The organism is Tunturiibacter empetritectus, assembly GCF_014201375.1.
In the GTDB taxonomy this organism is placed as follows: domain Bacteria; phylum Acidobacteriota; class Terriglobia; order Terriglobales; family Acidobacteriaceae; genus Edaphobacter; species Edaphobacter lichenicola_D.
On sequence record NZ_JACHDZ010000004.1, the window covers coordinates 288029 to 518714 of the forward strand.

202 protein-coding genes, 2 tRNA genes, 1 other RNA gene and 3 pseudogenes (2 of these 208 cut by a window edge) are annotated in these 230686 nt (G+C 58.6%); 110 read left to right on the forward strand and 98 right to left on the reverse strand.

Annotated elements, in window-relative coordinates; genetic code table 11:
* Nucleotides 1-323 carry the 3' end of a pantoate--beta-alanine ligase gene (panC, locus tag HDF10_RS13250; protein ID WP_183814175.1) on the forward strand. 520 nt of this gene lie to the left of the window's left edge, so 323 of the gene's 843 nt are visible here — the last part of the coding sequence; its start codon lies beyond the left edge, outside the window; its stop codon occupies nt 321-323.
* 209 nt (nt 324-532) lie between these two features.
* Nucleotides 533-1834 (forward strand): GGDEF domain-containing protein, encoded by a 1302-nt coding sequence (locus HDF10_RS13255; protein WP_183814176.1) that lies wholly within the window; start codon nt 533-535, stop codon nt 1832-1834.
* A 106-nt stretch (nt 1835-1940) separates the two neighbouring features.
* Here the strand turns inward: HDF10_RS13255 and mnmE are convergent, their stop codons facing one another.
* Nucleotides 1941-3335, reverse strand: a complete 1395-nt coding sequence (gene mnmE, locus HDF10_RS13260; RefSeq protein ID WP_183814177.1) for a tRNA uridine-5-carboxymethylaminomethyl(34) synthesis GTPase MnmE — start codon at nt 3333-3335, stop codon at nt 1941-1943.
* A gap of 415 nt (nt 3336-3750) precedes the next feature.
* On the opposite strand from mnmE, the gene HDF10_RS13265 reads away from it, so the two are divergent.
* Both HDF10_RS13265 and HDF10_RS13270 read left to right on the forward strand, forming a co-directional pair.
* The gene (locus HDF10_RS13265; RefSeq protein WP_183814178.1) at nt 3751-4443 is read left to right on the forward strand and encodes a DUF2461 domain-containing protein; all 693 of its coding nucleotides are present in this window, start codon (nt 3751-3753) and stop codon (nt 4441-4443) included.
* 141 nt (nt 4444-4584) lie between these two features.
* Entirely contained in the window at nt 4585-5028 is a 444-nt protein-coding gene (locus HDF10_RS13270) for a rhodanese-like domain-containing protein (RefSeq protein WP_183814179.1), read from the forward strand.
* A 364-nt stretch (nt 5029-5392) separates the two neighbouring features.
* On the opposite strand, the gene HDF10_RS13275 is transcribed toward HDF10_RS13270, so the two are convergent.
* The 6 genes from HDF10_RS13275 to HDF10_RS13300 form a co-directional block, all read right to left on the reverse strand.
* Nucleotides 5393-5545, reverse strand: coding sequence for a hypothetical protein (locus HDF10_RS13275; protein WP_183814180.1), 153 nt, complete (start codon nt 5543-5545; stop codon nt 5393-5395).
* Nucleotides 5546-5667: 122 nt separating this feature from the next.
* Nucleotides 5668-6576 carry a sugar phosphate isomerase/epimerase family protein gene (locus HDF10_RS13280; protein WP_183814181.1) on the reverse strand — a complete coding sequence of 303 codons (909 nt, stop codon included), beginning with the start codon at nt 6574-6576 and terminating at the stop codon, nt 5668-5670.
* A gap of 228 nt (nt 6577-6804) precedes the next feature.
* Nucleotides 6805-9180, reverse strand: a complete 2376-nt coding sequence (locus HDF10_RS13285; RefSeq protein WP_183814182.1) for a patatin-like phospholipase family protein — start codon at nt 9178-9180, stop codon at nt 6805-6807.
* A gap of 63 nt (nt 9181-9243) precedes the next feature.
* Nucleotides 9244-9855: a cysteine hydrolase family protein gene (locus HDF10_RS13290; RefSeq protein WP_183814183.1), complete on the reverse strand. Its 612-nt coding sequence runs from the start codon at nt 9853-9855 to the stop codon at nt 9244-9246.
* Nucleotides 9856-9930: 75 nt separating this feature from the next.
* Nucleotides 9931-10977: an LLM class flavin-dependent oxidoreductase gene (locus HDF10_RS13295; RefSeq protein WP_183814184.1), complete on the reverse strand. Its 1047-nt coding sequence runs from the start codon at nt 10975-10977 to the stop codon at nt 9931-9933.
* Nucleotides 10978-11403: 426 nt separating this feature from the next.
* On the reverse strand, nt 11404-13140 hold the full coding sequence (locus HDF10_RS13300; protein ID WP_183814185.1) for a peptide-N4-asparagine amidase: 1737 nt from the start codon (nt 13138-13140) through the stop codon (nt 11404-11406).
* A 329-nt stretch (nt 13141-13469) separates the two neighbouring features.
* On the opposite strand from HDF10_RS13300, the gene HDF10_RS20580 reads away from it, so the two are divergent.
* The 5 genes from HDF10_RS20580 to HDF10_RS21410 all read left to right on the forward strand — a co-directional run bounded on the left by HDF10_RS20580 (nt 13470) and on the right by HDF10_RS21410 (nt 15752).
* On the forward strand, nt 13470-13781 hold the full coding sequence (locus tag HDF10_RS20580) for a DUF4386 domain-containing protein (RefSeq protein ID WP_221271701.1): 312 nt from the start codon (nt 13470-13472) through the stop codon (nt 13779-13781).
* On the forward strand, nt 13735-14184 hold the full coding sequence (locus tag HDF10_RS20585; protein WP_221271704.1) for a DUF4386 domain-containing protein: 450 nt from the start codon (nt 13735-13737) through the stop codon (nt 14182-14184). Before HDF10_RS20580 ends, HDF10_RS20585 begins: the two co-directional genes overlap by 47 nt.
* Nucleotides 14185-14430: 246 nt before the next feature.
* The gene (locus tag HDF10_RS13310) at nt 14431-14673 is read left to right on the forward strand and encodes a hypothetical protein (protein WP_183814186.1); all 243 of its coding nucleotides are present in this window, start codon (nt 14431-14433) and stop codon (nt 14671-14673) included.
* Between the two features lie 96 nt (nt 14674-14769).
* Nucleotides 14770-15066, forward strand: coding sequence for an HU family DNA-binding protein (locus HDF10_RS13315; RefSeq protein ID WP_158792936.1), 297 nt, complete (start codon nt 14770-14772; stop codon nt 15064-15066).
* Between the two features lie 161 nt (nt 15067-15227).
* Nucleotides 15228-15752: a GNAT family N-acetyltransferase gene (locus tag HDF10_RS21410; RefSeq protein ID WP_406706337.1), complete on the forward strand. Its 525-nt coding sequence runs from the start codon at nt 15228-15230 to the stop codon at nt 15750-15752.
* 25 nt (nt 15753-15777) lie between these two features.
* Here HDF10_RS21410 and HDF10_RS13325 read toward each other — a convergent pair whose 3' ends face one another.
* The 9 genes from HDF10_RS13325 to HDF10_RS13365 form a co-directional block, all read right to left on the reverse strand.
* Complete coding sequence (locus HDF10_RS13325) at nt 15778-16506, reverse strand: methyltransferase family protein (RefSeq protein ID WP_183814188.1); 729 nt, start codon at nt 16504-16506, stop codon at nt 15778-15780.
* Between the two features lie 23 nt (nt 16507-16529).
* The gene (locus HDF10_RS13330; protein ID WP_183814189.1) at nt 16530-17828 is read right to left on the reverse strand and encodes a metal-dependent hydrolase family protein; all 1299 of its coding nucleotides are present in this window, start codon (nt 17826-17828) and stop codon (nt 16530-16532) included.
* 104 nt (nt 17829-17932) lie between these two features.
* Complete coding sequence (locus HDF10_RS13335) at nt 17933-18847, reverse strand: ParB/RepB/Spo0J family partition protein (protein WP_183814190.1); 915 nt, start codon at nt 18845-18847, stop codon at nt 17933-17935.
* Nucleotides 18848-19000: 153 nt separating this feature from the next.
* The gene (locus HDF10_RS13340; RefSeq protein WP_183814192.1) at nt 19001-19963 is read right to left on the reverse strand and encodes a ParA family protein; all 963 of its coding nucleotides are present in this window, start codon (nt 19961-19963) and stop codon (nt 19001-19003) included.
* Nucleotides 19964-20124: 161 nt separating this feature from the next.
* Complete coding sequence (gene rsmG / locus HDF10_RS13345) at nt 20125-20742, reverse strand: 16S rRNA (guanine(527)-N(7))-methyltransferase RsmG (RefSeq protein ID WP_183814194.1); 618 nt, start codon at nt 20740-20742, stop codon at nt 20125-20127.
* Nucleotides 20743-20818: 76 nt separating this feature from the next.
* Nucleotides 20819-21598, reverse strand: a complete 780-nt coding sequence (locus tag HDF10_RS13350; RefSeq protein ID WP_183814196.1) for a gamma-glutamyl-gamma-aminobutyrate hydrolase family protein — start codon at nt 21596-21598, stop codon at nt 20819-20821.
* Nucleotides 21599-21809: 211 nt separating this feature from the next.
* The gene (locus HDF10_RS13355) at nt 21810-22703 is read right to left on the reverse strand and encodes a lysophospholipid acyltransferase family protein (protein ID WP_183814198.1); all 894 of its coding nucleotides are present in this window, start codon (nt 22701-22703) and stop codon (nt 21810-21812) included.
* Nucleotides 22700-24187, reverse strand: coding sequence for a bifunctional folylpolyglutamate synthase/dihydrofolate synthase (locus HDF10_RS13360; protein ID WP_183814200.1), 1488 nt, complete (start codon nt 24185-24187; stop codon nt 22700-22702). Before HDF10_RS13360 ends, HDF10_RS13355 begins: the two co-directional genes overlap by 4 nt.
* 598 nt (nt 24188-24785) lie before the next feature.
* On the reverse strand, nt 24786-25112 hold the full coding sequence (locus tag HDF10_RS13365) for a hypothetical protein (protein ID WP_183814202.1): 327 nt from the start codon (nt 25110-25112) through the stop codon (nt 24786-24788).
* A 230-nt stretch (nt 25113-25342) separates the two neighbouring features.
* Between HDF10_RS13365 and thrS the strand changes: the two genes are divergently transcribed.
* The 5 genes from thrS (at nt 25343) to HDF10_RS13390 (ending at nt 30041) form a co-directional block, all read left to right on the forward strand.
* Nucleotides 25343-27361: a threonine--tRNA ligase gene (gene thrS, locus HDF10_RS13370; protein WP_183814617.1), complete on the forward strand. Its 2019-nt coding sequence runs from the start codon at nt 25343-25345 to the stop codon at nt 27359-27361.
* 33 nt (nt 27362-27394) lie between these two features.
* The gene (locus HDF10_RS13375; protein ID WP_183814618.1) at nt 27395-27748 is read left to right on the forward strand and encodes a hypothetical protein; all 354 of its coding nucleotides are present in this window, start codon (nt 27395-27397) and stop codon (nt 27746-27748) included.
* Nucleotides 27749-27906: 158 nt separating this feature from the next.
* Entirely contained in the window at nt 27907-28401 is a 495-nt protein-coding gene (locus HDF10_RS13380) for an SRPBCC family protein (protein WP_183814204.1), read from the forward strand.
* A 122-nt stretch (nt 28402-28523) separates the two neighbouring features.
* Nucleotides 28524-29432 (forward strand): NADP-dependent oxidoreductase, encoded by a 909-nt coding sequence (locus HDF10_RS13385; protein WP_183814206.1) that lies wholly within the window; start codon nt 28524-28526, stop codon nt 29430-29432.
* A 237-nt stretch (nt 29433-29669) separates the two neighbouring features.
* Nucleotides 29670-30041, forward strand: a complete 372-nt coding sequence (locus HDF10_RS13390; protein ID WP_183814209.1) for an SRPBCC family protein — start codon at nt 29670-29672, stop codon at nt 30039-30041.
* Between the two features lie 62 nt (nt 30042-30103).
* Here HDF10_RS13390 and HDF10_RS13395 read toward each other — a convergent pair whose 3' ends face one another.
* The 5 genes from HDF10_RS13395 to rpmH all read right to left on the reverse strand — a co-directional run bounded on the left by HDF10_RS13395 (nt 30104) and on the right by rpmH (nt 34359).
* Entirely contained in the window at nt 30104-30724 is a 621-nt protein-coding gene (locus tag HDF10_RS13395) for a Jag family protein (RefSeq protein WP_183814211.1), read from the reverse strand.
* A gap of 99 nt (nt 30725-30823) precedes the next feature.
* Nucleotides 30824-32626, reverse strand: a complete 1803-nt coding sequence (gene yidC / locus HDF10_RS13400) for a membrane protein insertase YidC (RefSeq protein ID WP_183814213.1) — start codon at nt 32624-32626, stop codon at nt 30824-30826.
* Between the two features lie 62 nt (nt 32627-32688).
* Nucleotides 32689-33009: a membrane protein insertion efficiency factor YidD gene (gene yidD / locus HDF10_RS13405; RefSeq protein WP_183814215.1), complete on the reverse strand. Its 321-nt coding sequence runs from the start codon at nt 33007-33009 to the stop codon at nt 32689-32691.
* Nucleotides 33010-33013: 4 nt separating this feature from the next.
* Nucleotides 33014-33481 (reverse strand): ribonuclease P protein component, encoded by a 468-nt coding sequence (gene rnpA / locus HDF10_RS13410; protein WP_183814218.1) that lies wholly within the window; start codon nt 33479-33481, stop codon nt 33014-33016.
* A gap of 722 nt (nt 33482-34203) precedes the next feature.
* Nucleotides 34204-34359, reverse strand: a complete 156-nt coding sequence (rpmH, locus tag HDF10_RS13415) for a 50S ribosomal protein L34 (RefSeq protein WP_123490004.1) — start codon at nt 34357-34359, stop codon at nt 34204-34206.
* A gap of 767 nt (nt 34360-35126) precedes the next feature.
* Between rpmH and dnaA the strand changes: the two genes are divergently transcribed.
* Complete coding sequence (dnaA, locus tag HDF10_RS13420; RefSeq protein WP_183814220.1) at nt 35127-36554, forward strand: chromosomal replication initiator protein DnaA; 1428 nt, start codon at nt 35127-35129, stop codon at nt 36552-36554.
* A 398-nt stretch (nt 36555-36952) separates the two neighbouring features.
* Here the strand turns inward: dnaA and HDF10_RS13425 are convergent, their stop codons facing one another.
* Both HDF10_RS13425 and HDF10_RS13430 read right to left on the reverse strand, forming a co-directional pair.
* Nucleotides 36953-37555 carry a nuclear transport factor 2 family protein gene (locus HDF10_RS13425; protein ID WP_183814222.1) on the reverse strand — a complete coding sequence of 201 codons (603 nt, stop codon included), beginning with the start codon at nt 37553-37555 and terminating at the stop codon, nt 36953-36955.
* A 324-nt stretch (nt 37556-37879) separates the two neighbouring features.
* The gene (locus HDF10_RS13430; protein ID WP_183814224.1) at nt 37880-38533 is read right to left on the reverse strand and encodes an NAD(P)-dependent oxidoreductase; all 654 of its coding nucleotides are present in this window, start codon (nt 38531-38533) and stop codon (nt 37880-37882) included.
* A gap of 576 nt (nt 38534-39109) precedes the next feature.
* Between HDF10_RS13430 and dnaN the strand changes: the two genes are divergently transcribed.
* Nucleotides 39110-40291, forward strand: coding sequence for a DNA polymerase III subunit beta (gene dnaN, locus HDF10_RS13435; RefSeq protein WP_183814226.1), 1182 nt, complete (start codon nt 39110-39112; stop codon nt 40289-40291).
* 278 nt (nt 40292-40569) lie between these two features.
* Here dnaN and HDF10_RS21210 read toward each other — a convergent pair.
* From HDF10_RS21210 to HDF10_RS13450, 3 genes and pseudogenes are all read right to left on the reverse strand, one after another.
* Nucleotides 40570-42772: pseudogene (locus HDF10_RS21210) on the reverse strand (formylglycine-generating enzyme family protein).
* Between the two features lie 26 nt (nt 42773-42798).
* The gene (gene rbsK, locus HDF10_RS13445) at nt 42799-43743 is read right to left on the reverse strand and encodes a ribokinase (protein WP_183814228.1); all 945 of its coding nucleotides are present in this window, start codon (nt 43741-43743) and stop codon (nt 42799-42801) included.
* 25 nt (nt 43744-43768) lie between these two features.
* Nucleotides 43769-44758, reverse strand: coding sequence for a GRP family sugar transporter (locus HDF10_RS13450; protein WP_183814231.1), 990 nt, complete (start codon nt 44756-44758; stop codon nt 43769-43771).
* A gap of 303 nt (nt 44759-45061) precedes the next feature.
* Here HDF10_RS13450 and HDF10_RS13455 point away from each other — a divergent pair, with 303 nt between their 5' ends.
* From HDF10_RS13455 to HDF10_RS20980, 3 genes are all read left to right on the forward strand, one after another.
* Complete coding sequence (locus tag HDF10_RS13455) at nt 45062-46120, forward strand: LacI family DNA-binding transcriptional regulator (protein WP_260177876.1); 1059 nt, start codon at nt 45062-45064, stop codon at nt 46118-46120.
* A gap of 147 nt (nt 46121-46267) precedes the next feature.
* The gene (locus HDF10_RS13460) at nt 46268-46870 is read left to right on the forward strand and encodes a tetratricopeptide repeat protein (RefSeq protein ID WP_311732762.1); all 603 of its coding nucleotides are present in this window, start codon (nt 46268-46270) and stop codon (nt 46868-46870) included.
* A 117-nt stretch (nt 46871-46987) separates the two neighbouring features.
* Nucleotides 46988-47146, forward strand: coding sequence for a hypothetical protein (locus tag HDF10_RS20980; protein ID WP_260177877.1), 159 nt, complete (start codon nt 46988-46990; stop codon nt 47144-47146).
* Between the two features lie 287 nt (nt 47147-47433).
* Here HDF10_RS20980 and HDF10_RS21420 read toward each other — a convergent pair.
* A pseudogene (locus HDF10_RS21420) lies at nt 47434-48057 on the reverse strand (hypothetical protein); the annotation flags it as partial.
* Nucleotides 48058-48759: 702 nt separating this feature from the next.
* Nucleotides 48760-51243: an endonuclease MutS2 gene (locus tag HDF10_RS13470; RefSeq protein ID WP_311732754.1), complete on the reverse strand. Its 2484-nt coding sequence runs from the start codon at nt 51241-51243 to the stop codon at nt 48760-48762.
* A gap of 94 nt (nt 51244-51337) precedes the next feature.
* Here HDF10_RS13470 and HDF10_RS21615 point away from each other — a divergent pair.
* The 3 genes and pseudogenes from HDF10_RS21615 to hemB form a co-directional block, all read left to right on the forward strand.
* A pseudogene (locus tag HDF10_RS21615) lies at nt 51338-51403 on the forward strand (zinc-ribbon domain-containing protein); the annotation flags it as partial.
* A 54-nt stretch (nt 51404-51457) separates the two neighbouring features.
* The gene (locus HDF10_RS13475; protein WP_260177878.1) at nt 51458-51874 is read left to right on the forward strand and encodes a hypothetical protein; all 417 of its coding nucleotides are present in this window, start codon (nt 51458-51460) and stop codon (nt 51872-51874) included.
* 22 nt (nt 51875-51896) lie between these two features.
* Nucleotides 51897-52886, forward strand: a complete 990-nt coding sequence (hemB, locus tag HDF10_RS13480; RefSeq protein WP_183814237.1) for a porphobilinogen synthase — start codon at nt 51897-51899, stop codon at nt 52884-52886.
* 31 nt (nt 52887-52917) lie between these two features.
* On the opposite strand, the gene HDF10_RS13485 is transcribed toward hemB, so the two are convergent.
* Nucleotides 52918-53838: a hypothetical protein gene (locus HDF10_RS13485; RefSeq protein ID WP_183814239.1), complete on the reverse strand. Its 921-nt coding sequence runs from the start codon at nt 53836-53838 to the stop codon at nt 52918-52920.
* 3 nt (nt 53839-53841) lie between these two features.
* On the reverse strand, nt 53842-54027 hold the full coding sequence (locus tag HDF10_RS13490) for a hypothetical protein (protein WP_183814241.1): 186 nt from the start codon (nt 54025-54027) through the stop codon (nt 53842-53844).
* 239 nt (nt 54028-54266) lie between these two features.
* Between HDF10_RS13490 and lpdA the strand changes: the two genes are divergently transcribed.
* The 3 genes from lpdA to HDF10_RS13505 all read left to right on the forward strand — a co-directional run bounded on the left by lpdA (nt 54267) and on the right by HDF10_RS13505 (nt 58272).
* Entirely contained in the window at nt 54267-55685 is a 1419-nt protein-coding gene (gene lpdA / locus HDF10_RS13495) for a dihydrolipoyl dehydrogenase (protein WP_183814243.1), read from the forward strand.
* Nucleotides 55686-55762: 77 nt separating this feature from the next.
* Complete coding sequence (gene lipB / locus HDF10_RS13500; RefSeq protein ID WP_183814246.1) at nt 55763-56488, forward strand: lipoyl(octanoyl) transferase LipB; 726 nt, start codon at nt 55763-55765, stop codon at nt 56486-56488.
* Nucleotides 56489-56664: 176 nt separating this feature from the next.
* Complete coding sequence (locus HDF10_RS13505; RefSeq protein ID WP_183814248.1) at nt 56665-58272, forward strand: 2-oxo acid dehydrogenase subunit E2; 1608 nt, start codon at nt 56665-56667, stop codon at nt 58270-58272.
* 75 nt (nt 58273-58347) lie between these two features.
* Here HDF10_RS13505 and purK read toward each other — a convergent pair whose 3' ends face one another.
* Together purK and purE are read right to left on the reverse strand one after the other, a co-directional pair.
* On the reverse strand, nt 58348-59526 hold the full coding sequence (gene purK, locus HDF10_RS13510) for a 5-(carboxyamino)imidazole ribonucleotide synthase (RefSeq protein ID WP_183814250.1): 1179 nt from the start codon (nt 59524-59526) through the stop codon (nt 58348-58350).
* Nucleotides 59523-60041, reverse strand: coding sequence for a 5-(carboxyamino)imidazole ribonucleotide mutase (gene purE, locus HDF10_RS13515; protein WP_183814622.1), 519 nt, complete (start codon nt 60039-60041; stop codon nt 59523-59525). The genes purK and purE overlap by 4 nt, the downstream gene beginning before the upstream one ends.
* Before the next feature lie 275 nt (nt 60042-60316).
* Between purE and HDF10_RS13520 the strand changes: the two genes are divergently transcribed.
* The 3 genes from HDF10_RS13520 (at nt 60317) to HDF10_RS13530 (ending at nt 61788) form a co-directional block, all read left to right on the forward strand.
* The gene (locus HDF10_RS13520) at nt 60317-60736 is read left to right on the forward strand and encodes a hypothetical protein (RefSeq protein ID WP_183814252.1); all 420 of its coding nucleotides are present in this window, start codon (nt 60317-60319) and stop codon (nt 60734-60736) included.
* A gap of 128 nt (nt 60737-60864) precedes the next feature.
* On the forward strand, nt 60865-61158 hold the full coding sequence (locus HDF10_RS13525) for a hypothetical protein (protein ID WP_183814254.1): 294 nt from the start codon (nt 60865-60867) through the stop codon (nt 61156-61158).
* Between the two features lie 54 nt (nt 61159-61212).
* Nucleotides 61213-61788 (forward strand): methyltransferase family protein, encoded by a 576-nt coding sequence (locus HDF10_RS13530; RefSeq protein WP_183814256.1) that lies wholly within the window; start codon nt 61213-61215, stop codon nt 61786-61788.
* A gap of 101 nt (nt 61789-61889) precedes the next feature.
* Here HDF10_RS13530 and HDF10_RS13535 read toward each other — a convergent pair whose 3' ends face one another.
* Nucleotides 61890-62180 (reverse strand): hypothetical protein, encoded by a 291-nt coding sequence (locus HDF10_RS13535; protein ID WP_183814258.1) that lies wholly within the window; start codon nt 62178-62180, stop codon nt 61890-61892.
* Nucleotides 62181-62705: 525 nt separating this feature from the next.
* The gene (locus tag HDF10_RS13540) at nt 62706-64451 is read right to left on the reverse strand and encodes a glycoside hydrolase family protein (protein WP_183814260.1); all 1746 of its coding nucleotides are present in this window, start codon (nt 64449-64451) and stop codon (nt 62706-62708) included.
* A gap of 195 nt (nt 64452-64646) precedes the next feature.
* Between HDF10_RS13540 and HDF10_RS13545 the strand changes: the two genes are divergently transcribed.
* Together HDF10_RS13545 and HDF10_RS13550 are read left to right on the forward strand one after the other, a co-directional pair.
* Nucleotides 64647-65687, forward strand: coding sequence for a YncE family protein (locus HDF10_RS13545; protein ID WP_183814262.1), 1041 nt, complete (start codon nt 64647-64649; stop codon nt 65685-65687).
* A 133-nt stretch (nt 65688-65820) separates the two neighbouring features.
* Nucleotides 65821-67092, forward strand: coding sequence for an alpha/beta hydrolase family protein (locus HDF10_RS13550; RefSeq protein ID WP_183814264.1), 1272 nt, complete (start codon nt 65821-65823; stop codon nt 67090-67092).
* Nucleotides 67093-67100: 8 nt separating this feature from the next.
* Here HDF10_RS13550 and HDF10_RS13555 read toward each other — a convergent pair whose 3' ends face one another.
* The 3 genes from HDF10_RS13555 to HDF10_RS13565 all read right to left on the reverse strand — a co-directional run bounded on the left by HDF10_RS13555 (nt 67101) and on the right by HDF10_RS13565 (nt 69199).
* Nucleotides 67101-67649 (reverse strand): DUF4199 domain-containing protein, encoded by a 549-nt coding sequence (locus tag HDF10_RS13555; RefSeq protein ID WP_183814266.1) that lies wholly within the window; start codon nt 67647-67649, stop codon nt 67101-67103.
* Nucleotides 67650-67888: 239 nt separating this feature from the next.
* A complete protein-coding gene (locus HDF10_RS13560) occupies nt 67889-68509 on the reverse strand; it encodes a hypothetical protein (protein ID WP_183814268.1) in 621 nt (206 codons plus the stop codon).
* 216 nt (nt 68510-68725) lie between these two features.
* Nucleotides 68726-69199, reverse strand: a complete 474-nt coding sequence (locus tag HDF10_RS13565) for a response regulator transcription factor (RefSeq protein WP_183814270.1) — start codon at nt 69197-69199, stop codon at nt 68726-68728.
* Nucleotides 69200-69751: 552 nt separating this feature from the next.
* Here HDF10_RS13565 and HDF10_RS13570 point away from each other — a divergent pair.
* From HDF10_RS13570 to HDF10_RS13590, 5 genes are all read left to right on the forward strand, one after another.
* A complete protein-coding gene (locus HDF10_RS13570) occupies nt 69752-70159 on the forward strand; it encodes a nuclear transport factor 2 family protein (RefSeq protein ID WP_183814272.1) in 408 nt (135 codons plus the stop codon).
* 258 nt (nt 70160-70417) lie between these two features.
* On the forward strand, nt 70418-71683 hold the full coding sequence (locus HDF10_RS13575; RefSeq protein WP_183814274.1) for a serine hydroxymethyltransferase: 1266 nt from the start codon (nt 70418-70420) through the stop codon (nt 71681-71683).
* Nucleotides 71684-71872: 189 nt separating this feature from the next.
* Nucleotides 71873-72361: a DUF4126 family protein gene (locus HDF10_RS13580; protein WP_183814275.1), complete on the forward strand. Its 489-nt coding sequence runs from the start codon at nt 71873-71875 to the stop codon at nt 72359-72361.
* Nucleotides 72362-72604: 243 nt separating this feature from the next.
* The gene (locus tag HDF10_RS13585) at nt 72605-72814 is read left to right on the forward strand and encodes a hypothetical protein (RefSeq protein WP_183765939.1); all 210 of its coding nucleotides are present in this window, start codon (nt 72605-72607) and stop codon (nt 72812-72814) included.
* A 176-nt stretch (nt 72815-72990) separates the two neighbouring features.
* Entirely contained in the window at nt 72991-73188 is a 198-nt protein-coding gene (locus HDF10_RS13590; protein ID WP_183814276.1) for a Thivi_2564 family membrane protein, read from the forward strand.
* 38 nt (nt 73189-73226) lie between these two features.
* Here HDF10_RS13590 and HDF10_RS13595 read toward each other — a convergent pair whose 3' ends face one another.
* The 3 genes from HDF10_RS13595 to HDF10_RS13605 form a co-directional block, all read right to left on the reverse strand.
* Nucleotides 73227-73772, reverse strand: coding sequence for an AAA family ATPase (locus tag HDF10_RS13595; RefSeq protein ID WP_183814277.1), 546 nt, complete (start codon nt 73770-73772; stop codon nt 73227-73229).
* 55 nt (nt 73773-73827) lie between these two features.
* The gene (locus HDF10_RS13600; protein WP_183814278.1) at nt 73828-74274 is read right to left on the reverse strand and encodes a thioredoxin family protein; all 447 of its coding nucleotides are present in this window, start codon (nt 74272-74274) and stop codon (nt 73828-73830) included.
* Nucleotides 74275-74432: 158 nt separating this feature from the next.
* Entirely contained in the window at nt 74433-75203 is a 771-nt protein-coding gene (locus tag HDF10_RS13605; protein WP_183814279.1) for a hypothetical protein, read from the reverse strand.
* Nucleotides 75204-75222: 19 nt separating this feature from the next.
* Between HDF10_RS13605 and HDF10_RS13610 the strand changes: the two genes are divergently transcribed.
* From HDF10_RS13610 to HDF10_RS13620, 3 genes are all read left to right on the forward strand, one after another.
* Complete coding sequence (locus HDF10_RS13610; protein ID WP_183814281.1) at nt 75223-75540, forward strand: hypothetical protein; 318 nt, start codon at nt 75223-75225, stop codon at nt 75538-75540.
* Nucleotides 75541-75664: 124 nt separating this feature from the next.
* Entirely contained in the window at nt 75665-77452 is a 1788-nt protein-coding gene (locus HDF10_RS13615) for a M20/M25/M40 family metallo-hydrolase (RefSeq protein WP_183814283.1), read from the forward strand.
* Nucleotides 77453-77540: 88 nt separating this feature from the next.
* Entirely contained in the window at nt 77541-77942 is a 402-nt protein-coding gene (locus tag HDF10_RS13620) for a DUF302 domain-containing protein (protein WP_183814285.1), read from the forward strand.
* Nucleotides 77943-77951: 9 nt separating this feature from the next.
* On the opposite strand, the gene HDF10_RS13625 is transcribed toward HDF10_RS13620, so the two are convergent.
* The 7 genes from HDF10_RS13625 to HDF10_RS13655 form a co-directional block, all read right to left on the reverse strand.
* Nucleotides 77952-78524, reverse strand: a complete 573-nt coding sequence (locus HDF10_RS13625; RefSeq protein ID WP_183814287.1) for a DNA-3-methyladenine glycosylase I — start codon at nt 78522-78524, stop codon at nt 77952-77954.
* A gap of 59 nt (nt 78525-78583) precedes the next feature.
* Complete coding sequence (locus tag HDF10_RS13630) at nt 78584-79441, reverse strand: class I SAM-dependent methyltransferase (protein WP_183814289.1); 858 nt, start codon at nt 79439-79441, stop codon at nt 78584-78586.
* A gap of 18 nt (nt 79442-79459) precedes the next feature.
* Nucleotides 79460-80299 carry an acetyl-CoA carboxylase, carboxyltransferase subunit beta gene (gene accD, locus HDF10_RS13635; RefSeq protein WP_183814291.1) on the reverse strand — a complete coding sequence of 280 codons (840 nt, stop codon included), beginning with the start codon at nt 80297-80299 and terminating at the stop codon, nt 79460-79462.
* An 83-nt stretch (nt 80300-80382) separates the two neighbouring features.
* The gene (locus HDF10_RS13640; protein ID WP_183814293.1) at nt 80383-80769 is read right to left on the reverse strand and encodes a hypothetical protein; all 387 of its coding nucleotides are present in this window, start codon (nt 80767-80769) and stop codon (nt 80383-80385) included.
* 149 nt (nt 80770-80918) lie between these two features.
* Entirely contained in the window at nt 80919-81695 is a 777-nt protein-coding gene (locus HDF10_RS13645; protein WP_183814295.1) for a hypothetical protein, read from the reverse strand.
* A gap of 30 nt (nt 81696-81725) precedes the next feature.
* Nucleotides 81726-81893 carry a hypothetical protein gene (locus tag HDF10_RS13650; protein WP_183814297.1) on the reverse strand — a complete coding sequence of 56 codons (168 nt, stop codon included), beginning with the start codon at nt 81891-81893 and terminating at the stop codon, nt 81726-81728.
* A 772-nt stretch (nt 81894-82665) separates the two neighbouring features.
* Nucleotides 82666-83121 (reverse strand): 23S rRNA (pseudouridine(1915)-N(3))-methyltransferase RlmH, encoded by a 456-nt coding sequence (locus HDF10_RS13655; RefSeq protein WP_183814298.1) that lies wholly within the window; start codon nt 83119-83121, stop codon nt 82666-82668.
* Between the two features lie 219 nt (nt 83122-83340).
* Here HDF10_RS13655 and HDF10_RS13660 point away from each other — a divergent pair, with 219 nt between their 5' ends.
* Nucleotides 83341-86673: a TonB-dependent receptor gene (locus HDF10_RS13660; protein WP_183814300.1), complete on the forward strand. Its 3333-nt coding sequence runs from the start codon at nt 83341-83343 to the stop codon at nt 86671-86673.
* A gap of 251 nt (nt 86674-86924) precedes the next feature.
* Here HDF10_RS13660 and rsfS read toward each other — a convergent pair whose 3' ends face one another.
* The 7 genes from rsfS to HDF10_RS13695 all read right to left on the reverse strand — a co-directional run bounded on the left by rsfS (nt 86925) and on the right by HDF10_RS13695 (nt 93768).
* Nucleotides 86925-87527 carry a ribosome silencing factor gene (gene rsfS / locus HDF10_RS13665; RefSeq protein WP_183814302.1) on the reverse strand — a complete coding sequence of 201 codons (603 nt, stop codon included), beginning with the start codon at nt 87525-87527 and terminating at the stop codon, nt 86925-86927.
* A gap of 170 nt (nt 87528-87697) precedes the next feature.
* A complete protein-coding gene (locus HDF10_RS13670) occupies nt 87698-89089 on the reverse strand; it encodes a class I SAM-dependent methyltransferase (RefSeq protein ID WP_183814304.1) in 1392 nt (463 codons plus the stop codon).
* 164 nt (nt 89090-89253) lie between these two features.
* Nucleotides 89254-89853: a nicotinate-nucleotide adenylyltransferase gene (gene nadD, locus HDF10_RS13675; protein ID WP_183814306.1), complete on the reverse strand. Its 600-nt coding sequence runs from the start codon at nt 89851-89853 to the stop codon at nt 89254-89256.
* A 27-nt stretch (nt 89854-89880) separates the two neighbouring features.
* Nucleotides 89881-90531 (reverse strand): hypothetical protein, encoded by a 651-nt coding sequence (locus HDF10_RS13680; RefSeq protein WP_183814308.1) that lies wholly within the window; start codon nt 90529-90531, stop codon nt 89881-89883.
* A 109-nt stretch (nt 90532-90640) separates the two neighbouring features.
* Entirely contained in the window at nt 90641-91912 is a 1272-nt protein-coding gene (gene coaBC / locus HDF10_RS13685) for a bifunctional phosphopantothenoylcysteine decarboxylase/phosphopantothenate--cysteine ligase CoaBC (RefSeq protein WP_183814310.1), read from the reverse strand.
* A 124-nt stretch (nt 91913-92036) separates the two neighbouring features.
* Entirely contained in the window at nt 92037-93062 is a 1026-nt protein-coding gene (locus HDF10_RS13690; RefSeq protein ID WP_183814312.1) for an energy transducer TonB, read from the reverse strand.
* 52 nt (nt 93063-93114) lie between these two features.
* A complete protein-coding gene (locus HDF10_RS13695) occupies nt 93115-93768 on the reverse strand; it encodes a ribonuclease T2 family protein (protein WP_183814314.1) in 654 nt (217 codons plus the stop codon).
* 66 nt (nt 93769-93834) lie between these two features.
* Between HDF10_RS13695 and ruvA the strand changes: the two genes are divergently transcribed.
* Nucleotides 93835-94434 (forward strand): Holliday junction branch migration protein RuvA, encoded by a 600-nt coding sequence (ruvA, locus tag HDF10_RS13700; RefSeq protein ID WP_183814316.1) that lies wholly within the window; start codon nt 93835-93837, stop codon nt 94432-94434.
* 221 nt (nt 94435-94655) lie between these two features.
* Here the strand turns inward: ruvA and rnpB are convergent.
* Together rnpB and HDF10_RS13710 are read right to left on the reverse strand one after the other, a co-directional pair.
* Nucleotides 94656-95130: RNase P RNA component class A (gene rnpB / locus HDF10_RS13705), an RNA gene on the reverse strand.
* Between the two features lie 64 nt (nt 95131-95194).
* Nucleotides 95195-97426 (reverse strand): winged helix-turn-helix domain-containing protein, encoded by a 2232-nt coding sequence (locus HDF10_RS13710; RefSeq protein WP_183814318.1) that lies wholly within the window; start codon nt 97424-97426, stop codon nt 95195-95197.
* Nucleotides 97427-97757: 331 nt separating this feature from the next.
* Between HDF10_RS13710 and HDF10_RS13715 the strand changes: the two genes are divergently transcribed.
* The 4 genes from HDF10_RS13715 (at nt 97758) to hpnI (ending at nt 102345) form a co-directional block, all read left to right on the forward strand.
* Nucleotides 97758-98249, forward strand: a complete 492-nt coding sequence (locus HDF10_RS13715) for a hypothetical protein (RefSeq protein ID WP_183814320.1) — start codon at nt 97758-97760, stop codon at nt 98247-98249.
* A 224-nt stretch (nt 98250-98473) separates the two neighbouring features.
* Complete coding sequence (locus tag HDF10_RS13720; RefSeq protein WP_183814322.1) at nt 98474-99697, forward strand: ABC transporter permease; 1224 nt, start codon at nt 98474-98476, stop codon at nt 99695-99697.
* Nucleotides 99698-99737: 40 nt separating this feature from the next.
* On the forward strand, nt 99738-100985 hold the full coding sequence (locus tag HDF10_RS13725; RefSeq protein WP_183814324.1) for an ABC transporter permease: 1248 nt from the start codon (nt 99738-99740) through the stop codon (nt 100983-100985).
* A gap of 187 nt (nt 100986-101172) precedes the next feature.
* Nucleotides 101173-102345 (forward strand): bacteriohopanetetrol glucosamine biosynthesis glycosyltransferase HpnI, encoded by a 1173-nt coding sequence (hpnI, locus tag HDF10_RS13730; RefSeq protein WP_183814327.1) that lies wholly within the window; start codon nt 101173-101175, stop codon nt 102343-102345.
* A 281-nt stretch (nt 102346-102626) separates the two neighbouring features.
* Here hpnI and HDF10_RS13735 read toward each other — a convergent pair whose 3' ends face one another.
* Both HDF10_RS13735 and HDF10_RS13740 read right to left on the reverse strand, forming a co-directional pair.
* On the reverse strand, nt 102627-103982 hold the full coding sequence (locus tag HDF10_RS13735) for a GDSL-type esterase/lipase family protein (RefSeq protein WP_183814329.1): 1356 nt from the start codon (nt 103980-103982) through the stop codon (nt 102627-102629).
* 227 nt (nt 103983-104209) lie between these two features.
* Nucleotides 104210-104842 (reverse strand): glyoxalase superfamily protein, encoded by a 633-nt coding sequence (locus HDF10_RS13740; RefSeq protein WP_183814331.1) that lies wholly within the window; start codon nt 104840-104842, stop codon nt 104210-104212.
* Between the two features lie 258 nt (nt 104843-105100).
* On the opposite strand from HDF10_RS13740, the gene alr reads away from it, so the two are divergent.
* A complete protein-coding gene (gene alr / locus HDF10_RS13745) occupies nt 105101-106297 on the forward strand; it encodes an alanine racemase (RefSeq protein WP_183814333.1) in 1197 nt (398 codons plus the stop codon).
* A 196-nt stretch (nt 106298-106493) separates the two neighbouring features.
* Here alr and HDF10_RS13750 read toward each other — a convergent pair whose 3' ends face one another.
* On the reverse strand, nt 106494-107324 hold the full coding sequence (locus tag HDF10_RS13750) for an alpha/beta fold hydrolase (protein ID WP_260177879.1): 831 nt from the start codon (nt 107322-107324) through the stop codon (nt 106494-106496).
* Nucleotides 107325-107446: 122 nt separating this feature from the next.
* Here HDF10_RS13750 and HDF10_RS13755 point away from each other — a divergent pair, with 122 nt between their 5' ends.
* The 3 genes from HDF10_RS13755 (at nt 107447) to HDF10_RS13765 (ending at nt 109373) form a co-directional block, all read left to right on the forward strand.
* On the forward strand, nt 107447-107659 hold the full coding sequence (locus HDF10_RS13755) for a hypothetical protein (RefSeq protein ID WP_183814335.1): 213 nt from the start codon (nt 107447-107449) through the stop codon (nt 107657-107659).
* Nucleotides 107659-108723, forward strand: coding sequence for a Gfo/Idh/MocA family protein (locus tag HDF10_RS13760; RefSeq protein WP_183814337.1), 1065 nt, complete (start codon nt 107659-107661; stop codon nt 108721-108723). The genes HDF10_RS13755 and HDF10_RS13760 overlap by 1 nt, the downstream gene beginning before the upstream one ends.
* A 212-nt stretch (nt 108724-108935) precedes the next feature.
* Complete coding sequence (locus tag HDF10_RS13765) at nt 108936-109373, forward strand: hypothetical protein (RefSeq protein WP_221271712.1); 438 nt, start codon at nt 108936-108938, stop codon at nt 109371-109373.
* Between the two features lie 192 nt (nt 109374-109565).
* On the opposite strand, the gene HDF10_RS13770 is transcribed toward HDF10_RS13765, so the two are convergent.
* Both HDF10_RS13770 and mltG read right to left on the reverse strand, forming a co-directional pair.
* Nucleotides 109566-110450 carry a LolA family protein gene (locus HDF10_RS13770; RefSeq protein WP_221271714.1) on the reverse strand — a complete coding sequence of 295 codons (885 nt, stop codon included), beginning with the start codon at nt 110448-110450 and terminating at the stop codon, nt 109566-109568.
* Nucleotides 110451-110592: 142 nt separating this feature from the next.
* Complete coding sequence (gene mltG / locus HDF10_RS13775; protein ID WP_183814341.1) at nt 110593-111600, reverse strand: endolytic transglycosylase MltG; 1008 nt, start codon at nt 111598-111600, stop codon at nt 110593-110595.
* Nucleotides 111601-111907: 307 nt separating this feature from the next.
* Here mltG and HDF10_RS13780 point away from each other — a divergent pair, with 307 nt between their 5' ends.
* Both HDF10_RS13780 and HDF10_RS13785 read left to right on the forward strand, forming a co-directional pair.
* Nucleotides 111908-112387, forward strand: a complete 480-nt coding sequence (locus HDF10_RS13780) for a GreA/GreB family elongation factor (RefSeq protein WP_183814343.1) — start codon at nt 111908-111910, stop codon at nt 112385-112387.
* Between the two features lie 103 nt (nt 112388-112490).
* Complete coding sequence (locus tag HDF10_RS13785) at nt 112491-113129, forward strand: CDP-alcohol phosphatidyltransferase family protein (RefSeq protein WP_183765816.1); 639 nt, start codon at nt 112491-112493, stop codon at nt 113127-113129.
* Between the two features lie 193 nt (nt 113130-113322).
* Here HDF10_RS13785 and poxB read toward each other — a convergent pair whose 3' ends face one another.
* Nucleotides 113323-115059 (reverse strand): ubiquinone-dependent pyruvate dehydrogenase, encoded by a 1737-nt coding sequence (gene poxB / locus HDF10_RS13790; protein ID WP_183814345.1) that lies wholly within the window; start codon nt 115057-115059, stop codon nt 113323-113325.
* Between the two features lie 98 nt (nt 115060-115157).
* On the opposite strand from poxB, the gene HDF10_RS13795 reads away from it, so the two are divergent.
* From HDF10_RS13795 to HDF10_RS13810, 4 genes are all read left to right on the forward strand, one after another.
* A complete protein-coding gene (locus HDF10_RS13795; RefSeq protein WP_183814347.1) occupies nt 115158-116078 on the forward strand; it encodes an isoaspartyl peptidase/L-asparaginase in 921 nt (306 codons plus the stop codon).
* Between the two features lie 41 nt (nt 116079-116119).
* Nucleotides 116120-116422, forward strand: coding sequence for a hypothetical protein (locus HDF10_RS13800; RefSeq protein ID WP_183814349.1), 303 nt, complete (start codon nt 116120-116122; stop codon nt 116420-116422).
* Nucleotides 116423-116432: 10 nt separating this feature from the next.
* A complete protein-coding gene (locus tag HDF10_RS13805; protein WP_183814625.1) occupies nt 116433-117176 on the forward strand; it encodes an endonuclease III domain-containing protein in 744 nt (247 codons plus the stop codon).
* Nucleotides 117177-117337: 161 nt separating this feature from the next.
* On the forward strand, nt 117338-121030 hold the full coding sequence (locus HDF10_RS13810; RefSeq protein WP_183814351.1) for a TonB-dependent receptor: 3693 nt from the start codon (nt 117338-117340) through the stop codon (nt 121028-121030).
* Nucleotides 121031-121136: 106 nt separating this feature from the next.
* Here HDF10_RS13810 and HDF10_RS13815 read toward each other — a convergent pair whose 3' ends face one another.
* The gene (locus HDF10_RS13815) at nt 121137-121724 is read right to left on the reverse strand and encodes a hypothetical protein (protein ID WP_183814353.1); all 588 of its coding nucleotides are present in this window, start codon (nt 121722-121724) and stop codon (nt 121137-121139) included.
* A gap of 89 nt (nt 121725-121813) precedes the next feature.
* Between HDF10_RS13815 and HDF10_RS13820 the strand changes: the two genes are divergently transcribed.
* The 4 genes from HDF10_RS13820 (at nt 121814) to HDF10_RS13835 (ending at nt 125431) form a co-directional block, all read left to right on the forward strand.
* Entirely contained in the window at nt 121814-122911 is a 1098-nt protein-coding gene (locus HDF10_RS13820) for a nucleoside hydrolase (protein ID WP_260177880.1), read from the forward strand.
* A gap of 118 nt (nt 122912-123029) precedes the next feature.
* Nucleotides 123030-123806, forward strand: coding sequence for an NIPSNAP family protein (locus HDF10_RS13825; RefSeq protein ID WP_311732755.1), 777 nt, complete (start codon nt 123030-123032; stop codon nt 123804-123806).
* 43 nt (nt 123807-123849) lie between these two features.
* Entirely contained in the window at nt 123850-124755 is a 906-nt protein-coding gene (locus tag HDF10_RS13830) for a D-hexose-6-phosphate mutarotase (RefSeq protein ID WP_183814357.1), read from the forward strand.
* 76 nt (nt 124756-124831) lie between these two features.
* The gene (locus HDF10_RS13835) at nt 124832-125431 is read left to right on the forward strand and encodes a Maf family protein (RefSeq protein WP_183814627.1); all 600 of its coding nucleotides are present in this window, start codon (nt 124832-124834) and stop codon (nt 125429-125431) included.
* 21 nt (nt 125432-125452) lie between these two features.
* Here HDF10_RS13835 and HDF10_RS13840 read toward each other — a convergent pair whose 3' ends face one another.
* Nucleotides 125453-126589, reverse strand: a complete 1137-nt coding sequence (locus HDF10_RS13840; protein WP_183814359.1) for a M20 family metallopeptidase — start codon at nt 126587-126589, stop codon at nt 125453-125455.
* A gap of 153 nt (nt 126590-126742) precedes the next feature.
* Here HDF10_RS13840 and lpxC point away from each other — a divergent pair, with 153 nt between their 5' ends.
* A complete protein-coding gene (lpxC, locus tag HDF10_RS13845) occupies nt 126743-127660 on the forward strand; it encodes a UDP-3-O-acyl-N-acetylglucosamine deacetylase (protein WP_183814361.1) in 918 nt (305 codons plus the stop codon).
* A 105-nt stretch (nt 127661-127765) separates the two neighbouring features.
* Nucleotides 127766-128233: a 2-amino-4-hydroxy-6-hydroxymethyldihydropteridine diphosphokinase gene (folK, locus tag HDF10_RS13850; RefSeq protein WP_183814363.1), complete on the forward strand. Its 468-nt coding sequence runs from the start codon at nt 127766-127768 to the stop codon at nt 128231-128233.
* 248 nt (nt 128234-128481) lie between these two features.
* Here the strand turns inward: folK and HDF10_RS13855 are convergent, their stop codons facing one another.
* Nucleotides 128482-130056, reverse strand: a complete 1575-nt coding sequence (locus HDF10_RS13855) for a vanadium-dependent haloperoxidase (RefSeq protein ID WP_183814365.1) — start codon at nt 130054-130056, stop codon at nt 128482-128484.
* An 8-nt stretch (nt 130057-130064) separates the two neighbouring features.
* A complete protein-coding gene (locus tag HDF10_RS13860; protein ID WP_183814367.1) occupies nt 130065-131126 on the reverse strand; it encodes a transporter family protein in 1062 nt (353 codons plus the stop codon).
* A gap of 277 nt (nt 131127-131403) precedes the next feature.
* Here HDF10_RS13860 and HDF10_RS13865 point away from each other — a divergent pair, with 277 nt between their 5' ends.
* Entirely contained in the window at nt 131404-132111 is a 708-nt protein-coding gene (locus HDF10_RS13865; RefSeq protein ID WP_183814369.1) for a CADD family putative folate metabolism protein, read from the forward strand.
* Nucleotides 132112-132281: 170 nt separating this feature from the next.
* Here the strand turns inward: HDF10_RS13865 and HDF10_RS13870 are convergent, their stop codons facing one another.
* Complete coding sequence (locus tag HDF10_RS13870; protein ID WP_183814371.1) at nt 132282-134126, reverse strand: AI-2E family transporter; 1845 nt, start codon at nt 134124-134126, stop codon at nt 132282-132284.
* A 136-nt stretch (nt 134127-134262) separates the two neighbouring features.
* On the opposite strand from HDF10_RS13870, the gene HDF10_RS13875 reads away from it, so the two are divergent.
* Entirely contained in the window at nt 134263-135678 is a 1416-nt protein-coding gene (locus HDF10_RS13875) for a DUF2252 domain-containing protein (RefSeq protein ID WP_183814373.1), read from the forward strand.
* A 245-nt stretch (nt 135679-135923) separates the two neighbouring features.
* Nucleotides 135924-136439 carry a L,D-transpeptidase family protein gene (locus HDF10_RS13880; protein ID WP_221271716.1) on the forward strand — a complete coding sequence of 172 codons (516 nt, stop codon included), beginning with the start codon at nt 135924-135926 and terminating at the stop codon, nt 136437-136439.
* A 46-nt stretch (nt 136440-136485) separates the two neighbouring features.
* On the opposite strand, the gene HDF10_RS13885 is transcribed toward HDF10_RS13880, so the two are convergent.
* Nucleotides 136486-138228 (reverse strand): L,D-transpeptidase family protein, encoded by a 1743-nt coding sequence (locus HDF10_RS13885; protein ID WP_183814377.1) that lies wholly within the window; start codon nt 138226-138228, stop codon nt 136486-136488.
* Nucleotides 138229-138392: 164 nt separating this feature from the next.
* Complete coding sequence (locus HDF10_RS13890) at nt 138393-139730, reverse strand: TCR/Tet family MFS transporter (protein ID WP_183814379.1); 1338 nt, start codon at nt 139728-139730, stop codon at nt 138393-138395.
* 199 nt (nt 139731-139929) lie between these two features.
* Here HDF10_RS13890 and HDF10_RS13895 point away from each other — a divergent pair, with 199 nt between their 5' ends.
* On the forward strand, nt 139930-140739 hold the full coding sequence (locus HDF10_RS13895) for a hypothetical protein (protein ID WP_183814381.1): 810 nt from the start codon (nt 139930-139932) through the stop codon (nt 140737-140739).
* 228 nt (nt 140740-140967) lie between these two features.
* Here HDF10_RS13895 and HDF10_RS13900 read toward each other — a convergent pair whose 3' ends face one another.
* The 4 genes from HDF10_RS13900 to HDF10_RS13915 all read right to left on the reverse strand — a co-directional run bounded on the left by HDF10_RS13900 (nt 140968) and on the right by HDF10_RS13915 (nt 145745).
* Nucleotides 140968-141843 carry an aldo/keto reductase gene (locus tag HDF10_RS13900; protein WP_183814384.1) on the reverse strand — a complete coding sequence of 292 codons (876 nt, stop codon included), beginning with the start codon at nt 141841-141843 and terminating at the stop codon, nt 140968-140970.
* Between the two features lie 216 nt (nt 141844-142059).
* A complete protein-coding gene (locus tag HDF10_RS13905; RefSeq protein ID WP_183814386.1) occupies nt 142060-142248 on the reverse strand; it encodes a hypothetical protein in 189 nt (62 codons plus the stop codon).
* Between the two features lie 63 nt (nt 142249-142311).
* Nucleotides 142312-143913 carry a multicopper oxidase family protein gene (locus tag HDF10_RS13910; protein WP_260177881.1) on the reverse strand — a complete coding sequence of 534 codons (1602 nt, stop codon included), beginning with the start codon at nt 143911-143913 and terminating at the stop codon, nt 142312-142314.
* Between the two features lie 110 nt (nt 143914-144023).
* Nucleotides 144024-145745: a phospholipase C gene (locus HDF10_RS13915; protein WP_183814388.1), complete on the reverse strand. Its 1722-nt coding sequence runs from the start codon at nt 145743-145745 to the stop codon at nt 144024-144026.
* A gap of 178 nt (nt 145746-145923) precedes the next feature.
* Here HDF10_RS13915 and tgt point away from each other — a divergent pair, with 178 nt between their 5' ends.
* Nucleotides 145924-147045, forward strand: a complete 1122-nt coding sequence (gene tgt, locus HDF10_RS13920; protein WP_183814390.1) for a tRNA guanosine(34) transglycosylase Tgt — start codon at nt 145924-145926, stop codon at nt 147043-147045.
* Nucleotides 147042-147533, forward strand: coding sequence for a putative signal transducing protein (locus tag HDF10_RS13925; RefSeq protein WP_183814393.1), 492 nt, complete (start codon nt 147042-147044; stop codon nt 147531-147533). The genes tgt and HDF10_RS13925 overlap by 4 nt, the downstream gene beginning before the upstream one ends.
* 27 nt (nt 147534-147560) lie before the next feature.
* Here HDF10_RS13925 and HDF10_RS13930 read toward each other — a convergent pair whose 3' ends face one another.
* Both HDF10_RS13930 and HDF10_RS13935 read right to left on the reverse strand, forming a co-directional pair.
* Nucleotides 147561-149171 carry a hypothetical protein gene (locus HDF10_RS13930; RefSeq protein ID WP_183814395.1) on the reverse strand — a complete coding sequence of 537 codons (1611 nt, stop codon included), beginning with the start codon at nt 149169-149171 and terminating at the stop codon, nt 147561-147563.
* Between the two features lie 89 nt (nt 149172-149260).
* Nucleotides 149261-149761, reverse strand: coding sequence for a heme-degrading domain-containing protein (locus HDF10_RS13935; protein ID WP_183814397.1), 501 nt, complete (start codon nt 149759-149761; stop codon nt 149261-149263).
* 167 nt (nt 149762-149928) lie between these two features.
* Here HDF10_RS13935 and HDF10_RS13940 point away from each other — a divergent pair, with 167 nt between their 5' ends.
* The 13 genes from HDF10_RS13940 to HDF10_RS14000 all read left to right on the forward strand — a co-directional run bounded on the left by HDF10_RS13940 (nt 149929) and on the right by HDF10_RS14000 (nt 161395).
* Complete coding sequence (locus HDF10_RS13940; RefSeq protein WP_183814399.1) at nt 149929-150243, forward strand: MmcQ/YjbR family DNA-binding protein; 315 nt, start codon at nt 149929-149931, stop codon at nt 150241-150243.
* Between the two features lie 165 nt (nt 150244-150408).
* On the forward strand, nt 150409-150717 hold the full coding sequence (yajC, locus tag HDF10_RS13945) for a preprotein translocase subunit YajC (RefSeq protein ID WP_183814401.1): 309 nt from the start codon (nt 150409-150411) through the stop codon (nt 150715-150717).
* A 143-nt stretch (nt 150718-150860) separates the two neighbouring features.
* A complete protein-coding gene (gene secD, locus HDF10_RS13950; protein ID WP_183814403.1) occupies nt 150861-152468 on the forward strand; it encodes a protein translocase subunit SecD in 1608 nt (535 codons plus the stop codon).
* 47 nt (nt 152469-152515) lie between these two features.
* Entirely contained in the window at nt 152516-153478 is a 963-nt protein-coding gene (gene secF / locus HDF10_RS13955) for a protein translocase subunit SecF (RefSeq protein WP_183814405.1), read from the forward strand.
* Nucleotides 153479-153595: 117 nt separating this feature from the next.
* Nucleotides 153596-154330 carry an energy transducer TonB gene (locus HDF10_RS13960; protein WP_183814407.1) on the forward strand — a complete coding sequence of 245 codons (735 nt, stop codon included), beginning with the start codon at nt 153596-153598 and terminating at the stop codon, nt 154328-154330.
* A gap of 116 nt (nt 154331-154446) precedes the next feature.
* On the forward strand, nt 154447-155190 hold the full coding sequence (locus HDF10_RS13965; RefSeq protein WP_179580542.1) for a MotA/TolQ/ExbB proton channel family protein: 744 nt from the start codon (nt 154447-154449) through the stop codon (nt 155188-155190).
* A 148-nt stretch (nt 155191-155338) separates the two neighbouring features.
* Entirely contained in the window at nt 155339-155785 is a 447-nt protein-coding gene (locus HDF10_RS13970) for an ExbD/TolR family protein (RefSeq protein WP_183814409.1), read from the forward strand.
* A 59-nt stretch (nt 155786-155844) separates the two neighbouring features.
* Complete coding sequence (locus HDF10_RS13975) at nt 155845-156279, forward strand: ExbD/TolR family protein (protein ID WP_183814411.1); 435 nt, start codon at nt 155845-155847, stop codon at nt 156277-156279.
* A gap of 151 nt (nt 156280-156430) precedes the next feature.
* A complete protein-coding gene (locus HDF10_RS13980; RefSeq protein ID WP_260177882.1) occupies nt 156431-157525 on the forward strand; it encodes an ABC transporter permease in 1095 nt (364 codons plus the stop codon).
* Nucleotides 157518-158192, forward strand: coding sequence for an ABC transporter ATP-binding protein (locus HDF10_RS13985; RefSeq protein WP_183814413.1), 675 nt, complete (start codon nt 157518-157520; stop codon nt 158190-158192). Before HDF10_RS13980 ends, HDF10_RS13985 begins: the two co-directional genes overlap by 8 nt.
* A gap of 262 nt (nt 158193-158454) precedes the next feature.
* Entirely contained in the window at nt 158455-159276 is an 822-nt protein-coding gene (locus tag HDF10_RS13990) for a tetratricopeptide repeat protein (RefSeq protein ID WP_183814415.1), read from the forward strand.
* Nucleotides 159277-159392: 116 nt separating this feature from the next.
* Nucleotides 159393-160910: an acetyl-CoA carboxylase biotin carboxylase subunit gene (accC, locus tag HDF10_RS13995; RefSeq protein ID WP_183814417.1), complete on the forward strand. Its 1518-nt coding sequence runs from the start codon at nt 159393-159395 to the stop codon at nt 160908-160910.
* Nucleotides 160871-161395 (forward strand): acyl-CoA carboxylase biotin carboxyl carrier protein subunit, encoded by a 525-nt coding sequence (locus tag HDF10_RS14000; protein WP_183814419.1) that lies wholly within the window; start codon nt 160871-160873, stop codon nt 161393-161395. The genes accC and HDF10_RS14000 overlap by 40 nt, the downstream gene beginning before the upstream one ends.
* A 345-nt stretch (nt 161396-161740) precedes the next feature.
* Here the strand turns inward: HDF10_RS14000 and HDF10_RS14005 are convergent, their stop codons facing one another.
* The 3 genes from HDF10_RS14005 to HDF10_RS14015 are packed head-to-tail and all read right to left on the reverse strand — an operon-like array spanning nt 161741 to nt 163512.
* The gene (locus HDF10_RS14005; protein ID WP_183814421.1) at nt 161741-162457 is read right to left on the reverse strand and encodes a permease prefix domain 1-containing protein; all 717 of its coding nucleotides are present in this window, start codon (nt 162455-162457) and stop codon (nt 161741-161743) included.
* Nucleotides 162438-162794 (reverse strand): PadR family transcriptional regulator, encoded by a 357-nt coding sequence (locus tag HDF10_RS14010; protein WP_183814423.1) that lies wholly within the window; start codon nt 162792-162794, stop codon nt 162438-162440. The genes HDF10_RS14005 and HDF10_RS14010 overlap by 20 nt, the downstream gene beginning before the upstream one ends.
* A 46-nt stretch (nt 162795-162840) precedes the next feature.
* A complete protein-coding gene (locus HDF10_RS14015; RefSeq protein WP_183814425.1) occupies nt 162841-163512 on the reverse strand; it encodes a hypothetical protein in 672 nt (223 codons plus the stop codon).
* Nucleotides 163513-163757: 245 nt separating this feature from the next.
* Between HDF10_RS14015 and HDF10_RS14020 the strand changes: the two genes are divergently transcribed.
* Complete coding sequence (locus HDF10_RS14020) at nt 163758-164198, forward strand: hypothetical protein (protein ID WP_183814427.1); 441 nt, start codon at nt 163758-163760, stop codon at nt 164196-164198.
* Nucleotides 164199-164212: 14 nt separating this feature from the next.
* Here the strand turns inward: HDF10_RS14020 and HDF10_RS14025 are convergent, their stop codons facing one another.
* From HDF10_RS14025 to HDF10_RS14050, 6 genes are all read right to left on the reverse strand, one after another.
* Complete coding sequence (locus HDF10_RS14025) at nt 164213-167158, reverse strand: FAD-binding and (Fe-S)-binding domain-containing protein (protein ID WP_183814630.1); 2946 nt, start codon at nt 167156-167158, stop codon at nt 164213-164215.
* 195 nt (nt 167159-167353) lie between these two features.
* The gene (locus tag HDF10_RS14030; protein ID WP_183814430.1) at nt 167354-168385 is read right to left on the reverse strand and encodes a DUF1338 domain-containing protein; all 1032 of its coding nucleotides are present in this window, start codon (nt 168383-168385) and stop codon (nt 167354-167356) included.
* Between the two features lie 109 nt (nt 168386-168494).
* The gene (locus HDF10_RS14035; protein ID WP_183814432.1) at nt 168495-169796 is read right to left on the reverse strand and encodes an amidase; all 1302 of its coding nucleotides are present in this window, start codon (nt 169794-169796) and stop codon (nt 168495-168497) included.
* Between the two features lie 24 nt (nt 169797-169820).
* Entirely contained in the window at nt 169821-170705 is an 885-nt protein-coding gene (locus HDF10_RS14040; protein ID WP_183814434.1) for a molybdopterin-binding protein, read from the reverse strand.
* Nucleotides 170706-170786: 81 nt separating this feature from the next.
* Complete coding sequence (treS, locus tag HDF10_RS14045; RefSeq protein ID WP_183814436.1) at nt 170787-174101, reverse strand: maltose alpha-D-glucosyltransferase; 3315 nt, start codon at nt 174099-174101, stop codon at nt 170787-170789.
* A gap of 40 nt (nt 174102-174141) precedes the next feature.
* Nucleotides 174142-176160, reverse strand: a complete 2019-nt coding sequence (locus HDF10_RS14050; protein WP_183814438.1) for an alpha-1,4-glucan--maltose-1-phosphate maltosyltransferase — start codon at nt 176158-176160, stop codon at nt 174142-174144.
* A 75-nt stretch (nt 176161-176235) separates the two neighbouring features.
* Here HDF10_RS14050 and HDF10_RS14055 point away from each other — a divergent pair, with 75 nt between their 5' ends.
* The 4 genes from HDF10_RS14055 to HDF10_RS14070 all read left to right on the forward strand — a co-directional run bounded on the left by HDF10_RS14055 (nt 176236) and on the right by HDF10_RS14070 (nt 185827).
* Nucleotides 176236-176394 carry a hypothetical protein gene (locus HDF10_RS14055; protein ID WP_183814440.1) on the forward strand — a complete coding sequence of 53 codons (159 nt, stop codon included), beginning with the start codon at nt 176236-176238 and terminating at the stop codon, nt 176392-176394.
* Nucleotides 176395-176618: 224 nt separating this feature from the next.
* On the forward strand, nt 176619-179897 hold the full coding sequence (locus tag HDF10_RS14060) for a TonB-dependent receptor (RefSeq protein ID WP_183814442.1): 3279 nt from the start codon (nt 176619-176621) through the stop codon (nt 179895-179897).
* Between the two features lie 114 nt (nt 179898-180011).
* The gene (locus HDF10_RS14065) at nt 180012-182477 is read left to right on the forward strand and encodes a beta-L-arabinofuranosidase domain-containing protein (protein ID WP_183814444.1); all 2466 of its coding nucleotides are present in this window, start codon (nt 180012-180014) and stop codon (nt 182475-182477) included.
* A gap of 116 nt (nt 182478-182593) precedes the next feature.
* The gene (locus HDF10_RS14070) at nt 182594-185827 is read left to right on the forward strand and encodes an alpha-L-rhamnosidase (protein ID WP_183814446.1); all 3234 of its coding nucleotides are present in this window, start codon (nt 182594-182596) and stop codon (nt 185825-185827) included.
* Nucleotides 185828-185873: 46 nt separating this feature from the next.
* Here HDF10_RS14070 and ggt read toward each other — a convergent pair whose 3' ends face one another.
* Nucleotides 185874-187664 (reverse strand): gamma-glutamyltransferase, encoded by a 1791-nt coding sequence (ggt, locus tag HDF10_RS14075; protein ID WP_183814448.1) that lies wholly within the window; start codon nt 187662-187664, stop codon nt 185874-185876.
* A 114-nt stretch (nt 187665-187778) separates the two neighbouring features.
* On the opposite strand from ggt, the gene HDF10_RS14080 reads away from it, so the two are divergent.
* From HDF10_RS14080 to rplI, 8 genes are all read left to right on the forward strand, one after another.
* Nucleotides 187779-188957, forward strand: coding sequence for a 4-(cytidine 5'-diphospho)-2-C-methyl-D-erythritol kinase (locus HDF10_RS14080; protein WP_183814450.1), 1179 nt, complete (start codon nt 187779-187781; stop codon nt 188955-188957).
* 42 nt (nt 188958-188999) lie between these two features.
* Nucleotides 189000-189073: transfer RNA gene (locus HDF10_RS14085), tRNA-Gln, on the forward strand.
* A 268-nt stretch (nt 189074-189341) separates the two neighbouring features.
* Nucleotides 189342-190460: a ribose-phosphate diphosphokinase gene (locus HDF10_RS14090; RefSeq protein ID WP_455685152.1), complete on the forward strand. Its 1119-nt coding sequence runs from the start codon at nt 189342-189344 to the stop codon at nt 190458-190460.
* Nucleotides 190461-190545: 85 nt separating this feature from the next.
* Nucleotides 190546-191247: a 50S ribosomal protein L25 gene (locus HDF10_RS14095; protein WP_183814452.1), complete on the forward strand. Its 702-nt coding sequence runs from the start codon at nt 190546-190548 to the stop codon at nt 191245-191247.
* Between the two features lie 68 nt (nt 191248-191315).
* Complete coding sequence (gene pth / locus HDF10_RS14100; protein WP_183814454.1) at nt 191316-191945, forward strand: aminoacyl-tRNA hydrolase; 630 nt, start codon at nt 191316-191318, stop codon at nt 191943-191945.
* 115 nt (nt 191946-192060) lie between these two features.
* On the forward strand, nt 192061-192564 hold the full coding sequence (rpsF, locus tag HDF10_RS14105) for a 30S ribosomal protein S6 (RefSeq protein ID WP_183814456.1): 504 nt from the start codon (nt 192061-192063) through the stop codon (nt 192562-192564).
* Between the two features lie 163 nt (nt 192565-192727).
* Nucleotides 192728-193078, forward strand: coding sequence for a 30S ribosomal protein S18 (gene rpsR / locus HDF10_RS14110; RefSeq protein WP_183814458.1), 351 nt, complete (start codon nt 192728-192730; stop codon nt 193076-193078).
* A 91-nt stretch (nt 193079-193169) separates the two neighbouring features.
* On the forward strand, nt 193170-193649 hold the full coding sequence (gene rplI, locus HDF10_RS14115) for a 50S ribosomal protein L9 (protein WP_183814460.1): 480 nt from the start codon (nt 193170-193172) through the stop codon (nt 193647-193649).
* 100 nt (nt 193650-193749) lie between these two features.
* Here the strand turns inward: rplI and HDF10_RS14120 are convergent, their stop codons facing one another.
* Nucleotides 193750-195024, reverse strand: a complete 1275-nt coding sequence (locus HDF10_RS14120; RefSeq protein WP_183814462.1) for an ABC transporter permease — start codon at nt 195022-195024, stop codon at nt 193750-193752.
* A 272-nt stretch (nt 195025-195296) separates the two neighbouring features.
* Here HDF10_RS14120 and HDF10_RS14125 point away from each other — a divergent pair, with 272 nt between their 5' ends.
* Nucleotides 195297-197192: a beta-N-acetylhexosaminidase gene (locus tag HDF10_RS14125; protein ID WP_260177883.1), complete on the forward strand. Its 1896-nt coding sequence runs from the start codon at nt 195297-195299 to the stop codon at nt 197190-197192.
* A 232-nt stretch (nt 197193-197424) separates the two neighbouring features.
* Here the strand turns inward: HDF10_RS14125 and HDF10_RS14130 are convergent, their stop codons facing one another.
* On the reverse strand, nt 197425-198183 hold the full coding sequence (locus tag HDF10_RS14130) for an SGNH/GDSL hydrolase family protein (RefSeq protein ID WP_260177884.1): 759 nt from the start codon (nt 198181-198183) through the stop codon (nt 197425-197427).
* Nucleotides 198184-198269: 86 nt separating this feature from the next.
* Here HDF10_RS14130 and HDF10_RS14135 point away from each other — a divergent pair, with 86 nt between their 5' ends.
* From HDF10_RS14135 to asnS, 3 genes are read left to right on the forward strand one after another with little or no spacing between them, the layout of a single operon-like run.
* Entirely contained in the window at nt 198270-199169 is a 900-nt protein-coding gene (locus HDF10_RS14135; protein WP_311732758.1) for a sugar phosphate isomerase/epimerase family protein, read from the forward strand.
* Nucleotides 199166-199612 (forward strand): hypothetical protein, encoded by a 447-nt coding sequence (locus tag HDF10_RS14140; RefSeq protein ID WP_183814464.1) that lies wholly within the window; start codon nt 199166-199168, stop codon nt 199610-199612. The genes HDF10_RS14135 and HDF10_RS14140 overlap by 4 nt, the downstream gene beginning before the upstream one ends.
* 15 nt (nt 199613-199627) lie before the next feature.
* Nucleotides 199628-200980 (forward strand): asparagine--tRNA ligase, encoded by a 1353-nt coding sequence (asnS, locus tag HDF10_RS14145; RefSeq protein WP_183814466.1) that lies wholly within the window; start codon nt 199628-199630, stop codon nt 200978-200980.
* Nucleotides 200981-201041: 61 nt separating this feature from the next.
* Here the strand turns inward: asnS and HDF10_RS14150 are convergent, their stop codons facing one another.
* From HDF10_RS14150 to HDF10_RS14170, 4 genes are all read right to left on the reverse strand, one after another.
* Nucleotides 201042-202574, reverse strand: a complete 1533-nt coding sequence (locus HDF10_RS14150) for a DUF1254 domain-containing protein (protein ID WP_183814468.1) — start codon at nt 202572-202574, stop codon at nt 201042-201044.
* A gap of 385 nt (nt 202575-202959) precedes the next feature.
* On the reverse strand, nt 202960-204336 hold the full coding sequence (locus HDF10_RS14155) for an energy transducer TonB (protein WP_183814470.1): 1377 nt from the start codon (nt 204334-204336) through the stop codon (nt 202960-202962).
* Between the two features lie 742 nt (nt 204337-205078).
* Nucleotides 205079-205603 carry a DUF4136 domain-containing protein gene (locus HDF10_RS14165; RefSeq protein WP_183814472.1) on the reverse strand — a complete coding sequence of 175 codons (525 nt, stop codon included), beginning with the start codon at nt 205601-205603 and terminating at the stop codon, nt 205079-205081.
* A 101-nt stretch (nt 205604-205704) separates the two neighbouring features.
* Entirely contained in the window at nt 205705-206412 is a 708-nt protein-coding gene (locus HDF10_RS14170; protein WP_183814474.1) for a hypothetical protein, read from the reverse strand.
* Nucleotides 206413-206619: 207 nt separating this feature from the next.
* Here HDF10_RS14170 and HDF10_RS14175 point away from each other — a divergent pair, with 207 nt between their 5' ends.
* Complete coding sequence (locus HDF10_RS14175; protein WP_183814476.1) at nt 206620-206985, forward strand: VOC family protein; 366 nt, start codon at nt 206620-206622, stop codon at nt 206983-206985.
* A 10-nt stretch (nt 206986-206995) separates the two neighbouring features.
* Here HDF10_RS14175 and HDF10_RS14180 read toward each other — a convergent pair whose 3' ends face one another.
* The 3 genes from HDF10_RS14180 to HDF10_RS14190 form a co-directional block, all read right to left on the reverse strand.
* Nucleotides 206996-207535 (reverse strand): DinB family protein, encoded by a 540-nt coding sequence (locus tag HDF10_RS14180; RefSeq protein WP_183814478.1) that lies wholly within the window; start codon nt 207533-207535, stop codon nt 206996-206998.
* Nucleotides 207536-208001: 466 nt separating this feature from the next.
* A complete protein-coding gene (locus HDF10_RS14185) occupies nt 208002-208544 on the reverse strand; it encodes a DinB family protein (protein ID WP_183814480.1) in 543 nt (180 codons plus the stop codon).
* A 59-nt stretch (nt 208545-208603) separates the two neighbouring features.
* The gene (locus HDF10_RS14190) at nt 208604-209620 is read right to left on the reverse strand and encodes a VWA domain-containing protein (RefSeq protein ID WP_183814482.1); all 1017 of its coding nucleotides are present in this window, start codon (nt 209618-209620) and stop codon (nt 208604-208606) included.
* Between the two features lie 125 nt (nt 209621-209745).
* Between HDF10_RS14190 and ychF the strand changes: the two genes are divergently transcribed.
* From ychF to HDF10_RS14230, 7 genes are all read left to right on the forward strand, one after another.
* A complete protein-coding gene (gene ychF, locus HDF10_RS14195) occupies nt 209746-210843 on the forward strand; it encodes a redox-regulated ATPase YchF (protein WP_183814484.1) in 1098 nt (365 codons plus the stop codon).
* A 40-nt stretch (nt 210844-210883) separates the two neighbouring features.
* Nucleotides 210884-212191: a tyrosine--tRNA ligase gene (tyrS, locus tag HDF10_RS14200; protein WP_183814486.1), complete on the forward strand. Its 1308-nt coding sequence runs from the start codon at nt 210884-210886 to the stop codon at nt 212189-212191.
* Nucleotides 212192-212298: 107 nt separating this feature from the next.
* Nucleotides 212299-213117 (forward strand): hypothetical protein, encoded by an 819-nt coding sequence (locus tag HDF10_RS14205; RefSeq protein WP_183814488.1) that lies wholly within the window; start codon nt 212299-212301, stop codon nt 213115-213117.
* A gap of 39 nt (nt 213118-213156) precedes the next feature.
* Nucleotides 213157-215850, forward strand: a complete 2694-nt coding sequence (locus HDF10_RS14210) for a ribonuclease R family protein (RefSeq protein WP_183814490.1) — start codon at nt 213157-213159, stop codon at nt 215848-215850.
* Between the two features lie 229 nt (nt 215851-216079).
* Nucleotides 216080-216352, forward strand: a complete 273-nt coding sequence (locus HDF10_RS14215; RefSeq protein ID WP_179640124.1) for an oxidative damage protection protein — start codon at nt 216080-216082, stop codon at nt 216350-216352.
* Between the two features lie 104 nt (nt 216353-216456).
* Nucleotides 216457-216533 (forward strand) — tRNA-Pro (locus HDF10_RS14220).
* 709 nt (nt 216534-217242) lie between these two features.
* Nucleotides 217243-220953 (forward strand): IPT/TIG domain-containing protein, encoded by a 3711-nt coding sequence (locus HDF10_RS14230; RefSeq protein ID WP_183814494.1) that lies wholly within the window; start codon nt 217243-217245, stop codon nt 220951-220953.
* A gap of 119 nt (nt 220954-221072) precedes the next feature.
* Here the strand turns inward: HDF10_RS14230 and HDF10_RS14235 are convergent, their stop codons facing one another.
* On the reverse strand, nt 221073-222062 hold the full coding sequence (locus tag HDF10_RS14235; protein ID WP_183814496.1) for an oxidoreductase: 990 nt from the start codon (nt 222060-222062) through the stop codon (nt 221073-221075).
* Between the two features lie 161 nt (nt 222063-222223).
* Between HDF10_RS14235 and HDF10_RS14240 the strand changes: the two genes are divergently transcribed.
* The 4 genes from HDF10_RS14240 (at nt 222224) to plsX (ending at nt 225242) form a co-directional block, all read left to right on the forward strand.
* Nucleotides 222224-223165, forward strand: a complete 942-nt coding sequence (locus HDF10_RS14240; protein ID WP_183814498.1) for a catalase family peroxidase — start codon at nt 222224-222226, stop codon at nt 223163-223165.
* A 70-nt stretch (nt 223166-223235) separates the two neighbouring features.
* On the forward strand, nt 223236-223949 hold the full coding sequence (locus HDF10_RS14245; protein ID WP_311732759.1) for a YceD family protein: 714 nt from the start codon (nt 223236-223238) through the stop codon (nt 223947-223949).
* Between the two features lie 69 nt (nt 223950-224018).
* Nucleotides 224019-224204: a 50S ribosomal protein L32 gene (gene rpmF / locus HDF10_RS14250; RefSeq protein ID WP_179581146.1), complete on the forward strand. Its 186-nt coding sequence runs from the start codon at nt 224019-224021 to the stop codon at nt 224202-224204.
* 33 nt (nt 224205-224237) lie between these two features.
* The gene (gene plsX, locus HDF10_RS14255) at nt 224238-225242 is read left to right on the forward strand and encodes a phosphate acyltransferase PlsX (protein ID WP_183814500.1); all 1005 of its coding nucleotides are present in this window, start codon (nt 224238-224240) and stop codon (nt 225240-225242) included.
* Between the two features lie 1060 nt (nt 225243-226302).
* Here plsX and HDF10_RS14260 read toward each other — a convergent pair.
* The 3 genes from HDF10_RS14260 to HDF10_RS14270 form a co-directional block, all read right to left on the reverse strand.
* Entirely contained in the window at nt 226303-226725 is a 423-nt protein-coding gene (locus HDF10_RS14260; protein ID WP_183814502.1) for a DUF1634 domain-containing protein, read from the reverse strand.
* Entirely contained in the window at nt 226722-227564 is an 843-nt protein-coding gene (locus HDF10_RS14265) for a sulfite exporter TauE/SafE family protein (protein WP_183814504.1), read from the reverse strand. The genes HDF10_RS14260 and HDF10_RS14265 overlap by 4 nt, the downstream gene beginning before the upstream one ends.
* A gap of 220 nt (nt 227565-227784) precedes the next feature.
* The gene (locus tag HDF10_RS14270) at nt 227785-228420 is read right to left on the reverse strand and encodes a thiamine phosphate synthase (RefSeq protein WP_183814506.1); all 636 of its coding nucleotides are present in this window, start codon (nt 228418-228420) and stop codon (nt 227785-227787) included.
* A 165-nt stretch (nt 228421-228585) separates the two neighbouring features.
* On the opposite strand from HDF10_RS14270, the gene sthA reads away from it, so the two are divergent.
* Together sthA and HDF10_RS14280 are read left to right on the forward strand one after the other, a co-directional pair.
* Nucleotides 228586-229986, forward strand: coding sequence for a Si-specific NAD(P)(+) transhydrogenase (gene sthA, locus HDF10_RS14275; RefSeq protein ID WP_183814508.1), 1401 nt, complete (start codon nt 228586-228588; stop codon nt 229984-229986).
* Nucleotides 229987-230020: 34 nt separating this feature from the next.
* Nucleotides 230021-230686: the 5' portion of an ROK family protein gene (locus HDF10_RS14280; protein ID WP_183814510.1), read on the forward strand. 231 nt of this gene lie beyond the right edge of the window; 666 of the gene's 897 nt are visible here — the first part of the coding sequence; its start codon is at nt 230021-230023; its stop codon lies off the right edge, out of view.

A 230686-nucleotide genomic window follows, 5' to 3' on the forward strand; every position in this document is an offset into this window, starting at 1 on the left:
CTATCGTGAGAGACTCCGATGGCCTGGCTCTGAGCAGCAGAAATAGATACCTTAGCGTTCCGGAGCGCGAACAGGCATTAGTCCTGCATCGTGCGCTCACTGCAATCGAGCAGAGCATCGCCCAAGGCGAACGTCGTAGCTCAACGCTCTTACAGATTGGACGAACCACTCTGGAGACGGCAACGGGCGTAAAGGTGGACTACCTCGCCATCGTCGACGCCCGATCGCTTCTCCCCGCGACATCTGCGGAGAGCGGCGCGCTCGTCGCAGTGGCAGCCTATGTGGGCCGCACGCGTCTGATCGACAACCTACTCGTCGTCTGAAGCCGCGAACGGTCGATAGCACCAGAGCGGACTCTGCGAATGACACGGAAGTACCATGTAACCCTCGTAATTGCAGGTATATTTCGTTTTCCGCTTTAGTAACATGCAGGCAGCATCATTTTGGTTACGAATTGTCCCTGAATTGCCGCTGTAGAAGCTACGGACCTTCAAGGGAGCAAGACGGACCGCAGGGGAAGAGGCGACTTTAGATGCCGAGCACTTCCATTCACGAGCTCGCGATTCAGCAGGTCGAGCGGCTTTCACGAAGAGGGTTTCAGCGACTGTCGCTGCCGGGGCCTCTTGAGAACGCCTTCGAGCAGTCGACGCTCGCTCGACGATCCGAACGCCTCTGGCTCGAAGGCCTGGTAGCGATTGGCCTCTTCAATATCTATGTCCTTGTAGACCACGTTCTTCAGGGGGGCGGCTCATGGCTTCCGGTGCAACTCCGCCTGTGCATTGTCACGCCTCTCGCCCTTCTGATTAATGTCAGCATGCGCTGGAGTCCAAACAAGATCTATCGCGAAACAAGCATCGCCGCAGTGAGTTGTCTTATAGGAGTAATGCATCTTTACATCGAGAGCAATAAAAATGCGCCCTCCTCCGCGTACGCTCAAGTAGGCCTGATTGTCGCGGTCATCTTTGTCAATGTCGTGATGCGGCTTCAGTTCTTTTACGCTCTCAGCGCATCGGCCATTATGCTGGCAAGCGATCTTGTCTTCATTCAACACGATCACTTCCTGAACTCTTCGGAGAAGCTGCTCGGAATCACTCTGGCGGTCTGCGCCATCTCGATGACCGTGATTGCGAACTACAGCACCGGCAGAGAAGAGCGACTAGGCTTCCTGATGCGGCTGCGTAGCGAGATCCAAAGCAAAGAGCTCTCCTTCCTGAACGTTGAGCTGCAAAGAATTTCGAGCATCGATAGCCTGACTGGACTGGCCAATCGGCATGCTTACGAGCTGCAGTTTGCCAAACTGTGGAGCGAGTCTGTCGACTCCGGCTCATGCTTATCCGCCATCGTGATCGACATCGATCACTTCAAGCTCACAAACGACACCCGCGGACATCTGTACGGCGACCGCGTCCTGGTGCGAGTTGCTTCTTTGCTGCTGCAAGGTCTGCGTTGCAAGGACGACTTCGCAGCCAGATTCGGTGGGGAAGAGTTCGTAGTTTTGCTTCCCGGCACAACCCAGGAAGGAGCAATGATCGTCGCCGAACGCATCCGCAAGCTCGTCGAGGTGGCTGGTTCTCCAGCGCTCCCTGAGCCCGGCAGCCATCCAAGGCTTTCAACGGTAAGCTGCGGCGGAGCATCCTGCTACCCGAGCGACATTACCTGCAAGGAGGACCTGTTGGAGGCGGCTGATAAGGCGCTCTACCGGGCAAAGGCGCTTGGTCGCAACCGGGTATGCTGGGGCGAATTATCGATCAGGCAACACCAATCATCTTCCTCATCCAGGCGACATAGGATTTCGTTAAAAAGCGATCCGCTGCCACTGACAAGTGTCGACTAACCTTCGATATTGGTGCTCGCGTATTCAGTACTTTCACCCGCTGAATTCGATCCTAGGGTAGTTGTTCCATCACGTGGCATCGACACGAACTGCCGTTTAGATAAAGTTATTTTCCAATGCAGAACTTGCTGAAGATGAGGTTCAGTATGTCGTCGCTCGTTGTAGAACCCGTGAATGCATCGAGAGCGCGAAGAGTTTCGTAGAGATCCAGAAGGATCATCTCGTGAGGGATGATTGCGGTTGCCGCGCGCCGTGCTTGATGAAGAGCTGCCAACGCGTCCGATATTGATTGCTGTTGCCGTTGGTTTGTTAGAACTGCGGTTTCGATGTTTGGGATCTCCTTCGTCATCAGCGACAGGATTGCGCGACGTAACTCCGGGATACCCGATCCGGTCAGCGCAGACGTCCGAACCATTTGAAGAGCAGTTTCCGGGATCTGCGATTCCGGGTGTTCGAGGTCTTGTTTGTTGATAACAATAAGGAAAGGCCGGCCCGCTAAAGCGGCTGCCGTTGCTTTATCTTCTTCGTGTGGCGCCGCAGTGGCATCGAGGACGAGAAGCACTATGTCGGCTTCTGACATGGCTTCGCGAGATTTCTTGATGCCTATGGACTCGGCCTCGTCAGCGGAGTCGCGCAGGCCTGCGGTATCGATGAGTTCGACTGGGATGCCGTCAAGGGAGACGCGTTCTGTGACCAGGTCTCGGGTTGTGCCCGGCGCGGCGGTGACGATGGCGCGGTCGCGTTCGACCAGACGATTAAAAAGAGAGGATTTACCGACGTTGGGGCGGCCGACGATGGCCATGGAGAAGCCTTCGCGGACGATGCGGCCGTAGGAAAAGGAGTGCTCGAGTGCGGTGAGGGGGGCCTGGATCGCTTCGATTTGGGTGGTGATTTGGGCCTGTGGGAGGAGATCGATGTCGTCTTCGGCGAAGTCGATGCCAGCTTCCATTGCGGCGATGAGGCTTATAAGTCGTTGTTTTATTGGGGTTATTTGGCGCGATAGCGATCCGCCTAGCTGCTGGGCGGCGATGCGGGCCTGGTGGAGGGTGATGGATTCGATTAGGTCGTGGACGGCTTCGGCCTGGGTGAGGTCGAGGCGGCCGGAGAGGAAGGCTCGCTGGGTGAATTCGCCAGGTTCGGCGAGGCGGGCGCCATGGGCTGCGCATTGGCGGAGAAGGTGGTCGAGCAGGACGGGGGAGCCGTGGGCGCCGATCTCTACTACGTCTTCAGAGGTGTAGGAGTGGGGAGACTGGAAGTAGGTGACTACGGCTTCGTCGAGGATTTCTCCTGTGGAATCAAGGATTTCTGCAAAGCGCGCCTGGCCGGGGGCGAGGGGGTGGCGGAGTTTGAGGAGGGGTTCGGCGATAGCGCGGGCGGCGGGACCGGAGAGGCGGACGATGCCGATGCCGCCGCGGCCGGGTGGGGTGGAGATGGCTACGATGGTGTCTTCGGATTCTTCGGAGAGGAAGCTGGAGCCGGAGTTGGGGTTGGAGTCGCTCACCTGGATTTTTTCCTTGGATTTTCTATGGTAGCGGGAAAAAAATCGGTGTGGTGCTTTGTGGCGTTTTTCAGGGGTTTTTGCGAAAAAGCGTGGTGCAGGACGTGGTTTTTTGCTGGTGTGATCGTGGTGGTTTGCGTGGTAAACGTGGTGTTTAAAACCATCGTTTTTCCGCGCTAAAAATGCGCCAGCTTTTCCAACTTTATTTTTGCAGGCAGGCAGAGGCACCAGCAGATCCCTGCGGGATGACGGCAAAAGGGACAGACACCGGCAACCGCAACGGCAACCGCAGATCCCCTTCAGGGATGACAACAAAAGGGCAAACAACTACAACCGCAAGTGCTAGTGCAAGTGCAAAGGCAACGGCAACGGCAAGTGCAAGTGCAAGTGCAAGTGCAAGTGCGTTTACGATTGAGGGATGGCGACACAGTTTTCGAATGAGGCTTTGAAGTTTTTGCGGGGGCTGAAGAAGAACAACGACCGCGAGTGGTTTGGGGAACGGAAGGACGTCTACGAGAAGCAGCTGAAGGAGCCGATGCTGGCGCTTATCGGCGAGGTGAATGAGGCGATGGCGGAGTTTTCGCTGGAGCACGTGCGGCCAGCCAACAAGATCCTGATGCGGATCTATCGCGACATTCGCTTCAGTAAGGACAAGCGGCCTTACAAGCATCATGTGTCGGCGTGGTGGGCTAGGGATGGATTGCAGAAGACCTCGGGGGGTGGGTTCTATCTACAGGTGAGCTCGACTGATGTGCTGATCGCTGCGGGAGTTTATATGCCGGAGCGGGAGCAGTTGCTGGCCATTCGACGACACCTGGTGGATCATCATCTGGAGTTTCGCAAGATCATGGCGGGGAAGAAGCTGCGGTCGCTGATGCAGGAGACGGAGACTCTTTCGCTGACGCGGCCGCCGAAGGGGTTTGCTGCGGATGATCCGGCTATCGATTTGATTATGTGCAGGCAGTGGGGATTGTCGGCTACTCTGCCGGTGGAGCGGGCGACTTCGGCGGGGCTGCTGAAGGATGTGGTGGAGCGGTTCAAGGTTGCGGCGCCTTTGATCAGGCTGCTGAATACTCCGCTGGTGGGGAAACCTAAGAGGCCTATGTTTTAGAAGAAGAACGTGTCCTGCCGGACGGGCCCACTTCGCGTGGGGCGGTCACTTCGTGACTTGTGTACCTTTTCCCGGTTGAATTAGCGGCGCAACAACTCGCTTTCGGTTGCGTACGTCTAATCCGGAGACGTGGAGGACAGGATGAGCGTGACGGCTATCGTTGTGGCGGTGCTTTGCGTTCTGGTCCTGGGGTTCCTCGTGCGGCGCGTTCTTGCCCGGCGCGAGGTTCGCGAGAAGAGCATTGAGCCTGAGGCTTTGTATGCGCTGCTGAAGGCGAAGAAGATTCTGCTCTACGATGTGCGCCAGCCGCTGGACTTTCTGGCGCATCCGGAGATTATTCCCGGTGCGACGAGGATCGCGCCCAAGGACATCGCTGAGCATACAGCTGCGTTTTCTCGCGACCAGAACTCGGTGATCTACTGCACGGGCGGGGACCATGAGACCAGCAGGATGGTGTTAGGAAAGGCCCGGGCGCTGAACTTTACACGAGTGAAGATGCTGCGAGGCGGCATTACGGCGTGGAAAGAGAAGGGGTATCCGGTGGAGGCTTATACGGAGTCCTTTCACCTGGACACGGCGACGTAGATTGGTTTTGTTAAGTAGATTTGTTTGTTGGTTTTGCTTGGCGCGGTGATGTAGCTGAATCTGATGTCTCAGAACTGGTCTAAGAGTTCAGGAGAGCTTGTAAAGACTAGCCGACTTTATTGAGTGAACAAGGAACTGCAAACGCAAAATGCGGGGGTCTTGACGGATACCGCAGCATGAATCGGTTCGCGCAACTAAGAGTTGTGGCCGCAATCCACTACGCCGTGCGATAAGACCGCACGGCTCCGGTCGAGATGACGCATTTTATTAGCTCCAATGGCGATGACGCATTGTTTAGTTTCTGGACAGGTTCCAGGGTCGAGACGCAAGGCACCCGAATCTTCCCAACCCGGGTTTGAGGTGTTTAGAGCTTGTTTTTTACTTCGGTCATCAGTGAGCCGATGGGATTTGTGATGGCCTGCTTCGCGATGGTTCCCAGCGGTTCGCCGCGGCGGTACATCAGGTAGGCTGCGATGACTCCCGATGCGATGGTTGCGAACAGGATCAGCTTGCTCATAGAGCGGCGATTTTCGGCTAGTTCTAATTCCTCGGTTCCCATGTTTCCCCCTGGAGCGTTGCTGGCTGTAGGATGCAGATTTGTTCGAGCGATGCGTTTACAGCGATGATCTTTTCTTTCGTTTAAACGAGGGGACGGAGTGCCTCGTAGCTGACGCCTACAGCTTCGAGCGAGGTCATTCCTTCGATGGGTGGGTCCTGCTCGACGAAGATGTGCTGGAGGCCTGACTTCTCTGCGGCGGCGATGATGGGTTTGAAGTCGATGTGGCCGCGGCCGATCTCGGTGGGGCGGTGGTTGGGGTCGACGCCGAGCGTGGTGGTGACGGGAGTGCCGGCGGGGAAGTCTTTGGCGTGCATGAGGGGATAGCGGCCGGAATATTTTTTGAAGTAGTCGATGGGGTTGTTGCCGGAGGTGACCATCCAACCGCAGTCGAGTTCGAACTTGACGAGTTTGGGGTCGGTTTCTTTGAGCAGAATCTCGTAGCCGGTGTGGCCGCCGTAGTCGCGGAACTCGAAGTTGTGATTGTGATAGGCGTACTGGAGGCCGGCCTTCTGGGCCTGGGCTCCGATCTCGTTGGCTTTGGCGGCGATCTTTTTGAAGTCGTCGAGGGTGAAGGCTTTGATGATGTCCATCATCTTCGGCAGGTCGGCGCCCTGGATGGTGTTGGGAAGGAGGACGGAGCTGACGGCGTAGTTGGCGCCGAGGGCGTTGGCCTGGTCGAAGAGCTGGGCGTTGTCCGCCATGCCGAAGAAGAGATGTGCGCTGGGGCATTTGAGGCCTGCGTCGTCGAGCATGGATCGCATCTGCGCGGCGGTGATGTCCTGGAGTGGGAAGGACTCGACCTTGCGGTAGCCGATCTTGGCGAGGGCGTGCAGGGTGGCGACGGCGTCCTTTTTCAGCTCGTCCTGCACGGTGTAGAGCTGGATTCCGATGGGCATGCTGGTTTCGCCGAACGCAGAACGGAGGGGCAACAGGGAGGAGAGGCTGACGGCGGCGGACTGCTGCAGGAAGAGACGACGTGAGGGATGCATGCTTCTCCTGATCTTTACGGAATGCTGCTTCGGCTGATAGGCCAGTCTACTTGGCGTTGGCGAAGCGGTGTCAAGGGAATAACGTTATGTCAATTTGCCTGATGGTGGTGAGACTGCGAACGCAGATTCCCTTCGGGAATGACAAACAAAAGGCCAAGACGACTCTACACGAACTGCGGAGTTACTCTACACCAACTGCGCGTTGCTCTACACCAACGCGGCGTTGCTCTAGAAGACGTGGCCGAGGCCGAACCACCACTTGCGATGGTCGTTGTTGCCGGAGGCTCCGCCGATGTAGATGGGGCCGAGCGCCGTGCGGGTGACGAGGACAAAGCTGCCGTCGTAGGCTTCGGATTCCAGTTCGTCGGCGGCGTTGAGGTTGTTGTAGACCTTGCCGCCTTCGAAGAATCCGACGACGTAGACGCCTTCGCCGAGGAGGGGTGGGAGCTGGAAGATCTTGCGCTCGTAGCCTCCTTGAAAGAGCCAGTACTGGGTGCCGAGTAGCTCGTTGCGGCCGTAGGAGCCGAGACGGAAGGGGCCGCCCAGAGGGAAGCCCTGGAGGTCGGTGACCTCAGGCGGTGCGCCGAAGGCTGTGCCTCCGCTGGCAGTGAGGAAGAGGCTGTTTTTTTCGCGGAAGGGAAGATAGCCGGCGATGCGGGCTTCGGCGAGGGTGAAGGGGTCGTTGCCTTTGGAGGGCTCGTGGCGTTCGATGCGGAGGAAGGTGTTGACGCCGCGGAAGGGGAGGACGGAGTTGTCGGTGTTGTAGGAGGTGAAGCGCAGGGAGGTGACGCTCTGCTGCTGGGGCGGGATGGAGAGGTTGTCGAAGTCGATGCGCTTGGTGACGGAGTACCAGTACTCGTCCTGGCCGAAGCGGAGTTCGGCGCTGCGGCGCCAAGTGTAGCCGGCGTCGAAGCCTACGCCGTTCTGGTTGATCTGGTACTGCGAGGTGCGGGTGCCTGCGTTGTAGAAATCGAAGCGGGTGCTGGTGGCGTAGGCGCGGGGGGCATAGAAGAACTGGCTGTGCGCGGTAAAGGGGCGGTAGTATTCGCTGCGGACGCCGTAGGAGTAGCCGAAGAAGATGTCGGTGCGCCACTCGGAGCGGAAGCCGCCGAGATTTTGAAAGATGATGCGGCCGGCCATGCCGAAGAGGACGTCCTGGGTGTCGGAGCCGTCGATGTTGATGGCGAGATCGAGGAAGGGAGGGCCGTTGTAGCGGGGGTAGGTGTTGACGGCGAGGCCGGGGGCGCCGTTGCGGTCCACCAGGTTGTAGCCGGCTGCGTTGAGGGTGCCGTAGCCGACGTAGCGGGTCATCTCCTGGTCGAGGAACTTTGTGTCAATGGGTTTGTTGATGATCTGGTGGAGGCTGCGTTCAATCTCGACCGCGGCTGGGGTACTTACACCTGCTACGGTTACAAATTGCGGATTGGGTGGTTCAGTTTTGCGGCGGGAGTTGCGCTGGGCGATGTAGGCGGCCCACTCGGCGTCGTTGACGGAGAAGCGATCGAGGAGCTTGGCTTTGGCTTCGGAAGCTTCCACGCCTTTGGGAATGATCTCGGCGGATTTTGGGAACATGGTGCTGGTGAAGCCCTGGAGTTTGGAGGTGATAAGGATGTCGGCGGCTTCGAGGCTGCGCATCTCGTTGGCGGCGATGGCGATACTGACGAAGTTTCCGGTGGTGGCGAGGAATGAACCGGGGGTGGTTTGCGGGCCGCCGCTGTTGTCGAGGTAGCTGGCGATGATGATGTCGGCTCCGTTGGCCTTGGCGACGTCGACGGGGAGGTTATCTACTGCGGCGCCGTCGGTGTAGGTGACGCCGTCGATGACGACCGGGACGAAGAGGGCTGGGATGGACATGGTGGCGCGGAGGGCGCGGGCGAGGGAGCCGTTGTCGAAGACGTGCGGGCGGCCTGTGTTCATGTTGGTGGCGACACAGCGGAAGGGGGTGGGGAGGTCGTCGAAGGATTTGAGGTTGTAGTCGGCGAGGGTAGCGGCGTCGAGGATGAGGCCGACCTGCTGGCCGGTGTTGAGGCCTTCGGGGAGAGAGAGGCCGTGGCGGAGGCCGAACTCGAGGCGGTTGGGGTAGTCGACGCGATCCTGTTTGCGGCGGTAGGAGAGATCGGGGAACGGAGTGCGGCCGCCGATGGCTTTGTCCCAGTCGATGTTCTGGACGAGGTTGCGGATCTCGTCGGGGCTGCGGCCGGTGGCGTAGAGACCGCCGACGAGGCCGCCCATGCTGGTGCCCACGATGAGGTCGATGGGGATGTGATGCTCCTCAAGATACTGGAGGACGCCGATGTGAGCGAAGCCGAGGGCTCCGCCGCCTTCGAGGACAAGCGCGACGCGGGGGTGAGGTTTGGCGGCGGGTGCGGTTTCGTGGGACGGAACGGCGGGAGCGTTGGATGGTGCGGGCGTCTGGCCGTGCGCGAAGCAGGTGGCCAGGAGTGCGAGAGACAGGAGCAGAACGTGATTGTTCCTTCGCAGCAGCGGCATTCCAAAGTCCTCCAACATCGGCGGCGGCTGGCGGTCCGGACGGGAAAGAGTTTTGTGGAAGTGCGATCTTCCTGGCAGCAGACAGAGTGGCCGATTGCCGCGCCCAAACAGCATCTCATCTTTTCCTTATTTGCGTGTTTGCTTTTTGGGACGCAGACGATCTGTCCGGAGGAACTTTTATGATTGTTTATCTGTTTTCAATGAGGCGGCAATAAAACCCTCAGACGAGACGACCGACCCGCGTGTCGGGAAGAATCGCTGGATGAGGCAATCGTGAAGCGCTGAGTCGAGGTCAGCGCAACAGTCGCCGATGACCGCAAGACGGTAGTCAGCGTCAGAAGCCTCGATAAGCGTGGATAGCACGACACCGCTGGTCGCAATGCCGAAGAGAACCAAGGTATCAATATCCTTGGCGCGGAGGATCATAGTGAGATCCGTGCCGGGGAAGGCGCTGATTCGGTGCTTGGTGATAACGATTTCATCGTCTTGCGGGCCGATGAGAGCGGGGATCGTTGCATGCGGTTCCAGGAACAGCTTCTGATGTTGCTCTGAGGATTTAATCGCGCCAAAGAGTGCATTTCGGGAGCTGACTTCGGGGAGTCCCGGTCGAAAGCCTACCTGGATGTGAATGATGGTTATGCCAGCAGCACGAGCATGATTGAGAACAGTTGCGGCTCGAGCGAGAAAGGCGTCTTTGCCCTCTCTCGTGTAGATGGAGACGATACCGGCTTGACAGTCCATGCTCAGGACGGCGGTGTGGGCCGGATCGAGCGTGAATGTTTCAGCCATATCAGACTCCCCTGGCGCGCTGTCCTGCCGCTCCATAATTGTAGTTCAGAGCGGCGGCTCACCCTTCGATCTACATCAGCTCGACGATGCGGGCAGCGCTTTGCGGATGATGGGAGCCACCTTCGTGCCTAGGAGTTCGATGGCGTGGAGGAGTTTGTCGTGGTGGAGGGCGGCTACGCTCATCTGGAAGCTGATGCGGGAGATGCCGCCGAGGGCTTCGTTCATCTTGAGGAGCTTTGCGGCTACGGTTTCGGGGTCGCTGACCATGAGAGCGCCGGTGGGGCGACGGAGGGCTTCGAACTGGCTGCGGGTGACGGGCGGCCAGCCGCGCTCTTTGCCGATCTTGGTGAAGGCTTCGGCGTAGCCGGGGAAGAAGTCGTCGGAGGCTTGCTGGTCGGTGTCGGCTACATAGCCCAGGGCGTGGATGCCGACTTTGAGCGACTCGGGGGCGTGGCCGGCGTGCTTGCCTGCTTCGCGGTAGAGGTCGATGAGGGGCCGGAAGCGGTGGGGCTCGCCGCCGATGATGGCGACCATGAGAGGCAGGCCGAGCATGCCGGCGCGGATGAAGGACTCTGGCGTGCCACCTACGCCGAGCCATACGGGAAGCGGGTTTTGCAGCGGGCGTGGGAAGACTCCCTGGCCGGTGAGCGGCGCGCGGTGCTTGCCGGACCAGTGAATGTTGTTGCCCTGGCGGAGGGCGAGGAGGAGGTCGAGCTTTTCGGCGAAGAGGTCGTCGTAGTCTTCGAGCTTGAGGCCGAAGAGAGGGAAGGATTCGATGAAGGAGCCGCGGCCGGCGACGATCTCGGCTCGGCCGCCGGAGAGGAGGTCGAGGGTTGCGAACTCCTGGAAGACGCGGACGGGATCTGCCGCGCTGAGGACGGTGACGGCAGAGGTGAGGCGGATGGTTTTGGTGATGGAGGCGGCGGCGGCGAGGATGACGGCGGGGGCGGAGTCGAGGTACTCGGTGCGGTGATGCTCGCCAAGGCCGAACTGGTCGAGGCCGACTTCATCGGCGAGTCTGATCTCTTCGAGGAGATGGGCGATGCGCTGCTGCGCGGTGACGGTGTGGCCGGTGATGGGGTCTGGAACGAGTGCGGCGAAGCTGTCAATGCCGATCTGCATCGGTTGTCCCTCTGAGTTTGATTGTCTCTTAGGTTGATGCGAGGGTCGGGGATTTGATTCATGGGGAGGGTTTCGTGGGCAAACGTGACAACAGTAGATTCCTCCCCCGTTCGACTACGCTCAGGGTGCGGAATGACAACAAAGGGCAACGGCAACTACAACAACAAATGCGGGGTCTTGACGGATACCGCAGAATGTACCGGTTCGCTGCAACTGAGAGATGTAGCCGCAATCCACTGCGCTGTTCACGGTGAGACTGTGAACAGCTTCTGTCGAGATGACGTTTTTTGGGGGTGCGGTTAGAAAGACAGGCAAGTGCAACTGCAACTACATGGCCTTGGCCGGGGAGTGGGTACATCCCACCCATCGCAAAGTGCGCGATGGATGGGGCACCCGATCACTTGTGCTGCTTCAGAGATTGATTGGTTAGAACCAGTGGTCGTGGTCGTGGCAGCCTTTGCCGTCGGTGACTGAGGTGAGCTTCTGGTCGGCGGCGGTGAGGGAGCGGCTGTAGCAGTCGCCGAGCGAGTCGTTGCTGCGATAGGAGGCGCTGGAACTGCCGACGCCGGGAGCTGAGACGGTGAAGTCGGGGTTGAACTGCAGAGTGTCTTGCGAGTTCACCTGCTCGTGAGTGTTGGACTGAAAGTATTGGAAGCCGTTGAAAGATTTCGAGTCGGTGTGGAGATTCTGCTGATTGGAGGAGACCACCTGCGTGAAGGTGCCGTTGGGATTGTTGACGAAGGAGTAGTCGAGCGTTAGCGGGAAGGAGATGTGCTTCGATGTTTTTTGGACGAAGAAGCCGTCGCGGGTTGTAGTCTCGGAGTCTACGGTGCTGGTCTGGACGAGGTTCTGAATCTCGGGGCCGTTGGCTACGTTGACATCGAAGGTTTGCGCGCTGAGGAAGTTTACTTTTTCGGCGACAGTGGTTTCGACGCGGCCGTGTGAGGTGTTGACGTATCCGGTGATGGCGAAGGCGCGGTTGGAGCCTACGTTGACGGTGCCGGTGGTGGTGCCGGTGGCGTCGGTGGAGAGGTTCTGGACGATCTCGGGATTCGGTGTGGTAAGGGTGTTGCTGAGGACTCCGCCTGTGACTTCTTTGCTGCCGTGGTCGGTGTAGACGAGCATGTTGGCGGTGGAGAGGAAGTATCCGTTGGCGTTGTATACGCTGATGGCGACGGTGTGCTGGGTGCCGTCGGCGAGGAGGCCGGCGAAGGGGGTGAGGTCGACACGGTAGGGTTTGAAGTCGAGGGTCTGAACGCCGGTGATGGGCTCCCAGAGATAGGGGTCGAGGCCGCCAGTATAGATCCATGGATAAACGGGGGCGACGCCGGCGGGTTTGCCGTCGATGCTGACCTCGGTTTCGCGGAAGGCGGTGTTGCCGCAGGTAAGGAGTTCGCCGGCGACCGCGCTGGGGACGCAGAGATACCAGAACTCGTCGCCGATCTGGCTCTGGGAGATGACGTCGAGGTAGACCTTTTCGACGTTGCGCGGGAGGTTGAGGGTGGCGGTGGCCTGGTCGGTGGTGGTGTTGAGGGTGACGGGGCCGTTGCCGGAGCTGATGGGGACGACGACGTCAGGCGTGACGGGCGCGGGTGCTCGCCAGGATGCGGGGTAGAACTCGAGCGCGGCGCTGGCGTAGATGATGCCGGTGTAGGTGGAGTTGACGATGTTGCCGATGGAGGCGAGGCCGGTCTGCGGAGATTTGAAGAGCGCGGTGAGGTCGGTGAGGTCGCGTTCGATGTGCCAGGAGGGGCTGAGGGCGGCGCGGGGTTCGGCGGTGGTGCCGTAGAAGATGTTGGTGTTGCCGAGATAGAACCAGGCGCTGCGGTCGAACTGGCGGCCGGCGGTGACGGTGAAGTCGGCGGTGAGGACTACCTTGGCCCAGGGGCCGGGGCAGGCGGCGGGAGGCGCGTAGGTGAGGGGAGCGCCGTTGAAGTTTTCAAAGGCGGCGTTGCTGAGGAGCGAGACGACGCAGGGCTTGGTGGAGGGACGTGGGACGAGAGGCTCCGCGGTGACTGGGTTGGACGAGCCTACCTGCGGAGTCGGTGGGGCGAGGACGACCTGCGCAGAGGCGGTGCCGAGGGCTAAGGATGCGAGGAGGAGGAACTTTGAGACGGAAGGGAGGACTCCGTCGACGCGCGAGAGGGAGAGTGCTTTGTGCATGGACTTCACTCCTTGGATTTTCTGGCCGGTTTACTGCGGAGGAAGATATCACACCGCTGCAACGAATGAAATATTTTTGAGCATATCTATAATTTTCTTTCATATTAATGAATGAACGATTGGGATATTTTCTTCTGTAAGCGCCAAAGATGCGTTAGCGGTCAGTTTCCGGTTAGCCCTTTATACGGCCTAGAACCGGATCAGGCCTGGTTGCAAGAGGTTCTGTGCGAAATCGCCCGGTTTCATTGCGTGGCGTAACATTTCGACAGACTTCGCCGTTTCTCCGATAGACCCCTTTTACCAAGGCCCCTTACAACGAGGGAGGGAACATGAGTTCCACGAAGAACCCAGGCAGATTCGCAGGACTGCTGTATCTACTCTTCTCAATACCTGGCGTCTTCGCCATGGTCTATGTTCCCAGCAAGTTACTCGTGCACGGAAACGCAGCGGCGACGGCCAACAACATTGCGGCCTCCGAGACGCTTTTTCGCCTCGGCATCGCGGCCCAACTCATCAGTCAGGCCGGTTTTATCTTAGTGGCGCTGGCTTTATACGACCTGCTCAAGGGGGTCAACCGGCGGTACGCCCTCGCTCATGGTGACGTTCGTTGTTGTCTCGATCCCGATAGCGTTTCTGAATGAGCTGAACTCAATCGCTGCCCTCGTTCTGGTGCGCGGGGCTGACTTGCTATCGCTATTTGAAAAGCCTCAGCGGGATGCTCTGGCTATGCTGTTCCTTAATCTTCATTTTCAGGGACTTGTTGTTGACGAAATATTTTTTGGTCTGTGGCTCTTACCGCTCGCGCTGCTGGTGTACGGGTCGCGATCGCTGCCGCGCTTCCTGGGTATCTGGCTCGCCCTCGATGGCCTGGCGTGGGTGATCCTGAGCCTTACGGGCATACTGTTGCCGCAATACTACGACAAGGTGTTTACCTACGCTCAGCCCGCCTCTTTCGGGGAGGTGGCGTTTATGCTCTGGCTTGTCATCAGGGGCGCCAGGTCGCCAGCGCTGGACGCCACAGCCTTATCGTCGGCGGTTAGTTAGGATGCACTTCGCGGGTTGTCGGCAATCCGGAAGTTTGCACTTGGACGAGAAGGCGGCCATCAGGAATCTGACCCACTACCGGAAACTTTGCGGTGTTGACTAGTGGAATCGATTCGGCGGGACGCTACGAGTTTTGGCGCATGGAGGCTGAAGGGTAGGCCGCGATATTTTTATCTGGCTATTGTGGCTAACTTGCCATCACGGTTATCGCGTATGAATTCGTGACGAAATTTGGTGCATAGATCGTTGGGTAAAACACTTTTCTTGGGGATCAGACTGCTTCCTAAAACGAAGGTGCTGGTGAGGTTTTTGCGGCTGGAATCGGGGATTTTTCTTGGAATTTATGAGAAAAATGTACCTGTTTTCGAACAAAACCAAGAAAAACCGGAAAAAACCTGTGGAAACCAAAGAAAGGGAGTTGACAAAGCGCGCGGAAAGGCTGAAGGTGAATTGCGGTACGGTTCTCCGCACCCGCATGAACACTGGTGATTTCGCATTGCAAAACTGGATGCGCTTTACGAAAACTTTATGCGGGCCAGGCGAGCAGACCTTAGACTCTATATCGAAAGCAAGAAGGAGCACTACATGGCAAAGGGAATGACAAAGACAGCGCTGGTTCGCCACCTGGCGGAGAAGCTCGAACTCACCAACAAGCAGACTGCTGGCTTCCTGGAACTGCTGGCCGAGACTGCCGTCAAAGAGACCAAGAAGAATGGCGAGTTCACCATTCCTGGTATCGGCAAGCTGGTGAAGGCAGAGCGTAAGGCGCGTCTTGGCCGCAACCCGCAGACGGGTGAGACCATCAAGATCAAGGCCAAGACCGTGGTGAAGTTCCGCGTGGCCAAGGTTGCGAAGGACACAATCGCACCGGTAAAGAAGTAGTTCTAGAGCGACGCTCGCGTGCGCCAGTTGGTGCGATGGTGTCGCAGGAAAAGGGCCCTCCCCGATTGGCGTGCCTCAGAGTCTGGGCTGCTGATGCGCGAGAAAGACTAGCCCGCTGTGCCCACGATCTGATGTGGGTGCGGCGGGTTTTCCCTTTATAGATGGCGGATTCCTCTTTGACTCGACCGCACGACTACTTTCTTCTGACAGATCGCTTAGGATTTGGACAGTGGAGCGAAGGAGACCTTCCACTCGCCCTTGAACTATGGGGCGATCCTGGGGTGTCTTCGCTGATTGGCGGGCCCTTTACCGACCGTGAGATCGGTGCGCGGCTAGCTCGTGAGAGAACCATATTGGTCGATCACCAGGCTCAGTATTGGCCTGTCTTCCTGCTTCAAAGCGATGATTTTGCCGGGTGTGCCGGACTTCGGCCGTACGATCTCGATGGCCGCATCTTCGAGATGGGAGTCCATCTGAGAAAGAGTTACCACGGGCAGGGTCTCGCTCAGGAGGCCGCACGCGCCGTTATCAAATTTGCGTTTGAGACGCTGCAGATCCGAGCTTGTTCGCAGGACACCACCCGAAGAATGCCTCGTCGAAACGTCTTATCCAAAGGCTTGGGTTTTCTTTTACGCACGAAGAGTTCTATGCACCTACAGGCGCAAATCACCTGTCCTATCTGCTGATGAATCCTGGCTGTCCCGAAACTCTCTAGGCTCTCCTGGGTGCGGGCTTGAGGAAGGCGCGGACGATGAGGGAGAGACCGAGTGAGATGAGGACGCCTTTGATGATGAGCACGGAGTTGTAGCGCCAGCCGAGTGCAGCGAAGGAGACGGCTACACCCCACATGTAGATCTCGGAGAGGAAGGCTGTGGGCCACGTTGGCCTCGCCGGGGACGCTGGGACTCGCGCTGCGAATGCCGGGAAGAGGCGTGGAACCTTGGCGCAGTAGTCAAGATAAGGAGCACCGAGTTTTGCGGTGAGGAAGGACTCTTCTGCAAAGATGAGGCGGAGCTGGAAGAGGGTGATGGCGAGGATAGAGAAGATGGCTCCGCTGGGCGGCATGAGAAGCGCGAGGGCGAAGGTGTCGAAGAGCGTACCAAGGTAGAGCGGGTTGCGGAGATAGCGATAGGGACCGGCCGCTACGACGCCTTCGCCGTGCATCGCACCAGCCTGGACGATGGAAGGATCGAGGTAGGCTGACCCCCAGGTACGCAGGAATGCTCCTGCCACGGCGCAGAGGATGCCCAGGACCAGAACCGCGATGGTGGCGGCGCTGAAGCCGATCCAGCCACTGCGCGCGGGCCACGCCGCGAGATACTGCCAGGTGCGGATGGAGTCCAGATGCAGGAGACTGTTCCACGGGGCGATGAAACCGAGAAGATAGATGACTACGATGATGAGAAAACGGAGACGGAACTCGAGGGCTGAGGCTTTCATGTGATTCGGCGATTTCTTTCCTGCTACTTGTGTGTCTCGTCTTTGTAGACGACGCCGGACTTCATAACGAAGGGGACGTGCTGGAGGAGCTTGACGTCCTTGAGCGGGTCACCGTCGATGGCGATGAGGTCGGCCCACTTGCCGGGATCGATGGAACCGACGCGATCCGTCCAGCCCATGAGGTCGGCGGCGTTGAGGGTGCCGGTCTGAATGCCTTGCAGGGGAGACATGCCGAACTGATTGACATACACATCGACCTCGTGTGCGTTGAGTCCGTGTGGATAGACGGCGGCGTCGGTGCCGAGTGCGATTTTGACACCGGCTTTGATGGCCTTGATCGCATTCTGCTTTTCGACGGCGCTGACGTCTTTCATCTTCTGCTGGTAGAAGGGCGGAAGGTTGCCGTACTGCTGCATCCAGTCGACGAGGTAAGCGGTGGGGACGAGGTAGGTGCCCTTCTTCTTCATGAGGGCGATGTCTTCGTCGTTGATATAACTGCCGTGCTCGATGGAGTCGACGCCTGCCTCGGTGGCGAAGAGGATGCCTTGCGCGCCGTGAGCGTGCGCTGCAACCTTGCGGCCGAGACGATGCGCGTCAGCTACGATGGCCTGCATCTCTTCGAGGGTGTACTGCGATGCCTGCGGGTCATCGCCCTTGGAGAGGACGCCGCCGGTGGCTCCGATCTTGATGAGGTCGGCACCATACTTGATGTTCTCGCGGACCTGGTGCTGGACGGCGGGGATGCCGTCGGCTACGCCTTCTGCGTGGTAGTGAAACTCGTAGGGGAGAAGGTTCTCATCCATGTGTCCGCCGGTGATGCCGAGGGCTGGACCGGAGACCTGCATATGCGGGCCAAGGATGTGGCCGGCGTTGATCTCGTCGCGGAGGGCTACGTCGGTGAAGTCGTTCGCGCCTACGTTACGTACCGTGGTGAAGCCAGCTTCGAGGGTGACCTTCGCATTTTCGACTCCGATGATCGCCTCTTTCGCGGGCGTCATGCTGAGTTCGAAGTAGGGATCGAAGTTGTTGGCTGCAGTGAGGTGGGTGTGCACGTCGATGAGGCCGGGCATGACGGTGTATCGGGTGAGGTCGATCTCGGTGTCACCGGCTTGCTTCGGCGTGGTGGCCGTGGGCGCGATGGCGGTGATGCGGTCGCCCGTGACGATGATGGTCTGCGCTGCAGGTTCGGCGCCGGTTTTTACGTCGAGGAGATGACCGGTGCGGACCAGGGTGCGGGGTGTCGTCTGGGCGTGGATGCTGAGGAAAGCAATTTGTAACAGAAAGAGGAATAAATAAAGTTTCACGTGATGGGCTTGACGCATGTGGTGTCTCCTGACGTGTCTGCGAGAGTCTTGAGTGCTTGTTTGGGTGCTTGTATTGCGTGGCCCGCATTGATGAGTGACTTGATCTTGTGCAGCCAGAAAGACTACTGTCCGCCTAACGCGGAGAGGATGGCGTCGAAGTCTTCGAGGCCGGAGTACTCGATGATGACGCGGCCTTTGCCCTTCTTGTCCTCGATGCGTACCTTGAGGCCGAGCGAGCGGCGCAAGCGGTCTTGCGCTTCGCGGACGTTGGGGTCTTCGGGTTGGGCGTTGACCTTGGACTCCTTCTTCTCCTTTGCTTCGGGGTTGATGAGGCCCTGCACGTAGCTTTCGGTCTGACGGACGGAGAGCGACAGCGCCATCACCTTTTGGGCGGCTGTGATTATCGCTTCGGGCGAATCGAGCGCGAGGAGGGTGCGGGCGTGGCCAAAGGTGAGATCGCCGGACTCGACTTTTTGCTGGACAGATTCCGGTAAACGCAACAAACGAAGGAAGTTAGCTACACTTGCCCGCTCTTTGCCGGTGCGGAGGGCCATCTGCTCCTGGGTCATCTTGAAGTCGCTGCTGAGGCGCTGGTAGGCGCGGGCCTGCTCGATGGGGTTGAGGTCGGCGCGCTGGAGGTTTTCGACGATGGTCATCTCGAGCGTCTGCTCGTCCGAGACCTGACGAACGATCGAAGGGATGGTGGTCTTGTTGGCTTTTTTGCTGGCCAGCCAGCGGCGCTCGCCGGTGATGAGCTGATATCGCCCCCCGCTAAGTGCCCTCACGACAATGGGTTGCACTACGCCGGAAGCTGCGATGGACTGCGCCAGTTCGGCCAGCTTGGCCTCGTCGAAGTGGCTGCGCGTCTGGAAGGGGTTGCGTTCGATCTGGTTCAGGGGGATCTCGAGCGGCTTGCCGGTGGACTCGACGACTGGAAGCGGCGGTAGGGGTGCGGGCGCGGCGGGGCGTTGCGGGAGGAGGGATTCAAGGCCCTTGCCCAGGGCTCGACGTTTGGGATCTGCGGTGGCGGTTGGCATCGTTTGTGACTTTCTGTGTGTGAAGTATTTGTCCTGTATTTGTCCTGCCGGACGGGCCCACTACGCGTGGTGCGGTCACTTCGTGACTTGTATACCTTGTTTGGGTGAGGTTAGGTGCCTGGGTCCTCGCGATGCTCGGGTGTAATTTGTTTGCTATTTGCTGGACTGCCAGAAGCGGGGTTTCTTTTCGGGCTTGTTGAAGGACTTGAGAGCGCTTGCGGCTGCCGCGGCTGCTGCTTTTCTGCGTTTCTCTTCGGGGCTGTCCATCTTGTTGCGGGTCAGAAGCTCGAGGGCCAGCTCGCGATAGGCCTCGGAGCCGCGTGATTTGGAGTCGTAGAGCGAGACGGGCTTGCCGTGGCTGGGCGCTTCGGCCAGGCGGATGTTGCGGGGGATGGTGGTTTTGAGGAGCTTGTCGGTGAAGAAGGCCTGCAGGTTCTCCGAGACCTGCTGGGAGAGGTTGGTGCGATCGTCGTACATCGTGAGGAGGACACCTTCGAGGACGAGGCCGGGGTTGAAGCTCTGGCTGACGCGATCGAGGGTACTCATCAGCTCGGAGATCCCCTCCAGGGCGAAATATTCGGCCTGCATGGGGACGAGGAGGCTGTCGGCGGCGACGAGGGAGTTGAGGGTGAGGAGATCGAGGGCCGGGGGGCAGTCGAGGAGGATGAAGGGGTAGTCGGCGCGGATGGGCTCGATGGCGTCGCGAAGCTTGTACTCGCGGCGGTCGAGGGCGATGAGCTCGATGGTGGCGCCGATGAGGTTTTTGCTGCTGGGGACGAGCTTGAGGGTGTCGATCTCGGTGGAGAGGAGAGCTTCAGCGATGGTGGTTTGGCCGACGAGGATGTCGTAGATGCTGAGGCGGGCCTCTTCGCCGTCCCTGGCGCGGGCAAAGCCGAGGCCGCCGGTGGAGTTGGCCTGGGGGTCACAGTCGATGAGGAGGGTATTGAGGCCTTCGAGGGCCAGGGCCGCCGCGAGGTTGATGGCCGTGGTGGTCTTGCCGACTCCACCCTTTTGATTGACAACCGCGATGACCTTGGACGGCTTGGGGGAGGATTTATGGTCTGCGGGCTTTTGGGTGGTGTCTTCAGGCTTGGGAGTGAGTTGTTCAGTCGTCATTGCGGTAGATGAAGGGTATCGGGTGGAGGGTAGCGTGGCAATGGGGGCGTCTGTGCAGAACCGCTGACGCCTGTGGAGAACTTGTGGGATACGTGATTCAGGGCCTGAATTGTGGGGTTTCCGGAGGGGAGGTGTGGAAATCTTTGTTCCACGTGGAACAGTTAATCGTAGGTAGCGTCATCGCGAGTGGCACGGACCAGGGCACTTGATTGGGTGGAGGGGATAGGGATGGGAGGATGGAGGGTGAAGCCGGGGGGCACGGGTGGGGCGGCTCCAACCAGGAGGAGGAGATCGTTGGTAGCTCGGGATGTAGCGGCGGCAAGGGCCACGGCCATATTGTCCACGGCGCGAAGGGTTACGGTGTGGAATTGGCGGCCTTCGGGCATGGTTTCGACGCGGGCGGACCAGATTTCGACCGGAATAGCGAGAGTTCGCACGACTTCGCGGAGGAAGGTGGCCTTTTTGTTCTGGGATTCGGCCAGGGTTACGGCTATCCCAGGGTGGAGGATGGCGATGGGCAGGCCTGGAAAGCCTGCTCCGGAGCCGAAGTCGAGGAGGGTGTTGGCCTCGGGGGCTAGATGTTGTCCTGCGAAAAGGCTTTCGCCGAAGTGCCGGCGAACGATCTCCTCGGGGTCACGGATCGCGGTGAGGTTGGTGCGGGCGTTCCATTTGAGCAGGAGTTCGAGATAGACGGCGAGCTTCGTGAGGATAAGGGGGGCGGCGTCCGGGAGATAGGGCGAGAGGAGTGAGGCGATCTCCGCCTCTGAGAGGATTGGCATGGAGTTTCAGTATCTCAAGGTTTGGGCTTGAAGGAGGGGAAGTATGTTCCACGTGGAACATGGTGACAGGAGGTGGTCAGGCTACGGAGGTGTGGATCGGGCGCGGAGTCCAGTTGGCGGCCTGTATGACGAAGCGGTCGAAGAGCGCGCGGGAGCTGGGGCTCAGGTCGTAGCTGCGCTCGGGATGCCACTGGACGCCCAGGACGAAGTGTGAGGTCGCACCTTCGCTGGCCTGTCCACCCTCTACTGCTTCAACGACTCCGTCCTGCGGACAGCGGGCAGCGACCCGGAGGCCGTCTCCCGGGATTCCAATGGCCTGATGGTGGCTGGAGTTGATGGGGAGACGTAGGAACTCATCCTGCTCGAGGGCTTCGCCGGGGTCCAGGAAGGATCCCAGGAGGGAGTCCGGGGCGATCGCGGCGGTGTGGGCTACGGCTACGCTTCTGCCGGCGGTATGGTTGACGGGAAGGATTGCGAGATCCTGCACCAGTGTGCCCCCGCGCCAGACGTTGAGAAACTGGAGGCCGAAGCAGATGGCGAAGACTGGTTTATAGAGGTTGTGGGCGTCCTGGATGAGGAGTTCGTCGACGTTCTCCCGGGCGTTGTCGGCTGGGGAACACTCGGGGATGGGATCCTGGCCGTACTTCTGCGGGTTTACGTCGGCGGGACTGCCGGGGAGGAGGACTGCGTGGCAGGTGTTGATGAGGTCGGCGATAGCGGTGGGGGTGGCGGCGAGGGGAATCTCGACGGGAGTGCCTCCGCTGCGCTCGACCGCGGCGGCATACTGGGGCCAGGAGCGCTGGTTATAGGCGAGGTCAGTGCTGGTAGGGACGGGAATGGCGATGCGGGGCTTCATGGCTGATTAATCATACGACCTGTTGCTGTGTCCTGCCGGACGGGCGCCCTGCGCGGGCCGCGGTCACTTCGTGACGCGTATACCGGTCTTGGTGGGTGAGGTGCGGAAGTCTTCCCGTTGGTCGGGAAAGGAAGATCGCTCGCGACCAACGGGAGCGCCAACCGAAGGAGTATACAAGTCACGAAGTGACCGCCGCCCGCGCAGGGCGCACTTAGTTGCTAGCAGAGTAGTGAGTGTAGGTGGCGGAGATGGATTCGTAGAGACGCCGAGTCAGGGCATCGGCATCACGCGTACTGAGCCCGGCGGTAGGAATCGGATCGCCTACAACGATATAGATGGGCCGTGGGTGCAGCGCGTAGACGTGGATGGGAAGAAGCTCGTAGGTTCCGATGAGAGTAAGGGGAACCAGGGGGACCTGGGCCTTGATGGCCATGTAGGCACAGCCGGACATCATCGTCTGGAGCTGGCCGTTGGCTGCGCGGCCGCCCTCTGGAAACAGTACGAGCGGCAGACCGTGCTTCAACGTGGCAACACCGCGGTTGAGGCTGGCAATCAGCGAGCGGGGGCTGTTCGAATCAACCGGAACCTGGCCGGAGCGGTTGAGGTACCACCCGATGAAGGGGATCTTCCAAAGGGACTGCTTGGCCAGAATCCGGAACTGGAAGGGGAGCTTTGCGAAGAGGACCGGTGTGTCCATGTAACTGAGGTGGTTGGAGGCGTAGACGGCGGTCTCATGCTCGTGGAGCTTCTCGCGGCCAATGATTTTGACGGGAGAGAGGCTGATAAGGAGGAGGGTGCGCGCCCACAGGTGAGCGATGGCGTGCTGTTGGCGGCCGGACTTATCCCATAGACCCGCGAGGAGGGAGATACAGCCGAAGCTCGCGGTAGCCAGACCTACGAGGGGGATGAGCAGGAGATAGGAGAGCAAGCGCAGGGCGAAGGGCGGCTGCTTCGAGGTGAAGGCAGCGGCGGGAAGATCCGGCTCCTCTACCGAGAGGATGGATTGGGCCGACGGCTTAGATTCGGCGGATGCTGCGACTTCGGTGCTCTCGCTTTTGTCTTCGTTCTTGTGCGCCACGTTGTCCGCCAAAGGGGAGTCGTTCATAGCTCTCCGGCTAGACGGCGGATCTCGCCCACTAAATAGACGGAGCCGGTGGCGATGATGAGGCCTTCGGGCGGCGTCACGGCACGAGCCTGGGCGAGAGCGGCGGCAAGGTGAGGGGCGGCGTGGGCAGGGATATCGAGAGCATGAGCGGCGGCCAGGAGATCTTCGATGTGGGCGGCTCGCGGGTTGTCGATGGGGGCGAAGACGATGTGGTCTTTGCGGCGTTCGGGATCGGTCGAGGAGGCGTCGAAGAGCGGAAAGAGGATCTGACCCATCTCTTTGAGATCTTTATCACGAAGGCAGCTGAAAAGGAGCGTTCGAGGCTGGGCTTCAGGAAGCTGCGCGATGGCAGCCCGGAGGGTCCAGGCACCAGCCGGGTTGTGCGCTACGTCCAGCAGGAGCTGCGGGCCTTCGGGGAAGGTAAAGAGTTCGAGGCGGCCGGGCCATTGCGTGTTGCGGATTCCCGTTTCAATCTGCGCATTGGTTATTTTGTAACCTGTTTGGTTGCTTTCTTGCTTCATTTTGGAAAGTTTGTAACCTCTAGAGTTACGTAAATCCGCCGCAGCAGCGATTGCCAAGGCAATATTGCGCTGCTGATGATGCCCGGACAGGGGCGAATCCACTTCGAGGGTCTCCCCATCGAGGGTGAGGATGTAGTGATTTGCAGGGAGCGGCCCTGCTTCCTGGCCAGCGGTTCCGGGATGTTGTGGAACACCGGCAGTATGGCCAGGTACGCTGGTGGGGATGTAGTCGGCGGCGTTGATGGCGCGGAGGTTGAGCGCGGCCGCAGCCTCGCCGATGGCCTGGTTGGCTTCAGGGTGCTGGGGCAGCGTGATGAGCGTGCCGTTGGGGCGCAGGATGCCGGCTTTTTCGCGGGTGATCTCGGCGATGGTGGTGCCGAGATAATCCTGATGGTCGAGCGCGATGTCGGTGAGGATGGAGAGGAGCGGGTCGACGATATTGGTGGCGTCGAGACGACCCCCAAGGCCGACTTCAAGGACGGCGATGTCTATCGGAGTCACCGGGGTCTTCTCCGCCTGCGTTGCGCTCTCTCCCGCGAAGTAGAGAAAGCCCACCGCGGTGAGAACCTCAAAGAAGCTGGGTGGGTAGGGCAGGTCGCCGGCCTCGACGAGATGGCGGGCGGTCTCGTCGACTTGAAAGTAGAGGCGGGCAAAGTCTTCGTCGTGGATCTGTTGCCCGTCGATCTGGATTCGCTCGTTGACCCGGACCAGGTGGGGCGAGGTGTATAGGCCGGTGCGGTAGCCTGCGGCGGTGAGGATGCTGCTGAGAGTGGCGGCTGTGGAGCCTTTACCGTTGGTTCCGGCGATCAGAATCGAGGGGAAGGCGGTCTGCGGGTTGCCCAGGGCAGCGGCGAGGACCCGCATGTGGGCGAGATCGAACTTCCGGCGAGGGGTACTGGGCGTTGAGGGGGCAAGTTCCTGGCCCAGAGCGTAGAGATGGTCGACCGCTGCCGTGTAGGACATGGGGTTATTTTAGGCGATGGCGTGAGTTTGAATACTCGGCTGGAGTGACTAACCGGTCGAAACCCTGCCAATTCCACTCACGTGCCGCCTGTAACACCAAGGTGGGATATCGAGGGTGGTTCGACGGGTCGATAGTGGGGTATCAACAGTTGCAACATGCAATGTTTTGCAACCCAATCTGCCCGTTCGAAACCTGGAGGGTTCACAAGACCCAAGGGGAAAAAGGAGAAGTCTATGCGCTTAGCACTTGGTATCGCTTTTGGAATGATCGCCGTAGCACCATTTTTAGGCCGTTGGAGAGCGAATGTCTGGTTGAGGAAGCATGTCCCGGCGGAACGCACCATGAAGAGCGTTCCAGAGATTGCTTAACTAAAGAGTTAACAGACGTTACGAGAGAACGGGACCGTTGCCCACAGGGGTGCGGTCCTTTTCTTCTGCTTTTGGGAGTCAGGCGGTGGGGTTCCTTCGCTTTCAACGCAAGAACGGCGGACAGTCGTGTCGCCGTCCGCCATCGCTGCCGATCTTTCGGTTATCGGTTATTTGCGGCGGCTATTTGGCGGCCGCGCGTCCGCCGCAGAGACTGAGACTGTCGACGCCGCTATCTCTGCTTCGCCTGCCGGGAGATCATGACCACTTTGGAGATCTCGCTGGGAATGCGGGCAGGGCTTGCCAGCATTGCGGTCCTGGTGAAACGCGGCGAGCCGGTCCAGCTTGGCAGTCGGAACAGATCGAAGGGGTGGGCTGCGGGAGTCTTGTCGTCGCCCTGTTCTGGAGAGTGATGGTCGCGAAGCTCGCCGAGAACGATGGAGCGCGTGGTGGCGCGTTCCGCGGGGGAACTCGACTCCCAGTAGAGGCGGAAGCCCTGACCACAAACCGAACAGTGAATATCCTGCCGGAACTCAGACCTTCTCAGTAAGACCTGCATGTTGTTGTCGTCCTTGCGGGCGATTTCTCCCGAATCCTGTGGACACTCAGAACATCCTTACCGTAGCCGGACCGGCTGAGCGAGGCCATAGCACGCCGGTGTGAGGGTGGCGGGCCAGTAGTAACGTTCGCAGTTATGACCGACCGGCGATTGTGTTGTGTCCCGTTCGCAACCAGCCGCCTCAACGCGATTTGCAGCAACCATCTATTCTTGAAGATGTGAGCGAACAGATGATAAGGATTCAGCTTCCGGACGGTTCAGTGCGCGAGGTTTCGCGCGGTACTACAGCGTATGAAGTGGCGATGAACATCTCGCCGCGGCTGGCTGCAGCAGTGGTGGTGGCGCGGATTCGTCCGCTGACGCCGGTGACTACGGGAGCCGCGGTGGAGGATGAGACCGCAGAGGCTGCAATGTATGGCGGTGCCGAGAGCGGCGAGCGGCTGGTGGATCTTGCAGCGCCTCTGATGGAAGATGTAGCGCTCGAGCTGCTGAAGGAGAGTGATGAGGCCGCACTGAAGGTGGTGCGTCACTCTGCCGCGCACGTGATGGCGACGGCGATCCTCGAACTCTTTCCGGAGACCAAACTTGGACATGGGCCGGCGACGGATTCGGGCTTCTTCTATGACGTCTACCGTGAGACGCCGTTCAGCGATGAGGACCTCGCCGCGATCGAGACACGCATGGCCGAGGTGGTCGCGCGGGATGAGAAGTTCCTGCGTGAGGAAGAGTCGCGCGAGATGGGATTGAAGGACTACGCCGAGCAGGGCGAGTTCATGAAGGTCCACTTCATCGAGAAGTTCACGCAGCCGGGCGATGAGATATCGCTCTATCGCAACGGGAAGTTTGTGGACTTCTGCCGCGGGCCGCATGTGCCTTCAACGGGGCGCGTCAAGGCGTTCAAAGTAACGTCTGTCGCTGGAGCTTACTGGCTGGGCGACGAGAAGAATCAGCAACTGCAGCGGATCTATGGCACGGCGTTCTTCAACACGAAAGATCTTGACGCACACTTCAAGCGGCTGGAGGAGATAAAGGCTCGCGACCACCGTGTGCTGGGCAAGCAGCTCGATCTGTTCTCCATCCAGGAGGTCGCAGGATCGGGGTTGATCTTCTGGCATGCCAAGGGCGGGCTCATTCGCAAGACGATGGAAGACTGGATGCGCGAAGAATGTATCCGTCGTGGTTACGATATGGTCTACACACCCCACATCATGCGGCGAGAGCTTTGGAAGATCTCCGGACATGAGGGTTTCTATTCGCAGAACATGTATCCGCCGATGGAGCTTGACGACGCGGAGTATCGGCTGAAGCCGATGAACTGCCCCGGCCATATTCTCATCTACAAGAACTCGCCGCGCAGCTATCGTGATTTGCCTATTCGCTATGCGGAGCTGGGAAATGTGTATCGCTACGAGCGCAGCGGAACGATGCACGGCCTGCTGCGAGTGCGCGGATTTACGCAGGATGACGCGCACATCTTCTGCACGCCGGAGCAGATCGTAGGCGAGATCGATGCCTGTCTGGACTTCGCCGAGGCTGTGTTGAAGACTTTCGGGTTTGCTGAGTTCAAGGTGGAACTTTCGACATGGGACCCGAAGGACCGCAAGAGCTACGTGGGAACGGACGAGCACTGGAACATTGCGACAGGTTCGCTGTACGAGGTGCTCCACGCCAAGGGGATTCCGTTTAAGGTGATCCCCGGCGAAGCGGCGTTCTACGGTCCAAAGATCGACATCAAGCTCGTCGACGTGCTCGGCCGGCTGTGGCAGTTGTCGACGGTGCAGTTCGACTTCAATCTTCCTGCCCGCTTCGAGCTCGAGTACAAGGGCGAAGACGGTGAGCTGCATCAACCCGTCATGGTGCATCGTGCGCTGTTCGGTTCGGTGGAGCGCTTCTTCGGTGTGCTGATCGAGCACTACGCCGGCGCTTTTCCGTTGTGGCTCGCGCCGGTGCAGATCGGAATCGTACCCATCTCGGAGAAGCATGTGGACTATGCCGCTGCGGTCAAGGCAAAGCTCGAGGCTGCGGGGCTGCGTGTCGAACTCGACCAGCGAAATGAAAAGATGAACGCGAAGATCCGCGAGTTCACCCTGCAGAAGGTGCCGTTTGTGCTGGTGATGGGCGACAAGGAAGCAGCTACCGAAGCCGTTAGTGTAAGAACGCGCGGAAAGGGCGATGAGGGCAGTGTCGCACTCGCCGACTTTATCGAACGAGCCAAAGCGTTGGTCGCCTCCAAATCAGTTGCACTTTGACTTTACGAGAGTTGCACTTCAAGAGGGATGCAGATGGCTTCGCTCTCCGATCAGGACCGCGCAGCAGCGATTGCGATTCTCGAGCAGTTGCGCGAGCGGATCGCTGCTGTCGCCGGTGAGGATCGCGAACGGCTCTTTCAGATGCGGCGATACATCCTCAAGCGGTTGGAGTTCGACGAGCGAGGAACGCCGACGCAGCGTCGCAAGTTGAAAGAGGCGAAGCGGAAGAGTCAGCTTGGGCTCTGCGCCCTCTGCCACACCGCGCTGCCCGACCGTGGCGCAGAACTTGACCGCTTTCGTGCCATCGATGGGTATACTGCAAGAAACACCCAGCTGGTTTGTCATAGTTGCCATCAGAAGGCCGAAGCAGAACGCGGATTCGCATGATGTTGAGACTTGTTCGGCGAGAACTCCATCGCGGTTGATCAAACGATAAGGTATCGACAGAGAGCGCGAGAGTAGCAGCGGAGGTCGCGGATCTGTTGACTGACAAAGGTTTAGTTTGAGCCTGCAGACGGAACGGCAGTACAATCAACAGGGGACCGATGTTTACGATTAGCGACAGTATTCATATCAATGCTCCGATCGAGAGATGTTTCCTGCTTTCGACCAACATTGAGTTGGTGGGAAAGACGCTGGGAATGAAGCCGATCGAAGGTAAGACCCGGGGAATGATTACCCCTGGAGACAAACTTCTGTGGGCGGGATGGAAGTTCGGTTTTCCCCAGATGCATGAGACCCTCATCACCCGGTACGAACGGCCCATGTTTTTTCAAGACACCATGGGGCGTGGCCGCTTCAAGCGATTCCAACACGACCATCACCTCTTCTATATTGATGGACGGACAGTGCTGAACGACAAGATCCGGTTCACTCTCCCGCTTTCGTGGGCGGGAAGATTGGTAGCCCGCGCGATTCTTGTGCCTTACATCTCGCGGGTTCTGCGCCGCAGGCTGAAGCTGCTGAAAAGGATTGCCGAGAGTCAGGAGTGGCGAAAGTATCTTCCGGAAGAGATCGAGCAGGCCAGTGCTGCGTCGTAATCTTCGTCTTCCGGCACTCTCCCCAGACGCAACAAACATAAGCTGCATCGGGTTAACCACCCCACGAACAGGCACGCCGATTTGTGCATCAAATAGCAATCGGACTGTTTCGAGGTGCTTAAATGAGGGCTGTAGTCCTGCATGAGTATGGTGGACCGGATAAGTTGAAGTATGAAGTTGTTCCCGATCCGGTTGCCGGCAAAGGTGAGGTTTTAGTGCGGGTCGCTGCGACCAGCGTGAATCCGATCGACTACAAGATGAGAAGCGGAGAGGCGAAGGAGCATTTTCCGTTGGAACTTCCAGCCATCATCGGGAGGGATCTCTCAGGGATCGTGCGAGAGGTTGGCGAAGGCGTGAGAGGCTTTGCACCGGGCGACAAAGTAATGGCGTTCGCGACAAAAACCTATGCTGAGCTTGTTGTAGTTAAGGCAACCGATCTTGCGCTCGTTCCGGAGAAGCTGGACCTCGTGCACGCTGCGGCCCTCCCTCTGGTGACCCTGACAGGAGAACAGCTGATCACCCGTGGGACAAAGATACAATCCGGACAGACGGTTCTGGTCTCGGGTGCGGTTGGCAGCGTTGGCCGGTCTGCGGTGTGGACCGCCAAGAAAGCCGGAGCAGTTGTGTTCGCCGGTGTAAGGAAGTCGCAGCTAAAAGAGGCGGAGATTTTGAAGGCCGATCACGTGATCGCGCTTGATGACGTGGCAGCGATGGAGAGGATTGGATTCGTCGACGCGGTTGCGGACACGGTTGGCGGTAAGACCGCGAACCTGCTCTTGGCGAAGGTAAAGCAGGGAGGGGTGTTCGCCTCGGTACTTGGCCCCCCATTGGACGCGAAGATGCACCCCACTGTCAAAGTCGAGCCTGTTCAGGCTGTTCCAGATGCTAAGACACTGAAAACGCTGGCCGAAGATCTGGTCGCCGGACGATTTGCCATTCCAATCGACAGGATGGTGCCGCTTGAGGAGGCAGGGCAGGCACAAGCCGCAGCCGCAAAAGGTGGGATTGGAAAGATACTGTTACTGGCGTAATCTATTTCTGTTACGCCAAGTACTCAAGAGTAAACGGTGACCGGGCCCATGGAAACAATTCGATTAGAAACCTGGATTGATGCACCCGTAGAACGGTGTTTTCTGCTTTGCCTGAGTGTTGATCTTCATCTCGCGTCGGCGCATTCCTCCCGAGAACAGGCAGTAGAAGGGGTCACGACCGGCCTGATCAGCGAGGGCGAGACGGTTACCTTTCGCGGTCGTCATCTCGGAGTGAAGATGCGGCACAAGAGCCGAATCGAGGTTCTGCGGCCCTACTCGTACTTTCGCGATGCCATGGTCTCAGGCGTCTTCTCGCACTTCGAGCATGAACATCACTTCGCGGCGATGGATGATGGAACCCGGCTACGAGACGAGATTCGATTTACCGCTCCCTTGGGCGCGATAGGGCGTCTTGCGACCAAGCTTCTGGTGAAGCGTCACCTCAGCGCGTTCCTGTTGCAGCGAAATGCGGTGATCAAACAGGTGGCAGAGTCCAACGACTGGCACCGCTATCTGGATGGTCAATCGGTGACCATCTCAGTCGCTCCCGAAGGAAGTTCGGCGAAGAGATGGGAAGCAACCAGCCTGCTGACTCGCTCCCAGAGTTAGCCGCTCAAAAAATCGCACCCCATCGTCCTCTACGAACCTCTACGAACCAGACGAACGCATCGTCAGCGTCGGCGAAAGCTGTTGCGAATAGCGCGCGTTCGGTCGGCCGTAACGAGCGGTTGCGCAGCTGCGGGGCCCTCCGGGTAGAGAACCACAAAACGCCCGGGGCCTTCGCCAGAGGAGGCTGTCGGCAGGCCGGACTTCGCCAGCGCAAGGTGAAGCATGCGGCGCTCGCGCGAGGTCATGGGCGGAAAGGAGTAGGGCCTGCCCGTGGCGCGAACCTGTTCGATGGCCGTCTCGGCAGAGTGTTGGAGCTCCCGGTCGCGGTTTGCTTTAAAGCCTTCCGCGTCGAAGAAGATGAGGTCGTGCTCTTCGGGTTCGAGCCGGAGGATCTTGGCGGCGAGATGCTCGATGGCGTGGAGGAGTTCGCCATTGCGGGCAAGAAGAAGGGGAGTATCTGTGCCGGTAAACTCGACGCAGATTACCGGGAACGAGTCGGGGGCAGAAGCGCCGGGTAAGGCAGAGGGGGCCGCGCCGGCGGGAGCGTCAGCGTTCGGTTGCACGTGGCCGTTGCAGGCAAGAATTTGAGATTGCAAATCGAGACTTCCTGTCTCTTTCAAAACCTCCAGGAAGTCCGCGATCTTCTTCACCGCACGGCCCTGATCTATCAGGGGGTTCGTCATTTATATAAGACCGATTTCGAGGGCATGGAGTTTCACCCTTTTTTATTTTGATTCTCTCAACGTACTACACAGCTCAAATCTCTTCCAGCAATCAACCGTCTACCGCTTTCCCGAGATGGTCGTAGGCGCTCCTGCCTTGCGGCGAGCACGTTTGGCTGCGATCTCGCGCATCTCCCGGCCAAGGCTGGTGCGGTTCATCACCGACTGCTGAATGATGCTGATCAGGTTGCCGATGGTCCAGTAGAGGGCAAGACCCGAGGCGTAGTTCCAGGTCATATAACCGGAGACCGCGGGCATCATGAACGCCATCATCTTCTGCTGCTGGGGATCGACGCCGGGAGACGGCGTATAGAACTGCACCAGGAACTGGCTCACGATCATGACGATAGGAAGGATGTGGTACGGGTCTGCGCTCGAGAGGTCGGGCAGCCAGAACCAGTGCGCCTGGCGCAGCTCCACCACCTTGGGCAGCATGCTGAAGAATGCGAAGAGCAGAGGCATCTGGATCAGCGTCGGAATACACCCGCCAAACATGTTGACGCCGTTATCCTTTTGCAGCTTCATGATCTCGACGTTCATCTCATTGCGCTTGGGGTCGGTTGCCTTGTACTTCTTGTAGCGCTCCTTGATGGCGTCCATCTGCGGTTGAATGCGCTGCATCTTCAAGCCGCTCTGCATCGTCTTCACGCGCAGCGGCAGAATCAGCAGGTTGATCAAGACGGTCAACAGCACAATCGCCCAGCCCCAGTTCGAAGTAATGTGGGCGTGGATGAACTGTAGCGAGAGGAAGAGATACTTTCCGATCGGGCCGAAGAACCCAAAGTCGAGCAGCGGCTCCAGCGAGATCGTATCGCCTGTTGCATGAATGCCGCGCAGAATGTTCACAGCCTTCGGGCCAACATACACGCGGGTCTGAGTGCGGCCGCTGGTATCACCCAGTGCAGCGCCGAGGACCGGCACCTCAATCGCTCCCTTGGCAGGCGCGCCCGATCCCAGACCGGTACGCCGAATAGTCTTCGCCACGTCCAGCTGGTTATGCAGCATCGCCACGGTCGCGGTGTCTGGAGAATCCGGCAGGAAGATCGCGGCGAAGTAAGTGTCGCTGGTGCCGGCCCAATCGAACGGCCCATTGAGCGTCTCGCCTCCCGAGACCTTCTTCGGAGCCAGATGCTGTTCCTTGGCATGCTGTGCGTAATCCAGTTGCGCCCCCGCATACGCCGACGCATTATCCTGATCGCCAAATCCACCCGGCCAGTTGATCAGTGCGCGAACCGGAACCCCACCTTGCGTAACCTCGACATCGGCATGCAGAACATACGTCTCGTCGAACGAAAACGTCTTGCGCACCGTCGTCGCGCCGTCGGAGTAGTTGAACGTCAGGCTAGTCGGCGCAGCAAGCGGCCCCGTAGCCGACGGCACATACAGCGCCTTACTCAAGGTCGCCGTCAACGCCGCATCGTACGTATACAGCGACAGCGGAAATCCAAACTGCTGCGCCGCCTGCGTGTGCACCAGGTTCAGCGGCTTGCCGTCGGAGTCCTTGTACTTCTTCAAAATCCAGCTCGACACCTGGCCGCCGCGATTGGTGAACGTGATGCTGTAGAGCTCATTCTCGACCGTCGTAGTCGCCTCAGCAGGAGCCTGCACCGCAGGAACCGCCGAGGTCGAAGGAGTCGCCGCAGGGGAAGGCAAATTTGCCGCAGCCACCGGAGCCGAAGCGGGCACCGGCGCGCCGGGAGCCGCAGCAGCGCTCTGGCCGGCGTTGGGCGAGCTCGTCTGCGGGTTATTCTTCGCGCGAAAGTACTGCAGGCCAAAGAAGACGGTGACCAGGACGAGCATCATGACCAGGAGCGATTTATTGTCGCCACCGCCCTGTTGATTTGGGTTTTTAAACTCTGCCAAAAGAGACTTCCTATTCTTTGCTAAACGTGAGGCCGCCTCCGCAGACTTTGGAGACGCTACCCCTATGATAAATGGTCTGTGGAAATAGGGGCGGCCGCGGCCCTATCCGAGCTTCGCAGAGGCACCGGATCCAGCCCGCCCTTCGCAAACGGATGGCACCTGCCGAAGCGTCGCAGCGCCAGCCAAGTCCCCTTCGCCACACCGAACCGAACCAGCGCAACATAGGCATACTCCGAGCACGTCGGAAGATAGAGGCACTGGCTGGGGCTGAAGGCATGCAGCACCGGCGACACGATGCCCTTGTAAATCCCGTAAGCCACGCGGACAGCGAGACTGGGCTCAGAAAGAGGCGATTCCGCGAGACTGGCTTCAGTATTCTTCATCTGTCTAGAGCGATGTCGCCGAGGTCTGCTTCTGGGAGCGATCCCCAGGCTGCCGACCGGGCTGCCGTACGGGGTCTCGATCAGCCACCTTCTGAATGGCCCGAAACACCGTGGCAACCTCGCGCTCCAGCGTCGGAAAGTCGAGATCGATCACGCTGCGCCGCGGATGCAGAATCACATCGACCGGCGTGCTGAGCGTCGACAGGTTGCTGCGAACGGCCTCGCGCATGCGGCGTTTGATGCGGTTGCGGTCAACCGCCTTTCCCATCACCTTCCCCACCGTCAGGCCCACCCGCGCGCTCGACGCATCGGCATCCCGCAGCGGAGTTCCGTCGGCCCCAAGCAGCGGCCGAACAGCAAAGAAGTAGCTCATCTGCTTCGCAAACTGTTTGCGGCTCGCCTTATACACGCGCTGGTAGTCAGCGTGTTTCCGCAGACGAAAGATCGAATTTGGCTTTGAATTCCCTGGCATACGAGCAGCGTTCTTAGCGCACGAGCAGCTTGTCCACTCTTTCCATGGTACAAGCTTCCCTCCCTCTCCCGAGCCTGCCTCTTCAAAGCGGCACGCCATCAGAGCACTCTCCATATGCAAATCGGGATGCAAATCACGCAAAGAAGCCCGTCTCCACGACGGGCTTCTCGAGGGACGACACTATGTGTCCCTTCAGGTTATGCGTCCCTCTAAGACGCTAACTATTTCTTATCGCTCGGGGTGTGCTCTCCACTCTTCACGGAGGTATCTTGTCCCGGTTTCTTCGTCGTTGTAGTTCCTGGGTTATTGCCCTGCGAAGGATTGTTCCCTTGGTTTCCCTGATTTGGCGGATTCATATTCTGTGCCATAACGATCATCTCCTATGCCGGCCGTCGACCACTATCGCGACGTTGCCGACCCTGAATAGGAGACCTGCCGCAGCAGGATGGTTGCCCAAGAAGGTTGACTTACTTGCTGATAGATGTTGGTTTAGCCGATACAATTCCGCCGAGCGGGGAGAACTCATTTCGAATCTGGACGATGGGCTAGTCAGGCCTACGCAATCCTGATGTCAAAAAGACACAGACCACCGTAGGGAGCAATAGCCCTCCTCGATGGTCTATAGAAACCATGGATACTTTTTTGAGATTGCTTTCATTTACGGGTTCCGAGGAACCAAACATCAAGAGCCTTGAAGGCGTTGATTCATTGTACGCAAAAGACTAGTCGCGGAAACCGGCGCTGACGGCGATCTTATGACGGCCCTTGGCGCGGCGACGGCTAAGCACAGCTGCTCCCGCCTTGGTCTTCATGCGGGAAAGAAAGCCGTGGGTCTTGGCGCGATGGCGGCGGTTAGGTTGAAAAGTACGCTTCGGCATGACAAAAAACTCCTGCGCAGGGTAGAACACCTGCTCAAACTTTTAGGCTGTTGCAACAATCTCTGAGTATACCCGATTAGACCGAATTTTCACAGCCCAATCCACTGCGTCCTTTGTGCCAGTGACGAACTTCTTTTCAGCGAAGAGTCTTGATCGGATTAGCCATCGAACTCCTTCGCAGCGACGACGGAGTGCGATGGGAGACGAAAGTTTCAAAATGAGACGACTCAACAAACTATTCTGTAAAAGAAAATCACTGCCACCAATGCGCGCACATGCGCCTCAAAACAGACACACCGGATATCCTGATAGTGATATCAACCAACCACACAAGGAGACCGGATCGCGAATCCTTTATCACACCAAACTTCGCAGTGGTAGAGAAGAAACATCCAGGCGCAACGTATTTTCTCCCTGCTACAGACGCTTGATTTCACCGTCTTCACTGCTAATGGTGCAACTTCTTTTTTTTGATCGGAAGCATTGAAAAACGTCGTCTTTTCCGTGCTACTATCGAACCCGATTCGCAAGACGTTTTTCTGCAAGCCCAGCCGTCCCGCACTCTGATTCACGTTGAACTACTCCTCTCCGCAGCTAAGGTTGCAAGGGTGCCCAGCGGAGAGCATTCTAGCAACACAGGGGCCGTGTGAACCTTGTCCTCAGGGGCCAGGTATGGACTCCTATTTGCTGCTTATCGTGTGAACCTGCACGACTGAAAGAAGTGCCACGTCTGGTTTGGAACAGGAAACAAGACAAGGAAATTAAGAATGTCATTCGTTCCGACGGCTACCGCCGTATTGAATTATTGGGTTCGTATTCTGGCTGCCCTTGAGAAGAAGATCAACCGCCAGTCTTACGAGACATGGCTCAAGCCGACACGGTTCTCACACCTCGAGGGCAAAAAGCTCTTCGTGCGAATTCCCTCCACCGACTTCCAGCACATCGGCGACCGCTACGCCGACCTCATCCAGGAAGCGATCGACAACCTCGGACTCGACGTCGAATCGGTAGCCTTCACCACGCCCGAGCAGGACCCGCGCGCACCCAAGGTGAGGGAGGACGGCGGCTTCGCTCCCGTCCCCAGCCACAGCCAGAGCGCACCCCGCCAGCGCCTCGGCGCCTCGTCCAACTCCGTCTCAGGGCCGACGCCCGAGCAGGCTCGATTCGACTGGAGTGCAGCCTCCCAGCTCAACCCGCGCTACCAGTTCGACGCCTTCGTCATCGGCAGCGGCAACCAGTTCGCCACAGCAGCAGCCCAGGCCGTAGCCGAACGGCCCTCCAAGGCCTACAACCCGCTCTTCCTCTACGGCGGCGTCGGCATGGGCAAGACCCACCTGATGCATGCCATCGGGCATGACGTAAAGCGCAGGCAGCCGCACGCCTCCATCAGCTACGTCAGCGGCGAAAAGTTTACCAACGAGATGATCAACTCGGTCCGCTACGACAAGATGACCGGCTTCCGCGACAAGTTCCGCAACGTCGACGTCTTGTTGATCGACGACATCCAGTTTCTAGCCGGCAAGGAGCGCACACAGGAGGAGTTCTTCCACACCTTCAACACGCTCCACGAAAGCATGAAGCAGATCGTCATTGCCAGCGACCGCCCTCCCAAAGAACTTGCCGACTTTGAAGATCGTCTGCGGTCGCGCTTCGAGTGGGGTTTGATCGCCGACATTCAGCCGCCCGATCTCGAAACAAAGGTCGCGATCCTGCAGAAGAAGGCAGAGAGCGAACAGACGCAGCTTCCTACTGACGTAGCGATGTTTATCGCCTCGAACGTCCGGACCAACGTGCGTGAGCTTGAGGGCGCGCTGGTACGGCTGATCGCCTGGTGCAGCATGCATGGCGTGGAGATCACGCTTGCTGTAACCCAGCAGTGCCTGAAGCAGTTCATCGACACCCAGGTTCGCAAGATCACGATTGAGACCATTCAGCGCACGGTGGCAGAGCAGTTTGGGATGCGGGTTGCGGAGTTGAAGCAGAAGAATAACTCCCGCCAGATTGTGGTGCCGCGGCAGATTGCGATGTTCCTGGCCAAGCAGTTGACGGAGGCTTCCCTGCCGGAGATTGGGCGGCAGTTTGGCGGCAAGCACCATACGACCGTGATGCACTCTATCTCGAAGATCGACGAGCAGCGCCGCGCCGATAAGGACTTGAATCGGACGATCAACAAGCTGATGGAGACGCTGAGCTAACCCCTGAAAAGAACAGGTGTCCTGCCGGACGGGCTCCCTGCGCGGGAGGCGGTCACTTCGTGACGCGTATACCGGCCCAGGCAGGATGATCTGCATCGGTCCTCCCGTTGGTCGGAACAATCATCTCTCGCGACCAACGGGAGCGCCAACCGAAGGGGTATACCCATCACGAAGTGATCGCCCCGCGCGCAGCGGGACCGTCCGGCAGGACAGAATCTCTCCCAAAAAATAAAGTTGAAAACCGTGGCGTATTTTTAGCAGCCCAAAAACACGCTGCTAACTCACCACGTTTACCACGCAAACCACCACGTTCTCACCACCAAAACACCACACCAAAACACACCTATTTCCCCAAAAACCCCAATTAAAACCCCCATCCACCAGCGCCAGAAAAAAATCTACTTCGGAAGATACTTCGCAGGAATCGGATTAGCAGGAGACTCCGAATCCCAGAAGATGTTGACGACCCAATACCGGTCCCCATCCTTCAGCAACTGAAAACTATTGATCCCTCTAGTAAAAGGAGCAGGATCATCAGCATTATGGCGAGACTCATAAGCGCTCCAGATCTGAACAATATTGCCGAACTGCTCGATCTCATTGTGGATAGAGCGCTCAAAGAATCCATTCGCACTCATACGCCCCTGACTGCGAGCGATATAGCTATCAATCGTAAGAACCACCGCATCAGCATGGCCACTAGTAGGTGACATCACCGCGGGAATAAGGCGCGCATCCGGGATAAAGAGCGAGCGCATACGGTCCCAGTCACGCTGCTGTCCCTTAGGCCCGGAGATGACGCTGTAGACAGCGTTCAGGATTGCTTCAGGAGATTTGACGTCCTCGGGCTTGGCCTGAGGCCAGTCGCTTCGAGTTGCGATAGAGCCGATCAGCGTGGGAGGAGCTGATGGCTGCGGCGTTGCTGCGGTCTGCGCCTTCGCGGCGATGCTCGCTAGTGTGACGAGTAAGAAGATGGAGGCGATTCGGTTCGCTGGCTTCACGGAAGCTCCTTTGAGGAACAGTGTTACTTTACTGCGAGCGGGGGCATTCCGGTTAATGCGAGGTCGTGCTCAGGTCACAGAATGGATTGTGAAGCGTAGAAGAGATAAGTAGATTCATCTACTTCATTGCGGAATGTATTTGCCTACAAAGTTGGCGTTGAGATCGTTTGGAGGAGTTTGCGCGATGGCGAAGGGAGAGGAAAGGAGTGACGCGGTGACGATGAGACCTCGGAGTTTTGTCTGAAGATGCGGGATCATTGGAGCTCTCTTCGTCCGCAGTCCAGGTCTGGGGATCGTAGACTAAGCGTGATTGTTCCGGTTGCGTTACCAGGTGATGTAGACGCCTTTGCGGATCCATTGAGGATTCTCGATCTGCTGCATTATGAAGTCGGCTACGTCTTCGCGAGAGATACGGCTGCCGTTTGGGGGTAAGGCCTCGCCGTCGATGCGATAGGTGCCGTGGCCGGGCGTGTTGGTGAGCATGGGAGGCATCACCATAGTCCAGTCGAGGCTGCTGTGGGAGAGGGTGTTCCACTGCGAGATCTGCGAGGCCACAGGCCACTTGAGGAAGGTGTTGTAGACGATGTTCTGGACAATCCAGCGGCGCCATGCGGGTTGCTTGTCAAGCGAGTCGGGGAGCGCGCCGGCGGAGCCGAGGACGATGATGCGGCGGACGGGCTTCGGCTGGGTGAATGTCTCCTGCATGGCGGCGACGATCTGGGGGACGGCGCGTTCGAGGACGTCCTCCTTCTTGAGGGAGCTTGCCCCGAGCGCCGACAGGACTACATCGGCGTCTGCGATAGTCAGACGGACTGGATTGGGGTCAAAGACGCTGCCGTGGACGACCTGAACCTGGTCACGCAGGGGAAAGGTTTCAGGTGTGCGCAGGAGCGCGGTGACCTGGTATCCGGCGGCGAGACAGCGCTGGGTGAGGAGTCTTCCGGTAGCGCCACTGGCTCCGAAGAGCGCGATCTTCATGCTGAACTCCTTTGAGCTTCGGGACTGATTATCCTCGCAGGTAAGATGTAAGTGTGAAAAAAGTGGTTTGGGTAAAGCGCTCATTCTGTTTTGTTTGGTGAACATTCCCACGTTTGGGGATGGGTCTTCTCAAAAACCGGGAGCAGTGGCTGTGAAGAAGTGGGATAAGGGGACGGTTGATGTGGAGGTGCGGGCCCGTCTTCCTGAGTATGCGTTTTGGGGCGACCGATTTTCTAAAACACGACTGCCCCATAACCGTCTATTTATGAGATTGATGGGAAGGATATCCACTTTTCAAGCGACAACGGTTACTGCTACTAGTATTTCTCTCTTTTCTCTTGTTTCTTAGAAGCAGTCATAGGCATTGGTTTAGGTTCTGGCAGATTTCGACATCGCACACAACAACCTTGGTTTCCACAAAGAAATCTGTCGCGCTGGAGGCCGTTTCACCCCTAGAATCAAGCAGACGCTGAACGGCCGAGATGCATCGTGGGTTCGATTCGGTGTACAGTTTGGCCAGCAGCAATCAACGAAGACGGAGACAAAACTGTGACGAGTGCGACCCAGGAGCCCGAGATGACTTTGCCGACCGAGACGAGTGCAGCGCCAGCCCCAACTGGCAACCTCGAGATCACCGTCTCTCGCGCGGAGTTGCTGCGAGAGTTGACTGCTGCCCAGAGCGTGGTCGAGCGGAAGACGACGATTCCAATCCTGTCGAACTTTCTGTTCGAGGCGACGCAGGGCGAGGGTGGCGACCGGTTGACCATTACGGCGACTGATCTCGATCAGAGCCTGCGAACGAGCTGCGCAGCCAAGGTGAAGAAGGGCGGCGCGTGCACTATTCCGGCGCGCAAGCTGTACGACTACATCAAGCTGTTGCCTGAGGGCGAGATCTCGATCAAGCTCATGGACAACCACTGGGTGCAGATCCGGGCGGGGCGATCGAATACGAAGATGGTGGGAATGGCGAGGGCGAACTTTCCGCAGGTGCCGGAGTTTCCTGCCAGCGGCGCGGTAAAGATCTCGGTGCCTTCGCTGAAGAACATGGTGTCGAAGACGATCTTTGCGATCTCGAACGAGGAGTCTCGGTACACGCTGAATGGGGCGCTGCTGGTCCTGAAGGCGGAGAGCATGGCGATGGTTGCGACGGATGGCCATCGGCTGGCGCATATCGAAAAGCTGGGCGAGACGCTGGATGGTGTGTCGGGTGAGAAGAAGACGCTGATTCCACGGAAGGCGCTGAGTGAGCTTTCTTCGCTGCTCGGGGCGACGGAGGCCGAGACGCTCGAATTTGGCGATGACGATCAGACGTTGTTCTTCAGGGTTGGTGGCCGGGTGTTGACCAGTCGGAAGCTGACCGGGCAGTTCCCTAACTATGAGGCCGTGCTGCCGCGGGATAACAACAAGTTTGTGATCGTTCGGTCAGAGGATCTGATGGGTTCGATTCAGCGCGTGGCTCAGTTTGCGGATGAGCGGAGTGGCGCGATCAAGATACGGCTCGAACAGAATGAACTGAAGCTCTCTTCTTCGAGCACGGATGCAGGTGAGTCGGAAGACACGATCGAGACACCGTATAACTATGATCCGCTGGTGGTGGGATTTAACAGCCAGTATCTTATCGATTTTTTGAAGGCGATCGGCAACAGCGGTGAGGTACGTTTGGAGTTCAAGGATGCACAGAGCGCAGGTCAGATGCGGCCCGAAGATGCGAATGAAGATGTGAAGTATAGATACATCCTCATGCCCATGAGAATCTGATTTGGCGATCGCAGCAAAGCAGCAGCGCATGAGAAATAAAGCATATTTCTGCCATTTGGCAAAGATATGCTTTATTTGAAAAGCGCTAAAAGTAAAAAGCAAGAAAGTGGCTTGTCATCAAAGGCGCCAGCGCTGGACGCACAGCCTTCTCGTCGGGTATGCGCCGTCGCGGCAGGCGATGGGCGGACTATAAGGTGGAAAGATCGCACATACGCGGGAGAATAAACCAAGGGCTATTCAATCTGTAAAACCCCCGCTGCGATCATGTGAGACGCCTTTCATTCTGCTTCCTTCACGCAACGGAAGCCGAGCGCGCCGGACCTGTCATAGCTTGGAGCCATCATCAACAGCTTTCCATGGTTATCGTTTCGATAGGCTTGGGGAAAATACCAGATAGATCCCTGCGGCTTGTAGTAGCTTCCTCCGCGCAAAATTCCTCCGCGCGTGTGCTCATCCACATATTCATCGGTCCACTGCCAAACATTTCCGACCATATCCATTACGCCGAATGGACTTGCACCCGACGGGTGCGCATCGACGTTGTGGCCCTCGCATAGTGCGCCCTAGGTCCGGCCGCGGCACTGCCTTGTCATCCCAGTGATCGCCCCACGGATAGGTTCTGCCATCTGTTCCCTGAGCTGCAAACTGCCACTCCCATTCGTGAGGCAGGCGCTTACCCGCCCACTTCGCGTACGCGCGAGCGTCCTCAATCGACACCCAGGTCACAGGTTTGTTATCCCATCCTTCGGAATAAGTTCCATTGCTCCAGTCCTTCAAAAAATTGAGATCGTTGCTCGGATGATAGTGCGCTGCGTCGAGAAACTTCTTGAACTCAGCGTTGGTCACGGGATATTTGTCCATGTCAAACGTCTTCAACTTCATAGGATGCTCGTGAAATCTTCGCGGAGTATCTTCCCATGGATATTGAACATCGACGCCAACATCGTCAGAGCCCTCAACCTCTATGCCTTCCACGCGAAATAAATAGTTGCCACCCGGAATCTTGATCATGGCTTCGGGTGTTACCGACGTCGGCTTAGTAGAAGCGATCTCTACAATGCTTTGCGGCAGGGTCTTCCACTCGTGTGAAAAACTCGCGAGCTTCGACTCTGTCATTGATTTCATCGTCCCCATCAACTCATGCATCGCAGCACTCGGTTCACCCACCGTGGCGAGGATCATTCCATATCCATGCGATTCAATCGGAAAGGACAGAATCGCGTCACTACTCTCTTTCTCCGGCGTCAGTTCAACCCCGTGATAGAGATCGAAGTAACGGGTGCCCTGTTCGAATGGAATCGTCATCTGGCGTCCCTGAACGTCGTACTCATTACGATTGACGATCGTCCAGACAGTCTGTCCGTCCAACGGCCATCGGCTGGAAAAGATCCCATAACGATGCATCGGATAAAGAGGCTCCCACCCAGGACTGACAAGGAAGGGTGCGACTCCGCGCTCCATCGTCGCCATTCTTCGCGTCGCCTCAGCATCTCTCGGAGTCACCTGATTCCAGATCCCCCAAACGTTCTCCCAACTCTCCCACCCCTCGCCGTTGAAAAAGGCGTATTGCAGGTCATCCGTTTTATCCCGATTCCATCTGCCCTGGATATTTACTTGGTGACGCGTCTCAAGCCACCGGTACTTATCAACCGTCGGCGCAAACTGAAACTTGTACTGACCCCATGTCAGGACGTTCCACGCCAACGCCTCATCAGAAGGCCCATTCTCCGGTTCGAATGCGAGAGGGTGCCCCACCTTTTCGGCAGCAAGCGAGAATGCAAGCGGCACACCATCCTGCGTGTCACCGTTGATGCCGTCCGCACCGATCTCCTTCATGAACTCAGCGGTCGCCTGTGCCCATGGCTTTCCCGGATCGCGCGTGCCCTGATCCCACATCATGATTGGAAAAAGCACCTTCACTCCGCGTCGATGAAAATCCTCAGCCATATTGCGAAGTCCTTCGACCCCGCCCGGCATCGAGCGCACTATATCCTGCTGATTGCGATTGTCGATGCCCATGTTGGGGTAGGTCGCCCAGATCAGCACCGCATCAATCCCGCCATATCGCTTCTTCAAATCGTCAAGATATCGATCGACGGTGTATTTACCTGCTGCTGGATCATAAAAATAGCGATCGTGCACCATCATCTGCGGCTGTATGAAACTGGATTGAGCCCACTGTAGCGCGGGAAGGTCATACCTTGATCCGTCATAACCGACACGAATTCGCCGTTCGGTGCGCCAATCCGTTACAGCCCTTATCCACTCATCGTGCGTCTTTGCCGTGCAGGGAACATTTCCACCCTCCCATGGCATATGCAGCGTCAGACAAGCTGGAGGCGGGATCTGTTGTTCTTTTGGCTGATAGCGCCAGTCCTGTGCCTTCCCTGGGGATGTGAGTCCAGCGGCGAAAAGGCAAAGACATATTGAAAGTGCAGATTGCTTCCGTCCTGTTAGAGTATTCACTCGTTCCGCCTCCATCTTGCGTCCTGCCGTCCGTCTTCGTTCTATAACTCGTTCGCTCCGACGCCCGCCAACATCTGTTCCACCTCAGCCATTCGCGGCATGGAGGTTTGGGCCCCTGTCCGCGTCACTGAAAGCGCCGCTGCTGCTGCTGCGAAGCGTGCGCTTTCGACCGGATCTTTCTTCATCATCAAAGCCGTCGCAAACGCTCCATTGAAAGCGTCTCCCGCAGCTGTTGAATCGACTGCCTGAACCGCAAACGGCTCCAGTCGAGCACTCAATCCATCAGCCGATGCAAGATAGGCTCCGCGGGATCCAAGCTTGAGGACTACCCCTCGAACCCCTTTGCGCATAAGAGTCTGCGCCATCATCACAGGCTCGTCGACTTTAGCCGCTTCATCCCCGATGAAGAATGCCGCCTCCGTCTCGTTTGGGGTGAACCAATCGACCTTGTCGAGAAGGTCCTCTGGCAATTGCTTCGCCGGCGCAGGATCGAGAATCAGCGGCACACCCTCACGGGCGCAGATCGTGGCCAGATGTTGAACCGTCTCCGTAGGAATCTCCAGTTGCGTTAACACCATCCCCGCGCCTCGAAGAATCTCGATGTTTGCATCCAGATATTCAGGCGTTACCTGAGCATTGGCGCCTGGCGTGATCACAATGCAATTTTCCCCAGTTTCAGACACGACGATCACGGCAACACCAGAGCTGCATTGCGAAGTTGAGACACCGTCGACATTCACACCCGCATCTTTCAAATGCTCTTTAAGCTGCGTACCGAAGGCATCATCTCCGATTCTTCCAATCATCGCGACCGAAAACCCCAGGCGCGCTACTGCAACCGCCTGGTTCGCGCCTTTTCCCCCAGGATGAGTCTGGAAGGCTGTCCCGACGACGGTCTCTCCCTCGGTGGGAATCCGCGCCGTGTACGCGACGAGATCCATATTGATGCTCCCCACCACGACGACTCCCTTCTTTTCAACGGGCATAGGCCTCCTAATCTCGCAAACAGGATCAATAAATAGGAGCGAGCGCAATCGCGCTCAATCCGCAGAGGAACAATACAAACATCCAAAACAGGTAAGTTTTGGCTCGAGCGGGCGCGGTTGCAAATTCCTTCCAGATAAAGACTCCCCAAGCGGCAGAGATCATCGTAGCTCCCTGACCAATCGAATAAGAAACCGCCGGCCCCACAATATGCGCGCGAGATGCCACAAAATTAAAGGTCGCGCCTGTACACCAGATCACTCCGCCGAGGATGCCCCAAAGATGCCACGATCCGCGTGCCGAAGAGTACCCACTCATCGACACGGGCTCGCTCTTATCCAACGGCTTGCGCATTAACAGATAGTTGAATGGAACGGCGCATAGAGCGACGCCAATCGCGAAGAACATTGCCACGGCATACGGCCCAGGAGCGCCCTCGCCCAACATGGACCGTGAGACAAACGGATAGAAGCTACCCATCAACAGGCCCGCTGCCAGGCAGATGACGAACCCGCGCATGCTCAGCGATCGGCGTTCCGTCTCGCGCAGCCGGTACGCCATCGCATCAAGAACGATCGCTCCCACGACGAGTGCGATTCCGCCAAACAGCATCAACGCATTGCCGCTTGGTGAAATAATGTAGCTGCTGATTGCCCCGACAATAAGCGCTAGCCCGATTCCAACCGGAAATGCAACGGCCAAACCAGCAATCTCGATGGCGGCAACGAGCAGCAGGTTGGCGACATTGAAGAGGATGCCTCCTGTCACCGCGAGTCCGATGTGGGATGAATCTGCCGCCATCAGGTCGGCTAGAAAGGGTCGGCCGACGTCTCCCATGCTGCCCAGCGTAAAGCCCCAGATCAAAGCTGCAAGGATCAACCCGATTACATAATCCCAGTAGAAGAGCTGGAATCGATAGCCCGGACCCAGCTTCATCGTGTTGGCCCACGAACCCCAACAGACCATCGTAACGAGCATCAACGAAAGAGCAATCGCATAGGTTTGAGGCTGAAACAATGGTCGGGCTCCTTCTACATCTCTGCAACCGTTGAAAATCTTCAATTGGCTGGCTTTAGATGAAAGCTTTCAAATAGAAGCCTCCGAAGCATAAAAAGACCGCGGTAGTTTGTCAAGGAAGTTTTATGCACCCCTTTCAATCGATCGGCCAAGAATCAGAATCGTTATAAGGTATGCGAGACTCAAAGTATGCTCCGGGGCCGCTCCAATCCTGAGCATCACAGCAGTTCAGGCATTCGCCTTCAACGACACGCTCAGAAAAGCACACGAGCCGGACGAATTCAAATCCGCAGGAGTTAGCGAATGGCAAACATGAAGCAGATCGCAAAGATAGCTGGTGTCTCACTCGGCACCGTATCCCATGTTCTTAACAAATCTGCTCCCGTTCGCGAAAACCTTCGCAAGCGGGTCATGGACGCCGTCGATGCGGTCGGCTACCAGCCCAGCCAACTGGCGCGTGGCCTTCGTCTGGACAAGACCAACATGATCGGCATGATCATTCCAGACGTGACGAACCCATTCTTCCCGGCCGTAGTTCGCGGCGCAGAGGACGTCGCCTTCGCAAACGGCTATCGCCTAATTCTCTGCAACACTGACAACGACCATTCCAAAGAGATCGTTCACCTCAATGAACTTCGAACGTTCCTTCCGTCCGGCCTGATCGTGATTCCATCCAACTTCAGTGACCTCACCGCACAGGCCGAGTCGTATCGAAAGTCTGGAACAGCAGTCGTCTGTGTCGACCGTCTTCCCAAAGGGTGGGAAGGCGACACGGTTACTGCTGACAACGAGAAGGGAGCCTATGAGGCGACCAGCTACGTGCTCCGGCAAGGACATCGGCTCCTTGCGATGGTCATGGGCCCACGCCATCTGACGAATGCGCAAGACCGCCTGGCAGGCTTCAAACGCGCACTACACGAAAAGAAGATCCCAATCGGTCCCGAATATATACAAGAGGCAAGCTTCGACCAACACGGCGGTTACGCGAAGACTATGCTGCTTCTTCGCATGATCCCGAGGCCGACGGTGATCTTCGCAGCGAACGACATGATCGCGTTCGGCGCCCTGCTGGCCTTTCGCGAAGCCGGCCTCCACTGCCCCGAAGACATATCCCTGATTGGTTTCGACAACCTTCAATTTGCCGAGATGACCAGCCCTCCGCTCTCATCCGTATCCCAGCCAGGCTTTCAAATGGGAACCACAGCCGCTCAAATCCTGATTGATCGTGTCCGCGGCGATGATGGCCCAGCAAAGCATCTCATCCTTGAAACAGCGCTGAAGATTAGAGACTCAGTTGCTCCTCCTAGCGCGATCTCCGCCCAGAAATCCCCCTCCTCTCGGCGGGGCAAACTCAGCAAGTAGGCGATCTTTTCTCTGCGATCTGTTGTCTTCGGCGGTATGCAGATTTTGCCGTTGACAACATCGCAATGCGTGTTCTAGTCTTCTCGGCGATCCAAATGAAAGCTTTCAAGCGGGCCCGATTCTTGAGCAACCGCAGGAATTGCACGAATCCCAAAGGCCGCATCTCTTTATCTCATTCGAGGTGTCGCCTATGCTCAGCTAGCCCAATACGATCAGGCTGAAAAAGACTTCGTGGACGCCGCGCAGCTCGAACCAGATCAGCCGCATAGCGTAGTTGCTATGAGCATGCTGTACTCCGATCGCAATCAACCCGACAAAGAGAAGGCGCTCCTTACCAAGCAGCTCGCCATTACCCCCAAAGACTCCGTTACAAATTACTTGCTTGCCGACCTCATCATCCGTGGGGGAGTTCAACCTGGCCAGCCAGCCTTCCAGGAAGCAAAAGGCTATCTCGCCACCTCTCTCGCTACGAAGCCAGACTCCGCCGAAGCCCAGGTTCTTATGGGTCACCTGTTAGAACAGGAAAACAACATCTCCGACGCGGTGGGTCACTACGGCAAAGCGATCGAGTTAGAGCCGGACAACCGTTCTGCACTCGACCGTCAGTTCATTCTTCTGCGCAGGCTGCACCGCAACGACGAGGCGGCTCAAACCCTCCAACATCTCAAATCGGTGCTGAATAATGAGATCGAGCAGGAAAGGAAATCTTTCCCTGCCCGCACCAGTGCCGCTCCGCAGGGCCAGCCGTAGTCATTGTTGTTCAGCCGGCGAATACACCTTGATCCAGTGGGTACGCATCCTCGTCCGAATCACCTGGTCGCCGGTCTCAGAGACGATTGCATTTGTCTGCTCGGCATGTGGCAGTCGATGCAGTTGCTCTTGATCGAAGGACCCATCGTCTTTTCCATTCCACAGCTCTCCACGCGATGGCAAGTCAAGCATCTCGCAGAGTATGACGCCGCCGGCCGCTCCGCCGCATGTACATCGTGGCACGTAGAGCACCTCATCTCCGGAGACGATAAATAACACCGGCTCCGCTTCAACAGACCCACCTGGTTCGCGTGCACATCAGGGTGCATGTCTGCGCTTGCAGTATCCTCGCTCAGATATCGCGCAAGCGGTTCCCCGGGTATGAAGGAAAATGCAGGCGCGATCTCCTTCTGTGCGGCACCGTTATGGCAAAGTGCGCACAGGTCCACCTGCCTGTCTCGCGCGAAATGCTTCGGGTTCAATATCAGCGTCTCCTGCAAATGCCTCTTAGGTTGCCCCTTTGCAAACAGCGCCGCATGCCGCGATCCCGGCCCATGGCACACCTCGCAGGAGATCCCGGGGACCAGGCTCTCTCTGTCATATCGGTTCCCCATCGGGTCGTCCGAGAGCGCTTTAATATAGCTGACATGGCACTCCAGACATCGCCGAGACGCAGGTCGATCAAAGTTTGGCGGACCATTCCTATAGCCCGGACTATTAATCCATCGGCCGCCATCCGACCAGTAGCTTACCGGCAACTCGAACAGCTCATCTCCTCGCCAATACAGATAGCTCTGTCCACGCACTCCTGAGCCAACCACCACACCAACCTCTTCGCTTCTCCTCTGGAGGTCTCCGGCAAAACCAGTAACGGCGGCAATGTAGTAATTCGCGCCTCTCTTCTCCATCTCATAAGAGATGCCAGGGTCGCCGATAGCTGGCGCAGGATCAGCTATCTTCAGAGTGTTTGAGCCCTTAGCGAAAGAACCGAGTATGGCCTCGCCTGTCGGATTCTGTGAAGTGAGGTGATGCGCCGTATGCACATAAGACAAGCTTTGTTCGACGTGACACGACTTGCATGTTGCATCGCCCACATAGCCTTCGCGCACATGGGATCCCTCCACTACGTCATGCGATATCTGTAGTCCGTGACTGGTCCGCGCGTGTCCAATCAAAATCAACCCCATCGCGCACACGGCAATTGTCCGGCCTGATGAGTTCACCCTTCGCGCACCCCATTCCAGAGCTCATCCAGACGATACAACAGAATTTTGAAGCCCTGTCATATGTACATACGGTCCCGAACACCCCACGATTAGTCGGGTTTTATATGTGGCACCAATGCTACTTTGTGATTGTACTGAAGGTTGGACCATTCAAGTCTGAGTATGCCGGCAAAATTGAACTCTTATCTCTCAGCTGCAGATGCTCTGCTGAGAACAACTTCAGTAGGCAAGGAGCTAAAATACTCGATTCTCGTAAGCGTTACGAATATTCACACGTCCTGACAAGAGCGCGCGGGTGTTCTCTGGGTCGCATCACTCCGGGAGTCAGGGAATTCATACGAGGACTACACGGAGAAGAGAGACTAGGCAGAGGAGCAGCTTCATGACCGGAGCGGGCAACGTAGCCGAAGATTGGAGCAAGGATGTTTCTCTGTGAAATGGAGTGTCGAGTGGCATGTCGCTGCTCGGCACTTTTTTGTTTCCACCCAATTTACTTAGCGCCAGCGGGTTACACTCGATCGCAGCCGATCTAGAATCCGCGTGGGCAGCCAAGCCTCTGGAACTTACTCGTCACGAAGGGCGGTCCTCATACTTAGGGACCCAACTACTCGGCTAGATTGAGGGTTCTTTTGCATGGATCGATAAAAAAGAGTTATTCATTAATCACTGGCGCAGCTCGACTTCGGTTGCGCCTTGTCCGCCCTGATTCTGCGGAGGCTCGGTGACGGTTGTGACGTGAGGATGATTGCGGAGATATTCGCGCAAGGTTCGACGCAGGACGCCCATGCCGGTTCCATGCACGATGCGAATGCGCGGCAATCCGGCCAGAAAGGCGCGGTCGAGAAAGCGCTCAACTTCCGTCTGCGCTTCGTCGGCGGTACGGCCGATGACGTTGATCTCGGAGGTCATGTAGTCGGTGTCGTTGTTGACTGTGGCTACGGTGATGCCTCCGCGTTTGCGCGCGGCTTCGAGCGGCGTGACGACCTTGACGGACTCAACCTCTGCAATGTCGTCGATGGCGGCGCGCATCTTCATCAGGCCCATGGAGACTTCAAAGGTCTTGTTATCGAGGATCCGGTCCACCCGCGCCTGACGTCCCAGGGATTTGAGTTTGACGAGGTCGCCGACCTTGATGCCTTTGGGAATGTGGGGTTGAGCGGCGGGGTCGTTCTTGTCGGCTCTTGTTGTGTGCGCGACGACGGTGGAGTTGAACTGCTCGGAAAATTCGCGACGAAGGGTTGCCATGCGGCGATCGGAGTCGCGAGCAATTTTTTGAGCGAGTGTCTTGTCGTCGATGGCTTTCACGGTCTCACGCAGCTGATAGGCGAAGTCTTCGAGGAGAGAACTCAGCTTGGCTTCGAGCTCTTTGGTGCGAGCTTTTTGTTCGACGCGGCCTTCGACTTCGACGCGGGCTTTTTCGCGGGATAGCTCGCGTTCACGCTGCTGCATTGTTTCGCGCTCTGCGGCCGCCGCGGTGAGCTGGTCGTGGAGCTGATCGAGGAAGGCCCCGATGTCTGCGGTTTGTGTGGTCATCTGGGCGCGGGCTGTTGCGATGATGTCCGGCGCAAGGCCGAGTCGCGCTGCGATGTTGAGACCGGCAGAGGCTCCAGGTACGCCGAGCCGCAGTTCGTAGGTGGGGGTAAGGGTTTGCTGATCGAAACCGACGGCTGCGTTGAGGACGCCTGGGTGATTGGCGGCGTAGACCTTCAGTGAGGTGAGGTGAGTCGTGATGCAACACCACGCATTGAGCGCGAGGAAATGGGCTGCGATGGCGACCGCGAGTGCCGCGCCTTCTTCGGGATCTGTGGCGGAGCCCAGTTCGTCGAGCAGGACGAGCGAGTCGGTTGTGGCTTCGCGGGAGATGCGATCCAGATTGACGACGTGTGCGGAGAAGCTGGAGAGATTGCGCTCGATGGACTGGGCGTCGCCTATGTCGGCGTAGATGCTTTGGAAGAGTGGGAGCTTCGCCTCCTCCGCAGGAACAGGAATGCCAGCCTGAGCCATCAACGAGAGCAGGCCGAGGGTTTTGAGAGAGACGGTCTTTCCTCCGGTGTTGGGCCCGCTGATGATGAGCTGCTTCGCTTCGGGAGGGAGGATGATGGTGAGTGGAACCGGCGTTCTGGGTTCTATGCCTTCGGCCAGGGCGTCCGCACGCATGCGAAGCTCCAGCAGGGGATGGCGTGCGGCGGTGAGCGATAGCTCCTGGGTGAACATTGGGCGGGAACAATTGAGAGTTTCGGCGAAGCGGGCGCGTGCGTGGTGCGATTCAACCTCCGCAAGGATGCTCGCGCCGAGATGGATGGCGGTAGAGTTTTCCCCGAGCGCATGAGTCATGGCGACGAGGATTCGGTGTATCTCTGACTGTTCTTCATCAAGGAGCCGTACTAGCTCGTTGTTCTGCTCGATCGTCTCTAATGGCTCCACAAAGACGGTCTGGCCGGACGAGGACGAGCCGTGAATGACGCCGGGGACCTTGCGCTTGAACTCGGACTTTACCGGGATGACGAAGCGATCGCCGCGAATGGTGATGAGATCTTCCTGCGTGCTGCCACCTTCGCTGAGGCTTTGCAGGGACCTGCGGAGACTCGCTTCGATGGCGCGGTGTTGGCGCTCCATGGCGCGACGGATGCGATTGAGTTCGGGGGAGGCGTCGTCGTTGAGGCTGCCGTCGGGCTCGATCTTGCCGCGCAGGAGGCGAAGAAGTGGCGCGAGGTCGTAGTCGAGCAGAGCAGCGGAGAGCGCGGCAATTCCTGGCCACTCGTAGCGGGTCCCCTTTGGGGAAGGGTCGATGAGGTTGCGCCACGCAGCGACGCGTTCCACGACGGCGAGAAGATCACGAATCTCGGTGGACTCGAGGGCAGCGCCTTCGATGCGGGCTTTGTCGAGAAGAGTGGTGGGATCGAAGAGTCCGCGGAACTCGAAGCTTCCGCCTCGCATGAGCATAGCGCGCAGCTCGGCGGTGCGTTGTTGCTGCTGGTTGATCCAGGCCAGGTCGGCGCAGGGTTCGAGCGCGAGAATCCAGGCGCGGCCCAGGGGGGAGAAGGTGCGGCCGGCGATGTACTCACGGAGTCGCGGCCACTCCAGGGCGGCGGCGCTCACTTCGCGCAGCGGGGAGGGGATGATCGGCAATAGCTCTGGTGAATTCACTTCTTTTATCGTACCCTCGCAGGGAACTACCGACCGAAACCCTGCGTAGCAAGGAGAGCGCGGGGCCGGCGCCTTGAGTGGTTGGAGGTGTGAGATGGTCTGTCAGGCATGTGGGTCTTCCCTTGTTGATGGTGTTCATTTTTGTGCAAAGTGCGGGGCCCAGGTCGCTGCTGCGCAACCAATGTATGCTGCTTATCCGCAGCCGCCGGTGCCCATGGCGGCGCCCCGGGTACAGCGGAATCTGCAGACGCTTGGAGTGCTTTGGTGTGTCTTTGGAGCGTATCGGATTATCGGCGGGTTGATCGGCATGTTCTTTCTGCGCGCATTCGCGTTCCGCAACTTCGGCGGGTTCGACTGGCCGTTCAACAATCATAGCGGCCTAGAACACTCGTGGATGGGTGCGTTATTTCCCCTGATCGCTGCTTATACGGTGGCTATGGCGGCGCTTGCGGTGTTTGTTGGCTATAGCCTCTTGACGCGGCGACCGTGGGGGAGGACCTTTGCCATCGTCGTGGGAATCTTGACTCTGCTGAAGCCACTCTTCGGCACGGCGCTGGGGATCTATACGCTTTGGGTGCTGGCTCCAGGGGCTTCGGGTCTCGAGTACGACGCGATCGCAGACCGAAGCTGAAGGCTGGACGTAAACTGGAGACATGAACTTTCCAGCTACGCGTCTGCGCCGTCTGCGCCGCACCGAGGCTATGCGGTCTCTGGTTCGCGAGACTCATCTGCACCCCGGTGCGCTGATCTACCCGTTGTTCATCTGCCCTGGCGAAGGAATACGCAAAGAGATCAGCTCCATGCCTGGGGTCTTCAATCTGTCGATCGATGAAGCCGTGAAGGAAGCCGAGGCCTGTGCCTCGCTTGGGTTGGGAGGGTTGCTACTGTTCGGCCTGCCGTCCGAGAAAGACGAAGAGGCTTCCGGCGCTTGGGCCGACGACGGCATCGTGCAGCAGGCGCTGCGAACGTTGAAGAAGGACAAAGCGCTTGATTCTCTGGTGACAATCGCTGACGTTTGTCTGTGTGAGTACACCTCGCATGGTCACTGCGGTGTTGTGGCGCGGGATGGTGATCATTACGAGATTCAGAATGATTCGAGTGTCGCGCTGATTGCGAAGACGGCCGCGTCATTGGCCAAGGCTGGTGCGGATATTGTCGCTCCTTCGGACATGATGGATGGGCGGGTTGAGGCGATTCGAGAGGCGCTCGACGCGGGCGGGCACGAACAGACTCCGGTGATGAGCTATGCCTCGAAGTTCGCATCGGCTTTTTACGGACCATTCCGCGAGGCGGCTGACTCTGCTCCGCAGTTTGGCGATCGTCGCAGCTACCAGATGGACGGGGCGAATCTGCGCGAGGCTATGCGGGAGATTGACCAGGATATTGCCGAGGGCGCGGATATGTTGTTGATGAAGCCTGCGATGCCGTATCTCGATGTAATTCGCGCGGCGCGGGAGCTATACGATTTACCCATGGGCGCGTACCAGGTGTCGGGGGAGTACTCGATGCTGCATGCGGCGTTTCAGCGTGGATGGCTGGAGCCAGAGCGCACGATGATGGAGTCGCTGCTGTCGATCCGACGGGCTGGAGCGGACTTTATCGTGACGTACTTTGCGAAGGACGCGGCGAAGGTGCTTGCGTAACAAACGATTCATAAGGGTGGATCCCCTCAAGCTAAGGCGAGTTGATGGGATCGTCGAAGCTGTCAGGGGGAAGCTGGGTGATGATCGCCTCTGCCCCGAAGCGGGCGCGCAGCTGAGCCAGCGTAGTGTCCTGCTGCATGGGCGGGACATAGCGGATGTTGTAGTTCGCGATGGTACTTGCTACGAGGTAGAGCTTCGCACCTGGAATCGTGCGCCAGTAACTCTCGCGAGCCTTTTCGGTGCCACGCTCTCGATCGCGTTCAAGCTCTGCCTGCTGATAGCGCGCAGCGCGTTCAAGGAAGATGCCCTCCAGCTTCCCGTCCTGATCGAGAAACCAGTCGACAAGTTTCCCGCGATAGAGAATACCCGCGGCGAGAGCGTCGATCTCGACGTCGAAGTCTTGCTGGCTTCGAGGCAGAGAACGCGTGGTGAACAGCAGCTCCCACTCCGAGACATAGGTAAGCAGAAAGTCATCGCAGAAGCGCTTTAGCAGTCGGTGCATGCGCTGATTGGTGCTGTAGTCGCCGTAGCGCGAGACGATCAGGCCGGACGCCCACCCCTCCAGCGCGCAGAAGAGCCACAGCAAGGAGAGAAAACGTCCCTGCTCCAGAAACGCACGTAGGTATGAGTCCGCCAGATGGGCTCTTGCGATGAGAGGATTTGACGGCGTAAGTTCAGGGCCTGGCAGAAGCGAACGAAATACGTTGCGGTATGCCTCCGCTTTAGAAGATCCCAAAGCAAAGGTGGGCAGCTCGCCCAATGGTGTGTGAACCAGCAGGATCCACGAGAGAACAAATGGAACCACCGTCACGAGCAGCGAAAAGACGACCTCTTCGGTGCGAGTGCGTTGGTACCTTCTTGCGGGAATATAGGCGGAGAAGAAGAGGCGGTAAATAACCCCTGGCGCAAGCAGGTAGCCGATCAGCAGAAATCCCGCGACCAGCGCACTCATGGTCTAGGCGGGCTTGCGGACGATGCGGAAGCGGTCGCCTCGGTCATCGGTGAAGAGGGCTACCCCGGTTTCGGCCAGATCGCGTCGTACCGCGTCGATCTTTTCGGTAAGCGTGGTTTCCGAATCGGCCTCCTCCTCGAAGACGCTGTTGCGCAGTGCGCTCGTCAGCCGGGCTACATTACTAACCATCGGAACATTCTCCCTGGTTCGATTATCAAGCCTCTGTCAAGCGTTTTCGCTGAAATTTCGCTTTAGTTCACTCCTTCGTTACCTGTCGGCGGCATTTATTCAGGACGCGCCTTCATCTACTCATGACGATCGACAGTCCTCTTCGCGAGCGGTATGGTCGCGGGCCATCTATCGATTGCCCATCGCTTGAGCGTAAAATTGAAGTGTTTCGAGTTCCCTACATCCTATGGAGTGTTCCTTTGGCAGATACAATCTTTGATCTTGTAGTGCTCGGCGGTGGACCCGCCGGATATACCTGCGCGATTCGCGCGTCGCAGTATGGTCTAAAGGCGGCCCTGATCGATGCGAATGACCGGCTGGGCGGAACGTGCCTGCTCTGGGGCTGCATACCCACCAAGTCGATGCTCTTCTCTGCCGAGCTATGGGATCACCTGAAGCACGCCGACCGGTATGGCATCGAAGTGACATCGCCCAAGCTGAACTGGAAGGGCGTACTGGCGCGCAAGGACGATGTGATCTCGCGTCACGTCAAGGGTCTCGACTTCCTGATGAAGAAAAACAAGATCAACGCCATCAAGGGTTATGGTCGCTTGACTGGTCCGGCGAAGGACGGCGTCCACACCATCGAAGTGAAGACAGCCGATGGCAAGACCGAAACCATAAAGGCAAAGAACGTGGTGCTTGCGACCGGCTCGGACGCGCGCATGCTGCCGGGTTATACCCCGGACACGACCATCCTGACCAACTACGAGATTCTGAAGATCGACGAAGCCCCCAAGTCGCTGGTGGTGGTGGGATCCGGTGCAGTTGGAGTCGAGTTTGCCTCAGTCTTCAAGAGCTTCGGGGCGGAAGTGACGGTCCTTGAAGCGTTGCCACGCATGGTGCCCGCGGAGGATGAGGACGTCAGCAAGGAGCTGCTGCGTCTCTTCAAGAAGCGTGGAATCGACGTGCACCTCGGAGCGAAGGTCGATAAATTTGAAAAGAATAAAGACGGAGTAGTGGTTCACTTTACAAAAGCCGATGGCACCGGCGAGACCAAGCAGGCCGAGAAGGTGCTGGTAGCAGTTGGCCGCGCACCGCGAACCTACGACGTGGGTCTCGACAAGGTAAAGATCACGCCTGATCGTGGCTTTATCGTCACCAATGAATGGATGGAGACGACCGAACCAGGCATCTATGCGATCGGTGATATCGTCGCCGGCCTGCCTCAGTTGGCGCACGTCGGCAGTATGGCGGGGCTCGTGGTTGCGGCCAGAATAGCCGGCAAGTTTGCCAAGCCTGTGAACCGCACGCACATTCCAGGCTGCACCTACTGCGATCCGCAGATTGCGAGCGTCGGTCTTACCGAGGCGCAGGCAAAGGAGAAGGGCTTTCAGGTCAAGGTCGGCAAGTTCCCGTTCGTCGGCAACTCGAAGGCTACTATCCTCGACGCGCACGATGGCTTCGTCAAGGTCGTCTCGGACTCGAAGCACGGCGAGATTCTTGGCGTCCACATCATCGGCACCACCGCAACAGAGATCATCGCCGAAGCCGTTACTGCAATTGAGTTAGAGGCGACGATCGAAGAGATGATGTTCACCATCCACGCGCATCCGACGGTCGCCGAGGCCCTCCTCGACGGCTTCTCAAGCGTTGAGGGCATGGCGGTCAACGTCTAGTTTGTATCAAGGTTCAGACTGCAGCCGGGCCATTTGGCTCGGCTGTTTTCTTCAACTGTGAGAACCACAAACAGCTCATGCATATCAATCTCCTCAATCTCGGTCGCGTCCCATACCGCGAAGCGCTCGCCATCCAGCAACAGGTCATCGTCGCCAGAAAGCAGAATCTGATAGGCGATACGCTTCTGATGCTGGAGCACCCACCCGTATTGACGCTTGGCAGGAACGCGCATCGCTCCAACGTTCTCGCTAGCGACGAACAACTGGCACGCCGAGGAGTAGAACTGCATGAGATCAACCGCGGCGGCGATGTAACGTATCACGGTCCAGGCCAGCTGGTCGGGTATCCCATCATCGATCTGCGCGGCGACCTGCCCGGCAAAAAAGGACCGCATCTGGGCCCAGTCGACTACGTTCGTCTGCTTGAAGAAGCCTTAATCCGCACCTGCGGCGACTTCGGCGTGATGACCCAGCGCATCTGCAAGCTCACAGGGGTTTGGACTATGGCAGGAGGAAGCATCCGCGAGAAAAAAATCGCGGCGATTGGCGTTCACGTCTCTCAAGGCGTCACCTCGCATGGCTTCGCACTCAACGTAACCACGGACCTAAGAGACTTTGACTGGATCATCCCTTGCGGCATCACAGATCGACAGGTAACGAGCCTCGAACTGGAGGCCGACCCCGGCCGCCAGCCGACGATGGAGTCTGCTCTCAACTCCACCGCCAGAAACTTCGGCCGAGTCTTCGAGCGGCAGATGCTCTGGTGCGAATCGGTCGATCAACTCCTTGCCACGCATGTATGAAACGCGAAATTCCGTAAGACGGCCGCTGTTCGCTAACCGCACCGTGCAGCCAGGTTTCACCCAGCAGCCGTATAATCCCATTTGCGCACGCCCGATTGCGGACCGGGCTGATACCAGGCGGTCTTAGCCGCCCGCACCTGAAAGCCGCACCTGAAGTTAGGGGAGAAGAGAGATACATGCCGACTGACGTAGTTATGCCCCAGATGGGCGAATCCATCACCGAAGGCACCATCACAAAATGGCTCAAAAAACCGGGCGATGCCATTCAGCGGGACGAACCTCTTTTTGAGATCTCGACCGACAAGGTCGATGCGGAGATTCCTTCGCCCGCCGCCGGCACTCTGAAGGAGATCAAAATCTCCGAAGGAACTACGGTCCAGATCAACACCGTCGTCTGCAGCATCGACGAAACAGGCTCGTCAACCGCACCTGCTGCCGCACCCGCCAAGGCTGAAACCGCGGCCGCCCCTGCAGCGAACACCGTCGCACCGGCCGCAGCTCAGGGAAATCCCCCTGCCGCAGCAGGTCCGGGAACCGAAGTCCTGATGCCTCAGATGGGCGAGTCCATCACCGAGGGGACAATTACCAAGTGGCTTAAGAAGGTGGGCGATACCGTCCAGCGCGACGAGCCTATCTTCGAGATTTCGACCGACAAAGTTGACGCCGAGATCCCATCGCCCGTAGCCGGTATCCTCTCCGAGATCAAGGTTCAGGAGGGTGCCACCGTTACGATCAACACGGTCGTCGCGGTTATCGGCGGCGCTGCCGGAAAATCGTCCGCTCCGGCTGTGTCTACTCCTGCTCCAGCCGCGGCTGCTTCGGCGCCTGCGGCCTCTGCAGTATCTTCCGCTGCGGCAGGCGAACGGGTTCGCTCTTCACCGCTGGTACGCAAGATCGCAAAAGACAACAACGTTGATCTTTCGCAGGTTCCAGGCACAGGAGCCTCGGGCCGCATCACCAAGACCGACATCGTCAGCCATCTGGAGCAGGGTCCGAAGCCTGTCTCCGCCGCGTCCGTTGCCCCAGCGGCCTCCGCGCCAGCCCCATCCGCTGCCAAACCAGCTGCTCCTCAGCCGCAACCCGGCGAACTCGTTCCCATGACCAAGATGCGCTCCATCATCGCGCAACGCATGGTCGAGTCCAAACGTACCAGCCCACACGTCCACACTGTCTTCAAGGTGGACATGACGCGCATCGTCAAGCTCCGCGAGAAGGAGAAGTCAAAGTACGAACAGCGCAACGGCGTCAAACTGACGTACATGCCCTTCATCACCCGCGCTGCTATCGTCGCGTTGCGCAAGCACCCCATCGTCAACGGTTCAGTGGAAGGCGACGCAATCCGCTACAACAAGAACATCAACATCGGGATCGCCGTCGCGCTCGACTGGGGCCTCATCGTTCCCGTTCTGAAGCAGACCGAGGAGAAGAACTTCCTCGGCATCGCGCGCGGCATCGTCGACGTCGCCGATCGCGCCCGGAACAAGAAACTTTTACCCGATGAGATCTCCGGTGGCACCTTCACACTCACCAACTCCGGCATCTTCGGCGAGCAGTTCGGCACACCGATCATCAACCAGCCACAGAGCGCGATTCTCGGTATCGGCGGCCTTAACAAAGAAGCCGAAGTCATCACCGACAAGGACGGCAACGACTCCATCGCGATCCGCTCCATTCAGCGCTTCACGCTTGGCTTCGACCATCGCATCGTAGATGGCGCCGACGCAGGCAAATTCATGTCTGACTTCAAGGCATACCTCGAGAACTGGTCCGAGGACATCGGCTAATCAGCTTCAACTTTAAACACAAAAAAGCGCGGCAGACTTGAACTAAGTCTGCCGCGCTTTCTTTTCTTACTGCCGCTACAGCAGAGCCTTCGCCCGCAACACCAGCTCAACCGCCTCATCTGCCGTTGCACCAACCGCCGACAGATGCCCCATCTTCCGCCCTTTACGCGGCTTATGTTTCTCATACAAATGCAGCCTAACCCCGGGCACAGCCAGTGCCGCATCGAATCTGGGCTCGACAGCCTGCCCATCCTTCAGCCAGAGATCTCCGAGCAGATTCGCAATGGCAGCAGGTTGCACAACACCAACATCACCCAGCGGCAGAGCACACACCGCCCGCACCAACTGCTCAAACTGCCCCGTCACACAAGCTCTCACACTCGCGTGATAGCTGTTGTGCGGCCGCGGCGCTAGCTCATTCACCAGCAGCTTCCCATCGGTCGTGCAAAACATCTCAACCGCGAGAACTCCCTCAAGCTGAAACGTATCGGCAATCGCCTCCGCGATCTCTCGAGCCTTCTCCTCCATCTCCGAAGAGAGTGGAGCGGGAATCACGCTCCAGGCCAGAATCTGTTCCTCATGGTGATTCAGCGCCGCAGGATAAACCTTCACCTCGCCATTGGGAGCACGCGCCACCAAGACCGAGATCTCCCGCTCCAGATTCACTGCCTTCTCCACAACGCCCGCGCGCTCGCCCAAAGCCTCCCAGGCACTCCTTACCTCATCTTCGACAGAGGCGCCGGCAGCAAATCCAACCTTACCCTGACCCCGCCCGTCGTATCCGCCAGTCGCACTCTTGCAGAAACATCTACCGCCAAGTGCAGTCACCGCATCCCGTAACTCATCCAGCGACCGAACCGCGCGATACTCCCCAACCGGAAATCCATTTCGCCGCAGCCAGTCCTTTTGCTCGATCCTGTCCTGAATCACCGCGAGCATAGCACCGCCCGGCCGCACCGGCGCATAGCTGGCCGCGGCTTCCATACTCGCCGGCGAGATCTGCTCAATCTCCAGCGTCACCACGTCGCATCCGCGCGCAAGATTCGCTGCCTCCCGCGAATCATCCCATCCCGCCTCGATGCATCCATCCACCACAAACCGCGCAGGGCAAGCCGGATCCGGATCAAGCACAAGGATGCGATACCCCATCCCACGAGCCGCCATTGCCGTCATCCGCCCCAGCTGCCCACCACCAAAGATTCCGATCGTCGCACCCGGCAAAATCGGCTTCGCATTCGAAGAACCAGAGCTCACGCGCCAACCTCATCTTCTCCGACCACCTGCGCTAAAACCTCATCCCGCCGCGCCATGCGCCAGGCCATTAGCCTCTTCTGCAACGCCGCATCCGTAGTAGCCAATATCGCGACAGCTAACAACCCAGCGTTCGTAGCCCCAGCTGCTCCAATCGCCAGCGTTCCCACAGGAATACCCTTCGGCATCTGCACAATGCTCAATAGCGAATCCATCCCTTGCAGCGCTGTCGCTGGAATCGGCACGCCAAGCACCGGCACCACAGTCTTCGCCGCAATCATCCCAGGCAGATGCGCCGCCCCGCCAGCGCCGGCAATGATCACACGAAGCCCGCGCGCAACGGCAGAACCTGCATAGTCAAACAAAAGATCCGGCGTCCGATGAGCCGACACCACCCGCACCTCATGCGCAACGCCAAACTCCTTCAGCACCTCGACGGCGCCTCGCATCACCGCATAATCGCTGCGGCTCCCCATCACAACTCCAACCAAAACAGTGCCCAGCGGCTCGGCGTCCATGGCCCGATTATACGGTTTCCAGTGCACGCCGCGCCCTGGCAGCGCTACGAACGATTCGCCCATAGACTCGCGTTCAAGCCCACATCTCCAACTTCCTTAACCGAAAACGCGCCCTCTCCCTCGAAGGCCTCGACCGCGTCCTCGCATCGCAAAAGCTCTCCGTCGAGCACATCCTTCCCCTCGAACTCAACGCCCTCAGCGCCGCCTCCGCTCCTGCACCAACCGAAAACAGCGATCCCATCGAGACCGTCCCCGTCGTCTCCCCCTCCGCCGCCATGGACGACGCGCGCATCCCCCCCGCCTCCATCATCGAAACCATCCAGGTCTCCGCCTCCCGCCTCCAGGACAACCGCGCCCGTCCCTCCAGCAAATACGCCCACTGGCAGCGCTTCCTCGCCATCCGCGCCGACGCTCAGCAATCCGCTGCCATGGACCCGCTCCTCTCCCCCGGAGCCATCGCCGTCCTCGACCGCCACTACAACTCGCTCGCCCCCTACCGCGCCCACCAGCCCACCCTCTACGCCGTCCGCTGCGGAGCCGCTCTCCTACTGCGTTTCGTAGACTTCGACGAGGGCCGTCTTATCCTCCGCCCCTACTCCCGCGACTTCCCCGTCCAGCTCCTGTCTCTGGCCACGCACGAAACCCCGGCCGACTACCTCGTAGGCCGCGTCTGCCTCATCTTCTCCGAACTCTGAACGCCACAGAGCAAGGCGCCGCAGGCGCGTCAGCCTCGATGGCAGATCGCGCCGTGCGCGCAGCACGCGGTTGTTTGTTCTTGCATCATGACCTGTAATAAGAATCGCAATGCTACCCTGTCCAAGCGATGAACCTCCGCATAGCAGCCATCCGCTCCGGCACCGACCCCGTCCGCAAGCTAACCTACGGCTCCTTCCATCGCTGGCTCGAAACGCCCTTAACCTGCCCCCGCTGCGACGCCACCTATCTCCTCGCCGTCGACTGGGACCAATCCTCCGACCGTTGGTTCCACGAGACCTCCCGCCCCCTCATCACCCTTCTCAAGAAGGCCATCCACATGGGCCACACCACCGATCACCGCGTCACTCACTTCGAAACCGAAGGCGTCATCGTCGAAAGCATCACCCCGCCGCTCCCGTAGCATCCAGCGAATCACCCTCAGCCCACGAATCAGTACCGACGCACGAGGTCAAGCATGGACGTATCGGCTCTCTTCCGCATCTTCGACCTCGCCTGGATCTTCTCAGAAATTGCCCTCCTCCTCATAACGCGGACGCGCAGCGGCAACCCCAGCGCCGACATACAAGACCGAGGCTCTCTCCGCATCTTGTGGATCGTCATCTTCGTCGCCATCACCCTCGGCAGCTACTACGGCGAGACCCACCCCCACACCATCGACCATGGCGCTCCCTGGGTTCGAGCCACCGCCCTCACTCTCCTCCTCCTGGGTCTCGCCATCCGTTGGACAGCCATCATCACCCTCGGCCGCTCCTTCAGCGCCAACGTAGCCATCCACGCCACGCAAACCATCCACAAGACAGGACTCTTCCGCTTCGTCCGCCACCCATCCTACTCTGGCTTGATTCTCATCTTCGCCGCCATCGGCCTTCACACCCGCAACTGGCTGGGTCTGACGATCATCTTCATCCCCACCACAGCCGCGCTGCTCTACCGGATCCACGTAGAAGAGTCAGCCCTCCGCCGCGCCTTCGGCCACGAGTACGAGATCTACAGCAAGTCCACTAAATGCCTCATCCCCGGCATCTATTAGAAACAACCCCCAGGCGGTTCAGCCGTCTCCATCTCTCAGGACACACACCAACCGCGAAATCCCCGCAGAGCGCCCCTTGCGGCTCCCCGGGGACAACCAGCCTACGCTACCGCCAACTCGTACTCTTCCGCGCTGATATCCACGCTCAAATCGGTCACCGAACCAACGCTGGTTACGCCCACTGCAGGCTTCTTCCAATCACCCAGCGACCGGCTCAACATCGATGCCGCGCAACCTTCACCGCAAAGAATGGTGATATCCCGGCTCCGCGCCAACTCCGCATCCCACGGCATAAACGTGACGCCGAACGACGTAACCTTGGCGAGAACCCAATGATTGCTGGTCTTCTTCTGGACCCCGCAAACGCATGTATAAATCGCAATTGCTGCCATATATCTCTCCTCTCCGTTCCGCTGTTCCCGCGAACTGTGTGCTACGTCTTGCATAGTTGCACTTGGCCTGCCAATGCTGCGAAAACGTCCGTCTTTCTTTGTTTTCAACGCGACTGCCGAATCCCGTCACCACTCCAGCGACGCCATCGAATGCTCTGGATTGGCAAGAATAGGAAAACATTTTCCACTCTCCCGTCCGAAGGGTAATTTCTTCAGAAAGAGAGCGGGGACACACTCATCTGATGCTGGAAGACCGATCAGCGGCCCACAAAAGCAATCACAAGCGAAGAATTAACGAAATCCTACCTTTAGGCCACAGGAGTACACCCTGCGCGGGCGGCGGTCACTTGTATACCCCTTCGGTTGGCGCTCCCGCTGGTCGCGAGCCATCTTCCTTTCCGACCAACGGGAGGACCCAAGCGCATCACCCCACCAAGACAAGGTACACAAGTCACGAAGTGACCGCGGCCCGCGGGGCGTTTCCGTCCGGCAGTACCGGCAATTGGAGACCATGCGGCTCCCCCGCTACCGTCGCAGAATCTGAATCAGCTCGATGCTGAAAGAACCGCTGGCCGCACCCTGTTCCGGGTCTACCCTCAGCTGCCTCAGGACACCGGACCACTTCGCCACCGAAGACAGATCCACATCATAGGTATGGAACCCCGCCGCCGCCGGATACAACCAGAAGTCGCTATGTTTTTCCTCGTTCCACCCAACATCCGCGTCAGTGATGAAATAGATCTGCCCAAAGCCTGCATTCGTTGCGTTCTTCATCCTGATGCGGACAAACGTTCCCGGCGTGATGGCAACTCCAAGGCGATCCGTAGAAAAAATGCATGGATCGATGTTATTGACGATTCCATTCAGCGAGCCGCCACTCACGCGCAACTGACTTATCCCAGCTCCGTTCTGCCAGCCCACCGCGTTCCCATCGGAGTTGAACTTCCAGGACTGAAGAACCGTCGGCTCCGCCTCCGGCTTGCCGATATTGCTGTTCTGTTCCAGTTCAATCCCCGTGCAATTTCCGTCGCCTCCGAAGAACAGTGTGTTCGGCGCGTTAGCGTACTTGTTGTTGTAGATCTTGCCGGTCGGACGATTCCCTTGCACCCAGTTGGCGACTTCGATCTGATTGTTTCCCAGCTTGCGTGCTGAATTATTGCTGAGAAACGTGCAGTTCCGAATGACGAAGTTACGCGTAGTGGGATTCAGATAACCCGGCGTAGCGAGGATCTCAATAGCCGGTCCAGCATTGTTCTTAAAAGTGCAACCATCCACCATCACATCTTCGTTATCGCACTCAAAGTCCAAACCCGTGTTATCCGGGCAGGCATTAAACGGCGTGTCGCTGATCGTAACGTTGTTCAGGGTCACGTCTTTCGAGAACATAATCTGCAACGCCGAGGTTCCCGTAGCGGCGTATCTTGCGCCTCGTTGAATCGTCGAATTCCGAACCGTGCACCGGGTCACGCTGGTAAGAAAGAGGCTGACGAACGAGGTCCCATCAACTGTGTTGTCATGCAAATTCAGATGTTCCATATACACATCGGTAAACTTGTTCCTCGACGCATTCGTCCTATCGACGCAGTGATGATTTCCCCAATCCAACGCGATCCCCGCGCCAGTGTTATAGACTTCAGTGTTGGTGATCTTAAGGTCAGAGAGCACACAGGTCTCGTTATTCGGTGTGTCTTCCACACCGGTAACTCCAATTCCATACGACCACGTCACTCGTCCGCGGTCCGCAGGATCCTCTATGTTCTTGAAGTCATGAGCCACAATGTCATCCAGATAGACCGACTGGTTGTGATACGAGTGATCATAAAAAATCACGATTCCCGCGCCACCGTCGCATACCTCCAGGTTCGAAACCTTCAAGTAGGAAGAGTTATTCAATCTGAGACATCGGTCCGTCGGCTTGCCATCGCGCTGAATCTTGGGTCTCGCTCCCTCGCTATACGCCGCCACTGTAATAAACTGCTGCGCGTTGCCGGCACCATTAATCCTCAGCTCCTCCCGCCACACGCAGCCACGCTTCAGTAGAAGAGAATCACCAGGAGAAAAGGTGTGCTGATTGATCGGCGTGAAGTCCTTCCAGGGGGCTGTCGCTGATGTTCCGCTGTTCTGGTTGTTCCCGGCGGTGTCCACATAGTAAGTTTTTCCGGCCGCGGGGGAGAAGCCCCCAGCACTTGCGCGAAGAACGCCGGGGGAGAGCGTGAGTCCAGCCGCCGCCCGACCGGTCTCGTGGAGAAATCGTCTTCGACTTTGTCTCATCCTCTGCCAACCCGCCTCTCAGACGCGCACGTCTCAGACCATCTCCGAGCCTTCCGGTAGACAGTCTAGACGAGACGAGTAACGGACGCATTCAGCGAAAATTAAGCATGCAATGCTACCTTCGTCATGCTGTAGATCCAATGCATTGGGTTATTCCTCAATGCATCGAATCCAGCATCAGAAATGGAGATATAGATGCGAACGATGCGAATGGTTGTAATGTCAATGGCGGTGCTGCTGCCCGCTGGCTTCCTGTCCGCCACGGCGCAGACAAAGTGGGACGTAACCAATACATGGCACATTGGCGGAGAAGGCGCCATGGACTACCTAACGGTCGATCCCGAGACCCACCGCTTGTTTGTCCCCCGCGGCACCCACACCCTGGTGATCGACTCAGGCTCAGGCAAGGTGCTGGGCGACATTCCGGGACAGAAAACTGCACACGGCGTGGCGATCGTCCCATCGCTGGGACGCGGCTTCATCACCGATGGCGGCGGAGACGGTGCCATCGTCATCTTCGATCTCAAGACCTATGCCGTGCTCGGAACCCTGGCCACAGTGCCCGATTCCGACGGCATTATCTACGACGCTGGACTCGACCGCATTCTGGCTGTCTCAGGAGACAAGGGCATCCTCATGTCGTTCAAGCCGGACATCGATCCGAAGAGCGGCAAGATCGATACCCCCATCGAGCTGGGCGGAGCGCCTGAGTTTCTCGCCTCCGACGGAACCGGAAAGGTCTACATCAATCTGGAGGACAAGGACGTAGTAGCCGAAGTTGACCTTCAGTCAAGAAAGGTCCTCGCGCGCTGGCCCGTCACCCCCGGCGGCAAACCCGTGGGAATGGCCTTGGATAAGAAGACGCATCGCCTCTTCATTGGCTGCCGCAAGCCCCAAAAGATGATCGTCATGAGCGCCGAAGACGGCAAGGTTCTCTCCGACCTCCCCATCGGAGCAGGCGTCGACGCCACTGCGTTCGAGGCAGGCCAGGCTTTCGCAAGCTGCCGCGACGGCTCCCTTGTAGTCATTGGAGAGAAGTCAGGACAGTTTGCCGTTCAGCAAATCGTCAAGACTCCCTACGGGGCGAAGACGCTGGGCATCGATCCGACCGCCCACAAGATCTATCTCCCAACGATGGAGTTCGAAGAGCCCAAGCCCGGTGCAACAGCAGCGCGCCCCAAGGCAAAGCCCGGCAGTTTCATGATCGTAGAGGTCGGCGAGAGTGCGGCGCAGTAGATAACAATAGAAATCCGAGCAACCTGCCAACCGCACCCTCTCCGGTTGGCAGGCAAACCCGAAGCAATGGCGGATGAGTCCCCGTGAAAGCGGCTCATAAAAAACTAATCGCGTGTCTTGGTAAACTGGATTAATGCTCTCAAGGCTATACGCAAAGTGGATGTACTCCTGGGAGACAGCCCTCACCACCCGCGATACCAACCGCATCGTCCGCCCCCTCGAGTGGGGCTTCGACTGGCTCGAGGACTTCAGCCCCTTAGCCCGCGCAGCCAACCCGCACCCCGGCGACACGCCCGTGGCAGAGGACTTTGCCCGCATGACCGCCGTCAACCGCGACATAGTCGCACGAGCCGACGAGTTCTTCGGCTACGAAACCCCCACCGACTTCCGCCTCGAGCGCCGTCACCCCCAGCTCTACCCCACCAACGTCCGCCCCGAAACCCTCGAAGAGGATGCCGAGCTCAAACGCCAGGCCGAGACCGGCGAGATCGAAGAGGCCGAGTTCCTCCGCTTCACCTCGCCCATCCGCACCCGCTACCCAGAGAACGACATCGTCAACGCCCGCTGGTATCCCGCCCATCCCGAGGCGCAACGCGAAGCTCGCTTTAAAGGGCTTCCAGTTAAACCCAGGCAGGCCATGATCATCATGCCCCAGTGGAACGCCGACGCCTTCTCTCACAACGCCCTCTGCACCCTCTTCAACAGCTTCGGAATCTCCTGCCTCCGCCTCTCCAAGCCCTACCACGACGTCCGCCGCCCCGCCGAACTTGAGCGCTCCGACTACGCCGTAAGCTCCAACGTAGGCCGCACCACCGAGGCCTGCCGCCAGGCCGTAGTCGACATTCGCAGCTGCATCGACTGGCTCGAATCACAAGGCTACGAGCACTTCGGCGTCCTCGGCACCTCGCTCGGCAGCTGCTACGCCTTCATCGCAGCCGCCTTCGACCAGCGCCTCCAGGTCTGCGCCTTCAACCACGCCTCCACCTGGTTCGGAGATGTCGTCTGGGCCGGCCAGAGCACCCGCCACATCCGCGCCGCCTTCGAGCAAGCCGGCCTCACCCAGGATCAAGTCCGCGAGATCTTCTCCATCGTCAGCCCCATGTCCTACATGGACCGGTTTGCTCAAAGCTCCAGCCCAGCAACCCCCAAGCGAGTCCTCGTCGTCCACGCCACCTACGACCTAACCTTCCCGCTGAAATACTCGCTCGACGTCCTTACCAACTTCGACGCCCTCAACATCGACTACGTCTCGAAGGTCCTCCCTTGCGGCCACTACACCACCGGCGAAACCCCCTACAAGTACATCGACGGCTGGTATCTCGGCTCCTTCATCTACAAATCCTTCAAGCACCTCGCGCAAACGAAGACCGCCGCAGCGCTCGAACCTCAAGCAACTCTCAAGTAACGGTAATCCTAAGCCGTCGCCGCAAGTGAAGCGGCTTGCGCTTGGGGCTTCCTGCGGAGGATGGCCGCGGAGATCAGCGTGATGAGCAGCCCGACGGGGAACGGTTCTATGAAGGTGTAGAGAGCGTTGACGAAGGGGTTCTCGTAGAGCTGCTGCTCATGGCGGATGGAGGCGACTTTGGCCTGGATCGCTTCGGCGGTGCCGGGTGCAGATTGAGCCTTCTCAATGAGCTTAGCGAAGTAACTGTCCATGATGCCGTGCATGAAGTTGAAGTAGAGTATCTCCCACGTGACAACATAGAAGATGCACGAGATGAGCGTGATGCCGATGCCGATGCCGAAGGCGCGCCCGAAGGTGATAGTGCCGCCGGCAAGGTTGTCGCGGTAGGAGCGGATGCCGAAGTAGACAAGGAGGAAGGAGAGCACGATGGTCGTGTAGCCGATGACCAGCGCTTTTTGGCCGTGGTTGAGGTCGCTGAGGAAGCGAAGGGTGCCGCACATCATGACGGAGGAGAGTACGCCGGAGATAAGGCCGAAGGTAACAATGGTCTTCTTCAATGTGAGGCTCCTGTGGAGGTGAACTTGAAGACACTTTGCCGGTCGGAGGCGGTGCTTGTCGTCATGCTTTCGGGTGATTTTGGGGATAAGCGGTCGAAATCATGCTTTGGGGTGAGCGTTTACAGCAGTTTCACTGCCACTGCGCCCAATCCTACGATATGCGAGTGCCGTTTTGACCCTAATCCGCCTATAGAGTCAGACATGAATAGGTAGGGCGATGGCCCGTAAATCAAATCTACTTATGCAATAGAAACCGCCGCGCAGAAGAGCATGTTTCCTCCCCTCTCGACGGGTGTAATGTCTGCACCTTGAAGCAAATGTGACTGAGGAAATAATGGAAATGGGTCGGCGACTCTGATTGCTGGAATTACTGCATCTGGCCACAGCGGATTGTCTACGTACTCAGCTCGGTACAGAACCATGGCATGCTGAACAGTAGCTATGAACAAAGGGCAACCGGTTGCCAATTCGTTAATTATGTCTCTATTAGTCAGGGTATGTACGTGCCGGTAATGATCGATCGCAGAAGTAATATGGGAAGTAAAACTCACTCCATTGTCGTCCACCCAAGTCATATTTAGTGCTGCAACGACGGCGCTGACGGTCGGATCGCCTTTACACTCAGTATTCCCGTGCATCGCAAGAACGATTTTCATCTGATCCAACGGATGACCATAGAAGTTGAAAAAAGTCGAAAGGCAAGCGGCCCAGCAGAATAAGTCGCACTTCTGAAGCTGAAGCGAATTCAGTACCTCCTGTTCATTTACACCGACAATTGTTTGGGCTAGGGCTTGCTTCGTTCCGAAACTCAGGCCTATCGCGATTGCTGCACTAGATGAAATGAAATCTCGTCTGTTCATCGCACATACTTCCTCCAATTTATAGGTCGCGGGGAGCCTCGAAAGTATGCCACCCACTATGGAGTGCGGCAAGCGCATTGTTTTGCGATGCTCGAGCACCGTATCGATTTCGGACCGTGATACCGCACCCTAAAGGTTGCTTCTCCAAGGATCAAGATGTTGTGCACGAGGGTTTCGGTTGGCGAATAATCGCCACCAAGTCACTCGTCGGATCTCTTAGGGGAGCAGGCCCAGTTGTTTACCCAGCTGCACGGCCTGGGTGCGGCGGCGTGCGCCCAGCTTGTCGAAGGCCCGGCTGCAGTGGGTTTTGACGGTGTTCTCGCTGACGAAGAGGCGGTCGGCGATCTCGCGGTTGCTGAGCCCCTCAGCGATGAGGCTCAGAATTTCGAGCTCGCGGGGGGTGATGCCGAGGGCGTCGAGCTGGGGCTGGTTCGCCGTGAAGGGGTCTAGCGCGGCAGGCGCGGCAGTGGGGACGAGGACTTCGCGGAGGATGATCTTTTCGCGAGGTTTGGTGAGCTTGATGCCCAGCCAGATGCCGAAGGCAGAGAAGAGGACGGCCACGATGGCGCCATAGATCTCAAAGGAGTGCTCGATGACCAGGAACTGGTACTCCGACCAGCGGAGGACAGCGATGAGGACGCCGCCGACGAGGCCGAGAAGTAGGACGTGGCTGAGAACGGTGCGCTTCATCTCTGTTGGGTGGATTTTACTGCGGTGGCCGATTCCAGGCCTAATCCTGAACTCTGCCATCACAAAGACCCAGGCACGCGCCACTTACCAATAACAAAGCCTCGGACTCACAACTTCACAACGCGCAGAGAAAAGCCACGAACCAGAGACTTCTCAACGTCTCAAATTCGTGGCCTTCTAATCTTTTCTTTGATTGAACGAAGCTGCTTATCGATCACTATGGAGGGAGGAATCGAAATCCTCTCGCGGCGTCCTGCTCCATTTGGCGACAAGAAGCGGAAGAATCACCATCATCGAAAACGCAATTCCAATATAGAAAGTCTGCATAAGGTGATCCTCTCCAAAGCTGCTTGCTGTAAGTAAGAACGCCAACCGCAGACGAATGGATGCCCCCGGCAAAACCTTATTCGTTCGAATTCAAATGAACGGCCGAAACATCCCGAAATATTACGTTTTCAGAGGCAACCAAGCTGCAACGACTCAACACGATTAGAAACAACTTTGGCGAACAGCCTCGTAAACTGCTCGTACCTACCGCTCAGGAGGCCCTCGATGTCCATAGCAACCAATCCCGCATCCGCAACGGAGATGTTTGAAAAGTTCGTTGCTGCGATCAACAGCCACGACGTTGAAGCTCTGATCCGGCTCATGACAACCGATCATCTCTTCGTAGATTCGTTGGGTAACCGTGTACAAGGAGCCGCTTCCATGAAGATCGGCTGGCACGCATACTTTGCCATGTGCCCGGACTACGCCATCGCAGTCAGAAAAACGCTCGCGGAGTTCGACACTGTCATGGCGACAGGCGAAGCCGGCGGCACGATCGACAACATCGCCTGGCAAACACCCGCAGCCTGGCTGGCAACTATCAGCAAAGGGCAGGTAGCCGAGTGGCGCGTCTTCGCCGACAACAAGCCGGTCTATGACATTCTGGCGCTCAGACCGCGCAAGCAGTCCTAGGATGAGAACCAAGGAGCAGAACAAAGAAGCAGAACAAAAATAAAGTTGAAATTCGTTGCGCATTTTTAGCCCTCGAAAAGTGCATTGTCTTGCACCCACGTCAGCCACGCAATCCACCACATTCTCACCATCGAAACACCACACCGAAACACCCTCTTTTCCCAAAACACCCGTCAAAAACCACAGCAAAACCACAAATCGCCACCCCACCATCCCCCAGAAAAAAAAGCCCGGAAAACCGTGACATAAAATAACGCCATGCCCATCGACCGTAACGCCCCGCTGGCCGCCGCCGACCCCGAAATCGCCGTTCAAATTGAAAACGAAGTAAAGCGCCAGCACGAAGGCCTCGAGATGATCGCCTCAGAAAACTTCGTAAGCCGCGCGGTTTTAGAGGCCGCGGGCACCGTTTTCACCAACAAATACGCAGAAGGCTACCCCGGCAAGCGCTACTACGGCGGCTGCGAGTACGCCGACGTCGTCGAAAATATAGCCCGCGACCGCGCCAAACAACTCTTCGGCGCCGATCACGTCAACGTCCAGCCCCACTCAGGCTCGCAGGCCAACGCCGCCGCCTACATGACCATCCTCAACCCCGGCGACTGCCTCCTCGGCCTCGATCTGGCCCATGGAGGCCACCTCACCCACGGCCACAAGCTCAACTTCTCCGGAAAACTCTACAGAATCGTCGGCTACCAGGTCCGCAAAGACACCGAAACCGTTGACTATGATGAACTTGAAGCCACTGCACTCCGCGAAAAACCCAAGGTAATCGTAGGGGGAGGCAGCGCCTACCCGCGCCAGTTCGACTTCCCCCGCATGCGCGCCATTGCCGACAAAGTAGGCGCCCACTTCATGGTCGACATGGCCCACTTCGCCGGCCTCGTAGCTGGAGGAGCCCATCCATCGCCCGTTCCCCACGCCCACATCGTCACCACCACCACTCACAAAACCCTGCGTGGACCGCGCGCCGGCATGATCCTCTGCAATCAGGAGTTTGCTGCAGGCGTAGACCGCAGTGTCTTTCCTGGCCAACAGGGTGGCCCACTCATTCACATCGTCGCGGCCAAAGCAGTAGCCTTCAAAGAGGCTCTGGCGCCGGAGTTCGCGACCTATGCGAATCAGGTAGTTACCAACGCCAAAGTCCTCGCCGAAGCCATCGCCACCGAGGGCTATCGCATCATCTCCGGTGGCACCGACACGCATGTCATCCTCATCGACGTATTCCAGAAAGGAATACTCGGCTCAGAAGCAGAACATGCTCTGGGAGAGGCTGGGATCACAGTCAACAAGAATGCAATCCCCTATGACACGAACCCGCCGATGAAGCCCAGCGGAATCCGAATCGGCACGCCAGCCTTGACGACAAGAGGCATGAAGGAGCCCGAGATGCGCGTCATTGCCGGCTGGATCGCGCAGGCTCTCGAACACCGGACCGATTCTACCAAGTTGCAGCAGATCCGCAACCAAGTGCTCGAAATGGCGGAGAATTTCCCCCTGTACAAATGGCTGCGAGAAACATAACCTTCTCGAAATCAAAGTGTTTCAGCTAAATAGACATCGTAGGTGCGGTATACGGCGTGGCAACTTCGGTCCACCGCTGCAGCCGATAACGAATCTGCGAGTATAGTTTTCGATTGAAAGGCTGACATAGGCCGATGGCAGTGAACCAGGAGCGCTGTCTTTTCGAACCTTCGAAGGAAAGGGGACTTTATGGCGATGCAAATGTTGACCTGGTTGATCGCCATCCCCCTGCTAGGCCTCGTCACCGGCCTTCGGACGATGACCGCTATGGCCGTTCTTTGCTGGTTCGCCTACGCGGGCCATCTACCAGTAGACGATAGCTGGGCGTCCTGGAGCGGTAAACTCGTAACCGCAATCGTCTTTACCGTGCTGGCATTAGGCGAGCTCGTTGGGGACAAGCTACCCAAGACGCCCAATCGAACGGCACCGTTTCCATTGATTGCGAGGCTTGTCTTTGCCGGTCTTGTTGGAGCGGTCGTGGCCGCAGGACTCAACGGATCCGGAGTCGAGGGCGTCATCCTCTGCGTGCTGGGATCCTTGATCGGTGCCTTCGCCGGCATCCTGATTCGCCGAGAGATCGTATTGCGGTTAGGGTGCAAAGACTGGCCGGTGGCGCTCGTCGAGGATCTGAGCGCGGTCCTGGGCGCGGTCCTCGCGATGGGGATTGTGACCGGATAACGCGTTTTGCCGCAACTACATGCTCAACTTCTCTCCCGTCTTGCAAAGTTGCAAGACGTTGCAGCTCCCCCGATACGTCAAAAAATATGGCAAAACTCAATCGTGTCAGAGTAGTATGTGCCATACGAATGCGCGGGATAGCTGAAAGCGAATCCCCGCATGGGCCTAGGACGAGTGCCGAAGCAAAGGAATCTGTTCCTGCTGAAAGATCAACTGCTGGGGCCTCTACTGGGAGGTAGAGACATGACAAGAAGCATAACGCGGATTGTGCTGACGATTTTGATGTACGCGGGAGTTGTAGTCTTCCTGTTTCCATACTTCACGGGAAGAATTACAACCGGCATTCTCTTCATGATCATTGGCGCTGGCGCAACCGTGCTCTTCGGAATACTCCGCTGCTACCTCACCGAAGGCGACTGCGGCCGTATCCCCCATCACAGTCGCGATTGGTAGATCACCGTCCGGACCACCACCGAATGTCCATCGCCCCAGATCAGCCTGTAATCGCGCCAAGTTTCTGACGTTGCAAAAGCAGAAAGTTTTGTGATCATTTTGTGATCATCTCCTCTTCAAAACAGAGCACTTCCGCATCACAGTATTCAGCTCTTTAAGAAGAGGAAGAAATATCTATGCTCACTCCAGCGCTTATCAGCGTCATCGTCACTTTGATTGTGGTCGGATTGCTGCTTTATTTGATCGGCTTGATCCCGATGGACGGCACCATAAAACAAATCATTCGTGTAGTGGTCATCATTGCGGTGATCATTTGGCTCCTGCAAACATTCAATCTGCTTGGTCCTCTGGGCTTCCACCACGCGCTACGTTAGGTCGACTTCGCCGCAGAATCATATCTCACACAACGCGGTCAGGTCAGCGATAGATCAAGCGCCAGCACTTCAGCGATCTTCGCTGCTGCCTGCGTGGGCGTACATAGACTGGTGTCGATCGAGAGCCGTGGCTTCGGCAGAAATGATCCCTCGAATCCTCCCGCCGTATGAATCTGATCGAACAGCGTCTCTGAAGTCAATTTGCGATATTGAAGTCGCGATGGACTATTCAGTCGCCGCTTTAACTCGCTTAGCGGACAGACGAGTTCGACAAACTCCACCTCATCGCCTCTCTGAGCAGTGGTGTTCAGCGTGTTCGGAAGAAAGCAGGGCCGCACCGTCGGTTCGGGTGCGAAGGTAAAGATGAGGGCCGGCAATTGGCTAAGACTGGCCTGATCGAATACCGAAAGCCAGATCTCTTCCCGCAGTGCGACGAAGCCTGGCGAACCGAATTCGAAGACCGACAGAAGCAGATCGACCGTGAGATGGTTGTGGAAGAGTTTGTAGCCGGTCATCGCTGCCAACTCCTGCGCGACGCTCAACTTTCCGGTAGCGGGCAGACCATAGAGAAAGATCAGCTTCATCGATTTGTATCCTTCACACGCAACTACTCCGCGCCAAGTATACGAGTCCCATCCCTCAGGCCGTTCGAGACGGCGCAACTGATCGCAGCCATCCCTCCATCACATCGTGTCCAACGACGCCAGCCTGCTGTTTCACAAGCTTGCCAGCCGAAAAGATGGCGAAGTTGGGGATACCGCGCACCTGGTACCGAGCGGCGAGCTGCTGGTGTTTGTCTATATCGACTTTCAACACGAGGGCGTCTCCCGCCATATCCCTTGCCGTGCGCGCAACCTCTGGAGCGGCAGCATGACAAGGTCCACACCACTCCGCCCAGAAGTCAACGAGAACGGGCACACGAGAGTTTTGCACGATCTCATCGAAGAGCGCCGCATCGACTTGCAAAGGCTCGTCGAGCGGCGGCAGCGGAGTCTTACACGCGCCGCAACGGCCTGTGTCGGAAAGGTGATTTGCAGCAATGCGATTCTTCTGGCCACACTGTTTGCAGCTTCGAATTGCAGGCATTAACGTCTCCCATTCCACTGAAATTAGATATTTCTTTGCCGATTTGGTCTCACCTGCGAGTTGTTCGTAAGCAGTGTTCCAGCGTTCCTCTCGGCTTGACAACGTGCGGCTAAATCGAGATCGAACGAGATTTCCGCGCGAATATCACGGCCGACAGCTCAGGCGCGCCGACGATATCGGATGGAAAATTCGTAGGTCGGGTTCGGTGGAAAGAGCCGCGCTACCAGGCGAAGGCGATCCGCAAGGGCCAACGGAGCGAGCAGTGGATACTCACGCTCCCGAAGTTCAGAGTAATCAAAGTCCACCGAGAGCGAAAGCTGGTAGATAGCAACTGCGTCCGAGAAAGCAGATTCAAGGAAAGCCGTTTTGGCCTTCTCGTCGATCACCGGTTTGCCGTCAATCTTTTCCGCCTTCCCGCCAAGCGCGAGACCGCGGCTCTCCCAGGCATCCTGGCTGGTCTCACCGCGAACATCAGCCAGAGCCTGTTCCCAGACGAGCTGGTCAAAGGCCTGTGGAACACCCACCGCATCGACGAAGGCGTGGCCAACATTGATGAAGAACTCGAACGCCAGCGCAAATCGGTCCCCCAGCAGACGAGTAGAGATGAACACGCCTTCCGTGCCATCGTGAGTCACGTTGCGATGACAGATCGCTTGGTCGCCAAGTTCAGGCGTGTAGGCCGGCGCAACCATCGTAGCTTCGCTGCCCCGAGCCTCGCTCAAAGCAAGCGGCACAAAGTAGTAAGTCTTGCGCGAGATTGCACCGGAGATGGTGATCGGCACAGCCTGGACCATGCGCTCGAGGTCACTTGCCTCAAGGTTGTTATCACCAAACGCCGCATAACGAATGCCGTTTGGCGCCTGCCGCACCACCGCCTCGCGGATCACCTGTGCTGCCTGTACCAACTCGCTCTGAACACCTTCTGCCATAAAGCAGTATTCTACTGGTATGGCGCAAGCATCGCAGAACGGAAGTTCAGCCTCGCCTCGAACCTTTGGCGCTGGCTATTTCTTTGGTGTACCTCTGGGGGACCTGGGCTGGTTTACCAGCCTCCTGATGAGCTTTGCGCTGGGGTTTGCGGCCTTCTTCGCGGCGACCTTCTGCGCAATCCTCACAGTTCTCTTCTACAACACGGCAACCCACCATGCGGTCGATTTCTCGCTGACCTACACGCGGGTCGGATTGCCGGTGGGCATCCTGGTGCTCCTAGTGGCGCTGTCTTACCTGGGCACCTTGTGGATACGCAGGCAGCTTCGCAAAAGCTAATAGCCAGTCTGATAGCTTTCGCTCGGTTCTCCAAATAAGTCTGAGAAGGGATTCGCTCGATACGGTCTATCGGTGATATCTGCTATTCTTCGCTCTCAGAACACTTCCTGGAGGACCACCAAGTATGTCATTCGTTCGTGCCTTTGCGCGTTGGGGCTGCTGTACGGCTGCAATCGCAAGCTTCGCCGTTCCTTCCGTCGCCGCAGACAAGAAAGCAAAAGATGCCGCGGTCGAAACCCCCTCCTACTACGGACCGCAGCCCGCGACCGAGAACATCGATCTGACGATGTATGCGCGCATCCGCGAAGAGGGTTTCAAGCACTCCCACGTCATGGAATTCGGTGGGGCGTTGGCTGATGGGATCGGACCCCGGCTAACCGGATCACCGAATATGGCGAAGGCCAACGCCTGGACGCGCGAAACGCTGACGAAGATAGGCCTCGAAAACGCGCACCTCGAAGATTGGGGCGAGTTCGGCATGGGCTGGCAGCAGATCAACACCTGGGTGCGAATGGTGTCGCCCGATCCAGAACCCCTCTGGGCACAGGCTGCCCCGTGGTCCCCTGCAACCAACGGTACGCTCACCGGCGAAGTCGTCTACATGAACGTGCAGGAGATGAGCGACCTCGAAAAATACAAAGGGACGCTCAAGGGCAAGATCGTTCTCCTCGGCGCAATGCGTCCCACCCCCGACATCACCGAGCCGCTATTCCGCCGATACACCGACGCAGAACTCAAAGAGATGGAAACCTATGAGTCGCGTGGCGGACGCTTCACTCCAGGTTCTCCGGAGTTTGCTAAGTTCCTCGCCGACCGAATGAAAATCGCCGAGATTCGCAAAGCCGCTCTCAAGATGATGGCGGAGGAAGGCTCGCTTGCCGTGCTGACACCGAGCCGCGATGGCGGAGACGGAGGTGGAACAGGCATCATCTTCGACGACAACGGTGCGAACCTCGCCCGCGACGCACAGAAAAAAGAAAACGCAGTCACCATCCCCAACGCAGTGATGATGATCGAGCACTACAACCGCCTCGGACGCATGGTGGAAAACCACGTCCCGGTAACGCTCGAGCTCAACATCGAAACGAAGTTCACCGGAGACCACGAGCATGGCTTCGACACGGTCGCAGAAATCCCCGGAACCGATCCCAAGTTGAAGGATCAGGTCGTCATGGTAGGCGGCCATCTCGACAGCTGGATCTCCGGTACCGGCGCGACCGACAACGGCGCAGGTTCGATCGTCGCAATGGAAGCCGTTCGAATCCTGAAGTCGCTCGGCATCAAGCCCAAACGCACCATCCGGATCGCGCTCTGGTCTGGTGAAGAGCAGGGTCTCTTCGGGTCACAGGGATACGTCAAGCAGCACTTCGGTACCTTCGCAGAGCCAAAGGTTCCCGAGCCTGCAAGCGTGCCCTCCTTCCTGCGTCAGCATGGCGCTTTGTCCACGACCAAGGAGTGGGAGACCCTCGACGCCTACTACAATCTGGACAACGGCACCGGCAAGGTACGCGGTGTCTACACGCAGGAGAACTGGGCGATTGCTCCGATCTTCAAACAGTGGATCGCGCCCCTCGCCGACCTCGGCGTAACGACGATCTCCAACCGCAACACCGGCGGCACCGATCACTTATCGTTCGATGCGGTTGGTCTCTCCGGCTTCCAGTACATTCAGGATCCGATGGACTACGAGACGCGAACCCATCACTCCGACATGGACACCTACGACCGTCTGCACGCGCTCGATCTCGAGCAGGCAGCGGTAGTCGAGGCGATCTTCCTCTACAACACCAGCGAGCGCGAGGCCATGATGCCGCGCAAGCCCTTCCCGCATCCAGAGTTGGAGAAGCAAAGGACTGCGCCAATTCCAGAAATCTATCCGAACGCAGTTCCTCCCGCCAACGCAGCGAAATAAAAACACAAACAACTATCATCCAGCTCACAGATACCCCCTTCCGAGGGGGTTATCTTCGTTAAGTGGCCAACCTAAATTCGGAGGTTTGATGATGACTGATCAGAAGACGAGCGAAGGAATAAAAACCTGCACCAGCCGATACTCCGTCGACGAGACTGTCTCCCGGCTCGAAGCTCTTCTCAAGGAAAAGGGAGTCAAGCTATTCGCAATTGTGGATCACTCCGGCGAGGCGGCCACAGCGGGCTTCGAGATGCATCCGACAAAGTTATTGATCTTCGGCAGCCCGAAGGCCGGCACTCCCATCATGCTCGCCGCACCATCGGCAGCGCTCGATCTTCCACTAAAGATCCTTGTTGCCGAAGGAGCCGACGGCAAGGTACTGCTCTCCTGGAACGATCCAGCATGGCTGGAACAACGCCACGGCTTCCCCGCGGAGCTAACCGCCAACCTCGCCGCAGCAGGGATGCTCGCCACCAAAGCAACGCAGTAGCCGAACTCATTACCCACAGACGGCCTTACGCCGAAAGCAGTCCGGGCTATGGTCGTTCATGATCCCAACAGCCTGCATCCACGCATACACAATGACAGGGCCTACAAACTTGAAGCCACGTTTCTTCAGAGCAGCAGAGATCTCCTCAGACAGTGGAGTCTTTGCGGGAACCGGCCCCGTATTTTGGATAGGCTTATTGCCAGCCATCTTCCAAACGTAAGTTGAGAAGTCCTCTCCCGCGTCGGCCATAGCCACATAAATCCGTGCGCCGTTGATGGTTGCTTCAATCTTGGCACGTGAGCGAATAATGCCCTCGTTCTGCAGCAGGCGCTCGACATCGGCTTCACCCATACGAGCAACCTTCTTCGGATCGAAGTTCCGAAATGCCCTACGAAAAGCCTCGCGCTTACGTAGGATGGTGAGCCACGATAACCCTGCCTGAAAGCCATCGAGCATCAAAGCCTCCCACAGCACACGGCTATCGCGCTCCGGGACGCCCCATTCCTGATCGTGATACGCGCGCATCAGTGGATCGTTGTCTGCCCATGCGCACCGGTGAACAGCATTCTTCGTCTTGGTCATTCGGCAGCCATCTCCTGATAGTCACTCAATCCTACGATGGACGGCGTCGCCGTTGGGCCTCAAAGCCACGCACTGAGCAATCGCCCCGCGCTCCCAAGCACCTTCAGCGAGTCGGTTCGGCCTGTGAAGTAGCGTGCGTTGATCTCAGCAGACCCAAGATCTTCAAGACTACGGAACGCGCTGAGTTCAGCAGCGATATCAGGCGGAGTGAAGAAGAGCTTGAACGGCTCTCCGGCCTGTTGAACCCGTGAAGCGAGAGAGTCGTGGGCCAGTTGCTCGAAGAATGGAAGCGCGGATCGCGGTTGGCCGTAGTCGAGAACGAGCGCACTGCCAGCAGCCTGTGACGCCAGAAACCTGGTGGTAGCACGGAAGGCCGCAAGCGTAAGGTACGGGACCACGCCGAGCCATGCGAACACAGCCGGTGCCCTAGTGTTGAATCCGCTAGCCTGTAGCTGATCAAGGAGAGACTGCTCTTCGAAGTTCACTGGCACATAAGTAAGGTTTCCCGGCGCAGAGAGCGCAGTGTCTTCAAGAAGCTCTCGCTTCCACTGCTGCGTAGCTGGATGGTCCACTTCGAAGACGCGAAGCTGGGGATAAGGATTTCGATGAGCAAAAGTATCGAGCCCCGCCCCAAGCAAAACATACTGGCTGACGCCCTGCGAAACAGCCCGAGCAAGAGTGTCTTCGGCGTAGCGACTACGTGCAACCAGGAAAGCCCGTAAACCAACAGAGAACGGCCGATCCTTTCGATCCGGATTGCGAGTCGGCGTCCGGCGCAACTCCTCCGCGTAGGAGCCGCCGAGAATGGGGACCGCAACAGGGTCCTCAAAGACGAGGGGCTTCGCATCGTAGAGTTGGTGCGCCGCGCGCCGCAAGGCTACGCGAAGGGCAGTGCGTGATGGACTCGCCGATTGCATGCGATTCGCTTACCGCGCCTAGGCGCCCATCCAGCTCAAGGTCTGCGAGAGATAATCTTTCATCTCCTTGCGCGGGACAATCGCATCAAGGAACCCATGCTCCAGCAGAAACTCGGAGCGCTGGAAGCCCTCCGGAAGCTTCTGCCGAATCGTCTGCTCGATCACGCGAGGCCCCGCAAAGCCGATCAATGCCCCCGGCTCTGCGATATTCAGATCGCCGAGCATCGCAAAACTTGCGGTGACGCCCCCTGTAGTTGGATCAGTCATCACCGAGATATAAGGAATCTTCGCATCATCCATGCGCGCCAACCCCGCCGAGATCTTCGCCAGTTGCATCAGCGAAGCAATGCCCTCCATCATGCGCGCACCGCCAGAGGCCGCAACGATGATCAGCGGATGTCGTGTCGCCAGCGAACGATCGACCGCCCTCGCAATCGTCTCGCCGACAACCGCTCCCATGCTCCCGCCAATAAAGGCGTACTCCATCACGCTCATGACAACGCTGTGTGGCCCAAGCTGTCCAATGGCATTGACGATCGCATCGTTCAACCCGGTCTTCGTCTGCGCCTCCGCCAGACGCCGCTTGTAGGGCTTCAGATCGGTAAAGTTCAAAGGATCGGTCGAGCGAAGTTCCAGGTCGACAAGCTCATACCCCGGCTCCAGCAGATTCTCAATGCGCGTACGAGCGTCAATACGAAAGTGATGACCGCAGTGCCAGCAGACGCGCTGGTTGGCTTCAAGCTCAGCCTTGAATAGAATCTTGCCGCAATCGGGGCAGCGGATCCACAGTCCCTCGGTCCGAACCGTCTTCTCCGAGTCGTTGACGATCTCGTTATCTTCGCGCTTGAACCAACTCATCCTTGCATGCCCTTTCCACCGCCGCCCTGTTCATTGTAACGACTGAACAGTTTGCACGGTGCGTTGGTGGTTGAGCTGGAAATTTAGAGCGCTTCGGCGAGGCGAGAGTAGAGACCAGCATGATTGGTCTCATACAGAACCAACAGCCTCTGCCGCATCAGGTAGTACGAAGAGGCCACTTCGTGCAGATAGAAGGGAATCCGCATCTGTTGCCGTCCGAAGAAGGTCGCAATCATAATTTGTGTGACTGCACGACGCAGCTGCAAGCCATCGCGGCGCATGCGCTCGGCGATGATGATGCCTTCGTCGAAGTTCCACCGTTCAACGTACGAGGCGAGCGCGACCAGGATACGGGCGTTTTCTCGCATACGCTGAACCCCTTCAAGGCCACCCATCAAACTCCACATCTCTGCCGGCTCCAGGTTGAGAGCATCCTTCTGTGGCACAAGATGATTCAGTGCCACGGTCATTACACCTTTAGACTCAATCGGATGAAGCTTGGCCACAAGCTCATCCCATGTGCAGCGAGCCAGGCGTCTTGCCGTCAAATAGGAATGGAGAAGGGCACAACCCAACAGAATAGTAACCAGCGCGGTAATGACTATGGGTGCCATATGGGTTACGTGTGGTCGCGCGTCCGAGTGACCTGCTGAAGATCGTACTGCACTCGACTGTGAAGAGCAACGAGATAATCTTTCATTTCGTTCGAAAGAGGCGCACGGACACGTTCCGGCCTCCAGAAGGCCACCGCCCAGTACAACAAGACGGCAATATAGAGGAAAGAGGGGAAAAGCTGGACCACTCGATATTGTTGCGTCCATCCCAGAAAGAGACTGGCCAGGTCGCTGACAGCGGAGCCGAAAGCCCAAAGCGTCAATCCCTGGGCGAGGGCCATGACGTGGTTACGCCATTCCAGACCTAACCTATTGGAAGCAAAGAGCATAGCGAGAAAGAGTCCACAATCGAGCAACGCAGTGAACAAGTCTCCCCGAATCTCCCAGATCCCGGCAGTCGAACCCGGCGGGGTCTTTATTGCAAGGCAAAGTCCAGCGGCAACGGCTGTGCCAGTCACCCCGACGAGCACAAACGAAGAGCGTGCGTCCCGAATCCACGTTCCCGTCGGGCGCAAAACCACCCGAGCGATCTCGAAGATCAGACCAAGCTGAAAAAGAAAGTCCCCGCCAGCCAAAATCCAGTAGGTAGTTCTATAGACCTTCGGCGTGCTGTAACGAGAGATTAGAAAAAGTCCAATCGAAACTAGAATGGAATATGTAACAAAGCCAGTGAAAACGGGGAACTGCCGCCACCGTTGGCGAAGCAACAGTACGAGCAGCAGGGCGGCGAAACCGACAAAGTTCGCCGCCCACAGGATGTTATCCAGAGCCGGAAAGTTCATTCCTGCCTCGCAGGCGTATTCGGAACGATCTTACAACCCTAAGACGGAGATGACGATACTCGCGTAGTCGCCTAGAGAAAGTGCAACAGAAGCGACCAGCGGATGGGGATTTCCGCCCGACATGTTTGCAAACATCGGAGCAGCGGTGGAGAAGAGGACAGCGACGGTGAGCGCGAGATTGCGGATTGACTTATTCATGGGGAAGGCTCCTTGTGCGCAAATGTGCGCTTGCATCAGCCTAGGCCATGGATGCTTTCTAATTAAGAAAAAACATGCGCTAAACCTACACAAAAGAACCATCTATTGTGGGATGGACGATAAGATCGTTCTCGATTACGACTATCGCTGACCTGAACGAACGACTATCCGAGAGTCTTTTGTGGAGACTCTCGACCACGCCCCAAGAGCAGTGCCCTTGACGATTTCGAAGCACCAGCCTTCCCCTTTCGGTCCAAGTGAAGCAAAGGCAACAGATGGCGGAGGCCTGCCTCTGTCGCGCACCGTCGCACGTGGCCCATGTATCGTGTGTCAGGGGCCGCGGAGGGTCAATTGCCGTACATCTATATCGACAGGATCTTCCATGAACTAAGGTCTGAGCTCTTATCGGCCATGCACTCCGCCCTGGAGGCACAAGGGCGCAAAGGGCCGGTCGACGTGGACCGCCTCTATCGTGCGTTCACCCGCGCAGCAGCTGGAAAATGCGCGAATCCTCAGCGCGTGTCCGAAAAATGCATAGTCGAAACGATGACCTCCAAACCTCGCAAGGCCAAAGAGGCACGAATTGACGAGTAGGAGTGTGCTTACAACTCTTACCTTCAGAACAGATCTTCCGACCACATCAAGCTCCTGACACGCGTCATCGAGTGCATCTCAGTGAGGGGCCGCATCGACGATCCTAGGTAGGGCCATCGGCCTGACGAAGTCAGAGGTATCGTGCCAGTCGCCATACAAGCGACAACAAACTAAAGAGTCAGTGCCCCGAGTGATACGGGTGGCCGGCCAAGATGGTAAAGGCGCGGTAGACCTGCTCCGCCAGCACGACCCGCGCCAGTTGGTGCGGCAGAGTCATGCGACCCAGCGAGAGAAGCAGATCCGCCCGCTGCCGCGCCTCCGGGGACCAGCCGTCCGCCGGCCCGACCGCAAGCACCAGCCGCTGTGTCCCCTCATCGCGAAGCCGCCCAATCTGACCGGCAAACTCTTCAGAGCTATATTCCTTCCCACGACTATCAAGCAGAATCGCATAAGCCGGAGTCCGCCCCGCCTGCCGGTTCACCCAGTCCAGTAACGCAGCCTCGTTGTCAAAGAATTGAGACTCGCACTGCGAATAATGGATAGTCCTTTGGACATATTCCGCTATTATGCGATCGTTCGAATCAGTCTTAGACTGAGCTCGTCGAGGAGTAATGGCGCAGAGAATAATCTTCATTTCGCGCACCCGCAAAACTTTCAAAACTCGTTTATTCCGAGAATCATAACTTTAGGGCTCGTAGATTCGCATTCTCACAGATATTCGTAAGCTGGTCGCTAAAACACTGCATTCCAGAGAGAAGCGGGATTTTTTTGAATGGCATTGCACGTGCAGGGACATTCCATGTCGATTGCATTTTATGTAGCTCCCGAGCCCGACACATCTAGGAGAATCTCAATGTCTTCGAAGTACTTTCGCTACTTAGCTCCTGCGGCCCTCGTCTTTGCCTCAGGCATCATCCAGGCACAGACCAGCAAAGGTACCCTCGCAGGCACAGTGCGCGACAGCACGGGCGCGGTGCTCGCTCACGCTAAAATTTCGATTGTGAGCCAACTGACCGGCGAGGAAAGAAATACCTCCTCGAACGCCGAAGGAGCCTATCGCGTCGAAGCCATCAACCCCAGCATCTACGGCATCCATATCGAGGCCCCCGGATTCAGCGCGGTAGACATCAAGGACGTGAACGTCCTCCCCTCCGTCGTCACCAGCTACGACGCTACTCTCACCACCGGCCAGGTCACCACCTCCGTTAACGTAGAAGCCAGCACTAACGGCGTCAATCTCGACGACGGACATCTCTCAAGCACCATTGGATCGACCGAACTTGCCAAACTGCCCATCTTCTCTTTGAATCCGGTTGAACTCGTGGCCACCGTACCCGGAGCCCAGTTCATCAACGACAACTCACTCAGTCTGGGAGGAGTCGGCGGACAATATCTGCATGTCGAGGTCAACGGCGCCCGCCCTCGAGCCAACAACTTCCTGCTGGATGGACAGGAGATCAATGACATCGGCCTCGGCGGTCAAGCCTTCCAGCCGCAGATTCCCGACATGTTCCAGTCCGAGGTCATCTTCACCAACAACGCTCCGGCAGAGTATGGTCGGGCCGGCGGCGCTGTCGTCAACCTCATCACTAAGGCCGGCTCTAATCGGTTCCACGGAAGCGCCTTCGAGCTTTACTCCGGCTCCGGCCTCAACTCGGTCGACGGCATTACCCGCAAAGGGTCCACCAGCCGCGCGAATAAGGCTCGATTCGATCAGCACCAGTACGGCTTTACCGCGGGCGGTCCCCTCTGGAAAGACAAGCTCTTCGCCTTCGGTGGAACCATGTTCACCCGCTTCTATGGCAACGCTACATCCACCCAGATCGAGCTTCCGGACGCAGCTGGATACGCTACCCTGAATGCGATCGGCGGACCCCAGGTGGCCCTCCTCCAGAGCCTGCTCGCCAGCGGTTCCTACCTCACCAATTACCAGCAGATCACGACCGCTCCGGTCGAATCCATCAATGCCGGCGCGCAAAGCGGTTGCCCCGTTGGGGGATGCATCGTCACCACCGCGAACTTCCTTCGTCCTCCCGTCTCACAGCAGTCCCCCGATACCCAGTGGTTCTATCGCATCGACTTTACTCCGCGTGAGAAAGATACCTTCGGCTTCCGCTATCTCCACGACCGCAACAACTTCAACCCGGACCTGGGATTGAATACCTCCGGCCTTCCCGGCTTCGACGGACAGGTCGGCGGACCCACCGAGCTCGCCTCGGGAAACTGGACCCACGTCTTCTCTCCGAGCCTGCTCAATGAGTTCCGCGTCTCCGAGACCCGCATCTCTTTCACCTTTACCGCCCTGCCCAGCGCGTTGGCCAACCCGGTTGCCAACGTCGAGAACATCAACTTTACCGACAACGGTCTCCCCGTCCTCGGCCTATCTCAGAACATCCCCCAGGGCAACAAGGAAGACGCCTATCAATTCCAGGACACAGTCGGCTGGACGAAAGGCAAACAGTCCCTCCGCATTGGCGTTGACGTAGGCCGTTCGCTCGATACTCTTCTCGTTGCACAGCAGCCCAACGGACAGCTTAACTTCGCCGCCGACACCAACGGTACTGCACTCGCCAACTTCCTCAACAACGATCTCGGCGTCAGCGGAACCGCGGTCAGGAGCTTCGGCCCAACCCGCATCGACCCCCACGTATGGAGGAGTGCCTTCTTCGCCCAGGACGACATCAAGCTCTTCCCAAGCCTGACCATCAACCTTGGACTCCGGTACGACTACCTCACCGATCCCGCCAACGCACTACCCTTTCCCGGTGTCGATCTTGCCAACCCGTACGGGTCCATCACCACGTTCAACAAAATCCGTACTGATAACGCGAACTGGGGGCCGCGTTTCGGCTTTGCCTACTCTCCATCGACCGGATGGCTCGGAGGAGGTAAGACCGTCTTCCACGGCGGCTTTGGCATCTACTACGACACCAGCTTTACCAACATCGCCATCAACTCCGCCCAGACCGCGCCAAATGCGGTTTCCGGAACCCTCACCTCTACAACAGCCAACCCGCTCGGCAATGCGACTAGCCTGATCCCCACCATCCCCCCTCACCTGAGCCAACATTCCACGGTAGGCTCCGGTATCGACAAGAACATCAAAAACCCGAGCACGTACCAGATAAACCTTGGAATAGAGCGTACTCTGCCAGGAAGCCTCAAGCTGGCCATCAACTACGTAGGCAGCCGCGGACGCAAGCTCTACGCCAACCAGCAGCTCAACTACCTTGATAACAGCACGCCGGACGCCGTCGCCCTCGGCCAACGCCTCAACCCCAGCCGCGGCATCATCAACGTACGCACCAACAGTGCCGCATCCGAGTACGACAGCATCCAGACCGACGTCTCCCGCCAGTTCAAGCACGGCTTGTTCTTCCGCGCAGCCTACACCTATGGCGCAAACCTCGACGACGGCTCCGAGATCTTCACCACTTTCGCCAACTCCACCTCTTACTCGGCCAACCTTGCACCCGGCGGACGCAGACAAGATTGGGCACGTTCAGCATTCGACTTCCCCCAGTACTTCTCCGTCTCCTACGCCTGGTCTCCGGCCGGCTTTCATGCAGAAAACCACGCTTCCAATCTTTTACTCGGAGCCGTCACTCGCAACTTCACCATCTCCGGCGTCACTCAGCTTCAGTCTGGGCCGCCTAGCACCTTCAACTTGTTGGGTCTCGATACAAATAACGACGGAAGTACGGCCAATGACCGTCCGCTGGTGGGCAATCCTCATGCGCCTGTCACTACAGCGGGTATCGACGGCTTTTACCTTGGACCAGATAACAACGGTAACAACCCTGTGCCCGGCACCTACTACGACATAGCGGCCAACAATCAGTCGAACGCGCTCAATGTCGTGACTCCCGATCAGGTTCACTGGCTTATCCCCAACGGAGGAGCTGAAATTACGCCTCTTGAGATCGGACGGGATAGCTTCCGTAATGCCGGAACTACCAACTGGAACTTCGCCGTCGAAAAGGACATTCCTTCGCCCTGGACACACCTGGAGTCTGCAGCCTTCCAGATACGTGCCGAGGTTCAGAACGTCTTCAACCACAATGACGTAGGCATCGTCGACACCAACCTCCTCCACATCGGCAGCGGAGACAGCTTCCTCAACGCGCAAAACGTCCGGGTCAACACCAACCGCAATCTCCGCTTCTGGGCCAAGTTCGTCTTCTAGATTAGCTCCCAAGCCACAACAGCAAAACTACGGCCCGCCTAAGTTTTAGGCGGGCCGCTCTTTTAGCAACCTCAAGACCTCGGGTAACGCGTCCCCACATAAAATAAAGTAGCAATCCGTGTCCTATTTTTCAATAGCGAAAGCACGCTGTTTCGCGACCACGTTTACCACGCAATTCACCACAAACTCACCACAAAAAACCATCACGAAACGCCTGTTTTTTCCAAAAACCCCCTGTAAAAGCCCAGTATTTATTTGGTTCTCGCTTTTTTTGCCGTGGCAGATTTTTTTGCGGAAACTTTCTTCGCCGTTTTGGCCGGAACCGCCGGCTTCCCGACGACTTTCTTAGCCGCCGCTTTGACTGGCACAGCCTTGGCAGCAGCTTTCTTTACAACTGCAGTGGATTTCGTAACGGCTGCGGTCTTCTTCTGTGACGCGGCCTTAGTTGTCTTCTTCGCGCGGCTCTGCTTGATACGGGCACTCACCTCTGCATCAAGCTCTGCCACACTGATCGTAGTAGCCGACTTCCGCAGTCGTTCCAGCCCGTAAAACGCGCGCTTCTCCGCAGAAAAAACATGGACGATGAAATCGACATAGTCCATTAAAATCCATTCGCCCTGGCGACGGCCCTCGACAGAGTTAGGGTAAACGCCAAACTCGCGCTTCAGGCGAAGCTCAATCTCATCGGTGATGGCCACATTCTGCCGGTCGTTCGTTCCGTTGCAGATCAGGAAGTAATCGGTCAAGCCGCTCTCGGCCGGATCCAGTGCGAGAATGCGGATATCTTCAGCTTTCTTGTCTTCGGCGGCGGCAGCCGCGGCGAGCAGCAGCTGATTGCTTTCAATTGAGGGCATGAGACTCCTTGGAGTTCCATGGTAGCGGGTTGCGGCTCTGGAAGCCAGCGTCTCCAACGGAACGGCAACTTCCTGCCTCGTACAGTGATCAATCCAGAACCGTCGTAGATACTCGTAGGCACTTTGCCTGCTCATTGCCACCGCTAGTCCCGAACGCTCCGCGATATGCCCTATCTTTTCTTAAGGTGAAACAAGATGCGCCCGTTCGCCAGCGTCAGCTCGTCGGAGACTGTGAAATGCTTCCCAAAAGTCTCGCGAAATGCCGTTTCGGTAACGTGTTCGTAGAGTGCATCGCGTCCGCGCAGAAGCTCCTGGAACTTCTGATCCGTCGCTGGCACCCATTCAACAATCAGGTGTCGCGTTGTCAGCTCGCTGCAGAGCGCGGCGATGCGGTCCATCGGAATCTGATTATGGAGCAGCAGATGGTGCAGGACGGCGAGCATGATCACGGCGTCGAAGTGGCCTGCACAGCGGCTCAGGAACGAGACACTCTCCCGGTTCTCCCATCCAGTAGCCGGGCTGGGATGAGCGAGATCGACGCATAGCGGAAGGATATTCTTGCTGTTCTCCTTCAGGCCTGCGTACAGGCGATCGACCGCCTGCAGATCCGTGTCGATCGAGACGACCTCGGCGTCAGCGTCCGCCGCGAGATTCGAATACACTCCGGTGTTACAACCCACATCGAGCGCCTTCGCAGGACGCGCACTACCCAGCACCGCGCTCACAAACTTGCGCTTGTCCGCATGATCTTCGTCGCTGTAGTGGTTCGCCGTCTCAGCGTAGTGCGACCAGGTAGAGGAGCGGTGAGCCGGCGTCACCTTCCGCATATGATTCAGCAGCGTCCTCATCGTTCTCAGCAAAATTTGCTTCGCAAGGTCAGGGTCTTTCACGGATTGCGGCGTCCCCTTGCCGGCCCTGCCTTTCTTCGTCTTCGCGAGCAGCGACGGTAGCGTAACGGTCGACAGAGCTGGCCGCCGGAACCGCGAAGCCAGCGAAAGTGCCGGATAGACCTCTTCCGGTTCATATCCATCGCGGCGTGTCAGCGAGGTTCGCAGGGGCCATCCCAGCCGTGAGTAAGCCAGCATCGGCAACAGAAACGTTCGAACGAACTGGCCGTACGCAAGCCAGATCGGTTGATGCAGGTCTCTGCGTTCGATCGAAAGCACATCGACAAAGATCGGCTGCGCCCCTTGGAACAGCACATTTAGCGGCGTCGCGTCCTTCAGCTGCCAACCCTGTTCGATGAGGTCGCTGCAGAGAGTCAGAGTAAGCTCTGCCGCCGCAAGCCACATGCCCGGACTCCACTCCCATGGGTAGGACTGGAACGAGATGCGAGGATGGCGCAGTACCAGCGTCTCGGCGTCAGGGGATGACACCACCTCGCTAGCCACAAGCCGTCCCTGCGCAACCAGCTCCGAGGCGAGCGGAGTCGCCAGGAACGTAAGAATCTCCTCGTCGAAGGGAGCTCGAATGCTTCGGTAAGCTCCATCGGGACGAACCTCGATGCTGCCCGCCGGATCGCGAAACGTGGGGAGTGCGGGGCGTGACAAAAGCTCTGCCATAGAAAGTTACGATTCTGCCGCACGCACAAAAGCGGCCGGTTAACTAGCGAAGGGGACCCTGACAAAGCGCAATACTTGTAGAGACACACTTCCATTCCGGAAAGTTTCGAGGAAAACAAAGTTTCGACGGTGACGAACATGAGAAGATCCGGAACGGGCCTGCCCTACCGATAAAGATGATGTCTCTGTATGTAATCCAGAACATCCGGCGCAATCAGATCGACGCAAGGATCACCCGCCTCCAGCCGTTCGCGAAGCCCGGTGGCTGCAGTATTGTCATGAACGTTGCCGAGCAGATGGACACGGCTCTGCTGATGCGCATCGAGCCCCAGCGAAGAAAGATTCTCAATCGGGAACCCCGGCCGGCTCACGACGATCCACTCGGCGAGCTCCAGCAGGCGTTCGGGCTCATGCCATCGCGGCAGGCCAAGAAAGCTGTCCGCCCCCACCAGATTGAAGAGTTTGGCCGCTGGCATCCTCTGTGCCAACTCGCTCAGAGTCTCCACGGTGTAGTTCGGCGCGCCGTCAGCTCGAGGCGCATCGAGCTCAGAGGCCTCAAATCGAGGGTCTTCAAGACACGCAAGCTCCACCATCGCGAGTCGGTCCTCGAACGAAGTTACCGTACCATCAAGCTTCAGAGGCTGACGTCCAGCAGGAGAAAAAAAAACGCTGTCCAGTGCAAACCAATCCGCCGCCGCAGTCGCGATGGCGAGATGACCATGATGCGGCGGGTCGAAGCTTCCGCCAAAGAGAGCTACGCGCATGCACTATTCTCTCGTGGGCCCGCGCTTTTAGAACGGAAGATGAAAGACGAACCCCATGCTGACCTGTTTGATCGGGTAGTTGTGGCTGTTGTTGCCGAACGGATCCAGCCCGCCATAGCCAAACTCGGCGACACGATAGTCAAGAATAGGCAGCAGTTTGATGTCCAACCCAGCCAACCCCTCGTATTCGAAGTTATTACGCAGAATCGGGCTGTTCCCGACAATTCCATTATCGGTAACCCCGGCTTCGGTATACAGCAACCCGTAATCCGAACGGCCAAGGCCAACTGAGCCTTGAACGTACGGCTTCAAAGGAGCAAGCGGAGTATGAAACACCGCCCGTACCCCGCCCAGCACCGAGTAGATTCGCGCTCCGCCGCCATTGAACTTCTCGTAAGCCCCACGCTTGGTCGTCAGGATGCTGCCGCGCAGATCCCCCCCCAGCGTAATCGGTCCAAGCTTCTTGAAGTCGTAGTAGACGCCGCCGGTACCGCCCAATGGATCCACCGAGTTCGAGCGAGCACTTGTCACATTGGGATTCTGCTCCGGCGACGAGGCAATATTGCTGAGCCGATCTACGGTGAACATCCCGTAGACGCCGAATTGCGCGTGAGCGGAGGTGGCACTGACAAGGGCAACGATGGCAAGAAGAAGGAGAACTGCTTTGCGGAAACTCATGTGCCGTTAGTTTACTAGTTCGCGCGGCCTCAGTGCACCGGAGGCCGCGAATTTGCCCGGCGAGGGATCCACTTTCGGTTAGGAGCAACACTCAGCAGAGACAGATCTCTCAGTGCGCAGCACCGACCCGCAGCTTCAGCACCTCGTCAAGAATCCGCTCCGCCATCTCCGTCTTGCTCATCACGGGAAACTCAACCGCGCCCTCCTTCGTCAGAAAGCTGCCCGCGTTCTGCTCCGAATCGAACCCGATTCCATCCTTCGAAACATCGTTGACCACCACCGCATCCACGCCCTTGCGCTCCAGTTTGGCGCGCCCATTCGCCACGGCATTCTCGGTCTCGGCCGCGAACCCCACCACCAGTGTTCCGTCCCGCCGACGCCCCACGACCTCCCGCAAAATATCCACGGTTCCCGCCAGTTCCAACGAGACCGCCTGCGTTCCTTCACGCTTCATCTTCTGGTCTGCAACACTCTTCGCACGGTAGTCACTTACCGCCGCAGCCATTATCACCACGGTCATCTCATTCAGCCGAGCCATCACTGCCGCCCGCATATCCTCCACGGTCACCACATGCTCCACCTCAACCCCCGCAGGGCAAGGCAGCCCCGTCGGAGCGCTGATCAACACCACCTTAGCCCCACGCCTCCTCGCCGCGACCGCGACCGCGTACCCCATCCGCCCGCTCGATCGGTTCCCGATAAACCGCACCGGATCGATCGCCTCTCGCGTACCCCCTGCGGTCACCAGCACCGTCTCACCGGTGAAATCCCGGCCCTGCCCCACCGCGCCCTCGATGCCCTCAGCCAATGTCTCCACAATCGCCGCAACAATCTCCGTCGGCTCCGCCAGCCTTCCGCCTCCAACCATCCCGCAAGCCAGATACCCGCTCCCCGGCTCAATCACTTTCACTCCACGCGCTCGCAACGTAGCCACATTCGCCTGCACCGCCGGGTGCTCCCACATAGTCACATTCATCGCCGGAGCCACGATTACCGGAGCCGCCGTCGCCAGGTACATCGTCGAAAGAAAGTCATCTGCCAGTCCATGCGCAAACTTCGCCAGCATATTTGCCGTCGCCGGAGCCACCACCAGCAAACGCGTCGACTGCGCCGCTTGAATATGCTCTACGCTGCTGTGTTCCCCCGACTCGTCACCCTCCGCCGAGCCAGTCCCCGCCTCCTCGCCCCATAGAGAAGTAATCACCTTATGCCCGGAGATCGCAGCAAACGTGAGCGGCCGCACAAACTCCGCCGCCGCCGCCGTCATCACCACATGCGGGTCATACCCGGCATCCTGCAGCAGCCGCACCAGCTCCACCGACTTATAAGCCGCTATCCCCCCGCAGACCCCAACCGTAACCTTCACTCGCTCTGCTTTCATATGTTCTTCACTCGGCTGCGGCAAATACTCTCACTCCGCGGCACTTCTCGGCTCGTCACTGCGCCCTGGGCACATAACTCTATCGTATCGAACCACATCAGCGACACATTCAGTTGCAGACCCCTTACCCAATGTTGAAATTGACTCTAATCTGAGTTTTGACTTCAACGGGTTCACCGTTGAGCAAATAGGGTGTGTAGGTCCACGTCCGGACCGCAGCTAAAGCGGATATAGCGAGGTCGGGATCGGGAGTGGAAACAATTCGAAGCGAGTGAATGTGCCCGTCAGTACCGATAGTCGCAGCAAAGGTGACAGTTCCTGAAATGCGATTCCTTCTCGCAGACTCCGGATAAGTAGGATTGGCACCTGCGAGTTTGTGTCCAGCCATTACACCGGGAGCAACTCCTGTTGCACTTTTATCAACTGGAGTGAGTGTCGTCGGGTCAATCGTAGGCGCAACCATCGAGGCGTTGCTCTCAAGAGTGCTCACGCGTGCAGTAGCCTTTACTTGATTGCTTTCTTTAACATTAATCTCTGTGGCAACGTTACGATTTTGAAATGCCCCAATAGCATTTCTGAATATGACTTGAGATCCGAAATCGTAGCTCAAACGTAGAGATATCTTGCTTGGGTCGAAGCAGTATGTCGGAAACAGGCCCAAAGGCGGATAGGCAATATTCTTGATCTTCTGGTCGAGCATAATACAGTCCAAAGCAACCTTGCCGAAGTTCTGCCTACGTAGATCGGGTGAAGAGTCTTCCATCTCCTCGGCGCTTGGCATCGGATGTACAACCTGGTTGAGGAGCAGCTTCAACAGAGAGGGTGGCGAGCTCGAAGATTGCGTTCTACTTAAGCCTTTTTCACTGCGAATCTCCGTTGCGGTGTAAGAGGGGAACGTATACGCCACTTGGAAGGAAGTAGGAGTAGTCCACCACTCCTCAATTGTTCCCTGTTCGGTTTGCTTGCCCTGTTCTCCAAGAAGCTGGACGTCAAGTTTTAAGTGCCATTGCCTTATACCGGCGGTATCGAGAGAGCTGGAAGCTTCAGCTTGATGGAGGCGTTCGGTTAGCGGAGCGTGGTCATCGGCGCGGGCGGCAGAAACTAAAATCAGGCAAAGTGCAAAGGTTTGTATTACTCGGCGTATTTCCATGTGCCGCCAGTCTATCGATCCGATCCTCTACGAGCAATCGGATATATTCCCGTTATTTCTTCGTAGCCACCGGCGTAATCCTCAACGCCAGCGCATCACACTCCCGCAAGCCCTGACAAGATATAGGCATCAACCCATCCTTAGCCAGACAAACTTCCACCGCCGTCAGGCGATGATCTGCGCAACTCACCACAACGCTCCCTTGCGGAAACGAAGGATTCGCCTTCGCAAAGAGGTCGAGAATATCCTTCGGACGCATAGGTTCCTCATGCTTCAGCTCACGCAGCTTCTTCGGAATCCTCACGGAATGAAACGCCTGATGTTCCAGACCGAAAAACTCATCCGGCGACATCGTGGTACACGTCCCATGCTTGCTCCACTCGTGCTCCAGCAGCGGAAGGTCAGGAGTAATATCCAAACTCTTCTCAGGCTGTGCAGGTCCCTGCCCCTCTCCGCAGTTCACTGGATAAGATCCGTCGTAGTTTTGCGGCCATAACCCATGCAACACAAATCCCCGAGGCGCCTTACACTCTGAACCCGCTCCCGGAACCGAACAGAACTCAGGCCCCCACGCAAGATTCATCAGGTAAAAATCGAACTTCCCCGGCTCTCCTTTTGCTTGTGCGCCAGCGCGCGAGCAAGAAACCAGCATAGCCAGCAGCGGCAAACGAATCATCGCAAAACGTCGCGCATAAAGAGGCTTCATAAGGCACCATGCTAATGCAGTCTCGACAAACAGCCCCAGAACCAACACGCTACAATCACCAACAATATGATCGCCCACCTTCGCGGACGCCTCCTCTCAAAATCTCCCAATCAGGCCATCCTCGAGTGCGCCGGTGTGGGCTACGACGTCACTATCAGCGTCACCACCTTCTCAGCTTTGCCCAACGAAGGTGCAGAAGCTGCGCTCCACATCCACACCCACGTCCGCGAAGACCAGATCGCCCTCTTCGGCTTCTCCGAGACCCAGGAGAAGCGCCTCTTCGAAAAGCTCCTCACCATCTCAGGCATCGGCCCCAAGCTGGCCATCACGGTCCTTAGCGGCATCGACGCTGGCCGCCTTATCACTGCTATACGGTCTGGCGATCACGCTACCCTCACCCGCATCCCCGGAATCGGCAAAAAGACCGCCGAGCGAGTCGTCCTTGAGCTCAAGGACAAACTCGACGACCTTGCTGTAGCCATCCCAACGACCACCGGAGGCGCTCATCATGGTCCCGCCGGCGACGACGCCCTCTCCGCCCTGGTCAACCTCGGCTATCCCCGCCCTGTCGCCCAGAAGGCCATCGAAACCGCCATTAAAAAAGACCCCGACGCTGCACACGACTTCGAAACTCTCTTCCGCGCCGCCATGGCTGCCATCCGCTAAAAATAAATCCGCAAAACCTGTCACTTTTTTGAGCGCTCAAAAAAGTGCACTTCCAGCCATGCAAAACACCATAACGTCACCACGTTTCACCATCCAGAACACCACGTTTTGCAACCACAATTTGCAGAAACCCAAGCAAAAACACCCCTTCACCACGAGCAAAAAAAATCACCACAAAATCAGATGGCCTCGAAACCGTTTTAGCGATTTCGAGGCCATAGGTTTGCAGACGGCCCGTAAGCCGAATTCTGTTTTAGACGATCATTCCTCTACGCGACGCATTACTGCGGCGCTTTAGCAACCTACCCGCAAGTTTCGGCTCCCTTGCTGGCAAAATCGCCAGATTCGGGTCTCTCCGCCTGGGCGCATCGGGCCGATACGCTCTTGCCGCCTGAAGAGAAGCGGCAAGATCCCTGCCTATTTGGTCTTGCTCCGTGTGGGGTTTACCCTGCCGCGTCCATTACTGGCCGCGCGGTGCGCTCTTACCGCACCTTTTCACCCTTACCCCGGGCCGCTTGCGGACTTACTAACGTAAGTCACCAGCCTGAGGCGGTTCGTTCTCTGTTGCACTTGCCGTCCAGAGGCCTTGACGCCTCCGTCCCGGACGTTATCCGGCACACTGCCCTGCGGAGTTCGGACTTTCCTCCCCCGCCCACACCTTGCGGTCCGAGCGGCAGCGATCATCCAGCCGCCTGCAGTTTCAAGTGTATCCCACCGGTTGTCTGGGCTCACCAGATACTAACGCTGCGCGCGGCACAAATTAGAAATTCTCCAGCAACGACACGTTGGAATTGTCCGTATGAGCTAAAACGGCAACCCGCCGGCCGTCTGGAGAAGGAATAGCGAACCATATCGCCATGCTTGATCCTTCTAGCTCTGTCCTGACCTTGCCCATGAGATCGACCCTCAGAAGTCCTGAGCGACTCCCTCCGGAACTTCTACCCATATAGCCGCCCAGCCACAAACTTCGGCTGTCCGGGGCCCAATCCATACCCATGATGAGTGGCAATCCCGATATGGAAATGTCCCGTTCTGTGCCGCCGCTCAGATCAAGGATACGCAGCCCGGACGCTTCGTATGGGTTCGCTGACTTGGGGCTGGCCAGATATCTTCCGTTGGGAGACAGACTCCACACGCTGCCCGGTCCATCATCGGACTGCCTCTTCGCGGCCAAAAGCTCCCTTCCTTTTCCTCCCGTCGGGTCGAAGGTGAAGAATCTCTGCTGTCCATTTTCGATCCGGCTGTAGATGCACAGAGTAGAAGGGAGGTTTGCACACTTATAGTTTCCGATCCCTGGCTCTTCGAGAGCCAGTTGTGAGGAACCGCCCGAGAGGGGGATGCGCATGAGCCGCGAATTGTCTGAAGGCTTGCCTGATGAAGGAAAGACCAGGTACAACGCGCTCAACCCGTCGGGGGTCAACTGAGGAGGGCCGAGGTTATCTTTTCCGCCCACCAATAAATCGGGATGTGTTGCATCGATCGATTGTCTGAATATATGGTTGGGCCCATCGCGATTCGAGACGAACAGAACAGCTTTGCTGTCCGGCGTCCAGGCGGATGGCAAATCGTCCCTGTCATCCAGGGTGAAACGGCGAAGCGCGTTCAATTGCTTGCCTTGCGCCGGCAGCTCCGCCAAGTAAACGTCTGTCTGGAACTCCCGGCGAAGCAAAGCGATGCGTTTTCCATCGCTCGTCACGCTAATACCAGCGATAGGCGTTTGATCATTTGTAATACGGGTGGCAGAGCCAGAAGGCCGTCCTGTGCGTGAGTCCAGGTGGACCCACCAAAGGTTAAAGTTTTCGTCGTTAGGCGGAGCCTCCTGCAATGCGTAAATCAGGCGTCCGTTGTCGGGCCAGGCAATCGCGGTGCCCAGGCGAAAATCCGGCAGTACCATCTCGCCTTTGCCTGTCGTCGCATCGAACACTTCAATTCGCATTCCGAGTCCGACCGGACTGAAGCGGTCAGGCATCCTGACGCAAGCAAATCTCTTGCCATCAGGCGCCCACGCAACCGGGCCGAAATGATCCCCACCTCCGTCAACGATCTTACTGGTGGTATTTTTGTCGGTATCAATCAGCCATATCTCTTCGTCATCCCACTTGCCCTTCAAAAATACGATTTTTGAGCCATCTGGCGACACTCTGGCAGACAGGCCTACATCCGCAAGTTTTCGCGGCGTCCCCCCTACGACCGATATCTGCCAAAGGCTGGGAGGCTTCTTTTCCAAATCATCAAAATGGGACACGACGAGGTGAAGGCTGTCAGGAAACCAGCTCTCCGGCATTACATCAAGATCCTTCGGCAAGGGCACAGAAATGGTCTCCCCACTGTCAACATTTCGCAGATAGAGTCCGGTGGGATCCGAGTAGGCCAGATATTTGCCATCCGGCGAGATCACCCCACTGGTCAGCGGCGCGTCGTGGGGATTCGCCGTCAACCGTCGCTGGCTGAAGTTTGGTCGAGAACCCTGGAAATGACCAATGACGGCTGAACGAACCCAAAAAGCGAAGGCGATCGCTCCCAGAATCGCCGCTGCTAAGGAGGCCTTCAACTCCCAACGCCGCTTCGTTGCACCCGATTGGGAAGATTTCGGCGTCTCTGGCGGGGCAATCGACACAACGTTCGACAGCAGGCTCGGACCGGGTCTGCTGCTGGTCCACTCGACTGGGACCATGAAGCGGTAGCCGATCCGTGGCAGAGTCTCGACGAACTTTGGCCGCTCAGCAGAATCCTCGAGAGCCTGGCGCAGCTTTTTCACTGCGGTGTTGATCCCGTGTTCGAAATCGACAAATGTGTCTTTAGGCCAAAGGGCATCACATAGTCGCTCTCGCGTGACGATTTCTCCCTCTGCCAGCAAAAGCATGCGAAGTATCTGGAACGGCTGATCCTGAATGGCGACCGTCGCGCCGTCTTTTCGCAACTCGCTGCGATTCAGATCGACCTCATATCGGTCAAACCGGACACAAATCGCATAGGAACGGTCAGTGACCAAAGGAAGCCTCGCTTCGTGGTCTCGGATTTTACTCCAACGCCTTTACGAGGGGCGCAGGACACAGTTCACCTTGAACGCTAAGGCTCACATTTTATTGCGGTTTCTGCAGTTCACCATCAATTCACCCGCGGTGCATTGATCGCTCCTGCCAGAGGTGCGATGGTGCTTCCACTCGGGATGAGGGGCGTCGTCCGGCGAACCTCACGACCTCCCAAAATCCTCGGATTGCAATCCTGGTTTAGACCTGGGACTACGTTGTAGTACGCCTCCGGGTACTGGAAGCATCCGGCAAAACCATGCAGTTCAACCCAGACCTTAAGGAGGTCTAAAAATGAACCACCGATTGCTCTCGAAAGTCTCAATAACCACAGCGTTCGTTATGATCGTTTGCTGCGTTGTGATGTCCAGCACTCCCGCCCCGGCTCAATTGCCGGATTCTTCTAACCTTTCTCACGAGCGGGGATGCTCGAATAGGACGCTGTCCGGCGATTATGGCTTCGCTTCCCAAGGTGTCCTACTTAACGTCCCCGGTGTCCCACCCGGAACACCATTCCGCTCGGTCGGCGTGGCTCATTTCGACGGCAAGGGTAGTCTGACCTGGGTGGAACACACGGTCGTTGGCGGCGTGCCGCTAAACACCGGTTGGACTCCGGCCACCGGCACTTATTCCGTCAATCGGGATTGCACTGGAACGGCGGTGGTTTTCACCCCCAACAGCCCTGTTGCACTGGATCTGGCCTTTGTGGTGGTCAGACAGGGCAATGAAGTCCATACTGTGCTCGACGCGAATGCAATCACCACTGTCTTCACTAAAGTCGACTAAGTGCAAGAGACAGGTTTCCCAGGCCTCGTTTCTGAGACCTGGGATGCCAGGTTCTACGTCACAATTTCTGGCCGACCCACATCGTAAAGTTGACACCTCTTTGGGGCTGGGTGAACAAACCCCGCTTGATTGCGTATGAGAGAGCAAGGGAAGTCTCGCTTTGGAGACCCCCTCGGGCTGGTAGTCTCAAGCGTAGTATCAAGCGTATCCAGGGTAGACAGGCAATGGAATTCAAAGAGGCCGTAAAGATCGCGCTGCAGTCGCTCTGGGCGAACAAGCTTCGCTCGGTGCTGACGCTGCTCGGCGTTGTTATCGGCGTAGCCAGCGTAATTGCGGTAGTGACGCTGGTCAACGGCGCGAACACCTATGTCACCACAAAGTTCGCCAGCTATGGCGCAGATGTCTTCACCGTCTCGAAGATGCCTCAGATCATTACCAGCCCGGAGGACTACCAGCGGTATCAGAAGCGCAAGGACATCCTCTACCCTGACTTTCAGTATGTGGCGGCGAACTGCAGGCACTGCATCGGGATTGGCGCGCAGCAGGCCGTGATAGGGAAGATCGTGCGCGGGACCGAGTCCTCGACCGATACCAACATCCGGGGGTATACGTGGCAGATGCCTTCGCTGCAGAACCTGAACATCATGCAGGGGCGCGGGTTCACGGAGGCGGACCAGGAGCATGCCTCGCATGTGGCGATCATCGGGACCGATATTGAGGACCATCTTTTTGCGGGAGTGGATCCGCTGGGACAAGAGCTGCGGGTCGACGGCACTCCGTACACAGTGATTGGGATCAGCGAGAAACAGGGGAGCACGTTTGGCGCGAGCCAGGACAACTGGGTGGCCGTGCCGCTGACGGCGTTTCAGAAGAGCTATGGGACGGCGAAGACGCTGACGATTTATGTGAAGGCGGGCGCGGCTGGACCGGTGCTGGAGACGGCGGCGGACGAGGTGAGGGTTCTGGTGCGATCGAGCCGGCATGACGCTCCGGGAGCCGAGGATTCGTTTGAGCTGGATACGAACAACACGCTGGTGGGATTCTTCAGCATCGTGACGCGGTCGTTTGGGGCGGTGGCCGGGGCGGTGGCGCTGATCTCGCTGGTGGTTGGCGGCATCGTCATTATGAACATTATGCTGGTGAGCGTGACGGAGCGGACGCGCGAGATCGGGATCCGCAAGGCTCTGGGCGCGCGTCCAAAGGACATCCTGATGCAGTTTTTGATCGAGTCCGGGACGATGGCGCTGGTGGGCGGAGTCTTCGGCGTGATCGGGGGAATCCTGGTGGCGCAGGTGATTACGATTCTGGCCGGATTTCCTTCGACGATTGCGCTGTGGAGCGTCATTGCCGGGCTGGTTATGGCCACCGGTACGGGAATCTTTTTCGGGGTCTATCCGGCGCGAAAGGCCGCGCAACTGGATCCGATCGTGGCGCTGAGATCGGAGTGAGGCACGGCGTGAGTAGGGACAGAGGGCAGGGAGGTCGTTGATGCAGATCGCCGATACGAAAGAAACGGTAGTGATGGCTCTGGATACGCTGCGGGCGAACAAGCTGCGCAGCGGCCTGACGATTCTGGGAATTGTGATTGGCGTGATGACGGTGATTATCATCTCGTCGGTGATTAACGGATTGAACTCGAGTGTGTCTGGCCTGGTGGAGTCGCTGGGGACGAATGTGATCTGGGTCTTCCGGTTTCCTGTGATTGGGGTGCGGCCTACGACGGAGATGCTGACGCGGAAGCAGTTGACCTACGAGGACGCGATGGCGATGAAGGAGTTGCCGCATGTGGTGGCGGTGACGCCCGGATTGCAGTATCGGGACAAGAGCGGGGTGGAGGGTACGGTCGCGGTGAAGTACGGCAGCAAGATCATGGAGGGGACGACGCTGGAGGGGGACACGGCGAGTGTGAAGGATGTGTATGAGCTGAACTTGAGGGATGGCCGCTTCTTTAACGAGAGTGACGTTGAGCGGGCGGCGAACGTTGTCGTGCTGGGGATCGATACGGCGGACGGGCTGTTCGGCGCGACGAATCCGGTGGGCGAGGAGGTGACCATCGCGGGCATGACCTTTACCGTCGTGGGGGTGATGGACAAACAGAAACAGGCGTTTGGGGGAGGTAAGAACCCGGAGGACAACAAGGCGTTCTTCCCCGTGACTACGTTCCACAAGATCCACCCGGAGATATTGGATTACTGGATCAGCCTGAAGTTTGATGACCAAAAGAACAAGACGCTGGTGCAGGATGAGCTGGAGGAGCTGCTACGGCGCAGGCGGAAGGTGAAGAACGAGGCGCCGGACAACTTCGCGATCTTTGGAACCGATTCGCTGACCCGTCTATGGACCACGATCACGGGTGGCCTGTTTTTACTGCTGTTTGCTCTCTCGAGCGTGGCGTTGCTGGTGGGTGGCGTCGGCGTGATGAATATTATGCTGGTCAGTGTGACGGAGCGAACGCGGGAGATCGGGGTGCGCAAGGCGATCGGCGCGAGCAAGCAGACCATCCTAGCGCAGTTCACCCTGGAGGCCATTACGCTGTGCGCTGTCGGCGGCGTGATTGGCGTGCTGATCGGCAGTGCGATCGCTCTGGTGCTCCACCTCTTCTTTCCTTCCATGTTATCGGCGCTGTGGGTTGCCCTGGCCTTCGGGTGCTCGTGCGGGATCGGACTTCTCTTTGGCATTTACCCGGCGTGGAAGGCGGCGAATCTGAATCCTATCGAGGCTTTGCGGTATGAGTAGCTGGCGTGTCCTGCCGGACGGGCGCCCTGCGCGTGGCCACCCCGCAAACGAAGACCTGTTTGCGGGGACCCCGGTTCGCAGCGGTCACTTCGTGACTTGTATACCCCTTCGGTTGGCGCTCCCGTTGGTCGCGAGGGAGATGATTTCGACCAATGGATGCCGCTGTGATAGCCGTTAGACTAGTGGGATGGCCATCACCATTGAGGCGATCACGACGCTGTTGACCCTTGCGGGTCTGGCTTATCTGCTGCTGGCGCTGTGGGGGACGCGGGACTTTGCGCACTACTGGCGGCGAAAGAGCGTCGATGCCGGCTTTGCGCCGGACGTTACGATTTTGAAGCCGGTGAAGGGTGTGGACCAGCGGATGTATGCCGGGCTGGTGAGCCACTGCCGGCAGCAGTATGCGGGTCGGTTCGAGATTGTGTTTGGCGTGAGCAGTCGGAACGATCCGGCTGTGGGCGAGATCGAGCGGCTGCAGGCGGAGTTTCCTGGATGCGCGATTCGGCTGGTGGAGTGCCGGGAGCGGCTGGGGACGTCGGGCAAGGTGAGCAATCTGGTCCAGATGCTGCGCGCGGCTCAGTATGAGTATGTGGTGATCAACGACAGCGATATTCGCGTCTCGGCGCAGTATCTGACGCGGGTGATGCGGTGTTTTTCGGATGCGAAGGTGGGGATGGTGACGGCTCCTTATATTGGCCGGACGGCGGAGGGCGGGGCGGTGTGGTCGCGGCTGGAGGCGCTGGGGATCTCGACGGATTTTCTGCCCGGGGTGCTGACGGCGCGGAGGCTGGAGGGCGGGATTCACTTTGGGTTGGGGTCGACGCTGGCTACCAGCAAGAGCGTGCTGGCGAAGGCGGGGGGGCTGGAGTCGCTGACGGAGTATCTGGCTGACGATTATGAGATGGGCGCGCGGATCGCGGGGGCGGGGTATCGCGTGGAGCTTTCGAACGAGGTGGTGGAAACGACGGTGCCGGAGTATCACTTTGGCGGGTTCAAGGACCATCAGCTGCGATGGGCGCGCTCGACGCGGGACTCGCGCAAGCTGGGCTACCTTGGGCTGGGGATTACGTATGCGGTGCCGTGGGCGGTGATGACCTGCGTTGCGAGCGGGCTGGCGCTGTGGAGCTTCTCTTTGCTAAGTGTGGTGCTGTTGGCTCGAGTGGCGGTGGCGCTTTCGGTCGGGGTGGGCGTGCTGGGCGATGAACAGGTGCTGCGCGATCTTTGGCTGCTGCCGTTGCGGGATTTTTTTGGGTTGGGTTTCTGGATGTGGAGCTTTGCCGGGGATACGGTGGTGTGGCGCGGGGAGTTGTTCGCGCTGCGGGATGGGCGGATTACTCCTGTGCATCCTGTCGGGTCTTAGGCTGCGGGCCGTGTCGATCAGGCGGTGAACTGCTTCAAGAAGATAGCATGTCCTGCCGGACGGGCTCCCTGCGCGGGAGGCGGTCACTTCGTGACTTGTATACCGCTTCGCCTGGTCCTCCCGTTGGTCGGAGGGAAGATGATTCCGACGGATGCGAAATACGGGGGGTCTCTCCGCTGCGCGACAGACGATGAGACTGTCTGTCGCTTCGGTCGAGATGACGATGTTTGGGGTGGTATGGGTGGGTTGTGGAACAAACAGCGGCTATTTTTTTACTATCGCTACTTTTTCCCGAGGATGGGGGCAATGGCCTTGCCTACGTTGGCGGGCATGATTCTGGGTCGGGCGGAGGGGGCGACCTGGGCGGCGAGGTTGGGTGGCCAGTAGGGGTCGGTGGCGGCGACGGGGCCTAGCGGGACGTCAGGGATCTTGGTGCTGATGGCGGTGTTCATGGTGTCGATGAAGGTGTTGGCTACGACGGCGTATCCGACGTTGGTGGGGTGGATGCCGTCAAGGGCGAAGATGCCGCCGAGGAAGCTGGAGGTTCCGGTGTAGCCGTCGATGGTGACACCATTGGTGAAGGCCTGGTTGAAGAGGGCGTTGATGTCGACGAGAGTGGCGTTGGCGGCTTTGGCCTGAGCGGCGATGACCTGGTTGAAGGCTGCGACCTGGGCCTGGACAGTGACGACCTCGGCGGCGGAGAGGACGCCGGAGTCGGAGATGGGCCCTTGTTGATGGCCGGTGAGGATGAGGGGAATCTCGGCGGTGCCGGTGGGGTTGACGAGATCGCCGGGGACGATGCCGAGGACCTGGCTGAGAACTGCGGTGGGAAGGCCGGTTTGGGCGGAGACTTCGCCGAGGACGAGGGCGGCTGGGGTGAGATAGGGGACCCGGGTGACGTCGGGGATGTTGCCGATGACGAGATGGGCCGGGGCCTTGGTGGTGAGTTCGGTGATGAGGGCCTGGTACTCACTGGTGAAGGTGGCGACGGAGGTCATGCTGCTGGGCATACCGGTTATGTCGGCGACGAGGGCGTCGTTGTTGCCGATCCAGAGGAAGATGGTGGTGGGCTGGGCGTTGATGGCGGAGGTGGCCTGGCTGTTGGCCTGTCCGTAGCCGAGGCCGGGGAAGCCGAGGACGAGCTGGTTGAGCTGCTGCTGGCCGGGAGCGGGATTGACCAGCGGGACGGTGTTCATGACGTCGTTGAGGAGGGCTCCTGGAACGGCGAGGTCGGTGACCTGGGTGGCGAAGTTATCGCGGCCTTTGGTGGTGCCGGGAGCGGTGGTGATGACGGGTGGTGGTCCGAGCGATTCGAGCTGCAGGACGTTGGGCGCGCCGGGATAGCCGATGAGAGGTTGGATGATGTTGAATCCGGCTTGGGCGGCGAGGACGGGCGCCCAGCCGTGGACCTGGGTGGTGTCGAGGAGCGAACCGCTCTGGAAGCCTGCGGTGAGGGAGTCGCCGAGGAAGACGGTGTTGGAGAAGTTGCCGATGTTTTTGGCCTGCTGGGCCTGGAGAGCTGCGAGCTGTTTGGCGGCGTTGCTGCTGGCGCTGTCGTTGTTGCAACCGGGGAGGGGGAGGGTGAGAGCGGCGGCTAGGCTGGCGTACAGTGCAACTGAACGGCTATTCATTTTCATGGCGACGGACGGACCCCTTGGAGACGCCGCGAACTCCAGGTGGAGGCGCGGCGGGTGTGCTTTCTGCAGACGTGGCTTTGTATCACACTCGGGGTGCGATGGGGAACAAGAGGTATTTGGGGCAGGGGGTGAGTTTGGTTCCGGCAGTGTCGCCATTTGAACTCCGGATACGAAGAGTGAGGTGGACTGCGGGCTGGAGATGGCCAGTTTTCAACCGGATGTGACGTTCAACCGTAGGTAACGAAGGAGAGGACATTGCCGTCGGGATCTCGCACGTGAAAATCAGTTCCACCCCAGGGGTGCCTGGTGACCTTTTGAGCAAACTCGACATCCCGCGACTTGAACTCTTTGAACAGGCCTTGAACGTTTGAGACTTCGATGGAAACAACGATTAATGATTTCTCCTGAGCGGCGGCTTGAGCGAAGAAGGGTTGGTGCACGAAGCGGAGGTGCAGGCAGACGTCATCTCGTGAGACTGCGCCATAAAACGGAGGCAGGCCATGGAGGAAGTCGATCTCGAAGCCCAGCTTCTGTTGGAAGAAAACGGCGCTTGTCGTGACGTCGCGCACGAACAAGATGGGCGTGACCTTTTTGAGGACTAGCTGGCTGGATGGAGCGCGCGGCGTTCTGGTTGCTCCGGCGGTTGCCGCTTTCAGGTCTGCCCATTTTTGATAGCCAGCTTCAACTGCGACGATCTCCTGCGCCAGGGCAAGGGGGAACTTGAGCGCCAGCACTTCCTGGTCTGTCAAAGACTGATAGCGTTCGAGGCGGCGTACTCGTTCGCCGATGGAATAGTCTCCTTCGCGATGCCAGCGGAGGAACAGTTTGGCTTGCTTGCGGTAGGTTTCAATGGTGGGCATAGGCACATCCCGGCTGAGATTTTTTCAGCGGGCGGGCCTGGCCCTTTCGGCAGAGGGTGCCGACGTGCCCCACGGGAACAGCCTTATGTTAGGGCGGAGGGTATTTCGTGTCAAACGGCGTGACTCGTGGCTCCGGCGTCGCCATGCGTTCGCTGCGATTCTCGGCAGCTGCCGTATCTATTCACAGTACGACCGTATCTGTGGAGGTATTTGGGGAGGTATCTGCTGGAGGGGGGAAGGCGACGGTAGGATAAGGATGTGAAGAGCTGGGTGGAGGTTTCGGAGGGGCGGCTGGCGGGGAACTACGGGCTGCTGCGGGAGGCGGCTGGTAGGGAGACCGCGGTGCTGGCAGTGGTGAAGGCCAATGCGTATGGGCATGGGGTGGCGGTGTGTGCTCCGGTGCTGGCGCGGGCGGGTGCGGAGTGGCTGGGGGTGACCGATGTGGCGGAGGGCGCGGGGGTTCGGGAGGCTCTGACTGGGGCTGGAATTTCGCTTGGGGAGCAGCCGGGAGTGCTGGTGATGTCGGGGTTGCTGCGCGAGGATGCGGTGGATGTGATTCGGTATGGATTGACGCCGGTGGTTTGGCTGAGAGAGCAGATGGAGTGGCTGGCGGAGGCTGCGGGGCGGAGTGGGGGCGGTCCGGTGGCGGTGCATGTGGAGATCGATACGGGGATGGCTCGGCAGGGGGTTGCGCCGGGGCGCGAGTTGGAGGCGCTGCTGGGGTGGGTGACGGTGCAGACGGCGGTGCGGGTGGATGGGGTGATGACGCACTTTGCTTCGTCGGAGGTTGCGGGGTCGGCGCAGACGGTGGCGCAGAGGAAGAGATTTGAAGAGGCGATGGGTGCGGTTCGGGCGGCGGGGTTGCGGCCGGGGTGGGTGCATGCGGGGAACTCTTCGACGGTGGATAACCAGGGTGCGGAGGGAAACCTGGCGTGGCTGCGTGGGCAGGCTGGTGGGGTTGGGGCAAAGTCGATGGTGCGGGCAGGGATTGCGCTTTATGGGTACTGTCTGCCGATTGAGGGTGGGGGCTTGAGTGCGGTGCGGCAGGAGCTGCAGCCGGTGATGACGTGGAAGACGCGGGTGATTGGGGTGCGCGAGGTGCAGGCGGGAGAGACGGTTGGGTATAACGGGATCTTTGTGGCGGAGCGGGCGATGCGGTTGGCGCTGCTGCCGGTGGGATATGCGGATGGACTGCGGCGGGAGCTTTCGGCGTCGAATGCGCGGGCTGGTGGGTGGGCGATGGTGCGAGGGCAGAGGGCGGCGATTGTGGGGCGGGTGTCGATGAATTTGACGGTGGTGGATGTGAGCGGGATTGGGGGGGTGGTGCTGGGGGATGAGGTGGTGGTGCTGGGGGATGGCGTGACGGCGGAGGATCATGCGCGGTTGGTGGGCACGATCGCTTATGAGATTGTCTGTGGGGTGCAGGCGGCGAAGCGTTGTGGGATTGCCGGTTAGGCCAAGATAACCAATGCGAAGTGCGCCCTGCGCGGGCGGCGGTCACTTCGTGACTTGTATACCCCTTCGGTTGGCGCTCCCGTTGGTCGCGACGGAAGATGATTTCCGACCAACGGGAGGAGCACGCGAAGCTCTAAAAAGGCGTGTGAACGCCCGCCCTCCGCGCAGGAGGCCCGTCCGGGACATTCGCTTCGATCTAGCTTTGGGGTTGGTGTTCGCTGAGGAAGGCGAGCAGGGCTTCGTTGAATTGTTGCGGCCGCTGAAGCGGGGCGAAGTGGCTTACCCCTTTGAGGAAGACGAGCTTTGCATCTGGGATGTTGTGGGCGAGATATTCGGCGTGTTCGTTGCGGATGAACTCGTCGTGCTCGGCCTGGACAATCAGGACTGGCACGCTGATCTGGGATAGATCGTGCGCGGAGTAGTTGGGCTGGGACCTCATCATGACGCCGATGGCCTCAGCGAACTGGTGGAAGTGGTCGGGTGTGGCGGAAAGTTGGGCGTAGTCCTGCAAGTGGCGCGAGAGGCAGCGGGAGAGCAGGGGGTTGTGTTGGTTGATTTGTTTCAGGCCGCTGGGGTCCATGTTGCAGCCGAAGAAGAAGGCGCCGGCGACGCGGGTGGGGGCTTGTGCGGCGATGATGAGAGCGATGCAGGCGCCGTCGCTCCAGCCGATGAAGGTCGCTTGTTTGAGATGCAGGGTGTCCATGACGGCGAGGACGTCGGAGGCCATGAGCTCGTAGGTGTAGGGGCGGGTGTCGCGTGTGCTGCGACCGTGGCCGCGGCTGTCGATGAGGATGACGCGGTGGCCGGCTTCGAGGAGCGCCGGGACTTGATGACCCCAGTTGCCGCTGTGGCCGAGGCCTCCGTGGAGGAGGAGGACGGGCGTGCCGGTGCCGTAGGCGGCGTACCAGATGCGGGCTCCCTCGTGTTCGACGTGGCCGTGGAGTTGGAGCGGCGGGAGTGCGACGCCTTCGGCTTCGAAGTTGTTCAGCCCGTCGTCATTAATTTCGTCTTGCATCTCTAACTTCATCTCTGAGTGGACCTCCTCGAGCTGCTGTAGAAGAAGTCTATCGTTGTGGTGGAGCGGTGCCCCATTTGCGTGCATGGCGGGTGGGCCGTTAACATCAGCTGAGAGAAACGAGGAAACACTTCATGGAAGCTATCAGCGCAGCGCGTCGTACCGAAGATATCGCGCTCGATCTACTCAAGTTTGTTGCAGCGCAGGCTAATGTTGGAAGCAAGTCGGCTGGGTCGACCGGTTTCGGAGTTCCGTCTTCGGCCAAGGGTGAGGACCAGGTGACGCATCTGCTCGAGCTGTATGCCCGCTGCCGCGAGGCGGTTGAGGCTCCGGTCGAAAAGAAGTAGTGGCGGGCGGGCAGGCTCTGCGGGTCGCGGTGATTGGGGCGGGAGCCTTTGGGCGGAATCATCTGCGGGTGCTGCGGGAGTTGCAGCAGGCGGGGCAGGCGGTGGAGCTGGTGGCCGTGGTGGATCGGGATTCGGCGGCTGTGGCTACGGCTTCGGAGAAGTTCGGGGTGCCGGGCTTTGCGACGATCGAGGCTTGCCTGGCTGGAACACAGAGCGGGGTTGGGCGGCTTGATGCTGCTTCAGTGTGTGTGCCGACGGTGCATCATGCGAGTGCTGCTGCTCCGCTGCTGGCGGCTGGGGTGGATCTGCTGATCGAGAAGCCGCTGGCGGCTAGTCTGGCCGATGCGGATTCGATTCTGGAGCTGGCTCGGAGGCATGGGCGCATCGTGCAGGTGGGGCATCTGGAGCGGTTCAATCCGGCGGTGACGGCGGCGCGGGAGCATCTGCATAAGCCGATGTTCTTTGAGGCGCATCGGCTGAGCATCTTTACGCCGCGATCGCTCGATGTGGATGTTGTGCTGGACCTGATGATTCATGATCTGGATATTGTGTTGAGCCTGGTGGCTTCGCCGGTGCGCGAGGTGCGGGCGGTAGGGCTGCCGGTGCTGTCGCGCAAGGTGGATATCGCGAATGTCCGGGTGGAGTTTGAGAGTGGGTGTATTGCGAACTTTACGGCTAGCCGGGTGAGCACGGAGCGGGTGAGGAAGCTGCGATTCTTTCAGCCGCATCAGTATCTCTCGCTGGACTTTGCGCGGCAGGATCTTTTGATGATCGATGTGACGGCGGCTGCGGGGATGGATCCGGCGATGCTGGCTGCTTTGGCGGAGAAGGCGGGTGCGCAGTTGGGAGCACATCCTTCGGCGGGGCTGTCGCTGAAGAAGGTGACGGTGGAGCTGGGGGAGCCGTTGCGGCTGGAGATTGAGGCGTTTCTGCAGGCGGTTCGTGAGCGGACGCGTCCAGTGGTCTCGGGCGAGGATGGGCGGGCCGCGCTGGCGCTGGCGCTTGAGATCAATGAGGCGATTGCGGTGCATGCGGAGCGGGCGGGGCTTCGGGATTTTATGTAACTGCGCCTTGCGCGGGCGGCGGTCACTTCGTGACTTGTATACCCCTTCGGTTGGCGCTCCCGTTGGTCGCGAAGAGATCTTGTGCCGACCATCGGGAGGCCTGGGCGAAGCCGGTATACGCGTCACGAAGTGACCGCTCCACGCGCAGTGGGCCCGTCCGGCAGGACAGAGCTTCGATCCCTTATTCTTTGCTGATGAGATCTTCTCGTGTTGTGATGTTTGCGTTGTGGGTCGGGCGGGTTGCGCTGGCGGTGACGCTGCTTTCGGCGGTGGCGGATCGATTTGGGTTGTGGGGGCCGCCTGGTTCTCCACGAGCGGCGTGGGGCGACTGGGCACACTTTGTGGCTTACTGCGGCGTGTTGAATGGCTTTGCGCCGAAGGCTTTGATTCCTGCGCTGGCGTGGATTGCGACCGGGTTTGAGATTGTGTTTGGAGTGGGGCTGCTGATTGGATACAAGCTGGAGTATGTCGCGTATGGGGCGGCTGGGCTGTTCACGTTGTTTGCGCTGGCGATGACGTGGAGTCTTGGCGTGAAGTCTCCGCTGGATTTCTCGGTGTTCGCGGATGCGGGTGGTGCGTTGTTGCTGGGGGCACTGGCTTCGGTCGTCAAGCACGAGGGGCGGCGGTCGGAGCGCGGCTCGTATGTGTGACCGATGCCGGGGAGCGGTGGGCGGAGGATTAGCTTCAAAGTGCTTCGGTCGAGATGATGGTCCTGCCGGACGGGCGCCCTGCGCGGGCGGCGCCCACTTCGTGGGGTGTATACCGGCTTTGCCTAGGGCCTCCCGATGGTCGGCACAGATCATTCTTCGCGACCAACGGGAGCACCAACCGCAGGGGTAGAGTTAGTCCATTTTTTTGATGGGGACGTTGTCGGGGATTCTCAGTTCGAACTGGTCGTCTTCGAGCTTTTGATTGAGGGCGAGCTTGGTGAGGGTTAGGGTCAGGGTGTACTGGTCCTGCGGGCGGCGGATCTCGATCTTCATAGGGAAGGGGGTGTCGCCGAACTTCTGGTAGTTGCTGTAGAAGGCGCGGGTGACGACGGTGCCATCGGGGCCGTAGATGTCTTGCTGGTAAGGGAGCAGGTTGGCGCGGCTGATGTGGATGACGCGAACGGTGTGGGCGGTCTGGCCCCGGGGCTGGGCGAGAAACTCAAGGTCGTAGTCCGGCTCCTCGATAAGGTCTTTGGGATTTTTATCGTTGGCGATCACCCGCGTGTCCTGGGTGAGGGAGACGACCTGATCGGGGCCGAGGCCGTGGATGAGAAGGGAGTCGAAGAAGACGGCGGGGCGGAGGTTTTCGAGGCCGTTGGTGGAGGGCTTGGTGACCTCGCTGGTACCGGTCATGGCCAGATTTCGCCTGGGTACCCAGAGCCTCCAGGTCTTGCCGTCGCTGACCATGTCGAGCGCTACCGAACCGAGAAAGGGGACACGCAGGAGGACGCGGAGGTCCTGCGGCTTTCTGAGGAAGATGTAGCCGCTGAAGCTGGGGTACTGGGTCTCTTTGCCCTGGCGGCCGCCGCCGGTAGTGGCGACGATCTCTACGCTCGCGTTCATGGTCTGGGCGGCGTTGAAGCGGACGTCGACCTGCTTGAGGAGATCTTCGAGCTCGGCGTTGAGGACGACGTCGGCGGGGCGGGTCTTGGGGACGATGCGGGTATGGGTCAGGCAACCGGTCAGCGCCGGAGCCAGCCCAAGGATTGCCATCGCCGCCGCTTGTCTTATCCTCATGAGCACAAACTTCAAGTATATCTTTCCGGCTCGGTTCCGGTGGTTCAGGCCGTGACGCGGTAATCTTCGACTATTTCCGTGTACGCATTGGATGTTTTGAGGTTCCGATGCGTTTCTGAAACTTCCTGGGTAAAGCGGTTGATCAAGGGGTCACTCCGGTGCCGGAGAGCTGCTGTTTCTGGGCGGCGCGGTAGGACTGGACCTGCTGGGCGTGCTCCTGCAGGGTGGCGGAGAAGCGGGTGTGGCCGGAGGCGTCGCTGACGAAGTAGAGGTAGTCGGTGCGGGCAGGGCGCATGGCGGCGCGGAGGGCGGCGATGCCGGGGTTGGCGATGGGCCCGGGGGGCAGGCCGGTGTGTTTGTAGGTGTTATAGGGGGATGGGGACTGGAGATCGGAGGCGTAGATGGTGCCGCGCCAACGGTTGTCGAGCAGGGCCGCGTAGATGACGGTGGGGTCGGTGGCGAGGGGGATGCCTTTGGCGAGGCGGTTGACGAAGACGCCGGCTACGAGGGGGCGCTCGGCGTCCTGGCGGACCTCTTTTTCGATGAGGGAGGCCATGATGACGGTGCGGGCGACGTCGTTGGTGAGGCCGAGCTGGGCGGAGACCTGGTGGAAGCGGCGGACCATGGCGGAGAGGATCTGAAGCGGCGTGGCGTGGCGGGAGAACTGGTAGGTGTCGGGGAAGAGATAGCCTTCGAGCGAGACGGGGGGTGGTCCGTCGGAGGTCCAGGCGGCGATGAGTTCGGTGTGCTGGCGCTCGGCGGCGAGGAAGGCGTCGCGGGGGCCGAAGCCAGCGGCCGCGGCTGCCTGGGCGATGTCGAAGATGTTGAAGCCTTCGGGGATGGTGAAGGCGCGGGTGTAGACGTCGCCGTGGAGGATGCGCTGGTAGACGTCGGTCATGGGGAGCTGGCCCTGGAAGCGGTACTCGCCGGCTTTGAGGGTGCCTCCCTTTTTTAGGCGGAGGAGGTAGAAGGCGTAGCGGCTGCGGATGACGCCGCTGTGTTCGAGCTGGGTGGCGATGGTCTCGGTTCCGGTGCCGGGGGCGATGTCTATGAAGGTCTCGGTGGAGGGGCCGTAAGGCGTGTAGATGACGCCGGCTGCGACGGCCAGGGCGATGAGCAGAAGCAGGAGGAGGATAGCGAGAAACTTCAAATGCGTGCTCCGTGTTTTTTCTGACGGGATGGGGCTGTCGTCGGACTACCCGTCGGGCGATTTTCCGGGCTATCGACAGGTTGACTGCGGATTGGCGAGGGTTATCTGGCTCGTTGTTCTCATTTTACGGCTGACCTTTCCGGATAACCGAGGCGTGCACGTCCGTAGACTCAAGTTTGTGACTGCCGATGGGTGGGAAGGAGGCGCTGGGGTGGTTTTGCGGTCCGCCATCGTATAATCGAGTTTTGATCAGAATGCGTTGCCGCGCGAAGGGTTGCGCGCTCGCCAGTACCATCCGGAAGGCCCCATGCCAGAACAAGTAAAAAAGAGGCTTGCAGAAGAGATCAAGTTGCTGGAGCACGAACTTACGACCGAACTCCCTGCAGAGATCAAGAAGGCCGTCGCACTGGGCGACCTGAGTGAAAACGCGGAATACCACATGGCCAAGCAGCGCCAGGTCTTCGTCAACGCCCGGCTGGGGCAGTTGAAGAAGCGGATGGGCGAGCTGGCGATGGTGAACCTGGTGAATATCCCCAATGACAAGGTTGGGTTCGGCTCGCGGGTGACGGTCTTCGACTCGAGCAAGGACGAGGAGATCCAGTATCAGCTGGTGACGAGCGAGGAGTCGGATGTGTCCAAGGGATTGATCTCGACGACTTCGCCGATCGGCCGGGCGCTGCTGGGCAGACAGGTTGGCGATACCGCTACGGTGATTACGCCGAACGGCAAGCGCGAACTTGAGATTCTCAAGCTGCTGACCATTCACGACGCCCCCGAGGAAGCATAGACACGCGGCATCGCAGGTGTGGTGCACGTGTGGCGATGTGATTATCGATTGTGATAACAAGGAAGCGGTAGAGACGGGGGATTCGCCCCGGAGGATTTGTTTTTTGACCTGGACAAGCGCATTCGGTAAAGGCAGCGGCTGGCTGCTGCAGAAGATTGTGAACGGCCTAGCGCTGACCCGCATCTCGCCGAACGCACTGACGTTTATCGGGCTGGTGATCAACATTATCGCGGCGTGCTTCTTTGGATTTGCGCGGCCGAATAATGCCAATCGGATGTTTTTGTATGCGGGGCTGATCATCATCGGGGCCGGCGTCTTCGACATGGTTGACGGGCGGGTGGCGCGGAAGACGAATCAGGTTTCGGTGTTTGGCGCGTTCTTTGATTCGGTGATGGATCGCTACTCGGATGTTGCGATTTTCTTTGGGTTGCTGATCTACTACGCGCGTGGAAACCGGTTGTTTTATGTGGGGCTGGTGGCGTTTGTGATGACGGCGTGCGTGATGGTGAGCTATACCCGCGCGCGGGCTGAGGCGCTGATTGGGACTTGCAAGGTTGGGTTTATGGAGCGGCCGGAGCGCATCGTGTGCGTGATTCTGGGTGCGCTGTGTAACCGGTGGGGCGTGATGGCTCCGGCGCTGTGGGTGCTGGCGCTGTTTGCGACGCTGACGGTGATTCACCGCATCCGCTACACCTATCTGGAGACTGAGCGCAGGAAGTTGCTGGCGGCGCAGGCGAAGTAGGCGAGCAGTCCTGCCGGACGGGCACCCTGCGCGGGCGGCGCCCACTTCGTGGGGTGTATACCGGCTTCGCCCGGGCCTCCCGATGGTCGGCACAAGATCTTTCTTCGCGACCAACGGGAGCGCCAACCGAAGGGGTACATAAGTCACGAAGTGACCGCCGCCCGCGCAGGGCGCCCGTCCGGCAGGACACACCCTAGGGCAGGATTCGCTGGAGGATGTTGGTCTTGGCGAGGTCGATGATCTCGTCGCCACGCCCGCTGAAGACGCTTTTTGCCATATAGAGCGAGAAGCCCTTCATCTGGTCGAGGCTGATGTGCGGCGGCATGGAGAGCTCCTGTCGATTGACCATGACTTCGATCAGTGCAGGCCCCGGAGTTGCGAATGCCGTCTTCAGTGCAGATTCGAGGTCGTTTGGTTTCTCGACGCGAACGCCATGAATTCCGATGGAGTTGGCGAGATCGGCGAAGCTGGGGTTGTCGAGGTCAGTGCCGTAGTTGACGATGCCGCCCGCTTTCATCTCGAGTTCGACGAAGGCTAGAGCGCCGTTGTTGAAGACGACCATCTTGATGGGGAGCTTGAGTTGGCGGAGGGTGAGGAGATCGCCGAGCATCATGGCGAGGCCGCCGTCGCCGGAGAGAGTGACCACCTGACGCGTGGGGAAGGCTGACTGAGCGCCGATGGCTTGGGGGACCGCACAGGCCATCGATCCGTGGGAGAAGGAGCCGAGGAGACGACGGCGTCCGTTCATGGTGAGGTAGCGGGCCGACCAGACGGTGGGGGTGCCTACATCGCAGGTGAAGATGGCGTCATCGGCGGCTAACTGGTCGATGAGTCTTGCGACATATTGCGGGTGGATGGGCGTCTTGTTGTCGTCCGGGCCGGCCAGTTCGTTGAGACCTTCGCGGACTTTTTTGTAGTCCTTTGTCCTGGCGTCGAGGTGGGCGCGGTCGGTCTTTTTGGTGAGCAGGGGGAGGAGTGCGGCGAGGGTGTCCTTGATGGAGCCGACGAGGCCGAGGTCGACCTTGGTGCGACGACCGATCTGGTTGCCGCGGAGATCCACCTGAATGATCTTCGCGTGGCTGGGGAAGAACTGCGGATAGGGGAAGTCGGTGCCGAGCATGAGCAGGACGTCGCAGTCTTCCATGGCGTGATAGCCGGAGCTGAAGCCGATAAGGCCGGTCAGTCCAACGTCGTAGGGATTGTCGTACTCGATGTGCTCCTTGCCGCGGAGCGCGTGGACGATGGGGGCCTTCAAGGCTTCGGCGGTTGCGATCAACTCTTTGTGTGCGCCCTTGCAACCTGCGCCGCCGAGGATGGTGACCTTTGCTGCGGAGTTGAGGATCTCTGCGGCGTCGCGCAGCTCGTCGTCGTTGGGGCGGATGACGGGCTTTGCGCTCCTGATGGGGATGAGGTTGTGATCGGGAGGAGCGCTGTGGAGCAGGACGTCGCCGGGTAGCACGATGACGGAGACGCCGGAGAGGTTGATGGCGGTGCGCATGGCGATCTCGAGCACGCGGGGCATCTGCTCGGGGATGCCGACCATCTCGCAGTAGTGGCTGCACTCTTTGAAGAGATTTTGCGGGTGAGTCTCCTGAAAGTAGTTGGTGCCGATCTCGGCGCTCGGGATGTGCGCGGCGATGGCGAGGACGGGGACTCGGTTGCGATGGCAGTCGAAGAGTCCGTTGATGAGATGGAGGTTGCCGGGGCCACAGCTTGCGGCGCAGACTGCGAGGGAGCCGGTGAGATGCGCGTCGGCGCCTGCGGCAAATGCGGCTACCTCTTCGTTGCGCACGTGAACCCATTCGATGGTGCCGTCGCGGCGGAGGGAGTCGGTAAATCCGTTGAGCGAGTCGCCCGGGAGACCGTAGACGCGCTTTACGCCGGCGTTCTTCAGGCTTTCCACGATCAGGTCAGCGATTGTCTTTGCCATTCTTGTCCTCGGTTTTTTCTGCAGGTTTCGCAACAAGTGGGCTTGATGGAATGGGATGGTCTAAATCCCGTAGACTTGATCCCGTAGACTTGGATGCGATGAGTGTGAAACCAGTTCTGTTAATTCATGGCGGTGCATGGGCGATGCCTGACGACGCCATCGCGGCCCACGAAGCCGGCATCGCGAATGCGCTTGCTGCCGGTTATTCTCTGTTGGAACGAGGTGCGGCTGCGGTGGATGCCGTGGAGGCAGCGGTCGCGGTGATGGAGGACGATGACACCTTCGACGCAGGGCGTGGATCGTTTCTGACGCAGGACGGCCGGGTGCAGATGGATGCTTTGCTGATGAATGGGGAGAACCTTCGTACGGGGGGCGTGGCTTGCGTGGAGCGGCTGCGGAATCCGATACGGGCGGCGAGGCTGGTGCTCGATAAGTCGCCGCATGTGTACTTTGTCGGGACGGGAGCTGAGCGGTTTGCGCGGCAGCATGGCATGGCGCTCTGCGACAACTCGGATTTGGTGGTGCCGCGGGAGAGGGAACGGCTCTATAAGGCTCAGGCTGACGAACTGGCGGGGCTGCCGGATGAGACCTTCTCGGGGAGCCTTGAGTCGCACGATACGGTGGGCGCGGTGGCGCTGGATGGGCATGGGAATATTGCGGCGGGGACGAGTACCGGCGGGACGTTGAATAAAGCTCCGGGACGGGTTGGCGACTCTTCGCTGATCGGGTGTGGGTGTTACGCGGATAATCTTTCGGCGGCGGTGTCGCTGACGGGTTGGGGTGAGCCGATTATGAAGCTGGTGCTGGGGAAGTGGGCGGTGGATCGTGTGGCGGCTGGGGCCAGTCCTGACGAGGCTGCGCATGAGGCGATTGATTATCTCTTCAACCGTCTGGGTGGGCATGGCGGGATTATTTTGCTGGGACCGGATGGGCGCGTGGGGATGGCGCACAATACGCCGCGTATGGCCTGGGGTTTGCAGACGGCTGCTGGGACACAGCTGGGCGTGACTCGGAATTGAAGTTAGAGGGGCTTGGTATGATGTAGGCCTGCGGAGGCTCTATGCGTGTTGCTGCGATAGCGTTGTTTCTGTTGTTGGCAGGCGGTAGCCTTGCGGCGCAGGTAAACGCTTCGAGCGCGTCCACAAACCTGAGCTTACCGACAGCAATGGCCAGAGGCCATGAGGCTTCAAAAGCCAGCGACGTGGTGCATCCCATAACGCTTAGTCAGAGTTATGAACACTATGTCCACGAGATCCCGCTCGCGCCGGACAAAGATCAATACTTGAAGCCGGTCTACTCTGCTTGTCAGGAGCACTTAGCAGTCAAGAACGCGGTAGCTACGCCTTGGCTGCCGAGGAAATAAAATATAGGTGATGCTGGCTGCGCCGTTGTTTACCGATACGCGTCTGGAGGAGATTCATCGCCGTCTGCTGGCGCATTACGATCGGCCACCGGTGCGGGAGGTGTGGGATCCGCTGAAGCAGTTCATCTACTCGATGCTGTCGTCGCGGACGAAGACGGAGATCTCGCTGGAGGTCATCCGTCGTCTCGAAGAACGCTTTGGTAGCTGGGAGAATCTTCGCGACGCTTCGATTCCGGAGATCGAAGATGCGATTCGAGCGGTGACGTTTCCTGAACCGAAGGCGATCAACCTGAAGACCGCGTTGGAGGAGATTACGCGACGCTGTGGATCGCTCTCGCTGGAGTTTCTCAAGGGGTATCGCACGGACAAGATTCGCTTGTGGCTGGAGCGCTTCGATGGGGTGGGGGTGAAGACCAGCGCGGCGGTGGTGAACTTCAGCACGTTGCGAAGGCGGGCAATGTGCGTGGATAGCCATCATCTTCGAGTGACGCAGCGGCTGGGGTTTGTCGGCAGGAGTGCGGATGCGCGGGAGACGGAGAGCCGGTTGATGGCGATGGCTCCGGTGAAGTGGCCGCCGGAGATGCTGGACGAGCACCATTCCTTGATCAAGATTCATGGTCAGCAGCTTTGTACGAAGAATCATCCGAGGTGCGTTGCTTGTCCGCTGCTTGATCTTTGCCCTGCCGGTGCAGGTGCCTGGGAGAAGGGTGTGATGGGAGCCGGGCAGGCAAAGTCCACAAAACAAGGTCATTGAGCGGCGATTTTGAAGGGGGGATTGCACAGGTAATCACGCGGTCCCCGGTTTCCCCTTGCGTGCTGAATGGTCATTCATGTAGAACATCGCGTCGTCAAAGTTGTCGTTCGGGCCGTCGCCAACGGGGCTGGGCCTGCCGACACAACGGGGGAGCAACACGCATGTTTAACTTCAAGTCGCGGCTTTTCTGCTTCAATGCTCTGGCCGCTGTTCTTCTTCTGGTGTGCTTTTTCTCCACCGGTATACAGGCTCAGAATATCTCTACAGCGCAACTCAATGGCACCGTTCACGACCAGACCGGAGCGGTGATTCCGAATGCTGCCGTTTCAATTACGGATGAATCAAAGGGCTTCTCGCGTTCGACGACCACGGACGCGCAGGGAAACTATCGCCTGCTGCTGCTGCCACCAGGGACCTACACGGTGCAGGCGACGGCGACAGGCTTCAACACCTATATCAGCAAGAATGTGATTCTGACGACGGGCGAACAGGCTGAACTTCCATTGTCTCTTTCGGTGGGCTCGACGCAGATTGTTACGGTGAGTTCGGGTGCGGATATCATCGAGACGCAACGGAGCTCGCAGTCCACGACGGTCGATCAGCTGCGGATTGACAACCTGCCGACGAACGGACGCAACTACATCAACTTCACCCTGACGAACTCGCAGATTGCGCGTGACGCTGCACCTTCGGTGGGTGCGATTCCGACCTCGGGGCTGAACTTTGGCGGAGTTCGGGCGCGGTCGAACTCCATCAATGTCGATGGCGCCGATGCGGGGGATTACATCTCCGGAGGCACGCGATCCACGGTGTCGCAGGACGCGGTGCAGGAGTTTCAGATCATCACGAACGGCTTTGCGGCGGAGTATGGCAGGGCGTCGGGCGGCGTCGTGAATATTGTGACCAAATCGGGAACAAATGCGACCCATGCAAGCGCCTTCGGGTTTCTGCGCAATCGCTACATCCAGGCGACGAACCCGTTTTCGACCGTCGATCAACCGGCGTACACGCGGGTCCAGGCGGGGTTTACTATTGGCGGCGCGATCGTTCCGGATAAGACGTTTTACTTCTTTTCAACTGAGATTACGCGGCGCCAGGAGACAGGCTTTTCGGATATCGGCTCGAACAACTTTGGACTGACGAAGATCGATGTGAGCCAGTTTTACGGGCTTCCGGGCGGTGCGCTTTCGATTCAGGGAACGCCCGAGCAGCAAGCGTTTCTGCAGGCCGCTCCACCGACCACTCCGGGGATTCAGCAGTACATTGCGCTGGTCGGATCGGGGTCATCGCTGGCTACGACTGGTCAGAATCCTGCGTTTCTGCAGTCGACGATTGGACCCAGGAACTTTGTGACCTCGGGTCAGCCGACGCCTGCTTCGTTTACGCCGCTCAACAGCCTGATCGGAAACTTTCCCGTAACGGAGAAGACGGAGATTTATTCGCTGCGTATCGATCACAAGCTGACGAGCAATCAGCAACTGGTTCTGCACGCCAGCGTCAGCCCCAGCTACATTACGGGCATCGAGGAGAGCGCGGCGAACCAGAATATCGGCGAGAACTCCTTCTCCCGCACTGCGACGCAGAGCCTGCATGACGTTGCGATTGCGGGGCAGCATACGATCCTGATCGGCAACAACAAGGTGAATGAGCTGCGCTACCAATATGCGCGGCATCCGGTACGATTCGCCAATACGGACGCACCTGGCGGCAGCAGTACCGCTGTGAATATTCCGGGCTATGCGTACTTCGGCAAGACGCCGTTCTCGGTCGTCGACCGGATCGAGAATCAGAATCAGCTGCAGGATAACTTTACGTACACGCGTGGCGGTCACACCTTCAAGGCTGGGGTGGACCTTCGGTACATCCCGATCAATCTGAAGCAGGGGCAGCTTTATGGCGGCGGCGACTATACGTTCGCTGCGTTGAATGCAACCGATGTTTCGCCCTTGCTTGAGGGGCTGCCAGGCTTCTCGCCGGTGCAGGCTTACGGCCTGGGAATTCCGCAGTCGTTCGCGCAGGGCATCGGTCAGACGACGTACAAGTACGATCTGAAGACGCTTGGCGGATTTCTGCAGGACAGCTGGCGCGCCACCAGCAGACTGACGTTGAACCTCGGGATTCGGTACGACATTGAGGCCTTCCCGACGCAGCTTGCTTTGAATTCGAATACGAATGACGCGGAGAGGATCTACGGGATACGCGAGGGCATTCGGCTGCAGGATAGCAACGTTGCGCCTCGGGTTGGAATTGCGTGGGATGTGCGCGGCGATGCGAAGACGGTGATCCGCGCGAACTACGGGCTGTTTTACGATCGCGCTCCGGGAAATCTTCAGTCGCAGTCGAGCATCTTCAATTCAACCAAAGTGCCGCTGGTGATTCTTGGCGGCGGGACTCCGTGCAGTGTGGCGAGTCCGAATGCCGCGGCGAGTCCACTGAATCTGAACGCTTCGAATACGTTTCAGGGATCGCTGGCAAATCCGAACTGCCTGGGCGCGAGTGCTGCGGGGGTCAACTATCTTCCGAGTCAGCAGCGGTTCGACCCCAACAACTCGAACTCCGTCTTCGTCAATCAGAACTTTCTGGCTGCGGGTTTTCCTCTGGCGATTCTTCCCTCCGGCCTGCCTGCGTCCCTTCACTACGTGACGCCCTATGTGCAGCAGATCTCGTTTGGAGTGGAGAAGGACCTCGGGCGCGATCTTTCGCTGAACGTTGCCTTCAACTCGACCGGGGGGCGGCATCTGAACCGTCCTGTCAACGTGAATCCGGTTAATCCGCAGCTGCTCGTCGCCAACTGGCGAAATGCAGTGAACGCCGTGAAGGCTGGGACGGCAGCGCCTGGCACTGCCAGCCCGACATCAAACCCGCTGACGGTTGGAACGGCGGCTGGGGTTAATCCTTGCGGAGTTGGCCCCACGGGACCTTTTGTCACGCCTGCGCTGCTGAACTTCTTTCGCCGGTCCGGGTTGAACACCTCGCTTGCGACCTTTCTAGCGAATCCAAACGTGGGGGCTGGACAGTGCGTTGCCCTGGCCAGCGAGATTGCTGCCGGAGATGGGCTTGGCGTAGGCATTCCTGTTCCGTTCGGCGACATGACGCCTAACCTGACGACTGGCACCTCGAGCTACAACGCTCTGAGCGCAAATTTGAGGAAGCGCTTTTCGACGAACTATGAGTTTCTTGTGAGCTACACGTGGTCGCATGCGATCGACGACTCGACCGATGTGGTCTCGACCTCGGATGCTCCGCAGAGTAACTTTGTGCCCAATGCGGAGCGTAGCACCTCGACCTTCGACCAGCGTCATCGCCTGGTGCTGTCGGGGGTATATAACTCGGGCCACGTTGGCGGCTCGGGATTCTTTCCTGCGGCGTTCTCCGGAGTGACCGTGGCGCCGATCTTTGAGATCTCTTCGGGCCGACCATTCAATATTCTGACCGGAACCGATACGAACTTCGACTTCGATCCGCTCACGGACAGGCCGAACGCAGTTGCTCCCGGCAGTGGGAAGACTAGTTGCGGTACTGCCCCGGTGTTGTCCAAGTACTCTCCGACGGGAGCGTTCAATCTGCCGTGCTACGCGGATGCACCCGCCGACGCTGGCCCTGCGAGCAGCTACTTTGCCGGCAACCTTGGCCGCAATGTCGGGGTGAAGCCCTACACTGGGTTCACGGATCTGCGAATCGCGAAGGCTTTCACGTTTTCGCATGAGATTGCGCTGCAGGTGACTGCGGACGTCTTCAACCTGATCAACAAGAACAACACCCTGGACGTGAATCTGCTTTATACCGCGGCTGGCACGCCGACTGCGTCGTCCGATCCACGGCAGTTTCAGTTCGGAGCGCGCGTTTCTTTCTAGGATGCAGGGGTTGAGGTGATACCTGGAGAACCTGCGACGATGACCGGAGCCGCTGCCCGCCCCGGCAGCGACGCCAGCTCCTGCGGTTCCTCAGTAGGCAGGCACGCTAGTTCACCTTCAGATTGGCGTCGGCGTCCATGACCAGCGACTCGCCTTCGACCAGCAGGGAATGGAGTTTCAGCGAGTCGAGCGAGAGGGCGTAGCCGGTGGTTTCGGTCGAGCGGCTGAGGAGTTGACGCATCAGCACTGCGGCGTTGACCTTCATCTGTGCGGGGACCTTGTGGCTCAGGAAGGGGGCGAGGATGAAGTTCAGCTCCCTGGATTCGCTGAGCTTTTCGATTCGTGCGTCGCGAAAGCCGATGCTCTCCTCTTCGGCTTCGGGGATCAGCGAAACGTCGGTGTCGGTGGTGAGGGAGACGCCGAGGCAGGTGCCGCGGACGGATGTTCCGAGCTTGGATTTGGCATGAACGCGGACGACGATGCGGTCCTGCACGAAGGTGACGTGGGGTGATTCGGCGTAGACATAGCAGGGCGAGTTGGCGTCGCCGCGGAGGTAGTAGCGACCCTGCGGACCGTTGAAGAGCTGTGCCCGCAAGGTGCGCTCCAAGGCCTGTGCGGAGACTTTCACCTCAATCGCCGAGGCCGCGTGAGACGCAGAGAAGAGAAGAGCAAGGGGGAGCAGGATTCGGCGCATGTTGTTAAGAGCATAACGGCAGTCGCGAGATAGAGCTCGCCGTTTTACCTTTAGCTTTCCAGCTTTGGATGGATGGTAATCTGCTGACCATGAGTCGAAGATCTTCTCTGTTCCGCGTCGTGCTTTTTTGCGCTGCGATCTCGCAGCTTTCAAATGCTCAGGCCAGGCGTATGGTCTTGATCGATCAGGACGGCTCCGGCCCTGGCGGTTCCAACCAGATGGCGATGATGGTGCTGCTGCAGTCGCCACAGGCGGAGGTGCTGGGCATCACGATGGTGAGCGGAAATGCGTGGGAGCCGGAGGAGGTGCAGCACACGCTGCGTATGCTCGAACTCATCCATCGCACCGATGTTCCTGTTGTGCCGGGAGCGATCTTTCCGCTGGTCCGCACCGAAGAGGAGTCGAAGCTTCAGCAACAGCTTTACGGGACGTTCCCCTGGTATGGGGCGTGGGGCGATCTGGCCGCGACGACGAGTCGTCAGCCTTACCACGGGCCTTACGTTGTTCCAAAGATGGAGGAGGGCGAGCCTACGCTGAAGCCGCTGGCGGAGGACGCAGCGCACTTTCTCATTCGTCAGGTTCATGCGCATCCGCATCAGGTTACGATCTATGCCGCTGGCCCACTCACGAATATTGCGCTTGCTATCTCAATCGATCCGCACTTCGCCGAACTCACGCAGGGCATCGTGATCATGGGCGGCAGCCTGAGTCCGCAGACGGGCGATCCGGAGTTTTCCAACAATCCGCGGCACGAGTTCAACTTCTGGTTCGATCCCGAGGCAGCCCACATTACGCTTCGCGCGCACTGGCCGCGCATCGACCTGACGACGGTCGATATCTCGATCAAGACAGCATTCACCAAAGCGATGCTGGAAGAGATTGCTCGTTCTCCTAACCCAGGTGCGAAGTATCTGGCGGCTTACACGGGCGAGTTTTACTACTTGTGGGATGAGCTTGCGGCCGCAGCGTGGCTCGATCCCGCGATCATCACTAAAGAGGAGAAGCTGTACGTTGATGTGGATTTGACGCGAGGCCCGTTCTACGGAGACACGCTTTCTTGGACTGCGGCCAACAAGCCTCAACTTGATGTACAGCTTGTTCACGTCCAGGCAGATCTCGATCTACCGCGATTCAATAAACTTTTCCTCGAACTGATGAAGGGGCCGCCACAGACTCCGGTGAAGTGACTGCGGCGTTCCGTTCACACTAACCGGCGCGACTGTCTGTATTCTGTAGGTGATAACCCATCCTGTAGCGACAGGATGTCTGGCCGACAGGGAGGGCTTGATGGAAAGGCGTGACTTCTTGACCGCATCACTTGCAACCTCGGCGCTTGCACTCGCGAGTCAGGTCTCTGCTCAGACCTCATCCGGCAAGCCGCGCGAATACTATGAGATTCGCAGGTATCATCTGCAGACCGGACCGCAGATTAAGCTCACTGACAGTTACATATCAGAAGCATTGATTCCCGCGTTGAATCGAATGGGCATTGCGCCAGTGGGGGCCTTCCATCTGGACATTGGACCGGAGACGCCGACGCTTTATCTTCTGCTGCCGTGTGCAAAGCTGGAGACGCTTGTCTCTGCGGAGTTGCAGCTCGTGCACGATGAGCAGTTCATGAAGGCCGCCGAGCCTTTCTGGAGTGCGCCTGCAACGGCTCCAGCCTTTCAGCGGATCGAGAGCTCACTTCATATTGCGTTTGAAGGCTGGCCGAAGCTGACTCCTCCAGCCGCAACGGCAGAGCACGGCAAGAGGATCTTTCAACTTCGTACCTACGAAAGCCCCAGCAATCAGGACCATATTCGCAAGGTCGAGATGTTTCATCACGGGGAGTTCGACATCTTTCAGCGTGCAGGATTCAGCCAGGTCTTCTACAGCGATACGCTGATCGGTCCGCGTATGCCGAACCTCACCTACATGCTTAGCTTCTCGGATCTGACGGACCTCAACGTCAAATGGGACAAGTTCCGCACCGATCCTGAGTGGATCAAGTTGAAGGGGTCGCCACGTTACAACTTTGAAGAGATCGTGAGTAACATTTCGAATCTGATATTGAGCCCAACGGCTTACTCGCAGATCTAACTGCAACACGTTCCCTCTCGTCATGGTGAACGCAAGGAAAACGATGGATATCAATCAACTGAACGAACACTTTGGCCTACCGGGCGTCCTCGCATTTCACGCAACGGAAGGTGGACTTGTACGCGCCGACATTACGGCGCCACATGCAACCGCAACCGTCTACCTGCAAGGCGCACACCTGACGGCGTGGCAGCCAGCGGGCCATCAGCCTGCGATCTTTACCAGCCGCAAGACCGATTACGCGCCGGGCAAGGCGATTCGCGGTGGAGTGCCGATTGCGTTTCCGTGGTTTGCTACGCGGCATGATGGAAAGACTGGGCCTTCGCATGGCTTCGCGCGGATTCAGGACTGGACGCTTGCGTTTGCCGCGCTGGCTGGAGACGATCTACACCTTACCTTTACGCTTGGGCCCAACGATCTCAGCCGAAGCCTGGGGTACGATCACTTTCGTCTCGCTTATCAGCTCACCATTGGACGCACGCTGACGATGCAGCTGACCGTGGCCAACGATGCCGCTACGCCGCTTGTCTTCGAGGAGGCGCTTCATACGTACTACGCCGTGGAGGATATCCACGAGATTGCGATTGCTGGTCTCGACGGAGTCAGCTACCTCGACAAAGTCGACAATTTTGAAAAGAAACTGCAACACGGCGATATTACGGTCACGGGCCCGACGGATCGTGTTTATCTGGACACGGTTGGGACTTGCACGTTGAACGATCATGCGGGCAAGCGTCGCATCGTAGTGGCAAAGACCGGTTCCACCACTACGGTTGTGTGGAATCCCTGGGAAGAGGGAGCAGCAAAGTTGGCTGATATGGACTCGACGGAGTGGCATGAGTTCGTTGCGATTGAGACGGTGAACGCCGCGGTCGATACGATCACTCTCGCTCCAGGCGCTACGCACGCGATGCAGGCTCGCGTTTCAGTAGAGGAGCTTTCTGCGTAACGGAGCCGCTAAGCGTGAGGAGTTGGGTGTGGGTGATTTTGCAGAACCGGCGCGGTGCCGATAGTCTCATAGCGTGATGCTCATCCTTGCCTCTGGCTCGCCACGTCGCCACGAACTTCTCATGCAGGCAGGTCTTACGTTTACCGCCGAGGCTGCCAACCTCAACGAAGATCTGTTACCGAACGAAGCTGCTGCCGCGTATGTTCAGCGGCTTGCGGAAGAGAAGGCGCAAGCTGTCTGGAACGCTTATAGAGCTTCGGACACTGCTGAGGATCCGCTGGTTGTTCTTGGCGCGGATACGTGCGTTGTTGTTGAGGGACAGATTCTGGGCAAGCCCACAGACAGCGCCGATGCACGCCGCATGCTGGAGCTTTTGAGCGGGCGCACTCATGCGGTGCTGACGGGTATCGCTGCCATCACGGCGAAGAAGACGGTTCGGGATCTCGACATCACCCAGGTGACCTTCAACGTCATCACAGACTCGGAGATTGGGCGATATATCTCGAGCGGCGAGCCTCTCGATAAGGCGGGAGCCTATGCGATTCAGGGCTACGCGGCACGGTGGATACCGCGCATCGAAGGCTGCTACTTCAACGTGGTGGGTCTTCCGATCGCTCGCACGATTACTCTTCTGGCGCAGGCCGAATCGGACACGTCTGTTGCGGAGAGGGTCTAGGTCGAAGACTGCTGATACTGCTTACTCGATGCTGGCGATCATCGCTGCGAGCAGGGACGTTCGCGGGACAAGATGTTCGATGACGACGGACTCGTGCGGGGCATGGGCTCCGTCGCCTACTGCGCCCATGCCGTCGAGTGTTGGTACGCCGAGAGCGGCGGTGAAGTTGCCGTCGGAGCCCCCGCCCGTGGAGGCTTCCTCGAGCGTGAAGCCAAGTTCGGCTGCGAGGGCTCGGGCTTTTTTGAAGAGCGCAATCGTTCCCGGTTTGCGTTCCATCGGAGGACGGTTGATGCCGCCGGTGATGGTGAACTCGCAGTGGGGATCTGAGACTTTGAGTTTGCGGAAGAGCTTGTCGACGTAGGTGGCGTCGCTGGCCTTGGCAATACGGACGTCAATCTCGGCAGAGGCGTGCGAAGGGACGACATTGGACCGTGTTCCACCAGCGATCACACCACAATTTACCGTGAGTCTGCGGTCGAGATTCGTGAATCCGGATATTGCCTGGACCAGCTTTGCGAGTTCGAGAACCGCCGAGTGGCCGCGCTCGAAGTCCACCCCGCTATGCGCGCCAACGCCTGTAACCTGCACATTATATTGGCCGACGCCTTTGCGGGCGGTCTTGTAGGCCAGCCCCTGTGCCGGCTCCAGGACGAGTACGGCGGATGACTCTCGCGCCAATCTCTCGGTAATCGGCCTGGAGATCGTGCTCCCTACCTCCTCGTCGCTGTTCAGCAACAGCGTCACCGGACGAGCTAACCTAAGTTGTTTCAATGTGTTTAAGGCTGTCAACGCCATGATGACTCCGGCCTTCATGTCCAGAACGCCGGGTCCCCAGAGGCGGCCGTCCGTGTTGCGCCACGGCATCGTCTTGAGAGTGCCGAGAGACCAGACGGTGTCGAGGTGGCCTAGAAGCAGGATAGGTTTTTGTGTGGAGCGGGTTGGGCCGAAGCGGAGCTCCAATACGTCGCCAAATTGGCGCTGTTTATGGCGTTTGGAGCGGGTGCCGATCTCTCGAGCCCATTGTTCGACAAGGGCGGCGGCTGCGTTAACTGCCTGCGGGTCTTCACTTGGAGATTCCTGCTGGACGAGATCTCGCAGGGTGTCTTCGATCCACCCCTTTTGCTTGTCCACTGCGCTGAGGATCGCTTTGGCTTCCATGGACGGATGTTATAGCAATCAAAAGGATTAGTTGGCCGGCTTCTTGAGGAAAAAAGTAGTCATCCTTAGAGGGGAATGTGGCTTATTTGCCACAACGGAAAGAGTTCTTTCCGCTATAGTCTCGGTGATGGTTCTATCCGGAGACGCCTACTCGTGGCATTGGAAGCTCATTTTGAGCAGACAATTCGTTCGGAGATAGAGTTCAGCGGTATCGGCTTACATAGCGGGGCGCCTGTGCTGATGCGATTGGTCCCGGCGCCGGCTGGATCCGGTATCGTCTTTCGTCGCACGGACTTAGACAACTTCGAGATCGCGGCGATTGGGCGGAATGTCGCTAAAGTTAGCTATGCGACGAGCCTGATGCGGCAGAGCGTTTTGATCTCGACGACGGAACATCTGCTCTCTGCTCTTATCGGCTTTGGTGTGGATAACGTGATCGTCGAGGTGGATAATCTTGAGGTTCCCATTCTGGATGGGAGTTCTCTGCCTTATGTGCAAGCGTTTCATTCTGTTGGGCTTAAGCAGCAGAGGCGAAAGCGTGAATACCTAAAGATTTTAAGAGAGGTGGAGGTTCGGGACGGATCCAAGTTTATCGGGGTCTATCCGGGGTCGGGGTATCGGATTCAGTATACGATCGACTTCCCGCAACCTATTGGTTATGAGACGTTTAGGGGCGATCTGGCGACTGGAGATTATGTTAAATTAATTGCTCCGGCGCGTACCTTTGGGTTTAAAGAAGATGAGGCTATGTTGCGGGATATGGGGCTGATTCGTGGGGTTTCGGACGAGAGCGCTATTATTCTGTCGCGGCAAGGTGTTGAAAATGGGCCACTTCGGTTTGATGACGAGTTTGTGCGGCATAAGGTGTTGGATCTGATTGGGGATCTGGCCCTGGCGGGGCGGAGAATTCAGGGTCATGTGGTGGCCGAGCGGGCTGGGCATGCGATGCATACTGCTCTCGTGCAAAGACTTATGCGTGACCGCTCGGCGTGGGAGCTGGCGCACGGGTACGATGAGGTGGCGGAGCCGGCCAGGGTGATGGGCCAGCTGCAACCAGCCACGATTTCGTGATTTTGTGGTCGAAACGCGTGGTTCGTTGATGGTGGATTGTGGTGACGATGTGGTGATTTGTGTGGCTGCTAAGCCGCGCCTCCGCGTGGTGCGGGCGTGAGGGCTGTGGCGGCGATCGCGTTGGGGTCGAACCTGGAATCGTCCTTTGGGGATCGCGAGGCGAATCTTGTGGAGGCGGTTCGGTTGATTCGGCCGCTGGGTGAGGTGACGGCGGTCTCGTCGTTTTACGATACGGAGCCGGTGGGGTTTCTGGAGCAGCCTAGATTTCTGAATGCGGCTTTGCTGCTCGAGACGGCTTTGGAGCCAGTGGCTTTGCTGCGGGAGCTACTTGTGGTGGAGCGGGCGATGGGAAGGGATCGGGTTGGGGCCGTCGCTAAGGGCCCGCGCGTAATCGATCTGGATCTGTTGCTTTATGGCGACGTAGTGGTGGAGACCGAGGAGTTGGAGTTGCCGCATCCGGAGATGCAGGCGCGGAGCTTTGTGCTGGAGCCTTTGGCGGAGATCGCGCCGAAGATGATTCATCCGGTGTTGGGCCTAACGGTGAGGGAGATGCTGGAGCGGCTTCGCGGGTAGATAGCGTACAGGGCAGCTCTTTTAACGGTTAGGAAGAACAGACAGCAGCAAAGGCAATATCAGTCGTTGCGGCTTCGCCTTCACTCCTGCCTTCGGCAGAGCGGAGCCCATTCCTCGCGCGAGTGCGGCGCTATGAATGGGAACCGGGCAAGGACGAAAGACAGGGATTCATCGCGGCGCTCAGGATGACGACCTCTTCGCTGCGCTCGGGATTGACGACCCTTGTCCTTGCCTACGGATAAACCGCTCTAATTGGCCCCGTCTGTTTTTGCGAACCTGACGGTGTAGTCTCCGACTCTCTTGCCGTGAGCCATCCCAACTGTGATGTCTGAACGATAGTGGATGCCCGCGTAGAGCCTGGACATGGCGGCCTCCTGCATCTGTGCTTGAAAGTAGGTTGCTGCGTCGGGGAAGAGATAAGACAGGACATCGGAGCCTGCGGCGGAGAAGTCGGAGTGCCCCGAGACATAGGATGGAAAGTTTGGCAGTCCGGTCTGGGTCTTGATCGAGGGATCGAGCTGCGAGGGTCGGGGGTTAAAGTAGAAGTACTTCGCATCCCAACAGGCAACGGCGGCGTCATGGAGGGCCATATTGAGCAGCGCGAAAGAGCGTGAGGCGCGAACCTCGCTGAAGCTGGCAGCGCTGATGTATGGCTCGGCGATGGCGTCCCAGTGTCCGGGAGGAGTTACGGTGCTGACTCCATCGGCCCATTTGTAGACCGTCGCCTGCTGGTCGCGGGTGAGGCTGTTGACGATGCTTTTTACTTCGGCGGTCTCGGTCTGCATTTGAGTGGATGAGGTGGAGGGAGGCGGGCCGGGCCGCTCGTTGACGATGTCGGCTGGAGTCATCATCCACGCCTTGACCTTGCCGAAGACGGGCAGCATCGGAGGGCGAGGGGGACCATCCTGGCTGATCCAGGGGATCTCTCCGCGGGCGGTTGCGTTGGCGGCCAGGGACTGCCAGATTGCCGGCGAGCCACCGGCTGCCTTCATTCCGTCGGTGGCGGCGCGGGCAGCGAAGACGGCGGCTACGGCTTTGCCGAGGGCGACTCCGGCGGCGATGTCGCTGGCGGACGCTCTGCCGGAGATGAGGGCGACTTGTTGCTGCTCGGCTGCCTTGGCGTTGATCTCGTCGACCGAGGTGGGGAACAGGAGGGTGAGCAGAGCGGCGTTGACTCCTGCTTCGACAGCATCCTCGGAGGGATAGGAGGGGATGTCGCTGGTCGGCAGCAGTGCCTTAATGCCGGTGTCGGTTTTGAAAGGAGAAGGGCGATTGTACTGGTACTTGTAGTACCAGGCGGTCTTTAGCGCCTCAAACTGCGCGACCGAGACGTAACTGTAGGCGCGTGCGGCGTAGGGAGGGTTGCTGAACGGATATTGCGGATTCGCGAATGGATTCGCGGGGTTCGGAACGGGATAGCTTCCGTCCGGATTAGGCGAAGGCGGCAGATCGGAGCGCGCTGCAATCTCGCGCATGATCTGATTCCAACGCAGGACGCCGCCGCTGCTCCAGTAGGTGATGGCTGTCTTTTGCGCATCGGTCAGGCTGGCCTGGGCGGTCTTGATGGAGGCTAACTCGGACTGATAGCCGGGATCGCTTACCGGGGCCGGCGCTGTTACAGCGATCTGCGTGGGGCCTGAGAGAACGATCATCTTCCAGGCACCTGCATTGGCGTCGGTGTTCGCCGGAGTGACTGCGGGCAAGGGCTCGGAGGAGGGGATGTCTTTACTGCAACTGGAGGTGCTCAGGGCCAGAGCAAGGAAGATCGCGGCTGAGATCGATGTGCGGAGGAGAGGCGTTTTTTGTGTGACGATCGTGGTCATTATCGTTTTCAAGGGGTGGCTCGCTTTTCGAAGGGAAGGGTGTACATGAGGCCGGTGGTGAAGGTGCTTGCCTGTCCGACGTTGCGGCCTTGAAAGGTGTTGGAGTAAACGAACCAATACTGGAGATTGACTATCTTCGGGACCGGGACCTTTACGGTTGCGCCGGCTTTGGAGAAGTTGGTCCGGTTGGAGACGAAGGGCATGTCCTGGGGTCGGATGTCTCCTCCTCCGCGTGCCTGTTGCACGGAGAAGTCGCCGAAGAGCGAGACGTTATTTTTCCGATAGCCGACGCTGGTGCCGTAGTTGAAGAGGTTGGGCATCGCGACCTGATTGCTGAGATAGAGCTGGCTGTTGGTGTAGTAGCTGGAGCGGTCGAGCGTCACGTTGCCGCGAAAGGTGTAGGCGGCGGTGCCGTTGAGATAGAGCCCGCGCCTGCCGAGGAAGTTCAGTGTGGCTCGTCCGGTGAGGGTCCTGCTGTTGGTGCCGAGCGAAAGCGGCTGAAGGTCGGGTGTGTAGTTGGTCATGGGAAGCGTGCCCGACAGCACGGCGATCGCTCGCAGAGCGCCGAACTTCCGGACGGGTATGCTGATGAGCTTGTACTTTGCGGCGAGGGTGAGGTCCTGAAATCCCGACTGGCCGTGGAGCACACCCTTGCTTGCGTCGGTCCAAACGTAGGGCACGTTGATGATGAAGTCGAGCCGGCTGGTCACGCCGTAGTTGGCTGCCATGGTGATGGTTTGCGTCGTGATGGTGCCGATGTTTCCGTTGACGCGCTGGAGGCTTCCCTGCCAGTAGCTGTCCCAACTGTCGTGCGTGTAGAGGGCTCCTGCACAGAGGGACTGCTTCGCCAGCATGATGCCGTCGTCGATGGTCTGAGCGTTAAGCGATGGGCAGAGCAGACACAGGAAAGTGAGACAGGCGGCAAGGAGAGCGGTATGTCTGGCTCTCCGCTCTTTGGGTTTGGGGCTGCTTCCGGCGCGAACGGACCGGAAGCGGTAGAAGAGGAGCGGCAGGCGCCTTGGCAGCGGGTTTTGAAACCCGGAGGATGCTGGCGCGTGATTCGAAGTCATGGTCTTTCTCCGTGTCGTTAGAGGAGGGCATACGCACGGCTTCGTGCGGAGCTTAGCGATCATCGTGTGATTGCGAAGCTTGGCTGCGAAGAGATTCGTATACCTTGGTCACGAGGGAGTTTATGCGCGCACGCGGGTGCTGTCTTCAACTCAAAGGATGATTTTTCTATCCATCGTGTGGGGGACGGGCTTTGTGCCGGGGGCTTGCCCGGGGTACACTCTGAGAATTCTCGTGGGCGGTTCTGCTCGCGTGCGAATTTCTGATTGGAGCTTGACTATGTCTTTGATGATTTCGAGGAGTGCTGGGTTCTGGAGCCGTTTCGAGGAGCGCGTTGCTCCGTTCAACCTGTTGCAGCACCCGTTTTATCAGGCGTGGTCGAAAGGGGAGCTGACGCGTGAGGATCTGCGGGAGTATGCGGCGGAGTACTGGCATCATGTGTCGGCGTTTCCGACTTATCTGAGTGCGCTGCACTCGCGGCTGCCGGATGGGGAGATGCGGCGTGAGGTTCTGCGCAATCTGGCGGAAGAAGAGGGCGTGGATGCGGCTACGGCTCGTCCGCATAGCGATCTTTGGATGGACTTTGCTGCTGGGATGGGCGCGACGCGTGGTGAGGTGGAGGGGCGCGCGGTGCAGCCGGAGATGGAGGCGCTGATGGCTACGTTCCGTGAGCTGATGCTGGAGGAGAAGGCTTCGGCTGCGATGGCGGCGCTGTATGCGTATGAGTCGAAGGTGCCTGCGATTGCTGCGACCAAGGCTGAAGGGCTGGCGGAGCACTATGGGACTGAGGGCGCGGCGGCGCGTTACTTCACGCTGCACCAGACGGCTGATGTTGCGCATGCGAGCGTGTGGCGGGAGTTGATTGAGAAGCAACTTGCCGGTGCGCCTGAGGACGAAGAGGCGGTGCTGGCGGCTGGGGAGCGGGCGGCGAAGGCGCTTTGGGTCGCTCTGGACGGTGTGGAGCGGCAGCGGCTGGCGGTTAACTAAGCCTTATCAATTTGAAGAGAGGCCAGGCGAAGATGCCTGGTCTTTTTTTGCGCGTTGTTGCCCCAAGAGATTCGCTTGTCAACGAAAAGCAACAGCAGATTCCTCCGCTGCGCTGCGGAATGACAAACAAAAGGCGAGCAGCAACGACAGGACGAAAAGTAGCGAGCTGGTTAGAAGCGCATGTATTGGGTGTCGTGCTGGTGGTGCCAGTGCGTGACTTGGTGGAGGGCCTGGGCGAGGGAGTTGACGACTACGTTGGGTTTGCCGCTGCCGAAGCGCTCGATGGATTGCTCGGCGGTTTGGTCGAGGTCGTTGGCGGAGTTCCAGAGGCCGACGACGATGCGGTTGTTTGGCAGGTGGGAGCGGACGCGCTGGCAGATGGCTCGGGCTTGCGAGAAGGCGAAGGGTGGGAGTGCGGAGATGAAGACGACGGTGTTGGATTCGGTGGCGAGGGAGTCGAGGATCTCGCTGGAGATGGTGGAGGCGGAGAGGAGGAGGGTCTGATGGTTGGCGCGCTCCATGAGTTGGCCGAGCATGAGCGTGGTGAGTTCGTCGGCCTGGTCGCTGACGGAGATGCAGATGACGGCGAACTCTTTTTCGATGGGGCGGCGGGAGGGGCGCGGTTTGACGGCGTCCGGCGCGGCGTCTGGGGCGGCGTTGGCGGGCTCTTTCTGGTGGTAGTCGGCTAGTTCGGCGACGATCTCGCCGATGGTGAGGAAGAAGAAGTCGGAGCGCTTGTCGTCGAGGTTGCCCTGGTGGCGGTCCTGCTCGACGAGGGCGAGGGCGGGGATGAGGACGGAGTCGTAGAGCTCGACGAGGGGCTTGCCGGCGAGGAAGCGGTTGGCGACGGCGCGGGCTTCGCGCTGATCCATGGCGAGGAGACGCTCGTAGAAGAGTGCCTCGGAGGAGAGCTCGGCGTCGGTGCCGAGGAGGGTGTGGAGGAAGGACATCTGGGGGACGTGGCGGCCGAGGACGACGATGCAGACGGTGAGCGGGGTGGAGAGGATGAGGCCGGGCCATCCCCAGAGGAGCGCCCAGAAGATGGCCATGGCGAGGAGGGCGAGGGAAGAGATGCCGGTGCGGGTGCTGTAGAGCCAGGGCTCGACGAAGTTGGTGGCGGTGAGCTCGAGCGCGAGAAAGAGGCAGAGGATGAGGATGGGCGGCCACCAGGTGGTGGAGATGGCGACCGAGACGATGAGGGGAAGGGCGAGGCTGGTGGCGGTGCCGACGTAGGGGACGATGCGGAGGATTCCGGCGAGGACTCCCCAGAGCGTGGCGTCTGGTACGCCGATGAGGTAGAGGCCCCCGCCGAAGAGGAGGCCATAGGCTGCGTTGACGGCGAGTTGGAAGAGGAGGTACTGGCTGATGCGGGTTGCGGCCTCTTGCAGGGCCTGGGTCATGAGGTTGATGCGACCCATGCCGGCGAGAAGGAGGATCCGGTGGCGGAGGTCCTCGCGCTTCATCAGGAGGTAGATGGTGAAGACGATGACGACACCGACGGTTCCGATGGGGCGGAGGAAGCGCATGAGCAGCTCGGTGGTGGTCTGGAGCTGAGTGCGGTCGGGATCGATGACGCGGACGGGCTGGACTTGTACGGGCGTTTGCGAGAGCGGCGTGGGAGAGGAGGGGGCGATGTCGCCGCTGATGTCTTCGACGGCGGTAAAGGCTTTCTCGAGAGACTGCTCGGCGGGCGAGTGGACGGTGGCCATCTTCTGGTGGATGTTGAGGCGGTAGGCGGGGAGGGTGCGGGCTACGTTGAGCAACTGCCGGGCGACGACGTAGCCGACACTGAAGATGCTGAGGAAGGCGAGGATGCCGATGATCGCTACGGCGAGGACGCGGGGGACGCGGCGGGTTTCGAGACGGCTGACGGCGGGGGCGAGCAGGAACGACAGGGTGAGCGCGAAGGTGAGGGGGATGAGGAGTTCGCGTGCGAAGTAGAGGATGAGCACGATGACGGCGAGCACGAGCAGGGGCTCTACCCTGGGGATCTCAGTTGTGCGAGCGCGGGACATAGAAGTTGTAAGACCTCGCGGGACCTGATGGATGCTCTGCGCTTATGCGGGCAAGAATACATCAACGTGCGGGCGCGCGGGGTATTGCCGCGTGGATAGGCTAGACTCTTGGTTGCAGATTTGTGGAGGTGAAGGGATGAACGAGACGCAGCCGGTGAGCGCGCGAGAGCGCTATGTCTTTGGACAGGAGCGGCGGAAGCAGGTGAAGCGCCAGCATCATAAGGTGTGGACGGCGAAGCAGCGGCGGGAGAGTCCGCTGAAGCTGCTGGAGGTGTCGACGCGGGGGCGGGTGCCGGCGCTGGTGGCGTTGAAGAACAAGTTGATGGCGGCGTCGCCGTTCGGGTACTTTCGCGGGGCAGTGCCGGTGATGGCGTATGACCTGTCGCTGGTGGGGAGTACGGGGATCTGTAATCAACTGTGCGGCGATGCGCATGTGAGGAACCTGGGGGCGTTTGCGGGGCCGGATGGGCGGTTGGTGTTCGACATCAATGACTTTGACGAGACGATTGTTGCGCCGTTTGAGTGGGATGTGAAGCGGATGGCGACGAGCCTGGTGCTGGCGGGACGTGGGGCCGGGGCCAAGGATGCGCGTTGCAGGGAGGCGGCAGCGGTATTTCTGGAGAGGTACCGGACGATGATGCATGCGTTTTCGCGAATGCCGGTGCTGGAGGTGGCGAGATACCAGGTGCATCGGCTGGGGAGTGTGACGCCGGTGGCGGGGATCCTGATGATGGCGGAGCGGGCTACGCCCATGCATACGCTGTTGACGTTGACGGAGGTGGAGGGGCGGCCTTCGGCGGCGAAGAAGAAAGGGAGCAAGACGGCGAAGGATGCGGCTAAGAGCTCGGCGAAGAATGCGGCTGGGAGTTTGGCTGGAAGTTCGAAGCGCGCGCAGCGGGTGTTTCGGACGATTCCGCCAAACCTGAAGAGGGTGACGGGCGCGCTGGCGGAGCAGGTGGTGGGGTCGCTGACGATGTATGCGGAGAGCCTGCAGCCGGAGCGGAGGCATTTTCTGGCGCAATACCGGCCGATGGATGTTGCGTTCAAGGTGGTGGGGACGGGGTCGGTGGGGCTGCGGGACTACGTGGTGTTGATGGAGGGAAATGGGATGAAGGACCCTCTGTTCTTGCAGATCAAGGAGGAGGTGGCCTCCGGGTATGCGCCTTACGTCGCTGGTGCTTTGAAGGGACGAAGAGGAAAGCAGCATCAGGGACAGCGTGTGGTGGATGGGGAGCGTGCGATGCAGCTGCAGTCGGATCCGTTTCTGGGGTGGACGACGATGGACGGCAGGGATTACCTGGTGAGGCAGTTGAACGATCACAAGGCTTCGATTCAGCTGCAGGATCTGAAGGCCGCTGGTTTGCTGGAGTACGCGGGGGTGTGCGGCGAGATGCTGGCGCGTGGACATGCGCGGGCCGGAGATAGCGCGATGGTGGCGGGGTATGTGGGGACTTCGCCGCGGTTTGATGAGGCGGTGGGGGCGTTTGCGGAGGCTTATGCGGATCAGACGGAGCTGGACTGGAAGCAGTTGGTGAAGTCGCTGAAGAAGTGACAGCGATGGGAAACCATCTTTATCCAGGGTGGAGATCGATCGTGGCGCTCGCACACACACCGTCGCACCACACTTCTGCGTCCCACCTGCGTGTGATTGGGTGGCCTCGGGTATTCTTTTATAAAAGCAACTGACAGGTGAGTCGTCTCCGCGGCGGGTTGGGTTCCGGATCTAACCAGAGTCGCGAGCTGCGCTTCCTCCTGTGTGATCTCTTACTAGTAACGGGGTACGGGTAGATGCTGTCGTTGAAGCTCACTAAGCTGACCGTTCTCACGCTTTTTGCACTTGCGGTCTTTCCCTTGCGGGCGCTTTCAGCAAACGATACTCCCTTGCCAGCTTCTGCCATGGCCGACAAGGTGGTTGTGCTGAAGACCGAAAGGAAACTCCTTTTGATGAAGGGGAGCGAAGTACTGAAGACGTACACACTTTCGCTGGGAGGCAATCCAGTCGGGCCTAAGATCATGGAAGGCGATCGCAGGACACCTGAAGGCAACTACGTGCTCGATCGGCATAACGCACATAGTCAGTATCACCGGTCCATTCACATCTCTTACCCAAACGCGGACGATATAGCACGCGCGAAAAGGTTCGGTGTCCCGACCGGCGGCGAACTGTACATCCACGGGCTGCCAAACGACTTTAAAGGGCCGAGCGGACAATTGGGCGACTGGACAGAGGGCTGCATTGCGGTGACCAATGCAGAGATCGACGAGATATGGCGAGTGGTGCCAGACGGCACGCCGATCGAGATCAAGCCTTAGTTGCGAATATCTGCGATCGACTATCTGCAACTCAGGGTACTTCCGCTCATTTGGGATACGGATAGCCCTGGGCCAACTCCAGCTTGAGCGTTCTGTCGTGATCATAGATATCGTGAAAGAAGTGAACATCTCCGTTCTCTTCCACGACGACCGTCATGTAAAAGATCAATACGGGAACCGGGGGGACAAGATTCACCTGCTGGTTATCCCGACCGTCGTGCATGGCCTTCTCAACCCTTTCCAAGTCCCAACCGGGAGTGTTGCGGAGAAGCCAGGCTGCGAACTTGGCGGGTTCCTGCACGTGGATGCACCCGTGACTTGCTACCCGTTTTAACTCTCCCTCTTCCCCTTCCGTTGCCTCGGAGAACATATCGAGGCTCGCAGGGGTGTCGTGAATGTAGACGTCATGCTGGTTGGGGAATATGAACTTCACCAGGCCCATTCCGTTCTCGGGACCGGGTGGCTGCCTCACGGTCAGCTTGCCTGCTCGCACCTGCTGCAATAACGCAGGGGTGACGTCTCCGGAACGAATCACCTTCCCGCCTGCGCTGACCAGCTCCAGATTTTGATCGCCCAAAGAAGGATTTTTTTCAAGATCGGGGATGATCTCCTTGCGCAAGATATTTGGGGTAGGGGTCCAGTAAGGACGAAAGACGATGTACTGGATGTTGTTTTCAAACATGGGTGTCTGGTGGTCGTAGTCCTCACCCACATTCACCCTCATCGTGAGACCCACTTCATTTTTCTCGTCGAATCCATAGAGGCGGAACTCCGGAACGTTGATTACGATGGGCGGCTGTTTGAACTGGTAGGGCAACCAGCGATATCTCTCCAACGCCAACCGCATCTGCTCAATCCGATCGCTCAACGGCACGTTCATCTCGACAACAGTTTTGTAATCAAGCTCTCCGGTTGGTTGCAGACCAAAGCGCCCTTGAAAGTGTTTGACCGCATCGACCAGAGGACCCTCATAGACCTTTGCGTCAGGGGGTATCGTGACGCTATCCGGCAGATCGCCCAGCAAACGCAATCGGTTTGTCAATCCTGCTACTCCCGCGTACTGCCCGCCGGGCGACACACCCCCGACATCGAGCACTTTCTCTCCATCGCCACTCTTTTCCAGTTCCATGTAGTGCAGCAAAGCGGCGCGGAGTCGCTGGTAGCTTGGGAAGGGCGGGCCGATGTCTGCAAGCTCAGAACGCAGATCGGAGCCGTTGACCAGACGTTCGCGGACGAACTGCGGCAAGTCTAGTTTCTTGTGAGAGACGTCGAACTCGAAGCCCAGATTTTGGGGGTTAACCCTTCCGATGTGCAGATCGGAGACGTAACGCATAACACAGACAGTGAGGGCGGCATCGAACTGGGCTTCGTCAGCGTCGTCATGCGGACCCTTGAGCGATGCGAGGCGGTCAGCCCATCGTGAGGCGTCGTAATCCTCAGCCAGTAGACCCTCGCGATCGGCGTCCTGCAATATGTGAATCACGTCGACAGCCTGAGTGGTGGGCTTGCCGTCGCTGATCCATGCTGGTTTGTAGGCAGAGGGGCGATAGAAGTTGTTCAGATGCGCCCGGTAGTCCGTGAAGTTGGGCCAACGGAGTTCCTCAAGATGGCCGGAGGTGACGATCTCCCTCAACCGAGCTGGCACACCGTTTGGCTGCTGTGTGGAACTGACTTTGGCGCTGGTCGCAACGGGTGAACTGCTCGCTTTTTGAGTTGAGGTCTGCCCGCTGAGGAGCATGGGTGAGACGAGGAGCAGAATGACAATCTCAAGCTGTCGAGTAGAACGCACAGATACTCCTCGGGGCGCCACAAGCTGCTTATGTAGTTAAGGTTGCGTTAGTAGATATTTCGCGTTGGTGCACGCCGATCATAACAAGACGCTCGGCGCCGTATGTTAATGCCAAACGACTCCAGGCTGCATTGAGATTTGATCCGTTTGAGTTCTAGTCCGAGTCAGGTTTGGAGTATGGGCTTGGAGGTTCGGGTGGCGTATTGGGCGAGGATGAGGCCGATGAGGAGCATGGACGCGGCGACGTAGAAGGGTGTGCCGGGGATGCTGACGATGGCGTTGGCTCCGATGGATTTGCTGAAGACGTAGGTGAAGAAGCCGGGGCCGATGAGACCGGCGATGCCGCGCAGGCTGTTGATGGCGCCTTGAAGTTGGCCTTGTTCGGAGGGGCTGGTTTTTCGTGAGAGCAGGCTCTGGGCGGAGGGCCAGGTGAAGGACATGAGATTGAGCAGCGGAATGCCTAGCCAGAAGAGGAGGCCGGTCTTTGAGAAGCCGAACATGGAGTAGCCGATGGCTCCGCCGATGAGGCCGAGGGTGATGGCGCCGCGTTCGCCGATCTTTGCCACGACCCTTTTGACGAGGAGCGCGCCGTAGATTGCGGTGAAGACGCCGATGGTGGCGAGGGAGAAGCCGACGGTACGGTCGGTCCAGTGGTAACGGTAGTCGGCGTAGATGACGTAAACGTTCATGAGCGACTGCTGGGCGATGTAGCCGAGGAGGAGGACGCCGGAGATGGCGAGCATGCCACCGCGTTTAAGGAGATTGAGGGAGCCGACGGGGTTGGCGCGCGCCCAAGAGAAGGGGCTGCGGTTGGCGAGGGAGAGTGATTCGGGGAGGACGAAGAGGCCGTAGAGTCCGTTGATGAGGCTGAGGAGGCCTGCGACCCAGAAGGGCAGGCGTGGATTGATGTTGCCGAGGAGGCCGCCCATGGCAGGACCGAGGACGAAGCCGATGCCGAATGCGGCGTTCAACATGCCGAAGGCTGCGGCGCGGCGCTCGCGTGGGGTGACGTCGGCCATGTAGGCCATGGCGGTGGGGATGCTGGAGGCGGTGAGTCCGGAGATGACGCGGCCGACGAAGAGCCAGCTGAGTGCTGGAGCCCAGGCCATCAAGAGGTAGTCGAAGCCGAGGCCGAAGTTGGAGAGGAGAACGACGGGGCGGCGGCCGAAGCGGTCGGAGAGCGAGCCGAGGATGGGGGAGAAGAAGAACTGCATGGCGGCGAAGACGGTTCCGAAGAGGCCGAGCATGCGGGCGGCGGAGGAAGTGTCGCCGTGGAGGAAGCCTTCGATGAGGCGCGGGAGGACGGGGGCGATCATTCCGAGGGCGAGCATGTCGAGGGTGACGGTGAAGAAGATGAAGGTGGCGGCGGCGCGGCGGCCCGGGGGTGGGGTAGCCGGGAGCGCGATGTTGTCGGTAAGGTTGGGGGAGACGAGTTCGGGCTCGGTGATCAGTGGATCGGGCGTGGTGATTGGTTGCGACGGGTTTGGCGGGGATTCGGCCATGCGATTGAAGGCAGTCTACGTGAGTTTTATGACGGGCTCTTGGAAAAGTCGGCGTTAATCTCTGGGCTGCGAACTCTTGCTGCGTGGGGCGCATCTCACCGAGAGTCGCTGGAAGTTCGCCGGGGTTACGTGGCTGGGCGTGCTTTACTTGTGCAAGCAGCATGATGGGCTTTCGTGCTGCGATGAGGATCGAGGATCGATGCGTGTTGCTGTATGGAAGATGACGCTGATTTGCCTGTTGGGGACCGGGGGCCTGCGCGCCCAGAGTTCGAGCGAGGCAAAGCGAATTGTCGAAACGATGCTGACCCACGAGAATGATCCGGCAGAGCATCGCAATCGATACATGTACGTGTCGGAGGAGCGGTCGGATCGTACGGGTGGGCATCTGTGGCGCGAGCGCGTGGTGGAGACTTCGGCAGGCAAGGTGCGGATGCTGCTGGCCGTCGACGGGAGTCCGTTGAGCGCGGAGCGTGCTGCCGCGGAGAGAGAGCGGCTGGCCCAGATCGTCGCTCATCCTGAGGAGTTTCTCCGGCGCGAGCAGGCGATGAAGAACGATGAGGAGCACGCGGTGCAGATGCTGGCTCTGCTGCGAAGGGCGTTTCTGTTTGACGATCCTCACGAAGCGGGAAGCGATCTGCAAATAACCTTTCGGCCTGATCCTGCGTATAAGACGCAGTCGCTTGAGGAGCGCGTGCTGCACGCGATGACAGGAACGATTCTGGTGGATCGGCGGATGATGCAGCTGCACAGGATCGATGGAACGATGCCAACAGACGTCAGTGTGGGGTTTGGCTTGTTGGGGACGGTGCATGCGGGCAGCAACTTCAACACGACGCATGAGATGGAGCCGGGCGGGGATTGGAAAAACGCTGTGGCGAATACCGCCATCGAGGGCAAGGCGCTCCTGTTCAAAGAGATTGGCAGGAACGAGCACCTCGTTCACAGTGAGTTCAGGCTGATGCCGGCGGATATGAGTGTCGCGCAGGCGGTGGAGATGCTGGAAAGATAGTGTCCTGCCGGACGGGCCCGCTGCGCTAGGCCACCCCGCAAACGATGACCTGTTTGCGGGGACCCCGGTTTGCGTGGTCACTTCGTGACTTATATACCCCTTCGGTCGGCGCTCCCGTTGGTCGCGAGAAGAGATGATTCCGACCAATGGGAGGACTACGCGAAGCTTTAAAGAGGCGTGCGAACGCCCGCCTCCCGCGCAGGGAGCCCGTCCGGCAGGACAACGTCTTCAGGCAGCGGCTACGCGCTGGATGAGGTTGTTTTGCTCTCGTTGGGATTCGGCGCCGATGGTGAAGGCATCGAGGACGCCGGTGCTTAAGGCGTAGCGGATGGCCTCGGCCGGCTTGTCGCGGAGATCGCCCTGGCCGAGGATCTTCATGCCGACGATTCCCTTCCCCTGAGCGCGCATCTGCTTGATGACGCTGATTACGGTCGCTGGGTCGGCGTCCATGTGGGAGCCGATGGGGTTGAGACGGACAAGATCGACTTCGACCCACGGGGAGGCGGCTGCGGCTTTCAGGGCAGAGAGGCTGTGGCAGGAGACTCCATGGGCGCGGATGACGCCTTTTTGTTTTGCTTCGGAGAGGACGTCCATGACGCCACGATAACGTGTGGTCCAGTCGGCTTCGGTGACGCAGTGGATCAGGACGATGTCGATGTAGTCGACGCCCAGCTCTTTGCGGAAGCGGTCGAGGTCGGCACGGACCCCGGCGGCGTCGCGTGTGTCGGTCTTTGTGAGGACGGTGACTTTGTCGCGGGGGATGTGCTTGAGGGCTTCGGCGACGTAGGGATGGCTGCCGTAGGAGTCGGCGGAGTCGAAGAAGCGGAGGCCGTTGTCGTTGTAGCCGTCGAGGAGGAGCCTGGTGAGCGGCGAGGTGCCGAGACGGGTCTGGTTGGAGGAGCCGCCGAAGCCGATTGTCCCGGTTCCCATGGCGAGGCGGCTGGTGCGGATGCCGGTGTGGCCGAGGATGACTTCGTCCTGGGCCTGGAATTTTTTCGGAAGAGGATCGGGTTCGAGTAGTGCGGCGCGGGCGATGGCGGACCGGGCGAGAAGGGCAGCACCTACGGTGCGGGTCGAGCGGCGAAGGAAGTCTCTCCTTAGCATGGCGCGATCTCCTTGGCGTTTAGACTACGCCGATTTGCTTTGGCGAGCAGGTAGGGCAGCCGTTGCGCTTTAGCTAGACAAGGTATACCCGCCACGAAGTGGCCGCGCCAGGTGTAATGGGCTCGTCCGGCAGGACAAATTACTTACGTGATGACCTCGATGGTTGCCGGTCTCCCTCTGAAACGAGCGTCGATACCCCTCCCCCCACCCTGCAGGTTATTTTGCGGGGAAGTCTTTATTTATCTGTATCTTACAGCGCAGGCCTCTCTTCAAAATATTGAAATGAAAGGGGTTGTGCGCAAAATACTTGTTATGAGCAAGATAGCCAGTGAAGAGTGCAAACGGGGGCGTGTCGGCATCTGCGGCTTCTTCTTTATCTATTTTACCGGACTGGGTGAAACTCATGCGCAACACGATTTCCCGCGACTGGAGCGGGTTTTGTGCGATCAGGGGCTTGACAAGGTCTCCTCAGGCGATGACTTCGAAGGGGCGCATCATGTCGTTGGCTTCGTGCTCGAGGATATGGCAGTGGTAGAGGTATTTGCCGGTGTAGCCCTCAAAGCGGATGATGACGCGGGTGACCTGTCCGGCGGGGCACTGGATGGTGTCCTTCCAGCCCATCTCGTTGGGGGCAGGAGGTTCGACGGGGCCCCGAAAATGTAGTTTTTTGTTGGCCATGAGCTCGAACTGATCGAAGGTGCGGCGGTCGAGGATCTGAAAGCGCACGAGGTGGATGTGCATGGGGTGGGTGTCTTCGGTCTGGTTGACGAACTCCCAGATCTCGGTGGAGTTGAGCCTGGGAAACTCGGTGGTGGGTTCGTGCCAGTGCTTATTGTTCAGGAGCATGACCATGGGGTTTCCGATCTTGTCCTGATACTCGTTGAGGGTGATGGTACGGGTTGTGATTGCGGAAGATTCGGGGATGCGCTCGACGGGACGAAGAGTTTTGGGCAGGGAGATCGATGCGGGGGAGGAGGACTGCCTGGCTACACGCAACTCGAGGATGTCGAGGGCGCCGGTACGGAGGTGGAGGGTCTGGCCGGCGGATTGGCTGAAGTCGATGAGGATATCGGCTCGCTCGGCTGGGGCCAGGACGATGGTTTTTACCTCTACTGGGGCCGAGAGCAAGCCCTGGTCGGAGCCGATCTGGGTGAGCGGCTGCTGGTTCGAGAGAGAGAGAAGGAAGAAGCGGCTGTTCGAGGTGTTGAGGGTGCGGAAGCGGTAGAGGCGAGGCTCTACCTCGAAGTAAGGACGGATCTTGCCGTTGATGAGGATGCCATCGGCGGTGAACTCGGGGATCCAGGGGTGGTCAGGATCGCCTGAGTCGGCGTAGAAGAGCTGGCCGTCGGAGGTGAAGTTGCGGTCGTAGAAGATGAGGGGCACTTCGTACTTTCCGGAGGGGAGGTGGAGGGCGTCTTCTACCTGGTCTCGCAGGAGATACATGCCGAAGAGTCCGGCGTAGGTGTTGAGGCGGTTGAGGCCCATGGCGTGATCGTGATACCAGAGGGCGGCGGCGTCCTGCTGATTGGGATAGTGGCAGATACGGCTTTTGCCGGGGACGAACCAGTCTTCTGGATAGCCGTCGTCTTTGGTGGGGACCTTGGCGCCGTGGATGTGGGCGACGGAACGGACGTCGGGAATGTCGCGACCGCAGCCGTGAAGGGAGTGATCGATGGGGAGGAAGTGGGTGGTGGGGAGGTTATTAACCCATTCGATCTGGAGGGGGTGCCCGGTGCGAGCTTCGACAGTGGGGGCCACGGGGGTGGGGCCGTAGCTCCACATGCTGGTGGGAGGAAGATCGCGGTGAACCTTGGCGTGGATCTCGCGCATCTCGATGCGGAGTTTGTGGGGGGCGGTGTGTGATGCGGGGGCTGGGACAGGCAACGGGTCGACGAAGGGTGGCAGCTCCAGAACGTGGAGCATCGGGACTTTTTTGCCTGGAGCGTTGGGGGTTTGGTGCATGGCAGCCATCTGTTGCATCTGGCTGAATCCGCTGCGGGAGCTATAAAGGAGGCCGAGGGCGGCGGTTTGTTGCAGGAAGCGTCGGCGGGACGAACTGGAATCAGACAACGGGTGGGCTCCGAAAGATGTGGCGTGTAAAAAGAAGCACGCACTCTGGAGGACAGAGTGCGTGCGATTAAGAATACAAAGTAAATGTGAAGGCTTTGTGAACCCTGCGGTTAGTTGCCGCTGGTGACTTTGCCGGTGGTGGGGTCGAGCACGACCACGTTGGCGTTCGGCGCGACGGTGCTGGTGAAATTGAACATACCGGTGAGTGCGCCGGCGGAGGCATCGAAGGACCCGCTGCCAATGCGTGCGCTGGACAGGAAGACATCCTCGATGAAGCGGGGGATGGAGGCCTGGTCGGTGGGGGTGTTGTCGACGTAGTTCTTCTTCGCCCAGGGGGAGATGACCATAAACGGCATGCGGGGTCCGTGTCCGCAGCGCCCTTGTACGGGAGCGCCGTTGGAGTTGGGACCGGGGAGCGAGGCAGCCGCGGCGCCGGTGCAGATGGCCGCGTCGGCAGCGCTGGCTGAGCCGTTGACGATGTCGTTCAGGTGATCGTACCAGCCGTCGGAGTCATCGTAGGCGATGATGATGGCGGTGGAGGACCAGAAGGTCGACTTCTCGATGGCGTTGATGGTGTTGACGACGAACGTCTGCTCGTCGAGTGGGTCGGAGTAGCCGGCGTGAGCGTCCTGATAGCCGGGGGCCTTGAGGAAGCTGACGGCTGGCATGACACCAGCCTTGAGAGCGTCGGTAAAGTCGTGCATGTCGTACTGGTGGTTGGCCTGGTCGGTGGCTCCGATGGCGGCGGTAGGACGCAGGTGGTTGAGGTTCGCCGTGCTGGCGTAGTACTGGAAAGGCTGGTGGTGGGGGATGTAGTCAGCCTTCGTGGGGTGGCTGGGGATATTGACTGCGCCGGTCGAGCGACCGCATCCGGTGGTTCCGTTGGAGTTGGTAACGGTGAGGTCGAAGCCACCCTCAAAGAAGCCCCAGGTGATGCCGGCGGTGTTGAGCAGGTCGCCGATGTTCTTGCCCGACATGCTGAAGTTGGAGGTGGTGGAGGAGCAGATGTCGCCGGTTGGATCGGCATCGTTGATGTCGCTGAAACCACCCTGGCCGTCAGCGACGATGGCGGAGGCGACGTTGAGGGGGTTGACAACGCCGTTGGTCTGGCCTGAGGCGAGATTGATGGCGCCGGGAGTGGAGGGGCCGAAGGTGGTGCCGAACGAGTGATCGTTCATGGCGTAGTGCTGCGCGTAGTTCCACAGAGCGGTGACGGTGTTGCCGTCGTAGTAGCCCATGGTGAGCGCGGTGGTGCTGGTGAGAGGTGAGCCGTTGGTGGCGGTAGTCAGCGCTACGGGGTTAGCGACGCCAACCGAGATGGGGAAAAGGTCCATCTTGCCGTTGTCGAAGGCGAGTTGCTCGGGGTTGTAGGCGTGGTCCTGGTCGTTCGTGGCGGCCTGCGCGGGGGCGAGGCGGAAGGGATTCGAACCGACCGAGTTAAGCGCTGTGTTGACGTTTGCACTGGTCAGGTTGGGATTCGCGGTGAGCAGCGATGGAGTGCCGATGTAGTTGGTGGTGTTGGTTGGGGTGGCCGGGAGGGTAAAGGTGCCGGCGAGGGTGGCGGCAGCTACGGAGGCGGCGGTCGCTGGGGTGAAGGGCGTCTCACCGGGAAGGTTCGCGGCGTTGGGGTAGGTGCCGAAGTAGTGATCGAAGGAGATGTTTTCGCCGAAGATGACGACGACGTGTTTGATGGCCGCCTGGGCGGTGGTTGGCGTCGGCGGCGGGGTGTTGTTGGCGTTGCCGTTGCCTGGAGGCGTGCTGACCGTGCCCTGGCCGCAGCCGCTGAGGATAAGGGTCGTGGACAACGAGAGGGCGAGAAGTTTCCGAATCATTTTTTGAGGCCTCAAAAGTTGGTAGAGATGCGGTGCTCCTTATTGTTAGGTCTGAAAGTGACTGGATTTGTGAATTGAAGTTGAATGCCAGATGAATTAATGGAGTGTGACAGCTCCGAAGAGGCTGGTTGCTGCGTCGTTAGGGGCGAAGTGGGCTTGCCCTCATACAATCGGAGGAATGGGATTTTCATTTGAGGTAGATAGAACCGCTGAGGGTGGAGGGCGGAGGGGGCGGCTGCGGCTACCGCATGGGGTGGTCGAGACGCCGGTGTTTATGCCGGTGGGGACGGCGGCGAGCGTGAAGGCGGTGCCGCAGAGTCTGCTGGAAGAGGTTGGCGCGGGCGGGAAGGGGACGCAGATCATCCTGGCGAATACCTACCATCTGTATCTGCGGCCGGGGCATGAGCTGGTGCGGCGGATGGGCGGGGTCCATCGGTTTATGAGCTGGGAGCGGCCGATGCTGACGGACTCGGGCGGGTTTCAGGTGTTCAGCCTGAGCAAGTTGCGGAAGATTTCACCTGAGGGGGTGGAGTTTCGGTCGCACCTGGATGGGAGCAAGCACTTCTTTTCGCCGGAGCACTCGATGGATGTGCAGATTGCTCTGGGGGCGGATATTGCGATGGTCTTCGATGAGTGCGTGGAGACTCCAGCGACGTGGGAGAGGACGCGGGAGTCGATGGGGCTGACGCATGCGTGGGCGCAGCGGTCGAAAGATCACTTTGAGTTACATAAGGACCGGGTGCCGTGGTTTTCGGAGAGACAGGAGCAGACGCAGAGTCTGTTCGGGATTGTGCAGGGTGGGATGTATGCGGATTTGAGGAAGGAGTCGGCGGAGCGGCTGGTGGAGATGGATCTGCCCGGGTATGCGATCGGCGGGCTGGCGGTGGGGGAACCGCGGGAGGTGACGCGGGAGATGATTGCTCGGACGCTGGAGCATCTGCCGAAGGATAAGCCGCGGTATGTGATGGGGGTGGGGTATCCGGATGAGATTGAGGAGTACGCGCGGATGGGCGTGGACATGATGGACTGCGTGCTGCCGACTCGGGCGGGGCGGCATGGGCTGCTGTTTACGTCCCAGGGCAGGCTGAATATCAAGAAGAAGGAGTATGCGGAGGATCAGGGGCCGATCGATGCGACGTGCGGGTGCATTGTGTGCCGGCGATATACGCGGGCTTATCTGCGGCATCTGTTTGCTTCGGGCGAGCCATTGAGTGCGGTGCTGAACAGTGTGCACAATATCGCGTTTTATCTGGATACGATGGAGAGGGTAAGAGGGGATCTGGAAAGAGGAGCAAGTTGATCGAACCGGCGGAAGATCTAGAGGTATTACACACATTCTTCGACGCTCTTGATGCGGGGAAAGCATGCGGGCACCTTGAGGCGTTGGCTATTCCGTTTTTGGTTGAGAACTTGAGTAAGCCACAACAAGGTGTCAGCCGGTTTCAAGAGAATCCTCCAATACACATCGAATTACTTGTTCGGGAAGAGGATTTGCCCCGAGCGCGCCGCTGTCTGCGGGAGTCGATGCATCTGTTTCCCGAACGAGAGCTGGATGTGGTGGAACACGGAGTTGACGGAGAAGAAGTGCTTGTACAGGCAGCAGTTTGCGAGACGCAAGAAGATGCCCATGCTGTGAAGACTGCACTTACCGAGGCCGGGCTGTGGGCCACCTTACGGAAGATCATCGATGACGAGGACGCGAGTTATATTACGTACTCAGTTGAGGTGAAGGGCTACGATATCGAGAAGTCAATGACAGTGATTGATCGTTGGGGTGGCTCGCTTTGAGTTATATGCCTCTAGTTTTTCAGAGAGCTATTTGACATCATTTCTTACGTAGATTCTGTATCCCAGGGGCTTTGAGGGGCTGCTGCCGGAGTTGACCATGTGCGGGGGGATTCGTTCGGCGTCGAGGTGATAGTTGGCCTGGAGGTAGTCGTCGAACTGGGGCCAGCGGCTCATCTTTTGGTAGGCGTAGCCGGGGCGCTGCGTGGCTGAGTCGCAGTCGTTGCTGGAGATGACGAAGACGGCCGGGGAATTTTTCATGATGGCCTGCCAGAAGGCTTCGCGGGATCGATCTCGCTCTGCGCCGGGTTGATTGGAGAGCAAGTAGCAGTCGTAGAGGTAGCCGGTGGATTGCACGAGGCGCATGTTGTAGAGGGTGGGGATGCAGCCGTCGGCCATGTCCAGACATTGCAAGCGGTTGGCGAGTTTTTCGCCCCCGAGGCGGTTGAGATCGGCGCGGAGCATGGTGTCGAACTCCTGATTGCGCCAGTCCTGCCAGAGGGCGTGCGCGGTGGAGCCGCCCGCGACGAAGACTACGCCCACTACGATGCCCGCCATTGCCAGGCTGGGCAGGAGCTTGTTGTTTGTGGTGAAACGGAGTCGCCAGTGGGCTGGGTTGGTTTCGAGGACGGTGGTGAAGTCGATGGCGATGAGGAGGAGCAGAAAGGCTTCGGAGGGGTAGCGATGATACGGGAAGCCCTTCCGTTGGAGATAGAACGATGCCAGTCCGAAGAGAACGGCGACGAGGAGTGCGGCGCGCTCCCAGGTGATCCAATCCTTTTTGACGATGACGATGGGCAGCCAGAGCAGTACGACGGGAAGCATGACCGAGGAGATGCTGTGGAGAATGAGATGAGGGTAAGACCGGGGGCCCAGTAGGAGGAAGTAGGGGAGGAGTTGGGTGAGGGTTCGGAGGAAGTCGGCGGTGACGTGTTGGTGGTGAAGCCAGACGAGGATGAGGAGGATCGGCGTCAGCATGCCGAGAAGCCCGGCGATGAGGTGAGCGATGAATGGTTGCTGTCTGCCTCTTAGGGCGATGGCTGCGAGTAGCAGAACAGCCGGAGCGAGGAAGAGGACGGACGGCTTGATGGTGGTGGCGATGCCGCAGAAGAATCCGAAGAGGGCGGTCATCAGTGTCGTCATCGAGGGTCTGGTGTTTTTATGTGGGTGCGCTGCGGGATCGGTTCTGAGGCCGGTGAAGAGGAAGGCGTAGCCGAGGAGCAGGCAGGCGGTCATGGTGAGGTCGCGCTGACCTAGTTCGACGAGACCGTCGCGGCCGTGGATCAGCGCGAAGAGCGATGCAGCGAAGAGTGCGGCGAAACGGCTGTAGGGTCTGCAGATAACGAACATGGCGATTGCAGAGATGGCCAGGAGCGAGAGGTCGAAGAGTCGCCAGGTGAGCGAGTTGCCGCCGAAGAGATGCATGACGGCGCCTTCGATCAGGAGCGTTGTCGGCATGTTGGGATCGACGATGTCGCGATAGGGAGCCATGCCGCGGTCCATGAGGAAGACGACGTAGTGCATGAGGGCGGCGTCACCCATGAGGGGCCAATGCCAGGTACGGATTACGAAGAGGAGGAGGCACCCCACGAGGAACACGGAGGAGAGTGTCCGGGTGATGGTGTAAGACCGATCCGACATGGCTACGATGCTCCCGTGGTGCCGCTGCATGCGGGCAAAACTTTATTAGAGCATTGCGGTTGTTAGAGCATTGCAGCGCAGCAGGCTGGTTATGCAAGGCGCAGGGAGTTGTGGTTCTGCTTGAGTTCGAGGCAGAGGGCTTCGACGACGAGGTTGTGGTCTTCGCGTTGCGGCAGGCCAGAGACGGTGACGCAGCCGATGATGCCTGCGCCGGTGACGTGGAGGGGGAAGCTGCCGCCGTGGGCGGAGTAGTCGGCGTCGGGGAGGTTGTAGCGTTCGCTGAAGGTGCGGCTGCTCTGCTCGAGTGCGAGGCCGATGGCGTAGGAGCTGCGGTGGAAGCGGGCGACTACGTTCGATTTGCGCTGCACCCAGCGGGGGTTGTCCGGGGGGGTGCCGGCGAGGGCGGTGTAGAAGAGCGGCTGGTGAGGCTTGCCGAAGCGGCGGATGTCGATGACGAGAGACTGGTTGCGGGAGACGGCGAGTTGACGGAGGCTTTGGCCGAGACGCCAGGCGGTGTCGTAGTCGAAGGCGGAGAAGCGGAGTTCGGCCTCCTGGCGAGCGATGGCGGCGAGGTCTTCGGGGATGGGCATTAGGGCGGTTCCTTCCTGCTTGCATACGGTTGAGGGTCGATTACTCCGCGACACGTTCCAGCCAGTTTATGAGATAGGTGGTTAGCATCCCGCGTGGCGGCGAAGGTTGGCGCTGGATTCGCGGGGGTGGGCGTAGAGTGTTGAGAGATTTTTGCGAGGAGATCGCGTTGACGGCAAAGGATTATCGTCGGATCGCGTTGAGTCTGCCGGGCGCCTCCGAGGGGTCGCATCAAGGGCATCCTGACTTCCGGGTGGGGGGGAAGATCTTTTGTACTCTTGCATTTGAGAGGGAGGGCTATGGCGTCCTCAAGCTGAGCCCGGAGGAGCAGGCAGGCCTGGTGGAGGATGCACCGGAGGTGTTTTCTCCTGTCCCTGGAGGGTGGGGGCGCGGTGGGGCCACCCGGGTACGGCTGGACGCGGTGAGCGCGGATGTGCTGGAGGGGGCGATAAAGATGGCCTGGAAGCGACGTTTGGCGAAGTGAGGAGCGGTGGCCGCGCCTTGACAGGGGGGTGCGGTTACGCGATGCTTAGGGGCTAGGCACACTTTTTGCACAATGGGCGAAGTTGCGTCCGGCTGCGCGCGTCTGGCTGTAGTTTGGCTGGCCAGCGCCAGAGAAGATTTGAGTTATTGAACGGAGTTTTGATTGATGTTTGCGATGTGGTTGCAGAGTGCAGCAGGGTTGGGTAATCTGGGCAGTCTCGCGCTGCCGATCCTGTTCTTCGTGGTGCTTTACTTTTTGATGATCGCGCCGAACCAGAGGAAGCAGAAAAAGTGGCAGGAGATGCTGGGGCAGTTGAAGACCGGCGACCGGGTGACCACCAACGGCGGGATTCGCGGCACGGTGCTGACCGTGAAGGACGATCTGGTTGTCCTGAGGGTGCAACCGGATGGGGTGAAGCTTGAGTTCGTAAAGAGCGCGATTGCTGCGGTGACGACCGACGAACAGGTTGCCTAAAAAGATTTCACAATAAAAGCTGTAGCAGATTTTAGATGTAGGCACGTTGAGATTGAACCGTTAACAACGGACGAGGAAGAAACAAGGATAGCGGCGGCGGGACCGGAAGCTGGGCACCGCGGCTGCACCCTTCAATAAAGATCATGGGCAAGAATCTGGCCGGGAAATCGGCATTCATCGTTGCGGTACTGGTGATCTTCTGCTTCGGCATCGTGGGCATTCCACATGGCGGGCTCACGCAGTCGATCAAAGATCGTATCCACCTGGGGCTCGACCTTAAGGGCGGCACCCACCTGGTGCTTGAAGTGCATGTGGCTGAGGCGCTCGGCTCGGCTACGGACCGCGACGTGGCGAGGCTCGAGGGCGACCTGCAGAAGGCCGGAGTTGTCGGCGCTACTGTGGGTAAGACGGACCCGTCGCGGCCGCAGACGATCATCGTTTCGGGTATTCCGGCGGCGAAGTTGATCGATGCCCGCTCTGTGCTGCAAGGGACCGATTATTCGACTTATGACGTCATCACGACGGCCGATGGAAACTCAGCGCTGACGATGAAGGTTGGTGCGGTGCGTGATCTGGAGACGAGGACGCTCGATACCTCGATTGAGACGATCCGCGAGCGCATCGACAAGCTGGGTGTGAGCGAGCCTGTGATCCAGAAGTACGGGCTGGGCGAGAATCAGATACTGGTGGAGTTGCCGGGCGTTGATGATCCGGCGCGGGTGGAAGAGATTATTCAGTCGACCGCCAAGCTGTCGATTCACGCGGTGACGGGCGGTCCTTACGAGTCGGATCAGGCAGCGCTGCAGGCGAACGCCGGTGTGATTCCTCCCGACTCGATGCTGGTGCACGGCTCAGGTTCCGCCGGAGCACCGGACCAGATCTGGCTGCTGAAGCGGGTGAGCGAGGTGGAGGGCACGGACTTCCGTGATGCGCAGCCGGGACAGGACCAGAACGGCCGGCCGAACATCCGGTTCAACCTGACGACCGAGGCGGGTGATCGCTTCTACAAATACACCCAGGCTCATACTGCCTCAAGCGCGACTCCGGGTTCGATGGCGATTGTGCTGGATAACAAGGTTCGCGAGGTTGCAGGGATCCAATCGGCGATTCGCGATAGCGGCGAGATTACCGGTGCATTTACGCAGCAGCAGGCAAACGATCTGTCGCTGATGCTACGCACGGGCGCGCTGCCTGCTTCGATCTCCTACCTTGAGACGCGTACGGTTGGGCCGAGCCTTGGCGCTGCTTCGATCCATCAGGGCGTGGTCGCGGCGATCGCCGGAATGCTGGCGGTCATGATCTTCATGCTGATCTACTACAAGGGCGCGGGCATCAATGCGGATCTGGCGCTGATGCTGAACCTGGTGATCCTGCTTGGGTTCATGGGCTTCACCGGATCGACTCTGACGCTGCCCGGAATCGCGGGTGTGATCCTTACGATCGGTATGGGCGTGGACTCGAATGTGCTGATCTTCGAGCGCATTCGCGAAGAGCTTCGAGCCGGCAAGACGGCTGCGGCGGCGGTTCAGCAGGGGTTTGCCCATGCCTGGGTAACGATCATCGATACCCACGTGACGACCATCGTTTCGGCGATGATCCTGTTCCTCTTCGGTTCGGGTCCGGTGCGCGGGTTTGCGGTGACTCTGGCCTTCGGTCTGTTCGCCAACCTGTTTACCGCGGTGCTGGTGTCGCGCGTGATCTTTGACGCGATTCTGCAGAAGAAGGAACGCGGCGCGGCGCTGTCTATTTAGATTTTCGAGAGATTGCGGAGCCAGTGGCTGCCGCTGAGGGTTTGAGCTTGGAACTGTTTCGTACAACGAATATCGATTGGCTCGGGAAGAAGTGGTATTTCCTCGGGTTTTCCCTGATCTTTTCTGTCCTGGGTGTGTTGAGCATCCTGTTCTGGCACCACATCCCGCTGGGGGTCGACTTCAAGGGAGGCACGCAGGTTCGCGTTGCCTTTGACCAGACGCCGAATGAGGATCATATCCGGCAGGCGATGGACCGCGCGGGCGTGCACGATGCCCGGATTCAGCGCGTCAGCGATCCCAGCGGCCATGCGGCGAACAAGGTGATCATCGCGCTGCCCGAGTCGACGGCGACCGACCAGTCGCACGATGCGGGGCGGCAGAGTGTGGAGAGCGCCCTGACCGCCAACTACCACGACTCTGCGTTTACGGTGGAGCAGGTTGAGATTGTCGGACCTACGGCTGGGAAACAGCTGCAGAAGCAGGCGTGGCTGGCGACGCTGTACTCGCTGATCGGAATGCTGATCTACCTGTGGTTCCGGTTCGAGCTGATCTATGGCGTGGCGGCCGTCGTGGCGGTGTTCCATGACACGCTGATCACGGTTGGCGCATTTAGTTTGACGAATCAGGAGATAACCCTTACCGTTATCGCTGCAATCCTGACGTTGATTGGTTATTCGATGAACGACACCATCGTCGTCTTCGACCGCATTCGCGAGAATCTGGCGCTTTCGCGGAGGGAGTCGCTGCATGATGTCGTCAATCGGAGTATCAACCAGACGCTGAGCAGAACAGTCATCTCGTCGGGTCTGACCTTCCTGACGGTGCTTTCGCTGTATCTGTTTGGCGGTGAGGTCTTGCACGGGTTTTCCTTTGCGCTTGTGGTCGGCATCCTGATTGGCACCTACTCGTCGATCGCTGTGGCGGCACCGATGCTGGTGGCGTACCAGGACTGGCGAGTGAGCAAGGGCAAGTCGGTGACGTTACCTGCGGGTAAGCGCGCCAAGGTGTAGGGATCGGCTGTTCTGCCGATGTAGTAGGTCGGGAACAAAAAGAATTGGCTGGGAACAAAAAGCAGCAACGTGGTGTCTAAAGAAAAATAGCTCTTCTTCACAGTAAAGAGGCTGCATATGTTCGAATCCTCGTTGATGGAATCCGGTGGCCAGATCAAGACCAAGTCCAAGTACTGGATGATTGGGACCTTTATCTTCAATGGCGCAATCCTGGCAACCATGATCCTTATTCCGCTGCTGTATCCGGAGGCTTTGCCGAAGACGGCAATGACTGCGATGCTGACAGCGCCGCCTCCACCCCCACCGCCACCCCCACCGCCGCCGCCGCAGCAGATCGTCAAGCCGATCAAGATGGTGTCAGAGATTGACGCAGGTCTTCACGCTCCTACGAAAATTCCAAAAGATATCAAGATGCTGAAGGAAGATGCTGCACCTCCTCCGCAGGTCGCCGGTGTTGCCGGCATGGCGGGTATGGGTAGCGGTAGCGGCGTCCCGGGTGGCGTTATGGGCGGCATCGGCACGGCGCCGACTCCGGTTGTCAAAGTTGCTCCACCGAAGGGTCCTCAGCGCGTCTCAAGCGGCGTAGTGGCAGGTAACAAGCTTTCGGGGTCGAATCCGGTTTATCCGCCGATTGCAAGGGCTGCTCACGTCTCAGGTGCCGTGGTGCTGCATGCGGTGATCTCGAAGGCGGGCACGATTGAAAAACTCGAGGTCGTCAGCGGTCCTGAGATGCTTCGCTCTGCGGCGGTTTCGGCGGTTCAAGGGTGGCGCTACAAGCCGTACTTCCTGAACGGCGAGCCCACCGAAGTGGACACGCAGATAACTGTCAACTTCAACTTCGGCGGCGGCTAAACCAAGGTTGATCACGCAACTACGTCTCTCGCGGGTCTCCCAAAGGTGTCGAACTTTTGGGGGATTCCCGGGTCAAGATTCTGAAAGTTAGAGTTCTACCAGGAGGAAATATTCCAGTGATTCTCGCTCATCTAGCAACAACCTTCGCTCACGTTCCCGCTTCCCTCGCCCTGTACTTTGAAGAGGCGCAGGTGAGCTTCAGTGTTATGGGTCTCTGGTCCAACATGGGCTGGCTGGCTCGTTGCGTTGTCATCTTCCTTTTCATCATGTCGATCTGGTCGCTCGCTGTGATCATCGATCGCGCTCTTTACTTCTCTGCAGCCCGCAAGCAGTCTCGTGAGTTTGCGCCGAAGGTTGCCGGCGCGTTGAAGGACGGCCGCCTGGATGAGGCGATCAAGGTTGCTGACCGTTCCAAGAAGTCGCACCTCGCCGAAGTTGTTACGGCTGGTCTGCAGGAGTTCCGCAGCTTCGGTTCCGGCGGCACGATCACCGACGAGCAGATCGAGAGCTCCAAGCGCGCACTTGAGCGCTCTGAGGCTATCGTTCATGCAAAGCTGAAGCGCGGTCTGGGCGGTCTGGCAACCATCGGTTCGACGGCGCCGTTTATCGGTCTGTTCGGTACCGTAGTCGGCATTTTGAACGCCTTCCAACAGATCGCAACTCAGAAGACCTCTGGTATCGGCGCGGTTGCCGGCGGTATCTCGGAGGCCCTCGTAACGACCGCCTTCGGTCTGCTGGTCGCCATCCCTGCCGTTATGACGTTCAACTACTTCACTGGTAAAGTCGAGGCTTTCGACGTCGAAATGGACAATAGCTCGAGCGAACTGGTCGACTACTTCATCAAGCAGAGCCACCGGTAGGGCTTCGGCCCAAGCGTAAGACCAAGCAAGCAATACTCTGCGGGAATCACAGCTCTGAGGCCCTCCGGATGTCGCCAGCGAACGGCAGCCGGAGGCCGAACGGGCATCGCAGTAAAGCAAATACAGCAAACCGGACGGAGCATACGTTATGGGTATCAATAAGCGGGAGGAAGGCAAGAAGGTCAACTCCAACATCAACGTGACGCCGATGGTGGACGTGATGCTGGTGTTGCTGATCATCTTCATGGTCATCACTCCCATGCTGAACAATAAGGTCAACGTAGACCTGCCAAAGGCTGATGCCGCGGTGGTGATGGAAGATGCCAACAAGGAAGACGCCGTTGTTGTCGCTGTGACCCGCGATGGCAGGACCTTTCTGGGCGGCGACCAGGTAACGCTCGATGATCTTGGACCCAAGATCGCGGCGAAGCTGGAGAATAAGACCAGCAAAGAGGTCTTTATGCGCGCGGACATCCGCGCCAACTATGGCAAAGTGATGGACGCGGTTGATGGAATCCGGTCCGCCGGTGTGAGCCAGCTTGGCCTGCTGACCGAAAGAACAGACGACAGCGGAACGGCGACTACAAAGAAGTAGACATGTAGGGTATCGAACTCGAATTTATTGGAGCGGTAAGAGTATCCGAGGAGATTGCTATGGGAATGGGTGGTGGAAATACCGGCGGAGCGATGTCGGACATGAATGTAACGCCGCTGATCGACGTTCTTCTGGTGCTGTTGATCATCTTCATGGTCATCGTGCCTGTAACGCCTCGAGGCCTGGAGACGCTGGTCCCTCAGCCGCCCAAGGAGCACCACGATGATCCGGTCAACGACCGTACGATCGTCGTGCAGGTGCTGTCGAATGGAGCGGCTGCGCCCGCTTACAAGATCAACGACAACTCTTTCAACAAGTCGGATCTTGAACCCAAGCTTGCCGAGATCTTTGCGACCCGGCAGGAGAAGGTCATGTTCGTCAAAGGCGACAAGGATCTGGACTTCAGCAAGGTTGCTGAGGTTATCGACTTCGGTCATCAAGCCGGAGTAGATAACATTGGTCTCATCACGCCCCGGGTTGAAGCCGGACAGTAATTCAGTAACGAAGCTCTTGCGTAGGCGACTGGTCCCGGGGATCAGTCGCCTGAAGTTTTGTGTAGGTGCTTTTTGTTGAGCGAGTGTCCGCGCGCCCAAATTTCGTTCAGCCTTTAACTCTAGGCGCGCCGATTTCTATTAGAATCTTGTCTTGCTCAATAAGCTGATCTTCGCGAATCTTGGCCATCGACCGGTCCGTACCCTGCTGAGCGTGCTTGCAATTGCGGTTGAGGTGACGATGATCCTGACGCTGGTCGGGGTCAGTCACGGGACGCTGGATCAGTCTGCGCAACGGGCGCGTGGTGTTGGCGCTGATATCTGGTTTCGGCCGCCCGGATCTTCAGCGATCGGGCTGAGCTCGGCTCCGATGAGCGATAAGATTCCCGCCCTGCTCATGAAGGAGCCGCATGTCACGTTCGCGATGGGGACGATGGTTCAACCTCTCTCCGGCTTCGATGCGATGACAGGACTCGATCTTGACGATTTTCGAAGACTGAACGGAGGGTTTCACTATTTGAAGGGTGGGCCGCTGGTCAACGATAACGACGTGGTCGTAGATGAGTACTATGCTCAGCAAAAAAAACTCCATGTGGGCGATACCCTCAATCTGGTCAATCACGATTGGAAACTAGTCGGAATCATTGAATCGGGTAAGCTCTCCCGCATCTGCGTAAAGCTGCCAATGTTGCAGACGCTGACTGGAAACCCTGGCCACCTCAGCCAGATCTTCCTCAAGGTCGACGACCCAAAGGATGCGCAATCTGTGGTGGACGCTTTGCGAGTGAAGTATCACGGCTACCAGATCTACACGATGGAAGAGTTCACCTCGATGCTCTCTATCAGCAACGTCGGGATGCTGAAGAGCTTCATTGGAGTCGTGATCGGAGTCGCGGTGATCGTGGGCTTCATTGTGGTGTTTATGGCGATGTACACGGCGGTGTTGGAACGAACGCGGGAGATTGGGATCTTGAAGGCCGTGGGCGGCTCTTCCGGGCTGATTTTGAATATCCTGTTTCGCGAGACGCTGCTGCTGGCGCTGCTGGGTTCGGTGGTCGGCATTCTCCTGACCTACGGGACGCAATGGCTGATGAAACATGCCGTGCCGGCAAGCCTGGTGCAGGAGACGGTCTATGGCTGGTGGCCGATAGCAACCGGCATTGCGGTCGTGGGGGCGCTGTTGGGGGCCATCGTCCCCGGCATCAAAGCGGTGAAGCAGGATGTCACGGAGGCTCTGTCGTATGAGTGAGCCGCCGATTATTAAGGTGCGCAGTTTAACCAAGACTTACCAGGTGGGAGAGGTCGCGGTGCATGCGCTGCGCGGCGTGGATCTCGACATCCGGAAGGGTGAGTTTGCCGCGATCATCGGCGCATCGGGTTCGGGCAAGTCGACCCTCTTTCATATTCTGGGTGGTCTGACGCCGATGACAACGGGGACCGTGCAGCTCAATGGCCGCGATATGGCGGGCATGACCAACGCCGAGCGGACGGAGCTTCGCAAGACCACGGTGGGGTTCGTGTTTCAGAAGTACAACCTGCTGCCAACCCTGTCTGCGGAAGACAATATCCGGATTGTGCAATATATCGGGGGCCGGGATACGGTGTTCGACCCGGCATTCCAGGAGATTCTCAAGCTGCTTGGGATCACCGACAGGATGAAACACAAGCCTCGTGCCCTCTCTGGCGGCCAGCAGCAACGGGTGGCGATTGCGCGCGGACTGGTGAATTCACCGGCGATTTTGCTCGCCGACGAGCCTACGGGCAATCTGGACAGTGAGAACTCGGCGGCAGTGCTGAAGTTGATCAAGGACCTGAACCGCCGCCTGGGGCAGACGATTCTAATGATCACTCATGACGCCGATGCCGCTTCCTATGCGGACAGGATCGTCAAGATGCGGGATGGGCGTATAGTGTAGGCCACTTTTGTTTGCGTTCCGGCTAGCCCTCTAGCGCTGGCACGCATCGTATCTCGAAGAGCAGTTCGAACTAGGCAGAAGCTCCATAGTTGTAGTACAAAAGACCGACATTATTTCCTTTTGAAGAAGGGAAAGAAAGCTGCTCTAGTCACGTTAGGACATATACCATTACAATCAAGCGAAAGCCGAAACTTGGTTATGTAGTCTTTCCCGGTCTTTGGAATAGAAACTCGCGCCCATTTTGAAGGAGATGATTCGCCCAATGAAATTCACCGCACGGATTCCGGTTACGGCTGCTTTGCTGGCGCTGATGCTTATCACTGCAACCGGGTGTAATCGCCTGAAGGCTCGGGACCAGCTGACCAAGGGAGTGCAGGCATTTAAGAATGCACGATACGAAGAGGCGGTAAACCACTTCCAGAATTCGATCGCTCTCGATCCGAACTACGAAGACGCGAAGCTATATCTCGCCACCGCTTACTCGTATCAGGTAGTGCCGAATCTGGACACGCCGGAGAACCTTGCGATCGCGCAGAAGGCCCTGGACGGCTTCAACGCTGTTCTGGCGAAGGATCCCAACGATCTGACCGCGCTGAAACAGATTGCGTCGATCAATCGCAATATCAAGAAGTTTGATATTGCGAAGGAATACGAGAAAAAGGTTATCGCGATTGCGCCAAACGATCCGGAGGCCTATTACACCGTTGGCTTCGTAGACTGGACGCTGGCTTATAAAAATGCAATCACGATTCTTGCGGCGGATGGGTTGACCGATCAGGGTGATGGGAACCCCAAGAAGAGCAAGGGGGCGTGCCAGAAGCTGCAGGCTGCCAATACCGATCTCGTGAATGAGGGACTTCAGTATCTGAACAAGGCTGTCGAGCTGAACCCGACCTATGATGACGCCATGCAGTACCTGCAGCTGACGTATCGCCGTAAGGCGGATCTGGAGTGCGGGGATGAAGCGGCTCGCAAGGCTGATATGGCCCAGGTCGATTCCTGGATCCAGAAGGCCATGGGCGCTCGCAAGGAAAATGAACTGAAGAAGGAAAAGGCAACGCAGGGCGGCGTTTCAATGCAGTAGCTTTCATTGCGTGTTGTGATACCGGAGGCCTCCCAGAACGGGAGGCCTCTTTTGCGTTCAGGTCAGTATCGGTTTTGACTCGATGAGTCGATCGCCGTCTGCGGTAGAATGGCCGCTTGCGACGGTCGATAAAAAAAGTGTTGATTGCGAACCGCGGGGAGATTGCGCTGCGGGTAATTCGTGCGTGCCGGGAGATGGGGATCGCCACGGTGGCGGTTTACTCGGATGCCGACCGGGGAGCCTTGCATGTGCTGCATGCGGATGAGGCCTACCGGCTGGGGCCGGCACCGGCGGCGGAGAGCTATCTGCGGGGGGATCTTATCCTGGAGGTGGCGCGGCGGACGGGCGCGGACGCGGTGCACCCTGGGTACGGGTTCCTGTCGGAGAATGCGGAGTTCGCCGAGGCTTGCGCCAAGGCAGGGGTGACGTTCATTGGGCCTCCGGCGAGCGCGATGCGGATGCTGGGCTCGAAGACCAAGGCGCGGCAGGCGGCGGATGCGGCTGCGATGCCTCGTGTTCCGGGGAGCGTGACGGGGCTAGCCGATGTGGCCGAGGCGTTGCGCGTGGCTGCCGGAATCGGTTATCCGGTGATGCTGAAGGCTGCGGCTGGAGGCGGTGGGAAGGGCATGCGGGCGGTGACGCGGGCGGAGGATCTCGGGGCGGCGTTTACGGCGGCCAGCAGCGAGGCGGAGCGGAGCTTCGGGTCGGGCGAGGTATATCTGGAGAAGCTCATCGAGCGGCCTCGCCATATAGAGATCCAGTTGATGGCAGATGAGCATGGGAGCTGCGTGTATCTGGGCGAGCGGGAGTGCTCGGTGCAGCGACGGCACCAGAAGGTGATCGAAGAGGCTCCTTCCGCAGTGGTAAGCGAGGATCTTCGGCGGAGAATGGGCGAGGCTGCGGCTCGACTGGCGCTCTCGGCTGGGTATGTGAACGCGGGGACGGTCGAGTTCCTGGTGGATGATGCGGAGAACTTCTACTTCCTGGAGATGAATACGCGGCTGCAGGTAGAGCATCCTGTGACCGAGATGGTGACTGGGTTGGATCTGGTTCATCTGCAGCTTCGCGTGGCGATGGGTGAGCCTCTGCCGTTGACGCAGGAGGATGTTCGGCTGCGCGGACATGCGATCGAATGCAGGATCTACGCGGAGGATCCGGAGAATCATTTTTTCCCGTCGCCGGGGTTGATTACGCGGCTGATTCAGCCGAGTGGGCCGGGGATTCGTGAAGACTGCGCGGTGTATGAGGGGTGGAATGTGCCGCTGGACTACGATCCGATGCTGTCGAAGCTGGTGGCGTTTGCGCCGACGCGGGAGCAGGCCATCGACCGGATGCTGCGGGCGCTGGAGGAGTATGTGATTGGCGGGATCAAGACCAACATCGGGCTGTTTCGGCGGATTCTGATGGATGAAGATTTTCGCGCCGCGCGGATCGACACGGGGTATCTGGAGAGGTTGCTGGCTGAGCCGGCCGCCCCGGTGTCGGAGGATGTCCCAGAGGACGTGGTGGCGCTGGCGGCGGCGCTGTTTGCGGCCTCTGCGCGGCGGGAGACGGTGGGGGCGCCGAGTGTCTCCGGTGTCTCCGAGGAGAGCCGATGGGCTGTGGCCGGGCGGCGGGAGGGGTTGCGACTGTGACGGTCTGGCTTGAGGTTGGGGGAGAGAAGCGGCGGGTTGAGCTTCCGGCTGAGTTCGGCGCGGGGATGGAGTGCTCGGTGGACGGGCGGCCGATTGTGGCGGATGTGAGGGTGCTGCAGGCTGGAGTGTTGTCTTTGTTGATTGACGGGCGGCAGTACCGGTGCGTCCTGGATGGCGATGGGGTGGTGATCGGGGGGCGGCGGTTCGAGTTTGAGGTTGCGGATCCGCGGTCGCTGCAGGGGCGGCGGGGGGCGGGGGCTGGGACGGATGGGCCCCGTCCGGTGAAGGCTCCTATGCCTGGCCGGATGGTGCGGGTGCTGGTGGAGGTGGGCGATGCGGTCGAGGAGGGACAGGCGCTGATCGTGATTGAGGCGATGAAGATGCAGAATGAGCTGAAGTCGCCCAAGACCGGACGTGTGGCGAGGATTGCGGTTGCGGTCGGCGATGCGGTCGGCTCCGGGGATGTGCTAGTCGTAGTTGAGTAGAGAAGTTGAGCAGCGGGTTTCTCGTGACGGCCCGGTTCATTTTCTCTCCTCTCTCCGGGCGGGGGTACCCCCTCCCCCTGGGGGTATTTTTCGCGCAAACCAATTAGAATCATGGATTTGCGGGCGATGAGTGTCTGCAAACCATTGATTTCATGTGACTTGTTTACAAAATATTATAAATGAATGAGTTGCCGGCTAATGGCAGAGGCCCCCGATTGCTCGGGGGCCTCTTTTGTTTCTCTGTATCAGTATAGCGGTTGGAGGATAACTCATACGCCACGCGAATGTGCTGGATTTGCGCGGGTTTCGAGGTTTTGGGGCTTGACAGCTTTTTGGCAGCAAAAATCAGGTCGATATTCCGCGTCGCTGCTGGAATCGCCAAAGGAGGTACGGAAGGACTGTTGGCAAGAAGATCAGCAGGGCTTGAGACAGGAGATCGGGAATTCCCTGGGGGAGAGGTCCAATTGAGAAGCTCATGCTGATATGTCCGGCTTTGCCGGCAGGGAGGTTTGGACGAAGGGCGTGGACTTTGGCTGTGACCCCGATCAGAGTAAGCAGAGTCCAGCCGATGGTGGGCCAAACCAGATTGAATCGTTGACGGGCGGCGATTAGTCCGATTGCCCAACCGATGAGAGTTGGCGCGGCGAAGTAGAGCGACCGACCGATGCCGAAGTAAAGAATCGCAAGACCATCGATGCGGACGAAGGGCGAATCGAATCCCGGCAGGAAGATTCGCCAGCCAGACCACAAGATGAGACAGGCAATGAAGTAGGCCGCTGCGAGGAGCGAGATCGGGGCGAGGCAGAAGATGGCCCACGGCGCCCTGACGCTCCAGGATTGGAGTTGACGCTGGGCTGTCATCGCCTTGGCGAGATCGTCAGTTGTCCCGAGTCGGAGGAGCGCCTCGGACGTCGCCTCTGCTGGGCTGCGGCCTGCGCGTTCTTCTTCCGCTGTGAGGTCGGCCAGATGGTCGGCAAGTTCGCTCAGATAACGTTTCACATACCGCGGCGCTACCCCAGCCCGAAGCAGGCGTTCGCGGAGTTCATGGAATGGCTTGGCCATGGTGCCCTCCCGTCAGCATGGTTTGGATTGCGGTGGCCAGGTTGGTCCAGGTCTTCGAGAGAGTGGCTAACCGTTTCGCTCCGACGGGCGTTACGGAGTAGTAGATACGGCTGCGACGGTTGACGGTCTTGCGCCGGGACTTGAGCGCTCCGTCGCGTTCGAGTCCGTGGAGCACCGGATAGACGACGCCTTCGCCGACTGCGATCACGGCGCCGGTGCGGCTGCGGATTGCCTCGACGATCTCATAGCCATACATCTCCTCGTGCTGGAGGAGCCTGAGGATGAGGAGCTCCGGAACTCCATTCATAAAGTTCGGATTGGTCTCGCGGGGAGCCATCAAGGGTACAATACCTTGTGGTTCGAGGTATTGCAAGAACCAACTGTCAGTCGGGGTGTGCGGCGAGGAATTTTTTGTAGGACTGATCGAGTGACTTCATGAAGGACTCGACGAGGGTGAGCTGGCCCTGGAGGACTTCGATCTTCTGCTTGATGTCGTTGGCCTGGCCTTCGGTTGGGTCGGGGTCGGAGGCGGCGGTGTTCATGAAGGGAGCGAGACTGATGATGGCGTCGCGTGCGGCCTGGCGTTCGGCATCGTTGAGTTCGTTTTGAGTGTTGTAGATGTCGGAGTACTCCTCGGCCTGGGAGTAGGGCATGTAGGAGAGAGCGGTGGTGGACTGCGCGGTCTTCCAGCTTACGTCGTCGAAGGCGCGGATGCCGAAGGCAATCTCCATGTGTTCGTCTGGTGGAGTCTTGTGATTTTTGATGATGTATTTGAGGACGTCGACATCATGCTTCAGGTCGGCCTGGTTCTTGTGCAAAGTAGCGAGGGCGTCAGGCAGGCCCATGGCGTTGCTTTGGATCTCGGCGTGGAGGCTGGCTTCGGCCTCGTGGACGAGGTGGCGGTGGTGCCGCCACTCGACACAGCCTTCGAGGCTGAGGGCGATTAGCAGGCCGATGGTGATGGTCAGGAGATGAAGCAGAAAGTCTCGCCAGCCATGAATCGGTTCATGGGGAGGATGCACATCGATCACGGTGGGGACCTCGTCGAGATTCATTGGGGACTAGGGTAGCAAACGTTTGGACGAGATGCATGTCTTGAAGGCTGGAGGTTGTCGGCCGGGTTGGTGTTTTTGGGTAAATCTGAACAGGACGGCTGATCGTGGCGCGAGGCCTGGATTCAGAGGCGGCTTTCTTCTCCGCGATGGTGCTACTTGATTTGTAACCAAAAAAGTGATATAATACTAAAGGTTACTTTGCCGCAAACGCGACAGGGGGACGATCAGGTATTTAAGGAGCCGTGATGAAAGATTTCGATAAAGAGGTAGAAGACTTTCTCAAGCAATTTGAGAGAAACGCTAACGTCGGGAGTGCTGAAGAGATTGTGGAGCAGTTTGCCGATGTCTTTATGGCGGCCGATCCAAGCGGCGCGCGTGCAGTGCCGTCTTCGAAGCTGCTGATGGCGATCCCGCAGCGAAAGAAGCTGTTTGAGAGTGTGGGAGGCGGAGCAACTGCGCTGGCATCGGTGGAGCTGACGAGGCTGGATGATCGATACGTTTTGCTGAAGACCGAGTGGTTGATGAAGTTGAATCGAGGAGGCGGGCCAGGCGAGGACCTTACTTTGCGTTCGACGTTTGTGCTGTATCGATCGGACGATGGGTTGAAGATCGTCTTCTATTTGAATCATGAGGATCTGATGTCTGTTCTGCGAGAGAGGGGATCTCCGCCGCCGGATAAGCCTTAGTCCGGTTGGGTCGTTTAGTCCTGAGGAGACCGGGCGAGGACCTCGGCTAGATGCATGGGTTTGGCTTTGGTGTTTTGGGTGACCTGCTCGGCGCAGCTGAAGCCGTCGGTGACGAGGATGGTGTTGGCGGCTTTGTTGCGGACGGCTGGGAGTAGGACGCGCTCGCCTAGTGTTTGCGAGATTTCATACTTGTCCTTTTCGAAGCCGAAGGGGCCGGCCATGCCGCAGCAGCCGGAGTCGAGGAGCTCCACGTCGGCACCGGTGAGACGGAGTAGGGCTATTTCGTCTTGCATGCCCATGGTGGCGCGGTGGTGGCAGTGGCCGTGGACGAGGATCTTCTCGTCAAGTTGCGGCGGCTTGTAGTTGGGCGCGTGTTTGACGAGGAACTCGCTGAGGAGGAAGGTCTGGTCGCGGAGTTTTTGTGCGCGGGGATCGTGGGGCAGGAGGTTGGTGAGCTCGTCGCGGAAGACGGAGGCGCAGGAGGGTTCGAGCACGACGATGGGGGTGCCGGCTTGTAGCTGCGCGGTGAGTGCGTTGAGGGTTTTGAGGAGATAGTCTTTGGCGGTGTCGAGCATGCCGAAGTCGTAGAGGGGGCGACCGCAGCAGAGGTGTTGCGTGGGGAGCGTGACGCGGAAGCCGGCAGTGGTGAGGACGTTGTGCGCGGCACGCATGGCGGCCGGATGGAAGTAGTTGTTGAAGGTGTCGGCCCAGAGGAAGACCTCGGGGGCTTCGGCAGGGAGCGGGATGCGGCGGTCGCGGCGGCGTTGAGGATCGCGGGCGAGGCGTCGATCGGGAGTGAATGGTTTGGAGAAGCGAGGGAAGGTGCGGTTCGGGTGGATGTGGAGGAGCTTCTTCATGATGGTGCTGATGAGAGGCGTGTGGTTGATGGTGTTGACGAAGTGCGGCGCGTAGGAGGCGAGGCGGGCGAAGACGTCTATGCGGCCGAAGGCGTAGTGAGAGATGGGGCGGGATTCGCCGTCGTAGTGGTGGGCGAGGAACTCGGATTTGTAGGTGGCCATGTCGACCGAGACGGGGCACTCGGACTTGCAGGCTTTGCAGGCGAGGCAGAGATCGAGGGACTCTTTGACCTGCTTGTTCTTCCACTGGTCTGGGAGGACTTCGCCCTGCATGAGTTCCCAGAGGAGATGGGCGCGGCCGCGGGTGGAGTGGAGCTCTTCGCCGGTGGCCATGAAGCTAGGACACATGGTGCCGGCGTCGGTTTTGCGGCAGGCTCCTACGCCTACGCAGCGGAGATTGGCGTCGGCGAAGGAGCCGTTGTTCTCGGCGTAGGCGAAGTGTGTCTTGGGGTGCCAGGGGTTGTAGTCGGCGCCGAGGCGGAGGTCTTCGTGCGGCTGGTGGGCGTCGATGAGCTTGTTGGGGTTCATGCGGTTGGTGGGGTCGAAGACGCGCTTGAAGGTGCGGAAGGCGTGCATCAACTCTTCACCGAACATCTTGGGGAGGAGCGCGCCGCGGGCCTGGCCGTCGCCGTGTTCGCCGGAGAGGGAACCGCCGTGGGCGAGGGCGATGTCGGCGGCGCGGTCCATGAACTGGCGGAATTTGAGGATGCCTGCTTCGGTTTGGAGGTCGAAGTTGTGGCGCATGTGGACGCAGCCCTGGCCGAAGTGGCCGTACATGGGACTGCGGTAGCCGTACTCGTTCATGAGGGCGAAGATGGCGCGGAGATAGCTGCCGAGCTGGGTGGGGTCGACGGCGGCGTCCTCCCAGCCTTCCCAGCCTGTGCCGACGCCGGGGATGAAGGCGGTGGCGCCGAGGGCGGACTCGCGGATGCGCCAGACGCTTTTGGCTTCGGCGGGGGTGTAGATGCGGGAGGTCGCGTCAGGCGCGATGGTTTTGAGTGAGGCGACGAGGGCGCGTGCTTTGGTGTTGGCTTCGGGTTGGGTGTCTGCGCCGAATTCGACGATGAGGAATCCGTTGCCGCCGGGGAGGAGCTTGAGCTCTTCGGCGAACTTCTGCTTGCGGCGCATGGCGTCGAGGAGGAGACCGTCCATGCCTTCGAAGCCGATGGGTTTGTGCTCGAGGATCTGGGGGACGTGGTCGGCGGCGAGGAAGATGTCGGGGAAGCCGACGCCGACGAGGGTGCGGCAGGGTGGGGACTGGACGAGCTGGAGGGTGGCTCCGAGGATGATGGCGCAGGTGCCTTCGCTGCCGACCAGGGCTCGGGCTACGTTGAAGGAGTTTTCGGGGAGAAGCTCGTCGAGGTTGAAGCCGGAGACGCGGCGGGGGATGTTGGGGAATTTCTCACGGACCTGCGCGGAGTAAGTGTCGCGGAGGGATTTGAGGGTTGCGTAGATTTCGCCGGTGCGGCCTCCGGTGGCGATGTGGGCGGCGAGTTCGTCCTCTGGGGTGGGGCCTACGGTTAGGCGGGTGCCATCGTAGAGGAGGAGGTCGAGGGTGGCGATGTTGTCGACGGTCTTGCCGCCCATGAGGCCGTGAACGCCGCAGGAGTTATTACCGATCATGCCGCCGATGGTGCAGCGGCTGTGGGTGGCGGGGTCGGGGGCGAATGTGAGGTTGAACTTTTCGGCGGCGTCGCGGACCCGGTCGAGAACGATGCCGGGTTGGGCTTTGACTGTGCGATTGACCGTGTCGATCTCGCCCATGCCGTTCATGTATTTGGAGAAGTCGAGGATGACGGCGGCGTTGCAGCCCTGGCCGGCAAGCGAGGTTCCTGCTCCGCGGGTGAGGATGGGAGCGTTGAAGCGGCGGCAGAGCGCGACTGTGGCGATGACGTCGGCTTCGTCGCGGGGGAGGACGACGCCGATGGGGATGTGGCGGTAGTTGGAGGCGTCGGTGGAGTAGAGGGCTTTGGAGACGGGATCAAAGCGGACTTCGCCGCGGATCTGCTCACGGAGGAGCTGGCAGAGTTCGTCGGCGTCGGCGAAGGTGTCGTGTGCGCGGGCGTGGGAGCTCGGCAGGACGACGAATGGGGAGGTGGACATCATAGGGTTTAACTATACGAGGATCGTGTCCCGCCGGACGGGCCTTCTGCGCGGAGGGCGGTCACTTCGTGACTTGTATACCCCTTCGGTGGGCGCTCCCGTTGGTCGCGAGGGAAGATTATGCCGACCAACGGGAGGATCACGCGAGAGCTTTAAGAAGGCGTGCGAACGCCCGGCCCAGGCGTAGTGGGTACTTCAGGCCTTGCCGGTGGCAGTCATCTTGAAGATGGCTTGTGCGTTGGAGCTGTCGAAGCCAAGGTCGAGCTTCTGTTTGCCGTCTTCTTCCGGCAGTGGAAGTCGCGTGATGAACTCGTAGAAGGAGCCGTTGACCTCTTTGGGGATGAGCGCACCTTCGGCGTTGCGGAAGTTGCGTTGTACCTTGGCGGCCAGGAAGGCAGTCTGTCGGACGCGGCCGGACTGCGAAGTCTCGACGGCGGCCTTCATGGGCTGGCCGAGAGATTTCTGTTCTTCGGCGAGCTGGTCGACGTCGGGGACGCGGTCGGTGGCGTGGTTGAAGGCGTTGCCCTCGGTGCAGATCCAGGCCATCTCGGGGGATTCTGCGAGGAGGATTTCGTAGTCGGCGAGCGTGGGTTCGGTGTGCTGACGCTCGAAGACCGAGGCGAGGATGGGCAGCAGAGTTACAGATTCATCGACGCTGAGGGAGCCGGTGGATTCGAGCTTGTCGAGGAGGGACTTCGCCTGTGGGGTGACGGGGTCCTTTGAAGTTGCGGTGACGCGCTGGACGGCGGCCTGGAACTCGGGCGAGAAGCGCTCGGGATGAAGCTCGCTGAGGAAGAACTGGGCAATCTCTTCGGGGTAGTCAGCCTGGGCGTGGGAGCGGCCGGTCATCTTGAGGCGTTCGAGCGGATAGACGCCGTTGAGCGCGTAGCCTAGCGGGCAGAGGATGCGGGTGATGGCCTCCTGGCCGGCGGGAAGACCGCCCATGCCTTCGAGCGCGACGGTGCGGACGGCGCCGTGGTCGTGGAGGATCTGCCGGCCTTTGCTGAGGGTGTAGTCGGCGTAGGTTTTGGCGGTGGGCACGCGGCGCAGAAGGTCTTCAAAGAGGAGCATGTTGAGTGCCTGCGCGAGGACGGCGCGGGAGACCTGCGGGCCGGGGTCGGCGGCTATCTCGGGATGGATGACCAGCAGATTGAAGAGGTGTTCGGTGCGTTCGGTACCGATGATCTTGTCGAGTGTTGCGCGTAGGACGCCGTTGCTTGTGCTCATTGTTAATTCCTCATGACTGCCGAGCGTGAACGCCCAGCCCTAACATCATCGTCAATGGGAGTGCGTCTGTAAAGCTGACGATTTCTCGGCAAAAAAACACAGACCGTGGCTATCCAGTCAGAGAGGCTGCGAAGGCCAGCAGAGCTGCATCCTGCATAGGTGCGGCGACTAACTGCATGCCGGTGCCGAAGGGTGCGCCGATAGCCTCGCCTGCGAGTGTGACAGCCGGAAGACCTGCGAGGCTGGCTGGTGTGGTGTAGCGCAGGATCGTTTTTCGGATGTGAGATTGGTCTTTGCCTGCGAAGAGTCTGCTGACAGGAGCGCAGGGGATGAGGAGGAGGTCGACCTGTTGGAAGAGCGCGGACATCTGGGAGCGGAATACTTCGAGGCGATGACTAAGGTTGTGGAGTTGGTCGTTGGTGATGGATGCTCCCCAGGCGAGGCGCTCCGCGATGGCGGGCTCGAAGTGTTGAAAGAGGCCGCGATGGAGTTGGGCTGCTTCGCTGGCCTGGATGGTGGTGAAGATCTCCGAGCTGTCGGTCCAGAAGGTGGTGTCGATCGGTGTGAGGGTTGCGCCGTGTTGCAGGAGGTGTTGCTTCCAGGCGGCGAATGCCGAGTGCACCTCCGGTTCGCAATCCTTCGTGAACTCGTCTCCCACATAGCCGATGCGGAGTTGAGTTGGTGCGGGCATCAAGGGAATGTCGTAGATGGCGCTGGCGAGCGCGGGGCCATCGCGGAGATCGCGGAAGAGCAGGCCGAGGGTATCGAAGGATGGTGCGAGATGGGCTGCGCCCGCCCAGAGTTCTTCGCCGCGGCTGACGGCTTGGGAGGCGCGGTAGCCAGCGAGTCCGCAGAGTGCAGCGGGGACGCGGACGGAGCCGCCGGTGTCGGTGCCGATGGCTGCTAGAGCGGACCCCTCTTGTACGCTCGTCGCAGCGCCACTGGAGGAGCCGCCGGTGAGCAGCGTTGAATCGCGCGGCTGGACGCAGTCTCCGTAGTCGGCGTTTTCTCCAGTGATGCCGTAGGCGAGTTGATGGAGGTGGGTTTTCCCTGGGATGATTGCGCCCGCGTCGAGCAGGCGTTGCGCGACCCATGAGTTTTCTGCGGCGACGGGATGGAGTTGCTGGTAGTAGCGGGAGCCACAGCTTGTTGAGGTTCCTGCCAGATCGAAGCAGTCTTTGAGCGAGATTGGAATGCCATACAGAGGAGGACGGCTTTGAGCTTCAACAAAGAGGTTCGGGAGTTGTTCGGCTCGACGGAGCGATTCGGTCGTGGTGAGAGTCAGGTAGGTGTTGTGCGAGGCGTTGCTGTTCGCTCTTCCGGCGGCGGCGCTTGCGATTGTGTGGGGATCGGTTTCAGACGACGCGATTGCGTGGCGCAGGGATGTGAGTGGCGAGTGCGTGTTGGTCATGGTCTGGACCGCCGGGAGAGATGGTCAGTGAGTTGTCGTCGTTGTAGCAAAGGTCTGGAAGTAGGTTTGGAGCGCTTTCGCTGTGGGCTCATCGATCTGGGGATTGGGCATGGTCGATTTCGGGTCGATGGATTTTGGGTTGCGGAGGTAGCGCTCGAAGGTTGAAGGCGATGAGGCCGCGAAGTTGCCTAGTGTCTGCCACGATCTTCCTGCCTTGGTGCCGCCGTAGCTGCCCATATTGTGACAGCGATAACAGTGTTGCTGCGCGATGCGAAAACCGGCAATGACCTGCGGGTTGGACGCGTCTCCTCGGTGTGGTGCGATTGCGCCGTAGACCTGCTGGGCCGTGCCGAACTCCAGCCGCGTGACCTTTGCCGGTATCTTGGGGATCTCCTGAAAGCGGAGGATGCGGAAGGATGGTGTGAAGTCTTGATGGGTGATGAAGTATGTGCCCGGGTCGTCGTTATGCGTCTCGGCTACCCAGGTCTCGACGGGCAGGCCGTTAATCTTCAACGCAAGGATTGGATGGTGGGTCTTCACGTACTCGCGAGGGTATGTTGCGCGATAGCCATCGGAGCAGAGGGCGATCACTAGATTCGCGTCGGGAAGAGCGCCGAGGGAGCCTACCAGCACGTCGAGGTAGACGCCGGTCACGGTTAGTTTTCGCTGAGGGAGTTCGCGGAAGTTGTCGTCTCCGGTGACCGTGACTGTCGTCTGGGGAAGTGTGAGGAGTCGTTCGTAGGAGATGTAGCGGACTGTTCCGGGTGCGACCGTCGCGGCCATGCCGGCGATCTCGAGGTCTGAAGCAGAGCCGCGTTCCGTCAACAGAAAATGTCCGGCTGTGGGGGAGTCGGCCGCTAGTAACGCAAGGCAAGCAGCAAAGACAACGATCAGCTTCACTGGTGGCATGATTCAGACTATCGTGGAATTTCTTTTCGACCGAGCAAAAAAAACAGGTTTTCGCGTGAGGGTAATCTAGCCAACGAATGGTTAGAGCTGTAGCGACAGAATGCCTGCGAGGGGAATTCTGACCCACGCGGGGCGATTGTTGAGCTCATAGAGGAGCTCGTAGAGGGATTTCTCGAGCAGGTAGGCGCTGAGCAGAAGCTGTGCCTGCTTGGCTTTGGGAATGAGCTCGAGATCTTTGGCCATGACGGTTGCGTGATAGGCGCGGAGAAATTCTGTAGAGACGGAGTTCTGCCAGAGGGTGGACCAGGGCTCGAGATATTTTGCGTCGTCGGGACGGCGCTGCGCGAAGGCGTTGTGTGCAGCGTGTGCGGCGTAGCTGAAGGAACGTAGCATCCCGGCTACATCGCGCAGAGGGGATTGCTTGGCGCGGCGTTCGGCGAGAGTGCGCGCGGGTTCGCCTTCGAAGTCGAGGATGACGTAGTCGCTGCGGGAACGAAGGACCTGGCCGAGATGATAGTCGCCGTGAATGCGGATGCGCTGGCCGGCCTGGGTGGGTGTTGCGGAGGCGATGGCGCGGGCGCGGGCGAAGAGCCCGATGCGGCGGCTGAGAACGAGCGCTGCGTTGTCCGCAGTGATCTCGGTAAGGTGCGACATGCCGCGTTTGAGGGCATCGAGTGTGAGAGACAGCTGCGCGTCGATGCGGTCGGCATCGGCGACGAGATCCGCAGTGGTGAAGTCTTCGGCCATGAAGGCGTGGTCGTGAGTGGGTGTGGCGAGTGCCAGGTGCATCTCGGCGGTGCGACGGCCAAGCAGCGCGGCGGCGTCGAGGTAGAGTCCTGCATGCTCGCGGGCCAGGGCGGGTACTTCGTTGTTGGAGAGGAAGGAAGGGGGAGTGCCGAGGTCATGAAGAGCGGGCAGGATGGCGACGCTGTCGTAGTAGTGCGAGAGTTCGTCGAGGGTCCATTGCCAACCGTCGCCTTCGTTTTCGACCAGTCCCTGGAGCATCGCGGTGGTAGTGGGTTCGCCGGTTTTGGAGTGGAGTGTGATGTCGCCTAAAAAGGGAGCGATGCGGGGGAAGTGTGCCGTCTCGGTGAGAAAGCGGCCAATCTCGGTGTCGGGATTTTCACCGGGCTGGAGCCGGCGGAAGAGCTTCAGGATGAGCTTCGCGTCGTAGAGGATGGAGGTGTTGGATTGTTCGGCCGAGCCCGTGCGAGCCGGTAAAGGAACCGCGCCGCGAGCCTCAGCGAATGCGCTGCTGCTGCGTCCATGAAGGCTTCCGTTTCGAGTGGGAAGCTCACCGTTCGTCTCGATGAGGTGAAGGATCGCCTGACGAACGTCTTCGCGTCCCACTGCATCATGGAGGATTGCGGGGCCGTCAGAGGTTGTAACGGTTGCGACGATGCTCGCCGGGTCTGCAGCGCGGATCATCTCGGCAGCCTCGCCTGTGCTGGTGGTAAGGGCGAGTTGATAGACATCGGAGATGTCGTCTTCGTAGGTGAGATGGAGGAGGAGAAGCACTGTGTTGAGATCGGAGAGCATCACGGAGTCGAGAACTTCGACCGCTTTGATGGTCCGTGATTTGGCTCCAAACCAGCGTTGATGCGGAAGGTAAGTGGTGAGCAGCCGTTCGAGGAGAGCTAATCCGTCTCCGGTCAGAACACCTTCGACGCCGCGGCTGAGCAGGTTGACGACAGGCTCGTCAACGGGCACCTCTACCGGCTCAGGCGCTGTGGGCGCGGATTGGAGTTCGAACCAGAGAAAGGAGTATGGCGAGAGAGTCAGCGGGTACGGCTGCGTGGTGATGGTCGGGAAGTTGACGTATCCCAGCATCTCGACGGGAACCATGCCTGAGAACTTCGACAGGTCGAGCGAGACGGGTTGCGAGAAGCGTGAGAGGTTGGCTACGCAAAGAACGGTCTCGCAGTTGCCGTTCTCTTCGTATTGGCGAATGTAGGCGAGGATCTTTCGGTTCTCTGGATTGAGAAACTCCTGCGTGCCGCGCCCGAAGACGTGGAAGAGTTTGCGCAGGGCGATCATGTTGCGCGTCCAGTGCAGCAGAGACGATTGATCCGACTGCTGCGCCTCGACGTTGATGGATTGATAGCCCCAGATGGGGTCGGTGATGACTGGAAAATAAAGGCGCGCGGGGATCGACGTAGAGAAGCCTGCGTTGCGGTCAGAGTTCCACTGCATGGGCGTGCGGACACCGTTGCGATCGCCCAGATAGATGTTGTCGCCCATGCCGATCTCGTCGCCGTAGTAGAGGATGGGTGTGCCGGGAAAGCTGAGGAGAAGCGAGTTGAGCAGCTCGATGCGGCGGCGATTGTTATCGACCAGCGGCGCGAGGCGGCGGCGGATGCCAACGTTGATGCGCATGCGCGGGTCGGCGGAGTAAGCGAAGTACATGTAGTCGCGCTCGTCGTCGGTGACCATCTCGAGGGTAAGCTCGTCGTGGTTGCGCAGGAAGAGTCCCCACTGGCAGTTGTCGGGGATGGCGGGGGTCTGTGCCATAATGTCCGTGATGGGGAGGCGGTCTTCCTGGCGCAGGGCCATGTAGATGCGCGGCATCAGCGGGAAGTGAAAGGCCATATTGCACTCGTCGCCGTCGCCGAAGTAGGGGCGAACGTCTGCGGGCCACATGTTGGCTTCGGCGAGCACCAGGCGATTTTCATACTCGGCGTCGATCACCGCGCGAATCTGCTTGATCTTGACGTGTGTCTCGGGCACGTTCTCGCAGCTTGTGCCGTCGCGCTCGATCAGATAAGGAATCGCGTCCAGACGCAAGCCGTCCACGCCCATATCCAGCCAGAACCGCATCGCCGTGAGAACCTCCTCCATCACGCGCGGGTTATCGAAGTTCAGGTCGGGTTGATGAGAGAAGAAGCGGTGCCAGTAGTATTGCTGCGCGACGTCATCCCATGTCCAGTTGGATTTTTCTGTGTCGGTGAAGATGATGCGGACGCCCTCGAAGAGCTTGTCGGTGTCGCTCCAGACGTACATATCGCGCTCGGGCGAGCCTTTGGACGCTAAGCGTGCTGCTTTGAACCAGGGATGTTGATCGCTGGTGTGATTGATTACCAGCTCAATCATCACCTGCATGTTGCGCAGGTGGGCGGCGTCGAGAAACCGTTTAAAGTCGTTGATGGTTCCGTAGCTAGGATTGACGTCGACGTAGTTTGCGATGTCGTATCCGTCGTCGCGCAGGGGGGAGGGGAAGAATGGAAGCAGCCACAGACATGTGACGCCCAGATCCTGAAGGTAGTCGAGCTTCGACATAAGGCCGGGAAAGTCGCCGATGCCGTCAGCATTCGAGTCCATGAAGGCTCGAATGTGAATCTCGTAGATGATCGCGTCCTTGTACCAAAGCGGATCGGTGGCGCTGCCGGCTTTTTTCACTAGAGTCCTCGTGCTGGAAGCTGTCTTTCGAATGGAGCGCTTAGGGAGTAGTTGGGGTTTCGACGTTCGGTTTGCGGAGCAGACGGAAGATGTGCGCGGGCATCACGTCCGGGCGCAGGGCGACATAGTTACTGCGATCATGCCATTGGTAGTGGGTGCCGGTGAGCAGATCTTCGATGTCAAAGGTTTCGTTGTGCGGGATGGCCAGCTCCTTGAGGTCGAGATCGATCCATCCCGCCTGCTCCTGAGTCGGATCGAGATTGATGGCGACAAGAATTTGGTTCTGCCCACTCCATTTGCTGTAGCAGAGGATGCTTGAGTTATCGACGTTGTGGAAGTGGAGCGATCCGTCGCTTTGGAGCGCGGGGTTGTCGCGGCGAATCTGATTGAGGCGTGTGATCAGCGGCGCGATGCTGTGGCTTGCGCTGCGGTCCCATTGGCGAATTTGGTATTTCTCGCTGTTGAGATACTCTTCGCTGCCGGGTTTGGCGGGGACATTTTCGCCAAGTTCATAGGCAGGGCCGTAGATGCCGTAGTTTGCGCCGAGTGTCGCTGCGAGGATGACGCGCTGCATGAAGGCTGGGCGGCCACCGTTTTGCAGTGTGGCGTGCAGGATGTCGGGCGTGTTGGGCCAAAGGTTCGGATGAAAGAAGTCCGTCACGGGGGGCTTGGTGATCTCTTCGAAGTACACCCGTAGTTCGTCTCTCGTGTTGCGCCAGGTGAAGTAGGTGTAGGACTGGCTGAAGCCTGCCTTGGCCAACGAGTACATTACGTGTGGGCGCGTGAAGGCCTCGGCCAGAAAGATCACATCGGGATACTTTTTATGGATCTCTCCAATGCACCACTCCCAGAAAGGAAGAGCTTTTGTGTGGGGGTTGTCGACACGAAAGATTTTGACATCGCGAAGGATCCAATAGGTGAAGACATCGCGCAGAGCCTCCCAGAGCCCACGCCAATCGGGCGATTCGAAGTTGAGGGGGTAGATGTCCTGATACTTCTTCGGAGGATTTTCCGCATATTGGATGGAGCCGTCGGGGCGAATGTTAAACCAGTCGGGATGCTCGGCGACCCAAGGATGATCGGGAGAACACTGGAAGGCGATGTCGAGAGCCAGCTCCATGCCGTGTTCGCGCGCGGCGGCGACCAGAGCGTCGAAGTCTCGAAGAGTGCCGAGGGGGGCGTGAATGGATTTGTGGCCGCCCTCTTTTGCGCCGATGGCCCAAGGACTTCCTGGGTCGTCTTCGGTCGAGGTGACGCTGTTGTTCGGGCCTTTGCGAAACGCTTTGCCGATGGGATGAATCGGCGGAAGATAGAGCACATCGAAGCCCATCGCGGCGATGGTGGGCAGAAGTGCCTGCACGTCGGCGAAGGTTCCGTGTCGCGCCGGGTCAGGCGAGGTGGACCGGGGAAAGAGCTCGTACCAGGTGGAGTAGCGGGCTCGTTCGCGGTCGACCCACAGGTGCAGCTCCTGAGGGTAGCGCGTCGCCAGGGTGAGATCGGGATACTGCGCCACCAGGGCGACGATCTCGTCCGTCAACGGATAGTCGTAGGTATCCGACTTCGCCTTCGCCAGTTTGGGCAGACGCGCAGCCTGGTCGGCTAAACGTTTGCTGTCGGGCCCTTTGGCGCGTACTGCGGCCTGCTCCAACAGGAGAGCACCGGAGCGCAAGGCGAGCGGAATATCCTGTGGTTCGGCCGAAGGACTCACGCCAGGCTGACCGGGTTGTGCTGCCAGCCGTTTTCGCAGATCTGCGGACCAGGTGTCGAAGTGGTCAACCCATGCCTCGAGGGTGTAGACCCAGTCCCCGAGCGCATCAGCGCTGAAGCTGGCCGACCAGAGGTCGTTGGTCAGCGGGGAGAGCGGCGTCGATCGCCAATCCTTCTCGTTCGAGTGACGATAGAGCAAACGTCCTGTGACATGGTCGTGGCCATCGCCAAAGACTGCTGCGGTTACTGTTACGGAGTCGCCCAGAACTCGCTTGGCTGGATAACGTCCACAATCGACTTGTGGTTTGACGTCTTCAATAATGACTCGCTTACGGCCTTCAAGAGGTTTCATATCGCTCAGATCTTCACACTGCTTTCGTACCTATAGTAGTCCGACAGGCTGCGCCAAAATGCGCTATCGGGAGGAATGTGGACTCCTCCTAAGAAGATGCAGCCGGAGCCGCATATGTTTGCTGGAGTTGGGGAACGAGGGTACATCGCGGAGAGGTTCAGCCGGGCGAAGCTGGCCGGAGCCAAACTCGGGTTCCCGGTGGATGTTGCCTCCACATCCCTCGCTCGAAGCTAATTTCCCGGTTGAAATTCTGGCAACATTCAGCAGCGAGGTAACAGAATCCGTGCCGCAGTTTAGGGCGGATTTTCTTGAGGGAGAGGCTGTTTTTACTGGCACATAACTAGGCACGAGTCAGTGCTCGATTGCGAGGAAATTTTCCAATTGAAATAATTTTCCCCTTGACAATCGATTATCGCCTCTGTTCGACTTGCGGGCGTTACAGGGAGGCGGAATCTCGCATGGCACACTTAACCAAAACCAACGCTCCTTCAGAGCCGATTGATAACGGCAGAACCAATCGCAAGTCCTCGGCTCGGCCAAGTGGCCTTCTCAAGACCAGACTTTCCCAGGCCCTCCAGGCCATGCTTGTAGTGCTGTTCGTCGCAGGCTTTGGTCCGCAGAGGGCAATGCTCGCCCAGACCGATCTCGGCTTCATCTCAGGCACAGTTCGCGACAGCGCTGATGCCGTAGTTCCCAACTGTCAGATTGAGATCAAGAACGCGAGAACGGCCACAACGCGTTCGGTCACGACGGATCAAAACGGCTACTTCAACGCTCCTTCGCTCACGGTTGGGCCCTACACGGTCTCGGCTACGGCGGCGGGGTTCAAACACCTGGTGACGACCGTAGATGTAACCACGAATGGTGCAACCGCCAACCTGCAACTCTCGGTCGGCAATGTGCAGCAGGAGGTGACGGTGACCTCCGAGTCCGGCTCGGTGAGTCTGCAGACGGACAATCACGAGCTGGTGACGACGGTTTCGCCGACACAGCTGGTCAATCTGCCGAACAATAGCCGGAGCATCCTGAACATTGCAACGCTTGGGCCTTCGTCGCAACAAGGAACCGATGTCGGCGTTGATGGGGGAGATGAGGGGTTCTACGGACAGACGGCGAACTCGGTTATCATCTCGGGACTTGGCAATGCACACACAGCATTTCTTCAGGACGGCGTGGACAATACGAACCTGCTGACGCAGACGGTGAATATCCTGTCGTCGGTCGAAGCGAGTCAGGAGGTCACGACGATCCTGAACGGCGCCCCCGCGCGTTTCAGCCAGCCGTCGATCATCAACGTCATCACGAAGAGCGGCTCGAACCAGATTCACGGAACGGCATACGACTTTCTCCAGAACGATGACTTCGATGCTAAGAACTGGTTCGCCACCATCAAGCCTGCGAAGCGCTATAACCAGTTTGGAGGCAATATTGGTGCTCCACTCTGGAAGAACAAGTTGTTCGCCTTCTTTGACTACTCGGGACTGCGCAGTCACACGGCGAACGTCGTCCGCGACCGAGTTCCAACGGATGCAGAGCGCAACGGCGACTTCTCTGCGGACGGACTCACACTCTACGATCCTTCAACCTATGATCCCACGACAGGAACGAGCCAGCCGTTCGCGAACAACAAGCTCACTTCGATCAGCCCCTTCGCCCAGCAGTGGCTGAAGAATTATCCTGAGCCCAACACGACGCTCGATGCGAACAACGTCAACTACGTAGGGAACCTGCCTGCGATCAGTAACTACGATGAGTATTTGGGGCGCGTCGACTTCAACATCTCACCACGTGACCTGCTGTTTGGCACCGTGGCGCGGCTCGAGAGCAAGGCCGGCAATGACAGCATCACACCCGGACTTTTTGGCATCTTCATCGCATTGAAGGGAACGAACATCTCGGCCGCTGAGACGCACGTCTTCAACGCGAATGTTGTAAACGTCTTCAAGATCGGCTACAACCGCAGTAATCTCTTCCGCACGCAGTTGGGCGAGGGGGCGTTGAACTATGCAGCACAGTATGGTCTGGCGAATGTCAATCCTCAGCCCTCCCAGTGGACGCCGCCTGCCATCAATCTGAACAACTACACCTCGCTCGGAGACCCGTACTCGCCCCAGGGCGCAATTCAAAATCGCTTCCAGTACACCGACGAAGTGAGCTGGAAACTAGGCAACCATACCTTTGTCTTCGGTGGCGATTACGTCAGGACGCAGTTTGATGGCAACTGGGTCGTCGGTAACAATGGCATCTACAACTTCGACGGTAGTTCGACCTCGGCTTACGTTGGCGGAAAGCGCAGCACGACCGATCAGGGCAACTCGTTGGCCGATCTAGAACTTGGATTTCCTCGAACTGCTAATGCTGCCAACGGCGTAACCGTGGGCGCGTTTCGTGGCACGAATGTCTCAGGCTATGTGCAGGACGACTGGAAGGTGCTGCCTCGGCTGACCTTCAACATCGGTCTGCGTTATGACTTCGACAATCCGCCGAACGATAAGAATGGCCACGGCGGACAGTTCGATGTCGCCTCCAATCGCGTCATTCCCGGCACCTGGAAGACGAACTACAACGACTGGGCGCCGCGATTTGGTTTCTCCTATCAGGCAAACGACCGTACCGTCGTGCGTGGTGGTTATGGAATCTACTACGCGCCAATCCTTTACAACAATCTGCAATTTGAGTTGCTGTACTCTCCGAACTTCGTGAATCAGTCTTACTCTTTCAACGTAGCGGCGCCTGTGGATATCCAAAACCTCTTTGTTCCTAATCCATCGCTGGTCGGACAGCAGAACTACACCCTGACGAAGACTTTGAAAGACACGTCGGTACAGGACTGGAATCTCAATATCGAACGATCACTCAGCAACAACACTCTGTTGACGATCGGCTATATCGGGAATGTGACTCGTCACCAGTCCGCGCGTGCCGATCTCAATCAGCCGTTCGGATTGACTCCCGGAAACACGAGCGGCATCCTCGACCTGAGACCGAATACGAACGTCGGAACCACCGACGGTCAGCTCAACGCGGTCTCGGCCAACTACAACGCCCTGGCTATCAAGGTGGAGAGAACTTATACGAACGGACTGCAGTTCTTGGGAGCTTATACCTACTCGAAGGCGATGGATATTCTGGATGGCGATAACGCCGACATTCAAAATCTCTATAACCCCGGGCTCACCTACGGACCAGCCGGCTTCGACCGTACTCAAAATCTCATCATCAGTGCGGTGTATGAGTTGCCCTTCGGTCCCGGAAAGAAGTTCCTGAACTCAAACAACCTGCTCAATCGCGAGATTATTGGCGGCTGGCAGCTCTCCGGAGTTCAGCAGTTCGCGACCGGCCAGCCGATCCAGGTCACAGCCAATAACAATGCTGATACCAGTTCGGTGCATAGCGTCTACGCAAACAGGATCTGCACTGGAAATCCGCTTTCAGGGCATCCGCGGCTCCAGTTCTTTGATCCGTCCTGCTATGTGCAGCCCGCCACCGGCCAGTATGGAACGGCCAGAAGCGGACCGCGTCAGCCCGGCATCGACACGACGAACCTGAGCCTTCAGAAGGCGTTTGCGATCACCGAGCGGCAGCAACTCCAGTTCCGCGCGGAAGCGTTCAGTGTTTTCAACCACCCCAACTTCTCCACCGGTAGTACCAGCATCACCAACCCCGCTGCTGGGCTGCTTACTCAGGAGACTGTCGGTCAGCGAGTGCTGCAACTCGCTTTGCGTTATGCGTTTTAGCAATTGAACCAATCAACCAGAGGGGGCGACGGTTTCCGCTTCGCCCCTCACAGCTTAGGATTGCTCGACGAAAACCTACTTTCTTTAGGGGAAGCGGGACACGGGAGACTGGTGATGGCGGTAACACGACGTAAGTTTCTGTTGAACTCAACCTATGCCAGCGCAGGGTTTGCCGTCATAGGAGCGATGAAACCGATCGCGCTGCTTTCGCAGACCAGCGAGAAGGAGATGGCGCCTTACCTGACTGGAATCAGAATGGCCGCGACGCCCGCCACCAACTATCGCGCCTATCGTTCGAAGGTGGTGGAGACGCCCGATGTAACGACCTGGGTTCAGGTGGATCTGAAGAAGAGTGTCTTAATCTCTGCGATTCAGTTATTCCCTGCTTCGGAGCGAATGTATCCGGGCCGCGACCAGTACTACGGGGGCGAAGGATTTCCTCTGCGATTCCGGTTGGAGGCCTCTGACGATGCGAACTTCGGCAAAGTTGAGACCATTGCGGACTTCACGCAGTCGGACTTTCCGGATCTGAAAGACAACATTACGCAGTATGCGGCGCACGATGTTCATGGCCGCTACGTGCGGTTAACGGCGACGCGGCTTCGGGTGGTCAAGGCGTCTCCTACCGATAGCACCCCGCTCGGCAAAGAGCCGCAGGACAGTCCCGACTACACGCTGATGGTTGCGAAGATGGCTGTCATCTCGGGCGGACACGACGTTGCTGTGGGCTGCAAAGTGACTGCAGATGAGAAGTATGGAAATAGCGAGCTTCTTTCGCAGCTGACGCGGCCGCCCCGGCAGGATGGGGAAGGGATTCGTGTCGACAATCCCCACGCCGTGACGGACGCGGCAACCTGGAAGCCGGCAAAGTACAAAGCCGAAGCGCCGAAGACAGGAGTGACTCTGGATGGCGGCGTCTTTCAAGAGGCGATGCAAAACAACATTCAGTATCTGCTGAACTCGTACACGACGGACGATCTTCTGCGGCAGTTCTACGAGCGGACCGGGAAGATCAAGAACTTCAAGCCGACCGGATCCCAGGTCTTCTGGGAGGAGGATCTTGCTGGCTCGAATGCTGGACGCTTCCTGATGGGTGCGGGCAACACGATACGCTGGATCGACGATCCCGAGCTGCGTCGCCGGCTGAACGTTGTGGTCGATGGGATTGAAGAGTGTCGACAGTCGAACGGATACATCATGGCGTATCCCGAAGACACAATCTTTTACTCGGAGCGCGCCGCCTACACCCGTGCTTGGCTTACACACGGATTGCTCGAAGCTGCTTACGGTGGAAATCCAAAAGCTCTGCCGATGCTGCGCGGATACTATGACTGGTTCAATCAGCAATCATTCCTTCCGGATATGCTGCGTGGCGCGATTCAAGGTGGACAGGGCATGGTCGCGAATACGCGCATGTGCACCAGCCCAATGGGGAAGCCGGCGGATGCACAGGTGATTCAGCGCTACTACCAGGAGGACGGCTGGCTGGAAGGTCTGGCGAAGCAGGAGAAAGAGCAGGTGTGGCAGTACCCGTACGACCGCCCGCACTGCTATCTGTTGACCAACCTCGAAGCGTATCTGGATATGTATCTCGCTACCGGAGACGTGCGGTATCGCGATGCGGTTCTTGGATCATGGGAGCTCTATCGCGCCCACTGGCAGCAGGCCGGCGGAAGCATTTCGATCATCGAGTTTGAGAAGGATCCGCCGAACAGCAACTACCTCCATCAAAAGCTGGGCGAGCTATGCGGCAGCAGCTTCTGGGTCTTCTTGAGCCAGCGCTTTCAACTGCTCAATCCTGATGAGGAGCGCTATGCCACCGAGATCGAGAAGTCGATCTACAACGTTGGCATGGCGAACCAGGATGGCGGCGTCGGCCTGCGTTATCACACCGTCATGGAAGGCAAGAAAGAGAAGTCCACTCACGAGAACACGTGTTGCGAAGGCCAGGGGACCAGGCTGCTTGGGACTCTTCCGGAGCACATCTACTCCATCGCGCCGGATGGAATCTATGTGAACCTCTACGAGCCTTCTACGATTCGTTGGCAGCAGGCGGGTCAGCCGATGGAGTTGAAGCTGAAGACTCGCTTCCCCTACGACACGCATGTGAGCGGCGCGGTGAAGGTCTCCGCTCCGACACAAGCTAATCTGCGGATTCGAGTTCCTTCCTGGGCGGCGAAGGAGATGACGGTTTCGGTGAACGGTAAGGTTGCGGGCTCCGGTAAGCCGGGCACTTACCTTGCAATCGATCGTCAGTGGAGCGATGGGGACGTCATCGAGTTTGTGCTTCCCGCAGAGATTCGAGTACGCCGCTACAAGGGGGACGACCAGATTGCAGGCAAGAAGAGATACTCCGTGGAGTACGGTCCAATCCTACTGGCCGCCGTCGGCTCTCAGACCGCGAGCCTCACTGTGGACAAGGGCAAGGAAGCCGAGCATCTCGCCAATCATCTGGAGCCAGTTGATGGTTCACCGCTGCACTTCACTATCCGAGGCAACGACGGTCAAAAGTTTGTGCCGTACTGGAAGATCTCGGAAGAGGAGTTCACTTGCTACCCGCAGGTAACCGCGATGGCTTGATGAATCTGGATAGGCTGCTGTAGGGTGTCAGTCTGTCCTTGTTTCAAGAGACGATGTTTAAGTCGATGTTCTCAACTCTGGCACGCAGTCCCTTTGGTGTCCTGGATAGCCAACTCATGAAAAATCCGCGCCTCGCAATCTTCCCGTTCGCCTCCGTGGCGCAGCGTGTTTCGTCCCTGGCCCTGGCCTTCTCTCTCTGCGCTTCGGGGGCGTCTGCTGCGCCGGTGCATCTTCGTGTCGATCAGCGGATCGATCCGCTTGGCATCGATTCAACACGCCCAACACTGTCGTGGCAGAGTGATGCGACCACACGCAACTGGAGCCAATCGGCGTATCGAATCCTTGTTGCCAGCTCGCCTAATGCATTGCGTGATGGGTACGCAGATGTGTGGGACAGCGGAAAGCAGATGTCCTCGGAATCGGTGAATGTGGCGTATGCCGGACCTGCGTTGACGTCTCACCAACGTTGCTACTGGGCAGTTCAGACCTGGGATGCGCAGGGAAAAGAGGGACGATCTTCAGAGGTCGCATGGTGGGAGATGGGTCTGCTGCAACCCTCCGACTGGAAGGCCCAGTGGATTCGGCGCGACAACCGTGAAGAGGCAGAGGTGTTGAAGGCGGTCTCGTGGATCTGGCTCCCTGAAGGCGACTCCGAGCGCGTCCCACAGGGAACCGAGGCGGAGTTTCGTTACAACCTGCATCTCGACAAACTTCCGAGCTCGGCCAGTCTTCACATTCTGGCCGGCGGCATCTTCACCACGCAGGTCAACGGCACCGTCACAGGACATAAGGATCAATGGGGAGCGTTCGACCGCGAAGATATTCGCGACCAACTTCGCGTTGGCGACAATCAGATCGTCGTCCACGTGGAGACCCCAAGATCGAATGAATCGAATAGAACCTTTCGCGCTGCTTTCGCTGCTGCTCTAAAGCTCACCGACGATGCGGGCAAAACGAAGTGGATTGAAAGTGACGACGCGTGGCAAGCTCGGTCGATCAAGACAGCTGAAGCGAAGGAGTGGTCCCCTGCGAAGAAGCTGGGTGCGTTTGCAGATCTTAACTTCGGCGTCGGCACAGACCGCGAATCGCGTGGACAGAATCCCGCTGTGATCGAGTCGAGCACCGCGCTACTCCGAAAGCAGTTCACGCCGACTCGCAAGGTGGTATCAGCTCGGCTTTATATAACAGCGCTTGGCAGTTACCAGAGCTATTTGAACGGTAAGGAAGTGAGCAAATTCCGGCTCACGCCAGGATTTACGGACTACCGCAAGCGCGTTCTGTACCAGACCTACGATGTCACCTCCCTGCTCGTCCCAGGACGCAACACAATCGCGGCAATCCTCGGAGCAGGCTGGCACGGCAGTCCGCTCTTGTGGTCGGGCTCGCGTCTGTTTCCCGGGCCGGATCGTCTGCGCGCCCAGCTTGAGTTGACCTTCGCTGACGGCACTCATCAGATCATTGTGACGGACTCCAGCTGGGAGACAGCCGCGTCGCCGATTTTCTCTTCGGAGATCTATGGTGGAGAAGCTTACGACGCCAGGCTTGAAGTCCCGGGATGGAATACGTCCACGTCTAACTCCGTAAATTGGTCGCCGGTGGTTGTTGATGATGCGAACACCGCCCTTATTGTTACCGCTCAGCCAGACACACCCGTGCAACCTGCACAGACGGTCGCGCCAGTCGCCGTAAACATGGTCGGCTCCGGCAACGCACAGGACGCGGTCTTCGACATGGGACAGAATATGGTCGGCGTGGCGCGCCTGCGTGTGCACGGGCCGCGGGGAACAACTGTGAAGCTCCGCTTTGCGGAACGGCTCAATCCCGACGGCACGGTTTACACCGAAAACCTGCGCGACGCTGATGCAACGGACTCCTACACCCTCAGCGGCCACGGAGAGGAAGAGTGGACTCCGGCCTTTACCTTTCATGGTTTTCGATATGTGCAGGTGTCGGGCTATGGCGGCAACCCTCCCCTGTCGGCGCTGCAGGGTCAGGTGCTCAATAGCCTTCCCGCTTCCCCGGCGATTCGTTTTGAGAGCTCCAGCACTCTTCTGAACAAGATGAGTGAGCTTGGGCTTTGGGGACAGCGCGGCAACTTTGTCTCCATTCCCACCGACTGTCCGCAGCGTGACGAGCGCATGGGATGGATGGGCGACGCCGGCGCATTCTGGCGCACAGGTACGTACAACTTCGACATCGACGCGTTCTCCCACAAGTTCATGCTCGATGTCACCGACGCGCAAAGTCCCGACGGCGCTTTCTCCAACATCTCGCCGAATCTTTTGCAGGGGAGGGACGGCCATCCCGGCGCTCCCGGCTGGGGCGATGCGGGCGTGCTCGTTCCGTACGCGACCTGGCTGCAATATGGCGACGCTGCGGTGATCGAGCAGAGCTGGCCGAACATGGAACGGTGGATGGACTTCATCCTGCGCACAAACCCGAACTACCTTCGCGAGAAGGATCTGGGAGCGAACTACGCAGACTGGCTTGCACCCGACCCGCATACTCCCGCTGATCTCGTCGCGACGGCCTATTGGGTGATCATCGCGCGCCAGATGCAGACGATGGCCGCCGCACTTGGTCGCACCGCAGACGCGGAGAAGTACGCGACGCTGATATCTCGCATACAGGCTGCGTATCAGCAGAAGTACGTGCACTCCGACGGCTCGGTCGCAGGCGACACCCAGACATCGTATGTGTTGACGCTCTACACAGGGCTCGCTCCAAAGGAACTTGAGAAGCCGATGACCGACCGTCTGGTGCGCGACATTCAGGCGCAGCAGACTCACCTGACGACGGGCTTCCTCGGCACGCCGTTCCTGCTCTCTGTGCTCGAGGCGCAAGGCCGCTCTGACGTAGCGTACAACCTGCTCCTGACCTCGACCTATCCCTCCTGGGGATACATGGTCGACAAGGGTGCAACGACGTGGTGGGAGCGCTGGAACGGAGACACCGGCGACCCATCCATGAACTCCTATAACCACTATGCGTTCGGCTCCGTCATGGCATGGGTCTTTCGGCGCGTGGGTGGTATCGACGCAGATCCTGCGAACCCCGGATTCCATCATGTTCTCGTCAGCCCGCATGTGGAGCAGGGTCTGTCGCACATGCATACCGAGTACGATTCTGTGTACGGAACGATCGTGACGGACTGGACGAAGAAGCCGGACGGCCAGCTTCAGTTGACCGTCAAGATACCCGCGAACACCACGGCTACCGTCTTTCTCCCTGCGACACCGACGGGCGTCGCCAAGCAGGACGGAGAACGTATCACGACTCCCTATAAAGAAGGATCAATAGTCCGTGAGATCGGTTCAGGGAGTTACAACTTTTCGGTTGATAGCAACTAAGACGGGAGTGGAAGGAAACGCGGGAGCCGTGTTGTCGGCCACCGCTTCAATATCCCGCAGCCTTCCCGTAGTGGCGGCGGTTGTCATGGCCACCGAGTAGTTCGTGAGTCTTGGGGTCGACTGCGATGAGTTCGCTGTCGCCCCAGGTGCCGGGGTTGTGTTCATCGCCGACGGCAAGGTGATTCACGTTGTACCCCATAGCCTTGAGCTGTTCCGCGACCTCGGGGGAGAACTTCTTTTCAAGGTCGAGACGATCCGGCAAATACTGATGATGAAAGCGCGGCGCATCGGCGGCCTGCTGAATGTTCAGGCCGTTATCGACGCAGCTGAGCAGGTCGTTTGCCACAGTAGTGATGATGGTCGAGCCGCCGGGAGTGCCCAGAACATACGCCACTCTAGCGCGGCGAAAGAGGCCGCCCTTCGTCGTGACGATGGTGGGAGTCATAGCAGAGAGCGGGCGCTTGCCTGGAGCAATGGAGTTGGCGGGGCCTTGAATGAGACCGTACATATTCGGCACACCCATCTTGGAGGCGAAGTCGTCCATCTCGTTATTCATCAGAAAGCCGAGGCCCTCCACCGTCACGCCCGAGCCGAAGGTGCCGTTGAGCGTATACGTGTTGGAGACGGCATTGCCATCGGCGTCGATGATGGAGAAGTGGGTGGTCTGGGTAGACTCGTGCGCGACGGGCTGAAGCTGCGGAGGAGGCGGCATGAAGCCGACAGGCCGGACGAGGTCTTTGGAAGGCGTTGGCGATGCCGGTTGAATCGAGCTTCGCCACGCAGCCGCGTAGGCAGGATTCGCCATCTCTTTCAGTGGCTGCGGCGTAAAGTCAGGATCGCCGAGATAGTCGGCGCGGTCCATGTAGGCTCGGCGAAAGGCCTCGGTGATGACGTTAACCTGCGGCGCAGACCGATCCGGACCTAGCCTGGGCAGGTTGTAGGTCGAGAGGATGTTGAGGATCTCCACCAGAACGATGCCGCCGGACGAGGGCGGAGGCGCGGTGATTATGTTGTAACCATGGTAGGCACCTTTTACCGGCTCGCGATCCTTCACCTCGTAAGCAGCGAGATCGGCAGCAGTGATAAGACCGCCGCCGGCCTGTTCAAACGCGGCGATCTGTTTCGCCATCTCGCCCTTGTAGAAGTTATCGGGATTCACCGCGATGCGCGTCAGCGTTGCGGCCAGCAGAGGCTGCTTGAACGTATCGCCTCCCTTGTAGAAGTCGCCGTCGCGCTGGAAGATGTGTGCGGAGGTTGGGAAGCGAGCGAGCATCTTGCTGTGAAGATTCTGCGCCTCCTCGGCAGAGAGCACGTAGCCATCGGTGGCCAGGTGGATTGCAGGCGCCATGTCCTGTTGCAGGGTCAGCTTTCCGAAGTGGCTCTGCGCATAGACGAGTCCGGCGACGGTGCCAGGCACCCCGGACGCTTTGTACCCAACTGTTGAAAGGCCGGGAACGACGTTCTTCTGCTCGTCCAGGTACATATCGCGGCTCGCAGCAGCAGGAGCCTTCTCGCGGTAGTCGAGGAAGTGGGTCTTGAATCCAAAGGGGCCGTGCTTCATGCGAATCAGCATGAAGCCGCCACCACCCAGATTGCCATCCTGCGGATGTACCACAGCCAGGGAGAAGGCGACTGCGACAGCAGCGTCGATGGCGTTCCCGCCCTGCTTCAGGATGGCGAGGCCCGCGTCGGTAGCATCGTGGTGAATCGTGACAACCATCGCGTGCTTTGCCCGAACAGGCTCTTCGGAGGCTGAAGCGATGGTCTGCGCTCCGAGCGAATTTGCAATGAGGGCTAGTCCGACGGTAGCTGCGAAGACACGGGTGCCAGCTGGCATTCAGGGCTCCAGAAAGTTTGTGGATGAGCGCTGTGATCAGCATAGCTGAGGACAGCGTCCGAAATAATGGCCTGATTGGTCCTCGGCGGCGCAGGGTCGGTAGAATCATAGGTCATGTCTACGCGTGTTCGTTCGTACTCGAAGATCAATCTAGGGTTGGCGATCGGGCCGGTGCGTCCGGATGGCTTTCATTGCCTGACGACGCTCTACCAGACGCTGGACCTGCATGATCTAGTCACGGTCAAGGCCAGGCGAGCGTCCGCAACCAGGATCTTGCTGACGACCAACCATCCGTTTGTTCCACGCGATGGGAGAAACACGGCCTGGCGGATGGTGGAGCGGACGCTGGTTCGGTTGGGAATCACCGCAGAGGTCGATATAAATATAGATAAGAGGCTTCCCGTTCAAGGGGGAATGGGAGCCGGCTCGGCCAACGCCGCGGCGGCCCTGTTGGCGCTGGAGAAGGAGCTTGGCGAAGCTCTCCCGGGAGTTGAAAGGCTGAAGCTGGCGGCGGAGATCGGGTCGGATGTGCCTTTGTTTCTGCTGGGTGGGTCGGTTCTGGGACTGGGGCGGGGGGAGCAGGTTGTGCCCATGCCAGACCTTCCCAGGACCTGGTGTGTCGTCGCAGTGCCAGCGGTGGGCGTCTCAACGCCAGCTGCCTTCAAAGACTGGGATGCACGACTGGCGGCCGAGGCTGAGCGACACGCCATTGATAATAAGCAGGTTATAGGATCTGGTGAGGGAGAGTTGGGAGAAGGCCACGGCGTGACCCGGGTGCTGGGGTTGACTTCCAACCCTCAAGTTGATAGGCTACAGGAGTTGAGTCTTGCTTACTCATCCCTCTCTGCCCGAACCGGCATTAGCCTGACGGAAAAGACAGACGATAGTAGGCCCGGCACCTCCGGTATCGTTCGCGATCCTAATCCTGAGAAAAAACAGGGTTTGCCTGGTGTAAATCAGTCTGACGCGATGAACGATCTGGCCGAGAATACCCTTCTCGCGCTTGTCCGCACCGGGATTGGAAGCGATGGTCTTCAAAATGATTTTGAAGAGGTCGTCTTTCCTCAGTATCCCTCCTTGCGAATAACCAAGCGTCAATTGATGGGTAGTGATTTGGGCAGTCCGGCTATTTACGCGGCGCTGTCAGGTTCTGGCTCTGCTCTGTTTGGACTTTACCGGTCCGAGCGGGATGCAAAGGCAGCTCAACTGCGCGTCCAGTCCTCTGGGGTTCAGGCCCTCCTGACGGAGACCTTGCCTCGAACCGAGTACTGGAACAGAATGTTCGCGGAGTGACCTCGCCGGTCAAGTAAAATCAAACTGCATCCGGCGATGTACTGGGCGATCGACTAACGGTAGGTCAAGTGCCTTTGGAGCACTTTGTCTAGGTTCGAATCCTAGTCGCCCAACCAGAAAGTCGACGCCAGATGCGACGAGCGAGATTAGGGAGTCTTGTAGAGATGTAAGGCGGCAGCAACAACTTGCCGCAGGATGAAGACGATTTTGGACTCTGCGGAAAACAGCGCGGAGAAAGAAGTACGAAGTTTGAAGAACCGAAGTCTTTTGGTTTTTTTGAAGAGTCCGCAACGAGGATTTCAGAAGAAGTAACGGGGCCGCAACAAGGCCACCGAAGACAGTGCAGCAGGAACATTCAAGGTCAACCAGCCTGGAGGGTTTCACGTGAACGAGCGAAACACGACTGCGGTTCTTTCCCCTATTTCAGAGCAGGCTGAAGAGACAGAAACAAGCTCTCAGCCTGCGAGCGCGCCTTCTACACAGGGCGGACATACAAAAGGACCTCAAGGGCCGCGGGTACCAGAACCAGCTCCGGAAAAAAAGCGCCCGGGCCGGCTGGCAGATGACAAGCGCATCAAGATTTTTTGCGGATCGTCCAACAAGCCTTTGGCCGAGGAGATCTGCAAGTTCGTCGGTGTGCCGCTGGGCGAGACCCGGTTGCAGAGATTCTCCGACGGCGAGGTTCATTTTCAGCTGCTCGAGAACGTTCGCGGTGCGGATGTCTTTCTCGTGCAGCCTACGTGTTTTCCGGTCGATCAGCACCTTGTCGAGCTGCTGATCATGATGGATGCGCTCAAGCGTGCCTCAGCCGGACGAATCACGGTTGTCATTCCCTACTATGGCTACGCCCGGCAGGACAGAAAAGACCGTCCGCGCGTTGCCATTACGTCGAAGCTGGTTGCCGATCTTCTGACCACCGCCGGTGCAAACCGCGCTCTGCTCGTCGATCTGCACGCAGCCCAGATTCAGGGGTTCTTCAATATCCCGGTCGATCATCTGTTCGCCAGCCCGGTGCTGGTGAGCTACTTCCGGGAGCTTGACCTGCCCAATCTGACGGTTGTTTCGCCGGATGCAGGGGGCGTGGAGCGTGCGCGCTTCTTCGCCAAGAAGCTGGATGTACCGTTGGCCATCGTCGACAAGCGGCGGACCGACATCAATGTCACAGAGGTGATGAACGTGATCGGCGATGTACAGGGCCGGACGTGCTTGATCCTCGACGACATCATCGACACCGCCGGAACATTGGTGAAGACGGTGGATGCGCTGCTGGCCGAGGGCGCGGAAAAAGTTTATGCGTGCGCGACGCATCCGGTGCTCTCGGGCCCGGCGGTCGAGCGTATCGCAGCCTCACGATTGGAGCAGTTGATCGTGACCAATACCATCCCTCTGCGCGAAGATGCGCTGAAGGTGGAGAAGATTAAAGTGCTTTCGATTGCAGGTCTGCTTGGCCGCGCGATCGAGAGTATTCACATGGAGACCAGCGTCAGTACGCTGTTCAACTAGGTCGCAATCAGCTACAGGCGGCCTGGATTAACCCAGGTAGCGAAGGGAGCAGAGCTCAACTCTGTGCCCGAAAGGAAGATTCATCATGGCATCATCCACTATCGAAGCAGTCGTCGCAACGCCCCGCGAGGGCAAGTTCAACAAGAACGCCGCTCGTCGGGTTCGTGTCTCCGGCAAGATTCCCGCGGTCGTCTACGGCGCAGGCCAGGACGCAGTCGCCGTTGCGGTCGACCCCAAGGTCATCACCAAAATTCTCCACTCCGACTCCGGTCACAACACCATCTTCGACCTCAACGTCGAAGGCTCTGCCATTGTGAAGGCCATGATCGTCGACTGGCAGCATGAGCCGATCAAAGGCAGCCTGCTGCACATCGACCTGAAGCGCATCGCGATGGACAAGATGATGATCGTTTCAGTGCCGATCCAACTGGTTGGCGTTCCTGTCGGCGTCAAGTCGCAGGGTGGCATCCTCGAGCACGTTATGCGTGAAGTTGAGATCGAGTGCCTGCCCAACGACATTCCGAGCCACCTCGATGTCGATGTCTCCAACCTCGAATTGCACGGCATCATCCACGTCTCCGATCTGCCGCACTCCGGCAGCATCAAGTTCCTTGGCGAAGAGGGCGCGACGGTTGCACACGTCACCATCATCAAGGAAGAGGTTGTGGCTGTTGATGCAGTGGTTGCCGCACCCGCTGAGCCAGAGGTTGCCAAGAAGGGCAAGACAGATGCAGCCGCCCCGGCCGCTGCTCCTGCTGCCGATGCCAAGGACGCGAAGAAGAAGTAGTTTTGCGCGGCCTGCCGGTCTTTCGGGATCTGCAGGCCGCCTGAGTTTGCTGGAAAGGGAAACAAAGCGTGAAGTTGATTGTCGGTCTCGGCAACCCCGGTATCGAGTATCAGTTCACGCCGCACAACGCTGGCTTTCTCGCAGTGGATCGCATCGCGGACGACTGCGGCGTGGTCCTCTCCAATCGCCGGGGACGGGCTCTCACGGCAAAGGCGAGGCTTGCAGGACACGAGGTTCTGCTCGCTAAACCTGAGACGTACATGAATCTGAGCGGGCTTTCGGTCGCCGCACTGGTTCAGGAGCTTGAGATTCAAATCCCGTCCGAGGACCTGATTGTCCTCTATGACGAGCTTGCATTTCCGCTGGGCAGGCTACGCATCAGCGCGAACGGCAGGGCGAACGGGCACAACGGAGTCAAGTCGGTCTCCGGTGCGCTTGGAACGGAAGAGTGGTTGCGCGTCCGCATCGGCGTTGGGAAACCGGCGCTGGAGGATGGCAGAGAGATCAATGCTGGCGGCAGAGATTATCTGCTGTCGCAGTTTCGCAAGCAAGAGCTTGCGGTGCTGGATGAGGTGCTCGACAGGGCCAGAGGTGCTGTCGAAGCTGTGTTGACCGAAGGTGTTAGCGCCGCGATGAATAGGTTCAACCGGCGGCCAGACGATCCGGAAGATGGAGCGGATCAGCCGAAGGAGAAGTAAAGAAGCATTGGGTCAAGTGTAGTTGGCAATTAACCGCAGTCGAAATTCCAAACCGGGTTGGCAGAACAGACGCCAGCACGGTGCGAAGCAGAACTTCGCAGAAAGAAGTAATCGAATGAATCGTACCTACGAAATCATGTTCATCGTCCGTCCGGATGTTGAAGAAGCCGAACTCGACAAGCTGATTGAAGGCTTCTCCACGAACGTCACCAATGGTGGCGGCGAAATCAAGAGCGTCGAGAAGATGGGCCGTCGCCGGCTCGCCTACACCGTGCGCAAGTTCAACGACGGTTTCTACGTCCTGCTGAACGTCGCCGCAGCCGGTTCGCTGATCACCGAGATCGAGCGTCGTCTCCGCGTCTCCGAGCAGGTCATCAAGTTCATCACGGTTCGCATGGACGAAGAAGAGAAGCGTCTCGCCAAGGTCAAGGCCATCCGCGACACCAAGGTCAAGCGCAGCGCCCAGCCGATCGCAGCTCCAGTACAGGCTCCCGCAGCCGCACCGGATGCCGATGCTGCCAAGGCCGAGACCGAGGAAGAGAAGAAGCCAGTTGCAGCAGCTCCCGTTGAGCACGTCGCCTCCGACGCGCCGCCCGAGACTGTCTCCGCAGCGGTCTAACTTCGGCCTTCGTCCAAATATTCGCGATGAGATTCACCGCATCGCACAACGCACTACGATCACCAATCTTCGCTTCCAATCGACGGCACTTCGCCGATTGTTCAGAGGCTCCAACGCGAACCTGGAGCGAGGAGAGGCACAACGTATCTGAGAGGGAAATATCATGGCTGACGAAACCAGCACGCAATCCACTGAGCATCACGCACCAACACCCCGCCCGGCGCACTCTGGCCCTGGCGCCGGTCCTCGCACTCCACGCCCCGCAGGCGCACCCGGCGGCGGTCCTGGTGGTCGTAAGTTCTTCCGTCGCAAGAAGGTCTGCAAGTTCTGCACCGAGAAGATCGACGCCATATCCTACCGCGACGTTCGCCTGCTTCAGGGCTTCGTTGCCGAGCGTGGCAAGATCGTTCCCCGTCGCCTGACCGGCGTCTGCACACGCCACCAGCGCAAGCTCAGCCTGGCCATCAAGCAGTCGCGCAACATCGCCCTGCTCGCCTTCGCTGCACGCTTCTAACGCTTCCGCTGCGGCGGACTTGATTTGAGCGGAACTATTGGAACGCAAGACTGGCGGCATCGCGAGCCAGAGACGAAATCGGAGAAATGCAATGGAAGTCATTCTGAAGGAAGACGTAAACAAGCTCGGACATCGCGGCGACGTGGTCAAGGTCGCTGACGGCTACGGGCGCAACTATCTGCTGCCGGAGAAGCTCGCCATCGAGGCGACTTTCGCCAACAAGGCAGTCATCGACCAGATGAAGGCATCGGCGGTTCGCAAGTCCGCTAAGGAGAAGGCCGGGGCCGAGCAGTTGGCTACGCAGCTCTCTGAGGTTGAGCTTGTGTTCGAGCGCAAGGTCGGCGAGAACGAGCATCTCTTCGGCTCGGTCACCTCGGGCGACATCGCGCACCAGCTCGAAGCCAAGGGCTTCACCATCGATCGTCGCAAGATCTCCCTCGAGGAGCCGCTGAAGACGATCGGCGAGTATCACGTTCCCGTGAAGCTGCACCGCGAAGTCACCAGCCACGTCAAGGTGACGGTCAAGGGCGATCAGCCGGAAGCCGAAGCAGCTGCCACGACCACCGCGTAATTTACGAACCTCGAAACATAAAACGCATCGTCCACGCAGATCTCTTGCGAAGGGCGATGCGTTTTTATTTGTAACTGTTAGTGCTCAGACAGGAACGATGCTATTCGTACTTCAGTGTCTGAACAGGATCGAGTCTCGCTGCACGATTCGCCGGCAGCGTTCCAAACAGCACTCCAACCAGCACTGAACTGCCCAGCGAAAAGACAACCGACCAGGGATTGATCGGAATTTTAAATGGTGTGAGCAGGCCTAGGGTGAAGGGAATCGCAAGGCCGAGAATAGTCCCGATGATCCCGCCGCTCAACGAGAGAAAGACCGCCTCTGTCAAAAACTGCATTCGAATCTCGCGGCTCGTCGCACCCAGCGCCTTACGAATTCCAATCTCTTTCAGTCTCGACTGCACGTTCGCGAGCATGCTGTTCATAATGCCGACGCCGCTCACGATCATCGTGATGCCCGCGCCCAGCGTAAGAACGATAGTAAGCATGTCAGCGATCTTCGCCATGCTTGTGAGAAGATCGGTCAATGTAGCAGCGGTGTAGACCGAGCCCGCATAGTGACGCGACCGCACAATCTCAAGAATGCGGTCACTCGCCGGAACCACCATGGAGGCGCTGCGCATCGTAAAAAAAATCTCTTTTAGCGAGTTTGTGCCGGTAAAGTAACGCACCACAGGGTAGGGCACAAGCATAGTGTGGTCGCTGATCTCCGACTGTCCGTAGGTGTCAAACGCCTCCCTGAATACGCCGATGACGACGAACGGTATGCCTTTGATGCTGATCGTCTTTCCGACAGCCGCGTTTGCGCTGCCATACAACTCTTCTGCGAAGGGCTTGACGATCACGGCGACTTTCTCATGGGCCAGCTCATCCTGATCGTCGAAAAAACGCCCCGACACAATGATGAGATTGCGCACAACCCGATACTCCGGAGACACGCCAAGGAGCGTTGTCTGCTTCGTGATGCCCCCGCCAAGGCTCACATTGTCGTGATACTCCAGCATGGGAGACGATGCAACAATGCCCGGAACCTGATCAATGACGGCATGCAGATCATCGAGCGTCATGTAGTCCGGCGTGCTCGTGTTCTCTGGTCCGCTGATGTTGCCACCGCCGTACTGCAGTTCAACCTTGTTAGGTCCGATGCTGGTTAACTGATCCAGGGCATACTGTTTGCCGGTGGATCCAAGCGTCGCAACCAGAATAATCGACATCGAGCCGATGACCATGCCGAGCATGGTGAGCAGAAACCGCGTCTTACTCGCGCGGAAGCTATCGACGGCGAGCCTCGCAACCTCGCTGAACATCATCGTCGAACGCGCGCTGGCCAGCGTACGGTCGAAGGAGCTCGGTTTAGGAAGGTTCGTGGTTGCCATCGGCTTAAACCATTAGACGCCTACCAGTATCGCAGCGGTGCATGTTTCCTGGTAACCCAAACGCCAGACTCCAGCCGCTGCTTCTCCTGGGTAGCCGTCTCATCAATAGCCCGAAGCTCCCAGGCCGGCCCCGGGCGATAAACTATCGTAGTTCAAGAGAAGGCAGTCAATCGGTGCACTAAGTCACGAGCAATTGCCGTATTCGAAGCGGCTCGCCAGGCACCAGGAAGCCGAAGCCACACGAGCCACATGCAGCCATACAAGGAGCAACAATGAACCACGCATCGACCCTGCGCCACAGCTGCGGCAGAGGAATCAGCTTCGGAGTACTCTGCCTTATCGCCCCGCTCATGCTCACAGCCCAGTCGTCCCCCCTCCGCAACACGCTCCTTCCGGCGCCATCAAACATCACCGCCGGCCCCGGCTCCCTCTCCATCACCAAAGACTTCACCGTCTCCCTCAGCGGCGCGCACAACCCCATCCTCGAGGCCGCCACCCGCCGCGCCCTCGCGGGCCTCGAAACAAACACCGGCACTCCAATCAGCAAGGATCTCCAGTCTCCCGATCCCACCCTGACCATTCAGGTCGAAGATGCCACGGGCACCCTCCCCACGCTCGAAACCGACGAAACCTACTTCCTAAGCGCCACCTCCAGCAAGATCGTCCTCCATGCTCACACCGTCTTCGGCGCCCTCCACGGCCTCGAAACACTCCAGCAACTCGTGCAGGCCGAAGGCGGCCGCTACGTCATCCCTACCGTCGAGATCAACGACTCCCCACGCTTCCCCTGGCGCGGCTTTATGCTCGACGTCAGCCGCCACTTCATGCCTCTGCCCGTCATCTATCGCACACTCGACGGCATGGCCGCCGTCAAACTCAACGTCTTTCACTGGCACCTCACCGACGACCAGGGCTTCCGCATCGAGAGCAAGCGCTTCCCGTTGCTCACGTCGAAGGGCTCCGACGGCCTCTTCTACACCCAGGATCAGGTCCGAGACGTCATCGCCTACGCCGGCGCCCGCGGCATCCGCGTCGTGCCCGAGTTCGACATCCCCGGCCACGTCACCAGCTGGCTCGTCGGCATGCCCGAGCTTGGCAGCGTCCAGCGCCCCTACCGGATCTCCCGCACCTTCGGCATCTGGGACGGCGCGCTCGACCCCACCCGCGACAGCACCTACAACTTCCTCGACGCCTTTATCGGCGAGATGGCCGCCCTCTTCCCTGACGACTACCTGCACTTCGGCGGCGACGAAAGCAACGGCGCCGACTGGAAGGCCAACCCCTCCATCATCGCCTTCATGCACGCCCACAACATGAAGTCCACCGACGAGCTGCAGACCTACTTCAGCACCCGCGTCCTCGCGCTCGTCAATAAGCATCACAAACAAATGGTCGGCTGGGACGAGATCCTCACCCCCGGCACTCCCAAAGACGCCGTCATCCAAAGCTGGCGCGGCGTTGAATCGCTGGCCGTTGCCGCCAAACAAGGCAATCGCGGCATCCTCTCCGCGCCCTACTATCTCGACGCCATGAAGACAGCCGAACGCATGTACCTCGACGACCCCATCCCCGACAATTCCATCCTCACGCCAGACCAGCAGAAGCTCATCCTCGGCGGCGAGGTCTGCATGTGGGCCGAGCACATCACCGCGCAGACCGTCGACTCCCGCGTCTGGCCGCGCACCGCCGCCCTCGCCGAGCGCTTCTGGTCACCGCGCCAGACCCGCGACGTCCCAGACATGTACCGTCGCCTCGCGACCGAATCAATCCGGCTCGACGGCCTCGGCCTCACCCACATCTCCGGCCCCGAGTCCGGCCTGCGCCAGCTCGTAGGCAGCGAAGCCTCAGCCTCTCAGCTTGCCGTCCTCATCTCCACGCTCTCCCCGGTCCCGTTTCACGAACGCTACCACCAGCAGAAGACCTCACAGCTCACCCCCATGGGCAACGCCGTCGACTACACCCGACCCGACCCACCCCTCCGCGAAGACCTGCGCGTCCTCGTCGACCGCTACCTCCACAGCAGCGCTCCTGCCGACCACGCCGCCGCGCATCAGCAGCTTCAAACTCTCTTCCAGTCATGGATCGCCTCTGGCCCAGCGCTAGACGCCCTCGCTCCAGAACATCCGAAGCTAAACCAGCTCACTCTTCGCCGCAGCCAGCTCCCTTAACTCGGCCATCTGGGGATCCAATCCCTCGCATCGATCGAATCCCACACTCCACCGACCTCCACATGGGTCGAAGCCCAGAGCACTCTCCTCAAAACATCAGCAGACCACTCCGAACTAACCGACTTCGTCATCCTCCCGCCGCTACAACAACTAGTCGATACCGCCGGAAAGCTTTCCACCAGCAATTGAGCCGTAGCCTGCTTTGGTGAGGGATTCGCGAGGTGAACCGTCCCTACTTACCCAGCGTCTTATCGATCGCCGCGTGCGCGAGTGGCGTCATAATCGCATACCCCTTCGCGTTTGGATGCACTCCGTCGAAGCTGATCCCCGGCTTCATCCCTCCCGTTGCATCCACCAGCACCGAGTAGTAATCCAGGTACGTCAACGAGTGGTTTACGCAATATCCCCGCAGCCAGTCGTTCAGCGCCTTGATCTTCGACGCCGGTGCCAGGCCACTCCTCCAGGGATAGTCCAGCGTCGGCGTAATCGACGCCAGAATCACCCGAATCCCGTTCGCCTTTGCCAGGTCCACCATCGAACGAAAGTTATCTTCGGTCATCTCCGCGGTCATCGGCCCCGTATTTCCCGCGATGTCGTTTGTCCCCGCCAGAATGATCACCGCCGCCGGGTGCAGCTCGATCACGTCCTGCCGAAACCGCACCACCATCTGAGCCGTAGTCTGTCCGCTGATGCCCCGATTGATATAAGGTTCGCCTGGAAAGAACTCCCCCGTGTCCTCCCGCCGGCCCCAGGAATCCGTGATCGAGTCCCCATAAAATACAACCCGCTGCTCTCCTGCCGGCGCCGGCCCAAGCGTCGCATTGTCGACCCGGTATCGCCCCAGCTGGGGCCAATCCGCCAGCTTCGCCCGCATGATCTCCACCGGGTCCGGTCCTTCCACCCGAGCCACCACCTGCGAACACCCCATCCCGCTCATCGACACCATCGACCCCACCACAAGCGCCCACGTCAAAGTCTTCCTCGTCTTCATGTCGTCTCCCCCGTCTGTCCGATTCTAGCCGAACCTCTTCCGAACTCCTTCGATACCTTTCGGCTTCCTCTGCTGTACCTTAAGAGATGATGCAACCCGGTATCTCCACCCACGTCTTCCTCCCCCAGCGTCTCCACCCCGGCCTGCTCGACTCCCTCCACAAGGCCGGCGCTCAGGTCATCGAGCTCTTCGCCGCCCGCCACCACTTCGACTACACCGACCGCGCTGCCGTTCGCGATATCGCCACCTGGTTCAACTCCACCGGCGTCGGAGCCACCCTCCATCAGCCGCTCTATATCAGTGACCGCGCCGACGCCCAGTGGTCCCGCCATGTAGCCCCGAATCTCAACCTCATCGACCCCGAAAAGTCCCGCCGCATCTCGGCTATGGACGAGGTTAAGCGCGCCCTCGAGTCCGCCGAGCAGATTCCCATCTCCGCCTGCACCCTCCACCTCGGCTACAAGGACGACGCCTGGAACCTCCGCGCCCTCGAGAACTCCCTCACCGCCATCGAGCACCTCAAAGCCTTCGCGCATCCCCTTGGCGTCCGCATCCTGCTGGAAAATCTCCAGAACGAGATCACCACTCCCGAGCACCTCCTCGAGATCCTCAAAGTCGGCCACTTCGACCGCGTAGGCATTACCCTCGACGTAGGCCACGCGTATCTTTCAGCGCCCCCCGATAGTAGCCATTCCAGCCAGCCCAACAAAGGCATCGACGAAGCCTTCGAGCTCCTCAAGCCACGCATCGCCGAACTCCACATCCACGACAACCTAGGCCAAAAGGACGATCACCTCTGGCCCGGCACCGCCGGAATCGACTGGAAGAACATCGCGAGACACATCGCCACCCTCCCAGCCAACACCCCCGGCATTCTCGAGATCGCCCACGAACTCGAAGAGACCCCCGAATCCGCCACCGCCAAAGCCACGCAGACCTTCGACCTCCTCAAACGAGCCACCGAAGCCACCTCTTCCAAAGCATGAATCGCTCATATAAAGCTATCGCTTTGGTCTTTCTATTTGCGTCGGTCGTCATGACGGACGCACAGACGCTTAGAGTCCAGATTCTCAGCGGCAAGAGTGGCAAGCCAATAGCGAATGAGCACGTAAATCTTTTTAGAACTGGGGAGTTCGGCGATCTCGCCGGTGATCGTAATGTGCGAGGATTCAACACGGACGACGATGGCGTCATTGCAACGTCTGATATAGCTCCAGATATCCACTCATTTCTCGTTTCTGTCGATTGGCATCGTCAATGCACAGAAAATGAAAAGGTGAACCATATTGCGTTTTCGTTGCAGGAGATCTTCGCAAAAGGGGTCGTGAGCGAAAATACCTGTAAGTCGAAGGTAAAACGAACCGCCAAGCCCGGCACCCTGATTTTGTTCGTTCGCGACGAGACATTCTTCGAGAAGATGGCGCACTAGTAGACTGAAAGAGACATGTCTACCGAAACAACAACCTCCGCACCCCTTGCCACCATCGCCTCGCTCTCCGCCCATGAAGGCCAGACCATCACCCTCCGCGGCTGGCTCTACAACCTCCGCGCCTCGGGCAAGCTCCTCTTCCCCATCTTCCGCGATGGCACCGGCACTATCCAGGGCATCGTCCCCAAGGCCGCCGTCTCCGAAGAGGTCTTCGAGACACTGAAGAACCTTACGCTGGAATCAAGCCTCACCGTCACCGGCAAAGTCCGCGCCGACAGCCGCGCCCCCTCCGGCTTCGAACTCGACGTCGAAAGCATCGAAGTCCTCCAGCGTGTCCCCGAAGACACTCCCTTCCCCATCTCCCTCAAAGAGCACGGCGTCGACTTCCTCATGGAGCACCGCCATCTCTGGCTCCGCACCCCGCGCCAGTCCGCCATCCTCCGCGTCCGCGCCACCATCATGCGCGCGGCTTCAGAGTACTTTGACACCAACGGCTTCATCCGCACCGACCCACCCATCCTCACCCCCAACGCCTGCGAGGGCACCTCCGAGCTCTTCGAGATGGACTACTTCGACGACGACAAGGCCTACCTCACCCAGTCCGGCCAGCTCTACATCGAAGCCACTGCCCTCGCCCTCGGCAAGGTCTACAGCTTCGGCCCCACCTTCCGCGCAGAAAAATCTAAGACCCGCCGCCACCTCACCGAGTTCTGGATGATCGAACCCGAGGTCGCCTTCCTCGAGCTCGATGGCCTCCTCAACCTCGCCGAAGCCTTCATCACCCACATCGTCACCCGCGTCCTCGAGTCGCACCGCGCCGACCTCAAGGTCATCGGCAAAGACATCGCCAAACTCGAAGCCGTCATCACCCCCGACGGCTTCCCCCGCCTCTCCTACGACGAAGCCCACGCCATGCTCGAAAAGGCCTTCGCCGAAGGCAAGCTCGAAGCCCCCCACAAGTGCGGCGACGACTTCGGCTCCCCCGACGAGACCTACATCTCCAGCCAGTTCGACAAGCCCGTCATGATCCACCGCTACCCCGCCGCCTTCAAGGCCTTCTACATGCAGCCCGACCCGCTCGATCCCACCAAGGCCCTCTGCGTCGACGTCCTCGCCCCCGAGGGCTACGGCGAGATCATCGGCGGCTCCCAGCGCATCCACGACTACGACCTCCTCAAGTCCCGCATCGAGCAGCACGACCTGCCCCTCGCCGCCTTCCAGTGGTACCTCGACCTGCGCAAGTACGGCAGCGTTCCCCACGCAGGCTTCGGCATGGGCATCGAGCGCGCCGTAGCCTGGATCTGCGGCCTCGACCACGTCCGCGAAACCATCCCCTTCGCCCGCACCCTCAACCGCATCTATCCATAACAGCGTATCTCAGCCCGCAGCGGGACATCCCCAGTCCCGCTGCCGCTACCTCAAGTCAGCCCTAGTTCCTCACGATCCCCGGAGGAACCCAATCCTTGTTCAGAATCGCGTCCGCCGGCCAATACATCCTTAGAAAGGCGATATAGCCGCCCTTCGCAGGAGTAGGCAGCCAGTTGCAGAACTGCTTCGACCCCGCAGGTGGAGCCGTTGCCTGCAGATACAGATCCAGCGACCCGTCCCCGTTGAAGCACGCCGAGTGGTTCTGCACCATCGGCATTCCCACCGCATTCCAGTTCGCCGCAGGATCCGGGCTCGGCACCAGTTTGCCGTCCGCATCGTAGATCGTCAGCGACCAGAACCCTCCCGGATGCACTGGCGGAACACCACCCGCGTCCACGCCCACCGGGAGAAAGTGGATCGCGTAGTTCACATCGCCACGCAACTTAATTCCTCTCCCATCGGTCTGCGTATATCCGTACACAGCGTCTTCTTTCCGGTTCGCCCCAAGAGCTTGCTGTGCCACCTCCGCCCTCAGCAGATACCGTCTGCCATACACTCCCACGTCGAGCGACACCGTCCATCCCGTCGCCGTAGGTTTCGTCGCCGGCACATTATCCAGAATGCTGTTGGCCGCAGCCACGGCATCCTGCAGGTTCTCCAGCCTCGCCTTATGCAGCGTCGTGCAATCGAAGTTAGTCCCGGTCAGCGGAACGCTCCCCTTCGTCGGATCATCGTTCTTCACCACCAGCCCCAACCGCAGCAGACTCGGCGTAACCAGGTCGTCCTGTCCCGTGATCGGAAGATTGAAGTTCAACATCGCCGCGAGATTCTGGTAGAACGCGCACGCGTCCATCCCCGCCACCTGTCGCAGCGGCGGCGTCATCGTATCGGCCAGCGGCTGCACCGACAACGTGTCCGGCGGAGTGAATGTTTCCCCTGCCACGTATTTGCTCAGCGGAGTCAGCGTCAGCCCCGGATAGAGGTTCTTCACAATGTCTTTGATATCCCAATCAGATCCCGTCGTATAGATCCGGCCGATGATCCACATCGAGCTAGTCGGAATCTTGATCGTCTTCACCACCGGAATCGTAATCGCTGGCTGTTCATGCCCATTGCACGCCGGCCCCACCAGAGCATAGTTGCCCTCCGGGCTGCTCTTGTCCGTGCCCGGCGAATCCCCGCTCACCTCCGTCCAGCCGTCCAGCATCTGCATGATGAAGAAGCGGCCGCCAAAGTTTGGCAGATGAAGAATCACCGGCTCCTCGCACAGATTCAGAAACGACGAGGCGTAGAGCGTCGACGTGCTGGGAAGCACAACCGCCGTAAAGGTGGCGTTCGGCAGCACCGTCTCTTTTCCAAATTGATTGAGTGGAGCTGCGCCTAACTTAGTCATCGCGTCCGGAACCGTCGTCCCCGTTCGTCCCGTCACGCCGAACATCATCAGGGGGTAGCCATAGATGTAACTCACCACTCCATCGAATAGAGCAGGGGAAACGTCTCGCTGAATATCCTCCAGCGTCTGTCCGTACCCACACCTGCCCGCAACTGCGAGCATCACTAGGGCCACGAGGGTAACCTTGCATAGTCTCTTCATATTGTCTCCGTTTGAAAGTGAATTTCGACACCAGGGGCCGCTTCGGGGGGCCGATCAACAAGTTCGGGGGCCGATCAACAAGGTCGTCAGAATCTCAGAACGGGGAGAAAGAGATGAGATCCAGGCACGTCGAATACTCCGCATTATGCGGATTTGTGTGGAGTCATGGCTGGTAAGAATGAGGCCGTTGCGCACATGGCGAAACCTATGCACTTAGAGGGGAAGTGGCCCAAGCCAACAATCTACCTGCGCAGGAAACAAAATGTCTACAGGAAAGAGGTTAAAAATTGCCCCAGCAGTAGCTCTGCATTGCCACGCGCTTTCTCCATCAAGAGAACCACCAAGTTCAACAAAGCATTGAACCGCATCTTCCCGTAGCGCGACTTTATCGGGCAGCTTGAAAATTGACTGTGATAGTCGTCTCAATCTCTACGGGTGAGCCGTTCAGAAGATAGGGCCTGTAGGTCCAAACCTGGACGGCGCTAATCGCGGCTTTCGTCAAATCGGGATCAGCAGGTAGGACGGGGTCAAGACTAACAACCTGCCCCTCTTTACCAATGATTGCCGTAAGGACTACCTTCCCTCCGATTCCGCGCTCCCTCAGCGCCTGCGGGTACACGGGTGCAAACATCTTGATTCGTAACGAACTAGCGATCTGCGGCGAAACTTTGACTATCTCCATTCCAGATGGGGTCGCAAGCAATGAATCAGTGGAAGGCACTGAAGATCCTGCCGAGTTTTCTAATGTCGTCGCAAACTCAAAGGTAAGAGCAGCCTCTACCTGAACTGGACTACCTTGGCTGACGGCTGGCTTGAGCTTCCATTTGAGAAGCTGGTCGCGTGCCGCTTCCTGAAGGCCAGCGTTATCAGAGTTGAGTGGGTAAGCTTCACGGATTCTGCCGTCTCGATCGGCGGAGATATACATGCTAAGTCTTCCCCGCGTGTTGCCGCTGTGGACAGCTGGCCAGGTAAGCCCAGGCTGGCCGGAGGCAAGTTGATAAAACGCATCCTGGTTTATCTTGGCGCTTACTATCGGGCCTGAAGACGGGTCAGGAATATCCGGTAGAACAGGCAGGGTGGTTGATTTATCGATCTCCTCAAGCACCTCCACCGTTCCAACCAGATTTGTACCAGGTTCCGGATCGTTCACATATTTACGCGCGATTCGCTTCTTGCCGAAGTCTTGCGGATCCTGAAATTCAATATCGTAGCCGGGCCGGACGACGGATGAGAGTGTGCCGTCACTGTTGAAACAGATCACGGTAAATGCGTCGTTGTTAAGCGAGGCTGTTCCTATTTTGAACTGAGCGCGCGCGCAACTGGAACTGGGATGCCCATTCGTGGTCGTTGTTTGAACAATACGAGCACTGACCTGATTCCAAAACGCGGTATCTTCCAAAGGATCAATCGAAGCAGTAACAAAGCTTCGAAGCCAGATCGGATAGTAGTCGCTGCTGTCGCGTTCTTTTGTAACGCCTCCTTGCACCTCGATAGTCTGTCGAAAGTCAGGCGAATCGATGGCGCGTTGCCAGAGAGTCGCAGACTGCCAAAATTCCTCAATCGTGGCTCGATAGGGAGAATTCGGATTCGTCGGCTCCGATATAGAGACTTTCAGATGAAAAGGCCGAGCTTTTGGTCCTGTTAGTGATGAAAGCGTCTGAGCGTGCGTCAAGGCCGAGTTTGGACTGTCGTCAATCGCATAGGAGATACGACACAATGCCATAACCAAAAGGAGGCAGCTCATTCGAACGCTCTGTTTCATTTCAGCATTCTAACTAACAAATCCCTTGCTTTTCCAATTCGTAACTGGCAAAGTAACAAAGCGTAGGAGAAGCCCAATGAACACCAAATCGCACAACATGATGCGTAGATCCCCAGAGACGAACTATCTCTGCGGCGATCGCCGGGCTATACTTCTCACCTGCCAATAGCCGCTAGCGGACGATCCTACGCAACTCGCACGCACAAATAATTTCGATGAAGTGTCAGGAGAGACCTATCTCCTCACTTCTACGAGTTGTCCCCTGTCGCGGACGCTACGCGCACTCACGAAGCTGCGCCCGCAAATAATCCAGCCAGGCGCTGGTTAGAAAGAAAGGCCCGCCATGGGCAAGCCATACATCAAGGGCGGGACTCCGATTGGCTCGGACTCGCTCTGCAAAACGTGCTGCTACGCGCACATTATGATCGGTTACCGAGAGTCGGAGATGGTCACAATGTGCAATGAAGTCCACCCCAACATCGTCGTCCCGTCCTCATCTACGAGTGTTCGAGCTACTACGACAAGAACCGGCCGAACTACGAGCAGATGCAGAAGCTCGCCATCGATGTCACACCGGGCCCGCTCAAGCCTGTGGGTTTCAAGATCGGCATCGGCTTCCAAGAAGCTGCTCTCGCACGCATCTGTGACGACGAAGACGATGAGTAGCCAACCCGCAACTTACCAACTGAAAATGTCCATTTTTGCCCCGTTCCCTAACGCGAAGATGGACACTTCAATCGTTCTACTTCCCGCTCGGCGGATACTTCTTGAACATCTTCGCCACGGCCTTATCGATCTTCTGGCTGTTCTTATCTGGCTTGTCGGACAGAGTGTCCTTCGCCGCCCCACGCCAGACCAACTGCTTCGTCTTCCCGTCGTTGATATCCACCACCAGTGTCCCCACATTGGTGACGGACTGGTTCACCGTAGCCATGCCACCACCCCGCCTCCACCCACCGCCCATTCCCGTCGCCACCGCCTGATGCTGCTGCGAGACCCCCGCGCCATAAGTCACAAACACATCGGGAGACTGTTCTACCTTCCTCATACCCTTCTCTGCCAGCTGGCCGTCGATCGCTGCAACGATTCGCTGGTCCATCAGGGGATTCGACGTCGGACGCATCGGCTTGATCCAGGCGTAAGTCTTGAAGTCCGAGAAGTTACTAATGTTGTGGTCCCAGTCCACAACCACCGACTGCGCATGACCAACCAGCGTAGACAGGAAAGTAACAGCCACCAGCAGAAGGATCTTCGCGCTTGACCTCATGGGTTCGTCCTCTCCGGACACTGAAAACGGATGAACTACCGAACGCGGCCATCTTAGCAAAGCCTGTCACAACCAGCGTCACAAATTAGGAGGGCCCCTCTTTAGCGGGTTCCATGCACGGTCTTGGCGCTATGCACTGAGCAGGCGGCCGGCACATTCGTCATCTGTTTCGCAAACACGCGATAGCTCACCGTCCCCGGCCGCAGCGTCGACCAGTACCCCGAACCTGACAGCAGCGCCTTATGCTTCTCGATGATCTGCTTATCCAGAATCTTCACGCCGCACTCAAGATTGTTCTTCGGCTGCAGGATCGTCCTGTCCGGATCACCCACCTTCAACTTTTTATCCCGCTCCCAGTCGAAGTCGCAGCCATACCGCTTCTGGTCCTCATAAGTAAGCTGCAGTAGGCCCGAGGTTCGGCCCGGACGCCCCGTCACCTCATCCTTCACCAGCATCTCCGGCTGCGCATGCTTGGCCTGCACCGTCGGCTCGAGGCCTGCCTCCGCCCCCGCCAGAGCTTGAAAGAAGTAAGCCCAGAACGCCCGCTTGTCGTCCTCCGCCATCCCGTAGAACGCCGGACAGAACCGCTTGACGTCATGCGGCACCTGGCCCGACAGCATCGCCGGCGGCAACGCCAGCTCCACAATCTTGTCCCACTCCGGATCCCACGTCGGCTCACCCACCTCCGCCTTCTTCACATCAATTGGAGTAGCCGGTGCGGGCTTCATCGCTGGCGCCGGAACCGCCGTAGCCTGCGCCTCATGCTTTCCGCATCCCATCAGCATCGACGCAGCCAAGCCACCAGCCAAAACTACCCCAACCCAAAGACCTCGGACCCTTAGACTTCGGTTCATGCATACACCCTTACGTTCGTTTAGAAGAGGGGCCCAGCACAGGAAGATGCCGTCTGCGAGCGCGCAGTTGCAGAGACGGCACACGATAGGTCTCGATTCCCGATCAAATCCGCTGCCTTCTCCTCTGGTTCTTGCAGTAGACTCACCCCAAAGGAGCCAACCATGCCTCCCACCTTCGGTAACGGCAAGATCTGCTACCTCGAAATCCCCGCCACGGACGTAGCCGTCTCCTCCGCCTTCTACGCCAACGTCTTCGGCTGGTCCTTGCGCCAGCACGGCGACGGCACCACCGCCTTCGACGACGGCGTCGGCGAGGTCAGCGGCATGTGGGTCCTCAACCGTCCGCCCTCCACCCACCCCGGCATCGTCATCTCCATCATGGTCGACAGCGCCATCGCCACGGTCGATCGCATCACAGCCCACGGCGGCGAGATCGTCCAACCCATCGATCCCAACGCGTCAGAGATCACCGCCCACTTTCGTGACCCCGGCGGCAACGTCCTCGGCATCTACCAGGAGCGCGGCTGATCGCTCTGCCCTACTTCACACCCTTATTCGGATCCCAGACCCCTTGCAGCTTCCGCACGTAGACCATCTGCCCGATGTGATAAGCGTTGTGCGTTCCAACATGCGCGATCCGGGAGGCCCACAGTGAGATCTTCGCATCATCCGCCGCCTCCACCGCACTCTCCCAATCGGTCATCACCTGGTCCAACTGCTTGACCGTAGTCTCCCAGCTCTTCGCGTCGAAGTTGTTGAACGTCTCGTCATTGTTGCCGTCGAACTTTGCCGGAGTCTCACCCTTGAACTTCGCGAGCATATCGCGATCCCAGAAGACAAGATGATTTGCCAGCTGTCCTACGGAGTGATTCCCACTCTTGTCCGTCCAGCTCGCCTGTGCCGGGGTCAGCCCCGCCACCGCGGTATTCGCCGGGACAAACCACTCCGCCTTGTTATGCGTCGTCCGCAGCTGCTCCAGCAAAACAGCCTTCAACGTCATCGGCTTCTCCTGCTGCCCCAGCGCAAAGCTGGACGCAGCCACAACAAACACCACCAGACCAACCAGAACTCGCCTCATAAAGCTCTCCCTGGATCACGATTTAGCGCACGACAACTGTAGACCGTTTGGAGGGACCATTCTACGGTGCAGACGGTATCAAAAAGCTGCGTCCCGGCTATTCGCGCCGTGTGCAAAACCGTGTCAAGCCCCGGACAGTCGAAAACCCGGGCCAGACAAGGAGATTCGCGTGGCGTATGAGTTATATCCCAGCAGCTATACTCGAAGTACAAGACAGAAAAAGAAAGCCCCGGGCACCTATCCGGGGCTTTCTCCTTTGTTTGAAATATTTTGCAAGTAACCCTAATGGAATGAATATTTTGCAGATGGCCCCCTCTAACTGACTGTATTGATTGGACTTACGCGCCGGTAATAGGGGGGGGGGTACCCCTCCAGGCTACGGCGTCACCGCCGCCCGCTGCGCCAGCAGATAAGAGGCGTGATCACTATCGGTTAAGCTTTGCGACTTCAGTGCGGCGAATGCGAGTTATTTCTCGCTGCTTGGTGGCACCAGTCCCTTCAATCGCAGATAGAGCGCCAGCGTCGCGTACTGTTCATTGTCATGCGACACCGTTCCCCACATGATTCCGATGCGCGATCGCTTCGCGTTGAACACATCAAACATATCTCCCAAGTTCGCATCCGTTACCGCGGCGAACGCCTTATCGCACTCTGCGAACGAGGCCTTCAGTCCTTCGACGATGGCTGCTTTGTCCGCCGTATCCGCGGGAACCTTCGCAAGTTCGGCAGCTGCTGTACGGTTTACCGCGCCGCACGTCCGCAACTGTGCCTCTGTTACGTGGTTGACCACGCGCGCATAGGTTCGTACGTCCGGCGTCGGCTTGAACTGGTAGTCGCTCTCCGGCATCCTATCGGCGGACTTCAGGATGTTACCTTTCTGCGCCGCATAGCCGCGTTGCACCTCAGCCGCAGGCCCACTTGGCCCAGTTGGAGCAGCTGGTGCTTGTCCCATCAACACACCTGTTGTCATCACCATCGCCATCGCGAACATCACACGCATCGATTGCATCCGTTCACCTCGTGTCTCAAGCCTACCGCTACCCGCGATCTGCACCTAGATTTTTTGTGTCAATGCTCTGTCATTTCTGAATTCGACGGCTCCGCGGCCCAATAGTTACTCCGCGCCGACACCACAAGCTCCGGATGGCGAGCCAGCCGCACCTTGATCGTATGCAGCCCCGGCTCCAAAGAAGTCGGTGTAAAGCTGAGTACGTAGCTGTTGTGAAGGTGATTCGTCAAAATGCCGAGATCCTGCGTCAACTCCTGCGCACTGTCGAAGCTGCTCCACTCGCCACCGGACAGCGTTGCCATCTCGGCAGACGTATTCTTCCGCATCGCACCAAAGATCAGCCGTAGTGGCTCACTCAAATTGAAGTAGGCCTGGTAATCGCCTTCTCCAACATGCAAGGGCGGATTCAGATGCGCTGGATCCTTGAAAGCCTGCCGCGCCGCTGTCTTCTCTGCCGAAAAAGTCACGCTGTAGATCGCGGTATTGCTCTCTCCCAGCTCACGCACGATATCTTTCATTGCTGCTTTGCTTCCATCGTCATGCTCCTGGCTGATCAGCAGAATCGCCCGGCGATTTCCGATAGGCCGTTTCGAGAGTAGGTCCAACCCAAACGAAATTCCATCGAAGATCGCCGCCCCTTTATCTCCCACATCAGGATGATCGATCGCTTCTCCCCACTCCGCAACATTCGACGTAAACGGAAAGGCCGCCTCCGGCTTGCTGTCGAAGTTCACAATCGACACCTCGTTTGGCGCCCCGCCTATTAGTGACTCCAGCATCGTGTCGAGATTCGCATAACTCGGAAACTGCCCCCGCGCATCCCCACCGGTCTGCATCAGCACCACCAGCGACAGCGGCCTCTGCGTCTCCCCCTCCAGCGTCACCTTCTGCGGAACCCCATTGTCGGTCAGCACAAAATCTTCTGCCCGAAGCGAGAACACTAGCTCCTTACCCGGAGTCTGCACCAGCGTCGGCACAACCACCAGCGTCGTGGTGGTATGCAGCGTCGTCTGCGCCAATGCCGCGCTAGTCCAAACACCAACGAAAACAACGAATTCTCGCAGTCTCAACTTCATGGTGTCTCATTTAGACGAGCCAGCGGCCTATCGGCACGGGAGAACCAGCAAAAAAGGTATCCTATAAAAGACACCCGCCACACCAAACAGTCTCGTACTCAAGCCAGCAACAAGGAAACAGCATAATGCCATTGAACTGCGGAATCGTTGGTCTGCCCAACGTCGGAAAATCAACGATCTTCAACGCCCTTACCTCGGCCAAGGCGCAAGCCGCCAACTATCCCTTTTGCACGATCGACCCTAACACCGGCGTTGTTACGGTGCCCGATGAGCGTCTGGCGAAGATCTCCGAACTCATTAAGCCCAAATCTCTCGTTCCCACCACGATGGAGTTTATTGATATCGCCGGGCTCGTTGAAGGAGCCTCCAAAGGGGAAGGTCTCGGCAATCAGTTTCTGGGCCACATCCGGGCCACCGATGCTGTAGCACACGTTGTCCGCTGCTTCGACGATCCCGAGGTCATCCATGTGGCTGGCGGCGTGAATCCGCTCCATGACATCGACATCATCAATACCGAGCTCCTGCTCGCCGACCTCGATACTGTCGAAAAGCGCAACACAAAAGTCGAGCGCGCAGCGAAGGCATCGAGCGATGGCAAGATCAAGGCTGAGCATGCCATGCTGCAGAAACTTCTGGCGGCCCTCAATGCTGGTAAGCCTGCCCGTACCGCCGATCTTACCGAAGAAGAAAAGATTCTATCCCGTGAACTCTTCCTCATCACCGCGAAGCCTCAGCTCTACGTCGCAAACGTCGATGAGTCAGGTCTGATCGAAGGCAACTCTTACACTGCTGCAGTTGAAAAGCGCGCTGAAGAAGAGGGCAGCCAAGTTGTGCGTATCTGCGGCGCGCTCGAATCAGAGATTGCGCAGTTAGAACCTGCCGAGCGCGACGAATTTCTGAAGGACATGGGCCTCTCTGAACCTGGCCTTAATCGTCTCATTCACTCCGCCTACCGGCTCCTCGACCTCATCACCTACTTCACGGCCGGCGTCCAGGAGGTTAGAGCGTGGACCATCCGCCGCGGCACGAAGGCCCCTGGCGCAGCGGGCGTCATTCATTCCGACTTCGAAAAGGGATTTATCAAGGCCGACTGCTACGCCTCCGACGACCTCTTCAAATACGGCAGCGAGCAGGCCGTCAAGGAAAAGGGTCTACTCCGTTCCGAAGGCAAGGAATATGTTGTCAAAGACGGCGACATCCTCTTTTTCAAGTTCAACGTTTAGCGATGTTCCTTAATCGACGCGATCTTTATACTTGAGAGATATGCCTACGTTCGCTCCGCTTGAAGACCAGCTTGATTTGATCACCAAAGGTGCTGCGGAGATTGTTCCGCTGGAAGCACTGAAAGAGCGCATTTCCAAGTCGATTGCTACTGGAGTACCGATGCGGATCAAGGCGGGGTTTGACCCGACTGCTCCAGACCTGCACCTGGGACACACCGTCCTGCTGAGAAAGTTGAAGCACTTTCAGTCTCTGGGGCACACGGTGATCTTCCTGATTGGCGATTCGACCGCATTGATCGGCGATCCAACCGGTCGCAACGCAACGCGCAAGCCGCTGACTCCGGAGCAGATCGCGGCCAATGCGGAGACCTATAAAGAGCAGGTATTCAAGATTCTCGACCCCGAGAAGACCGAGGTTCGGTACAACTCCGAGTGGCTGGACAAGCTCAGCTACTACGACATGGTGAAGTTGATGGCGCAGTTCACGGTGTCGCAGATGCTGGAGCGGGAGGATTTTCATAAGCGCTTTAACGAGGAACAGCCCATTGCGTTGCATGAGCTTATTTATCCGATTGCTCAGGGCTACGATTCTGTGGCACTGGAGTGCGATGTGGAGTTGGGGGGGACAGATCAGAAGTTCAACCTGATGCGAGGGCGTGATCTGCAGAAACACTTCGGGCAACCACAGCAGATAGTACTGATGACCTCGATTATCGAGGGGTTGGATGGCGTCCAGAAGATGTCGAAGTCGCTGGGGAATGCGATTGGTGTGCATGAGCCCGCAGGGCAGATGTATGGGAAGCTGATGTCGATCTCCGATGAACTGATGTGGAAGTATTGGACGATGCTGACGGATCTGCGGGGCTCTGAGATTGCGCGGATGCAGACCGATGTTGTCGCGGGTGTGCTGCATCCGATGCAGGCGAAGAAAAACCTGGCATGGACGATTACACGAGACTTTCATTCGAAGGAAGAGGCGGATACGGCGGCTGAGAGCTGGACGAAGATGTTTCAACAGCGAGGGGTGAGCGAAGATGTGTCCGTGGTGAAGATCGATCTGAGAGATGAAGGTCTAATGGCGATGAAATCGGGGGATGGTGGCATGCTCATTGCGACGTCCGATCCCGAGTTGGGAACAGAGATTCGGCTTGCGAAGTTACTCATACAGGCAGGACTGGCGGCATCGGCGGGAGAAGCGACGCGTAAATTGGCTGAGAATGCTGTGAGCGTGAATGGAGAAAAACTGCAGGCTGGAAAAATTATGAAAACAGTCAGTAGGGAATTTTTGGGTGAGTCGCCTACGCTGCGACTAGGGAAGAAGAGTGTGCGGGTGGAGTGGGTGAGCTAAGTGTGTAAGAGGCAGGATCCGTGCAGCCGCTATAGACGGTGTTCCCTGCTAGAGTCAGGAAGCGCAAACATTATTGAAGAATCTGCATCTTAGAGGATGTGGGGTTTATGAAGAGTTCGAAGTTCTTTTTGCGGTCGATTGTGACGGCGGGGTTTTTGTTGACGGAGCTGCTACCTTCGGGTGCGCAGGGCCTTCCGGAGCCAAAGGAGATCGTCAGAAAAGCGATGCAGGCCGAACTGTCGGCGGATTTGAACGACCATTCGCGGTGGAAATATCGGGATGCACAGAAGGATGGCACAGATACGGTTTCGATTGTGGTGGAGACTGACCACGGATCGGTGAAGCGGTTGATCAGCAAGAATGGGCGGCCGCTAAACATTTCAGAGGCGGCGATTGAGGATGCTCGAGTTCAGACTTTTATTCACGATCCGAGTCTGATTGCGAAGCAGAAAAAGGATGGAGTGCAGGACGGCAAGAATGCTGAGGAGTTATTGAGGATGCTTCCTGATGCATTTAGCTGGAGGGTGCAGAGTGAAGATGCGAAGATTATGACGCTGCACTTCGAGCCGAATCCGAAGTTTAGCCCGCCGGACATGCAGGGACGGGTACTGGGGCAGATGGCAGGCGAACTAGTGGTCGATAAAGGGCAGAACCGGATCGTAACGATCAGTGGAAAGTTGACCGAAGATGTAACTATCGGCTGGGGACTTCTGGGGCGACTGCGTCAGGGTGGGACTTTCCGCGTAGAACGGAGAGAAGTTTCACCTGGTCTTTGGCAGATCACCGAGACCCACGTGCACATCGAAGGGAAGGCTCTGTTCTTCAAGAACATTGGACAACAGCAGGATGAGATCCAGACTGACTTCACGCAGGTGCCGCACGGAGTGACGCTGGAGCAAGCGGCCGAGATGTCGAAGTCGCTCTAGTGAAGGAAGGAATAGTGGCTGGTTGTATGCTCGGAGACGATGGCACATACCCCCTATCCACAAACTGACCGCGAGTTAATGAGGTTGATTGAGCGCTCGCCCGGCCATCGTGCGGGGTACAAGCAGCTGATCCGTGAACTCGGATTGGGCGGTGGGCGTGAGCGCCGGTTGTTGTTAGAGCAACTCGCGCGGATCACGGCGCGGGGAGAGTTGGTGAAGGTTGATAGTGAGCAGTGGAGTCTACCAGCGGCTACGCCGGAGAAGACGAAGCGTGTGAAGCGTGGTGATGTCGAGACGCCGGTGGAGCATCGGGCCACGCGGGATAGATTGTTGGCGGGGCGTCTGGATCTGCATCGGGATGGATATGGATTTGTGCGGCCGAACGGCAGCGTGGATCGAAGCGACGACCTCTTCATTCCACCGAATGAGCTGAACGGTGCAATGCAAGGGGATGAAGTTCTGGTGGATGAAGCGCCTCCGGGACGGGATGGCCGGAGGTCCGGCCGAATTGCCCGGGTGCTGAATCGAAGGAATCCCACGGTGGTGGGAATCTTTCATTATGCGAAGACGCATCGCGGGGGAGGCCTTTGGGAGAGCGCTCCCATGATCAATGGAAACTACATTACCCCTTTGGATGAACGGATGACGCAGGCGATTTTGATTCCTGAGGGTGCAGAGATTGTCTCGGCGCCGAAGAAGACGCCGCATCGTGTTCTGGGCGAGGAAGCCGAGGCGCAACAGTCTCATTGGTCGGAAGAGTTGGATCCGCACAAGCCACTCGAAGGGCTTGCTCTCGATGTGGAGATCACCGATTTTCCGACTGTCGGAAGGCCTGCGCGTGGACGGATCATTGAGGTCTTAGGGCCACCGGATGCTTTTGGAGTCGATGTAGAAATCATCATTCGAAAACATCATCTACCGCATGTCTTCCCTGCCAATGTGCTCGCCGAGGCTACGGCGTCTGCAGAACAGACCGTCGCAAGGCTGGAGACGGATGAGATCAGGCGGCGCAGGGATTTTCGTGGACTGAACATCGTAACGATTGATGGGGAGACTGCGCGGGACTTCGACGACGCTGTGCTGGTAACGCCGCTGGCGAATGGTAACTGGGAGCTACAGGTTCATATTGCAGATGTCAGTCATTACGTTAGACCGGGAACGGCGCTTGATCTCGAGGCTCGCCTGCGGGGGACGTCTGTCTATTTTCCAGATCGTGCAATTCCCATGCTCCCGTCTGAGCTTTCAAGCGGGATGTGCAGTCTTCGACCCGATGAGGATCGCCTGGTCCTGAGTTGCGTAATAGAGATCGATGGGCGTGGCGAGGTGTTGGGATACGAGATCGGTGAGGGAATTATTCGCAGCGTCAAACGAATGACTTATACACAGATTCAGGGTGTGATCGATGGCAATGTCGAGACGCGGGCGGAGTTCGCCGAACTGATCCCGGAGTTCGAACGGATGTACGAGTTGGCGCTCAAGCTGAATGAGAAACGGCATCGCCGCGGATCGATCGACTTCGATCTTCCCGAACCCGTGATTCAATTCGATCCAGACGGAAACATGGAGGCGATCGTACGGTCACAGCGCGGCTGGTCGCATCGATTGATTGAAGAGTTTATGCTGTCGGCGAACGAATGCGTCGCGAACTGGATCGAGTCGCAAGGTGTGGCAAGCGTGTATCGCATTCACGAGGTTCCGGACCCGAAGCGAATTGTCGATTTTGAAGAGACGGCGAGCCAATTCGGCTATTCTCTGGGCTTCAGCAGCCTGCCTGTAAAACGGATTCAAACGAAGGGTGACCGCCGTGATGCGCGTGGGACCAGCAGGCAGGCGAAGACGCACGAGGTGGCGGAGTCGATTCCGGTAACGCCGCAGATGTATCAGAAGTTGACGGCTAAGATAGCAGGAAAAGCGGAGGAGCGAATCCTCTCCTACCTCATGCTGCGGTCGTTGAAGCAGGCGCGCTACAGCGAAAAAAATGTGGGGCACTTTGCGCTGGCGAGTCCCAGCTACACTCATTTCACTTCGCCGATCCGGCGCTATCCGGACTTGATTGTGCATCGGTTGCTCCGGGAGCTCATTCGAAGTGGTGCAGATACCGAGGGGGCTGCGATTCTATCCGACTCTCCTCAACCATGGGGAGAGAAACGAGCCGGCAAAGGACACGCAGAGAAGTCTGAAAGGCCGGTTTTAGAAGGGCCGATACCGGAGGCTGAGCTCGGTGCGATTGCTGCGGAGTCGAGCCAGTCCGAGCGGCGGGCCGATGATGCAGAGCGTGAGCTGATCGAGTGGAAGAAGATTAAGTTTATGCAGGACCGCGTGGGTGAGGACTTCAACGCCATCATACTTTCCTGCACGAAGTACGGCTTTTTTGTGGAACTGGATAGTCTTTTCATCGAAGGGCTAGTGCCTCTTACCTCGCTGCAAGACGATCGCTACATGTTTCGAGATACTGACAGACAGATCGTCGGAACCCGCAATGGTCGCGTGTTCAAGATGGGGCAGCGGGTGCACGTGCTGCTGGATCGCATCGATCGTCAGCAGCGGCGGCTGCAGTTCGCGCTGCTGCCGGGAGAAGGGGAGTTCGCTCCGCGACCTCCTCGTAAATCGAAGACCGCTGCCAGTGTGAGTGGAGAGCGGCCCCACTCCAGCCCTAACCGTTCGGGTAAGAAGGGCAAGACAAAGTCGAAGGCTCGGGAGCGAAATAAAAAATCAAAGGGTAAACGACATTAATTTTGGTTTTTTCGCAAAGCATATAAATTGGGCGATGCTCGAATGCTGCACCGATGAGGAGCAGGAGTGCGATGCAGTACCAGAATGGCATCGCCTTCCCGAGTCCTGCTGCCATCATTGCTGATGCGGCCGCAGTCACTATGTCGTGAGCGATAGTCATGGTGTTGTTGGATGCTGCCCAATAATTCGTGCGGCATCGTAAAATAAAAGTTCCAAAGGAGTTTAGAGAATGGCACACATGGTGTTCGACACGAGATTCAAGACTGAGATGGAAGGATTGGATGAGCCGCCGTTCGATTCGGACTTTGGCCAAAAGATCTTCAAGAACGTCTCGAAAAAGTCCTGGGGTGAATGGGTAGAGAGACAGAAGATGCTTTTGAATGAGTACCGCCTGCAGCCGTGGACACGCGAGGCGCAGGAATTTCTGGTCGAACAGATGAACGAGTTCTTTTTTGGCGAGGGTGGTTCCTTGCCGAAGGAGTTTGTGGCACCGACGACCTAACCGGACCGCGACATGGCCTGACCGCAAAACCGGGCCGGTCGTGTACACTTAGAACTGCAAGATACCCCGCCGTCACCCGCCCGGGCTGACGTGCAAACCATAGTCGGGACGTGGCTCAGCCTGGTAGAGCGCACCCTTGGGGTGGGTGAGGTCGCTAGTTCGAATCTAGTCGTCCCGACCAATATTTTAGCCTATGTTTTGAGCAGCTTCGAGTAGAACCCATTCTTCTATTTCGAACTCGCACATGTGCGAGTCTTGCTGATGCGTCTGCCTTGCAGAAAAGCTCGGTGAGTGCCCGTCGATTTATCGACAGCTGAGAGTCTAGTAGTACTCCGCAAGCCATCAAGGAATGATGGTCCTAATAAATGACTATGCGGCGCAGCGGTTTCTCGATATTATCGGGACGCTTCCGATAAAACTGAGCAGCACGGGGCTTAAGTTCTTTGTCTCCGCTGGTCGTTCTACGGAACGATCCTTGTTTTTCTGGAGAACTTGTGCGCCCTGGTATTTTGTTCCTGGTTGGATCCACTATTACTCTATCTTTGCTTGCCGGTTGCAGTGGCGGCAGTTCTCCTGCTTCTACTACCGCTCCCCCTCCCGTCGCCCCCGCGAACAATCCGGCTCCGACGATCACATCCATCTCTCCTGGGGAAGTTCTAGCAGGCTCCGCTTCTCAGACTCTCGTCGTTACCGGGACCGGATATATCTCCTCCACGGCCGCAACTCTGAATGGAGCGGCTCTCCAGACGACCTATGTTGGCGGAACGAGCCTGCGCGTGGTGGTTCCTGCGTCTGCGCTCTCAGCCGGGCAGGTGGCGAGTGTCTTGGTTTCCAATCCGTCGCCGGGAGGGGGCAATTCTGCCCCGTCAAACTTCTCGATTATGAGTCCGATGCCAGTGCTGACCGGACTTACGCCCGTTAGTGTTCCCCAGGGCGTTCCAGCAACCATTACTGTTAATGGACGTGGATTTGAGGCGAACTCCGTTGTGATTTATAACGGCATGGCGCGACCGACGACCTTCGTCAACGGAACAACACTTCAGGTCTCGCTTACGGCAGCCGATCTTCAGAGTTTTGGCTCAGGGCAGATCTCGGTCAATAATCCAGGTCCTGGAGGCAGTAACACGACGCCAACAGAGCTGGTGATTGCGGCATCTGTCCCCACCATCCTTTCGATCAGCCCGTCGAGCTTTGCGGTCAATACATCTTCCAGTGTGCCGGTCCCGATCAGCATCTACGGAAGCGGCTTTGCGGCGAACGCGACAGTACAAGCAAACGGCACTTTTGTTCCTGTCACCAGCCAAAATGGGACGAACATCACCGTCTCCGTGCCACCAACTTTCTTTGCGGCTGCAGGCTCCATTCAGCTCGTTGTAAGCAATCCCGGAACGCCGGTTGTTCAGTCAAACGCTGCAACGGTCTCAGTGGTTACGCCGACGCTGAGTTTCAGTATCTCGCCTAACTATGCAACGGCCGGTAGTCCGGACACCACAATCACTGTTTCGGGGAGCGGCTTCTTCGCGGACTCGGTCGTGATGTGGAACAACACAGTTCTGGCCACGACTTATGTCAGCGCCACTCAGTTGACTGCAGTTATTCCCGCCTCCTTGCTTTCAGGCTTCGTGCAGGCGAATATTCAGGTTTCCACTCCAGAGACCCCGGGACAGACGCTACCCCCACAACCTTTTACTACTTTCCTCGCACTGCCGATCAATGACATCGTCTATAACGCGGTGGATGGACTCATCTACGCCTCCATTGCGGGTTCTGCAGGTGAAGGTCTGGGCAACACGATTGCCGAGATAGACCCCACCTCAGGGGTTGTCATGAAGACTATCTTCGTCGGCAGCGAGCCTACCCGCATGGCTCTCTCCAGCGACGGGACTCAACTCTTCGTTGGTCTGAATGGTGCAGGCGCGGTTCGTCAGGTCAATATGACCACCGGTACTGCTGGCATCCAGTTTTCGCTTGGCGGGGGACCAGGTGTCTACAATCCTCCATACACGGCGCAGGGCCTTGCGGTACTTCCTGGCCAGCCCAACTCTGTGGCAGTTTATGGAAGTAATGGGATTGTGACGATCTTTGACTCCGGCGTGGCCAGAGCCAAGACCAGCACAGGCCTAAGCGTCTACTTCGACCAGAATTCAGGCAGCCTATCGTTTGGGAGCTCTGCCTCGACTCTCTATCTTAACTCGCAGTCGACGAGCGCCAATCTTTACGCACTCAACATCGACGCAACCGGTGTGACGGGCGCGACGCCTCTAGGCAACGGAGGAGGCAACTCGATCCAGTACGACAACAACCGGCTTTATATTTCTTCCGGAGCCGTGTTGAGCGCCAGTACAGGCTCGCAGCTTGGTCAGTTTTCCACGGCATCGACTAATGGTAGCCCCAGCGCACCTGTCGCTGCAGTCGGGCCTGTCGTCTCAGATTCGACGCTTGGGCGCGCGTGGGTGGTTCCTTCTTCGCTTTCGTATCTGACGAACGCTAACCAGATCGTCGCCTTCGATGAGACTACCTTCAATCCGGTCGGCAGCATCCCGATCACAGGCGTTGGCGCAAACTTTTCGAATTCTTATAACAACAACGTCCCCGCTGATCTGATCCGTTGGGGTCAAAACGGCCTAGCCTACCGAACTGCCTCACAGCTCTATGTGTTGCAAAGTTCTATCGTGAAGGACATCACTACTTCTCCGGCTGATTTGTCGGTCAGCATTCAGGCGCCGGCAACCGCAACGACAGGCACAGCATCCAGCTACACCGTGCAAGTAGCGAATCTGGGCCAGAACTCGGCGGACGGAGTTACTCTCACAACCGTTCTGCCTGCCTCAGTGATCGGTGGTACCTATACCTCATCACAAGGTACCTGCAGCGGAGACGGAGTTCTTTACTGCAGTCTCGGAGCGATCGCAAACGGCGGTTCGGCCAGCGTCATCATTTCCATAACTCCAACGGTGGCCGGTTCGCTCACGATGACGGGGTCTGTGTCTTCGGTCAGCTTCGATCCGGTTTCTTCCAACAATCAAGCCAATGCAAGCACTGCGGTGACTGGTAACGTATTCAACGCGGCGCCCAACGTTACACAGATTTCGCCGTCTTTGATTCAGGCAGGCAGTTCAACGACAACGTTGACTGTCGACGGTACTGGCTTCACCTCCGGCTCCAGCATTTTATGGAATGGGCAAACTCTGCCTACGACTTTTGTCAGCGCGGGTCAGATGACCGCCATGGTTGACTCCTCGCTGATCCAGAACCTAGGCTGGGCGCAGGTCTCGATCACTACCCCCGCGCCGGGTGGAGGACAGTCCGCTGGCCTCCCTCTGCATATTTACCAACTGATGAATGTCCCTGCAAACGTCATCAGCTTCGATCCTTTCACGCGAAAGATCTATGCTGCGCTGCCAAGCTCCTCGACCGCCATCACAGGCAACAGTCTGGTTGTCATCGACCCAACTACAGGTAGCGTAGGCACTCCGATTCAGGTAGGTAGTGAGCCGAACCTGCTGTCTGAGACCAGCGATGGCAACTACCTCTTCATCGGTCTTAGCGGAGCCAAGAGTCTGGGTCGGTTCAATCTCCTTAATCAAACCATGGATGTTACAGTTCCTATTCTCTCCACTGAGTTTGGTAACAGTGGTGACGTCGCTGCGACGAGCATTGCTGCAGTGCCTGGCACGGATTCGAGCGTGGCCGTCGAGTTCAACTCGTTCTACGGTATTGGCATCTACGATATCTCCGGCAGTACGGGTGCCTTCCGCAGCAAGATCTCCCAACCCTACAGTGGCGATAGTCCGGTCTTCGTGGACGCCACCCACTTCTATGCCTACGATAGCTACACCAGTGGCGCAGAGTTTTATCGATACAGCGTCGATTCAACCGGGGTATCGCTGATCGATGGCACTACACTGAATGGCTTTGGCGGCTTTGGGGGCCAGTTTGCAGTAGACGGCGGCCTGGTCTTTGGATCGGCCGGAGGCATCGTCAATCCCAGCACAACACCACCTTCCCAGGTGGCCGTTCTACCTCTGGGAAATGGTGAGTCCTCGATCGGTCTCGTCGGAGGCGGGGTCGTGCCCTATCAGGCTGAGTCCAAGGCCTTCGTTATCGGCGTCAACTACGCGGGTACAGCTGCCTATTACCTGGAGCGGTTTGATACTCAGCACTTCACGCAGGAGCAGCAGATACAATTGCCCGGGGGCACCGTCTCGGGTCTGCCGGGGATCCGCTTTGGGCAGGATGGACTGGCCTACGTGATTCCGAGTACGCCAACCTCGAACACGCCGCAGATCTTTCTGATGCGTGGGCCGTTCGTGGTTCCTGCAGAAGCGACAAGCAACCCTGCACCGACACTCAGCAGCACTGATCACTCGACGATAGCAGTGGGCAGCGGCAATCTTTACATCACCGTTACAGGAACCGGCTTCCTGCCTGGTGCAACGGTGCTTTGGAATGGATCTCCGCGAACCACTACGTTTGTTGGCAATGCGCGTCTGCAGGTGGCGATCGCGGCAGCCGATCTCATCAGCGCACAAACTATCACTCTCGCTAGTCAGAACCCGGGCTCCGGGAACTCCAACAATCTCACCGTTACCATCCAATAAAGAAAGCGACCCAAGTGAGAGGGCCTACCGCAAGCTAGGTTGCCCCTCTTGCTCTTTGGCGATAGCAGGGCATGTACATCAAATATCCGTGATGTGGCTTGTTGGACTTCAGATCTTTATCAGACTCTCGAAGCGACAGCGACAACATCTCCAAATATTTTCACTCCTGTCAGTTCTTCGCATATCTGCCACAGGCGAGTTGCAGCGACGGTATCGTTTGCTTGAGCAGAGATCTTTGCCGGCCCTACTTCTTCACCACGCATCTCCTGAAAGCCTTGCGGTCCATAGTATCCACCGTCTTTTGCCTCAAGAGCTGTTGACGCATAAAGCGTCGGGAGAGCGCCTTCGGAATCTGTGTTGAGAGCAATGCCAATGGCATGTCCCAGAAAGGCACGAAGGCTCTTTTCAGCTGCGGAATACTTGCCTGACTGGAAAAGATTAGTATTTGCAACTCCTGGGTGCGCAGCAACGCTCATGATGCGCGAATTTTCGGCGCGCAGGCGTCGGTCGAGTTCGAAGGCGACCAGGAGATTGGCGAGCTTCGATTGCTGATAAGCGCCCATAGGAGAGTAGTTTCGCGTGGATTGCAAATCGCCGAAGTCTATGCGTCCTCGTTTATGCGCAATCGACGCGATAGTCACAACTCGAGGTCTTCCGGCCATGTCAGCAGAAGATGCGGCGGCAGCTTGCTGAAGCGCGGGTATCAGAAGTGCTGTAAGGGCGAAATGGCCAAGAACGTTGGTACCGAATTGAAGCTCGAAGCCATCGGCTGTCTCCATGCGACGGGGCGGAGCCATGACGCCGGCGTTGTTGATAAGCAGGTGCAGCGGACGATGTTGCGCGAGTTCCGCGGCCGCAAAATGATGGATGGAAGAGAGAGAAGCTAGGTCAACAATTGCCAGCTCGATGCGCAAGCCTGGCGAATCGGCTTCCATGCGGGCCAAGGCCACTTCTCCTCGTGTCTGATCTCGGCAGGCAAAGATGACGTGAGCACCCTTGCGGGCGAGCTTTAGAGCGGCATGATAGCCGATACCGCTGTTCGCTCCGGTGATCAGAACCCGCTTGTCTGCGAGCGATGGAATGTCTGATGCTTGCCACTTCTTGCTCATCGGTATTGGACGTAGTAGGGGGGCGGTAAAGATGCGAACTTTTTCTTTGTTCCAGAGCGGTAGACGTGTGTCCTCTTGCGCCAGCAAATTAGCAGAGGAAAGAGTCGGTTGTAACTTCGGTTGAATCAGAGTCCAGTAGATAGTGATGAGGAGAAATAACGATGCCGCTTCCTACCGACGAAAAGATCATCGCATTGAGCCAGCAACTGCTGCAGCAGTTCGACACGATCTTCGGATTGAACCCGGGCTTTCGACCCGCCCACGCCAAGGGCACGATGCTGACGGGGATGTTTACGCCCTCTGCCGAGGCGGCCACACTTACGAAAGCGCCGCACATCTTGCGGCAGTCGACTCCAGTGACAGTGCGATTCTCCGACTCGACAGGCATTCCGCTGGTGCCTGATAACGATCCAAATGCAAATCCCCGAGGATTCGCGATTCGGTTCAACCTTGCGGAACACGTTCACACCGATATCGTCAGCCATTCGACGGATGGCTTTCCGACGAGAACAGGGCCAGAGTTTCTGGAGTTGCTGAAGGCACTGGCGACCAGTGACCCTAAGAATTTTGCCGGCTCTCCGCTTGAGGCGTTTCTTGGTTCGCATCCAAAGGCGCTTGCGTTCGTTCAGGCGCCGAAGCCTGCGCCTTCGAGCTTTGCTCAAGAGAGCTACTTCGGTGTGACCGCGATGAAGTTCACCAATAAGGATGGAATCAGTCGGTTCGGACGCTATCGGATTGTTCCTGAGGCTGGGAACGATCATCTGGATGATGCTGCGGCTGCTGCTAAGGACGCGAACTACCTGATAGATGAGATCGCGGAGCGAGTTGCGAAAGGGCCAATCAAGTTCAAGATCCTGGTTCAACTTGCGAACGATGGCGATGTGGTGGACGATGCGACCAATCACTGGCCGAACGATCGAAAAGTTGTTGAACTTGGCAGCTTTGCTTTGACTGCGCTGGTGGCCGATAGCGCCCACGAGCAGAAGCAGATCATCTTCGATCCGATTCCACGGGTGGATGGGATCGAACCATCGGATGATCCACTGCTGGAGCTGCGGGCGGCAATTTATCTTCTGAGCGGGCGTCGGCGTAGGGCTGCTTAGAAGCTTGTGTCCTGCCGGACGGCCCCACTACGCGTGGGGCGGGCGTTCGCACGCCTTTTTAGAGCTTCGCGTGGTCCTCCCGTTGGTCGGAATCATCTTCCTTCGCGACCATCGGAAGCGCCAACCGACGGGGTATACGAGTCACCAAGTGACCGCCGCCCGCGCAGGGCGCCCGGCAGGACTTGATCTGTGGCGGGAACCTGCTACCCTTAACGATGTGCTGATTACTCCGCTCCAACTCGTAGACGAACCCCTTGAATTCAATGAAGTCATCGCTCCAGGGGCGTTGGACTACGCCTCCGATATCCGGCAGGTGGGGGCGCTGCCCATCAACGGCGTCGCGGATCTGTTGATTGAGCACCGCAGCTCCAGCTCGCATGTAAACGATATCCGGCTGCGGGCGAACTACAGTGCGGACTTCGAGATTCTCTGCGCTCGGTGCGTCGACCCGGTCAAAGTGCCGCTTACGGGCGATTTCGACCTCATTTTTCGTCCCGAATCCGCCGATGCGGACGCCGGGGAGCGTTCTATTACTGCGGATGAGACCGAAATCGGGTATTATCAAGAGAGTGGTCTTTTGCTGGAGGATGTGGTGCGCGAGCAGGTGTTACTCTCCCTGCCGAGTCGTACCCTCTGCACGGCAGACTGCAAAGGGCTTTGCCCGCGCTGTGGTCAGAACCTGAATCAAGCGAAATGCTCCTGCGAGGAGGCTCCGGCTGATCCGCGTTGGAATGCGCTTGCGGGTCTGGGGACTCTGACAGACAAGCTCGAGTTGAAGCACTAATCAAGTTTTTGCCTCGTCGACTGCGTGTTTTCTGCGTGATTGCCGCGGCCGATTGAAAGGGATACTGCAATGCCTAATCCGAAACGGCGCCACTCCAAGCAACGGACTGCCAAGCGCCGCAGCCACGACTTTTTGACCCCCACCGGCCTCTCCGAGTGCCCCAACTGCCACGAGCGCAAGCTTCCCCATCGTGCCTGCCGCAAGTGCGGTACGTACAAGGGACGCGACGTTCTCGTGACCAAAGAAGCCAACTAACATCTTCCTCTCAAACCCTGCTCTTCCCTGCTGATGCCGACTGACATCGTTGTAGACGCAATGGGTTCCGACAAGGCCCCCGAACCAGAGGTTCGCGGGGCCGTCCTTGCTGCGCGTCAGTATGACGTTCGCGTCCACCTGGTTGGGCCGGAGGATAGGCTTCGTCCGATTCTGCGGCAGGCGCTGCGTGGACAGCGTCTTCCGGTGTTCATCGTGCCTGCCACGGAGTGGATCACGATGGACGACAAGGCCGCTCAGGCGGTCCGTTCCAAGCGGGATTCGACCATGCGGGTGGGTCTGAAGATGGTCCGCGAGGGACGTGCCGCGGGATTCTTTACCGCTGGCAACACCGGCGCGGCGATGGCTACCGCGAAGATGGTTCTGGGGATGCTTTCGGGCGTCGACCGGCCTGCGCTGGCCCAGATTCTGCCGACCGTCCATCGCATTCCCTCGTTGCTGCTGGACGTTGGGGCGAATGTCGACTGCGATCCGGACAATCTGGTCCAGTTTGCCGTGATGGGCCACATGTATGCAAAGAACATCCTGAGGATCCACAACCCTCGCGTTGGCCTTCTCTCGATTGGAGAGGAGGATTCGAAGGGCAATGCTCTGACCCGCGATACGCTGCCGCTGCTGCGCGCTTTGAAGGGGATCAACTTCAAGGGGAACGTCGAGGGTCGCGACCTGTTCAACGGGCACAGCGATGTGGCGGTGTGCGACGGTTTTGTCGGGAATGTGGCGCTGAAGTCGATTGAGGGGACGGCCCATTTGCTGAGTGCGTCGTTGCGCGAGTCGTTGAAGTCCACGGTGACCTCTCAGGTGGGGGCGCTGCTGTCGCGCCGGGCCTTTGCCGAGTTCAAGAAGAGACTGGATTACTCGGAGTACGGCGGTGCGGTGCTGCTGGGCGTGCGGGGTGTTTGCATCGTAGGCCATGGGTCGTCGAATGAGAAGGCGATCATGAACGGCGTGCGTGTGGCCGCGGAGTTTGCCCAGGCTGAGGTGAACTCCGGCATTGAAGCGGCACTGCTTCCTTCCTAGTTTCATTGCCTAACTGCCACTTACCCCCCCCCCCCCCATTACCCGCGTGTAAGTCTTTTGTTATTAATGGTTTAGACGGATGTAGTGTCTGTAAATTAGTCAAACCAAAAGAGATGCGTGCAGATTCTTGAAATCAAACGAGTTAGCGGAAATTGCTGAATTGCCGATTGCAAATAAAAAGGCCCCGGTAAACTGCCGAGGCCTTCTCTTTGCTCTGTACTTATTATATCGGGTTGAAGATAACTCATACGCCACGCGATTGTGCTGGATTGGCGCGGGTTTTCGTGTGGAGGGGGCTTGACAGGATTCGGACGGTTTCGGATAGCCCATCAGTCAACACAAGCGCGTTTCTCGCTATCCTCAAGGAGGCTGAATGCGGCACCTGCTTGTTGGGCCTCTATGCCGCGCGTCGGTCGTGGGTCACGCTCAGGCCGGTAAAAGCCCAGCCGTGCGGTAGCTATCAATTAAAGCGTCATAGAGCGAGATGTCCGAGCGGCTCCTCGCCACGAGTTGAGCGCCGGCGACGGCAGCGAAGATGGCGCGAGCCCGCGGTTCGTTCTCCTCGGAGCTGACCATGTTCGCTGCGGATAATACCTTGCTCAGCCACGCCACATTGACATCGGCGAAGGTCTGGACCTCTTTTTTTACCGGTTCCGGCAGGTGTCGAGGCGATCGACCGAACTCTCTCTAAGAACATCTTTCACGATAGAGCCGAATACCCCCACTGATGTCCTCATAAGCCGGCTTGTCTTCATTGACGATTGCTCGAGATAAGCGCGTTTCTCAGTAGGGGAGAGAGTCAGCGAGGCTGCGGTAGCAGAGGGTCTGCGGTGGCTTTGAGCAAAGTCTCGCGTGCGTCTTCCACGGAGACAGGCGGGGGCGGGGGCGGAGGCTCGGGCGCGGCAGTGTTGACTCGGGGAACAACCCATCTCTCACTTGGCGCCCAACGCAGATTGGCTTACTTGCCGATCTCGATCAGGCAGACCACTTCAAAGCCTGAGTGTGCGGACCAATGCGCGGAAGAAACTTGTTCAGGGATGGGCTCGCTTGGGCTTGCGAGTTAGTGGAAGAGGCTGAGGAGCAGGATGGCGAGGACGGCGAGACTGACGATGGTGTAGAGGCGGTCGCGCTCGATGGCGAAGCCGATGACCGCGAAGGCTACGCGGGCTACCGGAGTGGCGATGAGCAGGAGGATTCCGACCTGGATGATGGCTGCGGCGTCTCCCCTGGCCAGCAGAGGGAGAAGGTGCGAGGGGTGGAGAAGGTTGGCGGATTCGCTGGAAAAGACGCGGTAGTTTGCCGGCTGGTTGTGGTGCGCGATGAGGAAGACGGCTCCTCCTACGAGAACCGTGGCGGAGGCGAGGAGGACGCCGGTTTGCAGGAGTCGTCCGATGATGATCTCCATGCGATGGTCGTCGAATGGCTGGCTGGAGGGGTTCGAAGGGGCTGGGTTGTTCTGGTCTTTGGTCGTGTCTTTGGTCATGATCGGCCCAGCCAGCCGTTGACAATCATCTCCACGCCGAGTGCGAGGATGACGAATGTGAAGATGGTGCGCAGCAGGGAGACCTGCGCTTTGACGAGGAGGCGCGCACCGAGCAGCGAGCCGCCGAGGACGCCGAGCATGACGGGAAAGGCGAGGCCGGGGTTGATGTAGCCGCGCTGGAGGTAGATGCCGGCGCTGGCGGCTGCGGTGACGCCGATCATGAAGTTGCTGGTGGTGGTGGAGACCTTGAACGGGATGCGCATGATGCGGTCCATGGCGAGGACTTTGACTGCGCCGGAGCCGATGCCGAGGAGGCCGGAGAGGGTGCCGGCTCCGAACATGGTGGCGAAGCCTGCGGGGATGCGGTCGACGGTGTAGGCGCATTGGCCGCCGTTTGCACCGGGGTAGGAGCCGGACATGCGGAGACGGTCGGACCAGGGATTTCTTGCGTGAGGAGTGGTCTCGGGGTGACGGGTCTGTTGCCAGGAGAGCCATGCCGAGTAGAGCAGGACTAAGCCAAAGATAATCGCGAGGGCGTGGGTGGGGACGTGCGTCGCGAGGAAGGCTCCGAAGACCGCTCCGATGGTGGTGGCCACCTCCAGAAACATGCCGATGCGGATGTTGGAGAAGCCTTCGCGGACGTAGGCCGCTGCGGCTCCTGAGGAGGTGGCGATGACGGAGATGAGGGAGGCGCCGATGGCGTAGCGGATGTCGACGTGGAAGACCAGGGTGAGAAGGGGGACGAGGACGACGCCGCCGCCGAGACCGGTGAGGGCTCCGAGAAGGCCGGCCGCCAGGGAGCCTGCGAAGACCAGCGAGGTGAAGAGGGCAAGCGGCATTCGGGTGTGACGATTATGGCATGGTCTTGCCGGACGGGCGCCCTGCGCGGGCGGCGGGCGTTCACACGCCGTTTTAGAGCTTCGCGTGGTCCTCCCGTTGGTCGGAATCAATCTTCCTTCGCGACCATCGGGAGCGCCAACCGAAGGGGTATACAAGTCACGAAGTGACCGCCCCACGCGTAGTGGGCCCGTCCGGCAGGACAGTCCTCTGGACAGATCTTTAAGAGCGATGGAAGAGGCGGATTCCGGCGACTCCGGCTGCGCCAGCCGCCAGGCATTCGGGCGTGTTCTGGAGGGTGACTGCGCCGAGGGCGAAGATTGGGATTGAGGTTGCGGCAATGCAGGCAGCGCGGAGCTGGTCGAGACCCTGACCGGGGAGGTTTTGGCCGTCGGCGAGGTGCTTCTCGAAGACTGGGGCGTAGAGGATGGCGTCTGCCTGTTCGCGGCGGGCGCGATGGACTTCGGTGAGGCTGTGGCAGGAGAGAGTGATTAGGGGTTTGGGACGTCCGGCGGAGAGGAAGAGGTCGCGGATTTGGGTGGGGGAGAGCTCGTTGGGCGAGGCGGTGAGATGGACACCGTGGGCGCCGGTGGCCAGGGCGATGTCGGGGCGGGAGTTTATCAGGAGTCGCGTCGGGCTGGCGGCCAAGGCTATATTCTCAAGCAGGTTCCGGGTGAGGGTCGCGAGCGTGGCTGCGGGAAGGTCTTTTTCTCTTAGCTGGATAAAGTCGATGCCTTCGTCGATCCATCGGGAAGCTTCGTGGAGGAGGGCGGCTTGTTTTTCCTGCTCGTTGCCGGGATAGAGCGCGCGGCTGGTGATGGCGTAGCGAAGCATGGTGAAATCAGTGTATGGTGCCAAGGGCCACCAGGTGGAGTCTGTGATGTTGGTGTGGTAGTTTCAAGGCAGTAAGGCGAACACGCACACAGTCAAGCAACTGGCCCCTCACGATCGCCACTCGAGGGGCCGATAACGGGACAAGAGCCGCCAAGACGACGGAGTGGATGTCCATGAGTATGTGCCAATATGAGTAGTAGTGTTTACGATCTGATCGTCATCGGGTCCGGGCCGGCCGGGCAGCGTGCTGCAATTTACGCTTCCAAGCTGGGCAAGAAGGTCGCACTGGTGGAGATGCGTGAGGTGGTCGGCGGGGCCTGCATCAGCACCGGCACCATTCCTTCAAAGACCATGCGCGAGGCTGTTCTTCACCTCTCGGGATACAACTACAAGTCCATCTATGGGATGAACTACCGGGTGAAGGAACGGATCACGATGGCGGACCTGGCGTTCCGGGTGCAGCACGTGATCAAGACCGAGATCGACGTGACCGAGGCGCAGCTCTCGCGCAATAACATCGAGATGCTGGTGGGTGTGGCGAGCTTTGAAGACGCGACGCACGTGAAGGTGACGAACTCGCGCGGCTCGACGGTGTATGAGGCGAACAATATCCTGATCGGAACCGGAACCAAGCCGGCGTCGTCGCCGAAGGTGCCGATCAACGGGCGCAGCATCATCAACTCGGACCTGGTGCTGGAGTTGGTGAACCTGCCGAAGACGATGATTATCGTCGGCGGTGGCGTGATTGGCGTGGAGTACACCTGTATGTTCTCAGCCCTCGGAGTGCGGGTGACGCTGATTGAGCGGAGGCCGCGGCTGCTGGAATTTGCCGACCAGGAGATCATCGAGGCGCTGAGCTACCATCTGCGGGACTCGCGGGTGACGATGCGGCTGAACGAAGAGGTGGAGTCGGTTGAAGAGATGCCGGACGGAACCGTCGTGGCGAATCTCGAGAGCAAGAAAAAGGTTCAGGGCGATGCGCTGCTGTACGCGGTTGGCCGCCAGGGCAATGTGGATGAGCTAAACCTGGCCGCTGTGGGCATTGAGTCGGACTCGCGCGGTCGTATTCCGGTGGATAAGGACTTCAGGACGAAGGTGCCGACGATCTTTGCTGTGGGCGATGTGATTGGATTTCCTTCGCTGGCTTCGGTGTCGATGGAGCAGGGTCGCGTGGCGGCTGCTCGGGCCTTCGGGGACGAGAAGATCCTGTCGAACCCCGGGCTCTATCCGTACGGGATTTATACGATTCCGGAGATCAGCTTTATCGGTAAGACGGAAGAACAGCTGACCGAGGAGGATGTGCCGTACGAGGTTGGCGTGGCCTACTATCGCGAGATTGCGCGCGGCCAGATTCGCGGCGATACGACGGGCCGGCTCAAGATCATCTTTCACCGGATGAACCACGCGATCCTCGGAGTTCACATCATCGGCGAGGGCGCGAGCGAGCTGCTGCACATCGGCCAGGCGGTGATGGCACTGGGCGGAACACTGGATTATTTCGTGGATACGGTCTTCAACTATCCAACTCTCGCAGAATGTTATAAAGTTGCGGCTTTCAACGGGTTGAACCGCGTCAGCAAATTTGAGTAGAAACGCGGCACCCGAGGACGAGGCGGACAGCGTAATGGCAAAGACAATCGGGGTAATACTTTCGGAGCGGATCTCGGCCGGCTTGGTCGTGGATCGCAAGCTTGTAGGACCGGTACGACGTTTTCCTGAAGATCACGACGACGAAGATGCGTTGGTGGAGCAGCACACCGAAGCTCTGGTGGAGACGATCGCAAATCAGGTACTCCTGGCAGCAGATGGCGCGAAGGACATCACGGCGATCGGAGTAGCGTTGCCGGGTTTGGTGAAGGACGGCGTGGTGGCAGAGGCACCGAACCTGCCGCAGCTCAAGGGCGCGAAGATTCAGGAGCTGCTGATTGCGCAGATGCGCAACCATGGATTCAACGTTTCGGTGACAGCGGTGAACGATGCCGATGGAATGGCTGCGGGGCTGGCTTCGATGCACGGCAAGCTGGACAGCATGATCCGGGTCTGGACGCTGGGCGTCGGAATCGGCTATGGGCGTTATCCCTTCGCTCCCGGCGTGTGGGAGGGCGGCCACACGGTGGTGACGCTCGACGAGAAAGAGCGCTTCTGCGGATGCGGCGGGCGCGGGCATATGGAGGGGATCATGGGGCATCGTGCAATGCGCCTGCGCTTCCTCGACATGGAGCCGGAAGAGGTCTTCGAGGCGGCCAAACAGGGCGATGCTCGCTGCCTCGATTTCAAACGGCTCTGGCAT

Bases quoted from the DNA above. Each gene is read 5' to 3' on its own strand.
- HDF10_RS13605 (WP_183814279.1), bottom strand. From the start codon at position 75,203: ATGGCAGAAGGTGTTCAGAGCGAGTTGGTACAGGCAGCACAGGTGATC.
- HDF10_RS14035 (WP_183814432.1), bottom strand. From the start codon at position 169,796: ATGACCAACACGCACTCGCCACTCACATCCCTGCGCCACGCAATCGCG.
- HDF10_RS13285 (WP_183814182.1), bottom strand. From the start codon at position 9,180: ATGCTGTTTGGGCGCGGCAATCGGCCACTCTGTCTGCTGCCAGGAAGA.
- rpmH (WP_123490004.1), bottom strand. From the start codon at position 34,359: ATGCCGAAGCGTACTTTTCAACCTAACCGCCGCCATCGCGCCAAGACC.
- HDF10_RS14215 (WP_179640124.1), top strand. From the start codon at position 216,080: ATGGCACACATGGTGTTCGACACGAGATTCAAGACTGAGATGGAAGGA.
- HDF10_RS14080 (WP_183814450.1), top strand. From the start codon at position 187,779: ATGTCTACGCGTGTTCGTTCGTACTCGAAGATCAATCTAGGGTTGGCG.
- HDF10_RS13895 (WP_183814381.1), top strand. From the start codon at position 139,930: ATGCGTGTTGCTGTATGGAAGATGACGCTGATTTGCCTGTTGGGGACC.
- HDF10_RS13335 (WP_183814190.1), bottom strand. From the start codon at position 18,847: ATGCCAACCGCCACCGCAGATCCCAAACGTCGAGCCCTGGGCAAGGGC.
- HDF10_RS13355 (WP_183814198.1), bottom strand. From the start codon at position 22,703: ATGAACGACTCCCCTTTGGCGGACAACGTGGCGCACAAGAACGAAGAC.
- HDF10_RS13330 (WP_183814189.1), bottom strand. From the start codon at position 17,828: ATGCGTCAAGCCCATCACGTGAAACTTTATTTATTCCTCTTTCTGTTA.
- HDF10_RS13580 (WP_183814275.1), top strand. From the start codon at position 71,873: ATGGCGATGCAAATGTTGACCTGGTTGATCGCCATCCCCCTGCTAGGC.
- ggt (WP_183814448.1), bottom strand. From the start codon at position 187,664: ATGCCAGCTGGCACCCGTGTCTTCGCAGCTACCGTCGGACTAGCCCTC.
- coaBC (WP_183814310.1), bottom strand. From the start codon at position 91,912: ATGAAAGCAGAGCGAGTGAAGGTTACGGTTGGGGTCTGCGGGGGGATA.
- HDF10_RS13770 (WP_221271714.1), bottom strand. From the start codon at position 110,450: ATGAGGATAAGACAAGCGGCGGCGATGGCAATCCTTGGGCTGGCTCCG.
- rbsK (WP_183814228.1), bottom strand. From the start codon at position 43,743: ATGCCCGTTGAAAAGAAGGGAGTCGTCGTGGTGGGGAGCATCAATATG.
- HDF10_RS13815 (WP_183814353.1), bottom strand. From the start codon at position 121,724: ATGCGCCGAATCCTGCTCCCCCTTGCTCTTCTCTTCTCTGCGTCTCAC.
- rsmG (WP_183814194.1), bottom strand. From the start codon at position 20,742: ATGCCAATCCTCTCAGAGGCGGAGATCGCCTCACTCCTCTCGCCCTAT.
- HDF10_RS13720 (WP_183814322.1), top strand. From the start codon at position 98,474: ATGGAATTCAAAGAGGCCGTAAAGATCGCGCTGCAGTCGCTCTGGGCG.
- HDF10_RS13280 (WP_183814181.1), bottom strand. From the start codon at position 6,576: ATGCATCCCTCACGTCGTCTCTTCCTGCAGCAGTCCGCCGCCGTCAGC.
- HDF10_RS13350 (WP_183814196.1), bottom strand. From the start codon at position 21,598: ATGAAGCCCCGCATCGCCATTCCCGTCCCTACCAGCACTGACCTCGCC.
- HDF10_RS14000 (WP_183814419.1), top strand. From the start codon at position 160,871: ATGGGCTGTGGCCGGGCGGCGGGAGGGGTTGCGACTGTGACGGTCTGG.
- HDF10_RS13315 (WP_158792936.1), top strand. From the start codon at position 14,770: ATGGCAAAGGGAATGACAAAGACAGCGCTGGTTCGCCACCTGGCGGAG.
- dnaN (WP_183814226.1), top strand. From the start codon at position 39,110: ATGACTTTGCCGACCGAGACGAGTGCAGCGCCAGCCCCAACTGGCAAC.
- HDF10_RS13385 (WP_183814206.1), top strand. From the start codon at position 28,524: ATGAGGGCTGTAGTCCTGCATGAGTATGGTGGACCGGATAAGTTGAAG.
- HDF10_RS13380 (WP_183814204.1), top strand. From the start codon at position 27,907: ATGTTTACGATTAGCGACAGTATTCATATCAATGCTCCGATCGAGAGA.
- HDF10_RS13375 (WP_183814618.1), top strand. From the start codon at position 27,395: ATGGCTTCGCTCTCCGATCAGGACCGCGCAGCAGCGATTGCGATTCTC.
- asnS (WP_183814466.1), top strand. From the start codon at position 199,628: ATGTCTACCGAAACAACAACCTCCGCACCCCTTGCCACCATCGCCTCG.
- sthA (WP_183814508.1), top strand. From the start codon at position 228,586: ATGAGTAGTAGTGTTTACGATCTGATCGTCATCGGGTCCGGGCCGGCC.
- HDF10_RS14265 (WP_183814504.1), bottom strand. From the start codon at position 227,564: ATGCCGCTTGCCCTCTTCACCTCGCTGGTCTTCGCAGGCTCCCTGGCG.
- HDF10_RS13395 (WP_183814211.1), bottom strand. From the start codon at position 30,724: ATGACGAACCCCCTGATAGATCAGGGCCGTGCGGTGAAGAAGATCGCG.
- HDF10_RS13585 (WP_183765939.1), top strand. From the start codon at position 72,605: ATGACAAGAAGCATAACGCGGATTGTGCTGACGATTTTGATGTACGCG.
- HDF10_RS13360 (WP_183814200.1), bottom strand. From the start codon at position 24,187: ATGTCCTACACGGCAGCGGTCGACCATCTCTACGCTCTGGGCCAGGAA.
- HDF10_RS14020 (WP_183814427.1), top strand. From the start codon at position 163,758: ATGAAAGATTTCGATAAAGAGGTAGAAGACTTTCTCAAGCAATTTGAG.
- HDF10_RS13475 (WP_260177878.1), top strand. From the start codon at position 51,458: ATGGCGGCGCCCCGGGTACAGCGGAATCTGCAGACGCTTGGAGTGCTT.
- HDF10_RS14260 (WP_183814502.1), bottom strand. From the start codon at position 226,725: ATGACCAAAGACACGACCAAAGACCAGAACAACCCAGCCCCTTCGAAC.
- HDF10_RS14230 (WP_183814494.1), top strand. From the start codon at position 217,243: ATGCCAGTGCTGACCGGACTTACGCCCGTTAGTGTTCCCCAGGGCGTT.
- HDF10_RS14140 (WP_183814464.1), top strand. From the start codon at position 199,166: ATGAATCGCTCATATAAAGCTATCGCTTTGGTCTTTCTATTTGCGTCG.
- HDF10_RS14070 (WP_183814446.1), top strand. From the start codon at position 182,594: ATGAAAAATCCGCGCCTCGCAATCTTCCCGTTCGCCTCCGTGGCGCAG.
- HDF10_RS14190 (WP_183814482.1), bottom strand. From the start codon at position 209,620: ATGAAGTTGAGACTGCGAGAATTCGTTGTTTTCGTTGGTGTTTGGACT.
- HDF10_RS13750 (WP_260177879.1), bottom strand. From the start codon at position 107,324: ATGAAGTTAGAGATGCAAGACGAAATTAATGACGACGGGCTGAACAAC.
- thrS (WP_183814617.1), top strand. From the start codon at position 25,343: ATGATAAGGATTCAGCTTCCGGACGGTTCAGTGCGCGAGGTTTCGCGC.
- HDF10_RS14175 (WP_183814476.1), top strand. From the start codon at position 206,620: ATGCCTCCCACCTTCGGTAACGGCAAGATCTGCTACCTCGAAATCCCC.
- HDF10_RS13565 (WP_183814270.1), bottom strand. From the start codon at position 69,199: ATGAAGCGCACCGTTCTCAGCCACGTCCTACTTCTCGGCCTCGTCGGC.
- HDF10_RS13340 (WP_183814192.1), bottom strand. From the start codon at position 19,963: ATGACGACTGAACAACTCACTCCCAAGCCTGAAGACACCACCCAAAAG.
- HDF10_RS13975 (WP_183814411.1), top strand. From the start codon at position 155,845: ATGGGAATGGGTGGTGGAAATACCGGCGGAGCGATGTCGGACATGAAT.
- HDF10_RS20580 (WP_221271701.1), top strand. From the start codon at position 13,470: ATGAGTTCCACGAAGAACCCAGGCAGATTCGCAGGACTGCTGTATCTA.
- HDF10_RS13430 (WP_183814224.1), bottom strand. From the start codon at position 38,533: ATGAAGATCGCGCTCTTCGGAGCCAGTGGCGCTACCGGAAGACTCCTC.
- plsX (WP_183814500.1), top strand. From the start codon at position 224,238: ATGCCGACTGACATCGTTGTAGACGCAATGGGTTCCGACAAGGCCCCC.
- rpsF (WP_183814456.1), top strand. From the start codon at position 192,061: ATGAATCGTACCTACGAAATCATGTTCATCGTCCGTCCGGATGTTGAA.
- HDF10_RS13455 (WP_260177876.1), top strand. From the start codon at position 45,062: ATGGCAAACATGAAGCAGATCGCAAAGATAGCTGGTGTCTCACTCGGC.
- HDF10_RS13660 (WP_183814300.1), top strand. From the start codon at position 83,341: ATGTCTTCGAAGTACTTTCGCTACTTAGCTCCTGCGGCCCTCGTCTTT.
- HDF10_RS13855 (WP_183814365.1), bottom strand. From the start codon at position 130,056: ATGACCACGATCGTCACACAAAAAACGCCTCTCCTCCGCACATCGATC.
- HDF10_RS13650 (WP_183814297.1), bottom strand. From the start codon at position 81,893: ATGAATAAGTCAATCCGCAATCTCGCGCTCACCGTCGCTGTCCTCTTC.
- HDF10_RS13625 (WP_183814287.1), bottom strand. From the start codon at position 78,524: ATGACCAAGACGAAGAATGCTGTTCACCGGTGCGCATGGGCAGACAAC.
- HDF10_RS13545 (WP_183814262.1), top strand. From the start codon at position 64,647: ATGCGAACGATGCGAATGGTTGTAATGTCAATGGCGGTGCTGCTGCCC.
- hemB (WP_183814237.1), top strand. From the start codon at position 51,897: ATGAACTTTCCAGCTACGCGTCTGCGCCGTCTGCGCCGCACCGAGGCT.
- purE (WP_183814622.1), bottom strand. From the start codon at position 60,041: ATGGACGCCGAGCCGCTGGGCACTGTTTTGGTTGGAGTTGTGATGGGG.
- HDF10_RS13600 (WP_183814278.1), bottom strand. From the start codon at position 74,274: ATGCCTGCAATTCGAAGCTGCAAACAGTGTGGCCAGAAGAATCGCATT.
- HDF10_RS13485 (WP_183814239.1), bottom strand. From the start codon at position 53,838: ATGAGTGCGCTGGTCGCGGGATTTCTGCTGATCGGCTACCTGCTTGCG.
- HDF10_RS13575 (WP_183814274.1), top strand. From the start codon at position 70,418: ATGCCCATCGACCGTAACGCCCCGCTGGCCGCCGCCGACCCCGAAATC.
- HDF10_RS13325 (WP_183814188.1), bottom strand. From the start codon at position 16,506: ATGAAAGCCTCAGCCCTCGAGTTCCGTCTCCGTTTTCTCATCATCGTA.
- HDF10_RS20980 (WP_260177877.1), top strand. From the start codon at position 46,988: ATGCAGTTGCTCTTGATCGAAGGACCCATCGTCTTTTCCATTCCACAG.
- HDF10_RS13570 (WP_183814272.1), top strand. From the start codon at position 69,752: ATGTCCATAGCAACCAATCCCGCATCCGCAACGGAGATGTTTGAAAAG.
- HDF10_RS13680 (WP_183814308.1), bottom strand. From the start codon at position 90,531: ATGAGTTTCCGCAAAGCAGTTCTCCTTCTTCTTGCCATCGTTGCCCTT.
- HDF10_RS13715 (WP_183814320.1), top strand. From the start codon at position 97,758: ATGAACCACCGATTGCTCTCGAAAGTCTCAATAACCACAGCGTTCGTT.
- rplI (WP_183814460.1), top strand. From the start codon at position 193,170: ATGGAAGTCATTCTGAAGGAAGACGTAAACAAGCTCGGACATCGCGGC.
- HDF10_RS13640 (WP_183814293.1), bottom strand. From the start codon at position 80,769: ATGACCGTGGCACTGAATCATCTTGTGCCACAGAAGGATGCTCTCAAC.
- HDF10_RS13725 (WP_183814324.1), top strand. From the start codon at position 99,738: ATGCAGATCGCCGATACGAAAGAAACGGTAGTGATGGCTCTGGATACG.
- HDF10_RS14235 (WP_183814496.1), bottom strand. From the start codon at position 222,062: ATGAGCAAGAAGTGGCAAGCATCAGACATTCCATCGCTCGCAGACAAG.
- HDF10_RS13390 (WP_183814209.1), top strand. From the start codon at position 29,670: ATGCGGCACAAGAGCCGAATCGAGGTTCTGCGGCCCTACTCGTACTTT.
- nadD (WP_183814306.1), bottom strand. From the start codon at position 89,853: ATGCGCGTAGCTCTCTTTGGCGGAAGCTTCGACCCGCCGCATCATGGT.
- HDF10_RS13830 (WP_183814357.1), top strand. From the start codon at position 123,850: ATGGATATCAATCAACTGAACGAACACTTTGGCCTACCGGGCGTCCTC.
- HDF10_RS14025 (WP_183814630.1), bottom strand. From the start codon at position 167,158: ATGTCCACCTCCCCATTCGTCGTCCTGCCGAGCTCCCACGCCCGCGCA.
- HDF10_RS13265 (WP_183814178.1), top strand. From the start codon at position 3,751: ATGGCGACACAGTTTTCGAATGAGGCTTTGAAGTTTTTGCGGGGGCTG.
- HDF10_RS14240 (WP_183814498.1), top strand. From the start codon at position 222,224: ATGCCGCTTCCTACCGACGAAAAGATCATCGCATTGAGCCAGCAACTG.
- tgt (WP_183814390.1), top strand. From the start codon at position 145,924: ATGGGATTTTCATTTGAGGTAGATAGAACCGCTGAGGGTGGAGGGCGG.
- HDF10_RS13275 (WP_183814180.1), bottom strand. From the start codon at position 5,545: ATGAGCAAGCTGATCCTGTTCGCAACCATCGCATCGGGAGTCATCGCA.
- HDF10_RS20585 (WP_221271704.1), top strand. From the start codon at position 13,735: ATGGTGACGTTCGTTGTTGTCTCGATCCCGATAGCGTTTCTGAATGAG.
- HDF10_RS13905 (WP_183814386.1), bottom strand. From the start codon at position 142,248: ATGAGTTTCACCCAGTCCGGTAAAATAGATAAAGAAGAAGCCGCAGAT.
- HDF10_RS13875 (WP_183814373.1), top strand. From the start codon at position 134,263: ATGAACGAGACGCAGCCGGTGAGCGCGCGAGAGCGCTATGTCTTTGGA.
- HDF10_RS13820 (WP_260177880.1), top strand. From the start codon at position 121,814: ATGAGTCGAAGATCTTCTCTGTTCCGCGTCGTGCTTTTTTGCGCTGCG.
- yajC (WP_183814401.1), top strand. From the start codon at position 150,409: ATGTTTGCGATGTGGTTGCAGAGTGCAGCAGGGTTGGGTAATCTGGGC.
- HDF10_RS13805 (WP_183814625.1), top strand. From the start codon at position 116,433: ATGCTGGCTGCGCCGTTGTTTACCGATACGCGTCTGGAGGAGATTCAT.
- HDF10_RS13560 (WP_183814268.1), bottom strand. From the start codon at position 68,509: ATGAACAGACGAGATTTCATTTCATCTAGTGCAGCAATCGCGATAGGC.
- HDF10_RS14180 (WP_183814478.1), bottom strand. From the start codon at position 207,535: ATGAGGCGAGTTCTGGTTGGTCTGGTGGTGTTTGTTGTGGCTGCGTCC.
- HDF10_RS14210 (WP_183814490.1), top strand. From the start codon at position 213,157: ATGGCACATACCCCCTATCCACAAACTGACCGCGAGTTAATGAGGTTG.
- HDF10_RS13535 (WP_183814258.1), bottom strand. From the start codon at position 62,180: ATGGCAGCAATTGCGATTTATACATGCGTTTGCGGGGTCCAGAAGAAG.
- HDF10_RS14125 (WP_260177883.1), top strand. From the start codon at position 195,297: ATGAACCACGCATCGACCCTGCGCCACAGCTGCGGCAGAGGAATCAGC.
- HDF10_RS13490 (WP_183814241.1), bottom strand. From the start codon at position 54,027: ATGGTTAGTAATGTAGCCCGGCTGACGAGCGCACTGCGCAACAGCGTC.
- HDF10_RS14120 (WP_183814462.1), bottom strand. From the start codon at position 195,024: ATGGCAACCACGAACCTTCCTAAACCGAGCTCCTTCGACCGTACGCTG.
- HDF10_RS14040 (WP_183814434.1), bottom strand. From the start codon at position 170,705: ATGCCACCAGTGAAGCTGATCGTTGTCTTTGCTGCTTGCCTTGCGTTA.
- HDF10_RS14150 (WP_183814468.1), bottom strand. From the start codon at position 202,574: ATGAAGAGACTATGCAAGGTTACCCTCGTGGCCCTAGTGATGCTCGCA.
- HDF10_RS13960 (WP_183814407.1), top strand. From the start codon at position 153,596: ATGTTCGAATCCTCGTTGATGGAATCCGGTGGCCAGATCAAGACCAAG.
- HDF10_RS14060 (WP_183814442.1), top strand. From the start codon at position 176,619: ATGGCACACTTAACCAAAACCAACGCTCCTTCAGAGCCGATTGATAAC.
- HDF10_RS13930 (WP_183814395.1), bottom strand. From the start codon at position 149,171: ATGTCGGATCGGTCTTACACCATCACCCGGACACTCTCCTCCGTGTTC.
- HDF10_RS13520 (WP_183814252.1), top strand. From the start codon at position 60,317: ATGGACGACGCGCGCATCCCCCCCGCCTCCATCATCGAAACCATCCAG.
- HDF10_RS14130 (WP_260177884.1), bottom strand. From the start codon at position 198,183: ATGAAGACGAGGAAGACTTTGACGTGGGCGCTTGTGGTGGGGTCGATG.
- HDF10_RS13985 (WP_183814413.1), top strand. From the start codon at position 157,518: ATGAGTGAGCCGCCGATTATTAAGGTGCGCAGTTTAACCAAGACTTAC.
- HDF10_RS13290 (WP_183814183.1), bottom strand. From the start codon at position 9,855: ATGGCTGAAACATTCACGCTCGATCCGGCCCACACCGCCGTCCTGAGC.
- ychF (WP_183814484.1), top strand. From the start codon at position 209,746: ATGCCATTGAACTGCGGAATCGTTGGTCTGCCCAACGTCGGAAAATCA.
- hpnI (WP_183814327.1), top strand. From the start codon at position 101,173: ATGGCCATCACCATTGAGGCGATCACGACGCTGTTGACCCTTGCGGGT.
- HDF10_RS13970 (WP_183814409.1), top strand. From the start codon at position 155,339: ATGGGTATCAATAAGCGGGAGGAAGGCAAGAAGGTCAACTCCAACATC.
- HDF10_RS14005 (WP_183814421.1), bottom strand. From the start codon at position 162,457: ATGGCCAAGCCATTCCATGAACTCCGCGAACGCCTGCTTCGGGCTGGG.
- secD (WP_183814403.1), top strand. From the start codon at position 150,861: ATGGGCAAGAATCTGGCCGGGAAATCGGCATTCATCGTTGCGGTACTG.
- HDF10_RS13530 (WP_183814256.1), top strand. From the start codon at position 61,213: ATGGACGTATCGGCTCTCTTCCGCATCTTCGACCTCGCCTGGATCTTC.
- HDF10_RS14155 (WP_183814470.1), bottom strand. From the start codon at position 204,336: ATGAAACAGAGCGTTCGAATGAGCTGCCTCCTTTTGGTTATGGCATTG.
- HDF10_RS13870 (WP_183814371.1), bottom strand. From the start codon at position 134,126: ATGTCCCGCGCTCGCACAACTGAGATCCCCAGGGTAGAGCCCCTGCTC.
- HDF10_RS13835 (WP_183814627.1), top strand. From the start codon at position 124,832: ATGCTCATCCTTGCCTCTGGCTCGCCACGTCGCCACGAACTTCTCATG.
- HDF10_RS13300 (WP_183814185.1), bottom strand. From the start codon at position 13,140: ATGCACAAAGCACTCTCCCTCTCGCGCGTCGACGGAGTCCTCCCTTCC.
- HDF10_RS14015 (WP_183814425.1), bottom strand. From the start codon at position 163,512: ATGAATCTCGACGAGGTCCCCACCGTGATCGATGTGCATCCTCCCCAT.
- HDF10_RS14010 (WP_183814423.1), bottom strand. From the start codon at position 162,794: ATGGCTCCCCGCGAGACCAATCCGAACTTTATGAATGGAGTTCCGGAG.
- yidD (WP_183814215.1), bottom strand. From the start codon at position 33,009: ATGAAGAATACTGAAGCCAGTCTCGCGGAATCGCCTCTTTCTGAGCCC.
- HDF10_RS13505 (WP_183814248.1), top strand. From the start codon at position 56,665: ATGCCGACTGACGTAGTTATGCCCCAGATGGGCGAATCCATCACCGAA.
- HDF10_RS13550 (WP_183814264.1), top strand. From the start codon at position 65,821: ATGCTCTCAAGGCTATACGCAAAGTGGATGTACTCCTGGGAGACAGCC.
- HDF10_RS13620 (WP_183814285.1), top strand. From the start codon at position 77,541: ATGATGACTGATCAGAAGACGAGCGAAGGAATAAAAACCTGCACCAGC.
- HDF10_RS13890 (WP_183814379.1), bottom strand. From the start codon at position 139,730: ATGGCCGAATCCCCGCCAAACCCGTCGCAACCAATCACCACGCCCGAT.
- HDF10_RS13755 (WP_183814335.1), top strand. From the start codon at position 107,447: ATGGAAGCTATCAGCGCAGCGCGTCGTACCGAAGATATCGCGCTCGAT.
- HDF10_RS13800 (WP_183814349.1), top strand. From the start codon at position 116,120: ATGCGTGTTGCTGCGATAGCGTTGTTTCTGTTGTTGGCAGGCGGTAGC.
- HDF10_RS13690 (WP_183814312.1), bottom strand. From the start codon at position 93,062: ATGGAAATACGCCGAGTAATACAAACCTTTGCACTTTGCCTGATTTTA.
- HDF10_RS14135 (WP_311732758.1), top strand. From the start codon at position 198,270: ATGATGCAACCCGGTATCTCCACCCACGTCTTCCTCCCCCAGCGTCTC.
- HDF10_RS13935 (WP_183814397.1), bottom strand. From the start codon at position 149,761: ATGCCCATCCCCGAAGACCTCGCCGCCATCGCTCGCCAGGAGGCCGAA.
- HDF10_RS13900 (WP_183814384.1), bottom strand. From the start codon at position 141,843: ATGCTAAGGAGAGACTTCCTTCGCCGCTCGACCCGCACCGTAGGTGCT.
- rpmF (WP_179581146.1), top strand. From the start codon at position 224,019: ATGCCTAATCCGAAACGGCGCCACTCCAAGCAACGGACTGCCAAGCGC.
- lipB (WP_183814246.1), top strand. From the start codon at position 55,763: ATGCATATCAATCTCCTCAATCTCGGTCGCGTCCCATACCGCGAAGCG.
- HDF10_RS13695 (WP_183814314.1), bottom strand. From the start codon at position 93,768: ATGAAGCCTCTTTATGCGCGACGTTTTGCGATGATTCGTTTGCCGCTG.
- HDF10_RS13810 (WP_183814351.1), top strand. From the start codon at position 117,338: ATGTTTAACTTCAAGTCGCGGCTTTTCTGCTTCAATGCTCTGGCCGCT.
- HDF10_RS21410 (WP_406706337.1), top strand. From the start codon at position 15,228: ATGGCGGATTCCTCTTTGACTCGACCGCACGACTACTTTCTTCTGACA.
- HDF10_RS13670 (WP_183814304.1), bottom strand. From the start codon at position 89,089: ATGGCAGAGCTTTTGTCACGCCCCGCACTCCCCACGTTTCGCGATCCG.
- HDF10_RS13915 (WP_183814388.1), bottom strand. From the start codon at position 145,745: ATGATTCGGAAACTTCTCGCCCTCTCGTTGTCCACGACCCTTATCCTC.
- rpsR (WP_183814458.1), top strand. From the start codon at position 192,728: ATGGCTGACGAAACCAGCACGCAATCCACTGAGCATCACGCACCAACA.
- HDF10_RS14030 (WP_183814430.1), bottom strand. From the start codon at position 168,385: ATGAGCACAAGCAACGGCGTCCTACGCGCAACACTCGACAAGATCATC.
- HDF10_RS13365 (WP_183814202.1), bottom strand. From the start codon at position 25,112: ATGCAGGTCTTACTGAGAAGGTCTGAGTTCCGGCAGGATATTCACTGT.
- dnaA (WP_183814220.1), top strand. From the start codon at position 35,127: ATGTCATTCGTTCCGACGGCTACCGCCGTATTGAATTATTGGGTTCGT.
- HDF10_RS13735 (WP_183814329.1), bottom strand. From the start codon at position 103,982: ATGAAAATGAATAGCCGTTCAGTTGCACTGTACGCCAGCCTAGCCGCC.
- HDF10_RS13525 (WP_183814254.1), top strand. From the start codon at position 60,865: ATGAACCTCCGCATAGCAGCCATCCGCTCCGGCACCGACCCCGTCCGC.
- ruvA (WP_183814316.1), top strand. From the start codon at position 93,835: ATGATCGCCCACCTTCGCGGACGCCTCCTCTCAAAATCTCCCAATCAG.
- poxB (WP_183814345.1), bottom strand. From the start codon at position 115,059: ATGGCAAAGACAATCGCTGACCTGATCGTGGAAAGCCTGAAGAACGCC.
- HDF10_RS14055 (WP_183814440.1), top strand. From the start codon at position 176,236: ATGTGGACTCCTCCTAAGAAGATGCAGCCGGAGCCGCATATGTTTGCT.
- HDF10_RS13610 (WP_183814281.1), top strand. From the start codon at position 75,223: ATGGCGCAAGCATCGCAGAACGGAAGTTCAGCCTCGCCTCGAACCTTT.
- HDF10_RS13630 (WP_183814289.1), bottom strand. From the start codon at position 79,441: ATGCAATCGGCGAGTCCATCACGCACTGCCCTTCGCGTAGCCTTGCGG.
- HDF10_RS13645 (WP_183814295.1), bottom strand. From the start codon at position 81,695: ATGAACTTTCCGGCTCTGGATAACATCCTGTGGGCGGCGAACTTTGTC.
- HDF10_RS13865 (WP_183814369.1), top strand. From the start codon at position 131,404: ATGTCTTTGATGATTTCGAGGAGTGCTGGGTTCTGGAGCCGTTTCGAG.
- rsfS (WP_183814302.1), bottom strand. From the start codon at position 87,527: ATGCCCTCAATTGAAAGCAATCAGCTGCTGCTCGCCGCGGCTGCCGCC.
- HDF10_RS14065 (WP_183814444.1), top strand. From the start codon at position 180,012: ATGGCGGTAACACGACGTAAGTTTCTGTTGAACTCAACCTATGCCAGC.
- HDF10_RS13780 (WP_183814343.1), top strand. From the start codon at position 111,908: ATGCCAGAACAAGTAAAAAAGAGGCTTGCAGAAGAGATCAAGTTGCTG.
- HDF10_RS13295 (WP_183814184.1), bottom strand. From the start codon at position 10,977: ATGCAGATCGGCATTGACAGCTTCGCCGCACTCGTTCCAGACCCCATC.
- HDF10_RS13270 (WP_183814179.1), top strand. From the start codon at position 4,585: ATGAGCGTGACGGCTATCGTTGTGGCGGTGCTTTGCGTTCTGGTCCTG.
- HDF10_RS13615 (WP_183814283.1), top strand. From the start codon at position 75,665: ATGTCATTCGTTCGTGCCTTTGCGCGTTGGGGCTGCTGTACGGCTGCA.
- HDF10_RS14185 (WP_183814480.1), bottom strand. From the start codon at position 208,544: ATGCAATCGATGCGTGTGATGTTCGCGATGGCGATGGTGATGACAACA.
- HDF10_RS13795 (WP_183814347.1), top strand. From the start codon at position 115,158: ATGAGTGTGAAACCAGTTCTGTTAATTCATGGCGGTGCATGGGCGATG.
- HDF10_RS13860 (WP_183814367.1), bottom strand. From the start codon at position 131,126: ATGACTTCGAATCACGCGCCAGCATCCTCCGGGTTTCAAAACCCGCTG.
- HDF10_RS13990 (WP_183814415.1), top strand. From the start codon at position 158,455: ATGAAATTCACCGCACGGATTCCGGTTACGGCTGCTTTGCTGGCGCTG.
- rnpA (WP_183814218.1), bottom strand. From the start codon at position 33,481: ATGCCAGGGAATTCAAAGCCAAATTCGATCTTTCGTCTGCGGAAACAC.
- HDF10_RS13540 (WP_183814260.1), bottom strand. From the start codon at position 64,451: ATGAGACAAAGTCGAAGACGATTTCTCCACGAGACCGGTCGGGCGGCG.
- HDF10_RS14205 (WP_183814488.1), top strand. From the start codon at position 212,299: ATGAAGAGTTCGAAGTTCTTTTTGCGGTCGATTGTGACGGCGGGGTTT.
- HDF10_RS13590 (WP_183814276.1), top strand. From the start codon at position 72,991: ATGCTCACTCCAGCGCTTATCAGCGTCATCGTCACTTTGATTGTGGTC.
- HDF10_RS14095 (WP_183814452.1), top strand. From the start codon at position 190,546: ATGGCATCATCCACTATCGAAGCAGTCGTCGCAACGCCCCGCGAGGGC.
- HDF10_RS13840 (WP_183814359.1), bottom strand. From the start codon at position 126,589: ATGGAAGCCAAAGCGATCCTCAGCGCAGTGGACAAGCAAAAGGGGTGG.
- HDF10_RS13655 (WP_183814298.1), bottom strand. From the start codon at position 83,121: ATGAAGATTATTCTCTGCGCCATTACTCCTCGACGAGCTCAGTCTAAG.
- HDF10_RS14165 (WP_183814472.1), bottom strand. From the start codon at position 205,603: ATGAGGTCAAGCGCGAAGATCCTTCTGCTGGTGGCTGTTACTTTCCTG.
- HDF10_RS14050 (WP_183814438.1), bottom strand. From the start codon at position 176,160: ATGAAACCTCTTGAAGGCCGTAAGCGAGTCATTATTGAAGACGTCAAA.
- HDF10_RS13255 (WP_183814176.1), top strand. From the start codon at position 533: ATGCCGAGCACTTCCATTCACGAGCTCGCGATTCAGCAGGTCGAGCGG.
- accD (WP_183814291.1), bottom strand. From the start codon at position 80,299: ATGAGTTGGTTCAAGCGCGAAGATAACGAGATCGTCAACGACTCGGAG.
- tyrS (WP_183814486.1), top strand. From the start codon at position 210,884: ATGCCTACGTTCGCTCCGCTTGAAGACCAGCTTGATTTGATCACCAAA.
- HDF10_RS13740 (WP_183814331.1), bottom strand. From the start codon at position 104,842: ATGCCCACCATTGAAACCTACCGCAAGCAAGCCAAACTGTTCCTCCGC.
- HDF10_RS13595 (WP_183814277.1), bottom strand. From the start codon at position 73,772: ATGAAGCTGATCTTTCTCTATGGTCTGCCCGCTACCGGAAAGTTGAGC.